This window comes from Gilliamella sp. ESL1225, from assembly GCF_058502635.1.
Window position 1 is genome coordinate 576,714 of the sequence record NZ_CP196358.1, and the last position, 230,686, is coordinate 807,399.

At 33.4% G+C, this 230,686-nt stretch carries 200 protein-coding genes, 7 tRNA genes and 2 other RNA genes (2 of these 209 only partly in view); 124 read left to right on the top strand and 85 right to left on the bottom strand.

Going from position 1 to position 230,686, the window contains the following annotated elements; translation table 11 throughout:
* The 14 genes from ACSYSW_RS02540 to ACSYSW_RS02605 all read left to right on the top strand — a co-directional run.
* Positions 1-49, top strand: partial view of a CpaB family protein gene (locus ACSYSW_RS02540; RefSeq protein ID WP_491704847.1) — the end only. The gene continues 845 nt to the left of window position 1, outside the view; 49 of the gene's 894 nt are visible here — the last part of the coding sequence; its start codon lies beyond the left edge, outside the window; it ends in the stop codon at positions 47-49.
* Position 50: 1 nt separating this feature from the next.
* Complete coding sequence (locus ACSYSW_RS02545) at positions 51-1,508, top strand: type II and III secretion system protein family protein (RefSeq protein ID WP_491704846.1); 1,458 nt, start codon at positions 51-53, stop codon at positions 1,506-1,508.
* 18 nt (positions 1,509-1,526) lie between these two features.
* Positions 1,527-2,711 (top strand): CpaE/TadZ family protein, encoded by a 1,185-nt coding sequence (locus tag ACSYSW_RS02550; protein WP_491704845.1) that lies wholly within the window; start codon positions 1,527-1,529, stop codon positions 2,709-2,711.
* Between the two features lie 49 nt (positions 2,712-2,760).
* Entirely contained in the window at positions 2,761-3,000 is a 240-nt protein-coding gene (locus ACSYSW_RS02555; RefSeq protein WP_491704844.1) for a Flp family type IVb pilin, read from the top strand.
* An 84-nt stretch (positions 3,001-3,084) separates the two neighbouring features.
* Positions 3,085-3,342: a TadE/TadG family type IV pilus assembly protein gene (locus tag ACSYSW_RS02560; protein WP_491706283.1), complete on the top strand. Its 258-nt coding sequence runs from the start codon at positions 3,085-3,087 to the stop codon at positions 3,340-3,342.
* Positions 3,336-3,563 (top strand): hypothetical protein, encoded by a 228-nt coding sequence (locus tag ACSYSW_RS02565; protein WP_491706284.1) that lies wholly within the window; start codon positions 3,336-3,338, stop codon positions 3,561-3,563. The genes ACSYSW_RS02560 and ACSYSW_RS02565 overlap by 7 nt, the downstream gene beginning before the upstream one ends.
* A gap of 49 nt (positions 3,564-3,612) precedes the next feature.
* Positions 3,613-3,852 carry a Flp family type IVb pilin gene (locus ACSYSW_RS02570; RefSeq protein ID WP_491704844.1) on the top strand — a complete coding sequence of 80 codons (240 nt, stop codon included), beginning with the start codon at positions 3,613-3,615 and terminating at the stop codon, positions 3,850-3,852.
* 84 nt (positions 3,853-3,936) lie between these two features.
* A complete protein-coding gene (locus ACSYSW_RS02575; protein ID WP_491704843.1) occupies positions 3,937-4,413 on the top strand; it encodes a TadE/TadG family type IV pilus assembly protein in 477 nt (158 codons plus the stop codon).
* 31 nt (positions 4,414-4,444) lie between these two features.
* On the top strand, positions 4,445-5,080 hold the full coding sequence (tadF, locus tag ACSYSW_RS02580; protein WP_491704842.1) for a tight adherence pilus pseudopilin TadF: 636 nt from the start codon (positions 4,445-4,447) through the stop codon (positions 5,078-5,080).
* A 13-nt stretch (positions 5,081-5,093) separates the two neighbouring features.
* A complete protein-coding gene (locus ACSYSW_RS02585; protein WP_491704841.1) occupies positions 5,094-6,995 on the top strand; it encodes a TadE/TadG family type IV pilus assembly protein in 1,902 nt (633 codons plus the stop codon).
* An 11-nt stretch (positions 6,996-7,006) separates the two neighbouring features.
* The gene (locus ACSYSW_RS02590; RefSeq protein WP_491704840.1) at positions 7,007-8,317 is read left to right on the top strand and encodes a TadA family conjugal transfer-associated ATPase; all 1,311 of its coding nucleotides are present in this window, start codon (positions 7,007-7,009) and stop codon (positions 8,315-8,317) included.
* Entirely contained in the window at positions 8,314-9,252 is a 939-nt protein-coding gene (locus tag ACSYSW_RS02595; RefSeq protein WP_491706285.1) for a type II secretion system F family protein, read from the top strand. Before ACSYSW_RS02590 ends, ACSYSW_RS02595 begins: the two co-directional genes overlap by 4 nt.
* Positions 9,253-9,262: 10 nt before the next feature.
* Positions 9,263-10,138: a type II secretion system F family protein gene (locus tag ACSYSW_RS02600; protein WP_491704837.1), complete on the top strand. Its 876-nt coding sequence runs from the start codon at positions 9,263-9,265 to the stop codon at positions 10,136-10,138.
* Positions 10,139-10,159: 21 nt separating this feature from the next.
* Entirely contained in the window at positions 10,160-11,599 is a 1,440-nt protein-coding gene (locus tag ACSYSW_RS02605) for a tetratricopeptide repeat protein (RefSeq protein ID WP_491704836.1), read from the top strand.
* 269 nt (positions 11,600-11,868) lie between these two features.
* Here the strand turns inward: ACSYSW_RS02605 and uspA are convergent, their stop codons facing one another.
* From uspA to rpsU, 6 genes are all read right to left on the bottom strand, one after another.
* Positions 11,869-12,324 (bottom strand): universal stress protein UspA, encoded by a 456-nt coding sequence (gene uspA / locus ACSYSW_RS02610; RefSeq protein ID WP_491704835.1) that lies wholly within the window; start codon positions 12,322-12,324, stop codon positions 11,869-11,871.
* A 61-nt stretch (positions 12,325-12,385) separates the two neighbouring features.
* Positions 12,386-13,900, bottom strand: coding sequence for an inorganic phosphate transporter PitA (gene pitA, locus ACSYSW_RS02615; protein WP_491704834.1), 1,515 nt, complete (start codon positions 13,898-13,900; stop codon positions 12,386-12,388).
* Between the two features lie 89 nt (positions 13,901-13,989).
* Positions 13,990-14,958, bottom strand: a complete 969-nt coding sequence (locus ACSYSW_RS02620; RefSeq protein WP_491704833.1) for a bile acid:sodium symporter family protein — start codon at positions 14,956-14,958, stop codon at positions 13,990-13,992.
* A gap of 130 nt (positions 14,959-15,088) precedes the next feature.
* A complete protein-coding gene (gene rpoD / locus ACSYSW_RS02625) occupies positions 15,089-16,924 on the bottom strand; it encodes an RNA polymerase sigma factor RpoD (RefSeq protein ID WP_491704832.1) in 1,836 nt (611 codons plus the stop codon).
* 81 nt (positions 16,925-17,005) lie between these two features.
* A complete protein-coding gene (gene dnaG / locus ACSYSW_RS02630) occupies positions 17,006-18,787 on the bottom strand; it encodes a DNA primase (RefSeq protein ID WP_491704831.1) in 1,782 nt (593 codons plus the stop codon).
* Between the two features lie 261 nt (positions 18,788-19,048).
* A complete protein-coding gene (gene rpsU, locus ACSYSW_RS02635) occupies positions 19,049-19,264 on the bottom strand; it encodes a 30S ribosomal protein S21 (protein WP_024495180.1) in 216 nt (71 codons plus the stop codon).
* A 183-nt stretch (positions 19,265-19,447) separates the two neighbouring features.
* Here rpsU and hemB point away from each other — a divergent pair, with 183 nt between their 5' ends.
* Together hemB and ACSYSW_RS02645 are read left to right on the top strand one after the other, a co-directional pair.
* Positions 19,448-20,458, top strand: coding sequence for a porphobilinogen synthase (hemB, locus tag ACSYSW_RS02640; RefSeq protein ID WP_491704830.1), 1,011 nt, complete (start codon positions 19,448-19,450; stop codon positions 20,456-20,458).
* Positions 20,459-20,637: 179 nt separating this feature from the next.
* Positions 20,638-21,342, top strand: a complete 705-nt coding sequence (locus ACSYSW_RS02645; RefSeq protein WP_491704829.1) for a lipopolysaccharide core heptose(II) kinase RfaY — start codon at positions 20,638-20,640, stop codon at positions 21,340-21,342.
* A 135-nt stretch (positions 21,343-21,477) separates the two neighbouring features.
* Here ACSYSW_RS02645 and yfbR read toward each other — a convergent pair whose 3' ends face one another.
* The 17 genes from yfbR to ssrA all read right to left on the bottom strand — a co-directional run bounded on the left by yfbR (position 21,478) and on the right by ssrA (position 41,002).
* On the bottom strand, positions 21,478-22,065 hold the full coding sequence (yfbR, locus tag ACSYSW_RS02650; RefSeq protein WP_491704828.1) for a 5'-deoxynucleotidase: 588 nt from the start codon (positions 22,063-22,065) through the stop codon (positions 21,478-21,480).
* A 106-nt stretch (positions 22,066-22,171) separates the two neighbouring features.
* Entirely contained in the window at positions 22,172-23,086 is a 915-nt protein-coding gene (gene lpxC / locus ACSYSW_RS02655) for a UDP-3-O-acyl-N-acetylglucosamine deacetylase (protein WP_491704827.1), read from the bottom strand.
* Positions 23,087-23,377: 291 nt separating this feature from the next.
* Positions 23,378-24,517 (bottom strand): cell division protein FtsZ, encoded by a 1,140-nt coding sequence (ftsZ, locus tag ACSYSW_RS02660; RefSeq protein ID WP_491704826.1) that lies wholly within the window; start codon positions 24,515-24,517, stop codon positions 23,378-23,380.
* Between the two features lie 80 nt (positions 24,518-24,597).
* Complete coding sequence (gene ftsA, locus ACSYSW_RS02665; protein WP_491704825.1) at positions 24,598-25,851, bottom strand: cell division protein FtsA; 1,254 nt, start codon at positions 25,849-25,851, stop codon at positions 24,598-24,600.
* A 14-nt stretch (positions 25,852-25,865) separates the two neighbouring features.
* Positions 25,866-26,705 (bottom strand): cell division protein FtsQ/DivIB, encoded by an 840-nt coding sequence (locus ACSYSW_RS02670; RefSeq protein WP_491704824.1) that lies wholly within the window; start codon positions 26,703-26,705, stop codon positions 25,866-25,868.
* A gap of 13 nt (positions 26,706-26,718) precedes the next feature.
* Positions 26,719-27,627, bottom strand: a complete 909-nt coding sequence (locus tag ACSYSW_RS02675) for a D-alanine--D-alanine ligase (protein ID WP_491704823.1) — start codon at positions 27,625-27,627, stop codon at positions 26,719-26,721.
* On the bottom strand, positions 27,627-29,075 hold the full coding sequence (gene murC, locus ACSYSW_RS02680; protein ID WP_491704822.1) for a UDP-N-acetylmuramate--L-alanine ligase: 1,449 nt from the start codon (positions 29,073-29,075) through the stop codon (positions 27,627-27,629). Before murC ends, ACSYSW_RS02675 begins: the two co-directional genes overlap by 1 nt.
* 127 nt (positions 29,076-29,202) lie before the next feature.
* On the bottom strand, positions 29,203-30,258 hold the full coding sequence (murG, locus tag ACSYSW_RS02685) for an undecaprenyldiphospho-muramoylpentapeptide beta-N-acetylglucosaminyltransferase (RefSeq protein ID WP_491704821.1): 1,056 nt from the start codon (positions 30,256-30,258) through the stop codon (positions 29,203-29,205).
* Positions 30,255-31,406, bottom strand: coding sequence for a cell division protein FtsW (ftsW, locus tag ACSYSW_RS02690; RefSeq protein WP_491704820.1), 1,152 nt, complete (start codon positions 31,404-31,406; stop codon positions 30,255-30,257). Before ftsW ends, murG begins: the two co-directional genes overlap by 4 nt.
* A gap of 1 nt (position 31,407) precedes the next feature.
* A complete protein-coding gene (murD, locus tag ACSYSW_RS02695) occupies positions 31,408-32,736 on the bottom strand; it encodes a UDP-N-acetylmuramoyl-L-alanine--D-glutamate ligase (RefSeq protein ID WP_491704819.1) in 1,329 nt (442 codons plus the stop codon).
* A gap of 122 nt (positions 32,737-32,858) precedes the next feature.
* The gene (gene mraY / locus ACSYSW_RS02700) at positions 32,859-33,941 is read right to left on the bottom strand and encodes a phospho-N-acetylmuramoyl-pentapeptide-transferase (protein ID WP_491704818.1); all 1,083 of its coding nucleotides are present in this window, start codon (positions 33,939-33,941) and stop codon (positions 32,859-32,861) included.
* Between the two features lie 10 nt (positions 33,942-33,951).
* Complete coding sequence (gene murF, locus ACSYSW_RS02705; RefSeq protein ID WP_491704817.1) at positions 33,952-35,319, bottom strand: UDP-N-acetylmuramoyl-tripeptide--D-alanyl-D-alanine ligase; 1,368 nt, start codon at positions 35,317-35,319, stop codon at positions 33,952-33,954.
* The gene (gene murE / locus ACSYSW_RS02710) at positions 35,316-36,830 is read right to left on the bottom strand and encodes a UDP-N-acetylmuramoyl-L-alanyl-D-glutamate--2,6-diaminopimelate ligase (RefSeq protein ID WP_491706112.1); all 1,515 of its coding nucleotides are present in this window, start codon (positions 36,828-36,830) and stop codon (positions 35,316-35,318) included. The genes murF and murE overlap by 4 nt, the downstream gene beginning before the upstream one ends.
* A 64-nt stretch (positions 36,831-36,894) precedes the next feature.
* Positions 36,895-38,640, bottom strand: coding sequence for a peptidoglycan glycosyltransferase FtsI (gene ftsI, locus ACSYSW_RS02715; protein ID WP_491706111.1), 1,746 nt, complete (start codon positions 38,638-38,640; stop codon positions 36,895-36,897).
* Positions 38,641-38,674: 34 nt separating this feature from the next.
* Positions 38,675-39,067 (bottom strand): cell division protein FtsL, encoded by a 393-nt coding sequence (ftsL, locus tag ACSYSW_RS02720; RefSeq protein WP_491704816.1) that lies wholly within the window; start codon positions 39,065-39,067, stop codon positions 38,675-38,677.
* A complete protein-coding gene (gene rsmH / locus ACSYSW_RS02725) occupies positions 39,064-39,996 on the bottom strand; it encodes a 16S rRNA (cytosine(1402)-N(4))-methyltransferase RsmH (RefSeq protein WP_491704815.1) in 933 nt (310 codons plus the stop codon). Before rsmH ends, ftsL begins: the two co-directional genes overlap by 4 nt.
* Positions 39,997-40,638: 642 nt before the next feature.
* Positions 40,639-41,002: a transfer-messenger RNA gene (gene ssrA / locus ACSYSW_RS02730) on the bottom strand.
* Positions 41,003-41,535: 533 nt separating this feature from the next.
* Between ssrA and ACSYSW_RS02735 the strand changes: the two genes are divergently transcribed.
* On the top strand, positions 41,536-42,381 hold the full coding sequence (locus tag ACSYSW_RS02735; RefSeq protein ID WP_491704814.1) for an aldo/keto reductase: 846 nt from the start codon (positions 41,536-41,538) through the stop codon (positions 42,379-42,381).
* 17 nt (positions 42,382-42,398) lie between these two features.
* Here ACSYSW_RS02735 and ACSYSW_RS02740 read toward each other — a convergent pair whose 3' ends face one another.
* The 7 genes from ACSYSW_RS02740 to ACSYSW_RS02770 all read right to left on the bottom strand — a co-directional run bounded on the left by ACSYSW_RS02740 (position 42,399) and on the right by ACSYSW_RS02770 (position 53,565).
* Positions 42,399-43,319, bottom strand: a complete 921-nt coding sequence (locus tag ACSYSW_RS02740) for an AEC family transporter (RefSeq protein WP_491706110.1) — start codon at positions 43,317-43,319, stop codon at positions 42,399-42,401.
* Positions 43,320-43,348: 29 nt separating this feature from the next.
* The gene (gene glnD / locus ACSYSW_RS02745; protein ID WP_491704813.1) at positions 43,349-46,018 is read right to left on the bottom strand and encodes a bifunctional uridylyltransferase/uridylyl-removing protein GlnD; all 2,670 of its coding nucleotides are present in this window, start codon (positions 46,016-46,018) and stop codon (positions 43,349-43,351) included.
* A 264-nt stretch (positions 46,019-46,282) separates the two neighbouring features.
* Positions 46,283-47,413: a class Ia ribonucleoside-diphosphate reductase subunit beta gene (gene nrdB / locus ACSYSW_RS02750; protein ID WP_491706109.1), complete on the bottom strand. Its 1,131-nt coding sequence runs from the start codon at positions 47,411-47,413 to the stop codon at positions 46,283-46,285.
* 57 nt (positions 47,414-47,470) lie between these two features.
* Positions 47,471-49,756, bottom strand: a complete 2,286-nt coding sequence (gene nrdA / locus ACSYSW_RS02755; protein ID WP_491704812.1) for a class 1a ribonucleoside-diphosphate reductase subunit alpha — start codon at positions 49,754-49,756, stop codon at positions 47,471-47,473.
* Between the two features lie 327 nt (positions 49,757-50,083).
* Positions 50,084-51,466 carry a hypothetical protein gene (locus tag ACSYSW_RS02760; protein ID WP_491704811.1) on the bottom strand — a complete coding sequence of 461 codons (1,383 nt, stop codon included), beginning with the start codon at positions 51,464-51,466 and terminating at the stop codon, positions 50,084-50,086.
* A 221-nt stretch (positions 51,467-51,687) separates the two neighbouring features.
* Positions 51,688-51,897, bottom strand: coding sequence for a hypothetical protein (locus ACSYSW_RS02765; protein WP_491704810.1), 210 nt, complete (start codon positions 51,895-51,897; stop codon positions 51,688-51,690).
* Between the two features lie 324 nt (positions 51,898-52,221).
* On the bottom strand, positions 52,222-53,565 hold the full coding sequence (locus tag ACSYSW_RS02770) for a replication-associated recombination protein A (protein WP_491704809.1): 1,344 nt from the start codon (positions 53,563-53,565) through the stop codon (positions 52,222-52,224).
* Positions 53,566-53,776: 211 nt separating this feature from the next.
* Between ACSYSW_RS02770 and lolA the strand changes: the two genes are divergently transcribed.
* The 4 genes from lolA to ACSYSW_RS02790 all read left to right on the top strand — a co-directional run bounded on the left by lolA (position 53,777) and on the right by ACSYSW_RS02790 (position 58,193).
* Entirely contained in the window at positions 53,777-54,367 is a 591-nt protein-coding gene (gene lolA, locus ACSYSW_RS02775; protein WP_491704808.1) for an outer membrane lipoprotein periplasmic chaperone LolA, read from the top strand.
* A gap of 280 nt (positions 54,368-54,647) precedes the next feature.
* Positions 54,648-55,931, top strand: a complete 1,284-nt coding sequence (locus ACSYSW_RS02780) for an oligosaccharide MFS transporter (RefSeq protein WP_491706286.1) — start codon at positions 54,648-54,650, stop codon at positions 55,929-55,931.
* Between the two features lie 95 nt (positions 55,932-56,026).
* The gene (locus ACSYSW_RS02785) at positions 56,027-57,145 is read left to right on the top strand and encodes a glycoside hydrolase family 172 protein (RefSeq protein ID WP_491704806.1); all 1,119 of its coding nucleotides are present in this window, start codon (positions 56,027-56,029) and stop codon (positions 57,143-57,145) included.
* Between the two features lie 25 nt (positions 57,146-57,170).
* Positions 57,171-58,193: a substrate-binding domain-containing protein gene (locus ACSYSW_RS02790; protein WP_491704805.1), complete on the top strand. Its 1,023-nt coding sequence runs from the start codon at positions 57,171-57,173 to the stop codon at positions 58,191-58,193.
* 62 nt (positions 58,194-58,255) lie between these two features.
* Here ACSYSW_RS02790 and smpB read toward each other — a convergent pair whose 3' ends face one another.
* On the bottom strand, positions 58,256-58,738 hold the full coding sequence (smpB, locus tag ACSYSW_RS02795) for an SsrA-binding protein SmpB (RefSeq protein ID WP_491704804.1): 483 nt from the start codon (positions 58,736-58,738) through the stop codon (positions 58,256-58,258).
* Positions 58,739-58,804: 66 nt separating this feature from the next.
* On the opposite strand from smpB, the gene ACSYSW_RS02800 reads away from it, so the two are divergent.
* The 5 genes from ACSYSW_RS02800 (at position 58,805) to ACSYSW_RS02820 (ending at position 60,878) form a co-directional block, all read left to right on the top strand.
* The gene (locus ACSYSW_RS02800) at positions 58,805-59,236 is read left to right on the top strand and encodes a type II toxin-antitoxin system RatA family toxin (protein ID WP_491704803.1); all 432 of its coding nucleotides are present in this window, start codon (positions 58,805-58,807) and stop codon (positions 59,234-59,236) included.
* Positions 59,237-59,405: 169 nt separating this feature from the next.
* Positions 59,406-59,702, top strand: coding sequence for an RnfH family protein (locus ACSYSW_RS02805; protein WP_491704802.1), 297 nt, complete (start codon positions 59,406-59,408; stop codon positions 59,700-59,702).
* Positions 59,702-60,136, top strand: a complete 435-nt coding sequence (zur, locus tag ACSYSW_RS02810; RefSeq protein WP_491704801.1) for a zinc uptake transcriptional repressor Zur — start codon at positions 59,702-59,704, stop codon at positions 60,134-60,136. Before ACSYSW_RS02805 ends, zur begins: the two co-directional genes overlap by 1 nt.
* A complete protein-coding gene (locus tag ACSYSW_RS02815; protein ID WP_491704800.1) occupies positions 60,124-60,489 on the top strand; it encodes a DMT family transporter in 366 nt (121 codons plus the stop codon). Before zur ends, ACSYSW_RS02815 begins: the two co-directional genes overlap by 13 nt.
* A complete protein-coding gene (locus ACSYSW_RS02820; protein ID WP_491704799.1) occupies positions 60,486-60,878 on the top strand; it encodes a DMT family transporter in 393 nt (130 codons plus the stop codon). Before ACSYSW_RS02815 ends, ACSYSW_RS02820 begins: the two co-directional genes overlap by 4 nt.
* 103 nt (positions 60,879-60,981) lie before the next feature.
* On the opposite strand, the gene mutT is transcribed toward ACSYSW_RS02820, so the two are convergent.
* From mutT to nfsB, 4 genes are all read right to left on the bottom strand, one after another.
* Positions 60,982-61,386, bottom strand: a complete 405-nt coding sequence (mutT, locus tag ACSYSW_RS02825) for an 8-oxo-dGTP diphosphatase MutT (protein ID WP_491704798.1) — start codon at positions 61,384-61,386, stop codon at positions 60,982-60,984.
* Positions 61,387-61,580: 194 nt separating this feature from the next.
* The gene (secA, locus tag ACSYSW_RS02830) at positions 61,581-64,304 is read right to left on the bottom strand and encodes a preprotein translocase subunit SecA (protein WP_491704797.1); all 2,724 of its coding nucleotides are present in this window, start codon (positions 64,302-64,304) and stop codon (positions 61,581-61,583) included.
* Between the two features lie 93 nt (positions 64,305-64,397).
* Positions 64,398-64,754: a hypothetical protein gene (locus ACSYSW_RS02835; RefSeq protein ID WP_491704796.1), complete on the bottom strand. Its 357-nt coding sequence runs from the start codon at positions 64,752-64,754 to the stop codon at positions 64,398-64,400.
* 119 nt (positions 64,755-64,873) lie between these two features.
* Positions 64,874-65,518 carry an oxygen-insensitive NAD(P)H nitroreductase gene (gene nfsB / locus ACSYSW_RS02840; protein WP_491704795.1) on the bottom strand — a complete coding sequence of 215 codons (645 nt, stop codon included), beginning with the start codon at positions 65,516-65,518 and terminating at the stop codon, positions 64,874-64,876.
* Between the two features lie 554 nt (positions 65,519-66,072).
* On the opposite strand from nfsB, the gene leuA reads away from it, so the two are divergent.
* From leuA to hslU, 15 genes are all read left to right on the top strand, one after another.
* The gene (gene leuA, locus ACSYSW_RS02845) at positions 66,073-67,623 is read left to right on the top strand and encodes a 2-isopropylmalate synthase (protein ID WP_491704794.1); all 1,551 of its coding nucleotides are present in this window, start codon (positions 66,073-66,075) and stop codon (positions 67,621-67,623) included.
* Positions 67,624-67,795: 172 nt separating this feature from the next.
* Positions 67,796-68,881: a 3-isopropylmalate dehydrogenase gene (leuB, locus tag ACSYSW_RS02850; RefSeq protein ID WP_491704793.1), complete on the top strand. Its 1,086-nt coding sequence runs from the start codon at positions 67,796-67,798 to the stop codon at positions 68,879-68,881.
* Positions 68,882-68,946: 65 nt separating this feature from the next.
* Entirely contained in the window at positions 68,947-70,347 is a 1,401-nt protein-coding gene (gene leuC, locus ACSYSW_RS02855; protein WP_491704792.1) for a 3-isopropylmalate dehydratase large subunit, read from the top strand.
* A 12-nt stretch (positions 70,348-70,359) separates the two neighbouring features.
* Positions 70,360-70,962 carry a 3-isopropylmalate dehydratase small subunit gene (gene leuD, locus ACSYSW_RS02860; RefSeq protein WP_491704791.1) on the top strand — a complete coding sequence of 201 codons (603 nt, stop codon included), beginning with the start codon at positions 70,360-70,362 and terminating at the stop codon, positions 70,960-70,962.
* A gap of 255 nt (positions 70,963-71,217) precedes the next feature.
* Positions 71,218-72,396, top strand: a complete 1,179-nt coding sequence (sucC, locus tag ACSYSW_RS02865; protein ID WP_491704790.1) for an ADP-forming succinate--CoA ligase subunit beta — start codon at positions 71,218-71,220, stop codon at positions 72,394-72,396.
* 15 nt (positions 72,397-72,411) lie between these two features.
* Positions 72,412-73,281, top strand: a complete 870-nt coding sequence (sucD, locus tag ACSYSW_RS02870; protein WP_491704789.1) for a succinate--CoA ligase subunit alpha — start codon at positions 72,412-72,414, stop codon at positions 73,279-73,281.
* 125 nt (positions 73,282-73,406) lie between these two features.
* Positions 73,407-74,981 carry a cytochrome ubiquinol oxidase subunit I gene (locus ACSYSW_RS02875; RefSeq protein ID WP_491704788.1) on the top strand — a complete coding sequence of 525 codons (1,575 nt, stop codon included), beginning with the start codon at positions 73,407-73,409 and terminating at the stop codon, positions 74,979-74,981.
* 17 nt (positions 74,982-74,998) lie between these two features.
* Entirely contained in the window at positions 74,999-76,135 is a 1,137-nt protein-coding gene (gene cydB / locus ACSYSW_RS02880) for a cytochrome d ubiquinol oxidase subunit II (RefSeq protein ID WP_491704787.1), read from the top strand.
* 9 nt (positions 76,136-76,144) lie between these two features.
* Positions 76,145-76,255: a cytochrome bd oxidase small subunit, CydX/CbdX family gene (locus ACSYSW_RS02885; protein WP_491704786.1), complete on the top strand. Its 111-nt coding sequence runs from the start codon at positions 76,145-76,147 to the stop codon at positions 76,253-76,255.
* 301 nt (positions 76,256-76,556) lie between these two features.
* Entirely contained in the window at positions 76,557-76,952 is a 396-nt protein-coding gene (ybgC, locus tag ACSYSW_RS02890) for a tol-pal system-associated acyl-CoA thioesterase (protein WP_491704785.1), read from the top strand.
* A complete protein-coding gene (gene tolQ, locus ACSYSW_RS02895; RefSeq protein ID WP_491704784.1) occupies positions 76,953-77,633 on the top strand; it encodes a protein TolQ in 681 nt (226 codons plus the stop codon). It begins immediately after the preceding gene.
* 2 nt (positions 77,634-77,635) lie between these two features.
* Positions 77,636-78,055: a colicin uptake protein TolR gene (gene tolR / locus ACSYSW_RS02900; protein ID WP_491704783.1), complete on the top strand. Its 420-nt coding sequence runs from the start codon at positions 77,636-77,638 to the stop codon at positions 78,053-78,055.
* 32 nt (positions 78,056-78,087) lie between these two features.
* A complete protein-coding gene (gene tolA / locus ACSYSW_RS02905; RefSeq protein WP_491704782.1) occupies positions 78,088-79,113 on the top strand; it encodes a cell envelope integrity protein TolA in 1,026 nt (341 codons plus the stop codon).
* A gap of 234 nt (positions 79,114-79,347) precedes the next feature.
* Positions 79,348-79,875 (top strand): ATP-dependent protease subunit HslV, encoded by a 528-nt coding sequence (hslV, locus tag ACSYSW_RS02910; RefSeq protein WP_491704781.1) that lies wholly within the window; start codon positions 79,348-79,350, stop codon positions 79,873-79,875.
* 25 nt (positions 79,876-79,900) lie between these two features.
* Positions 79,901-81,229, top strand: a complete 1,329-nt coding sequence (gene hslU, locus ACSYSW_RS02915) for an ATP-dependent protease ATPase subunit HslU (protein ID WP_491704780.1) — start codon at positions 79,901-79,903, stop codon at positions 81,227-81,229.
* A gap of 71 nt (positions 81,230-81,300) precedes the next feature.
* Here the strand turns inward: hslU and ACSYSW_RS02920 are convergent, their stop codons facing one another.
* Genes ACSYSW_RS02920 through ACSYSW_RS02935 form a run of 4 tightly spaced genes read right to left on the bottom strand, consistent with a single transcriptional unit; the run spans position 81,301 to position 87,068 of the window.
* On the bottom strand, positions 81,301-82,977 hold the full coding sequence (locus tag ACSYSW_RS02920) for an ABC transporter ATP-binding protein (protein WP_491704779.1): 1,677 nt from the start codon (positions 82,975-82,977) through the stop codon (positions 81,301-81,303).
* Positions 82,974-84,005 (bottom strand): ABC transporter permease, encoded by a 1,032-nt coding sequence (locus ACSYSW_RS02925; protein ID WP_491704778.1) that lies wholly within the window; start codon positions 84,003-84,005, stop codon positions 82,974-82,976. The genes ACSYSW_RS02920 and ACSYSW_RS02925 overlap by 4 nt, the downstream gene beginning before the upstream one ends.
* A complete protein-coding gene (locus ACSYSW_RS02930) occupies positions 84,002-85,093 on the bottom strand; it encodes a microcin C ABC transporter permease YejB (RefSeq protein WP_491704777.1) in 1,092 nt (363 codons plus the stop codon). Before ACSYSW_RS02930 ends, ACSYSW_RS02925 begins: the two co-directional genes overlap by 4 nt.
* A 1-nt stretch (position 85,094) precedes the next feature.
* A complete protein-coding gene (locus ACSYSW_RS02935; protein ID WP_491704776.1) occupies positions 85,095-87,068 on the bottom strand; it encodes an extracellular solute-binding protein in 1,974 nt (657 codons plus the stop codon).
* 389 nt (positions 87,069-87,457) lie between these two features.
* Between ACSYSW_RS02935 and tmk the strand changes: the two genes are divergently transcribed.
* The 7 genes from tmk (at position 87,458) to yciH (ending at position 94,282) form a co-directional block, all read left to right on the top strand.
* Positions 87,458-88,090 (top strand): dTMP kinase, encoded by a 633-nt coding sequence (gene tmk, locus ACSYSW_RS02940; RefSeq protein WP_491704775.1) that lies wholly within the window; start codon positions 87,458-87,460, stop codon positions 88,088-88,090.
* 4 nt (positions 88,091-88,094) lie between these two features.
* Entirely contained in the window at positions 88,095-89,075 is a 981-nt protein-coding gene (locus tag ACSYSW_RS02945; protein ID WP_491704774.1) for a DNA polymerase III delta subunit-related protein, read from the top strand.
* A 116-nt stretch (positions 89,076-89,191) separates the two neighbouring features.
* A complete protein-coding gene (locus ACSYSW_RS02950; protein ID WP_491704773.1) occupies positions 89,192-90,592 on the top strand; it encodes an MBOAT family O-acyltransferase in 1,401 nt (466 codons plus the stop codon).
* Between the two features lie 20 nt (positions 90,593-90,612).
* Entirely contained in the window at positions 90,613-91,926 is a 1,314-nt protein-coding gene (locus ACSYSW_RS02955; protein ID WP_491704772.1) for an SGNH/GDSL hydrolase family protein, read from the top strand.
* Positions 91,919-93,109: a GDSL-type esterase/lipase family protein gene (locus ACSYSW_RS02960; protein ID WP_491704771.1), complete on the top strand. Its 1,191-nt coding sequence runs from the start codon at positions 91,919-91,921 to the stop codon at positions 93,107-93,109. The genes ACSYSW_RS02955 and ACSYSW_RS02960 overlap by 8 nt, the downstream gene beginning before the upstream one ends.
* 32 nt (positions 93,110-93,141) lie before the next feature.
* Positions 93,142-93,846 (top strand): orotidine-5'-phosphate decarboxylase, encoded by a 705-nt coding sequence (gene pyrF, locus ACSYSW_RS02965; protein ID WP_491704770.1) that lies wholly within the window; start codon positions 93,142-93,144, stop codon positions 93,844-93,846.
* Positions 93,847-93,961: 115 nt separating this feature from the next.
* Entirely contained in the window at positions 93,962-94,282 is a 321-nt protein-coding gene (yciH, locus tag ACSYSW_RS02970; RefSeq protein WP_491704769.1) for a stress response translation initiation inhibitor YciH, read from the top strand.
* Between the two features lie 201 nt (positions 94,283-94,483).
* Here yciH and tmaR read toward each other — a convergent pair whose 3' ends face one another.
* Positions 94,484-94,801: a PTS system regulator TmaR gene (gene tmaR, locus ACSYSW_RS02975; protein WP_491704768.1), complete on the bottom strand. Its 318-nt coding sequence runs from the start codon at positions 94,799-94,801 to the stop codon at positions 94,484-94,486.
* A gap of 203 nt (positions 94,802-95,004) precedes the next feature.
* Here tmaR and accD point away from each other — a divergent pair, with 203 nt between their 5' ends.
* The 21 genes from accD (at position 95,005) to ACSYSW_RS03080 (ending at position 120,898) form a co-directional block, all read left to right on the top strand.
* Complete coding sequence (gene accD, locus ACSYSW_RS02980; protein WP_491704767.1) at positions 95,005-95,937, top strand: acetyl-CoA carboxylase, carboxyltransferase subunit beta; 933 nt, start codon at positions 95,005-95,007, stop codon at positions 95,935-95,937.
* On the top strand, positions 95,937-97,214 hold the full coding sequence (gene folC, locus ACSYSW_RS02985) for a bifunctional tetrahydrofolate synthase/dihydrofolate synthase (protein ID WP_491706108.1): 1,278 nt from the start codon (positions 95,937-95,939) through the stop codon (positions 97,212-97,214). The genes accD and folC overlap by 1 nt, the downstream gene beginning before the upstream one ends.
* An 8-nt stretch (positions 97,215-97,222) precedes the next feature.
* Complete coding sequence (locus tag ACSYSW_RS02990; RefSeq protein ID WP_491704766.1) at positions 97,223-97,753, top strand: SPOR domain-containing protein; 531 nt, start codon at positions 97,223-97,225, stop codon at positions 97,751-97,753.
* 107 nt (positions 97,754-97,860) lie between these two features.
* Positions 97,861-98,337: a CvpA family protein gene (locus ACSYSW_RS02995; protein ID WP_491706107.1), complete on the top strand. Its 477-nt coding sequence runs from the start codon at positions 97,861-97,863 to the stop codon at positions 98,335-98,337.
* A 25-nt stretch (positions 98,338-98,362) separates the two neighbouring features.
* Positions 98,363-99,817, top strand: a complete 1,455-nt coding sequence (purF, locus tag ACSYSW_RS03000; protein WP_491704765.1) for an amidophosphoribosyltransferase — start codon at positions 98,363-98,365, stop codon at positions 99,815-99,817.
* 504 nt (positions 99,818-100,321) lie between these two features.
* Positions 100,322-103,015 (top strand): inverse autotransporter beta domain-containing protein, encoded by a 2,694-nt coding sequence (locus ACSYSW_RS03005; protein WP_491704764.1) that lies wholly within the window; start codon positions 100,322-100,324, stop codon positions 103,013-103,015.
* A 191-nt stretch (positions 103,016-103,206) separates the two neighbouring features.
* A complete protein-coding gene (locus ACSYSW_RS03010) occupies positions 103,207-104,217 on the top strand; it encodes a hypothetical protein (protein WP_491704763.1) in 1,011 nt (336 codons plus the stop codon).
* Between the two features lie 174 nt (positions 104,218-104,391).
* The gene (locus ACSYSW_RS03015) at positions 104,392-104,595 is read left to right on the top strand and encodes a YheU family protein (protein WP_491704762.1); all 204 of its coding nucleotides are present in this window, start codon (positions 104,392-104,394) and stop codon (positions 104,593-104,595) included.
* 168 nt (positions 104,596-104,763) lie between these two features.
* A complete protein-coding gene (gene crp, locus ACSYSW_RS03020; RefSeq protein WP_491704761.1) occupies positions 104,764-105,396 on the top strand; it encodes a cAMP-activated global transcriptional regulator CRP in 633 nt (210 codons plus the stop codon).
* Positions 105,397-105,455: 59 nt separating this feature from the next.
* Entirely contained in the window at positions 105,456-106,187 is a 732-nt protein-coding gene (gene uppS, locus ACSYSW_RS03025) for an undecaprenyl pyrophosphate synthase (protein WP_491704760.1), read from the top strand.
* On the top strand, positions 106,181-107,023 hold the full coding sequence (locus tag ACSYSW_RS03030; RefSeq protein ID WP_491704759.1) for a phosphatidate cytidylyltransferase: 843 nt from the start codon (positions 106,181-106,183) through the stop codon (positions 107,021-107,023). The genes uppS and ACSYSW_RS03030 overlap by 7 nt, the downstream gene beginning before the upstream one ends.
* 14 nt (positions 107,024-107,037) lie before the next feature.
* The gene (gene rseP, locus ACSYSW_RS03035) at positions 107,038-108,357 is read left to right on the top strand and encodes an RIP metalloprotease RseP (RefSeq protein WP_491704758.1); all 1,320 of its coding nucleotides are present in this window, start codon (positions 107,038-107,040) and stop codon (positions 108,355-108,357) included.
* A gap of 24 nt (positions 108,358-108,381) precedes the next feature.
* Positions 108,382-110,796: an outer membrane protein assembly factor BamA gene (bamA, locus tag ACSYSW_RS03040; RefSeq protein WP_491704757.1), complete on the top strand. Its 2,415-nt coding sequence runs from the start codon at positions 108,382-108,384 to the stop codon at positions 110,794-110,796.
* 36 nt (positions 110,797-110,832) lie between these two features.
* Complete coding sequence (locus tag ACSYSW_RS03045; protein WP_491704756.1) at positions 110,833-111,321, top strand: OmpH/Skp family outer membrane protein; 489 nt, start codon at positions 110,833-110,835, stop codon at positions 111,319-111,321.
* A complete protein-coding gene (gene lpxD, locus ACSYSW_RS03050; protein WP_491704755.1) occupies positions 111,321-112,349 on the top strand; it encodes a UDP-3-O-(3-hydroxymyristoyl)glucosamine N-acyltransferase in 1,029 nt (342 codons plus the stop codon). Before ACSYSW_RS03045 ends, lpxD begins: the two co-directional genes overlap by 1 nt.
* 108 nt (positions 112,350-112,457) lie before the next feature.
* Positions 112,458-113,759 (top strand): trigger factor, encoded by a 1,302-nt coding sequence (gene tig / locus ACSYSW_RS03055; RefSeq protein ID WP_491704754.1) that lies wholly within the window; start codon positions 112,458-112,460, stop codon positions 113,757-113,759.
* A gap of 114 nt (positions 113,760-113,873) precedes the next feature.
* Positions 113,874-114,476, top strand: a complete 603-nt coding sequence (gene clpP / locus ACSYSW_RS03060) for an ATP-dependent Clp endopeptidase proteolytic subunit ClpP (RefSeq protein WP_491704753.1) — start codon at positions 113,874-113,876, stop codon at positions 114,474-114,476.
* A gap of 18 nt (positions 114,477-114,494) precedes the next feature.
* Positions 114,495-115,742 (top strand): ATP-dependent protease ATP-binding subunit ClpX, encoded by a 1,248-nt coding sequence (gene clpX / locus ACSYSW_RS03065; RefSeq protein WP_491704752.1) that lies wholly within the window; start codon positions 114,495-114,497, stop codon positions 115,740-115,742.
* A 240-nt stretch (positions 115,743-115,982) separates the two neighbouring features.
* Positions 115,983-118,421 carry an endopeptidase La gene (gene lon, locus ACSYSW_RS03070; protein ID WP_491704751.1) on the top strand — a complete coding sequence of 813 codons (2,439 nt, stop codon included), beginning with the start codon at positions 115,983-115,985 and terminating at the stop codon, positions 118,419-118,421.
* A gap of 131 nt (positions 118,422-118,552) precedes the next feature.
* Complete coding sequence (locus ACSYSW_RS03075) at positions 118,553-120,409, top strand: SurA N-terminal domain-containing protein (protein WP_491706287.1); 1,857 nt, start codon at positions 118,553-118,555, stop codon at positions 120,407-120,409.
* A gap of 174 nt (positions 120,410-120,583) precedes the next feature.
* Positions 120,584-120,898: a ComEA family DNA-binding protein gene (locus ACSYSW_RS03080; RefSeq protein ID WP_491704749.1), complete on the top strand. Its 315-nt coding sequence runs from the start codon at positions 120,584-120,586 to the stop codon at positions 120,896-120,898.
* A 94-nt stretch (positions 120,899-120,992) separates the two neighbouring features.
* Here ACSYSW_RS03080 and priA read toward each other — a convergent pair whose 3' ends face one another.
* Complete coding sequence (priA, locus tag ACSYSW_RS03085) at positions 120,993-123,161, bottom strand: primosomal protein N' (RefSeq protein ID WP_491704748.1); 2,169 nt, start codon at positions 123,159-123,161, stop codon at positions 120,993-120,995.
* A 217-nt stretch (positions 123,162-123,378) separates the two neighbouring features.
* Between priA and ACSYSW_RS03090 the strand changes: the two genes are divergently transcribed.
* The 5 genes from ACSYSW_RS03090 (at position 123,379) to ACSYSW_RS03110 (ending at position 125,566) form a co-directional block, all read left to right on the top strand.
* Positions 123,379-123,993 carry a TIGR04211 family SH3 domain-containing protein gene (locus ACSYSW_RS03090; protein ID WP_491704747.1) on the top strand — a complete coding sequence of 205 codons (615 nt, stop codon included), beginning with the start codon at positions 123,379-123,381 and terminating at the stop codon, positions 123,991-123,993.
* A gap of 3 nt (positions 123,994-123,996) precedes the next feature.
* Complete coding sequence (locus ACSYSW_RS03095) at positions 123,997-125,094, top strand: tRNA nucleotidyltransferase/poly(A) polymerase-related protein (protein ID WP_491704746.1); 1,098 nt, start codon at positions 123,997-123,999, stop codon at positions 125,092-125,094.
* 116 nt (positions 125,095-125,210) lie between these two features.
* Positions 125,211-125,287 (top strand) — tRNA-Met (locus ACSYSW_RS03100).
* Between the two features lie 94 nt (positions 125,288-125,381).
* A tRNA-Leu gene (locus tag ACSYSW_RS03105) sits at positions 125,382-125,466 on the top strand.
* 25 nt (positions 125,467-125,491) lie between these two features.
* Positions 125,492-125,566, top strand: a tRNA-Gln gene (locus tag ACSYSW_RS03110).
* A gap of 11 nt (positions 125,567-125,577) precedes the next feature.
* Here the strand turns inward: ACSYSW_RS03110 and ACSYSW_RS03115 are convergent.
* Positions 125,578-126,222, bottom strand: coding sequence for an NUDIX hydrolase (locus tag ACSYSW_RS03115; protein ID WP_491704745.1), 645 nt, complete (start codon positions 126,220-126,222; stop codon positions 125,578-125,580).
* A gap of 72 nt (positions 126,223-126,294) precedes the next feature.
* Here ACSYSW_RS03115 and ACSYSW_RS03120 point away from each other — a divergent pair, with 72 nt between their 5' ends.
* The 8 genes from ACSYSW_RS03120 (at position 126,295) to era (ending at position 135,858) form a co-directional block, all read left to right on the top strand.
* The gene (locus ACSYSW_RS03120) at positions 126,295-128,763 is read left to right on the top strand and encodes a class I adenylate cyclase domain-containing protein (RefSeq protein WP_491706106.1); all 2,469 of its coding nucleotides are present in this window, start codon (positions 126,295-126,297) and stop codon (positions 128,761-128,763) included.
* Positions 128,764-129,019: 256 nt separating this feature from the next.
* Positions 129,020-129,592 (top strand): RNA polymerase sigma factor RpoE, encoded by a 573-nt coding sequence (gene rpoE, locus ACSYSW_RS03125; protein ID WP_491704744.1) that lies wholly within the window; start codon positions 129,020-129,022, stop codon positions 129,590-129,592.
* Positions 129,593-129,699: 107 nt separating this feature from the next.
* Positions 129,700-130,254, top strand: coding sequence for an RseA family anti-sigma factor (locus ACSYSW_RS03130; RefSeq protein ID WP_491704743.1), 555 nt, complete (start codon positions 129,700-129,702; stop codon positions 130,252-130,254).
* 30 nt (positions 130,255-130,284) lie between these two features.
* Positions 130,285-131,295 (top strand): MucB/RseB C-terminal domain-containing protein, encoded by a 1,011-nt coding sequence (locus ACSYSW_RS03135; RefSeq protein WP_491704742.1) that lies wholly within the window; start codon positions 130,285-130,287, stop codon positions 131,293-131,295.
* A gap of 151 nt (positions 131,296-131,446) precedes the next feature.
* Entirely contained in the window at positions 131,447-133,243 is a 1,797-nt protein-coding gene (gene lepA / locus ACSYSW_RS03140; RefSeq protein WP_491704741.1) for a translation elongation factor 4, read from the top strand.
* Between the two features lie 23 nt (positions 133,244-133,266).
* Positions 133,267-134,268, top strand: coding sequence for a signal peptidase I (gene lepB / locus ACSYSW_RS03145; RefSeq protein WP_491704740.1), 1,002 nt, complete (start codon positions 133,267-133,269; stop codon positions 134,266-134,268).
* A 13-nt stretch (positions 134,269-134,281) separates the two neighbouring features.
* Entirely contained in the window at positions 134,282-134,956 is a 675-nt protein-coding gene (rnc, locus tag ACSYSW_RS03150) for a ribonuclease III (protein WP_491704739.1), read from the top strand.
* Positions 134,953-135,858: a GTPase Era gene (gene era, locus ACSYSW_RS03155; RefSeq protein ID WP_491704738.1), complete on the top strand. Its 906-nt coding sequence runs from the start codon at positions 134,953-134,955 to the stop codon at positions 135,856-135,858. Before rnc ends, era begins: the two co-directional genes overlap by 4 nt.
* Positions 135,859-135,981: 123 nt before the next feature.
* Here era and ACSYSW_RS03160 read toward each other — a convergent pair whose 3' ends face one another.
* The 3 genes from ACSYSW_RS03160 to ACSYSW_RS03170 form a co-directional block, all read right to left on the bottom strand.
* The gene (locus ACSYSW_RS03160; protein ID WP_491704737.1) at positions 135,982-138,264 is read right to left on the bottom strand and encodes a heavy metal translocating P-type ATPase; all 2,283 of its coding nucleotides are present in this window, start codon (positions 138,262-138,264) and stop codon (positions 135,982-135,984) included.
* A gap of 120 nt (positions 138,265-138,384) precedes the next feature.
* Positions 138,385-139,965 (bottom strand): multicopper oxidase family protein, encoded by a 1,581-nt coding sequence (locus ACSYSW_RS03165; RefSeq protein ID WP_491704736.1) that lies wholly within the window; start codon positions 139,963-139,965, stop codon positions 138,385-138,387.
* A 220-nt stretch (positions 139,966-140,185) separates the two neighbouring features.
* Complete coding sequence (locus tag ACSYSW_RS03170; protein WP_491704735.1) at positions 140,186-140,539, bottom strand: hypothetical protein; 354 nt, start codon at positions 140,537-140,539, stop codon at positions 140,186-140,188.
* A gap of 398 nt (positions 140,540-140,937) precedes the next feature.
* Here ACSYSW_RS03170 and ACSYSW_RS03175 point away from each other — a divergent pair, with 398 nt between their 5' ends.
* The gene (locus ACSYSW_RS03175; protein ID WP_491704734.1) at positions 140,938-142,014 is read left to right on the top strand and encodes an MJ1255/VC2487 family glycosyltransferase; all 1,077 of its coding nucleotides are present in this window, start codon (positions 140,938-140,940) and stop codon (positions 142,012-142,014) included.
* A gap of 28 nt (positions 142,015-142,042) precedes the next feature.
* Positions 142,043-142,537, top strand: coding sequence for a type 3 dihydrofolate reductase (gene folA / locus ACSYSW_RS03180; protein ID WP_491704733.1), 495 nt, complete (start codon positions 142,043-142,045; stop codon positions 142,535-142,537).
* Between the two features lie 12 nt (positions 142,538-142,549).
* Here the strand turns inward: folA and relA are convergent, their stop codons facing one another.
* The 4 genes from relA to trmB all read right to left on the bottom strand — a co-directional run bounded on the left by relA (position 142,550) and on the right by trmB (position 147,769).
* Positions 142,550-144,790, bottom strand: a complete 2,241-nt coding sequence (relA, locus tag ACSYSW_RS03185; protein WP_491704732.1) for a GTP diphosphokinase — start codon at positions 144,788-144,790, stop codon at positions 142,550-142,552.
* 4 nt (positions 144,791-144,794) lie between these two features.
* Positions 144,795-146,120, bottom strand: a complete 1,326-nt coding sequence (rlmD, locus tag ACSYSW_RS03190; protein WP_491704731.1) for a 23S rRNA (uracil(1939)-C(5))-methyltransferase RlmD — start codon at positions 146,118-146,120, stop codon at positions 144,795-144,797.
* Positions 146,121-146,162: 42 nt separating this feature from the next.
* Positions 146,163-146,651 (bottom strand): pantetheine-phosphate adenylyltransferase, encoded by a 489-nt coding sequence (gene coaD / locus ACSYSW_RS03195; RefSeq protein WP_491704730.1) that lies wholly within the window; start codon positions 146,649-146,651, stop codon positions 146,163-146,165.
* 407 nt (positions 146,652-147,058) lie between these two features.
* The gene (gene trmB / locus ACSYSW_RS03200) at positions 147,059-147,769 is read right to left on the bottom strand and encodes a tRNA (guanosine(46)-N7)-methyltransferase TrmB (RefSeq protein WP_491704729.1); all 711 of its coding nucleotides are present in this window, start codon (positions 147,767-147,769) and stop codon (positions 147,059-147,061) included.
* Between the two features lie 328 nt (positions 147,770-148,097).
* Here trmB and ACSYSW_RS03205 point away from each other — a divergent pair, with 328 nt between their 5' ends.
* The 7 genes from ACSYSW_RS03205 (at position 148,098) to rpmE (ending at position 153,863) form a co-directional block, all read left to right on the top strand.
* Positions 148,098-149,045: a ribose-phosphate pyrophosphokinase gene (locus ACSYSW_RS03205; RefSeq protein WP_491704728.1), complete on the top strand. Its 948-nt coding sequence runs from the start codon at positions 148,098-148,100 to the stop codon at positions 149,043-149,045.
* An 81-nt stretch (positions 149,046-149,126) separates the two neighbouring features.
* On the top strand, positions 149,127-149,711 hold the full coding sequence (gene pth, locus ACSYSW_RS03210; protein ID WP_491704727.1) for an aminoacyl-tRNA hydrolase: 585 nt from the start codon (positions 149,127-149,129) through the stop codon (positions 149,709-149,711).
* Positions 149,712-149,841: 130 nt separating this feature from the next.
* Positions 149,842-150,303: a DUF721 domain-containing protein gene (locus tag ACSYSW_RS03215; RefSeq protein ID WP_491704726.1), complete on the top strand. Its 462-nt coding sequence runs from the start codon at positions 149,842-149,844 to the stop codon at positions 150,301-150,303.
* A 144-nt stretch (positions 150,304-150,447) separates the two neighbouring features.
* A complete protein-coding gene (locus tag ACSYSW_RS03220; RefSeq protein WP_491704725.1) occupies positions 150,448-150,852 on the top strand; it encodes a Z-ring associated ZapG family protein in 405 nt (134 codons plus the stop codon).
* Positions 150,853-150,925: 73 nt separating this feature from the next.
* On the top strand, positions 150,926-152,281 hold the full coding sequence (locus ACSYSW_RS03225) for a Do family serine endopeptidase (protein ID WP_491706105.1): 1,356 nt from the start codon (positions 150,926-150,928) through the stop codon (positions 152,279-152,281).
* A gap of 128 nt (positions 152,282-152,409) precedes the next feature.
* Positions 152,410-153,462, top strand: a complete 1,053-nt coding sequence (gene degS / locus ACSYSW_RS03230) for an outer membrane-stress sensor serine endopeptidase DegS (protein ID WP_491704724.1) — start codon at positions 152,410-152,412, stop codon at positions 153,460-153,462.
* A 185-nt stretch (positions 153,463-153,647) separates the two neighbouring features.
* Positions 153,648-153,863 (top strand): 50S ribosomal protein L31, encoded by a 216-nt coding sequence (gene rpmE / locus ACSYSW_RS03235; protein WP_491704723.1) that lies wholly within the window; start codon positions 153,648-153,650, stop codon positions 153,861-153,863.
* A gap of 138 nt (positions 153,864-154,001) precedes the next feature.
* Here the strand turns inward: rpmE and metJ are convergent, their stop codons facing one another.
* Positions 154,002-154,322 carry a met regulon transcriptional regulator MetJ gene (gene metJ, locus ACSYSW_RS03240; RefSeq protein WP_491706104.1) on the bottom strand — a complete coding sequence of 107 codons (321 nt, stop codon included), beginning with the start codon at positions 154,320-154,322 and terminating at the stop codon, positions 154,002-154,004.
* Between the two features lie 187 nt (positions 154,323-154,509).
* Here metJ and metB point away from each other — a divergent pair, with 187 nt between their 5' ends.
* Positions 154,510-155,688, top strand: a complete 1,179-nt coding sequence (metB, locus tag ACSYSW_RS03245; protein WP_491704722.1) for a cystathionine gamma-synthase — start codon at positions 154,510-154,512, stop codon at positions 155,686-155,688.
* 231 nt (positions 155,689-155,919) lie between these two features.
* Here the strand turns inward: metB and hemW are convergent, their stop codons facing one another.
* The 8 genes from hemW to glmU all read right to left on the bottom strand — a co-directional run bounded on the left by hemW (position 155,920) and on the right by glmU (position 166,870).
* The gene (gene hemW, locus ACSYSW_RS03250; protein ID WP_491704721.1) at positions 155,920-157,056 is read right to left on the bottom strand and encodes a radical SAM family heme chaperone HemW; all 1,137 of its coding nucleotides are present in this window, start codon (positions 157,054-157,056) and stop codon (positions 155,920-155,922) included.
* A 104-nt stretch (positions 157,057-157,160) separates the two neighbouring features.
* Entirely contained in the window at positions 157,161-157,859 is a 699-nt protein-coding gene (gene pgl, locus ACSYSW_RS03255; protein ID WP_491706288.1) for a 6-phosphogluconolactonase, read from the bottom strand.
* A gap of 11 nt (positions 157,860-157,870) precedes the next feature.
* Positions 157,871-159,331, bottom strand: coding sequence for a glucose-6-phosphate dehydrogenase (gene zwf, locus ACSYSW_RS03260; RefSeq protein ID WP_491706289.1), 1,461 nt, complete (start codon positions 159,329-159,331; stop codon positions 157,871-157,873).
* Positions 159,332-159,687: 356 nt separating this feature from the next.
* On the bottom strand, positions 159,688-159,972 hold the full coding sequence (gene rplY / locus ACSYSW_RS03265) for a 50S ribosomal protein L25 (protein WP_491704718.1): 285 nt from the start codon (positions 159,970-159,972) through the stop codon (positions 159,688-159,690).
* Positions 159,973-160,353: 381 nt separating this feature from the next.
* A complete protein-coding gene (locus tag ACSYSW_RS03270; protein ID WP_491706290.1) occupies positions 160,354-161,517 on the bottom strand; it encodes a mannitol-1-phosphate 5-dehydrogenase in 1,164 nt (387 codons plus the stop codon).
* Positions 161,518-161,532: 15 nt separating this feature from the next.
* A complete protein-coding gene (locus ACSYSW_RS03275; RefSeq protein ID WP_491706291.1) occupies positions 161,533-163,425 on the bottom strand; it encodes a PTS mannitol transporter subunit IICBA in 1,893 nt (630 codons plus the stop codon).
* Positions 163,426-163,653: 228 nt separating this feature from the next.
* A complete protein-coding gene (glmS, locus tag ACSYSW_RS03280) occupies positions 163,654-165,486 on the bottom strand; it encodes a glutamine--fructose-6-phosphate transaminase (isomerizing) (RefSeq protein ID WP_491706292.1) in 1,833 nt (610 codons plus the stop codon).
* Positions 165,487-165,496: 10 nt separating this feature from the next.
* Positions 165,497-166,870, bottom strand: coding sequence for a bifunctional UDP-N-acetylglucosamine diphosphorylase/glucosamine-1-phosphate N-acetyltransferase GlmU (gene glmU, locus ACSYSW_RS03285; protein ID WP_491706321.1), 1,374 nt, complete (start codon positions 166,868-166,870; stop codon positions 165,497-165,499).
* Positions 166,871-167,025: 155 nt separating this feature from the next.
* On the opposite strand from glmU, the gene hemG reads away from it, so the two are divergent.
* Positions 167,026-167,574, top strand: coding sequence for a menaquinone-dependent protoporphyrinogen IX dehydrogenase (gene hemG / locus ACSYSW_RS03290; protein ID WP_491706293.1), 549 nt, complete (start codon positions 167,026-167,028; stop codon positions 167,572-167,574).
* A 244-nt stretch (positions 167,575-167,818) separates the two neighbouring features.
* Positions 167,819-169,645, top strand: a complete 1,827-nt coding sequence (gene typA / locus ACSYSW_RS03295; RefSeq protein ID WP_491704712.1) for a translational GTPase TypA — start codon at positions 167,819-167,821, stop codon at positions 169,643-169,645.
* Positions 169,646-169,773: 128 nt separating this feature from the next.
* Here typA and cls read toward each other — a convergent pair whose 3' ends face one another.
* The 6 genes from cls to metG all read right to left on the bottom strand — a co-directional run bounded on the left by cls (position 169,774) and on the right by metG (position 175,553).
* Entirely contained in the window at positions 169,774-171,243 is a 1,470-nt protein-coding gene (gene cls / locus ACSYSW_RS03300) for a cardiolipin synthase (RefSeq protein WP_491704711.1), read from the bottom strand.
* Positions 171,240-171,701, bottom strand: a complete 462-nt coding sequence (gene yciA, locus ACSYSW_RS03305) for an acyl-CoA thioester hydrolase YciA (RefSeq protein WP_491704710.1) — start codon at positions 171,699-171,701, stop codon at positions 171,240-171,242. Before yciA ends, cls begins: the two co-directional genes overlap by 4 nt.
* An 8-nt stretch (positions 171,702-171,709) precedes the next feature.
* Positions 171,710-172,264 (bottom strand): inner membrane-spanning protein YciB, encoded by a 555-nt coding sequence (locus ACSYSW_RS03310; RefSeq protein ID WP_491704709.1) that lies wholly within the window; start codon positions 172,262-172,264, stop codon positions 171,710-171,712.
* Positions 172,265-172,326: 62 nt separating this feature from the next.
* Positions 172,327-172,785: a ferric iron uptake transcriptional regulator gene (fur, locus tag ACSYSW_RS03315; protein ID WP_491704708.1), complete on the bottom strand. Its 459-nt coding sequence runs from the start codon at positions 172,783-172,785 to the stop codon at positions 172,327-172,329.
* Positions 172,786-172,883: 98 nt separating this feature from the next.
* Complete coding sequence (gene fldA, locus ACSYSW_RS03320) at positions 172,884-173,396, bottom strand: flavodoxin FldA (protein WP_491704707.1); 513 nt, start codon at positions 173,394-173,396, stop codon at positions 172,884-172,886.
* A gap of 123 nt (positions 173,397-173,519) precedes the next feature.
* Complete coding sequence (gene metG, locus ACSYSW_RS03325; RefSeq protein ID WP_491704706.1) at positions 173,520-175,553, bottom strand: methionine--tRNA ligase; 2,034 nt, start codon at positions 175,551-175,553, stop codon at positions 173,520-173,522.
* Positions 175,554-175,688: 135 nt separating this feature from the next.
* On the opposite strand from metG, the gene apbC reads away from it, so the two are divergent.
* The gene (apbC, locus tag ACSYSW_RS03330; RefSeq protein WP_491704705.1) at positions 175,689-176,756 is read left to right on the top strand and encodes an iron-sulfur cluster carrier protein ApbC; all 1,068 of its coding nucleotides are present in this window, start codon (positions 175,689-175,691) and stop codon (positions 176,754-176,756) included.
* 103 nt (positions 176,757-176,859) lie between these two features.
* Here the strand turns inward: apbC and ACSYSW_RS03335 are convergent, their stop codons facing one another.
* Positions 176,860-177,216 carry a DMT family protein gene (locus ACSYSW_RS03335; protein ID WP_491704704.1) on the bottom strand — a complete coding sequence of 119 codons (357 nt, stop codon included), beginning with the start codon at positions 177,214-177,216 and terminating at the stop codon, positions 176,860-176,862.
* Positions 177,217-177,396: 180 nt separating this feature from the next.
* Between ACSYSW_RS03335 and ACSYSW_RS03340 the strand changes: the two genes are divergently transcribed.
* The 6 genes from ACSYSW_RS03340 to ACSYSW_RS03365 all read left to right on the top strand — a co-directional run bounded on the left by ACSYSW_RS03340 (position 177,397) and on the right by ACSYSW_RS03365 (position 186,079).
* Complete coding sequence (locus ACSYSW_RS03340) at positions 177,397-178,608, top strand: sugar transporter (RefSeq protein WP_491704703.1); 1,212 nt, start codon at positions 177,397-177,399, stop codon at positions 178,606-178,608.
* A gap of 380 nt (positions 178,609-178,988) precedes the next feature.
* Positions 178,989-180,245: a serine hydroxymethyltransferase gene (gene glyA, locus ACSYSW_RS03345; protein ID WP_491704702.1), complete on the top strand. Its 1,257-nt coding sequence runs from the start codon at positions 178,989-178,991 to the stop codon at positions 180,243-180,245.
* A 158-nt stretch (positions 180,246-180,403) separates the two neighbouring features.
* Positions 180,404-182,335 carry an ABC transporter ATP-binding protein gene (locus ACSYSW_RS03350; protein WP_491704701.1) on the top strand — a complete coding sequence of 644 codons (1,932 nt, stop codon included), beginning with the start codon at positions 180,404-180,406 and terminating at the stop codon, positions 182,333-182,335.
* A gap of 252 nt (positions 182,336-182,587) precedes the next feature.
* Positions 182,588-183,838: a PqiA/YebS family transporter subunit gene (locus tag ACSYSW_RS03355; RefSeq protein WP_491704700.1), complete on the top strand. Its 1,251-nt coding sequence runs from the start codon at positions 182,588-182,590 to the stop codon at positions 183,836-183,838.
* Positions 183,839-183,848: 10 nt separating this feature from the next.
* Positions 183,849-185,486 (top strand): intermembrane transport protein PqiB, encoded by a 1,638-nt coding sequence (pqiB, locus tag ACSYSW_RS03360; protein ID WP_491704699.1) that lies wholly within the window; start codon positions 183,849-183,851, stop codon positions 185,484-185,486.
* Positions 185,486-186,079 carry a PqiC family protein gene (locus ACSYSW_RS03365; protein WP_491704698.1) on the top strand — a complete coding sequence of 198 codons (594 nt, stop codon included), beginning with the start codon at positions 185,486-185,488 and terminating at the stop codon, positions 186,077-186,079. The genes pqiB and ACSYSW_RS03365 overlap by 1 nt, the downstream gene beginning before the upstream one ends.
* A gap of 180 nt (positions 186,080-186,259) precedes the next feature.
* On the opposite strand, the gene ACSYSW_RS03370 is transcribed toward ACSYSW_RS03365, so the two are convergent.
* From ACSYSW_RS03370 to recA, 8 genes are all read right to left on the bottom strand, one after another.
* A tRNA-Arg gene (locus tag ACSYSW_RS03370) sits at positions 186,260-186,336 on the bottom strand.
* A 19-nt stretch (positions 186,337-186,355) separates the two neighbouring features.
* A tRNA-Arg gene (locus ACSYSW_RS03375) sits at positions 186,356-186,432 on the bottom strand.
* 19 nt (positions 186,433-186,451) lie between these two features.
* A tRNA-Arg gene (locus tag ACSYSW_RS03380) sits at positions 186,452-186,528 on the bottom strand.
* Between the two features lie 16 nt (positions 186,529-186,544).
* Positions 186,545-186,637, bottom strand: a tRNA-Ser gene (locus ACSYSW_RS03385).
* Positions 186,638-186,761: 124 nt separating this feature from the next.
* The gene (csrA, locus tag ACSYSW_RS03390; RefSeq protein WP_491704697.1) at positions 186,762-186,965 is read right to left on the bottom strand and encodes a carbon storage regulator CsrA; all 204 of its coding nucleotides are present in this window, start codon (positions 186,963-186,965) and stop codon (positions 186,762-186,764) included.
* A 139-nt stretch (positions 186,966-187,104) separates the two neighbouring features.
* The gene (gene alaS, locus ACSYSW_RS03395; protein ID WP_491704696.1) at positions 187,105-189,738 is read right to left on the bottom strand and encodes an alanine--tRNA ligase; all 2,634 of its coding nucleotides are present in this window, start codon (positions 189,736-189,738) and stop codon (positions 187,105-187,107) included.
* Between the two features lie 647 nt (positions 189,739-190,385).
* Complete coding sequence (locus tag ACSYSW_RS03400) at positions 190,386-190,898, bottom strand: regulatory protein RecX (RefSeq protein ID WP_491704695.1); 513 nt, start codon at positions 190,896-190,898, stop codon at positions 190,386-190,388.
* 36 nt (positions 190,899-190,934) lie between these two features.
* Positions 190,935-191,981, bottom strand: coding sequence for a recombinase RecA (gene recA, locus ACSYSW_RS03405; RefSeq protein ID WP_491704694.1), 1,047 nt, complete (start codon positions 191,979-191,981; stop codon positions 190,935-190,937).
* 212 nt (positions 191,982-192,193) lie between these two features.
* Between recA and ACSYSW_RS03410 the strand changes: the two genes are divergently transcribed.
* Complete coding sequence (locus tag ACSYSW_RS03410; protein WP_491704693.1) at positions 192,194-193,312, top strand: glycosyltransferase family 4 protein; 1,119 nt, start codon at positions 192,194-192,196, stop codon at positions 193,310-193,312.
* The gene (rfaP, locus tag ACSYSW_RS03415; protein WP_491704692.1) at positions 193,309-194,112 is read left to right on the top strand and encodes a lipopolysaccharide core heptose(I) kinase RfaP; all 804 of its coding nucleotides are present in this window, start codon (positions 193,309-193,311) and stop codon (positions 194,110-194,112) included. Before ACSYSW_RS03410 ends, rfaP begins: the two co-directional genes overlap by 4 nt.
* Positions 194,113-194,232: 120 nt before the next feature.
* On the opposite strand, the gene ettA is transcribed toward rfaP, so the two are convergent.
* The gene (gene ettA / locus ACSYSW_RS03420) at positions 194,233-195,900 is read right to left on the bottom strand and encodes an energy-dependent translational throttle protein EttA (protein ID WP_491704691.1); all 1,668 of its coding nucleotides are present in this window, start codon (positions 195,898-195,900) and stop codon (positions 194,233-194,235) included.
* A gap of 261 nt (positions 195,901-196,161) precedes the next feature.
* Entirely contained in the window at positions 196,162-197,505 is a 1,344-nt protein-coding gene (tolC, locus tag ACSYSW_RS03425; RefSeq protein ID WP_491704690.1) for an outer membrane channel protein TolC, read from the bottom strand.
* 137 nt (positions 197,506-197,642) lie between these two features.
* On the opposite strand from tolC, the gene nudF reads away from it, so the two are divergent.
* Positions 197,643-198,272 (top strand): ADP-ribose diphosphatase, encoded by a 630-nt coding sequence (gene nudF, locus ACSYSW_RS03430; protein WP_491704689.1) that lies wholly within the window; start codon positions 197,643-197,645, stop codon positions 198,270-198,272.
* Between the two features lie 178 nt (positions 198,273-198,450).
* On the opposite strand, the gene cycA is transcribed toward nudF, so the two are convergent.
* On the bottom strand, positions 198,451-199,836 hold the full coding sequence (gene cycA / locus ACSYSW_RS03435) for a D-serine/D-alanine/glycine transporter (protein WP_491704688.1): 1,386 nt from the start codon (positions 199,834-199,836) through the stop codon (positions 198,451-198,453).
* Between the two features lie 547 nt (positions 199,837-200,383).
* On the opposite strand from cycA, the gene ACSYSW_RS03440 reads away from it, so the two are divergent.
* The 4 genes from ACSYSW_RS03440 to asmA all read left to right on the top strand — a co-directional run bounded on the left by ACSYSW_RS03440 (position 200,384) and on the right by asmA (position 204,475).
* Complete coding sequence (locus ACSYSW_RS03440; RefSeq protein ID WP_491706294.1) at positions 200,384-200,683, top strand: hypothetical protein; 300 nt, start codon at positions 200,384-200,386, stop codon at positions 200,681-200,683.
* 107 nt (positions 200,684-200,790) lie between these two features.
* Complete coding sequence (gene mltA, locus ACSYSW_RS03445) at positions 200,791-201,873, top strand: murein transglycosylase A (RefSeq protein ID WP_491704686.1); 1,083 nt, start codon at positions 200,791-200,793, stop codon at positions 201,871-201,873.
* An 83-nt stretch (positions 201,874-201,956) separates the two neighbouring features.
* Entirely contained in the window at positions 201,957-202,538 is a 582-nt protein-coding gene (gene dcd / locus ACSYSW_RS03450) for a dCTP deaminase (protein WP_491704685.1), read from the top strand.
* Positions 202,539-202,570: 32 nt separating this feature from the next.
* Complete coding sequence (gene asmA / locus ACSYSW_RS03455; RefSeq protein ID WP_491704684.1) at positions 202,571-204,475, top strand: outer membrane assembly protein AsmA; 1,905 nt, start codon at positions 202,571-202,573, stop codon at positions 204,473-204,475.
* 62 nt (positions 204,476-204,537) lie between these two features.
* On the opposite strand, the gene yihA is transcribed toward asmA, so the two are convergent.
* Entirely contained in the window at positions 204,538-205,152 is a 615-nt protein-coding gene (gene yihA / locus ACSYSW_RS03460) for a ribosome biogenesis GTP-binding protein YihA/YsxC (protein WP_491704683.1), read from the bottom strand.
* Between the two features lie 65 nt (positions 205,153-205,217).
* Positions 205,218-206,429 (bottom strand): aspartate aminotransferase family protein, encoded by a 1,212-nt coding sequence (locus ACSYSW_RS03465; protein WP_491704682.1) that lies wholly within the window; start codon positions 206,427-206,429, stop codon positions 205,218-205,220.
* 285 nt (positions 206,430-206,714) lie between these two features.
* Here ACSYSW_RS03465 and ACSYSW_RS03470 point away from each other — a divergent pair, with 285 nt between their 5' ends.
* The 5 genes from ACSYSW_RS03470 (at position 206,715) to pflA (ending at position 212,454) form a co-directional block, all read left to right on the top strand.
* Positions 206,715-206,984, top strand: a complete 270-nt coding sequence (locus ACSYSW_RS03470; protein WP_491704681.1) for an oxidative damage protection protein — start codon at positions 206,715-206,717, stop codon at positions 206,982-206,984.
* Positions 206,985-206,992: 8 nt separating this feature from the next.
* Positions 206,993-208,063, top strand: coding sequence for a membrane-bound lytic murein transglycosylase MltC (gene mltC, locus ACSYSW_RS03475; RefSeq protein WP_491704680.1), 1,071 nt, complete (start codon positions 206,993-206,995; stop codon positions 208,061-208,063).
* Positions 208,064-208,324: 261 nt separating this feature from the next.
* Positions 208,325-209,134 (top strand): formate transporter FocA, encoded by an 810-nt coding sequence (gene focA / locus ACSYSW_RS03480; protein WP_491706322.1) that lies wholly within the window; start codon positions 208,325-208,327, stop codon positions 209,132-209,134.
* Between the two features lie 71 nt (positions 209,135-209,205).
* A complete protein-coding gene (gene pflB, locus ACSYSW_RS03485) occupies positions 209,206-211,488 on the top strand; it encodes a formate C-acetyltransferase (RefSeq protein ID WP_491704678.1) in 2,283 nt (760 codons plus the stop codon).
* A 192-nt stretch (positions 211,489-211,680) separates the two neighbouring features.
* Complete coding sequence (gene pflA, locus ACSYSW_RS03490) at positions 211,681-212,454, top strand: pyruvate formate lyase 1-activating protein (RefSeq protein WP_491704677.1); 774 nt, start codon at positions 211,681-211,683, stop codon at positions 212,452-212,454.
* A 58-nt stretch (positions 212,455-212,512) separates the two neighbouring features.
* On the opposite strand, the gene rarD is transcribed toward pflA, so the two are convergent.
* Positions 212,513-213,412 carry an EamA family transporter RarD gene (gene rarD / locus ACSYSW_RS03495; protein WP_491704676.1) on the bottom strand — a complete coding sequence of 300 codons (900 nt, stop codon included), beginning with the start codon at positions 213,410-213,412 and terminating at the stop codon, positions 212,513-212,515.
* A gap of 167 nt (positions 213,413-213,579) precedes the next feature.
* Positions 213,580-214,872 (bottom strand): serine--tRNA ligase, encoded by a 1,293-nt coding sequence (gene serS, locus ACSYSW_RS03500; protein WP_491704675.1) that lies wholly within the window; start codon positions 214,870-214,872, stop codon positions 213,580-213,582.
* Between the two features lie 565 nt (positions 214,873-215,437).
* On the opposite strand from serS, the gene ACSYSW_RS03505 reads away from it, so the two are divergent.
* From ACSYSW_RS03505 to ACSYSW_RS03535, 7 genes are all read left to right on the top strand, one after another.
* The gene (locus ACSYSW_RS03505; protein ID WP_491704674.1) at positions 215,438-216,874 is read left to right on the top strand and encodes a hypothetical protein; all 1,437 of its coding nucleotides are present in this window, start codon (positions 215,438-215,440) and stop codon (positions 216,872-216,874) included.
* Positions 216,875-217,100: 226 nt separating this feature from the next.
* Positions 217,101-218,144 (top strand): rod shape-determining protein, encoded by a 1,044-nt coding sequence (locus tag ACSYSW_RS03510; protein WP_491704673.1) that lies wholly within the window; start codon positions 217,101-217,103, stop codon positions 218,142-218,144.
* 140 nt (positions 218,145-218,284) lie between these two features.
* Positions 218,285-219,136 carry a rod shape-determining protein MreC gene (mreC, locus tag ACSYSW_RS03515; RefSeq protein WP_491704672.1) on the top strand — a complete coding sequence of 284 codons (852 nt, stop codon included), beginning with the start codon at positions 218,285-218,287 and terminating at the stop codon, positions 219,134-219,136.
* Entirely contained in the window at positions 219,126-219,608 is a 483-nt protein-coding gene (gene mreD / locus ACSYSW_RS03520) for a rod shape-determining protein MreD (protein ID WP_491706295.1), read from the top strand. The genes mreC and mreD overlap by 11 nt, the downstream gene beginning before the upstream one ends.
* An 11-nt stretch (positions 219,609-219,619) precedes the next feature.
* A complete protein-coding gene (gene rng, locus ACSYSW_RS03525) occupies positions 219,620-221,095 on the top strand; it encodes a ribonuclease G (RefSeq protein ID WP_491704670.1) in 1,476 nt (491 codons plus the stop codon).
* Between the two features lie 267 nt (positions 221,096-221,362).
* Positions 221,363-222,814: a metalloprotease TldD gene (gene tldD / locus ACSYSW_RS03530; RefSeq protein ID WP_491704669.1), complete on the top strand. Its 1,452-nt coding sequence runs from the start codon at positions 221,363-221,365 to the stop codon at positions 222,812-222,814.
* Positions 222,815-223,132: 318 nt separating this feature from the next.
* On the top strand, positions 223,133-223,807 hold the full coding sequence (locus tag ACSYSW_RS03535; RefSeq protein ID WP_491704668.1) for a DedA family protein: 675 nt from the start codon (positions 223,133-223,135) through the stop codon (positions 223,805-223,807).
* A gap of 91 nt (positions 223,808-223,898) precedes the next feature.
* Here ACSYSW_RS03535 and ACSYSW_RS03540 read toward each other — a convergent pair whose 3' ends face one another.
* Positions 223,899-224,477 carry a TetR/AcrR family transcriptional regulator gene (locus ACSYSW_RS03540; protein ID WP_491704667.1) on the bottom strand — a complete coding sequence of 193 codons (579 nt, stop codon included), beginning with the start codon at positions 224,475-224,477 and terminating at the stop codon, positions 223,899-223,901.
* Between the two features lie 57 nt (positions 224,478-224,534).
* On the bottom strand, positions 224,535-225,536 hold the full coding sequence (gap, locus tag ACSYSW_RS03545) for a type I glyceraldehyde-3-phosphate dehydrogenase (RefSeq protein ID WP_491706103.1): 1,002 nt from the start codon (positions 225,534-225,536) through the stop codon (positions 224,535-224,537).
* A gap of 458 nt (positions 225,537-225,994) precedes the next feature.
* Between gap and ACSYSW_RS03550 the strand changes: the two genes are divergently transcribed.
* Positions 225,995-227,200: an MFS transporter gene (locus tag ACSYSW_RS03550; protein WP_491704666.1), complete on the top strand. Its 1,206-nt coding sequence runs from the start codon at positions 225,995-225,997 to the stop codon at positions 227,198-227,200.
* Positions 227,201-227,387: 187 nt separating this feature from the next.
* On the opposite strand, the gene rnpB is transcribed toward ACSYSW_RS03550, so the two are convergent.
* From rnpB to ACSYSW_RS03565, 3 genes are all read right to left on the bottom strand, one after another.
* Positions 227,388-227,784, bottom strand: an RNA gene (rnpB, locus tag ACSYSW_RS03555) — RNase P RNA component class A.
* Positions 227,785-227,926: 142 nt separating this feature from the next.
* The gene (bamE, locus tag ACSYSW_RS03560) at positions 227,927-228,319 is read right to left on the bottom strand and encodes an outer membrane protein assembly factor BamE domain-containing protein (protein ID WP_491704665.1); all 393 of its coding nucleotides are present in this window, start codon (positions 228,317-228,319) and stop codon (positions 227,927-227,929) included.
* A gap of 247 nt (positions 228,320-228,566) precedes the next feature.
* Positions 228,567-228,857, bottom strand: a complete 291-nt coding sequence (locus ACSYSW_RS03565; RefSeq protein WP_491704664.1) for a helix-turn-helix domain-containing protein — start codon at positions 228,855-228,857, stop codon at positions 228,567-228,569.
* 169 nt (positions 228,858-229,026) lie between these two features.
* On the opposite strand from ACSYSW_RS03565, the gene ACSYSW_RS03570 reads away from it, so the two are divergent.
* From ACSYSW_RS03570 to proQ, 3 genes are all read left to right on the top strand, one after another.
* The gene (locus tag ACSYSW_RS03570; RefSeq protein ID WP_491704663.1) at positions 229,027-229,374 is read left to right on the top strand and encodes a DNA-binding protein; all 348 of its coding nucleotides are present in this window, start codon (positions 229,027-229,029) and stop codon (positions 229,372-229,374) included.
* A gap of 492 nt (positions 229,375-229,866) precedes the next feature.
* Entirely contained in the window at positions 229,867-230,223 is a 357-nt protein-coding gene (locus ACSYSW_RS03575; RefSeq protein ID WP_491704662.1) for a DNA-binding protein, read from the top strand.
* Between the two features lie 62 nt (positions 230,224-230,285).
* Positions 230,286-230,686: the 5' portion of an RNA chaperone ProQ gene (proQ, locus tag ACSYSW_RS03580; protein ID WP_491704661.1), read on the top strand. The gene runs 145 nt beyond the window's last position; the window shows 401 of its 546 coding nt (coding positions 1-401); the start codon lies at positions 230,286-230,288; the stop codon falls past the right edge of the window.

Consider the following 230,686-nt stretch of genomic DNA (forward strand, 5'->3'; position numbering starts at 1 on the left):
ACCGGCAAAAGTTTTGCAAAATGAGATTAAAGAGTTGAGAGGAAATTGAAGTGAATATTAATATAATAAAATCACTGTTGACTAGATTTAATTGTTTTATTTTTCTTTTTAATACTGTATTTCTTTTTAGTACACCTGTTTCGGCGGCAGTTTTTTATTTAAAACCAGGTGAATCAAAAACAGTTAAATCTAATGAAGTATTAGGTACAGTATTTATTTCAAATCCCGAAGTTGCTGACTATAAAGTAATCGGTGAGAATACGGTTGTAATGTATGCTAAAGCGCGTGGTTATTCTGAATTTATTATCTATAGTCAAGATGAAAAAATCTTAACAACCCATTCTATTGAAGTTGATCCTATTGTTCCGGACCTTCATTATCGAATAAAAAAAGAATTTCCTGATAGTAATATTAGAATTACAAGTTTTGTAGGGAGTGGTGTTTCGGGTAATGGTAGCCAAGATAGAGTTAGTTATTTACTCTCTGGCACAGCTCCCGACGATTTAACTCGCGATCGTATTTATGCTTTAGTTGGGCAAAGTGTGGGTGATAATACTACCATTAAAGAAGAGAAATATAATTTCAAAGGTGGTAATGATACATCGGAAATTTTTTTCATGAATAATCTTAAATTTCCTAATATTATCAACAATATTAAAATTACCCAAAATAATCAAGTCAATGTTAAATTGACATTAGTTGAAGTCAGTAAACAGTTTACTGATAGCCTTGGTGTCGCATGGCATAACCTTACATTAGATAGTATTATTTCCGGTGGATCTGAAATTACAAGTGTTGGTACATTTAATCTTCTTGGTCTTAAGCATGGTTTTGATATTAATAATATTGCGACTGTAATTCGTGCTGTTCAAAATGATCAATTAGCCAAAGTATTAGCTGAACCTAATTTAACCGTGCTTTCTGGTGAAACAGCTGAATTTCTTGTCGGTGGTGAAATTCCAATTGTGACTCCTGGATCGAATAATAGTAGTTCTACTGTCACTTATAAAGAATATGGTATTAAACTTGCTATCGGCGCTAAAATATCAAATGACATTATTCGTTTATTTATTGCTAATGAGTTTAGTTCACTTTCCGGTAGTTATGCATTCAATGATTACCAGATCCCGACTTTAACGACACGCCGTACTCGTTCAACCATCGAGCTAAAAGATGGGGATAGCTTTATTATAAGCGGTTTAATTAGTGAACAAGATGTCGAAAGTCTAACGAAAGTCCCTTTCATTGGCGATATTCCTATTCTTGGTGCTATAGCTCGAAGTGCATCTACATCACGTAACAAAACGGAACTTATTGTTTTTGCAACGGTTCAACTTGTGAACCCTACAAGCTCCTTTAAAGATGCAAAGATCCCTATTTTTGAACGGACAGATAGCAGAAACCTCTTTTTCAATTATAAAAGCAATCATGATAAGCAGACTCGCCATGAGTTTCCTTTATCTAATGAAAGCGAGAAGTTTCTTGGTCGAGTTGGTTTCTTGGAATAAAAAATAGGTTTAAATACGATGAAATTATTTAGTGATGCAGGTTCAAATAAAGACGATAAACAAAATGAACCGTGGAAAGAAAAAATAGAAAATAAAATATCTAATTTTAAAGTGGCAATAGTCTCCCAAAACATAGAGCTTATTGAACGCATACGCTTAGTTTTAGTTTTATACAATATTGTTCGAATTCAAGTATTTGAGATAGATTTTTCTACCTTGAAAGATAAGGTCAATCTAGATGACTATGATGTTATTTTGATTGATATTGATAGCAATAGTGATGTGGAATTTATTGGTGCTTATTTGACCCAATATATTCCAGTTAACTGTATCGCTTATGTTATTGGTAAAAATGATTCAATTTTATTTGCCCATGAACTTGAAAAAAAAGGCATTAAATATTTACAAAGTAATATTCATATCGATAACTTGCCGATATTACTTTGGGAAGGAAAAAATAAAGAGAATAAAAGACAAGGCAATATTATTACCTTTCTTGGTTGTAAAGGGGGAGTAGGAACATCGCAACTTGTTTTTAATACCGTCAAATCTATCTCAAGTATATCTAAAATTCCAATACTTTTAGTTCAAGGCATTAGTGGTAGCGCAGATATTGATTTTATTATTGAAAAACCAGTCGAAAAAGATGGTTCGATTGTTGAACTACACGATAATTTAAGTGTTCGTATTGAACCTGCAAACATGGCTTGGAACTTTAAAGATGATAGTGTTTCAAAATTTAATCTGATCGTTTTTGATCACAATATAAACAGTAATTTATCATTATCCCAGCTAAATAATGTTTTTACTTCATCTAATACCGTGATTATCGTGATTAGTCGTGAGCCCTACTCGATTAAAGTTGCCAAATCTATTATAGAAGAGCGCAATAGAATTATTACTAGAGATGAACTCATTGCAGATAGACGTTTTTTTATTTGTCTTAATGATAATAAACCTTTTAATAAAAAAGAAATGTTAACAGATCAAGATATTACCGAATTTTTGCAATGGACAATCGACATTAAACAAAAGTACTGGCCTTCAGAAAAAAAATTAAAAATGGCAGACAAATCAAAAGAATTAAAAAGCATTGCGAAACTTTTAATCGGTATAGGTGAGGCCTCAAAAAGTGTATTAAATAGACCCACCAAAGATAAAAAAAATCTTCTATCTTTCCTAAGTAATAACACGAAAGAATAGATGATTGTGATCGGTTTGAGATACATCAATCTCAAAAAAAGTAGTTTTTATGAATGATATGAAAGTAATTAAAACATTAATCGGAGAATTATCTATGAAAAAATTAATAAATAAATGTAAACATTTTTTAGTAAGCCAAAATGGTGTTACTGCAATTGAATACGCTATCGTGGTTGCCGGTATTGCAGCTGTTGTACTTGTTGTGTTTGCTTCAGATGGTCCTGTTGCAGAAGTATTAAATGATACATTTAGTAAACTCAAAACTAAAGTTGGCGGAATGTTTAACTAACAAGTATTTTTTTCTTAAAACTAAGGTGGAAACGAATAATTTGTTTCTGCCTTATGTTCGATAAACTCTAAATAAGGCAATAGAATGTTTAAACAATTCTTTAAAAATCAGAGAGGCGGTATCTTATCGATTGAATTTGCTTTAATTCTGCCTATGTTTTTATTACTGATTTTTATGTTTATTGAACTTTGCCGTTTATTATTTGTTTCCTCTGTTTTAGATATTGTCAGTGTAGAAGGTAGCTATTATGTGGCGAAAACCTCAGCAGATGAAACTAATTATAGTCAGCTATTTTATGACAAAGTGTCAAACGAAATACCACTAATAAAAAAGAAATGTTAACAGATCAAGATATTACCGAATTTTTGCAATGGACAATCGACATTAAACAAAAGTACTGGCCTTCAGAAAAAAAATTAAAAATGGCAGACAAATCAAAAGAATTAAAAAGCATTGCGAAACTTTTAATCGGTATAGGTGAGGCCTCAAAAAGTGTATTAAATAGACCCACCAAAGATAAAAAAAATCTTCTATCTTTCCTAAGTAATAACACGAAAGAATAGATGATTGTGATCGGTTTGAGATACATCAATCTCAAAAAAAGTAGTTTTTATGAATGATATGAAAGTAATTAAAACATTAATCGGAGAATTATCTATGAAAAAATTAATAAATAAATGTAAACATTTTTTAGTAAGCCAAAATGGTGTTACTGCAATTGAATACGCTATCGTGGTTGCCGGTATTGCAGCTGTTGTACTTGTTGTGTTTGCTTCAGATGGTCCTGTTGCAGAAGTATTAAATGATACATTTAGTAAACTCAAAACTAAAGTTGGCGGAATGTTTAACTAACAAGTATTTTTTTCTTAAAACTAAGGTGGAAACGAATAATTTGTTTCTGCCTTATGTTCGATAAACTCTAAATAAGGCAATAGAATGTTTAAACAATTCTTTAAAAATCAGAGAGGCGGTATCTTATCGATTGAATTTGCTTTAATTCTGCCTATGTTTTTATTACTGATTTTTATGTTTATTGAACTTTGCCGTTTATTATTTGTTTCCTCTGTTTTAGATATTGTCAGTGTAGAAGGTAGCTATTATGTGGCGAAAACCTCAGCAGATGAAACTAATTATAGTCAGCTATTTTATGACAAAGTGTCAAACGAAATACCACTTTGGCCATTAATTACATCAAGTGAGGGACTTGAGGTAAATATAGTTTATTGTGCATTAATAGATGATGCCACAAGCTATATAAAATCGAAATCAGGTAATTGTTATACGTCACCATTTAGTAATGCTTTAGCCATTTTTTCTGTTAAATATAATTATGCTCCGATGTTTTTAGATCCATTATTTTCGGCATTAAAGACAGTGTTAAAGCGTGATATTGTTGTTTTTAAAGAATATTAAATACAAACTTATAAATATTGTTGAGTAGAAAATGATAAATTTAAGAAAGTTTTCCTTTATAAAAAATGAGAAAGGCGCATTAACTATTGAATTCGCAATGGTATTTATGGGATGTTTGTTAGTCATTTTTTTGGTTTATGATATTTATGTTACGCTTGCCTTACAAGGTAAACTTGACCGCTCGACCTATTCTGCTGCAACCGTTTTTCGTGAACGAAGTATTTTTTATCAAAGTGATTCTCTTTATCCGGAAAACATTAATGAGCAGCAAGTTTTAGAATTAAAATCATTACTTAGTAGCATGATGGATGATGATAATATTTTAGTTAAAGTTGAGGCATTATATATAAAAGGCAGTGAGGAAAATCCAAGTAATATAGAAACAGCAATAAAGAAAACGGTTTCTCTGTGTGCTCCAACAAGCTGTAATGCAAATTATTTTTCAAAATTGCCTGATTTTAGTAACTATACCAATTTAACTGCATATTCAATGTTAAACCGTTGGATCCCTTTATTTCGCGTTTCTTCCTGTATTAAAAACAGTCCGAGTCTTTTTAAAAAAGCATTAAATATCACGGGCATCGCTGACGATCCTGATATTTGTTCATCAAGTATTGTTGTCTCTCGATGCTTAGGTGATTGTAAAACACCTTTTCCTCTTAATTAATGGGTGATAACTCATGAGAAAAATATTATTAAAAACGGTTTCTCAGTTCGCTTTAGTCCTAAGGTCTGAAGCAGGGGCTTTTCTTATTATGTTTGCAGCTTTAGTCCCTCTTTTATTAGGGTTTGGGGCGTTGGCATTTGATAGCGCACAAGTAATTAATGCAAAAGTCCGCCTGTCAGAAGCGGCTGATGAGGCTGCTTTAACCATCGCCGCGATTAATAATAAAAATTTGACAGAAAAAAATAAAGCGCTTAATGAATCGATCGCTAAGAGCTATATTGCTTTTTATGCTCGTCATCAAGGTAAGTTAACAAAGGTAAATATTGATTATGATGCCAATAAAAGCACTTATTATGTAACAAATAATTATGATGTACAGTCATTATTATCAATGCCTTCATTGACAGGTATCGATAAAAAAATGGAAGTTGGTAATGACAGGATTGGATCGGGTTTTGTCATAAAAAATAATGAAATATTATCAGCAGATATCACTTTTGTATTAGATTTTTCCTCCTCAACGACCTGTGATTCTAGTGTCACTCAATGTAATAAATGGTCTAATACGGGAGCAAATAATTCTCGTGTTGAGGTATTAAAAACAGTTGTTAATAGTATATTAAATAAATATAAGAATTATGCACAAATTCAATTTTCAATTGTCCCTTTTGAAACTGGCGTACCATTTAGACCCGCTCAAGCAATTAATCTTAAGAATGTAGATCCTAAAAATGAAGCAGGCGGTGAACAGATTGGCTGTTCAGTACCTTATACATTATTATCCCCTTATAAAAATGTTGATTATGTTTTTTGGGCAAATAAATATTTAAATTTTGAGTTTGAAGATTCAAAAAATTATACCGACAAATATTACAATCGTACTTTTTATAATATGGATGGATATCGTTATCTTTATTATTCAAAAGTTGTCGGTCCGGCAAAAGGGTTAAAAACTGATACGCAATTAGTTAATGCTGGTCTATGTGTTGATAATGGTTATACCAATAACATTTTATATGGCAAATATCGCTATTCCTGTGATAGACCAAGTCAAAGTATTTTTACAACCGAAAATCAGAAAAAAGTCACGAGCCAATATAATACTGTTCTTAATTTAATGAAGTTAATGTATTGGACTAAAAATTCAACACGCAAAGGCGAATTTTCGATTGCGAATGGCGGAACAATTGATTTTGATGCCACACTAACTAATATTTTTAAGCCACAAAATATTATTGAATTTTATCAACCCACAGCACCTAACGTATTATCACAGCGCCCTTTTACGGGAATGTGTCAATCGGCTCAAGCCGGTCCAAATTCTTTATTAAGAGATACTGATGAATTTGAAGTCAGTAGTGAACCTTTATATAAGAGAGCGGCAAATCTTATTAGCTCTTCAAAAAGTCAAACTTATCTCGTTCCATTAACTAAAAGTGTTGCGGATAAAAATGCGTTAGTCTCTGCTATAAATGGAATGAAACCAGGTGGGGGGACAGATGAAATGAGCGGATTATTGCGTGCTGCACCTATTGCGGCAACAGGTAATGGTCAGCAAAAAATTATTATTGTTATTTCAGATGGTGATAATAATTTAGCTAAGAATTTACCTGTTTCCTTATCTAATAATAATAGTGTGACAGAAATCTTTCTTAAAAAAGGGGTTTGTCAGGTAATACGTAATCAATTAGATGAAATTACAACGCGCCAATATAGAACGCTCTATAAACCAAGTGAAATTCACTATATATCACTCAATAAGGATAGAAAGGACGATTACAATATGTGGTTAAACTATTGTGCTAATAATGATCAAGGTTTTGTTCATGATGCGAATAATATTGGTAGCTTAGTCAATCTAATTGATACCATTATAGTAACCGCTGAAACTGGATTTTTTAAAAATAAAGAATAAAAGGAAATAGTATGTTTGATGATGATGATTCGGTTAGTCAAATTCCTCAAGAATGGTCGCAAGCTCGAGATATCGTTTTTGAAGAGTTGGATTTAGATAAAATTGATGAACTAAAAAGTAATCGTAATGAACTTTATCGTGAAGTTTTTAATATATTTCGTGGCACCATTAATGCACGAGGTATTTATCTTACCTCCGATGAGGCAGCAAAGCTTTGTAATATTTTATGTGATGAAATTACAGGTTATGGTCCATTAAGAGATTTAATGGAAGATCCGTCAGTCAGTGATATTTTAGTCAATGGACCGCAAAGTATTTTTGTTGAACGTTCTGGTAAATTAGTAAAAACAAATAAATTTTTTATTAATAATCAGCAATTAACCGAAGTCGCAAGGCGTTTAGTTAATCGCGTAGGCAAAAATATAGATGATGCACATCCTCTTGTTGATGCACGTATGCCTGATGGAAGCCGTCTTAATGTAGTTATCCCTCCTGTTGCTATTGATGGTACATCAATGTCTATTCGTAAATTCGGTAAAGGGAAGATTAGTTTAGGTGAACTGGTTAAGTTTAATAGTATGAGTGAAGCAATGGCTAATTTTTTAGTTATTGCTTCTAAATGCCGAATGAATATTATTGTTTCAGGCGGTACTGGATCGGGTAAAACAACCTTATTAAATGCCTTATCACAATTTGTCGATTCGACTGAACGTATTGTCACAATCGAGGATGCGGCTGAACTAAGGTTACAACAGCCACATGTGGTTCGTTTAGAAACTCGAGGTGGGGGTGAAGATGGGCGTGGTCGTGTAATTATTCGGGATTTACTAGTTAACTCTTTACGGATGCGACCAGATCGTATTATTGTTGGTGAGTGTCGTGGGGAAGAAGCTTTTGAGATGCTACAAGCAATGAATACGGGGCACGATGGCTCTATGTCAACGCTGCATGCCAATACACCAAAAGATGCATTAGCACGTTTAGAAAGTATGGTAATGATGGCTCAATCAGCAATTCCACTATCAGCTATTAGACGCTATATTACTTCGGCGGTAAATATCATTGTTCAGGCAGCAAGACTTCCTGACGGTTCTCGAAAAGTAATGAACATTACAGAGATTATGGGGATGGAAGGTGATCAAATTATTGTTCAGGATATTTTTAGATTTGATGTTGATGAAGAGCGTGATTTTGAGGGTAAATTAAAAGGTAAGTTTATTTGTAATGGACTGCTTAAGCGTTCAAAAATTTATGAAAATGCAAGCTATTATAAAATGACCGATTCATTAACTCAATTATTCAGTGAGCAAATGCAATCATGATACTTCTGCTACTTTATCCTATTATGCTGATAGGAATCGGTTTATTTAATTTAATTCTTTTGCGTAGTAAGCAAAATAGATTAAGTGTTTTCGAAAAAACCGAACGTAAAATAACGACATCATTTGTTAGTCAGATAAGTAATAAAAAAAAGAAAAATGATAATTCAATAAATTTATTTGAGCAAATAGTTGCAAAGCTTATTGAAATTTATGTGCTTTTATTTGCTAGTGTAACGGGCTCAAAACGATTAAAAAATATCGGTATTTGTGTTGTTGGAATGTTTACCGGAATTTATGTAAATAATCGTTATCTTCATTTCCCAATATTGTTAGCAATATTGGCATCTTTTGTTCTTTCAATAACCATTTTATTTGTATTTACGAAAATCGCACTCAAAAAAGATTTCGAGGTCAATTTTCCTGAAGCATTAAATTTAGTCGTTGGTATTATTTCGTCGGGTAACTCTTTATCGCAAGCTATTCAGGAAGCTGGTGTCAAAATTAACGGTAATGTTGGTCGGGTATTTCATGAGATATCTCGTCGTTTAGATATCGGTGAAGATTCTGAGCGTGTTTTAATGGATTCTTACTTACGTCTTCCTTTTAAAGAGTATTACTTTTTTATCCTTGTACTTATTGTTAACTTACAAGGTGGTGGTGAAATAAAAGAAATAATGTACAGGTTATCTAAAATGATAGCAAATAATAAACGTCTTGAAAGAACGCGTGACAGTAAAACGGCGGAACTACGGATGACTGTAAAGATCCTTGCTTGCCTTCCTTTTGCATTTATCGGTTTATTAAAATTCATTGCGCCTGAAAATTTTGCATTTTTATTTGATGATACACTTGGGAACTATGTTTTATATTATGTCGTCGGAAGTGTGCTTTTCGGTATACTTATTATACGCAAAATGTTAAGTAAGATTGTATAGTGAGGATGGTATGCTAGAAATTATTTCTTATTTAATCAGCATCATGTTAATTCTATTTGCTACATTAAGTTTTCTTAAGATGAACCAAACGTTTAGAAAAAAACAAAAAGTAACGATGATTTTAACACCCGATAATAACTTATTAAAGAAATCAAAAAATAAACCCAAAAAAGTAGAAAGTAATTTTGAAAAATTAATATCTAAAGGCAGTTGGTCTACTTATTTTTTTAAACAGTTAGAAAATAATCATTTATGGAAAATATATGCAATAGTTACCCTATTTGTTATTTTTATGATTGTTAATAAACTATTCCATTTTTTAGTTTTAGATACAAATATCATTATTATTATACTTTTAGTGACAGTAATTTTTGTGATTATTGTACCAAGTAGAATCCGTGCGTCTATCATGGCTAAGAAAGTACGTAAACTTTCAAATGAGGTTCCTTTATTAGTGGATATGCTTGCGGTAATGATACAGTCCGGTATGACTGCTGAAAATGCTTTGGTATTTATAAAAGATAAATTTGTCACTATTAATCGTGATATGTCCTCAATACTTGAACGTGGATGTTTAAAAATGGAGATTAACGGTATAAATAGCGCGTTATCTCTTATTTATGAAGAAGTGCCAAGTCGAGAAATGAAAAGCCTTTGTTCAACGCTGCAACAAAGTGTGAATTATGGTAATTCTATTTATTCAACACTGCTTAATTTATCTTCTGAAATCAGAGAGTTGCAAATTCTCGAAACAGAAGAAAAAATTTCAGCCGCTTCGGCTAAAATGACATTACCCATGATGCTATTTATTTTGTTTCCTATTTTAGTCGTAGTGTTAGCGCCAGTTATAATTAGATTAGTGCGGATGTTTTCCGAAAATAATTAATATACTAAGAAGATAAATAATATGAAAAAATTAACTCTTATGGTTTTATGTTCGACGGTAATTTTGTCTGGTTGTCAGAATTCTGCTTTAAAGACACAAAAAGATGAAGCGCAGAAAATATATATTTTAGAAACTACTCGTAATTATGGTGGATTAATTGATATCTATCGTTCAAAGCTACAGCAGCAAGATAATGAGGCAATACGTTTAAAATTAGCCAATCTTTATTATTTGTCTAATAATTATAGTTCATCAATGTTTTACTTGTCTCCATTGCTAACAAAAAGTAATTCCGCTCAAGTTTTCTTACTCTATGCGAAAAATATTATGAATACAGCGCATTATACTGATGGTGCTGAACAGTTTAAGGGTGATAATACCTTCCCGAAAAAACCATTATCTGAAAATAAAAAATTACAAAAAGCCCTGTATTATGTTGAAAAATCATTATCAATTGATAGAAATAATGGTGAAGCTTATAACGTATTAGGTATTCTTCAAGTTCGACTTTCTCAACTTGATAAAGCTGAACTATCTTTTAATCAAGCAAGAGCGCTATTTTATGATGAAATTAAAGTCACTAATAACTTAGCAATGATTGCTATTTTACAAAAGAATTATCGTAAAGCGTATGATTACCTTATACAGATATATAGTAAGGGTAATAGAGAATCAGTACTAATTCACAATTTGTTATTTACGATTGTTAAATTAGGTGATTATAGTTTAGCTAGAAAATTCTGTATTGAGCAAAAACTATCTGATTTTCCTGATATTTTAATTAATGAATTGCAACAAACAGAACCAAATGAAATGGTTAATTATACATTATCACCACCAGATGTGGAAACTGTGAAAGCGCAGTATAAGGATGATCTCATTGAAGGATCGAAAATTCAAAGTAGTTTATCTGCTAGACCATCATCAAGAATTCAGAATTCTGCGCTTAATCAGAAAAAAGCATCATTAAATAATGAAAAATTGTCTAAGAAAGTTAGTTCAAATTTAGCTTCATCAACAAATAATAATACGCGTTCCAATGTTCAATTACCTATAACTGCAACCGGAGCAAAATCAAATATTGCACCATCTAAATCATCTTCGATAGGAGCCACTGGTAAAAATATGGTGATTGATATGCGTGTTGGTAAACATAAAAATTATAGTCGGATGGTTATTGAAACGGAAAGTAAAGGCTCTTATATGGTGAATAAAATAAGTGATCTAAACTATAGAATTTTTGTTAAAAATATTAGTTTAAATGATAAGGTCATTAACCGTTTAATTAATCGTATAAAAAGTGATGATAATAATATTGCTTCAGTTAATATAAGCCAGCCGAGCGGGGATATTGCAGTTATTGATCTAGAACTAAAAAAAGCCGCTAATATGGATACTTTGCTTTTACCACCACAAGATGGTTATAAGCACTGTTTTGTTATGGATTTCAAAACAAATTAATCTGCCAACGCTGATAAGTTAAAAGCCTATTGTTAAAACTATGTCACAAGAATTAGGAAAAAATAGAGCTAATCTCAAAAGGCTTATTTGGTGATAAATAAAGCATCCCAAATAAGCCTAATTAGTAAATTTTACTTTTATTTTTAGTCCAATATATTTTTATTTTATTTATCAGCGTTGCCGTAATTATCTTTCTTGTATATATAAAGGAAAAAACTTATTTTATAAATATCTAACAAAAAGACCGATATGTTAAGACGGATATAATGTTATTTATCGTTGCTTTCGTCGCTTGGTTCTTCATCTTTCAAAGGTACAATCAAGGTGTCTATATGCGTATTATTAATTAATTGACGGGCAGATGACATTAATTTACTCCAAAAATCTTGGTGATGGCCACAAACGACAAGATCTGCATTATATTTTTCAATGGCTTCATTAAGGACTTGACCAAATTCACCATTGCCTGAAAGAATATGAGCAATCGGATAGTCAGCATCATTAGCAAGTTTACTTAAGGCTGTTTGAACATCTTCTGTGATACGATCTTTCATATCGCTAAGATTTATATCAACCAAACCTGTATAAAGATCAGAATAATTAATGCCAACATGGATTAATGAAATATCTGCGTGATAAGGCTTAGCAAGCGAAACTGCTTTCTCAACAAGGATTGCGCTCTCATGAGATAAATCAACTGCAACTAATATGTGTTTATAAGCCATACTATTCTCCTTTCGTTCAATATTTGAAGAAAATTTAAGTTTATATTTCTAACTTTTACACCTAAATAAACATTTGAGCAAGCCAAAAAAGTATTGCTGATAATAAAATTGAAAGTGGTAGTGTTAATACCCATGTTAATATAATATTTTTAATCGTTTTACTTTGAACACCGCCCCCATCGACAATCATGGTTCCGGCAACAGAAGACGATAAAACTTGAGTAGTAGAAACTGGTAAACCAGTATAACTTGCAACGCCAATAGATAAAGCTGTCGTAATTTGCGCTGTGACACCTTGCGCATAGGTCATGCCTTTTTTACCAATTTTTTCACCAATCGTTATGGCGACTCGTCGCCAACCTATCATTGTGCCGATGGCTAGTGAAGATGCGACGGCAATAATTATCCAAATTGGGGCATATTCAACCGTTACAAGCAAATCATTTTTGAGCGAATGTAAATACTCTTTGTCTTCTGATGAGATATTAGGTTGTTTAGCAACATGATTAACTGTATCAGCTAAGCATAATAATATGCGTCTAGATTGTGCGCGTTCATCTAATGTTAACTCATCATAATGGTGAATTTTGCTAAATAAAGCGTCGGCGATATGTAATGTTTTAAAAGAGCGAGCATAATCACAATGATATTGATTTAAATCACCGCTACTTATTTTTTTATCAATACTATGTTGTTTACCAATGATAGTATTTAAATCATCATTATGAGTAATGAAATATTCTTCAATATTATGGATGGCATTACGGGTGTTTGTAATATCATAAGTCGATGCATTCATGTTAACAATAAAACCCGCAGGGGCAATACCGATTAAAACAAGCATTAATAAACCTATGCCTTTTTGCCCATCGTTAGCGCCGTGTGAGAAGCTTACACCTGCGGCAGAAATAATTAACATAGTCCGTATCCAAAAAGGCGGTTTCTTTTTGCCGTATAATTTTTCGCGTTGTTCAGGAGTCATAAAAATACGTTCACGCTTTTTAGATTGTTTTTTACCTTGCCCACGTCTTGTCCAATATTTCCGAAGGCAATAGATCATAACACCAGCAATAATGAGCCCAACAATCGGAGAAATAATTAATGATAATAATATATTTATCATTTTGGGGATATTAAGCGCTTCAATAATTGAAGTATGAGTAATAAATGCATTTGCCAAAGCCACACCAATAATAGCGCCTATCAATGTATGAGAACTTGAAGCAGGGATACCAAAATACCAGGTACCTAAGTTCCAAATAATTGCAGCAAGTAAAATTGAAAAAACCATGGCAAGTCCATGTGTCGAGCTAACATTTAACAATAAATCGGTTGGTAGCAAATGGACAATGGCATAGGCGACACTTAATCCACCTAATAAAACTCCGAGGAAATTAAATATTCCAGCCATCATAACAGCAATTTGTTCTTTTAAGGCTTTTGTATAAATTACTGTAGCAACAGCATTAGCCGTATCATGAAAACCATTGATAGCTTCGTAAAATAATACAAAAAGAAGTGCAAGAACTAATAATATAATCGTTGAAAATTCTAAATTCGCAAATAAATGGAACATATTAAAAATCTTTTGTTGTGAATAACGCTGTCATTATCCTTGAGAACCTAAAAGGATAAAAGTAATTTTTTTGATAATTTTCATTTTGGCTACTTTCGTTTTGCATAATTTGCTGCTAGAAAAGCACATATCATTAATTGAACTTGATGAAATATCATTAGTGGAAGAATCATAATACCCATAATTGACATAGGGAACATGACACTTGCCATGGGTACACCACTTGCAAGGCTTTTTTTCGACCCACAAAATACGATGGTAATTTCATCTTCTTTATTAAATCCGAGCAATTTGGAACCATAAGTTGTAATAAATAAAATGACGGTTAATAAAAGAATTGAAAATAAAATGATAATACCTAATGATAATAAACTGATTTTTGACCATATACCATTAATTACAGCATCGCTAAAGGCGACATAAACGACTAATAAAATCGAACAGCGATCGGTTTTATTAATCACATTTTTATATTTTTCGAGCCATTTTATAATAAGTGGGCGTGATAAATGACCAATAATAAAAGGTAGCATGATTTTTAACATAATTGATTCAATTGTATCAAGTATATTAATAGCATTATTGTTATCTGTATGCATGAAAAAACCAACTAATAAGGGAGTAATAAATACTCCTAATAATGTAGATGCAGATGCACTACAAATGGCTGCCGCTACATTTCCTCTGGCAATAGAGGTAAAAGCAATTGATGATTGAACTGTTGCTGGTAGTAAACAGAGATATAAAAATCCTAAATATAAATCATTGCTTAATAGATAAGGAACAAAGATTTTTAATATCAAACCCAAAATAGGAAAGATAACAAATGTTGTCGTAAAAATAGCAAGATGTAATCGCCAATTTTTGATGCCAATTAATATGGCTGCAAAGGAGAGTTTAGCTCCATGCATAAAAAATAATAATCCAATGGCAAAAGAGGTTAATATTTCAAACATATCTTTAGCTTGGCCTTTGCATGGAAAGAGATTAGCAATGATAACAACGCCAATTAAGGTAATTAAAAATTTATCAAATTTGAGGTATGAAAGTAATTTCATCTTTTTTATTTTCGTAAATTGAAAAGCATAAAACTAAAATTTTAAAACTGAAGTTGTAAAATTAAAGTCATAAAAAAATTATTTCGCATAAAAGAATCGCCACATAAAGTGGCGATTAAGTGGATAGATACTATTCTAAGAAGCTACGTAAAACATCCGATCGACTTGGATGACGTAATTTACGTAATGCTTTAGCTTCAATTTGACGGATACGCTCACGAGTAACATCAAATTGTTTACCTACTTCTTCAAGCGTATGGTCTGTATTCATATCAATACCAAATCTCATACGCAGTACTTTAGCTTCGCGTGGCGTTAAACCCGATAATATATCACGTGTTGCACTACGTAAACTTTCAGAAGTCGCCGCTTCAAGCGGTTGTTCAAGTGCTGTATCTTCAATAAAATCGCCTAAATGTGAATCTTCGTCATCACCAACAGGTGTTTCCATTGAAATTGGCTCTTTAGCAATTTTTAATACTTTACGAATTTTATCTTCTGGCATTTGCATCCGTTCAGATAATTCTTCGGGAGTAGGCTCACGTCCAATTTCTTGTAACATTTGACGAGAAATACGATTAAGCTTATTAATCGTTTCAATCATATGTACAGGAATGCGAATGGTTCTAGCTTGATCGGCAATTGAACGTGTAATGGCTTGTCTAATCCACCAAGTTGCATAAGTAGAAAATTTATAACCGCGACGATATTCAAATTTATCAACCGCTTTCATAAGACCAATGTTACCTTCTTGAATTAGATCTAAGAATTGTAAACCACGGTTAGTATATTTTTTAGCGATTGAAATCACTAATCGAAGATTAGCTTCGACCATTTCTTTTTTAGCTCGACGGGCTTTAGCTTCACCAATTGACATACGTCTATTAATATCTTTGATTTGTTCAATTGATAGATTAGTTTCAGACTCAATAGCTTGTAACTCGTGAATTTCTTCTTCAATCGGTGTCGCGTATTCTGGAAGATTAGCGGCAAATGCGCCTTTAGCCGTTAATGCTTTTTTATACCAATCAAGATTGTTTTCGTTACCGGTAAAATAAGTCATAAACTGCTTTTTGGTCATTTTACACTGTTCAACACAAATCTTCATTACTACGCGTTCATGTGCTCTTACGCGATCCATCATGCTACGCATGTTGTTAACAAGAATATCAAATTGTTTACCAACTAGACGAAATTGTTTAAAAATCTCAGAAAGATTTTCGATTTCTTGTTGCGATTTTTTATGTGCTCTGCCATATTTTTTAATGGTTACAGAAGCTTTATCATGTTGCTCTTTTAGTTCAGAAAATTTAATTCTGGCTACTTCAGGATCGATGGAAACATCATCATCAGCTGACGATTCAGCATCTTCATCGTCAGTATCAGGGATATCAATATCCGCTTCACTTTCTTCATCAATAATATCAACGGGTAATTCTTCGGTTGATTCTTCTGCGTTAGGATCGATAAATCCTGTAATTAAGTCAGACAATCGAACTTCGCCGCTTTCAATGAGATTATATTGTTCTAAAAGATAAGTAATTGCTTCAGGATATTCCGAGACAGAAGTCTGAACTTGATTGATACCTTCTTCGATACGTTTAGCGATATCAATTTCGCCTTCACGAGTTAACAACTCAACCGCCCCCATTTCACGCATATACATGCGAACAGGATCGGTTGTACGTCCTATTTCTGATTCAACATTTGAAAGAACGAGTGCTGTTGCAGCTTCCACTGCCTCTTCATCTGGCATATTTTCAGATAGCAGCATTTCATCAGAATCTGGAGCTTCTTCAAGTACTTGAATCCCCATATCGTTGATCATTTGGATAATATCTTCAATTTGGTCTGAATCAATAATTTCTTCAGGCAAATGGTCATTAACATCAGCATAGGTTAAATACCCTAGCTCCTTACCACGGGTAATAAGGAGTTTTAGCTGTGATTGAGAGTTTTGCTCCATAAAAAAGTATCCACTTTAGTTATTTGGTTATATATCTATATTACAAGATATAAGAATAATTTTGCTTATAAACTGTAATATTTAGGCTTTTTTCGATAAAACAAGTATTAGTGTTGCCAATTCTTTTTTTTCTACGGTGCTTAATCCAGAGATTCTTTCTTTTGCGATCAGTTCATCTTGTCTTTGGGCGAGTATATTATCATATAACTCCTTTAGAGAACGCGAAAAATTTACTGAAATTTCATTATCAGAATAATGATGCTGCCATGTAGCTAAACGATTCAATTGTTTATAAAATGGTTTTTCCCTATTTTCAGCTAATATTTGTGCTGTAGTGATATTGGGATAAGTTTGGCATAATTCAAGAAGTTCAATAAATATTTCTATACCAGCAAGTTTAGCTTGTTTCAAAATATTAATATCTGTAACTTGTTTTACAAGGTTAGGGTATTGTACTAAAAGACCGATCAAAATACGCATTGTTGTTAATTTTAATTGTGAAGGCGGTATGTTAACCAGATCTTTTTCATCCTTAGATTTAACTTGATTATTCATCAGTATTTCTAATTGTGAAATATCTAATAATCCAAGATAATTACTCAGCTTTTGCAATAAACCTAATTTGAATGATTTAGCATTAATGTTGCCAATTAATGAAATGGCGTTAGTACTTAAATTAGCTTTACCTTCTACTGTTTTCAGATCCGCTGTTTTTAAAAGCTCATCAAATAAAAACTGTGATAATGTTTGTGCTGTATCTAAATATTCTTCAAAATTTTGTTTGCCTATTTTACGTACTAAACTGTCGGGATCTTCGTCTTGTGGTAAAAAAGCAAAGGTGATTTTCTTACCATCAATGATATTTGGAAGTAACGTATTTAATGCTCGCCATGCGGCTTTGCGCCCCGCATCATCGCCATCATAACAAAAAATGACTGAATCGGTTGCTCGAAATAATAATTTAATATGTTCATCTGTTGTTGCTGTGCCTAAGGCGGCAACCGCGTAATCTATGCCATATTGGGCTAATGAGACAACATCCATATAGCCTTCTACAACCACTAATTTTTCAGGATTGCGATTTACTTCTAACGCTTCATAAAGACCATATAATTGATAACCTTTATGGAAAATAGGTGTATCTGGTGAATTAAGATATTTGGCTGAATCGTTAAAAATTGTCCGTCCACCAAAAGCAATAACATTACCTTGCCGATCTCGAATTGGAAACATAATTCGTCCACGAAAACGATCAAAATTATTGCCTTTATTCGAAGTTACTTCCATTCCGGCACTAATATATAGCTCTTTTTCAGCTTTATTTTTTATTAAATGTTGAGCAGTTAAATTCCACTCATTCGGAGCATAACCAATTTTGTAACGGGTAATAATCTCTTGATTAAGCCCGCGATTTTTCAGATATTCTTTTGCTACATCGGCGATTGATAAGGTTAATTGATGTTGATAGAACTGGGTTATTTTAGCCATGAAGGCGTAAAGATCTCGTCTTAAATTACGTGATTCAATTTGTTTTACGGAATCAATAGAATTTTTTTCAGACTCGATATAAGGAACACGGATCCCTTGTAAATCGGCAAGTTCTTCGATTACTTCAATAAAGGATAAGCGATCATTATTGATTAAAAAATCAATAACATTTCCAGTTTGACCACAGCCAAAACAATAGTAAATTTGTTTTTTTTCGCTGACTGAAAAAGATCCTGTTTTTTCGTTATGAAAAGGGCAACAACCAAAAAAGTAAAGACCTTTCTTTTTTAGTTTAACGCGTTTACCAATGATATCAACGATATTTGTACGTGCAACAATATCTAATATGAAATCGCGAGGAATTCGTCCTTTCATGATAATTTTCAACCATTACTATTGTCAGAAAGCCAACAAGCCGTAATATTTTACGGCTTGCTAGAATATATATACTAACTCTATTTCTTTTATTAGCTAATATCAAATTATTCGATATTTGGTTGAGCATAGTCTGAACACTCAGTTATACCGAATAATCGCTTTTATTAATCAATAATATTGATGCTAAAATTTTAATAAAGCTAATACGAATATCGCTTTCCTTAGTAATTAGTATTTAATAATAAGGAAAGAATTAAATTAGTATAGACGAGTGCGACGTGCGTTTTCTCTTTCTAATTTTTTAGCGTGGCGTTTTACAGCTGCTGCTTTAGCGCGTTTACGAATAGTCGTTGGTTTTTCGTAAAATTCACGATTACGAACTTCAGCTAAAATTCCTGCTTTTTCACAAGAACGTTTAAAACGACGTAATGCTACATCGAAAGGTTCATTTTCACGTACTTTAATTACTGGCATGTGCCTCTCACCTCAAATTTGTTTAATATCACAAGGGAATAAAATTAGTCCAGAATTCTACATCTATTAGACATAGATTGTAAAGTAAAAATTGGTATTCTTATGAAAGAATAAATTAATTTGCTAATCAGTAATACGAGTTAGATAATATCAATGATTCTGTTACAAAAGAAGGAGTTTTCTATGTCGTTTAATTTTACCGGTGAATATCCAAATCGAAGATTACGTCGTAATCGAGCGCATGATTTTAGTCGTCGATTAGTTGCTGAGCATAATCTCACCGTTAATGACTTAATTTACCCTGTTTTTATTGTTGAGGGGAAAAATATTATTGAACCGGTTTCCTCCATGCCAAATGTAAATCGCATGAGCCTTGATGTTTTAATTAAAGAAGCAAAACAAATTGCAAAACTGGGTATTCCTGTTCTTTCTTTATTTCCTGCCATTGATAACAGCAAAAAATCACTCTTGGCGGAAGAAGCATATAATGAAAATGGCTTAGTTCCTAGAGCAGTCCTAGCCCTTAAAGAGGCAGTCCCCGAATTAGGTATTTTAACGGATGTGGCATTAGATCCTTATACAACACATGGTCAAGATGGGATTATTGATGACAATGGTTATGTGTTAAATGATACATCTGTTGACACACTTGTTCGTCAAGCACTTGTACAAGCACAAGCGGGTGTAGATATTATTGCCCCTAGCGATATGATGGATGGGCGCATTGGTGCCATAAGAGCTGCGCTTGAATATAATGGATTTGTCAATACACAAATTATGGCGTATTCCGCTAAATATGCTTCTAGTTTTTATGGACCATTTCGTGATGCTGTAGGATCAGCTAACAATATCAAAAAAGGTAATAAAAAAACCTATCAATTAGATCCTTCTAATAGTCATGAAGCTATGCAAGAAATCTATCAAGATCTAAATGAAGGGGCTGATATGGTTATGGTAAAACCGGGCATGCCGTATTTAGATATTGTAAGGAGAGTTAAAGATACTTTTGCAGTGCCGACTTTTGCTTATCAGGTTTCGGGAGAGTACGCGATGTTAATGGCAGCTATACAAAATGGTTGGTTAGATGAAAAAGCTGCAATTATGGAATCTTTACTCTGTTTTAAACGTGCTGGCGCGGATGGCATTTTAACGTATTTTGCAAAACAAGTAGCTACATGGTTAAATGAAAACTAAAATTATTCTTTTAAGCATCTCAATGACGCTAAAATTGAGTTATTGTTTAAATATCTTTTAAAGAAAAAGAACATAAAGATTTTGTTCTTTTTCTTTTATGTCAATTATTAGTGTTTCGTTTACATTCCTAATTATAATGTTTAATATGTATAAATTTTTCTTGTATCAAGGTATAAATTTTGAATAATTTTGCATCTATTATTGAAACTCAGCAAGGTGATATCAAATTCGCTTATGTTCAAAATGATGAAATTAATTATCTAGAGCTTTTCAATCGTTTCCTAACTAATGAAGAAAATCACCATTTATTAGATCCTAGTGATAAGCCTGAACGATTTACTTATTTAATCAATCATGATCAAAATAAATTTATTTTTAAAATAGATGGTGGCGTAGAAAACCGTCTAGAACGACAGATAATCGCCAAATTAACGGGTGATTTTTATTTTAATTTGATTCATAAGTTAGCTAAGATTTCACTTGATAAATGCGATATTACCTATGAGCTTTATTTGGTTGCTTACGATACTAAAACTAAACGTCATTATATGATTTTTAATTTTATTGAAGGGCGATCTTTAACGGTTGAAGATATGCAAACATATAAGGAACAAATTAAGTATTGTATTGAAACACTTCATAACTATAACTTAGTTTCTAATGATATTCATGGTGGTAATTTTATTTTAACGCCAGATCAAAAAATTAAAGCGATTGATTTAACTAATTCGGGTTTTATTTGGTTAACAAAAGCGAATGATGCAATTGAATTACGTGATAAATTCAATATTAAGATTAAAGTGCCGGTTATGGCAATGATGATAAAAGAATTGACTCATGGTTTTAAACGTTTATCAAGAAAGCTACGTGGTAAAAGGAATTAATCTATTGCGTTATTAAAAGTAAATAACTGTTTTTGTATTTTGAAATATAGAAAATCGATTACTTTTAAAGATTGTTCAATATGAATAAGTTATTTTTTAAGGCTATTTTATAGTCTTAATTTATAATAATCCGCTCTAAGAAGAAATTTCATCTAACGATAAACTGAAACTTGGAGCAAATACTTCTAAAAAATATTCCATTTCAGGGCTTTCACGTTCAGATAAAGTCTTTTTTAAACGTTGTTTTGCTAATTTAAATTCATTATTACCTGCACTTAATTCTTCTATAGTTTTAAGATATGCACATAAAGCATCAGCTTGTTTTACAATGTTTTTTTCGTCTTCACTATAATAATCATCATCGATTAAACCTCGAAAATCTTCTTGAAGATCACAAGGTAACATATCGATTAATTTATTTTGAGCAATTTTTTCGATTTTTTTGTATTCGCTAGTAATTTGAGGATTATAGTATTTGGTTGGGGTAGGTAAATCGCCAGTTAATACTTCAGAAGCATCATGATACATGGCTAATAAGGCAATGTGCTCTGCATTTACATGACCATTAAATCGTTTATTTTTAATAATTGCTAATGCGTGTGCAATAAATGCAACTTGTAAACTATGCTCAGAGACGTTTTCAACCTTCACATTGCGCATAAGCGGCCAGCGATTAATAAGCTTAAGTCTTGATAAATGTGCAAAAAAATGACTGTTTTTCATGATTTTTCAGAAGGTTATATCAGATTTTGTTAGAAAATGACGTAAAGTAATAAAAAACGCTTTCATCATAAAATGAAAGCGTCTTAATCATGTTAAACGTCGATATTTATGCTAAAACAAGCGCTTTAGAAGCTAAAGTAACAGGAACTGTTTGTTCATCAGTGAACGTTACATATTCCCAAGCAGATTCTTTAGCAAGTAAAGCTTGTAATAATTGGTTATTTAATGCGTGACCTGATTTATAGCAAACAACTTCAGCTAGCATATTATGACCGCACATATATAAATCACCAATCGTATCTAACATTTTGTGACGCACAAATTCGTCTTCAAAACGTAAACCATCTTCGTTAAGAACTTTATAGTCATCAACTACGATAGCGCAATCTAAGCTACCACCAAGACATAAGCCTTTTGATTGTAACGCTTCAATATCACGCATAAAGCCAAACGTTCTAGCACGACTGATTTGACGAATAAAAGCATCAGATGAAAAATTCAACTGATAACGTTGTGAACTACTATCAATTGCTGGATGACGGAAATCAATAGTAAAATCAAGTCTTAAGCCATTATAAGGGCGAATTTCAGCCCATTTATCGCCATTATCGACACGAACAGTTTCTTTTACACGCAAAAATTTCTTAAGTGCGTTTTGTTCAATAATCCCAGCATCTAATAATAAATAAATAAATGGACTTGCACTACCATCCATAATCGGAATTTCAGGTGCATTAACTTCAATGATAATGTTATCAATACCTAATCCTGCTAAAGCAGCATTAATATGTTCAACAGTTGATATACGAACGTCATTTTCATTTACTAAACAAGTACATAACATCGTATCACGTACAGATTTAGCATCAACAGGGAAATCAACAGGTGGATTTAAGTCGGTTCGGCGATATATAATACCGGTATTTTCAGGTGCAGGCCGTAAAGTTAAAGTAACTTTTTTGCCAGTATGTAAACCTACACCCGTTGCTTGAATAGCCGTTTTTAATGTTCTTTGTTTCACTTTGCACCTACTGGATTTAATGGTGTGTTTAATCTATTTTTATAACCCACCAACACAATATTCATTTAAGTAATGGTTCTTTTTAGACGCTTATTTATATAAAACGATTGATAAACCATTTAATTTAAAAACTTAGTCTAAAAACTTACTTTAAAGAATCAGTTTAAAAACTTAGTTTGAAACGAACTAATCTATATTTGTTTTTTTTACTTTTATTTTAAATTATATAATTAATTTCATTAGATAACTATATCGTTTTTTTAATTAATTCATATTTAATTTTTTAGTTTATTAATTAGCTTGCTTTCGAATAAAAGCAGGTATATCTAATATTTTAGTTTCATCAAGCGTTGACATAGCCTGATCATTGACTACTTTTGCTATTTTTTCTTCTTGTTGCCCAATATTATTAGGCTGACTAAATAATGTATTTTGTTGAATTGAAGGATTAATTTTAATGTCTGGACGTTTATCCATGCCAATACCTGTTGCAACAACTGTAACACGAATTTCATCAGACATTTCAGGATCGAAAGTGGTACCAACAACAACTGTTGCATTATCTGATGCAAAAGCTCTTACTGTACTACCCACTGTCTCAAATTCTTCAAGACCAAGATCTAAACCTGCTGTTACATTGACTAACACACCACGAGCGCCGGATAAATCAATATCTTCTAATAAGGGGCTTGAAATCGCCATTTCTGCTGCTTCTTCAGCTCGATTATCTCCGCTAGCACGTCCTGAACCCATCATGGCATAACCCATTTCTGACATAACAGTACGTACGTCAGCAAAGTCGACGTTAATATGCCCTGGTTTAGTTATCAATTCAGCAATACCTTGAACAGCACCTTTTAAGACCCCATTTGCAGCAGCAAAAGCATCAAGGAGTTTAACGCCACGACCTAGTACTTTTAACAATTTATCATTTGGGATCGTGATAAGAGAATCGACATGTTTTGCAAGCTCAGCAATGCCTTGCTCTGCAAATACCATACGTTTTTTACCTTCAAAACCAAAAGGTTTTGTAACTACTGCGACAGTCAAAATCCCTAATTCTTTAGCAATTTCAGCAACAACCGGCGCAGCGCCTGTTCCTGTGCCACCGCCCATACCAGCTGCGATAAAGACCATATCAGCACCTTCAATTGCATTGCGAATCACGTCGCGATCTTCCTCGGCGGAGTTTCGACCGACTTCGGGATTTGCGCCAGCTCCTAATCCTTTAGTAACATTTGTACCAATTTGAATAGTTTGTCCTACTTTAATTCTTTTTAAAGCTTGTGCATCCGTGTTTGCTGCAAAAAATTCGACGCCTTCAATATGCTCAGCAATCATGTGTTCAACGGCATTACCGCCGCCGCCACCTACGCCAATTACTTTAATGACCGCTGCTGGTTCATCATCTGCAACCATAGGCTCAAACATAACTTATCTCCAAATTTACATTCTTGTCTCATTGTAACGAGAACAGTTAATAATGTCCATGACGTTATTAAATATATTAATTAAAACTCTTTTTTAAACCATCCTGTTAGATGTTTAACTAATCCTTTTAATGAAGATTTATCTCTATTTTTAGCATCATCATTTAATAAATCTTCTTTACCATGGTGTAATAACCCTACTGCGGTTGAGCAATAGGGTTTTTGTACATAATCAGTCAGACCCGAAATATTTAGCGGTTGACCAATACGGACTTGATTTTGAAAAACTTTTTCAGCGCATTCAACCATGCCCTTAATTTGTGCCCCCCCGCCGGTTAATACGATACCTGCGGCAAGTTGATATTTAATATTTTGTTTTTTTAGTTCTTCTTGCAATGTAAATAATTCTTTTTGAACTAAGGTTAATAGTTCAGAATATCTCGGTTCGATAACATCGGCAAGGGTTTGTCGTTGTAAAGAACGGGAAGGGCGACCACCAACACTTGGTACATCAATAACTTCATCTTTGCCAATTAATGTACCTACAGCGCAACCGTAACGAATTTTGATATTTTCTGCATCGGTTGGTGGTGCACCAAAAGCGTAAGCAATATCGCTTGTAACAACATTACCAGCATAAGGAATAACAACGGAATGACGTAAAGCTCCGCCCGTATAAACAGAGATATCCATTGTACCGCCGCCCATATCAATAACACAAACTCCCAACTCTTTTTCGTCATCAGTTAAAACAGCGCTGCTGGAAGCAAGACCAGAAAATATTAATTTGTCGACTTTCAAACCACATTTTTCAACGGCTTTTACAATATTTTTCGCCATATCATTATGGCAAGTAATCAGGTGTACCTTAGCTTTCATGCGGACACCTGATAAACCAATTGGATTTTTGATTCCTTCTTGTAAATCTATCGAATATTCTTGAGCAATGACATGTAAAATACGGTGTTCATCTAAAATGCGTACAGATTTGGCTGTATGAACGACATTGTCAACATCTTCAGCAGTGACTTCTTCGTCGGAAATAGGGACCATACCAATTTCATTTTGGCAACGAATATGCTTACCTGATAAGCTTAAATAAACAGAGGAAATCTGGCAATCAGCCATTAATTCAGCTTGATCGATGGCACGTTGGATTGATTTTATGACAGACTCCAGATCATTGACGCCACCTTTATCTACTCCTTTTGATGGGCAGTGACCAACACCGATAATATTGATAATTCCATCAGGCAGAACTTCACCAACAAGCGCAAGTACTTTGGATGTGCCAACTTCAAGTCCAACGACTAATTTTTTTTCTGTTGCTTTCATAGTTCTGCCTTAATTTATCTTTCCTGCACTGTTTTTTCTCGTTTTACTGAAATACCATTTTCATATCGTAAATCAGCAACAACCATGATTTCATTTTCGGGCATTCTTGATTGAATTTCAGGAAACAATTTTATAAATTGTTGATATCTTGTTTCTAAATTTTTATTACCCAATATTAATTTAAGATTTTGATTGTTATTACATATTGTTAATATGCATTGTGTTACGACTAACTGCCATGCGTTTCTATCATCAGTCATGGCTTCTTTTATTTCAATGCTTAATTGCTGATTAGACAATTTTTTTGAAATAGCTTCTAATTTATAGAAATTCTTTAATACTTTTTTAGCTTTGCCTTCCGGTCCGTATAATTTTATTAACGTTAAATTATTAATGCGCTCTAAGGGAATACTGAATTGATTCCCTTCTTGATCAAGCAAAAATAAATCGTTCCAATAATATTTTGGTTGATATTCAACAATATTAATAATTAATTTATCTGGCCATTGCTTACGTACACTGACATCTTTGATCCAAGGTAAACGTAGTATTTCTTGTTGAATATCATCAACATTTTGTCCTATATAGGTATTTGGTAATCCTAATCCTAAAATAGCTTTACGAACATCTTCTTCATAGGTAAAACGGTGGTCACCCGTTATAATTAATTGTGATAATACAACTTGTTCTGGGTTATCCATCCAATTTTTTACACTTTTTATAATCCAAAGGCTTGTGCCTATAATGATAAGAAAGAATAAGAATCCTATCATTTGCTCAGTATTATAAAAAATAAATAATCGTCTTGATTTTTTTACGACACGCCTCTGAGCAGCTTGACGAACTTTTTTCATCGAAGATTATCGCTTAAATGCTAGCCAGATTTAAAATACGGCTAACTAGTTTTTCAAAAGGGATCCCTTTTTGTTTTGCAGCCATAGGAACTAAGCTATGATCTGTCATTCCCGGAGCCGTGTTTACTTCTAATAAATAAGGGTTTTCTTGCGCATCAAACATAATATCAACCCGTCCCCACCCCCGGCAGCCGACAGCTTTATAAGCGTTTAATGCTAATGTACGAATTGAATTTTCTTTTTCGTCAGATAACCCACTTGGGCAAAAATACTGAGTCTTATCTGATAAATATTTAGCGTCGTAATCGTAAAATTCGGTAGCAGGTTTTATATAAATAGGCGGTAAAACTTCATCACCTAAGATTGCAACAGTAAATTCTTTACCAGCCAAAAACGATTCTACCATAACAATATTATCGTATTGAAATCCTAATTCTAATGCTGCTGTTAATTGTTCAGCCTTATCTACCCTGCTCATGCCGACACTAGAGCCTTCATGACTTGGTTTAACAAATAAGGGTAATCCTAATTTTTGAATAATTTCATCAACATTATAGGCCTCTTTTTTATCGACAATAACATAGTCAGCAACGGGTAAACCTAATGATTTCCAAACTAATTTAGTTTTTAATTTATCCATTGTTAATGCAGAAGCTAAAACGTCGCTACCTGTATAAGGAATATTTTGATAAGTTAAAATAGCTTGCGCAATGCCGTCTTCACCACCACGACCATGTAAAATGATAAATGCTTTAGTGAACCCGTGTTCTTTTAATTGCATAATGGATTCATATTTAGTATCAATCAAATGGGCATCAATACCTTCTTTGATTAATCCTTGATAGACTGCTTTTCCTGATTTTAAAGATACTTCGCGCTCAGCAGAAGTCCCGCCGTATAATACAGCAACTTTATCCTTCATTATTTATCCTCTTTTAAAAAAAGTTGCGTCGTTGCTAACTGATGAGCAATGCGACTGACACTACCAGCGCCTTGTGTTAATAATAAATCGTTACCTTGTAAGATTTTTGCCATAATTTCAGGTAACATTTCAATATCTGAAATATAAATGGGATCAACTTTGCCACGATTTCTGATGGATCGGCAGAGGGAGCGACTATCGGCGCCAATAATAGGTTGCTCACCTGCTGGGTAGACGTCTAACATAATCAAAACATCAACCTGAGATAGGACTTGGGCAAAGTCATCAAATAAATCACGTGTTCTTGTATAGCGATGTGGTTGGAATAACATCACTAATCGCCTATCAGCCCATCCATTTCGTGCTGCTTGGATGGTTGCATATACTTCACTTGGGTGATGACCATAATCATCAACCATCATTACGTCACCACTTTTTGGATGAGGAAAATAACCTAGTAAATCAAATCGGCGACCCGTACCTTCAAATTTTGCTAGAGCATTAATAATTGAATCATCATCAATACCATCTTCAGTAGCGGCAATAATAGCGGCTGCAGAATTTAGTGCATTATGTTTACCTGGTGCATTTAATGTGATAGCCAAATCTTTATGATTTGGACGGCAAATCGTAAAATAACTGGTTCCTTTTTCTTGACGATAATTTTTAATCACAACGTCAGCATCTTCACTAAAGCCATAAGTCATTATTTTACGACCGATGATAGATAATAATTCTCTGTTAATGGGATCGTCATAACACATAATGGCAAGACCATAAAAAGGTAGATTATTTAAAAAACTAATAAAAGTCTGTTTTAGATTTTCAATATTACCTTGATAAGTATCCATATGATCAGCTTCAATATTAGTAATGATAGCAACCATTGGTTGTAGATGTAAAAACGAAGCGTCACTTTCATCGGCTTCGGCAATAAAATAACGGCTTAAACCTAATCTGGCATGGGTGCCGGCTTGTTTAACTAATCCACCGTTGACAAAAGTTGGATCTAGTTTGGCTTCGGCATAGATTGCCGTTACCATTGCAGTTGTTGTGGTTTTGCCGTGTGTTCCAGCGATAGCTATTCCATAACGAAAACGCATAAGTTCAGCAAGCATTTCGGCACGTTTAATCACAGGTATACGTAAATCGCGAGCAGTTTGAACTTCAATATTATCTTGAGAGATGGCAGACGAAATAACGACAACACTCGCATTAGCGACATTTTGGGCAGCATGACCAATAATGATTTTTACCCCCATAGCGAGCAATTGTTCTGTAACGGCATTTGCGGCAATATCAGATCCACTAATATCATAGCCTTCATTAGCGAGAACTTCGGCAATGCCTCCCATTCCAGCACCACCAATTCCAACAAAATGAATATGTTTAACGCGTTTCATTTCGGGGATCATGGCTCTTAATTCTGCTAACTGCTTGGTGTTCACTCACTACTCCTACTAAATTTATTTTAGGTAAATCGTGTTTTAAATAAGCCTTTTTTAATCAATTAATCGGTTATATGACGATAAGTAAATTAATAAAATTATGGCATATTGGTAATAAAAAAAACAATTATTTTATCAATACAGATAATGCATCGGCGACTTTTTCAGTCGCATTACTAATAGCTAAGCTTTTGGCTTTGATTGCCATTTCTAAAATTTGCTCTCTATCTAATTGCGTTAATATTGTATATAAAGAATCAACATTAAAATCAGGTTGTTCGATGATCTTCGCTGCACCAATATCATTAAGGGCTTTTGCATTCCAATATTGTTGCTTGTCTTTATGCATAAATGGAATAAAAATAGCTGCAATACCCACTGATTCTATTTCGCTGACTGTTAATGCGCCGCTTCGGCATATTACAATATCTGCCCAATTATAAGCTTCTTTGACATCAGTAATAAATTCTGTGACTTTATCTTGAGACATATCAAGATCTGCATATGCTTGTATAACATCATCTAACATGCCTTTGCCAGTTTGATGCCAAACAATATAATTGTTACCAAGTTTTTTTATTACTTGTGGGGTAACAGTATTAATCACTTTTGCTCCTTGACTACCACCCATCACTAAAATTCGAATTGCACCATTACGTTCTTTTAACCTTTCTTGCGGAGGTGTTAGCGTTAATAAATCGGCGCGTAATGGATTCCCGACAACTTCTGCTTTTGCAAAAGCAGTTGGAAAAGCTTGTAATACTTTATTTGCAATTTTAGCTAATGCTTTATTCGTTAACCCAGCAATGCCATTTTGTTCATGCAAAACGATAGGGATCCCCAATGTTTTGGCTGCAATGCCACCAGGTCCTGAAACATAACCCCCCATACCAAGAACGACATCAGGTTGATATTTTTTTAAAATTTTGCGTGCTTGCATAACGGCTTTTAGAATTTTAAAAGGCGCTTTACATAATGCAATAATACCTTTACCACGTAGTCCAGAAATTTCAATAAAATTGATGGCAATACCATTTTCGGGCACAAGATGTGCTTCCATACGATCGGCTGTACCAAGCCATTCTACCCGCCAACCTTGCTGCATTAAATACTGTGCAACAGCAAGAGCAGGAAATACATGCCCACCTGTGCCACCTGCCATTACTAATAATTTTTTTGTCATTTTATTACTCTAATCCTTGCTTGTGCCTGTTGTCGACGATATTCAAAATCTATTCTGAGCAAAATAGCCGCAGCAATACTCATTACAATTAGGCTAGATCCCCCATAACTAATAAAAGGTAATGTTAATCCTTTTGTGGGTAACATGGCAGATGTTACACCAATATTGACGAAGGTTTGAAATCCAAACCAAATACCAATTTCACATGCTAAATATCCCGAAAATTGATTACCAATGCTTAAGGCTCTATAACCTATTGCTAATGCTTTAAAAGTAAGAAAAAAGAGGAGGATTAATAGGCAAATAACGCCAATATAACCAAGCTCTTCTGAAATGACTGAAAAAATAAAATCTGTATGCGCTTCGGGTAAATATCCCAGTTTTCGTACCGAATTACCCAATCCTTGTCCCCAAAAACCACCATTACCGATAGCCATTAAAGACGTGGTTAACTGGTAACCCGAACCAGTTGGGTCTTTCCAGGGATCGAGAAAGGTTAATAACCTTGTTAGCCGATAAGATTCAAATAAGATTAAACTAACTACAGCGGTAACACCAGCTAATAATATAGCGATAAATTGCCATAATTTTGCCCCGGCAATAAACAAAATGCCTAAAGTCACAATAAATAAAACAATGACAGTGCCTAAATCTGGTTGTAATAAAAGTAGCAAAGATAAAACGGCCATAATAAACATGGGTTTACAAAATCCCCAAAATCGATTTTGTACCTCGTCAGATTTACGAACTAAATAGCTTGCTAAAAAACAAAATAAAGCAAGTTTTGCAAGTTCGGATGGTTGAAAATTAAATACTCCTAATGGGATCCAGCGGGACGCGCCATTAATTGATGAACCTATAGCTAATACCGTTACAAGCATAATGAGTGTAACAATTAATAATAACGTGGAACATTTCTGCCATAAATTTACAGGTACGTAAAAAGTAATTATCATCAAAAAGAGGGCTAACCCGAGTTGAATAACTTCGCGTTCTGTATAAAAAAAAGGCTGTTTTTCGTTTAATGGCATAGATGCCGATGTCACCATAATGATACCAATTATCATAAGACCAAGAATTGTCCATAACAACTCGTTATCAAAAGTTTGATTTGGATTAATGTGTTTATTGATCCAAAAAATTCTCATCTTAGCTGCCTTGTGTATATTTTTTGGCTAATGCGGTAAAAACTTCACCACGTTCATTGTAGTTTTTAAATTGATCGAGACTTGCACATGCCGGCGAAAGTAATACAACATCATGTGGGGATACTTTCGATGCAATGATTTGTAGTGCTTGTTCTAATGTATCAGTAATGGTTGCTAATTCGGGTGCGATATTTGCAACCATTTGCTTATCGCGGCCATAACAAAAAAGGGCAATTGAGCGATGCTTTAGATAAGGAATTAAAGGTGAAAAATCGGCTGCTTTTCCATCCCCACCAAGGAGTAAAAATAAAGTGCCTTGGCAAGATACACTTTTTAAGGCAGCTTCAGTGCTACCTACATTGGTTGCTTTAGAATCGTTTATCCAATGTACTTGATTATGATTTAACACTAATTCAAAACGGTGTGGTAAACCTTTAAATTGACTTATTATCATTAAACTTTGGTGGCGAGGAATATTTAGTTTGTCACTGATAGCTAAAGCGGCTAATGCATTAAGATAATTATGCAAACCAATAAGTTGTATTTTTGCTGTTGCTAAAATAGGTTGGTCATTAGCAATTAAATATTGGCGATCTGCACTTAAATGATAATCGCCTTTATCTAGTCCAAATGAAATAAGTGTATTTTGATTATTTTTAGGGAAAGTCAGCGGATCATCGATATTCATAACAGCACATTGAGCATTCTCATAAATGCGGTGTTTAGCTTGCACATATTGCATTAATCCTTGTGGATATCGGCTCATATGATCTTCTGTAATATTTAAGATAGTTGCAACGGTTGCTTGTAAGCTATAGGTTGTTTCTAATTGAAAGCTGGAAAGTTCAAGCACATAAATATCACACTCTTCATTAAGTAAGGTTAAGGCAGGCTTGCCAATATTACCACCAACACCGACCTTTATTCCTGCTGATTTGATGATTTCACCAACGAGAGTTGTAACCGTTGTTTTGCCATTGGCGCCTGTTATAGCAACTATTTTTTTATTAGCCTGTTGATTAACTTCAAGACAAAATAATTCAATATCGCCTATAATTTTAATGCCTTTTTTGGCAGCTTGTTGTAATTCAGGTGTGGCTAATGCAATGCCGGGGCTTGCAATAATTAAATCAGCCGTGAATATCCAATCTAAATTTAAATCGCCTAAATGACAAGGTACACGCTTATCAAGCTTATCTAATCCTTGTGGTGTCATACGGGTATCAATGACTTTTGGGATCACATTTTGCGCTAAAAAATAATCGACACAAGATAGACCTGTTATACCAAGACCAATAATAACAATGTTTTTGTGTTGATAACTTATCATGCTTTTATTCCTTAAAAATAATCAGTTTTTATGTCGTTATTTTTTGGTATCTATTAAGTTAATTACGCTAACGACTTGCGTTAACTACTTTCGCTAACTATTTACTTATGAATATTTAGCTACTAACGTAATTTTAGTGTTAATAAACCAATTAATACTAACATTAGCGAAATAATCCAAAATCGGACAATCACACGTGGCTCAGGCCAGCCTTTTAATTCATAATGATGATGAATAGGGGCCATTTTAAAGATTCGTTTACCGCGTATTTTGTACGATCCGACTTGCAATATCACGGATAATGTTTCGATCACAAAAATACCGCCCATGATCAAAAGTAAGAACTCTTGTCTTAAAAGCACGGCAATAATGCCAAGCACGCCACCTAATGCTAACGATCCAACATCGCCCATAAATACCATAGCTGGGTAAGTATTAAACCATAAAAAGCCAAGTCCAGCGCCAATGATAGCAGTACATACGATCATTAACTCACCACTAAATTTAATATAGGGAATATGCAAATAGGCTGCAAAATTCACATTACCTGTTGCCCACGAGACAAGCGCAAAACCGGCTGCGACAAAAATAGTTGGCATGATAGCTAAACCATCTAAGCCGTCGGTAAGATTAACGGCATTACCTGCACCGACAACAACGACGTAGGTTAATAATATAAACAATAAACCCAGTTGTGGCATAACATCTTTAAAGAAGGGAACAACAAGTTCTGTGACTAGTGTACCGTTACCATAGATATAAAGTCCAAATGCGACAATTAAAGCAATGACTGATTGCCAAAAATATTTCCATCTAGCAATTAAACCATCCGTATTTTTACGGATAACTTTTAGATAATCATCGGCAAAACCGATAATGCCATAGCCAATTAAGACAAATAACGTAACCCAAACATAGGGATTATTTAAATCTGACCATAAAAATATAGACAAACTAATTGAGGCGAGAATTAATACACCGCCCATCGTTGGTGTGCCTTTTTTAGCATAGTGGGATTCGGGTCCATCATTACGAACGACTTGCCCAATTTGTAATTTTTGCAAAAAGTCGATAACCTTTTGCCCAAAAACTAACGAAATAGTCAGTGACGTTAGTAATGCACAAATAGCTCTCACCGTTAAATAAGAAAATACATTAAAAAAAGTAAAATATTTAACTAAATATTCGGCTAACCATAACAACATAATTTTATTCCTAATTTGTTTCAGCTTGTTTATTTTGCAGTTCGCTAATAATGTCTTCCATTTTACTACTTCGCGATCCTTTTATTAATACAGTTGTGTATTTGTGTTGATTTAATAATGAACAAATATACTTAACGGCATCTTGCTTACTATTAAAATGGTGCCCTACACCACTATATGAGCTAATTAAATGACTCAAATTGCCCACACTGACGACATGATCAATGTTTAAAGTTTTGGCTAATTTGCCAATACGCTCATGATATTGCGCTGCTTGCTCACCTAATTCCGCCATATCCCCAACAACAAATATTTTATAACTTGTTTGATTTGCTAATGTATGAAGTGCAGCACTCATTGAGCCAACATTAGCGTTATATGTATCATCCCATATTAATTGATTTTGATTAAGCTTGATTGGAAATAATCGACCTTTTACGGGGGTTAATTTTGCAATTGCCATTTGAATATTTTGCAAGTTGGCACCAACAGACAGGGCCAAGGCTGCAGCCGCTAATACATTACTAATATTATGTTCTCCAAGCAAAGGCAGTTTAATTTGACAATTACCTAAAGGAGTATGCAGTAAAAATTCGCTATATGTGCCTTGTTTAATTTCGCTAGCAAAAAAATCCGCCTGTTTATTATGTAATGAAAACGTAATTATTTTTTTATTCGTCAATTGATTAAACCAATTTTCTCGATAACTATCTAAATTAATAATAGCCGTACCATTTTGGGGTAATCCTTGGAAGATTTCGCTTTTTGCTTTTGCAACATTTTCTAACGAACCAAATCCTTCAATATGCGCTTCAGCAATATTATTAATTAATACACTTTGCGGCTTAACAAGCTCAGTTGTATAAGCAATTTCACCTGTATGATTTGCACCAAGTTCAATAACGGCAAATTTATCTTCTTTTGTTAGACGTAATAAGGTTAAAGGAACACCAATGTCGTTATTAAAATTACCTTGTGTATACAATGTTTGACCGCATTCTTGTAAGATAGCAGCACTCATTTCTTTAACGGATGTTTTACCCGATGAACCTGTTAATGCGATGATTGTCGTTTCTACTTGTTGCCTAACATAAGCGGCAAGTTGCCCTAATGCTAAGCGAGTATTTTTAACGACAATTTGTGGAATGTTAGCATCAGTTTGATGTTCAACCATCAAAGCACTTGCACCGTCTTTAATCGCTTGCTTTGTAAATTGATGACCGTCAAAGTGAGTACCGACTAAGGCAATAAATAACGATTTTTCAATAATATGACGTGAATCAATACCAATTTGTTCAATGATAAGATTTTTATCAGTGAGATGATAAGATTGTCCCTGCACAATAGTGCAAATTTGTTGAATATTTAGTGGGATCATAATGAATTTTCTATACCTAATATTTTTTTAACGGTTTCTTGATCAGAATAATGATGCTTTGTTGTACCGATAATTTGATAGTCTTCGTGACCTTTTCCTGCAATAAGAATAACATCATTTTTAGTGGTGTTAGCTAAAGTCTGTTTAATTGCTTGCTCACGGTTTGGGATAATTTCCCGGCTCGTTTGAGCGGATAATCCTTGTTCGATATCTTGGATAATATCGAGATCATTCTCAGTACGTGGATTATCATTGGTGAGTATTATATTATCGGCGTATTGCAGAGCAACTTTAGCCATTAAAGGGCGTTTACCTTTATCTCTATCCCCACCGCAACCAAAAATAACTGATAACTTACCATGACAATGAATTCGGCAAGCTTGCAACGCTTTTTCAAGTGCATCGGGGGTATGGGCATAATCAATAATAACACTTGCACTATTTGCATTATGATAGATTTCCATCCTGCCACAAATGGGTTTTAACTGTGCGGCTATTTGAATTAAATGCGAAAAATCAACATTTAGTGATAACATGGTTGCTAAGGCTAATAATAGGTTACTGACATTAAATTCACCTAATAATTGACTGTTGATGATGCCATTACCCCATGAAGAGTCAACATATACTGTTGCACCTTTGTCATGAAAATCGACTTTAGATGCCCCAACATACTTTTTATTAAGCCCCTTTAATGCCAATAATGCTTGAGGTTGGCTTGAAACAGCAATGGCATCGTTTAATTTGCCGAGCCATAATTTACCATGTTCATCATCATAATTTAGAATAGCTGTTCCAGAATCAACCACTTTTTTAGCAGCCAAGTCAGGATTAAATAATGACCATTTAGCTTGCGCATAGTTTTCCATCGTTTTATGATAATCAAGATGATCTCGACTAAGATTTGAAAAAACGGTTGATTTAAATGAAACGCCTTTAACACGATCCATATCAAGTCCATGCGACGAAATTTCCATTGCCACCGCATTAACATCATTAATAATAAATTCGCTTAAAAGTTTAGGAATATCAACAGCTGAAGGCGTTGTATTAATCGAGGCTTTTAAATCAGGGTAAATTCCGTTACCTATTGTCCCCATTACGGCACTTTTTTGACCCATTAAATTAATCCATTGGGCGATAAGTTGACTAATTGTTGTTTTACCATTCGTACCCGTTACACCAACGAGAGCTAATTTTTTAGATGGGGATTGATAAAAATCATTAGCAATCTTTGAAAGGCGAGACGACAATTGATAAATATGAATAAGTGGGATATGTTGCGATTGATGGTAAATAACATCAATATTTAGATGTTGTGTTTTGTCATTTGTCTCTGCCAAAATGACTTTAGCACCTTTATCAATGGCTTGGGTAATGAAATGATGACCATCGGTATTATGCCCTTTTATTGCAATAAAAATATCGCCTTCATTAACCCATTGGCTATTTAGTTTAAGCTCATTTAGCTGTATAGATAGATCAAATCTAGCGTCTAGTTTTACTTGCATCTGGTTTATTTCAAGGATGGCAAGTAATGATTTAAAAGTATGGCTTATCATCTAATATCACTTATTAATAAATAATCATTTGACCATCAACATGACGATCGGGTTGTACGTTCATTGTTCTTAAAACACCGCCCATAATACGACTAAACACAGGTGCTGATACCGAACCACCATAGTATTGTCCTGCTTTAGGATTATCAATAATAACAACGAGTGAAAATTTAGGATTACTGGCTGGTGCAATCCCAGCAGTATAAGCTAAATATTCATTAATATAAGTCCCTTTATTACCTAATTTTTTCGCGGTGCCGGTTTTTACAGCAACACTATAACCGGGCACTGAAGCTTTAGTTCCGCCTCCCGAAATAGCGACAGCTTCCATCATATTGACGACTGTTTTTGCAATTTTCTCATCCACAACGCGATCACCTGTTACTGTTTTAGTTGTTTTGATGATCGAAACTGGTCGGTAAATACCATAACTACCTATTGTGGCATAAGCTCTTGCTAATTGCAGCGGTGTGACACTTAATCCATAACCAAACGCAAATGTTGCACGTTCTATATCTGCCCAGCGGCGTGTTCTTTCGGCGGCAATTGAGCCGGCACGTTCGCCGCCTAAACCTAATCCTGTGGTTTCTCCTAGTCCAAAACGACTATAAAATTCAACTAATTCAGCAGATTGCATTTGTAACGCCAATTTACTAACGCCAACATTACTGGATTTTTCTAAAATGCCGGCAAGATTTAAACTCTTTTGATAGGAAACATCTTTAATTTCATACCGATTAACATAAAAAGGGCGGGTATCAATAATGGTATTTAGATTAGCGATATTTTTTTCAAGCGCTGCCATAACAATTAAAGGTTTAACGGTAGAGCCGGGCTCAAACGCATCAGTTATAGCGCGATTACGTAATAAATTATAATCTAAATTAGAGCGATTATTAGGATTATATGAAGGACTTGATGCCATCGCCAAAATTTCCCCCGTATGGACATCAAGCACAACGGCTGTACCACTATCGGCTTTATTAAATTTTACAGCAGAAGTCAGCTCCTTATACACTAAAGATTGTAACCGCTCGTCAATACTGAGCGTTAAATCATCGGCAGTTTCGCTTTCTGTACGTTCTAATTCTTCTATTACTCGCCCTGATCTATCACGCCTTACAATGCGTTGACCCGATTCACCAGTTAACCAATTATTAAATCGTTTTTCAATCCCCTCAGCACCTTTTTCGACCCCATTAGGATCGATTTCGGTTATACCAATTAGTTGGGCGACATTCTCACCTGCAGGATAAAACCGTTTTGAAGTACGATTTAATGAAATGCCAGGTAATTGTAATTTAGTAAGATATTCTGAAAAAGTTGGTGACATTTGTTTTGCAAGGTAAACAAAACGCATTGAGGGATTACTTAATTTTTGTTCTAAGGTCTCTATTGGCAAATTAATTGTTTTTGCTAACAACTGCCATCGAACATCATCGGGATCGATTCCCCCTTTTTGTAAGACAATTTTAGGATCTGCCCAAACATCATACATGGGTACACTGACCGCTAAGGCACGATTATGACGATCCGTTATCATTGCCCGGGGTACATCCATATCTTGATAACGAATTGAACGTTTATTCCCTTCAGCAATCAGTTTATCGGGCTCAATGATTTGTAAAATAGCCATTTTGCCAAGTAAACACAAAATAGCGATTAAAATAAAAGCATAAATAATGTAAAAACGATTTGGATTAAAAAAAATTTTTTTATTATTTGATTTATTTCTTTTGGATTGTATCGTCGTTTTCATCATGTTGTGCTTTTTTTTAAAAATTGTGAGTGCATTACTGACTTTTTATCACAATAACGGTTTCATTTTGAGGGTTAACAAATGTCATCCCCAATTGATTTTTTGCTTTTTGTTCGATGCGTTTAGGGTCGGCAAGCACGTTTTCTTCAATAATTAAATTACGCCATTCACTTGCTAATACATCTTGCTCAAGGAGTAATTGTTCACGTTCATATAACTGCTTACGGATTTGTTGAGTCGTTAACAATATGCTAATCGCCGTTAAAATAATTAATGACAATAATAATAATGCTATTTTTTGGGATCCAAATAGATCTGCAATAATAAAATCTAATAAATTTTTATTCGATTTTTTTTGATAATCATCTCCTCGAGAATACTGCGCTTGTTTAAAGGGATCATTAAATTTGTTTTCTGGTTTAGTCATTTTATTCGTTCTGCTACACGTAAAATAGCACTTCGTGAACGCGGGTTGGCATTGATTTCATCATCACTGGGCTTTATTTTTCCTAATGACTTTAGCTCTGCTGCGCCATATTGTTTGATTTGTGCTTCTGTTAACGGTAATCCTGCTGGTAAGTCAGGTCCTTTTGTGTGTTTTTGAATAAATTGTTTCACAATTCTATCTTCTAACGAATGAAAACTAATTACTGCTAATTTACCCTGGTCGGTTAAAGTTGTTAAAGACGCGTTTAACGCTTGACTAACTTCATCAAGTTCACTATTTATATAAATGCGTATTGCTTGAAAACTGCGCGTGGCGGGATGTTTATGTTTATCCTTTTTCGGTGTCGCTTTTTCAATCAGATTGGCTAGTTCTAATGTGCGGGTAATTGGAGTTATTTTATTTTGTTCAACAATTGCTTTTGCAATTCGTTTAGCAAATTTCTCTTCGCCAAAGGTTTTTAATACCCATGCAATATCATCTTGATCTGCCTGTTGTAACCATTCACTTGCCGTTATACCTTTATGTGTATTCATGCGCATATCTAAAGGTCCATCACGCATAAACGAAAACCCACGTTCAGGATCATCTAATTGTGGCGATGATACGCCTAAATCAAGCAAAATACCGTCAATTTTTCCTAATAAATCATGCGTTTTCATATAATCTTCTAGATGAGAAAATTCACCATGAATAAACGTAAAACGAGGATCATCAATCAATTGAGCCGTTTGCATGGCTCTTTCATCGCGATCAATCGCAATCAATCGACCGGTTTCATCTAATTGACTAAGAATAAGGCGCGAATGCCCACCTCGTCCAAAGGTGCCATCAACATAAATTCCCCCTTTTTGTATATTTAGCGCCGTTACGGCTTCGTTTAATAATACGGTTTTATGTTGAAAGTCCATCGCCTTTTTACTCTGTATATTGTCAATTAATGATAAATTGTTAAATAATTAAATAGTGAAACGGTATTATTGAGTTAGGCAATAAATAAAAACAAAAAAGCAAAAACTCAAACCATAATGAGTAACTTATACAGCAAACTAAGTCATTATTACCTGACTTTGGAAGCAATAAAAATAATTACTCTTTTCCGTAATCTAGATTAATCAAGATTGTATCATTAAAGCTTATGATACCAAAGGATAGAGGACATTATTTTTTATTGAAATTTAATCACTTATATCATGCATTTTTCACAAGTTAACGCCAAGTTGTACCATAAATACCATAAAAAGAATAGGGATTTAGAAAATTAATTTTTGATAAATAAGATTTATTATTTAACTAACTTATTGATCATTGATTTTTTTAGGTTAGTGTTATTGGCGAGGCTAATGAAGCATAGCGTGATTGACAAGATAAAGTAGATAAAATTTATCCTATAAAAAAATTGAATTAATGTAAAAATTTACTATTTAACAAGAATTACTCAGCAATTTTATTGGATGAGGTTTTTTCATCAATACGTTTAGAGTACACTTTGAGTTCATCAAGAAGATATTTGCAGAGTAATGGATAAGGAAAAAAATTTTTTAACGGTAAAGTGGTGGAGCTGGCGGGAGTTGAACCCGCGTCCGAAATCTCTACATCCTTGGTACTACATGCGTAGTTTGTCTTTAAAATTCATTTATCCGCTGCGAACAAACACGCTACTGATAAACTAGCTTGATTTTTTTTAATGCTTCCGCCTCAAGCAAGGCTTCCACACGATCTCGTTTGGGTTTGACTCCTCTTGATCCCCGTCCTACGAGCGGAGGCTAGGGAGAGAAGGCTTTGAGCAGGTTATTAAGCTGCTAGAGCGTAGTTTTCGTCGTTTGCGACTATTGTTTGCGGTTTGTTTACGAGGCCTACCGCACCTCGGCATGCACCTTGGGTTTCGCAGATCCCGTCGAATCCAGAATCAGCCCCATAAGGTCTATAAGACTTGGCATTATAATTGATTTAGTGGTTTATTACAATTATACCTTATATAAGGCTAAAAAATATCTATCTATGAATATAAAAAAGAGCAAAAAGCCGAATAATTTAATAATTAATTAAGATTAAATCCAATTATTTTGGAATTATTATGAACTTTTTTATAAAGATATTGTCTATTATGTTGACTACGTTTTTTCATTTTTTGCTTCCACTTAAATTTTATTTGAGTGGATTTTTTTTGAATGATTCATTTATTAGAGATAAATAAAATTTAATTATTTTTTAATTGAACTTTATTTAAATAAAATAGTCTTAATTGCTAATGACGTTTTTTATTTTTTTGTAACCATTTAACTTTTCAGTTAAATGGTTTTTTTGTTTTTAAATTCATCATCATTAAAAACAATTATTTTTAAAAAAATTAATAATCATAATTACAAATTATCGTTATTGTTAAGTTTTCACCATCTTAATGTTTAATCAGTATATAATTGATTTTTTAAATATAGGAGATACTTAACATGGCACTTTCTATAAATTCGAAAATAATGCTTAGTAATCAGGTTTCTATTGAGCAACTCGGTTTTGGTACTTATCAATTAACGGATCTTGAGCAATTATCGATTGCTGTTAATGCAGCATTAAAAGATGGGTATCGATCATTTGATACAGCTGAGCTTTATAAAAATGAAAAACAATTAGGGCAAGTATTAAAAAATGCTGATGTTAAGCGTCAAGATTTATTTATCACAACGAAAATTGATAATAATAATCAAGGATATGAAAAAACATTATCGGCTTTCGAGCAATCATTAAATGATCTTCAATTGGATTATGTCGATCTTTTTTTAGTTCATTGGCCGTTAAGTAATACCTTTTTTGATACTTGGAAGGCTTTTGAAAAAATTTATGAAGATAAACGTGCCCGCGCTATTGGGGTGTGTAATTTTCAAATTTCGCATTTGGAATTATTAGCAACGCGAGCGAATATTAAACCGATGATTAATCAAATTGAATTGCATCCTTATTTAACGCAGGAAGTATTAATCAAGTATTTGCATCAAGAAAATATTGTAGTTGAAGCATGGTCACCACTAGCGCGCAATAAAGTGTTAAACGATCCTTTATTAATTGCAATCGGTGAAAAATATAATAAATCTTCAGCACAAGTGACGCTCAGATGGCATTTACAAAATGCACATATCGTTATACCAAAATCGAGTTCACCAGAGCGTATTGAACAAAATGCCAATATTTATGATTTTAATTTAACTGATGATGAAATTAAACAAATCAATGGCTTAAATAAAAATTTACGTATTGGACCAAATCCTGATGCTGTTTATAAAAATAATGGCTTTTTATAAAAAATATCCTGGCCGGCTTAGGGGATAGGTACATTTAATAAAACCATTACAATAGGTAATGTGATTAAACTCAAAATCGTACTGACAAAAGTTGCACTTGAGACTAATTGTGGATAAGTATCAAATTGCACCGATAATAGTGTTGTGTTAGCTGCACTTGGCATTGCGGCTAATACAATTAAGATTTTCTTATAATCAGGAGCGATAGGCATAAAGTAAACTAATCCAAAGGCAACGATAGGTGATAAAACCATTCTAGTTATGAGTGCAAACGATAATTTTGGATAATCTAATTGCTTAATTTGTAATTTTGCTAGTTGCATTCCTAAAATTATCATAATGACAGCAATAGACGAGTCACCGACCATGGTGATTGATTGTAATATCGATTCAGTAAGAGGGATATGTAATAATTGGAATAAATTACCCAAAAAAGCACCATAAGCAACAGGCATTTTAAGAACCTTTTTGAATACTAATTTATTATCCTTACTGTTATGATAGCTACTGCCTTTAACGGCATAATATACGCCAACTGTGCTCATTACAAATTGTTGTAATACCATCATAATGACACCAAGATTAAATCCAACCGTTCCAAAAAATACTATTAATACAGGTGTACCATAGTTACCATTATTCATAAAGCATGAACTTAGGATTAATGCACAGCGTTCTTTTGTGGAGTATTTATTAATATATGACCAAATAGAAGCAATGATGATTAATAAAAAACATAAGCCAAAAAGATAAATAATATAATAAATATAATCTATCGTTAATTGATGGCTATAAAATGTTTTAAACGATAAAAAAGGCGATAAAACATAGAGTGACATTTTTGATAGATTAGCGACATCAAATTGTAGACATCGTTGGGCAATAAAGCCGACCACAAAAACACAAAAAATGGGAAATAAAATTAGAAAGAAATGTATCATTCGTCTCTTCTTATATAAATAAAAAATTAGTTTATTGAATCTATCACGGTAATTAATGAATTCCGTAATAAAAGGCATTGATTATCATCTAAAGCTTGATTATTTTTATTGGTTAAAATAAAAAAGTCTTCGACATGTTCGCCAATCGTTACAATTTTGGCACTATGTAGCGATAAATCTAAGTTGGCAAAAACTTCGCCAATCGAGGCAAGTAACCCAGGTCTATCTAAGGCAATCAGTTCCATATAAGTTTGTTTATCGCTTAAATTAGACAAAAATTTAACTTCTGTCGGTACCGAAAATGAACGTAACCTTTGTTTAAGGGGTTTAGGTGGTAAGGGCTGATAAGTCAATTGTGAAAGTGCCTTTTCAATTCCCATTTGAATCCCTGTATAACGATCAGGTTGCACAATATGACCATTTGGCTCTAAAACAATAAAAGTATCAAGTGCAAAATTAGATTTATTAGTAATAATCTGTGCATCATGTATTGTTAAATTACGTTTACTTAATTCAAGGCAAACGGCTGCAAATAAATAACGTTTATCAGGGGCATAAATAAAGATTTCAGTGCCACCATGAAAAGGATTGGGATTTATGAGCACGAGTGTTTTATTTAGATCATGATTCAATAAATGGTGAACATGCCAAATAATTTGCGTTGGAGTATAGCGTAAAAAATAATCTAATCTACACTCTTTCCACAATACTTTAATTTTATTTTCAGGGATACCTTCTGCTAATAAGCAAGTTAAAGCTTCATGCTTGTGTTGTTTTGCAATATTACGCATTTCAGGTAATTGTTTTGTTTCTAAATCTAAAACGTGCTCAGCTGTAAAAAACAATTGGCGCATAAGGCTTTGTTTCCAGCTGTTCCAGAGTGTTTCGTTGGTTGCACAAACATCTGCAATTGTTAAACATAATAAATATTGTAAATAACGTTTTTTTTTGACTTGTTCGACAAATTCATTAATGACATTAGGATCTTGTAAATCGCGACTTTGTGCAGTTACTGATAGGAGTAAATGATAACGAACTAGCCACATAATTAATTTCGTATCTCTTTCGTCGATATTATGTAATTCGCAAAATTGTTTTACTCGCTCAGCGCCTAAAACTGAGTGATCGCCTCCTCGTCCTTTAGCAATATCATGAAATAAACCAGCAATAATTAATAATTCGGGTTTACTTAATTTGGCATAAACTGTTGAGCTATTGGGATGTTTTTGTTTACCTTCTTCCGTTTTTAAATTGTCGAGTTCTAATAATAATCGAATCGTGTGCTCATCCACCGTATAGGCATGAAATAAATCAAATTGCATCATACCTACAATGTTTTTCCATCCCGGTATATAAATAGTTAATATGCCATATTGATGCATGGGTAAAATGGCTTTTTTAATCGCATCGGGATGTTTAATGATTTGCATAAAAATTTCGCGTGCTTTTGGATCATCGCTTAATAATGAGCTTAATTTACTCCTCGCTAAGCGTAATTGACGTAAAGTATTTGAATGAAGACCGGCTATTTCTTTATGCGTTAAAATCGTATAAAAAAGCTTTAAGATTGTAATAGGATGTTTAATAAAAATATCATTATTTTTAACATTAATTAAATTACCGATTATTTGAAAATTATCATCAATGTCATAAGGTTTATGATGAGGGGATAAGGATAAAATCGATTCATGAAACAACTGTAATATCATTTGATTTAATTCAGTAATATTATGAGCAACTCGATAATAGTCTCGCATCATCTTTTCAACGGGTTCATTTCCTTCTCCCTGATATCCTAATAACTGTGCAATACTTAGCTGTCTGTCAAAAAGTAAACGATTATCATAACGATTAATTATGCTATGTAAAGCGAAACGGATACGCCATAAAAACTGTCGATATTGTTTTAATTTATTGATTTCTTCAATAGTTAAATAATTTAATTGTAATACTTCATGTTTGACGTCTTGTCCAAAATGCCTGAGCGCTATCCATTGAATAAGTTGCAAATCACGAAGACCGCCTGGGCTATTTTTTAAATCCGGTTCAAGATTGTAACTTGTGCTATGATATTGTTTATGTCTTTCGTTTTGTTCGTTCACTTTTGCTTGATAAAAATTCGCAGAGCTCCATACTTTATCGCTAAAAATTTTTTTGCGTAGTTTATCATGTAATGGAATATTGCCTGTTACTAAACGAGATTCGATTAGATTTGTCATGATGGTAATATCATTTTTTGCTTCTTGAAGACAACTATTTAATGATCTAACACTATGACCAATATCTAAATGAAGATCCCAAAGTAAATGAAAAAAGGAGCTGACTTTTTGTTGTAAATAAACGGGTAAAGGTTTATCGCTCAATACTAAAATATCAATATCAGATAAAGGATGAAGTTCGTAACGCCCATAACCACCTACAGCTACTAATGCAATACGATTATGTGACTGTAAAGACGTTACGTGATCTGGAATATCAAAAAAAATCCATAACCTTGTCAGTAATTCATCAATAAAACGACTGCGTAAATGAATTAAAGTATCGATGTCAGTATTTTGTTTGAACTGAGTCAGTGACCAATCTTGAAAATCTGTTAATGATTGTTTTAATTCATTAACATTAAGTTGTTTATCCGTTAATGATAAAGGTGAAAGGGGATAAAACAATTGATATTCATGCATAAGATTTATTTTCATTTAATCGAACATAATAGCTTTATCGTTACGTGATTTTAATTGACTGTCAAGAGAGAGATGATGATATTAATTTGGCGATCTAATCACCTAATCTCAAAAAATTGGTTTTAAAAATATAGGACATAAGTAAATAGAAGAGAATTAACAAATTAACAGTTGCACTGTTAGTCTTTATCGTAAAATTTGAATTATTAAGCAATATACGCGATCTCTTTTAATACGAGGATATTGCTTAATTAATCTAATTAAATAACCATTTGATTTTTATAATTCAAACGAGCTTAAATCATCTTCATTAATTTCAGAATCAATTTGCCCAACAAGATAAGAGCTCATTTCAGCTTCTTGTGGTGCGACTTGCACATTATCTGATACAAGCCAATTATTAATCCATGGAATAGGATTTGATTTAACTTGAAAAGGTAACGCTAAGCCTACAGCTTGCATGCGAATGTTAGTAATATACTCAATATATTGGCATAAAATATCTTTATTTAGACCAATCATTGATCCTCCTTCAAATAAATATTCTGCCCATTCTTTTTCTTGGTTTGCCGCTTGTAAAAAAAGGTCATAACATTCTTGTTCGCACTCGCTAGCGATTTCTGCCATTTCGGCATCATCTTCGCCACTACGCAATACATTAATCATAAATTGCGTACCAGTTAAATGAAGGGCTTCGTCACGCGCAATTAATTTTATAATTTTGGCGTTGCCTTCCATTAATTCACGTTCAGCAAAAGCAAAGGAGCAGGCAAAACTGACATAAAAACGAATGGCTTCAAGGGCATTTACACTCATTAAACAAAGGTATAGTTTCTTTTTTAACTCGCGTAAATTAATAGTTATCGTTTTCCCATCAATTGTATGTTCACCTTCACCAAGTAAATTATAATAACTCGCATAGCTGATGAGATCATCATAAAAACCAGCAATATCGCCTGCACGTTTTTGGATCTCTTTATTGGTGACGATATCATCAAAGACAATAGAGGGGTCATTAACAATATTACGAATAATATGTGTGTATGAACGTGAGTGTATAGTTTCTGAGAATGACCAAGTTTCAACCCAGGTTTCTAATTCAGGGATTGAAATTAACGGTAATAATGCAACGTTTGGGCTCCGTCCTTGAATTGAATCTAATAAAGTCTGATATTTTAAGTTACTGATAAAAATATGTTTTTCATGTTCTGGTAATCCTGCATAGTCGATTCTATCTTGTGAGATATCAACTTCTTCGGGGCGCCAAAAGAATGATAATTGTTTCTCGATTAATTTTTCAAACATTTCATATTTTTGCTGATCATAACGAGCAACATTGACTGATTGTCCCAAAAACATGGGTTCTTTTAGCTGATCATTATGCACTTGCGAAAAGGTACTATAATTCATCGTCATAAGAGGGTCCTAATTCTTTTTATCAATTAATAATTACTAATAATCAAAAGCTTAAATCTTACAAGCTCCACCTTCACAGCCGTCATCACTTGAAGTTAATGTAATATCACCTTGAATATCCTCAGCACCATCACGCGTATTATGATAATACAGGGTTTTAATGCCATATTTATAAGCCGTTAATAAATCAGCTAATAACTGTTTCATAGGTACTTTATCATTCGGAAATTTAGTTGGATCATAATTTGTATTAGCCGAAATAGACTGATCAATAAACTTTTGCATAATGCCAACTAATTGTAAATAACCGGTATTATTTGGAATTTGCCATAACAGTTCATAATTATTTTTTAACTCATCGTAATCCGGTACAACTTGCCGCAAAATGCCATCTTTAGAGGCTTTAACACTTACATAACCACGAGGCGGCTCAATACCATTAGTGGCATTTGAAATCTGTGATGATGTCTCTGAAGGCATCAAGGCCGATAAAGTTGAGTTACGTAAGCCATATTTTTTAATTGATTCACGGAGTGCTTGCCAATCATAATGTAACGGTTCAGCGGTTAAAGTATCTAATTCTTTTTTATACGTATCGATGGGTAAAATACCTTGGGAATAGGTTGTTTCATTAAATAAAGGGCAAGCACCTTTTTCTTTAGCTAAATTATTCGATGCTTTAAGTAAATAATATTGGATCGCTTCGAATGTATGATGTGTTAGATCGTTTGCGCTACCATCTGAATATTTTACGCCGTGTTTTGCTAAATAATAGGCAAAGTTAATGGCGCCAATACCTAAAGTGCGGCGATTTTTGGACGAAGTTTTGGCAGCAGGGACAGGATAATCTTGATAGTCCAATAAAGAGTCTAATGCTCTAACAGCTAAGTCAGCTAACTCATCTAAATCATCTAATGAATCGATTTCACCAAGATTAAATGCCGATAAAGTACAAAGTGCAATTTCGCCATTTTCATCGTTAATATTATTTAATGGTTTAGTCGGTAAGGCGATTTCCATACATAAATTTGATTGACGAATAGGAGCAAGATGCGCATTAAAAGGACTGTGCGTGTTACAGTGATCGACATTTTGTATATAGATTCTTCCTGTTGATGCTCTTTCTTGCATTAATAGCGAAAATAATTCGACTGCTTTGACTTCACGTTTACGAATTTTTGGATTTTGTTCATATTGCTGATAAAGCGATTCGAATTTAGCTTGATCTTCAAAAAAGGCATCATAAAGGCCTGGAACATCAGAAGGGCTAAATAAAGTAATGTTTTCATTTTTAATTAAGCGTTGATACATTAATTTATTAATTTGTACGCCATAATCTAAATGGCGAACACGGTTTTCTTCAACGCCACGATTATTACGAAGTACCAATAAACTTTCAACTTCAAGATGCCAAATTGGATAAAAGACTGTTGCAGCGCCACCACGCACGCCACCTTGCGAGCAAGATTTAACGGCAGTTTGAAAATATTTATAAAAAGGAATACAGCCGGTATGAAAAGCTTCTCCTCCACGTATTGAACTGCCTAAAGCACGGATCCGTCCTGCATTAACGCCAATACCAGCACGTTGTGAAACATATTTTACAATTGCACTGGCCGTTGCATTAATCGAATCTAAACTATCATCGGATTCAATTAGAACACATGAACTAAATTGGCGAGTTGGCGTGCGCACCCCTGCCATGATTGGCGTTGGTAGTGAAATTTTAAATGTTGAAATCGCATCATAAAATCGTTTAACGTAATCTAATCTAATCTCTTTAGGATAGTTAGCAAACAAACATGCGGCGACTAAAATATATAAAAATTGAGCGCTTTCATAAATATGCCCTGTTACCCTGTCTTGGACTAAATATTTACCTTCTAATTGTTTAACGGCTGCATACGAAAAAGACATATCTCGCCAATGGTCAATGAATGAATCCATTTGTTCAAATTCTTGTTGGCTATAATCTTCTAATAAATGCTTATCATAACGATTTTCGGCAACTAATTTTTTTACATGTTCATAAAGAGGTGGGGGCGTGAACTTACTATAGGCTTTTTTTCGTAAATGAAAAATTGCTAAACGAGCGGCTAAATATTGATAATCAGGCGCATCTTGAGAAATAAGATCGGCTGCGGCTCGAATAATGGTTTCATGGATATCCGAAGTTCGAATTCCTTCATAAAATTGAATGTGAGAACGTAACTCCACTTGTGAAACAGAAACGTTTTTTAATCCTTCAGCAGCCCAGGTTATGACGCGATGGATCTTATCAAGATCAATTGTTTCTTTGTGACCATCTCGTTTCGTTACTAGCATTGATTTATTCATTTTTTGCTCTTTACACAGTTCAATAATACTTAGACGAACATCATAATGGAAATTTAGCTAAACATACAATATATAGTGCCTATCAATCATTTTAATACAACATATAGTGTATTTATTAAACCAATTATTAATAAAATTTAATAAAAATCAATTATTTTATAGGTCATTTTCTCTATAAGATAAGGCATTTTATAAAAAATCAAACATCAATAATAAATAGAAAAACCGAACAAATTATTATTAAATAAATAGGGCAAAATGAGGGATCGTAAATAAAGAAATTAAAGGGGAATAAAAGTTAAGATCTTATCATTGATAAGATCTTAATCATTCTTGGGGATCGTTAATAGCGATACAAACGCCATTCTTTTTATCAGTTTCAGACACGCAGTGGTATTGCGCATCATAGGTATGTAAATCGCAGTATTTATTATATACAGGATCCCATACCCAGATACGTTTAAATGCATTGCCTTGATTTGATGCGGCTGCCCATGAATTTGGATAGCTTGTTTGATTTGCATCGCCCCATTCACCCAGTAAAGTACCAATTTCACGTGTAAAGGTAGCCTTACCGGAACCTAATTGTTGACCATAAGGGGCATTACTTAATTCAGGTGCGGTAATCATACGATATTTACCGGGTAATGCTTGACATTGCGCTTCAATATCGGCTGCTTTTGCACTACTAGCTTTACCGGCAAGTTGTTTTTGATCAAAGCCAGAATACCACTTTGTCAAAGTAAATTTATAATAAATGTTATGGTTATTTTCTTTATTGATGCCTAAAACTGTAACGGGATAACCTGTTGGGGAACCAATGACTGCATTCCAAGCGATTTGGGTATCTTTTGCACTTGCCGTATCAAAGGCAATGGTAAGAGCAGTATTTTTAACTGTTAATGATGCTAAATTCCCATTTTGTTGTAGGCTCCAATCATATTGCGTGAGCATATCAGTATGACCAGGAATTAGATCAAATTTGGCACCATAAAATCCCGTTGTAGGAAAGTTTAATTTTGTCGAATGTAATAGCGTTAAAAATCCATTATTTTTATCCCATTGTTTAGCGGCTGACGATACCGCTGCTGTGGGTTTCAATTCTGGTTTTGCATAGCAAAGCCCCGCACTTTCAAGTACCTGGTATAATTTAGTGGGTACAGTAGGTAAATCTTTATTCGGATAAACGGTTGTACGCGGAAAACCGCTAATAGATGACAAAATTAAATTACCTGCCAGTTTTGCTTTATAGGGTCCCCATTTTTTTTGTTTCGCTAATGAACAAAAGGTATCTGTTGCTTTTGGTACGAATTCAACCAGTTGCTTGGTAGCATTGGTATAATACCAAGTTAATTTTAAATCACTTTGTAGTGATAATGATTCTTGTTCATCACCTTCTTGGTCGACATATTCATTACCAACAGGTTGCTTTATGGCAGGAATGCTAAAGCGATCTGAAAATGGGAAAGCAATCATTTCAAGTGGCATATTTTCAACTTCTTCATCACCATAATAAGCCTTATCATCTAATTTCAAGCCAAAAAACGGGATATCATCCATTTTAGATTCTATTAAAGCAGATAATTTAGGACCTGAACCCTGGATAACTCCTTGCGTTTTAGCCTCTAGATAGGCAAGGGAAGTTTTAGGAATAAAAAAAATAATAAAGGTAAGAAAACACCTTTTTTTAAGAGATAATATATTGAACATTTTTAATTCCTTTAGGTCCTTTATTTTTCTATTAACATCTCTGTAGTTAAAATAGAGTAAATCTTATAAAAGTTATTATAATTATTAATTTGGCTCAATTTAAGGATTTTATGAAACTTACTAAAATCGTTTATAACTATTAAATTAATCGTTTTTACCGATCAGATTTTGTGGAATATTTTAAGTGTTAATGATATAGATTAATTATAACAATGTAAATCTTAATCACCATAATAAGCCTTATCATCTAATTTCAAGCCAAAAAACGGGATATCATCCATTTTAGATTCTATTAAAGCAGATAATTTAGGACCTGAACCCTGGATAACTCCTTGCGTTTTAGCCTCTAGATAGGCAAGGGAAGTTTTAGGAATAAAAAAAATAATAAAGGTAAGAAAACACCTTTTTTTAAGAGATAATATATTGAACATTTTTAATTCCTTTAGGTCCTTTATTTTTCTATTAACATCTCTGTAGTTAAAATAGAGTAAATCTTATAAAAGTTATTATAATTATTAATTTGGCTCAATTTAAGGATTTTATGAAACTTACTAAAATCGTTTATAACTATTAAATTAATCGTTTTTACCGATCAGATTTTGTGGAATATTTTAAGTGTTAATGATATAGATTAATTATAACAATGTAAATCTTAGTAAGATATTAAGTATTTAAATTTATTGATTAACGATGGGATTATTAGAAAGCAAATGCAAAAAATGCAAATCAAAATAATAATATTTTGAAAAATAGCATTATTTTTTGATAGAAGGGTAACGTTGTTTATTACTTATTTTATTTTGATCATCTAACCAAGCCAGTTTCTCACGATAAATCTTTTCAGCGCCGCGTGAAGTTGGCTGATAGTACTGAGAATGAGCTAATTCTTGTGGAAAATAATTTTCTCCGGCGGCAAAAGCGTTGGGTTCATCATGTGCATAGCGATATTCAGCACCATAACCTAACTCCGCCATTAATTTAGTCGGAGCATTACGTAAATGTTCTGGTACGTCATAGTCAGGCTTATCATGCGCATCTCGCATGGCTTGTTTAAAGGCTAAGTAAACGGCATTGCTTTTGGGGGCACAAGCTAAATAAACAATCGCTTGTGCGATCGCTCTTTCACCTTCAGCCGGTCCAACTCGCGTAAAACAATCCCATGCGGCAAGGGCAACTTGCATAGCCCGAGGATCGGCATTACCCACATCTTCGGACGCAATAGCAAGTAAACGACGAGCAACATAGAGGGGATCGCCACCAGCCGAAATAATGCGAGCATACCAATAAAGTGCCGCATCTGGTGCTGAGCCTCGAATGGATTTATGCACAGCTGAAATTAAATCATAAAATCTATCGCCTTGATTATCAAACCTCGCACTACGTTCGCCAATGACTTCTTTTAATAATTCGGGAGTTAAAATTCTTGAATCGGAACTCATATCGACTAATAATTCGAGCGTATTTAATGCACGTCTTGCATCACCATTAACAAATTCGGCAATTTGTTTTTTTGTTTCATCAAGCAAAGTAATAGATTTATGACCGTAGCCACGTTCATTATCATGCATTGCTTGTTCTAAAATAGCTTCAATGTCTTGTTGATTAAGCGATTTTAAAAGATAGACACGTGCGCGAGATAATAGCGCTGAGTTTAGCTCAAAAGAGGGATTTTCGGTTGTTGCGCCGATAAATGTCACTGTACCGTCTTCAACAAAGGGTAAAAAAGCATCTTGTTGGCTTTTATTAAAACGATGCACTTCATCGACGAATAAAATAGTCCTTTTCCCCGCTTGCTGGTTGATTTTGGCACGCGTAATCGCATCACGAATATCTTTAATGCCAGAAGTTACTGCTGATAAGCGTTCAACGCTTGCGTTAGCATAATAGGCAATAATTTCAGCTAACGTCGTTTTACCGGTGCCTGGTGGCCCCCATAAGATCATTGAATGCAAATGACCCGCTTCAATGGCTTTTGCTAATGGCTTATCTTCACCTAATAATTGTGTTTGTCCAATATATTCTTTAAGCGTCCTTGGTCTCATGCGTGCAGCCAACGGTTTAAACTCTTGACTAGAAAATTCAAAAGACATATTAGACATAAAGACACCTTATTGCAAAGAGAGTGAATATTATAACGATTTCAAAGAGCCTTATAAATAGCCTTATATAGTAACGATTTATGATTTTTACTTATCAGGTTGCAAAATGGAAAGTAAATTTAGCTTTTGTTGCTTGTCATGAGGCTCAGTTTTGCTTTTATATTGATATTAAGTATACAATGGCCTTTATCAATTATCATTAGGATTAATCATGAAAAAAGGCATTTTAATTGTATTATTAATGAGTTTTTCAGTACTGGCGAGCGATAAAGATATTTTAAAACAACGATTAGATAAAATCGATGGGTTCACCGCAAATTTCACGCAAAAAGTGACAACTGTTGATAATCAACTTGTTCAACAAGGTAATGGAGAATTATCAGTCTCGCGTCCTTATTATTTTAACTGGACTTTACTTGAGCCAGATGAAACGTCGATTATTTCGAACGGTCAAAATATTTGGGTTTATACGCCGGCTGTCGAACAAGTGACAGTTATGGACCTCAAACAAGCCGTTGATAATCGTTTATTATTATTAATGACAGATAGTCATAATATAGTTTGGAATTATTATGATGTATCTCGTAACCAAAATGCATTTAATTTACAACCTAACGATGGCAGTAATCAGTCTTTTATTATTTCAGTATTACCCACAGGCATGATTGCAGATTTCACGATTATTGAAGAAGATGGACAAAAAAGTTCTTATGAACTTTCTCACCAAAAATTAGGTAAAATTGATGCCTCTAAATTTACCTTTATTCCACCCAAGGGTGTTACGATAGACGATCAACGTTAATCATATTTATTCTTAATATTTATTGCTAGCACTCTTATTTTTACCACTCATCTTTTAAAGAGCCGAATCAAATCGGCTTTTTATTCTGTATTTTTTTATTCCCATCGATTTAGATGAACTAAACCACAATTAACATTCTGAATCTCACGATTATTTAAAATATTTTTGATACCCTAAATATTATTTTGAGATAGATCACAATTATATAATAAAGCTTTTAAAGCTAATTTTTTAGCTATGCATACTCTGTTAGGTCATTAACTCTTATAAAGGATAAATTATGACTGAGCAGTTTTTTAAAAAATCTACTTATTGGTTTGCCTCAGGATACAGTTTTTTGTATTACGCAGCAGGAAGCTTTGTTTTTTCATTTTATGCCATTTGGTTAAGCGACGAAATGAAGTTAACCGCCAAACAAACAGGTATTATCTACTCTTCTAATTATTTTATTGCTTTAGCAATTATGATCGTTTATGGAATATATCAAGATAAATTGGTCTTGAAGAAAAATCTTGTTTGGTTTCAAAGCATTATTATTACTTTGGGAGCACCGTTTTTAATTTATGTTTATGAACCTTTACTAAAAGAAAATTTTTATTTTGGCGTGGTATTAGGAAGTTTATTTTTAGGATTAGGATGGGTTGCCGGTATGGGGCTGATTGATTCTTATTGTGAAAAGATCAGCCGTGCATTTAATTTTGAATTTGGACAATGTCGAACTTGGGGATGTATCGCTTACGCTATAGGCACATTTATTGCTGGCATATTGATGAGTATTAACCCTCATCTGAACTTTTGGGCTGCCTCTATTGTAGGTGTTTGTTTTATGTTACTCAATCTCACCTTTAAACCCGATGTTAATCAATCTCATCAACTTGTATTTAAACAAAAAGACAAACTTAATTTTCGTGAAATTGCCTCTGTCTTTACCATGTATAAATTTTGGATATTCGTTATTTATGTTCTTGGGACATACAGTCTTTATAATATTTATGATCAGCAGTTATTTCCTGTCTTTTTTACGCAGCAATTTGAGAATATAAAAGAAGGTTACCGTATCTATGGTATTTTAAATTCCGTTCAAGTTTTTTTAGAAGCTGGCGTTATGTTCTTTGTACCTTTTGTTGTTAACCGTATTGGTGCAAAAAATGCTTTGATTTTTGCTGCTTTTATCTCAGCGACACGTATTTTACTTACCGCCCATGTCGATAACATTGTGATTATTTCAATTATTAAACTCATGCACTGTTTCGAAATTGCCACTATTTTAGTATCGGTATTTAAATATATTGACATTAATTTTAATGCAAGATTGTCGGCAACGGTTTTCTTAATTGGTTATCAAGTTGCAGGTTCGGTCGGCGTTATTATGTTTTCGGCCTATGTAGGTGATGTTTATGACAAATCAGGTGCCACAACGACATTTAATAATTTAGGTTTGGTTGTGTTTGCCTTTATGATTTTTGCAATTTTCTTTTTAAGTAATAACAAAAAATCACAATTAAATTCATCATTAAAAGATGAAAATTTTACCATTGCACAAGAAGAGATGAATAAAAAATAAATTGTTAGCTTTGTAATTTTATTTTCTTTTATTTTGAAACATTAACGCAAATATTGTCGATATGACATATTTGATAAACATATTAAGGATTAACTATGACTATGTTAAGCGCAATAACTGAATTTCATGGCGAACAAACTCGCACGATTTCACCAGAAAACTTAACCGGCGAGAAAGGGCAATCTTGTATGAAAGCAAGTGCACTCGGTCCTTGTCGTAAAGGTCAGGGCTTTATTCGTATTCCTGCAGGTGAATCTGTTACTATTGCCGAAATTAACGGTCCTGCCGAAATAAGACATATGTGGTTCACTTTACCTGATTGTACTCATAAGGGAAGCTTTGTATTACGCGATGTTGTTATTCGTATTTATTGGGATGATGAGAAAACACCATCAGTTGAAAGTCCAATAGGTGATTTCTTTTGTAATGGTTTTGGTGCAAGATGTGATATTAATTCATTGCCAATTATTGTTAATCCAACCGGCGGTTTTAACAGTTATTTTAGAATGCCATTTAATAAAAAAGCGCGCATCGAGATCACAAATGAGCATGAGGCAGATTTAGAACATTTCTTTTTTACCATTAACTATGCATTAATGCCAAAACCTTTTGAAGGTCCACTTTATTTTCATGCGCAATGGCGTCGTCAACGTTTAACAGAATATGCAAACGATTATGTTCTTATCGATAATGTAAGCGGATACGGTTATTATGTTGGTACCTATTTAGCATTAACAGCCCTTGAGCGTTACTGGTGGGGAGAAGGTGAGTTTAAATTTTATCTTGATGATGATAGTGATTACCCAACTCAGCACTCAACAGGATCAGAAGATTATTTTGGTGGGGCATGGGCATTTCATAATCGTGATAGCCAAGGACGACCATCAGCTAAATGTTTTCAAACATTATTTATGGGGTATCCGTATCAAACAAATCGTGACCATACTCGTGATTTTTTCCAAACCGGTGATGCAAATCCAGTACATGGTTTTGGTGATGATGCTTTACCAATGCATGGTCTTTATCGTTGGCATTTGCCAGATCCAGTGGCTTTCCACAAAAATATTAAAGTTGCATTCCAACAAATTGGTAATGATGATATAAGATTATATGAACGATGTGATGATATTGCGAGTGTTGCTTATTGGTATCAAAATCCATCAATAAATAACAATCCTATATTTCCAAATAAACAACAACGTACACCGCGTTAAATAATTATTTAGTTAGAGGTAAAAAATGGCGAGTAATAAAATAAAATTAAATGATATTGCTCGCCTTGCTGGTGTATCAGCAACAACTGTAAGTCATATATTTCATAAGCGCGATAGAAAGTTTCGAATCTCTCGCGAGACAAGGCAAAAAGTGCTCACTATTGCCGAACAATTTAAAGAACAAACGCACATTCGACAATATTTATCTAGGGCCAATAATACAAATACTATTGGCGTAATTGTGCCAGATATGTCCAATCATTTTTTTTCAATGTTTTTGCATCATTTAGAGCCCTCTTTTCGAAAAAAGAATATTCAATTATTAATTACCTGTAGCCACTATAATCAAGATATTGAAATTAATGTTGCTCAAAATTTGGTTGAACGAAAAGTTGATGCGATGATTGTTGTCACGTCTTTAAATAACGATCAGTTTTATTTAGATATTAATCAATCTATTCCTGTTTTGCTTTTCGATCGTTATTTAAAAGACTCCTCTTTACCGTTTATTACTAGTGAATCTCTAAATTCCGTTGCCACACTTATTGCATCTAAACCTAGTGATATAAATGAATTTTATTTTATTGGTTGCGATGCGCATTTAACCTCTATTGCAGAAAGGTTAAAAGGTTTTAAGCAAGGATTAGTCAAAACTGGCTTAACGTTTCAATCAGATTGGTGTGTAACAGATAAATATGCGAGTAACAAAGGCTATTTCTTAATAAAACAACTGCATAAATCGTTAAAAAGGATCCCTAAAGCTATTTTTATGCCTTCAGGCAATATATTACAAGAAGTCTTAGCGTATTTAGTTGAAATCGGCGTAAGCCCGCAAGAGATATATCTTGTTTCTTATGATTATAATAAATATCTCGATTATTGTCCTTATGTAATCGATACCCTTGTACAAGATTACGCGAGTATGTCACAAGCCTGTGTAAAAACTATCAATCATCTATTGAATTTTGATCGACTAGACAATTATGGTTGTTTTATTGAGCCTTTTATTAAACTGCATAAAAATACAGCTAATAAATTAGCTGTATAATGTGATAAATCGACAATAAAATTATGTTGGGGGTGATGAAAAGTTTGCACCGTTATCTAAAATTAACGGTTTGCATTTTTCATAATGCGAGCTTTATCAACCTGCCATTCGCGAGCTTTAATGTCAGATCGCTTATCAAAATCTTTTTTACCTTTTGCCACGCCAATTTTAATTTTAGCAAAAGCATTTTTCCAATATAAAGAAAGTGCAACAACCGTATAACCTTCACGATTAATTTTGCCAAATAGTGTATTAAGTTCGCGTTTATTTAAAAGCAGTTTTCGGTTACGCATTGGCTCACAAACGACATGAGTTGAGGCGACGCTTAATGGGGTAATGGTTGCACCAAATAGCCATGCTTCACCATTTTTAAGTAAAACATAACTATCGCTAATGTTAGCTTTACCCGCTCTAAGTGATTTTACTTCCCAACCTTGTAAAGACAATCCCGCTTCTAATTCTTCTTCAATGAAATATTCATGACGGGCACGTTTATTTAAAGCAATTGTCGCCGAACCGGGCTTGAGTGATTTTTTCTTAGTCATAATGTGCGTTATTATAGAGTTACGTGATACTATATGCCACTAGTTTTAATCATTATATGACATCTTATGACACATGTTTTTCATGAAGCTATTGAACCTTATTCTGCGGAACAAATGTTTTCGTTAGTTAATGATATCAACAGCTATCCCCAATTTGTACCTGATTGTATCGCATCTGGAATCATTAGCAAACAAGAGAATATTATTAAAGCGTTCATTACGGTCGAAAAATTAGGATTTAAAAAATCATTTACAACAATTAATCATTTACATGAACCCAATTCTATTGATATGCACTTACATGATGGACCTTTTAAACACTTACAAGGTCGGTGGCAGTTTATACAATTATCAGAGACAAGTTGTAAAATTCATTTTAGTTTGGATTTTGCATTTAAAAATAAATTATTTGATGTGGCTTTTACGCCTATTTTTACCGAAATAATGACAAATATGGTTAACGCTTTTTCAAAACGAGCTAAATCTATTTATAAATAATGGATCAATTTATTAACCGTAAATAATTACGAGTTGAATGATATGATTTCAAATTACTATAATGACAACGAATATAAACGATTAATTAATCTTATTAGATAGGATTAATTACGTAAAAAATATATGATTCCTTGTTTAGTTTGATAAGAATAACAATGAGATTAAAATAATGATTACCGTTCAAGTGGTTTATGCTTTACCTCATAACGCAACGATTATAGAGTGCTTGATTGATGAACAAAGTAGTGTCCTTCAAGCGATTACAGCATCTAATATTTTAGAAGAGTGCCAAATTAACTTAAATGATCATCTCATTGGAATTTATGGTAAGCCTTGTGATGGTAACGAAGTTTTAAAAAATGGTGATCGAATCGAAATTTATCGCTCATTGATTAATGATCCTAAAGAAATTCGACGTAAAAAAGCAGCACGAAAAAAATCATCAAGTTTGGTCAAGGAATCTTAATGCACGATCTATCAATTAATAATCTCGAAGTTTTATGCAAAAGACGTAATGTAAAGCTGACTAATCAGCGTCGAAAAGTTATTGAAATTATGTTGCAAGAAAACAAAGCAATGAGTGCCTATGATCTTTTAGATTTATTAAAACTTACTGAGCCTCAAGCAAAACCACCAACAATTTATCGTGCGCTTGAGTTTTTATTAGAACAAGGGTTTATTCATAAAGTAGAATCATCAAATAGTTATATTGTTTGTCCACATTTTCATGATCCAAAACATATTTCGATTTTATTTATTTGTCATAACTGTAAACGGATTGTTGAAAAACCTTCTCATGAAATTGAAACTAATCTTAAATATCTTGCTGATGAGATCCAATTTGCTGCTAAATATAGTGTGCTAGAAATTCAAGGGCTTTGTAAACAATGTCAATCATGATTATTTTACTTTGGATTTTAAATATTTTGTGTGATACGGTTGGTCAAATAGCGTTTAAATTTGCTGCAATGAGTTCAAAAAAACACACAGGCATTGATTACTGGCGAACATTATTCTTAAATCATTGGTTATGGCTAGGTTTAGTTGTTTATGCTGCTGGATTTATTTTATGGATAGCATTTTTAAGTTATTTGCCATTTGCACAATGCATTTTGTTAGGTTCATTTAATATGATATCAGTGATGATTGCCGGTCGCATTTTATTTAACGAATACATTACGCCATTTCGATTTTTTGGTATCGTTTTTATTATGATAGGTGTTGTTATTGTTGGATTTGGTGTTGGGAAATGAGACTTTTTTACTTAATCGGATTTATTTTATTACTTATTTTTGATACTGCAGGACAACTCGGATTTAAGCTGACCGCACTTGCTGCAGCGCCTTATACGATGAGTTTTGCATGGATTTATCGTATCTTTGAGCATCCTTGGTTTTTATTAGTTTTTGTCAGTTATACGGGCTCATTTTTTACTTGGATGTTTTTACTACAAAAGGCGCCAATTGGTCCAGCTTTTGCAGCGTCTCACTTACAAGTTGTTACGGTCATGATAGCGTCTTATTTTATCTTTCACGATAAAATTTCAAGCTTACATATTATTGGTGCGACATTTATTGTTATTGGGATTATTTTTTTAGCGCTTGCTGAAGGTAAAATACATAACAAAAATAAAACGCCATGATAATCTTAGTTGATAATAACCTGGCGTTAGCGTGCTAAATTTACGATTAGATCTTATTTTTTGGGAATTAAAAGATTGAAAAACAAGATAAAGATTTTTACTTTTAAATTTCTTTATCTAAGTTTTTTAGCATTTCGATAATAGGACGATTAGCATCTGGGAAATCATCTGCATTAAGATCAGCTTGAGCTATCCAACGGCTAGGTTGTCCTTCTTTTGCAAAAGGAACACCATCCCATCCTTCAACTAAGTAAGCATGAATCGTAATATCTCTATCACCATAGCTATAATGAACCGTTTTTAAAAAACGTGATTCATGAATATGGATATCGATTTCTTCGGCGATTTCGCGTAGCAAAGTTTGATAAGGTGTTTCGCCTTTTTCAATTTTACCGCCAGGAAATTCCCAAAAACCCGCTAGATGCGAATCTTCTCCACGTTGAGTAATAAAAATCTGTCCATTTTGTGAACGAATAATGCCAACAGCAATTTCATTGTGTTTTTTCATGATTTTGATAATTCTCAATTTGATTAAGTTGATTTTTAAAATGACTAACTAATACCAAATAAAATTAACAGATTTTAATGATAAGTTTGGTTCAAACCCTCATTAAAATCTTGTTAAAGATTACCATCAATAAAAAATTATTATTAATAAAAAAAGATTATTATTAACCCGTTATTATTAATGCATATTCATTATCAATGAATTGCGCCATGACATTGTTTATATTTTTTGCCTGAGCCGCAAGGACATGGATCGTTACGACCAACTTTTGCATGGGCTCTTACTATCGGTTGAGAAGAGGGTGCTGATTGTGCATTACCCTCTTGCTCTGCTGATAAAGACTCATGGAATGTTTGCTGTTTAGCTGCCAATTTTTCTATTTCTAATTGGCGTTTGCGTTCGGCTTCTTCTACTTCTTCTTGTGAGCGGATTTTTACACGACTTAATATGCTAATCACCTCATGTTTTAATGCTTCTAGCATATTAGCAAACATATTAAACGATTCACGTTTGTATTCTTGTTTCGGATCTTTTTGTGCATAACTGCGTAAATGGATCCCTTGGCGTAAATAATCCATTGAAGATAGATGCTCTTTCCATAATGAATCTAATGTTTGTAACATAACATTTTTTTCAAAATTGCGGAATGCATCAGCACCGACTTCGTTTTCTTTCTCTTGGTAGCTTTGTTCAGCAATATTTAAGATGCGTTCACGTAACGATTCTTCTTCTAATGTTTTTTCATCATCTAACCATTGTGATATCGGTAAATCTAAACCAAATTCATTTTTAAGAACTTCTTCTAAACCTAAAACATCCCACATTTCTTCGATAGATTGTGGAGGAATATATTTACTAATCACGTCAGTAAACACATCTTGACGAATAGAATCAATGGTTTCTTTAATATCGGCTTCATCTAATAAAGCATTACGTTGACTATAAATGGCTTTACGTTGTTGATTAGCGACATCATCGAATTCAAGTAATTGTTTACGAATATCAAAATTACGACTTTCAACTTTCTTTTGAGCAAAGGCAATCGTTTTACTGACCATGACATTTTCAATCGCTTCATTAGGTTTCATATTACGGCGCATTAAATTATGTAAGCGATTGCCACCAAAAAGGCGCATTAATGGATCTTCTAGCGATAAGTAAAAACGAGATACACCTGCATCCCCTTGACGCCCAGCACGACCTCGTAACTGATTATCAATACGTCTTGATTCATGGCGTTCTGTACCTAAAATATAAAGTCCGCCTAGCTCAATAACTTCATCGTGTTCTTTTTGCCATGCTTGTTTGATTTTTTCGATTTCTTCTGGTGTTGGATTTTCAAGTTGAGCCACTTTACTTTGCCAGCTACCGCCAAGCATAATATCAGTACCCCGACCTGCCATATTAGTTGCAATAGTCACAGCGCCTTTACTACCTGCATTGGCAATAATTTCGGCTTCTTGAGCATGAAATTTTGCATTTAGTACATTGTGTTTAATACCTGCTTTTTTAAAAGCATTTGAAATAACTTCTGATTTTTCAATAGAGCCAGTCCCAACTAAAACAGGTTGCCCACGTTTAGTGCATTCGATAACATCAGCAACAATTGCCGTAATTTTATCTTTCTCGTTAGCATAAACAACATCAGGGAAATCTTTTCGAATCATGGCGCGATTGGTTGGTATAACAATCGTATCTAAATGATAAATTTGATTAAATTCAAACGCTTCGGTATCGGCTGTTCCCGTCATCCCCGCTAATTTTTCGTAAAGTCGAAAATAATTTTGGAAAGTGATAGAGGCTAAAGTTTGGTTTTCGTTTTGAATCTTAACATGTTCTTTAGCCTCGACGGATTGATGTAGACCATCAGACCAGCGACGACCATCCATTGTACGCCCCGTATGTTCATCAACAATAATGACTTCATTATTTTTGACAATATAATCCACATCGCGATGATAGAGGTGATGAGCTCTTAAGGCTGAGGTAACATGATGCATTAACAAAATATTACTTGGTGCATAAAGTGATTCATCATTTTTCATAATGCCTTGCTTAATGAGTAACTCTTCAACTTTAACCAAGCCGCGTTCTGTTAGATTCACTTGACGTGATTTTTCATCGATTGAAAAATCACCTTCACCTTGGAATTGATCAGAATCTTCTTTTTCTTGAATAAGTAAACTTGGAATAATTTTATCAATTTTTATGTAAAGTTCAGAGCTGTCTTCTGCTTGACCTGAAATGATTAATGGCGTTCTTGCTTCGTCGATTAAAATGGAGTCTACCTCATCGACTAAAGCATAATATAATTCTCTTTGTACGCGAGACGATTTGTTATAGACCATATTGTCACGTAAATAATCGAATCCATATTCGTTATTTGTTCCGTAAGTGATATCTGCTGCATAGGCTTCGCGTTTAGCTTCCGGTGACATACCGGCTAAATTAATACCAATACTTAGACCTAAAAATTCAAATAATGGGCGGTTATTTTCTGCATCGCGTTGCGCTAAATAATCATTAACGGTAACTACATGGACGCCACGTCCTGTTAGGGCATTTAAATAAGCCGGCAAAGTTGCGGTCAATGTTTTACCTTCACCTGTGCGCATTTCAGCAATATTACGTTCATTAAGCACCATGCCGCCGATTAATTGGACATCAAAATGGCGCATACCAAATACACGTTTACTGGCTTCACGCACAACTGCAAAGGCTTCCTCTAAAATATCGTCTAATTTTTTACCATTTGCTATTTGTGCTTTAAATTCTGCAGTTTTAGCTTTTAACTGTTCATCAGTTAATGCTTCCATTGCCGGTTCGAGAGCATTAATTCTCGCAACGCGTTTATTCATTAGTTTTAAAATACGTTCGTTTCGGCTTCCAAAGACTTTTGTTAATAAATTCAATAACATATTTATTCTCTTATTTTTAAGTAGGTCGATTTATTCAATGCATAATTAGCATTGCTAATAAAATAATAGATGTATAAAAATCACACGAAAAAATTATATAAAAGCCAAGGGACCTGCGCGGATTTCATTGCCATTATTAACAGGTAAACCTTTAAAGGATATAACAGCTGTATAATCAGGAATAATATATAAATGGCGTGTTTGTTTATATTGCCATTCTGATTGGATATGATAAGAAAGATGAAAAGTGGATGAGGTCTTTTGAACCACAATTGTTGATGCAACAATGTTTTCAGAAAATATCGTTAAATCACGGGATAAATTATTAGGTAAACTATTTTGCTGTGAAAAACTAAATGCGGCAGTAATTACACCTAACAAGAGATGTGATAATGCTTTTTTGAGTAATCGTTGCTTGCTAAGCAATTGCCAATAATAAATCCTTTTCATAATCGCTGTATGTTAGCATTTTTTATTAAAAAGTTAAGTAAATATTTATTAGAGATAAGGTTACTTATAATAAAGTAACCTTAGTTGGCGTAGTAAAGAATAAATGATAATGAAAGAGATTATAAAAATGTGAATAACTTATCTTTGTCTAAACGAGATTTTGGTCTTTTCGCATTAGAATCATTAGCATCCCTATAACCAAGGGTTGCAACGACAACACTTTTTAATCCTTTTTCTTTTAGACCTAAAATTTCATCCATTTTAGCATCATCAAAACCTTCAATTGCTGTTGAATCAATCCCCATACCTGCCGCCGCAAAAAGTAAATTGCCTAACGCGATATATAATTGTTTACATTCCCATTCAAATTGGGCTTCAGGCGTTTTACTTTTAACACCAACAAAATAACGTAGTGCTTGATCTTGTGCTGTTTTATCTTTTTCAGTTGCAAAACGACCATCTTTATCTTCTTTATCAATTAATTCTTGTAAGTATTTTTCTGTAAGGGGTGTTTTAGCGCAAAAAATAATGGTATGAGATGAATCGGCAACTCGTGCATGATTAAAATCTAAAATAGCAGGCATTATTTTTTCACGCCCTTGATCACTCCCAACTACAACAAAATACCAAGGTTGTGTATTCACTGATGACGGGCTGTTTTGCAAAATTGTACAAAGTTGTTCAATTTGATCGGCAGGGATTTTTTTAGTTTTATCATAATGTTTTGTCGTATAACGCTTGGCTGAAATGTCGACCATGTTCATTTTTCTCTCCTTAATCAATCATTAAAAAAACACGTATTTTTTAATTATAAAATGAATCATGAACAAAACAACTCATTTTTAAGAATACTTATGTATTTATAATTGTAATCATTTTGTTATTAATTTTAAAAAAATCATCCTGTTGATAAATATAACTAATTGAATATTAATGTGAAAATAATTATTTTTTGGGTCGAAGATTCACTTTAATAAAGTGAAAGCAATCGTATTACGATTAATTGCAAGACAGTTTATTTTAGGTGGGTATATAAAATAATCATTGACAGTTTAAATTGTATTTGATAAAAATAACACCAATCTACGTTGATATAAATTTTACAATTTTATTGAGAATACTATGTTTAAATCTTCATTTTCACTCCTCGGTAAGCTCCTCCTCGCATTGTTTTGCGCGGATGTCTTGTATGTGGAGTAAAGTGATTTAGTATTAACTCAGCCCAACGAATTAACAAGAACCCGCGCTAATGTGCGGGTTTTTTGTTTTATAACAAAAAAAATCGCGATGGCGCCAACAATAATTGAAAGGATAAGTAATGAATAATCAAATTATTATTTTTGATACGACTTTACGTGATGGTGAGCAAGCATTACAAGCAAGTTTGAGTGTTAAAGAAAAGTTACAAATTGCCCTTGCCCTAGAACGTTTACGTGTAGATATTATGGAAGTCGGTTTTCCTGTATCATCACCGGGCGATTTTGAATCGGTGCAAACGATAGCAAGAACGATTAAAAATAGTCGAGTATGTGCATTATCGCGCTGTGTTGACAAAGACATTGATGCAGCATATGAAGCCCTTAAAGTTGCCGATCAATTTCGTATCCATACTTTTATGGCGACATCAACATTACATATCAGTGAAAAATTCCACTTAACCTTTGATGATGTTTTAGCGCGAGCTGTCCATTCCGTCAAACGTGCACGTAATTATACTGACGATGTTGAGTTTTCATGTGAGGATGCAGGTCGAACACCAATTGATAATTTATGTCGAATTGTTGAAGCGGCGATTGATGCTGGTGCAAAAACAATTAATATTCCTGACACAGTAGGGTACACCTTACCTTATGAATTTGGGGGGATTATTAAAAATTTATTTGAACGTGTGCCGAATATTGATAAAGCTGTGATTTCAGTGCATTGTCATGATGATTTAGGCATGGGGGTTGCTAATTCTATCTCAGCGATTCAACAAGGTGCACGTCAAATTGAGGGTGCAATGAATGGATTGGGTGAGCGAGCAGGTAATACTTCGCTTGAAGAAGTCATTATGGCGATTAAAGTTCGTCATAATTTATTAAATTTTCATACTAATATTAACCATCAAGAAATCTACCGTACCAGCCAAATTGTAAGTCAAATAACCAATATGCCGATTTATGCTAATAAAGCGATTGTTGGTAGTAATGCGTTTTCCCATTCTTCTGGTATTCATCAAGATGGTATTTTAAAGAACCGCGAAACTTATGAAATCATGACGCCTGAATCTATTGGTTTGAATCAAGTCCAATTAAATTTAACGTCTCGTTCGGGACGGGCAGCAGTTAAACATCGTTTAGAAGAATTAGGATATCAAGAAAAAGATTATAATTTAGAACAAATTTATCAGGCATTTTTAGCATTAGCCGATAAAAAAGGACAGGTTTTTGATTATGATTTAGAAGCACTGATTTTTATTAATCAAATTCATGATGAACATGATCATTACGCATTATCGGATTTTAATATTCAGTCTGGAGCTGCAATTACGTCTACCGCTTCAGTCACCTTACAAATTGGTGATAAATCTTATTCGGATGCGGCGACCGGTAATGGTCCTGTTGATGCCATCTATCAAGCTATCCATCGTATTACAGGCGAACCTATTTCGATTGTTAAATATCAATTAGCATCAAAAGGGCAAGGCGAGAATGCCTTAGGGCAAGTTGATATTGTTGCTGAATATAAAAACCGTAATTTTCATGGTGTTGGGCTTGCAACGGATATTGTGCACGCTTCTGCATTAGCATTAATTAATGTTTTAAATAATGTTTATCGAGCTAATCAAGTTGCAAATGAAAAACAGAAATTACATATGGGAGCATAATTGCTCCTGCTGTTGATCGCATAAATCGATTTGAGAAAAGAGTAAATAAATCAAAAGTCATAATGAATAAAAGTCATATAGGGCGAGGTTGAACAACTTGCTTAACGGTGATTGATTAAATTTTATACTCATTATGTTAATCTAAATTATAATTGAATATTAAGGAACTATTATGTCACAAACTTACCATATTGCAGTTCTTCCTGGTGATGGAATTGGTCCAGAAGTTATGAAACAAGCATATAAAGTTCTTGATGTTATTCGTCAAAAATATCAAATGACCATAACAACGAGCGAATATGAAGTCGGTGGTGCTGCTATTGATGTGCATGGTTGCCCTTTACCGAGTGAAACATTAGCTGGCTGTGAAAAAGCGGATGCTATTTTATTTGGATCGGTTGGTGGTCCTAAATGGACTCATTTACCTCCTGATCAGCAACCTGAACGAGGTGCATTATTACCATTGCGTAAACATTTTAAATTGTTTGCTAATTTACGACCTGCTCATTTATATCAAGGTTTAGAAGAACTTTGTCCGTTAAGATCTGATATTGCAGCTCGTGGATTTGATATTTTATGTATGCGTGAACTAACTGGTGGCATCTATTTTGGACAACCAAAAGGTCGAGAAGGTCAAGGTGTCGATGAGCGTGCTTTTGATACTGAAGTTTATTACCGTTTTGAAATTGAACGGATTGCAAAAATGGCATTTGAAGCTGCCCGCTTGCGCCGTAAAAAAGTGACATCTATTGATAAAGCGAATGTATTACAAACTTCTATTTTATGGCGTGAAGTAGTCAATGAAGTTGCACAAGATTACCCTGATATCAGTTTAGAACATATGTATATAGACAATGCGACGATGCAACTCATTAAGGATCCTGCGCAATTTGACGTCATTTTATGTTCGAATTTGTTTGGCGATATCTTATCAGATGAATGTGCCATGATAACCGGATCGATGGGCATGTTACCCTCTGCAAGTCTTAATGAACAAGGGTTTGGTTTATATGAACCTGCAGGCGGAAGTGCACCTGATATCGCCGGTAAAAATATTGCTAATCCAGCTGCGCAAATTTTATCATTAGCTTTACTAATGCGTTATAGTTTTAACCGTGATGACATCGCCAATGCGATCGAAAAAGCGGTAAATCAAGCTTTAGAGTTGGGTTATCGAACTAGTGATCTGTCCCATAAAGACAGTGCGATTTCGACCGATGAGATGGGCGATGTGATTAGTAAATTATTAAATGAATAAAATCCTTACTAATTGATTTTTTTATTTATCTTATTTTTAGCATAACGAAAGAAAAGGGATAGGCAATGTCAAAAACGTTATATCAAAAATTATATGATGCACATATTGTGCATGAAGCAGAAAATGAAACCCCTATTTTGTATATTGATCGCCATCTAGTGCATGAGGTTACCTCTCCTCAAGCGTTTGACGGCTTGCGAGCAATGGGACGAACTGTTCGTCAACCAACTAAAACATTTGCCACAATGGATCATAATACCTCAACCAAAAGTAACGAATTAAGTGCTTGTAGTGAAATGGCACGCATTCAACTTACTGAATTACAAAAGAATGCGAAAGAATTCGGCATTAGATTGTACGATATTGATAGCCCTTTACGGGGTATAGTTCATGTGATTGGACCTGAGCAAGGTATGACTCTTCCCGGACAAACTATTGTATGCGGTGATTCTCATACTGCTACACATGGTGCTTTTGGTTCTTTGGCATTTGGGATTGGGACCTCTGAAGTTGAGCATGTATTAGCCACGCAAACATTAAAACAAGCTCGCGCTAAAACCATGAAAATTGAAGTTATTGGTAAAGTAGCGTCAAATATCACCGCCAAAGATATTATCTTAGCTATTATTGGTAAAACAACCAGCAGCGGCGGTACTGGTTATATTATAGAATTTTGTGGTCAGGCGATTACTGATTTGTCGATGGAAGGGCGCATGACAGTGTGTAATATGGCAATTGAACTGGGTGCTAAAGCAGGTATTATTGCCCCAGATGAGACAACCTTTGCTTATTTAAAAGGACGCCAGTTTGCGCCACAAGGCGATGATTTTGACAAGGCTGTTGAATACTGGAAAACTTTAAAAACAGATCCTGATGCGGTGTTTGATAAAATCATTACTATTGAAGGAAAAGATATTGCCCCACAAGTCACATGGGGAACCAATCCTGGTCAAGTTGCTGCGATTGATGGCGTTGTACCAAATCCTGATGATGTTATCGATCCGATTGAAAAAAACTCAATGACTCGCGCATTAACTTATATGGGATTACAAGCGGGAACTAAAATTAGTGACATAAATATCAATAAAGTCTTTATTGGCTCTTGCACAAATTCACGTATCGAAGATTTAAGAGCAGCAGCTGCAATTGCAAAAGGACGTAAAGTGGCTAAAGGAGTACAGGCTTTAGTTGTACCAGGATCGGGAGTCGTTAAAGCTCAAGCAGAAGCTGAGGGGTTAGATAAAATCTTTATTGAGGCTGGTTTTGAATGGCGTTTGCCTGGTTGTTCAATGTGCCTTGCTATGAATGATGATAAGTTATTGCCTGGAGATAGATGTGCATCTACCAGTAATCGAAATTTCGAGGGAAGGCAAGGACGTGATGCAAGAACACATTTAGTGAGTCCTGCAATGGCAGCTGCCGCCGCTATCACAGGTTATTTTACAGATATTCGTCAACCATTTTAAGGAGCTTAGATTATGGCTAAATTTATTCAACACACAGGTCTTGTCGTTCCTTTAGATGCGGCGAATGTCGACACTGATGCAATCATTCCTAAACAATTTTTACAAAAAGTGACGCGCGTCGGTTTTGGACAACATGTATTTCATGAATGGCGTTTTTTAGATGATGAAGGATTAAAACCGAACCCTAATTTTATTTTAAATCATCCAAGATACAAAGGTGCAAGCATTTTAGTTACGCGCGAAAATTTTGGTTGTGGCTCATCGCGTGAACATGCTCCTTGGGCGCTTGCAGATTATGGTTTTAAGGCAATTATCGGTTCAAGCTTTGCCGATATTTTTTATAATAATTCTTTTAACAATCAACTTTTACTCGTGTCTTTACCAGAACGTGATATTGATGAACTGTTCACGTTGATAACAGCCAATGATGGTATTGAGTTTACTATAGATTTGCAAAATGAAATTGTTAAAGCGGGTGATAAAACCTATCCGTTTAAAATTGATTCTTTTAAACGCCATTGTTTATTAAATGGATTAGATAATATTGGATTAACACTGCAACATGAAGATGCTATTAATCATTATGAGCAAAAGTTAGCCCATTACTTAGCTTAATTTAAAGCTTTTTTAGAACTAACGAAGATCATTGCCAATCAATGATAAATAAAAAATGCAGTTATTGATTTTTAATCGAGTAATCAGGAATAAATATTAAAATAAGATCATTTAAAAACGAGTTAATAAAAATAAATGATTTAAAAAGAGTAAGTGAAAATACCATTATTTGCTACCCAATTTATTTTTCTTAGATTAGAATTAATAACTGCTTTACTAATAACTTACGTTAAACTAACGTTGTGGAATGTCTTTATGAACCTGCATGAATACCAATCTAAGTCTCTTTTTAAGCAATATCAAATACCTGTTCCTGAAGGTTATGTATGTAATTCTATTGATGAAATTCAAGAAACACTATCCTTTTTAACGCAACAAGATCCTAACGGTAAATGGGTGGCAAAATGTCAAGTGCATGCTGGTGGGCGAGGCAAAGCAGGTGGTGTTATTGTTAGCAACGATCCTAAACAAATTAAACAATTTGCAGAAAAATGGTTAGGACAAACTATTGTCACTTATCAAACTAATTCAAAAGGACAGCCCGTTAATTGTATTTTAATTGAAAAAGCATTTCCGATTGAAAAAGAATTATATTTAGGTGCGGTTGTCGATCGTCAGGCAAAACGCGTTGTAATAATGGTATCAACTGAAGGTGGTGTTGATATCGAAAAGGTCGCCGAACAAACACCGGAATTAATTCATAAAGTTTTTATTGATCCACTCACGGGTGCTAGTGCATACCAAGGCCGTAGCCTTGCCTTTAAATTAGGTTTATCAGGTAAACAAATCAATCAATTTAGTCAATTATTTATCCAATTTACACGTTTATTTTTGGAGAATGATTTTTCACTTGCCGAAATCAATCCCCTTGTCATTACACAAGATAAAGATCTAGTTTGTTTAGATGCCAAAATTGTTATTGATGATAATGCCCTTTTTAGGCATCCAAAGTTATCTGCTTTACGAGATAGTAGTCAAGAAGATGAACGTGAATCTATTGCCGCCAAACAAGGTATTAGCTATGTTTCATTAGACGGTAATATTGGTTGTATGGTTAATGGTGCCGGGCTTGCGATGGCAACGATGGATATCATTAAACTTTACGGTGGTCAGCCGGCAAACTTTTTAGATGTTGGCGGTGGAACAACAAAAGAACGAGTCACTGAAGCCTTCAAATTAATATTATCAGATCCCAATGTGAAAGCTATATTGGTCAATATCTTTGGCGGCATTGTACGTTGTGATTTGATTGCCGAAGGTATTATTGCTGCAATTAAAGAAATCAGTCTTACAGTACCAGTTGTCGTTCGTTTAGAAGGTAATAATGCTGATCTGGCTAGACACATTTTAGCAGAGAGCGAATTAAATATTATAAGCGCTAACAGTTTAACTGATGCTGCCGAAAAAATTGCTTCTGTCATTGATAACCGATAAATAGAGAAAGTTACTATGTCAATTTTAATTAATAAAGACACCAAAGTTATTTGCCAAGGATTCACAGGTAGCCAAGGTACATTTCATTCAGAGCAAGCACTTGCGTATGGTACTCAATTAGTTGGGGGTGTGACACCAGGTAAAGGCGGCACAATCCATTTAGGCCTTCCTGTCTTTAATACGGTAAAAGAAGCGGTTGATATAACAGGCGCAACAGCATCTGTGATTTATGTTCCAGCGGCATTTGGTAAAGATTCTATTTTAGAAGCTATTGATGCGGGTATAAAACTTATCGTCTGTATTACAGAAGGTATACCTACATTAGATATGTTAATAGTTAACGAAAAATTAAAAAATAGTGATACTATTTTGATAGGTCCAAATTGCCCGGGAGTCATTGTTCCTGATGAATGTAAAATTGGTATTATGCCAGGTCATATCCATTTAGCGGGTAAAATCGGTATTGTTTCACGTTCAGGAACTTTAACTTACGAAGCGGTTAAACAAACGACGGATGCAGGACTAGGTCAATCAGTTTGTGTCGGTATCGGTGGTGATCCTATACCAGGATCTGATTTTATTCGTATTTTAGCAATGCTAGAACAAGATCCGAAAACAGAAGCCATTGTAATGATAGGTGAAATTGGAGGAACAGCAGAAGAAGAAGCTGCTGATTTTATTAAAAAACATGTAACAAAACCAGTGATAGGTTATATAGCAGGTGTTACTGCACCTTCAGGGAAAAGAATGGGTCATGCAGGGGCAATTATTTCAGGCAAAAAAGGAACTGTTGCTGAAAAAACAAAAGCCTTGCAAGATGCAGGTGTTACGGTTGTGAGTAACCTTGCTGATATAGGCGATACCTTAAAAAAACTATTTTATTAATAGAATATAAATAAGAGGAATTTTATACTTTTTTAAGTAAGTTATTTTTTATTATTTTATTAAAGTGTACAATATAATATTTAATGATTTTATAAACTTGTGAGCTTATGTTTTAGGGAGCAAATATGTTAGATATAGTAGAGCTATCGAGACTCCAGTTTGCACTTACAGCCATGTACCATTTCATTTTTGTACCATTAACGCTTGGACTTGCGTTTTTATTAGCAATTATGGAAACCGTATATGTTGTTAGCGGAAAACAAATTTGGAAAGATATGACAAAATTCTGGGGCAAATTGTTTGCAATAAACTTTGCAGTCGGTGTTGCAACTGGATTAACCATGGAATTCCAATTTGGTACTAACTGGTCATATTACTCGCATTATGTGGGCGATATTTTCGGGGCACCTTTGGCTATTGAAGGTTTAATGGCGTTTTTCTTAGAATCAACCATGATTGGGCTTTTCTTCTTTGGTTGGGATAGATTAAGTAAAGGTAAACACCTTATTGTTACATGGTGTGTGGCTTTTGGTTCAAATCTTTCTGCGCTTTGGATTTTAGTCGCAAATGGTTGGATGCAGTTCCCTATCGGTTCCGAATTTAACCCTATCAATTCCCGCATGGAAATGGCAAGCTTTTATGATTTAATTACCAATTCTGTTGCACAATATAAATTTTTCCATACTGTTTCGGCGGGTTATTTAACCGGTGCTATTTTTGTGCTTAGTATCAGTTCTTATTACCTTCTACGTAAACGTGATGTTGGTTTTGCTAAACGATCATTTGGTGTCGCTGCAACATTTGGCTTTTTAGTTACTATTAGTCTTATTTTAATGGGTGATGAAGCTGGCCATGAAATGACAACTGTGCAACCAACGAAACTTGCCGCGATTGAGGCTGAATGGGATACGATGCCAGCACCAGCGGCGTTTAACTTAATTGCTTTTCCATCGCAAAAAGATAAAGAAAATTATTTTGCGATCGAAATTCCTTATGCAATGGGCCTTATTACTACACGCTCATTTGATACACAAGTTATAGGTCTTAAAGATATCTTAAAAGATAATGAAACAAAAATTCGTAAAGGTATTATTGCTTACGATAATCTTGAGAAAATGAAAAAGGGCGATACCAGCCCAGCAACAGTACAGGCATTTGAAGATAACCAAAAAGATCTTGGTTATGGCTATCTTGTTAAACGTTTCACCGATCGTGATAACTTAACCATCCAACAAGCTACTGAATCACATATTAAACAAGCGACTGAAGATTCGATCCCAGCAGTTGCGCCTTTATTCTGGGCATTTAGAATCATGGTTGGACTTGGCTTCATTATGTTTATAGCGACTGCTATAGCTTTATGGACAACGATTAAAAACAAAATTGTAGGTCGTCGTTGGTTGCAAATTGTGCTATTGCTATGCCTACCATTCCCATGGATTGCATGCGAATGTGGTTGGTTTGTTGCAGAATACGGTCGTCAACCTTGGGCAATTCAAGATATTTTACCGACAAGTGTTGCAAACTCCTCTTTAACTCCAGGTCAAGTATTGTTTACCATGATCTTGATGTGTGGACTTTATACCTTGTTCTTAATCGCTGAAATGTTCTTAATGTTTAAATTTACACGTATTGGTCCAAGTTCTTTAGGTACTGGTAAATATCATTATGAAAAATCACAAACGTTACCAGCCAAATAAGAGAAGGAGTATACATAATGATTGATTATGAAATTTTGCGTGTTATCTGGTGGGTGCTGATTAGTGTTATATTAATTGGTTTTGTGGTCACTGATGGTTTTGATATGGGTGTGGGTATTTTATTACCATTTATTGGTAAAACGGATATTGAACGCCGTATTATGATTAACTCTATTGCCCCACATTGGGATGGTAACCAAGTATGGTTAATTACTGCCGGTGCGGGTCTTTTTGCTGCATGGCCAATTGCATACGCTACGGCTTTTTCAGGCTTTTATATTGCGATGATTCTTGTTCTTTGTGCTTTATTTTTTAGGCCAATAGGATTTGATTATCGTAGTAAACTTGAAAATTCTAAATGGCGTGGTTTATGGGATGCCGGTATTTTTGCCGGAAGTTTTGTTCCTGCACTCGTATTTGGTGTTGCGTTTGGTAACCTATTAGAAGGTGTTCCATTCCATTTTGATATTTCTTTACGTGTTTTTTATACCGGAAGTTTCTTTGGTTTATTAAATCCATTCGCCTTATTAGCTGGTGTTGTTAGCTTGATGTTAATTGTTGCCCATGGTGGTACTTGGTTACAGATGAAAACAACAGGTGATCTTTACTTACGCGCTCGTAAAGCGACACAAATAGCTAGCTTGATTCTTGCAATCGCTTTTGTTCTTGCTGGAATTTGGGTTGCGTTTGGTATTCCTGGATATCAAGTAACGAGTACTATTGATTATAGTGCTGCATCTAATCCGCTCGCTAAAACAGTATCGAATTCTGCATCTTGGTTTACTAATTATAATAATTATCCAATTTTATGGTTAGTCCCAGCATTAGGAGTTATTTTACCGTTATTAAATATCTTCCTTTGTGCTGCTAACAAAAATGCATTAAGTTTTGTTGTTTCATCATTAACTGTTGCTTGTGTATTATTTACATTTGCTATTGCTACTTTCCCGTTCATTATGCCATCAAGCATTATGCCTGATATGAGTTTGACCATTTGGGATGCATCATCAAGCCATTTAACATTAAATATAATGTTCTGGATTGTTGTTATCTTCTTACCATGCGTTCTTTTATATACTATTTGGGGTTATATAAAAATGTTTGGACGTCTTGATAAGAATCATATCGAAAACAACGAACATTCACTTTATTAAGGAAGGATTATGTATTATATATTTTGGTTAGTCGGTATATTTGCAGCGTGTATGCTTTCTGTTGTTATGGGGCTTTGGATTGAAAAGAAAAGCACCAATGACGAAAACGACATAAAATAAAGAGTAATTATGATAGTTTAACATCATGACTATTGAATAATATAAATAAAAAAAGGTGATATTTATCACCTTTTTTTATTTATAAAGAAAATCATCATCCTTTTTTATAAATCTTCATAAGAACCTGCTTATAAATTAACCTAAATTTGAGTCCAATACGCATTTATATTTTATGAGAAATCAACAAGGGTTAATAAAAAAATGAAATGATAATTGTTTTCATTTGTACAATTCTATATGATGATGAAGCGAATTTTATATTGCGATATAATATTGATAATTTTTTTGATTGAGATTAAAAATGCAAGATTTTAAATGGAATGCAAGAGTATATTATGAAGATACTGATGCAGGTGGAGTCGTTTATCATGCAAGGTATTTGGCATTTTATGAACGAGCAAGAACAGAGATGCTTCGAAGTATTAACATTGGACAACAAGGGTTATTACAAGAAGGTATTGCTTTTGTAGTTAAAAAGATGGATATTAATTACCATTCTCCAGCCCGTTTGGATGATTTATTAACGATTAATACTCAAATAAAACAAATTCGTAAAACATCATTTAATTTCTATCAAACAATTCATAATCAAAATGATCAGTTAATTAATAGTGCTGATGTAATGGTTGTTTGTGTAAATATTACAAAAATGAAGCCGTGTGCGCTTCCAAAGTTATTAGTTGCGGAGTTTATATAAGTGGAAAATCTGAATATTATTGATTTATTTCTGAGCGCTGGAATTTTAGTTAAATGTGTCATGCTAATATTATTAGCTTTTTCAGTCATTTCTTGGGCTATTATTTTTCAACGTAGCCGCATTTTAAAACAAGCCAAAAAGCAAATAGAAAAATTTGATAATAGCTTTTGGTCAGCCGATGATCTAAATGCATTGTTTGATAAAGCTAAACAAAATAAAGAAGAAATTTCTGGAACGGAACATATTTTCTATGCTGGCTTTAAAGAGTTTTCACGGTTATATCAAATTAATCCCAATATGCCGAAAGCTGCCTTAGATGGCTCTTCGCGAGCAATGCGCCTTGCGATGAATCGAGAATTAGATAACCTTGAACAAAATATTCCTTTTTTAGGTACTGTAGGCTCTATTAGCCCATATATTGGTTTATTTGGTACTGTATGGGGAATTATGGATGCGTTTATTTCATTAGGAAATGCAAAACAGGCTACTTTACAAATGGTTGCGCCTGGTATTGCTGAAGCATTAATTGCAACGGCGATTGGTCTTTTTGCCGCTATTCCTGCTGTTTTGGCCTATAATCGTTTGAGTCTTAAAGTAAGCCAAATTGAACAAAGTTATATTAATTTTATTGATGAATTTTCGGCGATTTTACAACGTCAAGCTGTCGCAGTTAGGAAATAATTATGAGTCGTCGTTCGCGTTATTCTGCTAAATCCGAAATTAATATCGTTCCATTATTAGATGTGTTATTGGTTTTGGTTCTGATATTTATGGCGACTGCCCCTATTATTAGTCAAAGTGTCGAGGTAGATTTACCCGAAGCTTCCGAAGCTAAATCTGTGTCGACCTCAGACAATAAACCAATAATTGTCGAAGTTTCTGACGTTGGCGTTTATACTTTGATTATTGATCATGATCGTCAAACCGGTTTACCGCAAGAACAAATTGTCGCTCAAGTTAGACATCAATTGTCCTTGAATGATAAAGCTATTTTTTTAGTCGGTGGAGCAAAAAATGTGCCTTATGAAGAAATCATTAAAGCACTGAATATACTTCAATCCGCAGGCGTTAAATCTGTAGGTTTAATGACCCAACCGATTTAAGTGTTAATAATAATTTAAATAAAATATGAGCAATGTCTAAAAAATTAAATGTTCGATTAAGTTTCCCAATTATTTTATCAATTGCATTTCATGCCATATTGATTGTGTTCCTATCCTATAAAGCTTGGCAATATCATCAAGATAACTCGGGCAATATTAAAGGTGAATCTATTGAGGCAGTTATGGTCGATTCTGTTGTTATCAATGAACAATATCAAAGGGAACTACAAAGTAAAATTAATAAACAAAAGGTACAAGAGCAACGCCAAAAACAAATTGAAAAACAAGCGCAAGAACTTCAAGAAAGGCAACTTGCCGAACAACAAAAATTAAAAGAATTAGAGAAGGAGCGTTTGAAATTTATTCAACAACAGCAGCAAGAAATTGCTGCAGCTGAAATGGCTAAAAAGCAAGCAGAACAAGACGCTATTAAAGCAAAAGCGGAACTTGCTGAACAGCAAAAACAGGCATTACTAGCTAAACAAAAAGCTGATCAAGAAGCTAAAGAAGCTCAAGCAAAAGCACAACAAGAAAAATTAATGCAAGAGCAAATTGAAAAGGAGCGTGAACAAGCGGAGTTAGAAAAACAAAAAGCGGTATTTGAAGCTGAGGAAGCTAAAAAAGAAGCTGAGAAACAAAAACAAGCCGCTAAAGAAGCAGCTGAAAAAGCTAAACAAAAAGTTGAAGCAGAGAAGAATGATAAAACAGTTAATGATATTTTAGGCGGGTTAACTTCTTCTAAACCGGTCAAGCAAAATAATAAACAATCTACACCTAAAGGTGTTGATACTGGTGAATTGGGTCGTTATCAAAGCCTTGTAACAAATGCAATAAGTAATAAATTTATTAATCCTCCTAAACTCTACGCCGGGCGCACTTGTGATTTACAAATTCAAATTGCCCCCGATGGTTTAGTGCTCGATGTCATGTCAACAAATGGTGATCCCTCTTTATGTCGCGAGGCAATAGCTGCAACTAAACTTGCTACAATTCCAAAACCCTCAGCCAGCTTATATGCTGAAGTTAAAACAATGCAAATTACCTTTAAACCTAATTAATACGATTATATAAAATCATATTCTAGTTAATAATATCTTGGGTAATTGCGCTAATTAACAGTCGAGTTAAAAAAATCTTTTTTTTGATAACTCACTTTATTTCATAGTTTTTATTTTTTTTAGTTTTGATATTGATCGTGATAGCCTATTTTGATATTGAAAAAAAATTTTTTATCCCAATATATATTCAAATAGTTATCCAAAAGTTACTGTAAAAGAATTAAGGAGCAAAATATGACAACTATTGTCAGTGTCCGCCGAAATGGACAAGTTGTGATTGGTGGTGATGGTCAAGTCACTTTAGGTGAACGTATAATTATGAAAGGCAATGCTCGCAAAGTTCGTCGTTTATATAATAATAAAGTGATTGCAGGTTTTGCTGGCGGTACCGCAGATGCGTTTACCTTGTTTGAACTCTTTGAACGTAAATTGGATCTTCATCAAGGGCATTTAACCAAAGCCGCAGTAGAAATGGCAAAAGACTGGCGAACGGATAGAATGCTGCGGAAATTAGAAGCACTACTTGCGGTAGCGGATGAAACTGCATCATTAATTATTACAGGAACGGGGGATGTCATTCAACCAGAAGATGATTTAATTGCGATAGGCTCTGGTGGACCTTATGCACAAGCTGCGGCTCGAGCTTTATTGGATAGCACTGAGTTATCCGCACATGATATTGTACAAAAATCATTATCTATTGCTGGAGATATTTGTGTTTATACCAATAACTTCCAAACTATTGAAGAACTCAATTATTAATTAAACAAATTAAGAGAATGAAAACATGTCTGAAATGACTCCTCGCGAAATTGTAAGTGAATTAAATCAACATATTATTGGACAAGATAAAGCAAAACGTTCAGTGGCGATTGCATTACGTAATCGTTGGCGCCGTATGCAACTTGATGAGCCTTTGCGCCATGAAGTGACACCAAAAAACATTTTAATGATTGGACCAACAGGTGTTGGTAAAACTGAAATTGCTCGCCGCCTTGCTAAATTAGCCCACGCCCCTTTTATAAAAGTTGAAGCGACTAAATTTACTGAAGTGGGTTACGTCGGTAAAGAAGTCGATTCAATTATTCGTGATTTGACTGATTCAGCTGTTAAAATGATTCGCCAAGATGCGATAGAAAAAAACCGTGCTCGAGCCCAAGAACTTGCTGAAGAACGTATTTTAGATGTATTAGTGCCACCCGCTAAAGATGGTTGGGGACAAGTCGAAAATAATAATGATTCAACAGCTCGTCAGGCTTTTCGTAAAAAATTACGAGAAGGGGATTTAGATGAAAAAGAAATTGAAATTGAAACTGCTGGTGTGAATATTGGTGTTGAGATTATGGCACCTCCAGGCATGGAAGAAATGACTAATCAATTACAGTCTATGTTTCAAAATCTGGGTGGTCAAAAATCAAAACCACGTAAGATGAAAATAAAAGATGCCTTTAAGCTGTTAATTGAAGAAGAAGCGGCTAAATTAGTCAATCCAGATGATCTAAAGCAGGCAGCGATTGAAGCAGTTGAACAAAATGGGATCGTTTTTATTGATGAAATCGATAAAGTATGTAAACGTGGCAATTCATCGGGTCCCGATGTTTCTCGTGAAGGTGTACAACGTGATTTGTTACCATTAGTTGAAGGTTGTACAGTATCAACAAAACATGGCTCAGTGAAAACCGATCATATTTTATTTATTGCCTCTGGTGCTTTCCAAACAGCGAGTCCATCAGATTTAATTCCTGAATTACAAGGGCGTTTACCAATTCGTGTTGAATTAAGTGCATTAACAAGTGAAGATTTTGAACGTATCTTAACAGAGCCTAATGCTTCTTTAACTGTTCAATATAAAGCGTTAATGGCGACTGAGGGCGTTAATATTGAATTTACTAAAGACGGTATCCGTAAAATTGCTGAATCTGCATGGCAGGTCAATGAGCAAAATGAAAATATAGGTGCAAGAAGATTACATACAGTTCTTGAACGTTTAATGGAAGATGTTTCTTTTGATGCCAGCGAAATCAGTGGTAAGAGTGTTATTATTGATGCCGAATATGTTAGTAATCATCTCGATAAACTTGTAGCTGACGAAGATTTAAGTAAATTTATTTTATAATCTATTTGGTTGAATTAGCCAGCAGTAAATTTAGTTACTGCTGGCTTTTTATTAATTTTCTTAACAAATAATTAAATGCTTTTTCTTCTACCCATTAATAATGCTTCCCCCCAATCTTGTTGATTATGAGAATCTCTTGAAATATTTCTTTTTATCCGATTAGGTTTATTAATATGTGATATTAATGATTGCGTATAAGGATGTTTAGGGTTGTTGAATATATTATCGCGGCTACCTTGTTCGACAATTTTACCGTTATTCATGACTAATATTTGATGACAAAGTGAATGAATCACCGAGAGATCATGACTAATAAATAGGTAACTTAATTGATATTTCTTCTGAATGGATTTTAGTAAATTAATAATTTGCAATTGAATAGTGCGATCAAGTGATGAAGTGGGTTCATCAAGAATTAATAATTCTGGTTTTAAAATTAATGCGCGCGCTATTGCTATTCGTTGTCGCTGGCCGCCAGAAAACTCATTTGGATAACGAAAACGCATATCAGGATCGAGTCCAACTTCTTTTAAAATACTAATAACGGCTTGCTGGCGTTCTTGTTTACTTATTTTTTTATGGATAATTAATCCTTCGCTTAATAATTGTTCTATCGTAAAACGAGGATTAAGCGATGAAAAGGGATCTTGAAAAATGATTTGTATCCGTCCCCGAAAAGGAAGCATTTTTTTATGGCTTAGCTGCTGTAATGGATGGCTATCAAATAAGATGTCTCCTTTTGCTTTTATTAAGCGCAAAATAGCAAGTGCGGTTGTACTTTTACCTGATCCTGATTCGCCTACAATGCCAACTGTTTCACCTTGATGAATAGTAAAACTGATATTATCAATAATTTGCTTTTGCTTATTTTTAAAAAAACGTTTTTGGCTAATTACATTAACATCTAAGTGATTGACTGTAAGTAAAATACCGGCATTATTTGGTAAGGTAACGGGATCTCCATGTGGCTCTGCATTTAATAAACTTTTCGTATAGGGATGTTCAGGTCTTAAAAAAATGCGTTGTTTGGAATTATTTTCGACTAAACGTCCATGCTGCATGACAGCAACTTGATCTGCCATTTTTTTGACGATGGTAAGATCATGCGTTATAAAAAGCATGCTCATCTTTAACTCTTGTTTTAATTCTTGTAATAATTGTAATAATTGTGCTTGTACTGAAACATCAAGCGCTGTTGTCGGTTCATCCGCAATAAGGAGTTTAGGTTGCGTTAAAATAGCCATCGCAATCATAACTCTTTGCCGTTCACCACCAGATAATTGATGTGGGTAGACAGAAAGTTTATTTTTTGGTTCTTTAATACCAACGCGATCTAAATATTGTAAGATTTCACTTTTGGCAACATCATGATGCATATGATGATGCAAGGTTAAGACTTCGCGTAATTGTTTTTCAACAGTATGGAGTGGATTAAGTGAGACCATAGGCTCTTGAAATATCATACTGATCTGATTACCACGAATATGTTGTAAATCTTTTTCTGTCGCATTTAATAAGGACTGATTTTTAAATAAAATATCACCACTAGGATAACTAATATTTTCACTAGAGAGCAGGCGTAAAATTGACAAGGCAGTAATTGTTTTACCTGAGCCAGACTCACCAACTAGCGCAACAGTTTGTTGTTTATCGATAGAAAAATTAATTCTATCAACAAGCGTTGTTGATTTTTGATGTTGATTTAAAACGATCGACAGATCATTTACCATTAGTAAAGGAGAATTCATCGACGTGCTCCTTTAGTCGGATCGAAGGCATCCCGTACCCCTTCACCAATAAAAATTAATAATGAAAGTAATGTCGCAATAATGATAAATGAACTAATACCTAACCATGGTGCTTGTAAATTGTTTCGTCCTTGTAATAGTAATCTGCCAAGTGATGGCGAATCAAGAGGCAATCCGAATCCTAAAAAATCTAAAGAAGTTAATGTTGTAATGGAGCCACATAAAATAAAAGGTAAAAAGGTTAACGTTGCAACCATAGCATTAGGTAAGATGTGACGAAACATTATCTTACGATCACTTACGCCCATTGCTTTAGCTGCGCGAATATAGTCAAAATTACGTGTTCTTAAAAATTCGGCACGCACAACACCGACAAGAGTCATCCACCCAAATAACACGGTAATTACAAGTAACCACCAGAAATTGAGTGGTAATATACTTGCTAATAAGATAATGACAAATAATACCGGTAAACCACTCCAGATTTCGATAAAACGTTGTCCAATAAGATCAACTTTGCCACCATAATAACCAAGAAAAGCACCGATAATGATGCCAATTATTGAAGTAAATAACGTTAATAAAATGCCAAATAACATGGAAATTCGAAATCCATAAAGAATATTTGCCATGACATCAAATCCGGCATCTGTTGTACCTAACCAATGACTTGCCGATGGTGGTGTAGGAAAGGTATTTTTAGTGTCATAAATCAAGGTATTATAACTAAATTTGAAGGGAGCCCATAAAATCCAACCCTGTTCCTTAATTTTGTTTTGAATAATTGGATCTAAATAATTTGTTTCAGTGGTAAATTGACCATTAAACTCTGTTTCAGGATAAAAATTAAAGATAGGCACATAATAATTATCTTGATAATTAATTAAGATTGGTTTGTCGTTTGCTATAAAATCAGATAGTAAACTTATCACAAAAAAAATCATGAAAAACCATAACGAATAATAACCACGGTGATTTTGTTTAAATCGTTGCCATTTAGTATTTTTTGTTAATGACTGTTTTATCATAAGTTACGTGCCTCAAAATCAATACGAGGATCAATTAGCATATAAGTTAAATCCGATAATAATTTAACGACAAGACCGAGTAAGGTAAAAATATATACGGTACCAAATATTACTGGATAATCACGTTGAATGATGGCATCAAAACCAAGTAATCCTAATCCATTTAAGGAAAATATGATCTCGATTAGTAAAGCACCAGTAAATAAAATGCCAATAAATGCTGCTGGAAAGCTTGAGACAATTAACAAGGTTGCATTACGAAAGACATGCTTCAATAAAATCTGTGTTTCTGTAAGCCCTTTGGCTCTTGCAGTTGTGACATATTGTTTTCGAATTTCATCTAAAAACGAATTTTTGGTTAGCATGGTTAAAGAAGCAAAACCACTGATAACCATTGCCAAAACAGGTAAACAGATATGCCAAGTATAATCTTTTATTTTGTCCCATAAATTAAGTTGATCGAAATCATAAGAGGTTAATCCGCGTAAAGGAAAAATATGCCAATAACTACCGCCAGCAAATAAGACGATTAATAAAATAGCAAGTAAAAATGCAGGTATTGCATAACCAATAATAATAAAGGTACTTGACCAGAAATCAAAACGCGATCCGTCTTTCACTGCTTTATAAATACCGAGAGGAATTGAGATTAAATAAATAATTAGGGTACTCCAAAGCCCAAGCGAGATGGAAACCGGTAAACTTTTAGCAATTAAGCCGATTACGGATTCACTTTTAAACAGGCTATTGCCAAAATCAAATAGTGCATATTTTTTTAATGTATCGAAATAACGTTCAATAATTGGTTTATCAAAGCCATATTGTTTTTCAATCTTAGCGATGAGTTCAGGATCTAATCCTCTTGCTCCTCGATAACTAGTTTCATTACTTGGTTTGCTAATTTGCGTGGTAAAATTACCTGATCCAGATAAGAAATTTTGCGATGCGCCTTGTTCATTTTCGATATTAGCAAGAGCTTGATCAACAGGCCCCCCAGGTGCAATTTGCACAATAAAAAAATTTAACGTTAATATGATAAATAACGTCGGAACGATCAATAATAAGCGTCGTATTAAATAATTAAGCATCTTAATGTTCCTGATTTTTTGGTAAGGTTGCGGCTTTATTATTATCAAACCACCAGCTATTTAATTCGATACCATAAGTTGGCATGACGTTTGGCATGCCGAATTTATGCCAATTAGCAAAGTAAATTTGGCTAGGATACCACATAGGAATCATAGGGTATTCTTGTGTTAGAACGCGATCAAGTGCACGACCTAATGGAATTAATTTATCGTCGTTATCAAGATTTTGGCTGATCTCATTTATAAGCGTATCTATCACTTCATTGTGCAATCCTGATGCATTCCAACTTGAATTTAAATGTTCGCTACCCCATAAAATGGACAAGTTAGATGTTGGATAATTAAAAGCACTATAACTTCGCTGAGTCATATCATAATCTCGTTCACGCATACGACGAATTAACTGGGTTTGATCGAGCGTAATAATATTCATAGTGATCCCAAGGCGAGCTAAATTTTGTTGAAAAGGAATGGCATATTTAACATCAGATCCCAAATAAACTAATAACTCAAATTCAAAAGGTTGATTTGTTTTATTATTGATAAGTCGTCCTTTTTTTATTGTCCACCCGGCTTGATGCAAAAGTTGCGATGCTGCTAATAAATTATCTCTATTAAAACCACTGCTATCACTTTTTGGTAAATGATAAGCTTCTTTAAAAACATCGTTAGGGAGAATATTTTTATATGGTATAAGCAAAGATAATTCTTGTTCAGTTGGTTTACCTGCTGCAGCATATAAAGTATTTTCGAAGAAACTATGTGGTCTACTGTAACTATTATAATAAAAGGCTTTATTTAACCATTCAAAATCAAAGGCAAGCGTAATGGCTTTTCGAACTCGAAGATCTTGAAATATTTCTTTTTGCAAATTAAATGCCAGCCATTGTGTTTCAATTGCAGTTTGTTGGGGTTTACTATGTTTTTCGATATAACCTTCTTTAAAATATTGACCTTGATATTGAGTAAACCAATTTTTAGGTTGAGATTCAGCGCGAAAATCATACTCACCTGCTTTAAATGCTTCCAGCGCAACACTTGAATCCATATAATAATCAATGCGTTTATGATCAAAATTATTTAATCCTTTATTGATGGGTAAATCTTGTGCCCAATAGTTAGGATTACGGGTATAAATTACATATTGTCCAAGTTTGTAATCACTTACATAGTAAGCAGCACTTGCTAAGGGTGGGGTCGGTAATGGCTCTGAAAAATTACGGTCTTGCCAAAAATGTTTAGGAATGACTAGCATGTTGCCGACAAAAGAAAGCAGTTTTTCACGATTTCCTTCGGGTATTTCAAATCTTACTAGATAAGGCGTAACGGCCGTGACATTGCATTCTTTATAATAAGCACGATATTGCATTACGCCTTCTGTCATAAATTTAAGAAAAGTAAAAGCAACATCGTCAGCTGTGATCGGTATATCATCTTGAAAACGCGCATTTGGGTTTAGTGTTACTTCTGCCCATTTGTAACTATCAGAATACGTAATTGATGTGCCAATAAGTGGATAAAAGCTGGTGATGTCATCGGCTATATTAGTAAAAAGGCTATCATATAATTCACTTGAATTACGTTCAGCCAATCCTCGACTTGCATAACGATTAAAGTTATCGAAAGTACCAATTTCAGCAAGCTTTATTGTCCCGCCTTTAGGGGCATTAGGATTAACATAATCAAGATGCTGAAAATTTTCAGAATATTTAGGATGACCTTTCAATGAAAAGATATTTTTATGGTAAATCGTTTCAAATGGAAAATCTGTGTTGATATAGTGATCAGGAAGATTTGGTCCAGCGTTGGTATTTGGATTATTTGCTTCAGCTTCAATAATATCCGCTTCAACAGTATCGAAATCTGTATTTTTATTAGTGAGGGCTAAGGCTGGAAAACAAAAAATAACACTAATCATAATCGAGATAATGCTAAAATAGCGTTTTCGTATATGATTAATTATATTAATAGTCACAGTCATTTTCCTTTTAATATTGATGTCTACATTAAATGTACCAATTGTGGTTTTATATTACATATAACATAGCTTATAACATCGTATTTATCCTTAATTTAATTTTTTAAATACAAAAGTGGGAACGCTATTTTGCCAAAGTTCGCCGTAATGAGCAAAAACTAATTATTAGAAAATAGTATTTCGGTAAATTATCGTGGTTTTAATTAATAACAAATCGGCAGTCAATGAAAATATTTTATTTTTCATATATACTTACCACCATTAAAATCCATGTTAATTAATCAGGATTAATATTCATTCTAATATCCTTGTTTGATTAATCTATTTAGAATGTTAAATAATATTGTATTTTTAAACAATCATATCGCACTTAATAGGATAAGAATATGACAGCGAGATTTATTGTCATTGAAGGACTTGAAGGGGCTGGTAAAACAACTGCCATTAAAACCGTTGCGCGTTTACTTAATCAACAACAGATTTTTGATATTGTTTTTACACGTGAACCTGGAGGTACGCCTATTGCTGAAACGTTACGCGATTTAATTAAAAATGGTTTGGAAGGTGAACCTTTAACTGATAAAGCGGAATTATTGATGTTTTATGCTGCCCGCATACAATTAATTGATAATGTAATAAAACCGGCACTTAAGAAAAATCGTTGGGTTATAGGTGATCGACATGATTTGTCAACACAAGCTTATCAAGGTGGTGGACGGCAACTTGATAAACATTTTATGCAAATGTTAAAAGAACAAGTTTTAGAGGATTTTAAGCCAGATTTAACATTATATTTAGATATTGATCCGCAAATTGGATTAATGCGAGCAAGAGCCAGAGGTAAATTAGATCGTATTGAACAAGAATCGTTAACTTTTTTTAATCGTATTCGTGAACGCTATTTAGCATTATCTAACAATGATGAAACCATTATTACCATTGATGCGAGTCAATCTCTTTCTGATGTGACTGCTCAAATTGAAAACATTTTAATACCATGGCTACAAAAACAGGTTTAGCATTATGTTTGAAAAGGATTATTGGTTAAAAGATGCTTATGAACAATTAGCAATGCCTATCTTACGGCGAAAGTCCCATCATGCTTTATTAATTAATTATGTTACAGGCAGTGGGGAAAAAAAGCTGATTAATTCTCTCGCTAATCGTTTTTTATGTACAACATCGACAGATCTTAATCCTTGTGGTTTTTGCCATAGTTGCCAATTATTTAAATCTAACAATCATCCTGATTATTATTTAATCACTAATGAGGCGAATAAAAACACGGTTGGTGTTGATCAAATTCGTCAAATTTTGTCAATTATTTATGAAAAATCCCAGCAAGGTGGTAATAAAGTTATTTATCTTGATAATGCCGCTTTAATGACGGAAGCCGCTGCAAATGCCTTACTGAAAACGTTAGAAGAGCCGCCAGAAAATACGTTTTTTATTTTAGGTAATGATCATAATAATCAATTATTACCGACGATTTATAGTCGTTGTTTTCACTTTTCGATCGCAGTGCCGTCTTTAGATGAATCAATCATATGGTTAAAAAAATATTTTCCAAATTATCATGATAATGATCTTGCATGCGCTGTTTTATTAAGTGAGAATGCGCCATTGGCCGCACAAGCCTTGTTAGAAACTGAAAATTGGCAAAAGCGTAAAATATTTTGTGAAAACTTGATGGCAATTTTACAGCATAATGATTTTTGGTCGCTAGCGGCAATTTTTGATCATGATAAGCTTATTACACAAATTCATTGGTTTTGTACGTTATTAACTGATGCCTTAAAAGCGAAACAAAAAGCTGGACGATTTATCATCAATCGTGATCAAGTACCTTTAGTTAGATTACTTGCAAGTAACAGTTATGAATGCATTTATTCTCTTTATGAATTATGGTGTAAGACAAGACTGCAATTGACATCTATTGCTGGTTTAAATAAAGAATTAATGCTTTGTAATCTGCTAGCACAATCAGAATTGCTAAAACAATAATGAAGATAAAAATGAGCAACCATGATAAATTAATGATGGATAAGAGGCTTAATATTTTTATATTAAGGTTAAGATATTAAAAATTTATTATTTGATATAATTAAGGCGGGAATATAGTGAGCTATTTAACGATTGAGTTTGGATTGCTTTTTCTTGCTTTTTTTGTTGTATATTGGGGATGTTATTTATATCCTCATATCCAAAATAAATTAATACTAATCGCTAGTTATTTTTTAGTTTATTGTTTTAGCTGGCAATTTGCTGTTATTTTATTTAGTTATACATTGATTATTTACCTATTAGGATTAGGTATCGCTAAATCTAGTAAATATGCAAAACAATGGCTAATTCTTGCCTTATTTTATGCGGTTTGTAATCTCGCTGTGTTTAAATATTTTGATTTTTTCCGTTCTCAATTGCAGAATTTACTTGATGCGCTTGGTTTATCAGTATTAATTCCGACTATTATTGTATTTATACCAATTGGTATTTCGTTTTATACTTTTCATTCGGTAAGTTATTTAGTTTCATTAAAAAAACGTGAGTTACCTGTAGCTAAATTTCTCGATTTTGCGTTGTATTTAGCTTTTTTCCCGAGCATTATTTCTGGTCCAATCAATCGCGCGAAGGATCTATTGAATCAAATTGAGCTTAATACACCCCGAAACATTTTAAATCCTTATCAAGCTTTTACCTTGATCATTCTCTCTATCATAAAAGTATATTGTTTTGGTGGACTTATCGAACAATATTGGGTAAAGCCTATTTTTGCAAATCCAATGGAATTTAATAGTTTAGATTTGGTTTTTGGATTGTATGCTTATGCCATGTATATCTATGTTAATTTTTCTGGCTATACTGATCTTGTGACGGGAATGGCGCTATTATTAGGTTTTCGATTACCTGTTAATTTTAATGCTCCTTATCTGGCATTAAATTTACGGGATTTTTGGAATCGATGGCATATTAGTTTATCAACATGGATCCGTGATTATATCTATATTCCACTTGGTGGTAGCCATCGCGGATTTACACGAACACAAATAAATGTGTTTTTTGCAATGTTACTTTCAGGATTATGGCATGGCGCAGGAATTAATTTTATTATCTGGGGGGGATTACATGGTCTTGGAATGATAGGATTAAACAGTTATGATCGTTATTTTAAAAAAGGGAATATTGCTATTCATTCTCCTTTTCTAGCACGGTTAATAACATGGCACTTTATCTGTTTTACCTGGTTATTTTTTTATTGCGATACATTCAATGATGCTATCGATTATTTATCTGCCTTGATCCATAATATTCATGTTGATAGTCAATATTGGATCCCATTTTTATTAGTTTGCCTTATTTATTTATTATATCCAAAAATAAAAGCAATTCCTGACATATTTACTAAACAATTAACGCATTTACCGACGTTTTTATTACCCTTTATTTTTATTGTATTGTTGTGGCTTATTATTTATTTTGCACCATCGGGTGTGCCTAATTTTATTTATGCTCATTTTTAATTATGATGAAGGTAAAATTATTGGCTCGTAATGTTAAAAAATCAAAATTGACCTCTAAATGTATGAAAAATCATAAAGGTAAAAATAAATCTTATAAGTTATCCCGTAAGCCACAAAAGAAAAACAATAAAGGGAAGCGTATAACAGAGAAAAAATTATCGATAGCTTCGATCTTTTTTATATTGTTTATTACGGCTTGCGGTTTAATCATTCTTTATTTTCCATCAATTCGAATTTATTGCCAGCAAACCTATCATCAAGATATTTTGAATTTATTTTCTGAGCTTTCAAACGAAAACACCGATGATATGTTTGAAGTAAAAAATGACGAAATTGATCATAACACAGAAAAAAGCGATCCTGTAAATACCGATAGTGAATTTCAAAAAACAAAACTTCATCCTTTACAGCAACCGATAGCAATACTTGAAGATAAAAAAAATGAGACTAAGAAAAACCAAACAGCGCAAGATGCCCTAAATCAAAAATCAGAGCATAATGTTAAATTGATAACTAAAACTGAAAATAAAAAAAATAAACAAGGAAATTCAACGACTAAAGCAATTAAAGATAATAATTCAATTGAAAGAAACAAATCATCTAATGATCAACCTTTAGTAGTGGATGAACTCTCTAAAAATAGACTAAATATAAAAGATGAATACAATCCAGCGCCAATTATTTTATCGCCTAAAGATAAAGTCTTTTTTGCGGGCGATTCTTTAATGCAAGGCGTTGCTCCTTTTGTACAAAAAATTTTGTTTAAAAACTATAAGATTGAAAGCGTTAATCTAAGTAAACAAAGTACAGGGCTTTCTTACCCTAGTGCCTTTAATTGGCCGAAAGAAATTGATGATACATTAACGCAAGATGATCAAATTAAATTGTTAATTGTTTTTTTGGGGCCGAACGACCCATGGGATTTTCCTGTTAAAGGTTATTCTAAGTATGCAAAATTTAAATCGCCGCTTTGGGAAGAACAATATAAATCGCGTATAAATTCTATATTAACGAGTGCAAAGCAACATAATGTACAAGTTCTTTGGTTACAAGCACCTTGTATGAGTAAATCAAAATTAAATGATGGTATGCTTTATCTAGATAAATTATATCAATCAACAGTGGTAGATGCTGGGCAACATTATTTAACGACGAATGATTTGCTAGGGTGCAGTTTTGATTCTTATAATAGTTTTATTGATTCAAATAACAAAAAGATAAAGGTAAGAGTTGACGATGGCATTCATTTTACAAGTGCAGGTCAAAAGATTTTAGCTAACTCAATTATAAAGCAAATTAGTTTTAAAGAATTAGAGGACATGCAGCATGATTAAATTTACCCGATTTTTTATATTTATGGGGATATTTATTGTTATTGCCAGTTGTAATTTAGCTGAAAGCACAGGACCGTCGCCAGGAATTATTAATTTTGGTGATCCTAATGTTACGCAACTTTTAAATCGTTTATCATTATTAGCAAAAAGTAATGACAATAATAATGTAAATGCAGATTTAACAAAGCAAGTTGTGAATATTATCCAATTTGGCGATTCTCATACGGCAGCCGATTTTTTTACGGGTGAATTTCGTAAATTAATGCAGCAAAAATATGGTGATGCAGGTATTGGCTGGATCCCGCCTTTAGCAATTAAAGGACAATATCATTCTGCAGTGAAATGGGTCGATAAAAACTGGCAAGAATTTAATAGTCGCACTTTAAATAATTTAGATTTTCCAATGGGAGGATTTATTGCAAAGCCAATGAAAAATCCTGCCATAATACAAATCGTGCCTAATGAAAAATCGAATATAGAATGGCAAGTGAAAATCACGTTTAAAGCCTTAGCAAATTCATCTAAAATTTTAGAGCTTTATGATAAGTATGGGCATGAAATTAATTTTAGTTATTCGCCTAAAGTAAATTCATGGCAGACAGCATCAACCATTACTGAAATGCCATTAAAAATTCAAAGCCAAGGCAATGTTGAATTAGGTGGTTTATGGTTAATCAAAAATAACCAATCAGGTGTAACTGTATCTGCTATTGCCACAAATGGCGCTAAACAGTCTATTTGGCAAAAATGGAGCCCAACTTGGTACCGAGAATTGGCTACCTCGCAAGGTGATCTGATTATATTACAATATGGTACAAACGAAAGTTTTGATGATAATATTAATCTTAAACAATATCGTGATAACTTGGTGAATAATATTCGTCAAATTCGTAAAGTATTACCGAAAGCCGTGATTTTGCTTATTTCTCCTCCCGACACTCTGCGTAATGCTACGATAGCACCTAAATCCTTAGATAAAATAATGGCTATTCAAAAGCAAGTTGCAAAATCTGAACACACATTATATTGGGATTGGCAGCAAGCAATGGGTGGAAAATTTTCGGTAAAAGATTGGTTATTACATGGACTTGCCAGACCTGATTTTATCCATCAATCGGTACAAGGATATAAATTAAGTGCTAAATTGTTTTATGATGATTTGATAAAATTCATCAATACTTAATCATTTATTATAAAAATAAGGATTTTTATAACATGCCATCACCTATTATTGTCGCTCTTGATTTTTCAGAAATAAAATCAGCTTGGCAGTTTATTGATCAGATTGAGCCTACAGATTGTCGTTTAAAAGTAGGCAAAGAACTTTTTACACATGCGGGACCTGATTTTGTACGCCAAATTATTAGTAAAGGCTTTGATGTTTTTTTAGATCTTAAATTTCATGATATTCCAAATACCGTCGCAAAAGCAGTATCAGCAGCGGCTGATTTAGGGGTTTGGATGACCAATGTTCATGCATGTGGTGGAGCACGTATGATGGAAGCCGCGAAGCAGGCTTTAAATTCTTTTGGTCAAGATGCGCCGTTATTAATTGCTGTCACCGTTTTAACGAGTATGGAAACAAATGATCTTAATGAGATTGGTATTACTATATCTCCCCTTGAACAAGCTAGCCGTTTAGCTTCTTTAACGCAACAATGTGGTTTAGATGGTGTTGTTTGTTCAGCGCAAGAAGTCCAAACTTTTAAAGCATGTTTTGGTCAACAATTTAAGTTAGTTACTCCAGGTATTCGCCCTATTGATGCAAAGTTAGATGATCAAAGACGAATTATGACGCCGGAACAGGCGCAAGCAGCAGGTGCTGATTATTTAGTAATAGGGCGACCAATTACACAATCATCTAACCCAGCTAAAACACTAAAAACCATTTTAATGAACTTGCAACCGATTGCACATTAAATAATTAGATTTAAACGGTCGAGTTCAAAATTAAAATTTACGCGGCTATTAATACGATAATTTTATTAATAACTATTAGCGATCCCTATAATGATTTAAAAAAGAGCATGTAATTATGTCTGAATCTATTCTTGTCTATTCGACCGATAAAGGTCGCTTAAAACCTGAAAATACACCTAAACCACGTTTAATAACGGATGGTATTATTCGTATTCAAAAACAAACTGCTGGAAGAAAAGGAAAAGGCGTTTGCGTTATTTCGGGATTTGATTTGGATGAAAAGGACTTATTAAAACTTACAACTGATTTAAAAAAACGTTGTGGTTGTGGTGGATCGTTTAAAGATGGCATGATCGAAATCCAAGGTGATAAACGCGATGTATTAAAATCTTTATTAGAAGAAAAAGGATTTAAGGTTAAATTTGTAGGGGGATAGTTTAAGTAAAATAGTTTTAATATAAGAACAGTAAAAGTCGCTTTGTTAAATAACTTTACTAGATAACAAGCTTAACATTTATTTTTTTGTTTATTAGAAGACATTTGAGTTAAATAAAAATGCTTATATGCATTTTTATTTAACAAGGCATTTTCATTCACTATATTTGATTAAAATTTAGAGAATAAGTTAATTTGTTAATTAGCCACGGAAACCATGCATTTTTTTACTAATTTCGCGACGTTCTTTGGAGATTTCAGCATTTTTGATAATATAATCATCAACTCTATCATCATAATCGCTTTTCATATTGGCAATGATGGCTTGTAATTCATCATAAGTCATATTAGGTTTGATATAATCGCTTAAATTTTCAAGTAATAAGACCCGTTTTTGATTGTCTCGAATTTTCTTTTCATTATCAGAAATTTCGCGTTTTAGCTTATTTAAGCGGCGTGATAATCGAATGTATTCTAAAACGTCTTGAAAAGATGGTGCTGTCGTTTTTTCCTTGTCCATCTAAATCCCCTTATTTCAAAAATGGAAAATCATGATTGACTTATTATATACTCAGCTTTATAAAAAAAGCAAAAAGCTATCTTAGCTGCTATTTATTAGTAAAATAAAACTAACAACAAAAAACAAAACAACTATTAAGAATTTGGAGAAAATAATATACAATGACACAAAATTTTTTATGTGTACCAGAATGAGAGATTGTAATGAGCTGGATTGAGAAAATTCTTAGTAAAAATAATATATCAGCAGATCATAAAAGAGCTGATATTCCTGGTGGTGTTTGGACTAAATGTTCTAAATGTGATCAGATTATCTATCAGGCAGAACTTGAGCGGAATCTTGAAGTTTGCCCCAAATGCGATCACCATATGCACATTTCTGCAAGAATAAGGCTGAATAAATTTTTAGATGAAGATTCGCAAGTAGAGCTAGGTGACGATTTGTTGCCTAAAGATATTCTAAAATTTAAAGACACAAAAAAATACAAAGATCGTTTAACAACAGCCCAAAAAGAAACACACGAAAAAGATGCTTTAATTGCCATGAAAGGGACGCTATTGGGTATACCAGTTGTTGCTGCGTCGTTTGAATTTGCTTTTATTGGTGGATCTATGTCATCGGTTGTTGGAGCCATGTTTGTTCGCGCAGCTGAGCAGGCTATTGCAGATAAATGCCCGCTTATTTGCTTTTCTACAAGTGGTGGTGCACGTATGCAAGAAGCATTATTTTCATTAATGCAAATGGCAAAAACGAGTGCTATTTTGGCAAAAATGCAGGATGAAGGTTTACCCTACATTTCAGTGTTAACTGATCCGACAATGGGTGGTGTATCAGCAAGTTTAGCTATGTTAGGGGATATTAATATTGCTGAACCTAAAGCACTTATAGGATTTGCTGGTCCTCGAGTTATTGAACAAACCGTTCGAGAAACTTTACCGCAAGGATTCCAACGTAGCGAATTTTTACTTGAAAAAGGTGCTATTGATATGATTGTTCATCGTAAAGATATGCGAGTGACTATTGCTAGTTTGCTTGCTAAATTAATGCGTTTACCGGATCCTTTGGATAATAAAACTGATCTTGATGACAGCGTTGAAAATGCTGAAAATAATGAACTCGAAACAAATAATATGTGATCATGATGAACACTAAACCTTCTATTCAGTCAGATTTAACTACTTGGCTTAGTTACTTGGAACAATTGCATCCAAAAACCATTGATTTAGGATTAGCAAGAGTTAAAACGGTAGCTGAAAAATTAGAGGTTTTACAAGTTGCTCCTTTTGTGATTACTGTCGCTGGTACAAATGGAAAAGGAACAACTTGCCGTGCTCTCGAAATGATTTTACTGGCAGCAGGTTATAAAGTAGGGGTTTATAGTTCTCCACATTTATTACGTTTTACTGAACGAGTCCGTATTAATAATTTGGAATCAACGGAACAAGATACTATTAACGCATTTGCGAATATTGAACAAATACGTGGCAATATTTCATTATCTTATTTCGAATATGCAACCTTAGCAGCTTTATATCAATTTAAGCAAGCAGCACTAGATGTTGTCATCTTAGAGGTTGGATTGGGCGGTCGTCTTGATGCAACAAATATTATAGATGCAGATATTGCAATCATTACGAGTATAGGAATTGATCACATAGAATACCTTGGCGATAATCGTGAAAGTATCGGGCGTGAAAAAGCAGGAATATTTAAGGAAAAAAGTATTGCAATTGTTGGTGAGCCTGATATCCCCTCAACGATTATCGACACTGCAAAATCAATAGGTTGCCCTTATTATATGGTTAATCGTGATTGGTCTTATCAGCAAATTGATGATAATTATTGGAATTATGATTCATCTCATCATCATTATTATAATCTCCCTATACCCTCTATTCCATTAATTAATGCTGTTACAGCAATTGCAGCATTAAGTTATTCGCCTTTGGATATTCCAGAATCAGCAATTATTGCTGGTTTAAGTCATGTTTCATTGACCGGTCGATTGCAAAAAATTCACACGTTACCTTTAGTTATTCTTGATGTAGCACATAATCCTCATGCCGCTAATTATTTACAAAAACAGTTAGATAAATTAAAACAAGAACAATCGCAATTTTGTAAAGTTAGAATTGTCATTGGTATGTTAAAAGATAAAGATATTAAAAATACCTTGTCTTTGTTAAAAGCAGATAATTGGTATTGTGCTAGCTTATATGGAGAAAGAGGAACCAATAGCTTACAATTAAAAAACATATTAACCGATATGGGGGAAAATAATATTTTCACATTTGATTCTGTCAATGAAGCTTACTTACAAGCAAGGCAAGATGCAAATAAAGAAGATATTATTATTGTTTGTGGTTCATTTCATACGGTATCGGAAGTGTTAGCAGAATTTACCGAAAAATAAGAATGGCTATGACAAAAAACTCAATCAATTATGATAAACAAAAACGAATTAGAAACCGGTTAGTTGGTTTGGCTACTTTATTGATTGTGTTAGCTATTATTGCTCCATTGATATTAATAGATAAAACTGACAAAATCTCAAGTTTAAACTCGGTTACTTATACCTCTGCAACGAATATCAATCATTCAACACATAAATATATTGCCGAGATTGGTGAGAATATGGATATATCTACTCCTCCATCAATACCTGCTGAGCCTGAGATTTATAATACCAATGATAATATACCAAATACATCATTATTGAATACAACAACTTACATGATTCAATTGGTAGCTTTAAAAAATAAACAAAAAATTGAAGAGTTAGTTGCATTACTTAGATTAAACAATTATAACGTGATAATTAGTCCCAAAGACCCACAACCAGACCAGCTGATTAAATTACAAATTGGTCCTTATGAGAGTAAAGAACAAGCTGAGCAAGTTATTATGGATTTAAAGAATCTAACAAAGCTGCAAGGAATTATTGTTAATTAAAAAATAACCACTATTGTAAAAAAACTGTAAGTAAGTGAAGTGAAAATAAGATAAACTAAATAAATTATTTAGTTTTTAATAATTAACATTCGAACGAGTTTTTTGTGATGAATTGGATTGATTTTGCGATTATTGGTGTTATTGTTTTTTCAGCTTTAATCAGTATTGTTAGGGGCTTTCTTAAAGAAGCCTTATCTTTAGTTAGTTGGATATTAGCATTTATTGTTGCAAGTCGCTTTTATTTTTATATTACCCCTTATCTAACTTATTTTGAGAACGATTTAATACGTAATGCGATTGCCATTACAATTTTGTTTAATGCTACTTTATTTGTTTGTAGCATTATTTCATTTTTTATTAGCGAACTAGTTCATAAAACAGGATTAGCAGGAACAGATAGAGTACTAGGTATTTGTTTTGGTATTTTACGTGGTATCTTATTCGTTGCGGCGATTCTCTTTTTTATTGATACTTTCACTTCGCTTTCACAAACTGAAGCGTGGCAAGAATCGCAATTAATTCCCCATTTTTATATTATTATACGTTGGTTTTTTGATTATATTCAGAGTTTATCTTTCTTTTAATTCAATAAAATAAGGTTAGGCATCTATGTGTGGTATAGTTGGAATCGTTGGTTTTAATTCAGTCAATCAATCTATTTATGATGCATTAACCGTTTTACAGCATCGAGGGCAAGATGCAGCAGGTATTGTCACTATTGATGATCAAAATAGTTTTCGATTACGTAAAGCAAATGGTCTTGTAAAAGAAGTTTTTTTAGAACATCACATGGAACGATTACAAGGGAATATTGGCATAGGGCATGTTCGATACCCAACATCTGGCACTTCAAGTCCTCAAGAAGCACAACCTTTTTTTGTTAACTCGCCTTATGGAATAGCCCTCGTGCATAATGGTAATCTTACCAATGCGGCTAATCTACGAAATAAAATATTTGAAGTGAGTCGTCGGCATATCAATACTTTTTCAGATTCAGAAGTTTTATTAAATGTTTTGGCAAGTGAATTGGATAAATTTCCTCATTATCCTTTAACTACTGATAATATTTTTACTGCTATTACACGATTACATCAATTAATAAAAGGGGCTTACGCTTGTATAGCTACTATTATTGGTCATGGCATGATTGCGTTTCGAGATCCATATGGCATAAGACCATTAGTTATTGGTAAGAGAATGATTTGCGAAAGCCAAATCGAATATATGATTGCATCTGAAAGTGTTGCACTTGATATTCTAAATTTTGAATTTGTAAGAGATGTAAAGCCAGGTGAGGCGATATATATTAATCAACAAGGGCATTTATTTTCTCAGCAGTGTACTAATGAATCATATTTTTATCCTTGTCTTTTCGAGTATGTCTATTTTGCAAGACCCGATTCAGTTATGAATGGTGTTTCTGTATACCAATCTCGTATTTTAATGGGACAAAAGCTTGGGCAAAAAATAGCTAAAGAATGGCAAGATATTGATATTGATGTTGTTATACCAATTCCGGAAACTTCATGTGACGCTGCACTTGAAATTGCACGAATCTTGGATAAACCTTATCGACAAGGTTTTGTTAAAAATAGGTATATTGGACGTACTTTTATTATGCCTGGTCAAGAAAACCGTCAAGATTCAGTTAGACGAAAATTGAATGCAAATCGTTTTGAATTTGAAAATAAAAACGTTTTATTAATTGATGATTCTCTTGTTAGAGGAACAACATCAAAACAAATTGTTGAAATGGTGCGTTCAGTAGGTGCCAAAAAAGTGTATTTAGCATTAGCGGCGCCAGAAGTTCGTTATCCTAACGTTTATGGTATAGATATGCCAAATGCAGAAGATCTGATTGCATCAAATCGAAGTCTTGAAGAAATTAAGCAATACATAGGCGCTGATCAGTTAATTTTTCAAGATCTAAATGATTTAAAAGAAGCCATACAATCATTAAATCCTGATATATATGATTTTGAATGCTCAGTTTTTGATGGTCATTATATTACACATGATATTAATGAGAATTATTTTACTTCAAAACAACAGAATCGCGATTAATACATCGCGGTCTTATCAAAAGGTATAAATTAAAAATTCATCTCACTTCTCCTTAAAATAATATTTACATTATAATTATAAAAAATTAATTCCTTATTATTATTCTATAATTTTTATCTTTTTATTAATTAAAAGGTTCATCTTTGGTGATTAACATAAATATTTGTAATTATTACATAATATTTACAAAAAAATTTACTCGAAAATGAAAAAATAAATTGATAAATGACATTTTTGTAATAAAATACATAACACAATGCTTAAATATAGTGTTTTAATAAGTTTATTTAAGAAAATTTATAATTAATCTTTCATTTTTGTCATAATCGTTAATAAATTTTAAAGCGAAGTATTGCAATTTGTAAAAATAAGTGTAAGCTTTTGTAAAGATAAGTTAAGGAAGACGGAAAGTCTTAACGATGACTGGACAAAATAATCAAGCAAGTGCGCTTTGAAAGACTGTTAGCTGAAAGATAAAAAATATAAATATAAGGAATACGTAACATGATAATTAAGAAGAGTCTACAGTTGTCGACTATTTCTACATTGGTGATTGGTATTTTATTTTGCCAATACTCTCATGCTGTGGATGCTAAGGTAGCACAACAAAGTATGACGATTGATAGCAATAAAGTTATTGAACTTAAGGATGGTTCAAAAGTACGTGAAATGATCAATAATCAGCAACGTAGTTTGTATCAAATAGCCTTGATAAGTGGTATTTCTATTGTTGAATTACGTGCCATGAATGACAACCGTTTTGATAATAAAGACGTTGTTGAAGTTGGTGAGCATTTAATCTTACCTGAAAACTCTCCTTTATTACCTGTTGTTTCTAAAAGTATAACGGTCAAACACGATAAGTATGTTAGCTTACCTAAATTAAGTTCTGATGATGATTTTGATATAAATGCTGACAAAGACTCTGTTGATTCAGCCGTTGCATCGGTATTGCAAACTTTAGGCTCTCAAGACTGGAAACAAATTACGTCAAAAGATAATGGTGGTATTTCTGGTCACATAAAAAATCAAGGTAAAGATTATGCAGAATATTACGTTCGTAGCGGTATGCAAAATCAAATTGTTGACCCTTTAAGAAGTGCAGCTCAAAATTTTCTAGGTCGTTTTGGTACGGCACAATTACAATTTGATGTAAGCGATAAAGGTGAATTTGATAATCTAAGTCTTAAGTTATTTAGCCCGTTGTATGATTCTGATAATACATTGATTTTTTCACAAATTTCTTATCAAGAATATGAACATAAGCGAGGAATAGGTAATATTGGTTTAGGTCAACGCTGGGATGTTGCTGATAATAAATGGTTATTAGGTTATAACGTGTTTTTTGATCATGATTTTCAACGTAATCATAACCGTTTAGGTGTCGGTTTGGAAGCATGGTCTGATTATATGAAATTTGCTGTTAACTATTATCATCCATTGTCTGACTGGAAAAAATCTCGTGATTTTGATGATTATCTAGAACGTGCAGCTCGTGGTTTTGATATTCGATTCCAAGGTTATTTACCACAATATCCTCATTTAGGCGCTTCATTGATGTATGAACAATATTTTGGTGATGAAGTTGGATTATTTGGTAAAGATAATCTTCAAAAAGATCCGCGTGCAATAACAATTGGTTTCGATTATACACCTGTACCACTATTTACCTTAAAAGCAGAACATAAACGAGGACAGGATAATAATAAAACTACTAAAGCCGAAATAACAATGAATTATCGCATAGGTGTACCATTAAAAGATCAAGTGGATCCTAATATGGTACAAGTGGCACGTTCGGTTAAAGGTAGTCGTTATGATCTTGTAGATCGTAATAACAATATTGTTTTGGAATATAAACAACAAAAACTTTCTGTCGATTTAGGGCTCGAAACGCTCAAATTAATTGAAGGTCATACTTATCCATTCTCAATTAGTATATCTAGTTCAAAAGGAGTATCAGGTATTGAATGGTCAGGTGATATGTACCAAATTGAAAAAAATGGTGGTTTTTTGTGTGCGACGCTTGATGTATGTACTACATCGAATTGGGGAGATCCTAAAAATAACGTTAATAACTGGAAAATTAAAGCACCAGAATACGCAGATAGTAATGGTATACACCAGCCTGTAAGTAATGGTGGTTTTTATTCCTTAAGTGTAACTGCGAAAGATGGTAAAGGCAAAACGGCTAAATCAAACCCTGTAAGATTTGAAGTTATTCCAGATCCAGATTTACGTAAATTAATTGCCTTAACCGTTAATGTTCGTGGCGAAATAACAAATACTATTCATAAAATGCCTGCTGACGGTAATACAGCTGTGACGATTGTAGGTGGAATTGTCAAACCAACAGCAGATGTTGTAACGAGTTTATCTGATTTAGAAGGTTTACATGATGAAAAAGTCTTTACGGAGCATAAAGAGGATTTCAATACAATTGAGAAAAACTGGACAGCTGTTTCGAATGGTCAAAAAATTAAATTAATCGATGGAACAGGTATTACAAGAAAAGGCGTAACATGCCCGACAAATGATCCTTGCATTGTTGTTAAATCAATTGAGAACGTTAGAAAAGGTGATGTTGTTTCAGACAAATCTGCGACTGCAAGTGGTATGACAGCCCAAGCTGATATCTTCACAATAGACGTAGCTTCAAATTTTAATGGTAATGTCGAATTTACAACGAAATTAGAACCTTATGGGCCATCTGTTAATAAAGTTAATGTTAATTTTACAAATGGTTATGCAGGAAGTATCAAAGTAAAACGGTTAGATGGAGTTATTGTTGCACAATCAGAGGGTAATGTCTTGGTATTTGATCCAAATGGGCCTAATGAATGGCGTGTTGAAGATGAATACTATGTAGAGGCTTATGGTATCGATAATCAAAAAATTGATTCGCCATTTGTTATTTGGTCACTCGTTGATAACAATGGCGTGGCTTGTCCAACGGCAGTTTCACCAACGTTGCCAAGTGCTACACAAGCAGCAAATGGTCCTTGGTTTAACGTTGCTATGGGAATAAATGAACATTATAAAATTCGTCGTAATGATACAAGCTATGCAACGAAAGGAACTAGTCTATCTGCTGCAGGAATGGTTGGTATTCCGAAAGGTCTATTAACTGATCAAATAACGATTCCATCGGCATGTGCAGGTGATCAAGGATTTAAGTTACAAGTCTCTGTAGAATAAACATTTATAGGACTTAGTAGTAAGGCTGAATATTGAACATAACAATTTATTGATTTTTATGAAAGTAAATATTCTTTAAAAATGTTCGTTAGCTGAATAGTTTTGAGATTGTGGTTTGAAAGGAACAATCTTATAGGAACACCATAATTGGTGTATTTTAAAAATACAACATGTAATTAGGAAATTGAAACATGAAAAATTTAAACGTCAAAAAAATCGCATTAGGATTATTTCTTGCAGGTTATGCAGCAAGTAATGCTTTTGCAATAGAAGTTTCTACAGTAGGGAAGATCAGTGGTACAGCACCAATTATTTCAAAAGATAGTAATGGTAAAGATTGGAGTATCAATGTAACAACAAATAGTAAAGATAATAATGTTGTTGCTGTTAATGATACAATTACTATTACTTATGCTATTGTTGACAAAGATGGTGACTTCGAAAGTGATAAAGGAAAAGAAACCGCTTATACTGCTAAATTCTTATTTAAACGAGCTGGTGATACTACATGGCGTGAGGTTCCTGATTCAGCAAGCACAGTTGGAAAAACAAAAGGTACAATTACTTATACTATTCCAAATAGTTTAGCAAATGCTGTTGCACTAGGTTTTACAATGCGAGCAACTACTCAATTCGGTTACCCAAAGGAAGGTAATTGGCTTGTTGTTAAAGACTTAGGTAGTGCGGCTGCAAGTGCTAACCAAGTAACTGATCCAGGAACAGATATTGATAATGGTGGTGGTACTGGTGGTGGTGATACTCTTCCAGGTTCTCCATCAATAACTAACCCAATTCAACCGGGTGGTGATATTGTCATGGGTATCTTTAAATTCGGTGATTTAACTAAAAACTATAAAATTGCTTCAGATAATTTGAACTTAGGTGAAAAATTTGAAACTCGTATTTGGGTAGATAGCAATCATAATAACCTACCTGAAACCGGCGAAGACGATTTAACTCCTAACTATACTACTTTCCAATGGTATGTAACTGGCGGTAACAGCGCTGCTAACGGTAATGCAATATCTAATGATATTAAATTAGAAGGGGCTACATCAAGTTCAATTGAATTGCCAACTACCAATGCAGACGCGATTAGTAAGTGGTCTACACTTCCTTCAGCAACAACAGGTGCCGGTTTACAAGGATTCCAACTTAAAGTCATCCCTACAAGTTCATCATCTACTAAGTTTGCACTTTAATGTAGAGATTATAACTGATCAATCTATTATTAATTTAGTTGATAAAAAAACCACTCATTTGAGTGGTTTTTTATTAATAATAAGATCAGTAAATAGGTAATAATTTATATAATTAATTATGTGTATTCTTTTTAAAATTTCAGTATATTTGCACTGCGTTTTATGAGGTAAATAATGAATATTCCTTGGCAAGAATTAGATGATTTTACTTTAACTAATATTATTGAAACGTTTGTGTTGCGTGAAGGCACTGATTATGGTGAGTTTGAAAAAACACTAACTGATAAAGTAAATCAAGTTAAAAATCAATTGATAAGAGGTGAGATCATTATTGTTTGGTCTGAGCTTCATGAAACGATAGATATTATTAAAAAATAATTCATATTGATTAACAAAATGGTATTAGATATATATCTGACGATCCTAGTATTTAAGCTAGGAAAGCTTAAATATTCATAGATGACAAGTCTATAATTTATCTTTTAACTTTGTTATAGTGTGCGAACGCTATGATATGCAAAACTAAATGTTAAAAGCGAGGATCGAATGATAGTGGATAATCAGCAATCAGATTCCATATTAGAATGGTTTTTATCTCATTGCCATATACATAAATATTCAGCTAAAAATACATTGATTCATCAAGGAGAAAAAGCAGAAACACTTTATTATATTATTAAAGGTACTGTTGCTGTATTAATAAAAGATGATGAAGGTAAAGAAATGATTTTGTCTTATCTTAATCAAGATGAGTTTTTTGGTGAAATAGGTCTATTCGTTGAAAATACTGAGCGTAGTGCTTGGGTAAAAGCAAAAACCTCGTGTGAGATTGCCGAAATATCTTATAAAAAGTTTAAACAATTGGTTCAAGTCAATCCAGATATTTTAATGCGTTTGTCGGCCCAAATGGCAAGTCGCTTGCAAGTGACCTCAGAAAAAGTAGGTAATCTTGCCTTTTTAGATGTTGCTGGACGCATAGCACAAACATTATTAAATTTAACAAAATTACCTGAAGCGATGACACATCCTGAGGGGATGCAAATAAAAATTACGCGTCAGGAAATTGGTCAAATTGTTGGTTGTTCACGTGAAACGGTTGGTCGAATATTAAAAATGCTAGAAGATCAGCGTCTTATTTATGCACATGGTAAAACTATTGTTGTTTATGGTAGTCGTTAAATTATGAAAAAACGTCGCCTAATCAATCATAACGAAATTATTATGTTATAGGATAGACAATGACAGAAAAGAGATCTATTCCTAATCATGTCGCTATTATTATGGATGGCAATGGTCGCTGGGCAAAAAGACGTAATCAATTACGAGCAGTAGGCCATAAAGCAGGACTGAAAACAGTTCGTGAAATTGTTCGTTACGCTGCCAGTAATGATATTAAAGTATTAACTTTATATGCTTTTAGTAGTGAAAATTGGAAACGCCCATCACATGAAGTTTCCTCGCTTATTTCATTATTTATGTATGCCTTGAATCGCGAAATAAAAAATCTTCATAGAAATAACATTTGTTTAAAAATTATTGGTGATATTTCGCGGTTCAATAAAAAGTTACAACAAAAAATTATTAATGCGCAAGAATTAACGAAAAATAACCAAGGCCTTATTTTAAACATTGCAGCCAATTATGGCGGGCGATGGGATATTATTAATGCTGTCAAAGCCTTGACTTATCAAGTTATTAAAGGTGATTTAAATATTGATAACATTAATGAACAGAATTTTACATCATACGTTTGCTTAAGTAACCAACCTGAGGTAGACCTTGTTATACGTACGGGTGGTGAATGTCGTATCAGTAATTTTTTATTATGGCAAATTGCCTATTCAGAATTTTATTTTACTGACGTTTTATGGCCTGATTTTACAATAGAAAAATTTAAAGAAGCACTTAACACCTTTACTAATCGTGAGCGTCGTTTTGGTGGTGTTAATTTAGAGGAAAATATATGCTAATTCATCGCTTAATAACAGCTCTTATTTTAATTCCGCTTGTTATCATTGCTCTATTTTGGTTACCTTTTAACTTATTTGCATTTGTCATTATTGGTATTTGTGGTTTAGCTGCATGGGAATGGACCCAATTTTTCAAATATCAACATAAATTTTCTAGAGTAGTCTATACAGTGATCATGATTATTGGACTGATTGGGATATTCTATTTGCAGGCTTTTTGTCTAAAATCTCATAGTTTATCTAAAATGATTCTTATTTTGTCGGTAGTCTGGTGGATTGTTGCTGCATTTTTAGTGATAACCTATCCTAAAAACAGCCAATTGTGGTCTAATCATTTATTTATAAAATATCTATTTTCAATTTTTACCCTTGTCCCTTTTTTTGTTGGAATGATGGAATTACGAGATTTTAATTATACTAATAACACTTTTGATGGTGCATTTTTAGTGTTATATGTCTTCGTTCTTGTATGGGTAACAGATTCGGGCGCATATTTTGTCGGGCGAAGTTTTGGTAAACACAAATTAGCCCCAAATGTATCGCCAGGTAAAACAATTGAAGGATTATTAGGCGGCACTCTTTTTGCTATTATTATAGCTTTAGTTGTTTATTTAGCTGATTATCTACACATTAATTTTATGACGTTTATTATTAGCTCTTTCTTTGCAATTTTTGTTTCTGTTTTAGGTGATTTAACTGAAAGCATGTTTAAACGTGAGGCTGGTATTAAAGATAGTGGGCATTTAATTCCAGGACATGGTGGCATTTTAGATCGCATTGATAGTTTAACTGCAGCAATTCCAATTTTTGCAGCATTATCTTTGCATTTATTATAAAAAGGTTATAGATTGTGCTTTGGTCATTATTATTATTTATCATTACTATTAGTTTACTGGTCACGGTACATGAGTTTGGTCATTTTATTGTTGCCAGATTATGTGGTGTCAAAGTTGAACGATTTTCGATTGGTTTTGGTAAAAAAATAATAAGTCATAAATTTGCCAGTGGACTAGAACTTGTTATTGCCATGATTCCCTTAGGTGGCTATGTTAAAATGCTTGATAGCAAAATACATAAAATATCTCCTGAAGAAGTGAAATATGCTTTTAATCATAAGAAAATTTGGCAACGTGTAGCAATTATTGTTGCAGGACCTTTTGCTAATTTTTTATTAGCACTTATTCTGTTTTGGATTATTTTTATGATGGGCGTTATCATTTATCCAGTACAAATAAAGGCAATAGTACCAAATAGTCCAGCGAGTATGGCAATGATTCCAGACGATATTGAATTAAAAAAAATAAATAATACTAATATTACAAATTGGAATGATGTGAATACGGCTTTAATCAGTGTTATGGGAAGCGAGAATGTGAGTATTACTTATCTAATTCCCCAAATGTACGATAAACAAGCAGAAATAACAACACAAGTAAATATTAGTCATTGGAAATTTGATATAGAAAAAGAGTCGCCAATAACAACTTTTGGATTTATACCTAAAACATTGGACGTTTATCCAATAATCAGTAAAATTATATCTGGTTCGGCAGCTGAAAAAGTTGGATTGAAAATTGGCGATGAAATTATTGCTTATAATGGTAAAGAATTTGATAATTGGGCTAACTTTGCGTTAAAAATTAAAGCGGGGAATCCAATTTTAATCGAATATAAACGAGAAAATATGAACTTTCATGCAACTTTGATACCAAATATTCAAGCAAATGGTGAATATGTTGCAGGTATATTTCCTACATCAAATATTGTTACAAAACGTTATGGATGGTTAGATGGATTTTACAAAGGAGTTGAACAGACTGTTGTCATGACAAAATTAACGATAAATTCTTTTTATCAGTTAATAACAGGTGTTATTGGTCTTAATCACTTATCAGGACCAATAACTATAGCGAAAAGTGCCGGGAATACAGCAAGTTATGGATTAACGCCCTATTTATATTTTTTAGCATTTATTAGTATAAATTTAGGTATAATTAATCTTGTTCCCTTACCTATGTTAGATGGCGGTCATCTTATCTTTTTATTAATTGAAAAGATAAAAGGTGTTCCTGTTAAGGAAAATATTCAAGAACGCTTTTATCTAATTGGTTTTATTTTATTGGTGGTCATAATGGCTATTGCACTCTTTAATGATATTTTACGTTTGTGATGGGATGAGGTTATAAACATTTACATGAAAATAAATAAATTACTTTTGGCATCTTTGCTGTTAGGAACCAGTTCATTTTATAGTTCGAGCGCTTTTAGTCTTGAAGATTTTGTTGTTAAAGACATTAAATTTGAAGGATTACAACGGGTAACAGTCGGAGCTGCATTACTTGAAATGCCAATTCAAGTTGGTGATTATGTTAATGAAAGCGAATTAGGTCGCATCATCAAAGCACTTTATGCCAGCGGCAATTTTGAAAATATTAGCGTTGCACGTGATGGTGATAAACTCATTATCAAAGTACTTGAACGTCCAACAATTGCTAATATTACTTTTTCGGGTAATAAGTCGGTAAAAGATGATATGCTCAAGAAAAATCTTGATAGTTCTGGTGTTCGAGAAGGCGAAGCGTTAGATAGAACAACACTTTCTTCTATTGAAAAAGGACTCGAAGATTTTTATTATAGTATTGGTAAATATAACGCTCAAGTTAAAGCTGTTGTTACCCCTCTTTCTCGTAATCGAGTTGATTTAAAATTAGTCATTGGCGAAGGTAAATCGGCATTAATTGATCAAATCAATATTGTTGGTGCAAAAGCTTTTTCCTCTGAAGAACTTATTTCACGTTTTTCCTTGCGTGATGAGGTACCTTGGTGGAATCTTTTAGGTGATCGTAAATATCAAAAACAAAAATTAGCTGCTGATTTAGATGAACTACAAAGTTATTATCTTAATCGTGGTTATGCTCGTTTTAATATCGAGTCAACGCAAGTCAGCTTGACACCTGATAAAAAAGGGATTTATGTCACAATTAATATTCATGAAGGTGAGCAATATAAGTTATCTGATATAGAGTTTTCAGGTAATTTTGCTGGTCATAAAGATGAAATCATGAAAATTGCCAAGGAACGTATTAAAAATGGCGAATTATATAATGGGCAAAAAATAACACAAATTGAAGATAATATAAAACGGTTATTAGCAAATTACGGTTATGCATTTCCTCGTGTTATAGTTCATCCTGATATGAACGACACAAATCATACTGTTAAATTAATGGTATTTGTTGATGTTGGTCAAAGATATTATGTCAGGGATATTAAAATAGTCGGTAATAGCGTAACAAGTGAAAAGGTTATTCGCCGAGAATTACGCCAAATGGAAGGGACGTGGTTAAGTAATGGTCTTGTCGAATTAGGTAAAGAGCGTATTAATCGATTAGGATTTTTTGATACAGTTGATGTAACAACAGAGCGTATTCCTGGTGTTGATGATCAAGTTGAAGTGATTTATAAAGTTACTGAACGCAATACAGGTAGTATTAAATTTGGTATAGGTGTGGGGTCGGACAGTGGACTAAGTTTTAATGCTGGTATTTCACAAGAAAACTGGTTAGGAACAGGTAACAGTGTCTCGTTTGATGTCAATACAACTGATACCGATAAAACTGCATCAATTTCAATTACTGATCCTTATTTTACAGTAGATGGTGTTAGTTTAGGTGGTAGTATTTATTACAATACTTACAAAGCTGATGATGATGACCAATCAGAATATTCAAGTAAAACATGGGGTGCTTCAACCAGTTTAGGTTTCCCAATTAGTGAAAATAATTTTATTCGATTTGGTACTGAATTTGCGAATCATAAATTATCTGATATGCAACCTCAATATGGAATGTGGCGTTATTTTGATTCTATGGGTGCAAACTTAAAAGGGAAAAAATCTATTTCATATAATACCAATGATGTTTTATTAAGTGCATATTGGATTTATAACTCATTGGATAGAGGTTATTTCCCGACGGAAGGTTTAAGATTATCTGCTAATGCTAAAATAACGGCGCCATTGTTTGATAATCGTTATTACAAATTAATTTCAGATGCATCTTATTATTACCCAATAGATTATGACCATAATTGGGTATTTTTAACACGTGCACGTCTTGGTTATGGTAATGGTTTAGGGGGTAAAGAATTACCGTTTTATGAAAACTTTTATGCCGGTGGTTCAACAGTATTACGTGGATTTAAATCGAATACGGTAGGCCCTAAAGCAGTCTATTTTGAGAATTCAAGATGTAATTTAGAAAATTCTTCAGGCTGTGAAGCAAGTAAAGATGCGGTTGGTGGTAATGCTTTAGCTTTTGCAAGTGCAGAACTTATTGTACCAACACCATTTGCTAGTGAAAAATATAGTAATTCAATTCGTACATCTTTATTCTTTGATGCAGGTACGGTTTGGGATACTGAATGGGATTTAAAAAATAGCAATCTTCCTGATTATAGTTCACCATCAGATATTCGCATGTCTGGTGGTATTGCTGTACAATGGATGTCGCCATTAGGGGCGTTAGTGTTCTCTTATGCGCAACCAATTAAGAAATATAGGGGAGATTCCTCTCAACAATTCCAATTTAATATTGGATCCACATGGTAAACATGTAATAAATCAAAATTAAGAGGTAATAATAAAGTGAAGAAAATTATTTCAATTATGAGTTTAGCTGCGGCATTATTAATGACAGGTTTTGCCCATGCAGAAATGAAAATTGGTGTCATTGATGTGATGTCAGTTTTACAAAAAATGCCTCAACGTGAAGAAGTCGGCAAATCTTTAGATAAAGAATTTGATGCGAGAGCGAAAGCACTTCAAGAAGAAGAGAAAAAAGCATCGGCGGCATCGGCTAAATTAAAAAAAGACAGTTTGACTTTAACAACTTCTGAAAAAGCGCAACTTAATAAAACGGTTGCTGATTTTGAAGCTAAAGCGAAAACATTTACTGTCGATTATCGTAAACGCGAATCTGAAGAAGCGGGAAAACTATTAGTTAAAGTTGAAAATGCAATGAACGAAGTCGTTAAAGAAGAAAAATACGATCTTATTTTAAAAGCAGAAGCGGCTGTATATGCCTCTGACGCAGTGAATATTTCAGAAAAAGTTCTTCAGAAGGTTAAAAAATAATGTTTGCTTTTACTTTAGAGCAACTAGCAAAGAAACTTAACGCTAAAGTACATGGTGATGGTTCGCTAATCATCACCGGTATTGCTTCTATGAAAAATGCATGCGCAGGACAAATTACTTTTTTAGCTGATAAAAAATTTCATAACCAGCTAGAAAATTGTAAAGCAACAGCTATTGTTTTAACAGAAGATAGTCTTGAATATTGGCATGGAGCTGCTCTTATTGTCAAAAATCCTTATCTTACTTATGCTTTACTTGCACAACTCTTGGATACAACGCCAAAAGCAGCTTCAGGAATTGCACCATCAGCAATTATCGATCCTACAGCTAAAATTGGTCGAAATGTTTCGATTGGCGCTAATGCTGTTATAGAAAGTGGAGTTATACTAGGTAATGATTGTGTAATTGGAGCGGGTTGTTTTGTAGGCAAAAATACCCAGATTGGTGAATCGACACAATTATGGGCAAACGTATCTATTTATCATAATTGTGTAGTTGGTACTCATTGTCTAATTCAGTCAGGAACAGTCATTGGCGCTGATGGATTTGGTTATGCTAATGATAAAGGTAATTGGATAAAAATACCCCAACTAGGAAAAGTCATTATTGGTAATCATGTTGAGATTGGTGCTTCAACGACAATCGATCGTGGTGCGCTTGATGATACCGTAATCGGGAATGGGGTAATTATTGATAATCAATGTCAAATTGCTCATAACGACATTATTGGTGATCATACTGCTGTAGCGGGTGGCGTTATTATGGCCGGAAGCCTTAAAATTGGACGACATTGCTTAATTGGCGGCGCCAGTGTTATCAATGGACATATGGAAATTTGTGATCAAGTAACAGTGACAGGTATGGGGATGGTTATGCGCCCAATTACAGAGCCGGGTGTTTATTCTTCAGGTATTCCATTACAAGAAAATAAAGTATGGCGAAAAACCGCTTCTCTAGTTTTACATATTGATGAAATGAGTAAACGCTTGAAGTCTCTTGAAAAGAGACTATTAAAAACCTCGACGTAACTAGTCACGGTCGCTATAATGCTCATCTAATTTATAAATTTTTAAGCGCAATGATAGTTATTAAATCATTGGAAGCTAATAATATTCAAATAATTCTGAGGTATAAAGATGCAAGTTTCGGTTGAAACAACACAAGGTTTAGGACGACGTTTATCAATAACAATTAAAGCTGATGATATTAAAAAAGCAATGGATTTTGAGCTTGCTAAAACAGCAAAAAAAGTTCGTATTGATGGATTTCGTAAAGGAAAAGTACCATTAAAGATAGTTGAACAACGTTATGGAGCTTCTATTTTACAAGACGCTTTGAGTGAATTAATGCAACGTAATTTTATTGAAGCAATTATTCAAGAAAAATTAAATCCAGCAGGTGCGCCTACATATATCCCTTCACAATATAAAGAGGGTGAAGATTATACTTTTACTGTTGAATTTGAAGTTTATCCGCAAATTGAAATTAAAGATCTTGATAAAATTGAAATTGAAAAACCCGTTACTGAAATCGTTGATGCAGATATTGATACTATGATTGAAACATTACGTAAACAACAAGGTACCTGGGAAGAAATTTCTGATAATGCTAAAGATCAAGATCGCGTTACAATGGATTTTGTTGGTAAAGTAGATGGTGAAGAATTTGAAGGTGGTAAAGCAACTGATTTTGCTTTAGTTCTTGGTCAAGGTCGTATGATTCCCGGTTTTGAAGATGCATTACTAGGTCACAAAGCAGGTGAACAATTTGATATTAATGTCACATTCCCAGAAGAATATCACGCTGAAAATTTAAAAGGTAAACCCGCTACTTTTACAATTAATCTTAAAAAGGTAGAAAAATTAGTATTGCCTGAATTAACAGAAGATGTCATTAAACGTTTTGGTATTGTTGATGGTACAGTTGAAAGTTTACGCAATGAAGTGCAAAAAAATATGCAACGTGAACTTAAATCAACCATTCGTAATAAAATTAAAGCTCAAGTTATTGAAGGTTTGATTAAAAATAATGATATTGACGCGCCTACTCCACTTGTTGATCGCGAGATTGATGTATTACGTCAACAAGCTGTTGCTCGTTTTGGTGGAAATACTAAACAATCATTCGAATTACCAAAAGAATTATTTGCAGATGAAGCTAAACGTCGTGTCGTAACGGGGTTATTATTCAGTGAAATCATTGAAAAAGATAAATTAGAAGCGGACGAAGCTAAGGTTCAAGAACTTATTGATGAAATAGCTAGTGCTTATGAAGATCCTAATGAAGTTCGTGAGTACTATACTAAAGATAAAAAAGCAAAAGATAATTTAAAATCTGTTGCGCTTGAAGATCAAGTAGTTGAACAATTATTAGCTAAGGCGAAAGTAACGGAAAAAAATTATTCCTTTTCTGAATTAATGAATCCTCAAAGTGCTTAGTTTTTCATAAACTACATGAAATAACGATAATTTATTAGCACTTATTATTGAAATTATATCAAAGCCCAAATAAGAGTTTTCTTTTTGGGCTATTTTATTAATTAGGAGATTAAAATGTCTATCGAACCTTACATGGGCGTTATTCCAATGGTGGTTGAGCAAAACTCTCGTGGAGAGAGAGCCTATGATATTTATTCACGGTTATTGAAAGAAAGAATTATTTTTCTAACTGGCCAGGTTGAAGATAACATGGCGAATCTAATTGTTGCTCAGATGCTTTTTTTAGAAGCAGAAAACCCTGAAAAAGACATTTATTTATATATTAATTCACCGGGTGGTGTTGTCACTGCGGGTATGTCAATTTATGATACCATGCAATTTATTAAACCTGATGTTAGCACAATTTGTTTAGGGCAAGCTTGTTCAATGGGCTCCTTATTGTTAACAGCGGGTGCTAAAGGCAAACGTTATTGTTTACCTAATGCACGTGTTATGATTCACCAACCATTAGGTGGATTTCAAGGCCAAGCATCGGATATTCAAATTCATGCACAAGAAATTTTAAATATTAAGAGTCGATTAAATTCTATTCTCTCTTATCATACGGGACAAGATATTAGCGTTATTGAAAAAGATACGGATCGAGATAATTTTATGTCTGCTGAGCGAGCAGTAGAATATGGATTAGTTGATGCCATTTTTAGCAAACGTTCTTAATTGATAAAAGGTGACACAGTGAATAAAAAAGATTCAGATAAATTACACTATTGTACGTTTTGCGGTAAAAACCAACACGAAGTTGCTAAACTCATTGCTGGTCCTGCGGATAATTTTATTTGTAATGAATGTATCGATTTATGTAACGACATTTTGAAGGATAAAAATAAGACATTTTCAACGACTGAGGAGTTTGTAAAACGTATTTTACCAACCCCTCACGAAATTCGTGCTCATCTTGACGAATATGTTATTGGGCAAGATAGGGCGAAAAAAGTATTAGCGGTTGCAGTTTATAATCATTATAAAAGATTGCGTCACCCTCTTAATAAAGATAATGTTGAATTAGGGAAAAGTAATATCCTTTTAATAGGTCCAACCGGCAGCGGTAAAACATTATTAGCTGAGACATTGGCACGCTTTTTAGATGTTCCCTTTGCTATGGCAGATGCAACCACGCTAACTGAGGCGGGTTATGTTGGTGAAGATGTCGAAAATATCATTCAAAAATTATTACAAAATTGCGATTATGATGTTGAAAAAGCGCAAAATGGTATTATTTATGTCGATGAAATTGATAAAATTTCTCGTAAATCTGATAATCCTTCAATTACGCGCGATGTATCTGGCGAAGGTGTACAACAAGCATTATTAAAAATTATTGAAGGTACTATTGCTTCAGTTCCCCCTAAAGGTGGGCGTAAACATCCACAACAAGAATTTTTACAAGTCGATACATCTAAAATATTATTTATTTGTGGTGGTGCGTTTAGCGGCCTTGATAAAGTTATCGAAAATCGCATTTCTATTAATACCGGTATCGGTTTTGGTGCTGAAGTGAAAGGAAAACAGCAAAAACAATCCGAATCTGAATTATTAGCTCAAATTGAACCCGAAGATCTTATTAAATTTGGTTTAATTCCTGAATTTATTGGTCGTTTACCAGTAGTTGCAACTCTGACAGAATTAGATAAAGCAGCCTTAATTAATATTTTAACGCAGCCTAAAAATGCGTTAACTAAGCAATATCAGGCATTATTTAATTTAGAAAATGTTAATTTACAATTTTCTCCTAAGGCATTAGATGCCATTGCTGTTAAAGCAATGAAACGTAAAACAGGTGCGCGAGGATTACGATCCATCGTTGAAAATGTTTTACTAGATACAATGTATGATTTACCATCAAATAAAAATGTCTCCGAAGTCATTATTGATGAAGATACCATTGAGAAATCGCAACCACCTAAATTAATTTATAAAGATTAACGTGAGACGATAAAATAAAAGATTAATCTTTATCTCGTTTTTCTAATTGATTATTTACAAAATTAAGTTTTTATATGTTATCTATATTATATATTGATAATGTATAAAAGCTTATTTTTTTATATATATGTTAAAATTTTACAAAAAAATAAGGATTTATGGCTAAATAACCAAGAAGACTTGAATAATAAAAAATAATCCCAACATAATAACAAGGTTAGTATTATTAGAGAGAAATAGATGAAAACAAAACAAACGAAACAGATGATTATGCCTATTTTACCGTTGCGAGATGTAGTGGTTTTTCCTCATATGGTAATCCCTCTCTTTGTTGGTCGCAATAAATCTATCCATTGTCTTGAAAGTGCTATGGAAATGGATAGAAAAGTCTTTTTAGTTACGCAAAAGAATCCATCCCAAGATGATCCAGGTATTGATGATGTTTATAAAATTGGTACTATTGCCAATATTTTACAACTTTTACAATTACCGGATGGTACGATAAAAGTTCTCGTTGAAGGGATAAAAAGAGGCAAAATTGACGAAATTATCGAGCAAGATGAAAATGAATTTTTAGTTGCTAATATTGAAGACTTACAACATGAAGATGATGAACAAATCGATATTAATGAGGCACTAATTCGTGCTGTGCAATCTAATTTTGAAGAATATGCTCACCTCAACAAAAAAATTACTCAAGAGATGATTGACTCAATTAGTCTTATTAAAGACGCTTCAAAATTGGCAGATTCTATTGCAGCAACATTACTTTTAAAAGTTGAACAAAAACAAGAGATTTTAGATACTGCAGATTTAGAAAAGCGTTTAGAGCTATTGTTAGCGATGATGGAAGCGGAAATTGATTTATTGCAAGTTGAGAAAAACATCCGTCAACGTGTTAAGCAACAAATGGAAAAAGCGCAAAAAGAGTATTATCTAAATGAACAAATTAAAGCGATTCATAAAGAATTAGGCGATGTTGATAATAAGCAAGATGAAACAGAAGAGCTTAAAAATAAAATATTTGAAGCAAAAATGCCTCAAGATGTTATTGATAAAGCCCTTGCTGAACTTAATAAATTAAAAATGATGCCGCCTATGTCTGCAGAAGCGACAGTTGTACGTGGTTATATTGATTGGCTTATCCAAATTCCATGGCATAAACGATCTAAAATTAAAAAGAATATTGTAAATGCGCAACAGATTTTAGATAAAGATCATTATGGACTCGATAGAGTCAAAGAACGCATTTTGGAATATTTAGCTGTTCAAGGTCGTATTAATAAAGTTAAAGGTCCTATTTTATGTTTAGTTGGACCTCCAGGGGTGGGTAAAACTTCGTTAGGTCTGTCTATAGCTAAAGCGACAGGGCGAAAATATATACGTATGGCATTAGGTGGGGTGCGCGATGAAGCTGAAATTCGTGGACATCGTCGAACTTATATCGGCTCAATGCCAGGTAAACTTATTCAGCGTATGGTGAAAGTGGGTGTTAAAAATCCATTATTTTTATTAGATGAAATTGATAAAATGGCATCTGATATGAGAGGCGATCCTGCGTCGGCTTTATTAGAAGTGCTAGATCCTGAACAAAATAATAGTTTTAGTGATCATTATCTTGAGATTGATTATGATTTGTCTGACGTAATGTTCGTTGCAACAGCAAATTCAATGAATATACCGGCACCTTTATTAGATCGTATGGAAGTTATTCGCCTATCAGGCTATACCGAAGACGAAAAATTAAATATCGCTAAAGAGCATTTAATTGCCAAACAAATTAAAGACAATGGACTAAAAGACTCTGAGATCACTATTGAGGATTCCGCGATCATTGGTATTATTCGTTACTATACACGTGAAGCAGGTGTGCGCAGTTTAGAAAGAGAAATTGCTAAAATTTGCCGAAAAGTGGTGAAACAATTAGCTTTAGACAAAAAATTAAAGCATATAACGGTTTCTGACGAAAATCTTAAATCTTTTTTAGGGGTTTATCGTTTTGATTATGGCAAAACAGATAATGAAAATCGAATTGGTCAAGTGATTGGTCTAGCGTGGACTGAAGTTGGTGGCGATTTATTAACGATCGAATCTATGAGCGTACCGGGTAAAGGAAAACTGACTTATACAGGTTCGTTAGGTGATGTTATGCAAGAGTCTATCCAAACTGCATTAACTGTAGTTCGTGCAAGAGCAAGTAAATTAGGTATTAATCCTGACTTCTATGAAAAAAGAGATATTCATGTACATGTACCAGATGGAGCAACTCCGAAAGATGGACCCAGTGCGGGTATTGCCATGTGCACTTCTTTAATTTCGACTTTAACAGGGAATCCAGTTCGAGCGGATGTTGCAATGACAGGCGAAATTACCTTACGCGGTGAAGTTTTACCGATAGGTGGGCTTAAAGAAAAATTATTGGCAGCTCATCGAGGAGGCATTAAAACAGTGATTATTCCGATGGAAAATGTAAAAGATCTTGAAGAGATCCCCGATAATGTTAAATCTGAGATAGATATTCATCCTGTTAAATGGATTGATGATGTCATTACTATTGCGTTACAAAATAACCCATTTGGGATAGAGGTTATCACTGATAAGAAAAAAGTAAATTCTATTACCAAAAGAACTTTAAAAAAGGTGAAAACTAATCATGATGTTCCTGTTAGTTTAAATTAATTAAATGTTAACAGTAATAGACCAACGTTAAGTTGGTCTATTTTTTTATCCTTTTTTTACAGATAATAGTTAATTTTATTAAATATGCTATACTTGAAAACATTAAAATAATCTATGGAGAAACACGATATATGATGGATTCTATCCGCGGAGCTGCGAATAATATTATCGTTAAAATTATTTTTGGAATTATTATTTTAGCGTTTATTTTTAGTGGTATTGGTTTTATTGGCTTTTCATCTTTATTTGATTCGGGTAATGATGAGCGAGATAAGCAATTATATGTTGCGAAAGTTGATGGCGAACCTATTGGTAGAAGTGATTATGAGCATGCCGTTGCTAATTATCAGGAAACGGTTTTTGATTTAAACAGTAAAGCCAACGAACAGGCTATACGCCGAAAAGTATTAACAAATTTTATAGCTAATAATTTAACCTATAAGTTATCTAAAAAACTTAAAGCCAATTATAGTCAAAGTCAGGTTATGAATGTGATTCATCATAATCCCACCTTTTTTGTTAATGGAAAATTCAGTAATGAAGAATATAGCAAATTACTTACCCAAAATCGTATTGAACCTGTCTTATATGAAAATCTTTTAAGTTCAGAATTGCAAAATGGGCAGATGCTTGATGCTTTATTTAATACCTCTTTTGCTTTACCTGTTGATTCTGAATTATCTCTGTTACAAAATGAAACTCGCTTAGTCTATATTACGCAAATTTCTCCTAGAAGTATTGGTGATCAAGATATTAACGTAACAGCTGATGAAGAAAAGAATTTTTATAATGATAATAAAGAGAAATTTAAACGCGAGGATAGGATTAAATATAATTATATTATAAATGATAGAAATGATTATAAATACGAAATTAAGGTAGACGAAAAGGAAATTCGTGATGAATATACTAAGAATAGTAAGAATTATTGGGCCAAAGGTCAAAAATCCTATAGTACAATTTTTGCTTCTGATAAAGAAAATGCTGATAATATTGCTGAGCAATTAAAAAAAGGTAAAGATTTTAATCAATTAGCAGATATGTTTGCTAAACAGCAAAGCAATCCATTATTCAAAAATGGCTCTATTGGATGGATTATTGATGGTATGGAGTCATTGCCTGAAATTAAAGAAGCGAATTTAACGAAAGTAGGTCAAGTTTCAAAACCAATTAAAACGGAAGAGGGTTATTTATTTGTTAAATTAGATGCTGTTCGAAAAGCAGAATTAAAAAATTATGACTATGCTAAATTAGAAATTAGAAAAAATTTAGCCGATAAAAAATTAGATAAATTATTTTTCTCAAAAGAAGCTGAATTACAAAAAGCCTTAAAAGATCCAAAAGCAACATTAGAAGATATTTCTTCTATTACCGGTCTTAAGGTCAATCAAGCGGGATGGACTCAATATCGCAGTCGATCAAATATTTTAGCCTATCAAAATGTAAAAAATATTGCTTTTGAAGATCTAGTCCAAGATGATCATGCGACTGGAAAAATTTCAAATATGATTACTGAAGGTAATAATGAAACAAGCGTAAATATTGTTTTACAAGTTGTAGATTTTCGACCTGAAGGTATTGCTGCATTTGATGAAGTTCAAGACTATATCAAACAAAAATTAACGAATGATATTGCCGAGTCTCGTTTTAGTGAAAATATCGATAAAATTGTGAATGAACTTAATGCACAAGGGCATTCTTCTCAAGTCGCTTTTCAACAACAAATGCGCTTAACACGTAACTCAACTGAGTTGGATGAACGTGTTGTTAACAAAGTATTTGATATTGTGCCAATTTACGATAAGGCTGCAACGTTTGGCGCTCAAATTATTGATAATAATCAAGCCTATATTATTGCCTTAGTGAGCACAACTCCAGCAACAACTATTACGGATATAACAACTAAATTACAAGAACTTATTGCAAGTAATGAATACAATTATTTAATTTCTGATCTTGTTTCTAAAGCAGATATTAAATTTTATTAAAACATAAATTGTGATCAATCTCGACAAAATATGTAACAAAGATAAAAAATGAAAAGTCACTTAGGTGACTTTTCGCATATTTATAACATATGACACTATTTTATTTAAAAGATAGGGATACTTAATAGGCAAATTTATTGCGTAACTATCCATAATTATTTAGGAGTCTTTTAAATGAAATTTATTTCTATATTAACGTTTTTCATTTCGTGTTTATTTTTCTCAACTTTAAGTCTTGCTGCAACTAATGAAAAGTCAGAACAATCTTTTAGTCAGCTGCAAAATCAAATAGAACAAGTCAATATTAATACAGCAACAGCTGAAGAACTGGTTAAAACATTAACGGGTATTGGTATAAATAAAGCCAAAAAAATTATTGATTATCGTAATCAATTTGGACCTTTTATTGCCGTTGAACAATTAAAGGAAGTATCAGGAATTGGACCTTCAATTTTTGATAAAAATAAAGAGAAAATTATTCTACAATAATAAGACAATTTAATTTTGGTTATTATAAAAAAATACAGCTATCTATTTTTTTAGGCTAGCTGTGTTTTAACGATAATTTTTTTGTGATAGCAAATTAGCTCTCTAACGGATCAACATCAATACTCCATCTTACACTTTTGGTTTCTTTCCACTTTTCAAGTTCAATCAATAGATTAAAAATTAATTGATGAAGCTGTTGCCTATTAGTATGTTGTATTAATAACTGCCAACGATAATAGCCGCCTTTTTTTGGTAAAGCCGCTGGCATTGGCGTTAATAACCACAGCTTATGTTGATTATTGTTTTTTAACCACGTATGAATTTTCTGTAAAAAGGCGGAGGCTTGTTGATTATTTTGATCTGCTGCGCGTATTAAAACTTGATAACTAAATGGCGGTAAATTTGTTTGTTTACGTTCTTGTAGTGTTAGGTTAGCAAATTCACGATACCCTTTGTGCAGTAATACATTTAGTAAAGGGTGCTCTGGATGGTATGTTTGTAAAATAACTTCTCCAGCTTTAGATTCACGACCTGCTCGCCCTGATACTTGCGTATAAATTTGCGCAAAACGTTCCGTTGCTCTAAAGTCATTAGAGAATAACGCACCATCAACATCAATAATCCCGACCAATGTCACATCAGGGAAATGATGCCCTTTGGCAAGAATTTGTGTTCCTACAAGTAAATGCGCACCACCTTGCTGTATATTATCTAAATAAGTAGCTAATTTACCTTTACTATTAATGGTATCACGATCAATACGACTAATAGGAACATTAGGAAATAAGATTTGTAATTGTTTTTCTAATTGCTCAGTTCCAAAACCAATAGGTAGTAAATGTGTTGAACCACATTTGGGGCATTGATTGGGAACGTTACGCTGACGTTCACAAAAATGACAATTAAGAGCATGATTTTTTTGATGATACGTAAAAGGAGTATCACATTTAGGACATTCAGCAATCCAACCACAATCTTGGCAGATTAATAATGGCGCATATCCACGGCGATTTAAAAATAAGATCACTTGATTATTATCAGTTAAGTGTTTTTTAATTTGTTCTATTAGAGGTTGCGATAAACCTGCAACTAACACTAACCCTCTTAAATCAAGAATAGATTGACTAGCGAAAGATGAATTACCCGCTCTTTTGTTTAATGTAAGTAAATGATATTTTTGATTAATTGCATTATTTAATGTTTCTAGCGAGGGAGTAGCCGATCCTAATAGAATCGGAATATCGGCAAGTTTTGCGCGAATAATTGCTAAATCACGGGCATGATAACGAAATCCTTCTTGCTGCTTATAAGAATTATCATGTTCTTCATCAATAATAATCATGCCTAAATCAGCAAAAGGTGTAAATAAAGCCGAACGCGTACCAACAACAATAGCATTTTCGCCATTTTTACTACGTAACCAAACTTGTAATCTCTCATTATCAGTTAAACCAGAGTGTAATATATCAATCGGTGCATTAAATCGCTTTTTAAAACGGTTAATGGTTTGTGGTGTTAAGCTAATTTCGGGTACTAAGACTAATGCTTGTTTACCATGCGCTATTATTGAGCTTAAGACATTTAAATATACTTCAGTTTTTCCAGAACCTGTTACACCTTCAAGCAAAAACACATTAAATCCATTATTGTGCCGATTTACAGTTTCAATTGCTGTTATTTGCTCTTCATTAAGTTGAATTTGTATTTTATTTGTCGAGTAATTTTTACGCCAATTAATCGGAACGGTTATTTTTGGCACTTGTTCAATTAATGATTTCTTTTGTAACGCTTGATATATTGCTGAACTAAAATTATCAAGTATGTTTTGATTATTTTGCAATTGGATTAATAATGCTTGCTGTTTAGGTGATTTTGATAGTGTTTTGGCATTGGTTTGTTTGCCTAAATCAGTTAATTGCCAGGTTTTTTCAAAAGGAATGAGTGTTGATTTTCCTTGCCTTAATAAAACGGGCATTGCATGAAAAAAAACTTCGCCAATTGGGTAATGATAATAATTTGTAGCCCACGTTAATAATTGCCAAATTGCGGGAGAAAAAAGTGGTTCATTGTCAATAATTTCACTAATCGGTTTTAATTTAGCTATATCAAATTGGCTTTTTTCATCAATAGCCATAATTAATCCAATCACTTCACGGTTGCCAAATGGAATTTTTACTCTACAACCAATCTTTGCTGGCAGGGTTAATTGATAGTCAAATAAATGATATAAAGGCTTCGGTAAGGCAATATGAGCGATTAGCATTAATAACATCACAACAATAAAAAATAATATTTTACGCAGTTTTCGAAAACTTCGCAAAAATGAAACATATTTTTTATTTCTTGCGGTGTGAATTCATTGATAATGATATGAATAACGTAATAATAATAAATATGAAAAAGAGTAAATCACAACAATATGCGATTATAGGGATTTTTATGTTACTATGAATCTAATTTTATTCATGGGAAACGATACAATGATAAAAAAATATATTATGCTTCTTTTCATTTTTTTTACTGGATTTTCTTTTAATGTTTTAGCCGCCGAAAAATATGTTACTGATGATATTAATATTTATTTACGTCGCGGACCAGGAATACAATATGGATTAATTGGCTCCCTTAAACCTGGTGATAAAGTTGAAGTTTTGGAACTAAGTCAAGATGGTAAATTTAGCCGTATTGAAGATGCAAACGGGCGAATTGCATGGATAGATAGTGCCGAATTGACAAGTAAACCAAGTGATAAAAGTCGTTTACCAGAATTAGAGTTGGAATTAGCTAATTATAAAAATCAAATCAATAATCAAGAAAACGATCAGCAATCTAAAATTAAAGATTATGTTACAGAATTATCGATTGCTAATGAGCAGATTGTTAGTTTGAAGCAACAAAATGATGAACTCAACAATCGAATCAAACAACAAAATGTTAAGCTAGATTCAGCCTTAACTCAAGCCGACGAAAAAAAACAAGATCTTATTATTCGATGGTTTACTTATGGCGGAATTGTTGCAGGTAGTGGTCTTTTAGTCGGCTTGCTTTTACCTTTTTTATTACCAAAACGCCGTAAAAATAATTGGATGCGCTAACGAATGTATAACGTTTATCTTGTTGGTGGTAGTGTTCGAGATAGATTACTTAATTTGCCGGTTAAAGATCGTGATTGGGTCGTAGTAGGTGCAACGCCAAGCCAAATGCTGTCATTAGGTTATCAGCAAATAGGTAAAGATTTTCCTGTATTTTTACATCCGCAAACTAAAGAAGAGTATGCCTTAGCGAGAACAGAACGCAAATCTGGGCATGGTTATACAGGATTTATTTGCGATTTTGATCCTAATATTACCCTTGAACAAGATCTAGCACGCCGTGATTTGACGATTAATGCATTAGCGATGGATAAGAACGATAAAATTATTGATCCTTACCATGGTTTTTACGATTTAGAACATCGGATTTTACGGCATATTTCTCCTGCTTTTCGTGAGGATCCTTTACGCGTTTTGCGTGTTGCACGTTTTGCTGCTCGTTTTAATCAGTTAGGTTTTAAAATTGCTGATGAAACATGGCTATTAATGAAGCAGATGGTTGCTTCGTGTGAATTGGAATTTTTAACGCCAGAAAGAATTTGGCTTGAGACAGAAAAGGCACTGTCAACCGATGATCCGCAAATTTATTTTCAGGTTTTAATGCAATGTGGTGCGTTACCACGATTATTTCCTAATTTATGCTTATCTGATGATAGTTTTAAAACATTAAAACAAGCTTCATTGCTTTCGCAAGATCTTACAGTGCGATTTGCTGTATTGTGTTTAAATATGATCAATAACGCGAGTTTAGAGACATTAACCACAAAGATTAAAGCACCGAATTCTTATTATAAATTGGCTTTATTAGCTTATAAGTATCATAAAGATTTAATGGATATTGAGCAATTTAATGCAAATGGGACATTAGATTTGTTAAATGGCATTGATGTTTGGCGAAATCCTGAGAGATTAACAAAATTATTATTAATAGGTCGTGCAATGACAAATGATAATTTTGAACAACAAACTAATATATTGATTAATGCCTTTAAAAAAACAAAACAGGTCAATGTACAAGAAATCATTGCACAAGGTTTTACAGGTAAACATATTTCGGAAGAGTTACATAAACGTCGAATTGCGGTGATATCAAACAAGATTTGACTGTGAGTTAATCGATTGTATTTTTTTTTAAGAATATCTAAAAAAAAGGGTTGACGATTTGCTTTTACGCAAGCATAATGCGCCTCGCAGTGTTGGTTATGACGTTGCGAATAAATGGCTACGTAGCTCAGCTGGTTAGAGCACATCACTCATAATGATGGGGTCACAGGTTCGAATCCCGTCGTAGCCACCATTAAGATTTAGATTTATTAATACATTGTTTATTGATAAACTTATGTGATTAATAATCAGTTATATTTAACCGAGATATAATTGATAGTTAAAATGCGGGTGTGGCGAAATTGGTAGACGCACCAGATTTAGGTTCTGGCGCCGCAAGGTGTGTGAGTTCAAGTCTCTCCACCCGCACCATTTAAATCTTAATAAATTCCTCTAATGGGGTATAGCCAAGCGGTAAGGCAGCGGGTTTTGATCCCGCCACTCCCAGGTTCGAATCCTGGTACCCCAGCCATTTTATTCATATCAATGTGTGATATTATCAATAAAAGTTTTTGTTATTTGTGCAGTTAATCCCCAAATTACATACTTGCCAAAAGTATAAAAATAAACTGAATGCTCCGATTTTTTCTGCCATTTTTTTCCATACCGAGGAACTAAATGAAATGGAAAATTATCACTCGGTTTATGGGCAACTTGTATTATTGCTGTTTCGGGGTTTTGCTTAATAAACCATTCAATGGGAACTGTAAAAATTTTTTCAACTTCGTTTTGATTAAGATGCAACGTATTTAAAGACGTTAACTCACCAAAGAAAGGAAAAATATGCAATCCAAGAGGGGCAATAAAATCTGGTAATGTACCTAAAATTTTTATATCTTGTTTTATAATACCTAACTCTTCGTTTGTTTCTCTGATAGCAGCATGCTCAGGCGATTTATCCTCTTTTTCAATACGACCTCCTGGAAAACAAATATCACCCGGTTGCCATTTTAAGAATTGAGATCTTACTTGAAATAATAAGTGTAATTTGTGATTTATATTAACTATGGGGATAAGAATTGCCGCTTGAGGTATTGTTGGCGTTATTTCTGAATGATGGTGAATGTTCGTCATTATTTGTTCAATCGTTATCATAATAGTTTCATTGTTAAAATTTAAATTAGACATAAGCTTTACGTAACTATAATAACATGTTAAATTGCGACAAGCGTTAGTTAAGTTTTTATTGAAATCAATGTGATGCACTCTTATATTAATAACATAAAACATGAACTACGAAATCTTGCACATTTAAAGAGAAAACGAGCATTATCTAATGTTTCAGTTGAATTTAAGCGTGTTTTTTTATTATTACCTTCTTTATTTCATTTCAATCATCCAACACTTATCGGTTATGTTGATGAAGATACGCCATGCGGTATTTTTGGTTATCAGCCCAATCAAGAAATTATTGATTATCTTAATGATAAATTTAATTTTACTGCTGATTTATCGGAACAAACGATAACAATATCTGCACTTTACACAATGGGCAGTACCTGTTCGCTTGGTCAATCGGAAGATTCTGATTTGGATATTTGGATCTGTATTGAAAATAATCTCTCAAAAGATCAAAGAAAAGCATTACAACAAAAATGCCTCTTGATTGAAGAATGGGCTAAAAATCAAAACGTAAAACTAACGTTATTTATTGTCGATGCTAACCGATTTATTAATAAAAATCTAGAATGCCTGATTGATGAAAATTGCGGCTCTGCACAACATATACTTTTGTTGGAAGAATTTTATCGAACTGCAACATTATTGGCGGGGAAATTATTATTATGGTACATGATACCCATTGATTTAATGGTTAGTGGTATTAAATATAATTCTTATCATGAATGTGAACAAGCCTTAATTAAACTTGATTTAATTAATCGAGAAGAATGGATTGATTTTGGGCCTGTAACGGGGTTATCTGCTAAGGAATATTTTGGTGCAAGTTTATGGCAATTATATAAAAGTATTGATTCACCGTTTAAAGCTGTTCTTAAAACCCTATTACTTGAAGCCTATTCGTGGATTTATCCTGAAAACCATACGATAGCGCTCGAGATGAAAAGAAGTATTGCTCAAGGAAATATAGAATCCCTAACGCTTGATCCTTATTGCATGCTGTTAAAAAGGATTAGTGATTATTTAAATGAGATAAAGGATTTTCAACGGTTAAATTTAGTGCGAGCTTGTTTTTATTTAAAGATTAATCATAAATTATCAAAACCAAATAACGGCTCTTGTTGGCGAAGGCAAGTAATTAGTGATTTAGTTAAAGAGTGGAATTGGAGTGAGGATTATATTGCGAGATTAGATGCATGCGATAACTGGAAGATAGAACAAGTCAGAGAGGTCCATGAAATTCTTTTACACACAATGATGACAGGGTATCGCAATTTATTAAATTTTGGACGACGAAATAATTTAGATTCCCTAGTGAGCCCACAAGATCTCACTGTTTTAACACGTAAACTTTATGCTGCCTTTGAAATACTACCGAGTAAAGTAACGCAATTAAAATTAAATCTTTCATCTAATCTGCAAGAACAAGCATTAACGTTTATACGCGTTAAACATGATCGCATTAACCGAGCAGGATGGTATGTTTTTAATCAAGCGCCAACACTTACATCTATTATCAGTCATCAATATTTAGAATACAGTAAATATTTAGTGAAACTCGTTGCTTGGTGTTATTTTAATCGATTAATTGATAATAATACTGAACTTTATTATTTTGATGGACCCGATCACAATAATCGAAAGATTGCTGATCTCATTAAAGACTTAAAATCTTATTTTCCAATTGACCCAGCATCAATAAAAGAACAACAACTTTTAGGACCCTGTGAAATCAGACATCTTGCTATTATCCTAAATCTTGAAGAAGACCCAACTGAAAAAATAGATATTGAATATGAATTTAGTACTAATGTCTTGAATTATGGTCAATACGAATTAAATTTAGTAGGATCGATTGATTTATTATATCGAAATTCGTGGAATGAAATTCGCGTTTTACATTTTAATGGAAATTTTACCATACTTGAGGCAATAAAAAGTTTATTAAATCGAATGCATAAAGATGCTGATATTCCTGATTCAATTAAAATTTTCAGTTATAGTAAATATTTAGGTAGAGAAATCGAAAAACAAATAAAAAGTTTAATGGATGAGTGTGTGACATTACGATTATCCACAACTGAAACGAATTCCACACAAGTAAAACCTTTAAGAATAAACAGCAGCTCATGGTATCTTTTTTTTGAACGATTAGGTGTTTCGTATCATCAATTTGAAAGTGCGATTGATTTTTATGGAGCGGTTTCAAATTATAAAATTCAAGGTAGAGCGCTAAATCTTCAAGATCAAACAAATGAATTACCTAAAGAAATCGATAATATGGCATACGAAGGGATCATACAATTCTTTTTTGAGGATACTAAATCAGGATTTGACCTTTATATCTTAAACGAACATAACCAAGTAGAAATTTACCGTAACTGCAATGGTGATAAAGAATCGATGATAAAAGATGTCAATGATTTTTATGCGGTATCAGATGATCGATTTAGTTTTACAACAAGTAGTTCGGTTAATTTTAATTTACCGCAATTTTATAAAATTGCTTACAAACCTGAGGGTAATCGAGAAATAACTCTCTTAAATTAATGATTAAATCTTCTTAAATCATTAATATAATTAACTCTATTTTTAAATTTAAACCAAAAGAAATAAAATTCATAATAGTGAACACTAAAAAGTCCCTAAGTGCGAATAAATTCATTAATAAATCTGTTTTAATAATGAATAAACTATAAAATCCATTAAAATAAAGGGAACTTTTTTTAAATAATTAAATCTAATGACTAGTGTTCGCAATTTTAGTCCGAACAAAAGTGATTATTATAATGAGGATTGGTCTTAAATGGGCGAACAAGTAACTGACCAAATATTAATTGATCGTGTTTTAGTGGGAGATAAAAATGCGTTTAATTTGATAGTGTCTCGTTACCAATATAAATTAGGTTATATCGTATCTCGTTATGTTTCAGCTGCCGAAGTGCAAGATATTGTGCAAGAAACATTTATAAAAGCTTATCGATCACTGAATTTGTTTAAAGGGGAAAGTGCTTTTTATACCTGGCTTTATCGCATTGCAGTTAATACAGCTAAAAACCATTTAACATTACTAGGTAGACGACCACCATCATTTGATATTGATGCGAGTGATGCGGAAAATTATGATGGTGCAGATTTTTTAAGAGATATTGATAATCCGGAAAGTTTATTATTATCAAAAGAAGTTGAAAATATTGTTTTTAAGACAATAGACCTGTTACCCGATGATTTGAAAACAGCTATCATGCTACGCGAAATTGAAGGATTGAGTTATGAAGAAATTGCACAAATCATGGATACTCCTGTTGGGACGGTAAGATCACGAATTTTTAGAGCACGTGAAGCAATTGATGAAAAATTAAGACCACTATTAAATTAAATATTATTTAGATAACGAAATAATAAATTAATCAGTGAAATTATATTGAATAAAAAAATTAACAAAATAAGTTCATAGTGAGCAATCATAAAATTAAGGTATTTACTATGTTAGAACAAAATAAAGAGCATCTTTCTGCTTTAATGGATGGCGAAGAAGCGAATATTAATATTATTAATATTATGGAATCAGATAAAGAATTCCAATTAAGTTGGCAACGTTACCATCTTATACGCCAAGTGATGGCTAAGAAATTGCATTCAAGTAGCTTACAAAACAGCATGGTAGATTCTGTTGCGGGGGCTATTGCAAGCGATGATACTTATTCTAAGTTTACCCCTCAATCCCAACCTTCTGCTATAAAAGCACCAAAAACAAATTCATTATTAACAGTGCGTGTTAAAAAACTTATGTTCAAACTGGGTCAGGCGAGTTTAGCGGCTTGCGTTACTTTAGCCATTATAACGGGCGTTCAATATTATCAAAATCAAACAAATGGTAATAATTTACCTATTTTTAATACAATGCCAATTGGTGTTAATATTGAACCGGCAGGTGGAATAAATCATAAAGAACAATTAGAGTTAGAACAAATCCATAATGATAAAATTAAATTATTGTTGCAAGATTATGAATTACAAAAAAGATTAAATAATTATTAGATTGTTAAATAAACAGGTTTATAACACAAAATGTTTAAGATACAAAAACTTGCTCATTTAAAAATTTATTTAATGAAAAAGTTATCTTCTTTTTCATTATTTTTAGTGTTTTTATCAACACTCAATGCTTTCTCTTCTTATGCTGATTCTCCTCATGTTAATAATGCGCTAGATTTATTAACGAAAATGAGCCAAGCCGTTAAAACACAAAGTTATCATATTAATTATGTCACCCAAGAAAAAGAGAATTTTATTGAAAGTTATGAATATAACTATTTAGGGCATGAACAAACTGATCAAATAATTGCCCATTTAATTGCTTTAGAAGCTTCAGCCAAAGAGATCCTATTTAGCAACAAAACCGTTAGTTATTACCAGCCTGATAGCCATCCTTTTTCGATATCAAGTTCTCACGTTGTTGATGTTTACCCTGATATTATTTATAGCGATTTTGAAAAACTCAATGTCCTTTATGATTTTATTTTAGTGAGTAAAGCACGGACAGCAAATCGAAGTACGCAATTAGTTCGTGTCGTGGCTAAAAATAATGATAGATATAATTATGTATTATGGATTGATGAAAAAAGCTATTTACCACTTCGAATTGATTTGTTAGATCAAAATCTTAATTTATTATGGCAAATGAAAGTTGTAGAGCTCGATTTTAATGTTGATAGAGAAAAGATACTAAGCAGCATGACTAATCGTCCTAAACCTATTTTACTTGCCCTTGAACAACAAAATGATTCTTTTAATGATTGGCAAATTACTTGGTTACCCGATGGATTTATTGAAAAAAATGCCTATAGCATAAATTTTTATCATTCTGATATCGCGAGCAAATTATATACAGATGGTGTGTTTTCGATCACTGTTAATATTTCTGACGAAACATTATCTAAAGGTAATCAAAGTTTACAAAAAGGCAGCACAACCATATATTCGACGAATAAAAATAAGAAAAATATTATAATAATTGGTAATTTACCCTTAACGACCATTGAAAAAATCGCACAAAATATAGTGGCTAAATCGTCGTAATAAATCTAAAAAACTATGCTTAAGTCCCATTAATGTGTAGAATAAACGATACTCTTCACGTGATTATTTAAAAGGTTAATCAATAAATGGTAATCTTTTAAATACTGAACAAAATCAAGTTAAACTTTATTAAATTAAATAATTTATTGAAATGAATAAAAATATCCGAAATTTTTCAATTATTGCTCATATTGACCATGGTAAATCAACCTTATCTGATCGGATTATTCAAATTTGCGGTGGACTTTCGGATAGAGAAATGGAAGCGCAAGTTTTGGATTCGATGGATCTAGAACGGGAGCGAGGGATTACGATCAAAGCACAAAGCGTGACTTTAGATTACCATGCTAAAGATGGTCAAACTTATCAACTTAATTTTATCGATACGCCAGGGCATGTCGATTTTTCTTATGAAGTGTCTCGATCACTAGCCGCTTGTGAAGGTGCTTTATTAGTCGTAGATGCAGGTCAAGGTGTTGAAGCGCAAACACTAGCAAATTGTTATACTGCGCTTGATATGAATCTTGAAGTCGTACCCGTGTTAAATAAAATCGATTTACCCGCCGCCGAGCCTGAACGCGTTGCTGATGAAATAGAGGATATCGTTGGTATTGATGCAACGGATGCTGTTCGATGTTCAGCAAAAACAGGTGTTGGTGTCGAAGATGTTCTTGAAAGACTCGTTAAAGAAATCCCAGCACCAGAAGGTGATGAAAATGCACCATTACAGGCTCTTATAATTGATTCATGGTTTGATAACTATCTTGGTGTTGTCTCATTAATTCGCATTAAAAATGGTGAATTAAATAAAGGCGATAAGATTAAAGTCATGAGTACGGGAATTACCTATAATGTTGATAGATTAGGGATATTTACGCCAAAACAAGTTGATAAAGATAGCTTACATTGTGGTGAAGTCGGCTGGGTTGTTTGTGCAATTAAAGATATTTTAGGTGCTCCAGTTGGTGATACACTTACGCTTGCAAAAGCGCCAGCAGATAAACCCTTACCTGGTTTTAAAAAAGTAAAACCACAAGTCTATGCGGGTCTTTTTCCAACGAGTTCTGATGATTATGAAGCATTTCGTGATGCGTTAGGTAAATTAAGTTTAAACGATGCTTCATTATTTTATGAGCCTGAAAATTCAGGTGCATTAGGTTTTGGTTTCCGCTGTGGATTCCTTGGTTTATTGCATATGGAAATTATTCAAGAACGCTTAGAACGAGAATATGATCTTGATTTAATTACTACAGCGCCGACAGTAGTTTATGAAGTATTGACCACATCAAATGATATCGTGTATGTAGATAGTCCTGCTAAATTACCGGCTATTAACAATATCCAAGAATTACGGGAACCGATTGCCGAATGTAATATTTTAGTTCCTCAAACGTATTTAGGTAATGTGATTACTTTATGTGCCGAAAAAAGAGGCGTACAAACCAACATGGTTTATCACGGTAATCAAGTAGCTTTAACGTATGAAATCCCAATGACAGAGGTTGTACTAGACTTTTTTGATAAACTTAAATCCACTTCACGCGGTTACGCTTCTTTAGATTATAGTTTTAAACGATTTCAAGCTTCTGACATGGTTAGGCTTGATGTATTAATCAATAGTGAAAGAGTTGATGCTTTGGCTTTAATTACTCATAAAGATAATGCGCCCTATCGAGGGCGAGAATTGGTCGAAAAAATGAAGGAATTAATTCCACGGCAACAATTCGACATTGCCATTCAAGCAGCAATCGGCAATCATATTATTGCTCGCTCAACGGTTAAACAACTTCGTAAAAATGTATTGGCAAAATGTTATGGTGGTGATGTAAGCCGTAAGAAAAAATTATTACAAAAGCAAAAAGAAGGTAAAAAACGCATGAAACAAGTGGGTAATGTCGAATTGCCACAAGAAGCTTTTTTAGCTATTTTGCATGTGGGTAAAGATTAATCATAAAAGATAAGAGGTAAAAAATGGCTGGATTATTTGCCATCATACTAACTGTAGCTACATTAATTACAGGAATTTTCTGGTGTCTTGAAAAATTTAAATGGAAACCTGCAAGACAACGTCAAGTTGAAGCCGTTAGAAAAGAAACCAATGGTGATGTAGACGGTAAAATCCTTGCTGATATAGCTAAACCAAACGGATGGATTGAGAATATCGCTTCATTTTTTCCTATCCTTTTTATTGTTTTTGTAATTCGATCATTTTTAATTGAGCCTTTTCAAATACCATCAGGCTCAATGATGCAAACCTTATTAATTGGTGATTTTATTGGAGTACAAAAATTTTCTTATGGATTACGAGATCCCATTACTAATACGGTGATTATTCCAACTGGCAAACCAGAGCGCGGTGATATTGCAGTATTTAAGCATCCTTTAGCCCCTCAAATGGATCTTATCAAACGTGTTGTTGGTTTACCAGGCGATAAAATTGTTTATTCGAATGAAGATAAAACTTTAACTATTTATCCTGCTTGTAAAGAAACGGATAAAGATTGTGTTGGTCAAAGCCGTACGCCATTAGATTTACAGTATAGTGAAACGCAAACTGCTAATTGGAAAGAAATTCAAGAATTAGGTGTTAATAATCCGATTTTCTATACGTTAGAGCAAGATCAACAAATAGGTATTCCTGATTCAAATATTCGTCGAAGAATAGGTATGAAAGAACGCGAAGAAACATTAGGAAAACATAAACATACTATTTTATTATCTAATGATAATTTGATGCAGGGTTCATCTTATTTTCAACAAAAAAATCAACCATATTCGACTTGGGTTGTCCCTAAAGGTCAATATTTCATGATGGGTGATAATCGTGATCACAGTGGTGATAGCCGTTATTTTGGATTTGTACCGGAAAGGAATTTTGTTGGAAAAGCAACTTTCATTTGGGCGAGTTTTGAAAAGCAACCTGACGAATGGCCGACAGGATTTAGATTTAACCGCATTGGTGGAATAGAATAAAACGATAGTTTGTATGAAAAAATTTTATGAATTACAAAAAGCGATAGGTTATCAATTTAACAATCGTCAATTATTAGAACAAGCATTAACGCATCGTAGTGCCAATAAAACCCATAATGAGCGCTTAGAATTTTTAGGTGATTCTATTTTGAGTTTTGTCATCGCTGATGAACTTTATCATCGTTTTCCTGATCAAGATGAAGGAGATCTCAGTCAAATGCGCTCAAGCTTAGTTTGTGGACAAACCCTTGCTGTAATGGGTAAAGATTTTAAATTAGGGGATAACCTTATCTTAGGGCAAGGCGAACTAAAAAGTGGCGGTTTTAGGCGTGATTCTATTATCTCAGATGCCGTTGAAGCTATCATTGGGGCCATTTACTTAGATTCAAATTTTGAAACGATCCGCAAACTTATTTTATATTGGTATGAAACGCGATTAACTATCATTAAACCGGGTAATAAGCAAAAAGATGCAAAAACGCGTTTACAAGAATATTTACAAGGTATTCATCAAGAAAGACCCATTTATTTAATCCTTGAAGTAATAGGAGATAATCACGAACAAGAATTTCTGATTCAATGTAAATTACAAAATGATGATCGTGAATATTTAGGGAAAGGACTAAGTCGCCGCAAGGCTGAACAAGCAGCAGCCGAACAAGCATTAAATCAATTGGGGATATTATGACAGACGCAAAACAACGTTGTGGATTTGTTGCAATCGTAGGTAGACCAAATGTAGGTAAATCCACGCTACTGAACCAACTTTTGGGGCAAAAGGTCTCAATCACTTCGCGAAAAGCACAGACTACTCGCCATCGTATTATTGGTATCGACACGCAAGGAAATGATCAGATTATTTATATTGATACTCCAGGTCTTCATATCGAGGAAAAAAGGGCAATTAACCGTTTAATGAATCGTGCCGCCAGTAGCTCAATTGGTGATGTCGAATTAGTTATTTTCGTGATTGAAGGAACGCATTGGAACTCGGATGATGAAATGGTTGCCAATAAATTGAAAGGCAACAAAGCGCCCGTTTTATTAGTCATTAACAAAATTGATAATGTTAACGACAAAACTTTATTATTACCCCATATTCAAGAAATCAGCCAAAAAATGGATTTAATTGGTGTTGTTCCAATTAGTGCTAAAACAGGTGAAGGGATTGAAACCATCAAACAAATTGTCAAAGAACGATTACCAAAAGGTGAACACCATTTTCCAGAAGACTATATTACCGATCGCTCCCAACGTTTTATGGCATCCGAAATTATACGTGAAAAATTAATGCGTTTTTTGGGGGATGAATTACCTTATTCTGTAACGGTCGAAATTGAACAGTTCAAAGTGGATGAAATAACAGGGCGTTATCTTATCAATGGATTAATTTTAGTTGAACGTGACGGACAGAAAAAGATGGTCATAGGTCATAAAGGCGAAAAAATCAAAAAAATTGGTATTGAAGCCCGCAAAGATATGGAATCTTTTTTTGATAATAAAGTCCACTTAGAATTATGGGTAAAAGTAAAAGCAGGATGGGCAGATGACGAACGGGCATTAAGAAGCCTTGGTTATACTGATGATTAACTAAAAAAATAAAATGGATAAGCTAAAAAGTATTGATGAGAATAGTGTTAAATTATGCTAGTCTTATCAAATCCATTTAATGATAGCTAGTTAATCATCGAAATAAAAATGAGTTAAAATAGGCTAAATCATCGAGCCATGCTTTGGTTTAAAAAAACGCAATCTTAACGCATTGGTGACGACACTTACCGAGCTTAAACTCATGGCAGCGGCTGCAATCATCGGATTAAGCGTTAAGCCGAAAGAACTATAAAATACTCCTGCAGCGATGGGAATACCTATCAAATTATATAAGAAAGCCCAAAATAGATTTTGTTTGATGTTACGCATAACAGCTCGACTTAATTGAATAGCTGTTGAAACATCAAGCAGATCATTTTTCATTAAAACAACATCGGCTGATTCAATGGCAACATCTGTTCCTGCACCTATTGCTATACCGACATTAGCCCTTGCGAGTGCTGGCGCATCGTTAACCCCATCACCGACCATCAAAACTTGTTTACCAATCTGTTGCAAAAGTCGAATTTCGTGCTCTTTACCTTGTGGTAACACATCGGCGATAACATGGGTAATATTGGCTTGTTTTGCTATCGCTTGCGCAGTTTTAGCATCATCTCCGGTTAACATAATTACCTCTAAGCCTAGATGGGTAAATTCATTTACTGCTTGTCTACTTGTGGCTTTTAAGGTATCAGCAATCGCGATTAATCCCATAATATAATCTTGTTTCCCAATATATAATATCGTTTTACCCTGTTGGCTAAAGGTAGTTGCTTGATCAATAAATGGATTTGCTATATTGCGTTTATCTAGCATATTACCATTACCAATAAAATATAACGTATTATCAATAAAACCTTCGATCCCTTGCCCAGCAATTTGTTTAAATTCCTTCACTTTAAACGCTTTAATTTGATTTTGCTCGGCAAATAATAGGATGGCTTTAGCTAAAGGGTGCTCTGATAATTGTTCGAGCGATATTGCAGTTGCTAATAAATCATTTTTACTAATAGTTGATGATGTAAGAATGTCGGTGATGGTTGGTTTACCTTGTGTTAAGGTGCCAGTTTTGTCAAGTACAATGGTATGACTATTACCTGCCACCTCAAGTATCGAAGCAGATTTAAATAAAATGCCATTGGCAGCACCGCGTCCAACTCCTATCATAATAGCTGTTGGTGTGGCTAGACCAAGCGCACAAGGGCAAGAAATAACAAGTACCGCTATACCAATTGATAAAGAAAATTCAAATGAATAACCAAAACATAACCAAATTAACGTTGCTAAAAGGGCAATTATAATAACGATAGGAACAAATATAAGGCTTATTTTATCTGCAATCCGCGCAATAGGGGCCTTTGATGAAGTAGCTTCATCCACCAATTTGATAATTTGCGCAAGCGTTGTATCGCCACCGACACGTGTTGCTTTCATTAAAAAATGACCTGATGTATTTAACGTCGCCCCGGTTACGTTATCATCTTGTTCTTTTTTTACCGGTAAACTTTCACCAGTGATAGCCGATTCATTAATATACCCGTTGCCGTCAATAATTACACCATCTGTTGGGATCATCGCACCTGTTTTTACAACTAATATATCGCCGACATTAACTTCGCTAATAGGTAAGGTTATTTCATGATGATCTTGCCATTTTATTGCTGTTTTAGGTGCAAGATTAACGAGTGTAGTAATTGCTTTCGATGTTTTACCTTTCGCTTTGGTTTCAAGATATTTACCTAGCGTAATTAAGCATAAAATCATCGTTGTTGAATCAAAATAAAGATGATGTTCAAAATAAACGACTTGAGTTAAATTTTGCGCTTCGGCGGCATAAATCATTTTGCCAAGGCTGTAAAGACTAAATATAGCCGCTGAACCTGCACCTATGGCAATTAATGAGTCCATATTGGGCGATCGGGCAAGTAAGGTTTTTATCCCAACGATAAAATAATTTCGATTAACCCATAGAACCGGTAAAGTGAGTATTAACTGCGTAAATGCAAACATTAAAGCATTTTTTTCGCCAACAAAAAAATCAGGTAAGGGGGCACGGATCATGGGTGCCATGGCAAGGTAAAATAAGGGGATAGTAAAGAGTAAAGAGATCCATAATCTTGTTTTCAGTTTAGCAAGCTCAGTTTTCAAAATATCATTAGGATTTTTAGACGATAATTCTTTATTTGTATTAGTTAGTGGCGCTGCTTGGTAACCTATTTTGCTTATGGTATCAATAATATGTAGATCACTTAATAAGTTTTCATTTTGATCTAACGTTAACGTATTTTTTAACAAATTGACATTAACGTTCTTAGCGCCATGTAAGGCTGAAACCGCTTTGGTAATACGCGCTGCGCAGGAAGCGCAGGTCATGCCGGTAATAATAAAAACTGCTTTTTTCATAAGATTACCAATATAAAGATTGTTATATGAGTTTATAAATAACAGTATGAAACACTTCAATTAAGCCATTTCATTAAAATATAAAATCCCCTTAAATTATTGCATTTAAGGGGATGATTTTTATTTAACCATCAATTGCCCCATCATACCAAGGGATTCATGTTCCATGATATGACAATGATACATACGTAGCCCAGGAAGGTTCTGCTGGATCCTGATTTTAATGGTTTCTTGTGGACGGATATTAACGGTATCTTTTAACGCTACAAACTCCGCATTTTGGGTTTGCCCTTTATATTCACGAGATTGCAAAACAAATTGTGTACCATGAATATGGAAATTATGATCCATATCGGTATTGTTATAAATCGTCCATTCTTCAACTTCATGTAATCGGCTTTCTAAATCAATTCGTGACATATCATGAATTTTGCCATTAATTAAAAATAACATACCACAATGCGGTTCGTTCATATCCATTTTCTCGGTATATTCTAGTGATTTTTTGGCAGTGGCATCACCGATTTTTGGCAAATCACGTAATTTTGTTGGGAGTGTCACAGGTTTAGCTTTTGTTAAAACTAATTCTGCTAAGATCATATCATGATCAGGGGCCGCACCACCCATTTTGCCACGATCATAGGCTAACGATTCCAAATACGTTTTGGTTGTGTGATTTGGAATAATCACTAATTCAGCACGTTCAGCAGGGGATACTAATAGTGGTTTTGTCAATTTTTGTGGCGCCTCTAACAAACCGCCATCCGTTCCAACCAAATACACATCACAATCTGGAATTGAAAAGTTTAGATATCTGCCTGAACAGGCATTCCAAATTCTAACTCGTGTTGCCTTATCGAGAGTAATTTTAGGGCGATAGGCGCCATTAACTAATACAAATTGCCCTTCACGTCCATTCATCCAATCAAGTTTAGTGTCATCAGCAATTTGACCTTCATCAGTTAATTTTAGATCGGAAAAAAACCAACTTTGCTCAGCTAAATAAGCTAAAGGATCATTTTTACTACGCACAATTAATGGTCCAGCAAGTCCTCGAAAAACTTGTTCTGCAGCGGTTGTATGTCCATGTGGATGGTACCAATAAGTTCCTGCAGTACCTTCAGGGATCGTATAGTGATAAATGTGGCTATCGCCCGTTGCAAAAGCATCTTGCGGGTTACCATCTTGATCGGATGGAATAATTAATCCATGCCAATGAACAGTTGTTGGTTGGGGTAAATCATTTTTTACATTAATCTTAATCGTATCGCCTTCATAGACATCAATCACAGGTCCTGGTATTAAATCGTTATAAGCCCAAAATTGGCAATTAATTTCGGGAGTTAATTTTATTTTGACAGGTTTAGCGTGAATAGTTGCCTCAAAATGCCCCGCTTGTTTGCTCGTATTTTTTAGTAGGGTAAAATTAGGTAAATTTTGTCCTTTAGGAAGCGATGATGTGGGAAGTAATCGTTGTGCCTTTTCGTGAGACATTGAAGACATGGACGACATTGATTTATCCCCATGTCCATGCATAGAGTGATGCATTTTGCTATGCATACCGCCTGCTTCACAATCTTCACTATTGGCATCGCAGGTCATGGCATCAAAAGGCTGATTATTCATTTTTGCCATGGCACTTGTCGCGACAAATCCCCCCATGACAGCGGTAATATGTGTTAAAAAATTTCGGCGTTCCATAATGTTAATCCTAAAGTTATTTAGATAAATAAAAGACATTGGCTATCTTTATTTAAGGAAGAACATTTATTTATAAAAATAAATGTCTACAACAAAAATAAAGCATGGTTTGTAAAACTAAACAGACATCACAGCAATTAACAACAATAAATCTAACGGTAAAAAATTTTATTTATTATTATTTTTAGTCATATATTGTGAGTTGTTAAGTTATTATTTTTTAAATAAATATTACCTTTTTGGGTGGTTTTAACTCAGGAATAAATTCTTTTGTTTGTAATTCTGAATAAGTCAACGATGTACTTTTAATTGGGCTTTTAAGGCTAAAATCCCAATTAAAGGAAGCGATTAATATGCCACAAAGATTACAGTGATAAGGGGAATAACAAGATAAAGAATATGTTTCTTGATGAGATGACTTATCTTTTATTACGTGGCAAGGTGAAAATGATTTTTCATGGTGTGATAAATTTTTTACCTGCCAGACTGCCTTAGGATCTGAAAAATTGGTAGTAAATGTCTTTTGTGACAAATTTACAGGTGAATTTAATGCGATATAGACAAATGAAATCATAAACAAAAGCATAATAAGCTTAATCTTTTTAAGTTTTAAGCAAAAGTGTTTGTTTTGGATTTCAAAGGGCATTTTACTTTCCACTATTTAATTGGCATGATGAATTTTATCTTACCGTTAAATTTTTAAAAAAGATAGGAATTAACGAGATTAATATGATGATAAAGCCTGAAATAAGACGAATTAATTAAATTAAATTTCACAATGCGTTTTTTATTAAACAGTAAAATTATTTAAAAACAATAAACAAAATAATATGTTAGTTAGATAACATATTATTTGATATGAAAGATATGTAAAATATTAGCTATCAAAATAAGTTAAACAACTAAAATATAGAATGAAAATCTATAACTTTCTGCTATGATACGTTTATTTTAAATTTAATTTTAATAAATATGAAAATTCTTTTTGGGGTGCAAGGTACAGGTAACGGTCATATTAGTCGTTGTCGAACTTTAGCTAAGGCATTTAAGCAGCAAGGTGCAAGTGTCGATTATATCCTTAGTGGGCGTGACAGCAATGATTATTTTGATATGCAAGATTTTGGTGATTATAAGGCACTACAAGGCATTACCTTTGCTACATTCAATGGAAAAATTAATCTTCGTAAAACAATTCAACGAATTCATGCATTCCGTTTAATTAAAGATGTTCGAGAACTTGATTTATCTTCATACGATACGATTATCAGTGATTTTGAACCATTAAGTGCATGGGCTGCGCATAATCAGAATCGTGAATGTTTAGGTATTAGTAATCAAGCCATTTGTCATTATTTAAAACCAAAAGAATATAGATTTATTGCTAATGTAATTATGAAATATTATGCACCAGCCAGTAAATTGGTCGGATTAAATTGGTTTCATTTTGGACAACCTTTATTGCCAACGATTATAGATCCACTAAAACCGACCCTTAAAGCGGATGATAATATTGTTGTGTACTTACCTTTCGAGGAAATAAATGAGATCACTAAATTATTAACAGCTTTTAAGCAGCAACAGTTTATTTGTTATCATCCAAAAGTTCAGCAATTTTATCAAAAAGATAATATTTATTTTTATCCCTTAGGAAGGCATAATTTTACAGAATCTTTAAGCCGCTGTTCAGGTATTATTTCTAATACGGGTTTTGCTTTGATATCGGAAGCATTAGCGTTAGGTAAAAAAATTCTCACTAAACCCGTCGATGGGCAATTTGAGCAAATATATAATGCTAATTGTTTAGAGAAACTTAATATGGCAACAATTATGTCGACTTTAGATGCGGATAAATTAAAAACATGGCTTAAATTATCTTCTCCCGATCCCATAATTTACCCCGATGTGGCAACTGAACTTGTCACATGGATTTTAGATAACCAAAAAGAGCCGTTAGTTTCTTTAAGTCGTCGTTTATGGCAACAAACTTATTTCCCTAAACCTATTAATGAACGTATTAAATCATTAGGTTATATCGTTAATGAGTTTTGATGATAAGTATTTTTTTAAAGGATAATGTATGACAATAAGTATTATTGTTGCAATGGCAAAAAATCGAGTTATTGGTTTAGAGAATAAAATGCCTTGGCATTTGCCAGCAGATTTAGCTTGGTTTAAAAAAAACACCTTAAATAAAACGGTCATTATGGGGCGAAAAACCTTCGAGTCGATTGGTAGAGCTTTGCCAAATCGACATAATATTATTATTAGTCGAGAGCCACAGCAATCCGAAAATCCTTTAATGAGTTGGGCAACTTCACTTGATGCGGCGCTTAAGCTAGCTAATCAACATCAAGATACAGAAACCTTTATTATTGGTGGTGGTAATATTTATGCGCAAGCTTTATCGTTTGTTGATAGGCTTTATTTAACGCATATTGATGCAGATTTAAAAGGTGATACTTTTTTTCCAGATTATAAAAGTATGCAATGGAACCAAATTTTTCAAGAAGATCATATAGCGGATTTAAAAAACAGCTATAATTATCGATTTGAAATTTTAGATAAGGCGTAATGTTTTTATCCTTTAACTCATTAAACGCTTAACTTCAATCACATCAGGTAGTTGTTTAATTTTAGTCATAACGCGATTTAAAACATCATGATCAAAGATTTCGATATCAATATCCATCGTTGCTAATTGCTCTTTTGTATCAGCGCGACTGGACATGCCTAGGATATTGGATTTTTCGTTAGCAAGTATGGTTGAAATATCACGTAATAATCCACTTCGATCATTGGCTACAATTCGTAAAATAATCGTATAACTTGTTTTACTGGCTTGATTCCATTCGGCTTCAACAATTCGCTCTGGCGCATGATTTTTTAATTCTTGCAGCTGTTCGCAATTAGCCCGATGAATAGAAATTCCTCGACCTTGTGTAATATAGCCAATAATATTATCGCCGGGTATCGGCCTACAACAATTGGCAATATGATGCATAAGATTACCAATACCGAGCACAATAATTTCACTATTATTTTTATAACTATTTTTTGTTTGCTGATTCGATTTGATCTGCTTTAAAGCAGCTTCATCTTCTTGTTCGGCTGTCGGTTTATTAAATTGAGCATTTAAAAAGTTAACCAATTGGTTAATTCTAATATCACCGTTACCTATTCCGGCTAATACCTCATCAATGGAATGGGCATTATAACGATTAATTAATAGTTTTTCGGCATCTTTAAAATTGATATTTAAGGTTTCTAATTCATTTTCTAAAAACTGTTTGCCTAAGCCAATGTTTTTATCACGATCTTGTTTTTTAAACCAGGCTTGAATTTTTGCTCTTGCACGTACACTATTAATAAATCCGATATTTTGATTAAGCCAATCACGACTCGGATTAGGTTCTTTTTGAGTGATTATTTCTATTTCATCGCCCATTTTTAATTGATAAGTGAAAGGAACAATTCGTCCGTTTACTTTAGCACCTATACATCTATGACCAATATCACTGTGGATATGATAAGCAAAATCGAGCGGAGTCGCGCCTATCGGTAAATCCATAACATCACCTTTTGGTGTAAAAACATAAACGCGATCGTCAAAAATTTGACTGCGGACAGCTTCTTGTATTTCACCACTTTCAGATATTTCTTTTTGCCAAGTTAGTAATCGACGTAGCCAGGCAATTCGTTGATCATATGCGGTCATTTTATTGGTATTGCCTTCTTTATATTTCCAATGAGCAGCAATACCCAATTCAGCATCATTATGCATTTGTTCTGTACGGATTTGGATCTCAATATTCTTATTTTCAGGTCCATAAATGATGGTATGAATCGATTGATAACCATTTGATTTAGGGTTTGCGATATAATCATCAAATTCTTTGGCAAGGTGCTTAAAATGAGTATGAACAATACTTAAAGCGCCGTAACAATCTTCGACTTGATCGCAAATAATTCTTACGGCAAAAATATCGTAAAGTTCTTCAAATTGAAGATGCTTATTTTGCATTTTGCGCCAAATGCTATAAATGTGTTTCGGTCTACCATAAACGCGAGCTGAGGTTTGATTTTGATTGATAAGATTTTGTAAAACAATAACAAAATCATTAACGTACTTTTCGCGGAAAATACGTTTTTCATGAAGTTTTTTGGCAATAAAACGGTATTCATTGGGCTCTAAATAGCGAAAACATAAATCTTCAAGTTCCCATTTTAATTGCCCAATACCAAGTCTATTGGCTAATGGCGCATAAATATTAAAGCATTCTTTAGCGGCTAGAACTTGCTCTTCACTAGGAGCGGTTAATAAATTGCGTAAATAGGTGATACGTTCGGCAAGTTTAATAATAACACTACGAAAATCATTCGCCATTGCAAGTAGCATACGACGAATACTATCTATTTGTTCATTAGTAGCTATGCCTGAACGAATAGCTTTTAATTGCCTTATACCTTTAATGCGCATAATGCTAGTTAACAGATAAACTATTTCACGATCAAATTCATCTTGTATATCTTCTTGTAGTATAATTTTATTATCTAAAAAAGGTAACAAAAAGGCAGCGCAAAGGCTATTAATATCCATTTTTAATGCGGACAGGATCTCAACAATTTCAATGGCATTACGGAAACAATAATCTTGTTCTTCAGCTCCTGCACTTTTTTCAAAACAAAAATCCCAGGCATGCTTAAATTTTTGATAAGCAAGATGGGAATCAGTTAACATTAATTCTTGTTTAGCCCACTCTTCAACATCAAATTGAATGAGGGAATAATGTTCATGTTGTTGATGAGCACTTCTTATTGATACCATAATTTTAAGATCCTGATTTCATAAACAATAACATGGATTCAATATGTTTTGTTTGTGGAAACATATCCAAAATAGCTAGGCGGTGAATATGATAGCCTGCTTCAATGAGGATTTTACTGTCCCTTGCTAAAGTCGCCGGATTACATGATACATAAACAATTCTTTCCGGTTTTTGTTTGATAATTTCCGCAATTGCATTAAATGCACCTGTTCTTGCTGGATCAAGTAATACTTTATTAAAAGCTAAGTCAGATACGTGTTGTAAAGCGTGTTTATCATCTAAATTACAGGTTAAAAACTGTGTTTGCGCCTGTATATGTTGTTCATTAATTTGAGCATTTTTCTTGGCTTTTTCAACTAAAGCATCAACCCCTTCAATACCTATTATACTTTGACATTGACTTGCCATTGGCAAAGAAAAGTTACCCATTCCACAGAATAAATCTAATATTTCGTCATGGCTTTGTAGTTCAAGCCAATCGATTGCCAAACTGACCATTTGTTTATTAATGTTATGATTGATTTGTATAAAATCAAGTGGGCTAAACGTCAGTTTTAATTGATCAAGGTAATAATAATGGTCATGCGAGCCGTAACTATGTTTGAGCTCATCACCATGTAAATAAAGAGATACATGATGTTCTTTTGCAAACTGATTCAAACGTTTTTTATCTTCCTCACTTAAAGGAGAAGTATGTCTTAAAATAAATATTATGCCACTATCAACCGAAATTAATTCAACATGCCCTAAGGCTTTTTTATTTATAATTTGTCTTAATAGATTTTGTAGTGGTACTAATAATATATTTAATTCTGGTGCTAATATTGCGCAATTAGTAATAGATATAATGGATTTTGATTCTGCTTGACGAAATCCTATTTGTAATTGTTGATTGCTATAATAAATAGCTAATCTAGCCCGACGTCGATATTGATAAGATTTATCGGTGATGATTAAGGGAGCAGTCATTAATTGTTCTGGCAATATTAATTTCAGCTCTTTTTGGAGTAAGTTCACAAAAGACTGATATTTAGCACTGTGCTGTAATTTGGGGGTTATATGTTGTAATGCACAGCCACCACATTGACCGTAATATTGACATATGGGTTTTACGCGTTCAGGACTATAATTATGAAAGCGAGTGACGATTGCTTTTGCATAATTTTTTTTATCTTCAACGATTTTAATATCAACCATTTCATTAGGTAAAGCAGATTTTATAAAGACTTTTTTACCATGATAAGTTGCAATGCCTTGACCAAAGGTATCTAAATCTGTCACTGTCACGGTGAAAGGTTTTGCTGAAGCGGTTCCCTTATTTCGTGACATTGGTTTTGATACCGCTTGAGAATAAAAAATAACCATATAAAATTATGTTAACCGTTTTATTAATTCAGTTTGTACGAATTTTGGAACAAGTCCCGATATATCACCGCCATGAATAACGACTTCTTTTATAATACTTGAAGAAATAAATCCCATATTCATCGAAGGCATTAAAAAAATTGTTTCTAAATCAGGTTTTAACGTACAATTCATTTCGGCAAGTTGTTTTTCATATTCAAAATCCTGAGTTGTTCTAATTCCTCGGATTAAAACGGTTGCATTATGGTTTTTAGCAAAATCTGCCATCAAATTGTCAAATCCAATAACCTCAATATTATTTAGTGATAATAAAGCGTTGGAAACCATATTAAGGCGTTCATTTAAATTGAATAAGGTTTTTTTATTTGGACTAAAAGCAATAGCAACAATGAGTTTTGGAAATAATTTCGCAGCACGATTAATTAAATTAATATGGCCATTTGTAATAGGATCGAAAGTCCCTGGAAAGATGGCTGTTATCATAGTATTTGACATTATTATTTACTCATCATTAATTACTTAATTTTTTATGATAGTGAATTTCGTTACACCAGATTAATTTTTTATCCTTTCACCTTATTGTAGATTTTTTTCTTACCTATATTTAAGTCTTTAATTACAAATTTTATTTTTTATTAATTAATTTAAATTTAAAAAAATTAATTCATTTATTGCCCCGAGGTTATTCAAGTAAAACATTAACATTTAATATAGTATTTTGACAACAATATTACCTTAATTATTTATGCTTTATTCTAAACGTTGTTATGTATGTTATTTTAATAAAATAATAGCAATAACTGCCAATTAACGCTTTATTTGCTGGCTATATATTTATTATCTTTTCAGTTTAATTAAATAATGTATTAAATCATTGGGCTATTGTTACTTATTTTTAATTTTTAAGCGATTTTCGTAAATTGTAAATCCCAAACTCCATGCCCTAAATTTTGTCCTCTTTTTTCAAATTTTGTAATTGGTCTATCATCGGGTCTTGGAATGTAATCGCCAGTAGTTGATAAATTATGCCAGCCGCTAGCTTTTATCATGACATCTAGCATATGCTCCGCATAATTTTGCCAATCAGTTGCTAAATGTAAAATTCCATTTAATTTAAGTTTTTGATGAATAAGCTCAACAAATTGTGGATTTATTAGGCGACGTTTGTTATGTCTCGCTTTATGCCAAGGATCAGGAAAAAAGATTTGTACTTTAGTTAACGAATTATCGACAATCATATGTGTTAAAACTTCAACGGCATCATGGCAGATAACATTTAAATTACTAATATTATTTTCGGCAATACCCATTAAACAAGCACCGACACCAGGTTTATGCACTTCAATACCAATAAAATGTTTGTCGGGTGCATTTTTTGCCATTTCGACTAAAGAAGCACCCATACCAAAACCAATTTCCAAGGTAGTTTGTTGATTTTCGTTGATAGGGATGATTTGATTTTCTTGATAGACGATTCCGTATTGTGGAAATAAATGCGTTAATGCGTGTTCTTGTCCTTTTGTTAAACGACCTTGACGCAGTACAAAACTTTTAATTGTGCGTTGATTTGGAACAAGATGATTATCTTGAGTTAGTTGTTTATTGTCAGTCATACTAATATTTGCCAGTTTTCTAGTTGATTGGTAATCAAATTGATTTTTGAATTTATCCTTTTACTCGATAATTAAAGTTACTTATCATATTAATTAATAAATTCAAATATGATTAAATAATTATAGGATTTAACCTCTATTTAATCCTATCCAATAGTAATTTATTGCCATTTTACCTTATCTTACTTAAGTTTTAAAAATATCTCTTAAAATAATGCAAAAATAATGACATTGTAGTTGAGCAGCTTCCGCAAATAATTATATAATTAACATTCCGATTTTAACCGATCACATCTGGTGATCTTAATAACACGCTTGAGGTTTTCTCGTGCCTGATATGAAGCTTTTTGCTGGTAATGCAACTCCTGAACTGGCAAAACGTATAGCTAATCGTCTTTATACTTCGTTGGGTGATATTGTCGTCGGTCGTTTTAGTGATGGCGAAGTTAACGTTCAAATTAATGAAAATGTACGTGGTGAAGATGTTTTCATTATCCAATCCACCTGTGCACCTACCAATGATAATCTAATGGAATTACTTGTTATGATTGATGCAATGCGTCGAGCATCTGCAGGTCGTATTACAGCGGTTATTCCTTATTTTGGATATGCACGTCAAGATCGTCGCGTACGTTCTGCCCGTGTTCCTATTACAGCAAAAGTTGTCGCTGATTTTTTATCTACTGTTGGTGTTGATAGAGTATTAACGGTAGATTTACATGCTGAACAAATTCAAGGCTTTTTTGATGTTCCTGTTGATAATGTCTTTGGTAGTCCAGTAATTTTAGAAGACATGTTGCAGCGTGATTTTATTAGACCAATTGTTGTATCACCTGATATCGGCGGTGTAGTGCGTGCCCGTGCCATTGCTAAATTATTAAATGATACTGATATGGCAATTATCGATAAACGCCGTCAACGAGCTAATGAAGCTGAAGTCATGAATATTATTGGTGATGTCGCTGACCGTGATTGTATCCTAGTTGACGATATGATTGATACTGCTGGTACTTTATGTAAAGCCGCTGATGCACTAAAAGCTCGTGGTGCAAAACGTGTTTTTTCTTATGCAACTCACCCGATATTTTCAGGGAAAGCGGTACAAAATATTAAAAATTCTAGCATTGATGAAATCGTGGTTTGTGATACTATCCCATTATCAGATGAAGTTAAGGCATTAAAAAATGTTCGTCAATTAACATTATCGGGAATGCTAGCAGAAGCGATTCGTCGTATTAGTAACGAAGAATCTATTTCAGCGATGTTTCATTATTAATTAATGTTTTAAGTTCTTTAATTCGTATTCGCCCCTTATTTGGGGCGTTTTTATTTTAAATTCAGCAAGTATAAAATTATCATGACTACGATTAAACTTATTGTTGGGCTTGCCAATCCAGGCACCGAATATTTTGCAACCAGGCATAATGCTGGCGAATGGTTTGTAGAAAAGCTTTGTTCTCGTTATCATCAGTCTCTTAAAAATGAAGCTAAATTTTTTGGGAAAACAGCGAAACTATCAATTAATGGGCATGAAGTTAAAGTGCTTGTTCCAACTACTTATATGAATTTAAGTGGCAAAGCTGTGCAGGCATTGGCATCTTTTTATCAAATTAAGCCTGAAGAAATTTTAGTCGTCCATGATGAATTAGATCTTAATCCCGGTTTAGCAAAGTTTAAATTTGCAGGTAGCCATGGTGGGCATAATGGATTAAAAGACATTGTCAATAAATTAGGTAATAATTTGAATTTTTACCGTTTACGGATAGGGATCGGGCATCCTGGAGATAAAAACAAAGTCGTGGGTTATGTATTAAATAAACCTAGTCAAAAAGAACAAGAAATGATTGATAACGTAATTAATGAAGCTATTTTATGTACCGACATTTTATTATCGCAAGGAATTGATGTTGCAATGAACCGTTTACATGCGTTCAAAGATTGATAGAACTACACGATACATTTAATAAGATAAATGCGTTTTATTAGGTTTTATTAATAAATTTTGTTAGTAAATAATGACTTAATATAATTTTTATTTATTAAATCAAAATGTTAGCCAAGGAAATTTTATAATGCGTAATGAAGAGCCTGTTTTATTAACGACTGTTTTAACAAATGCACAGACATTATCACAAATTCAAACGGTATCTTCTTCGTTAAATCAATTATCTGTTATCCTTAAAAAAATATTAGCTGCTCCTTTAAATCAACATTGTCATGTTGCTAATTTTCGTGAAGGAGTACTAGTGCTTGAAGTAAGCTCAGCAAATTGGTTAAATTATTTAAAATATGAACAAAGTTATTTGCTTTCTGAGCTGCGTCGTTTGTATATTCCGTCATTATCATCTATTCAATATCGTATTAATCCTGATTTATTGCCTTTGAATGCTTATATTAATGATTCTTTAAAGGAAAATAATAAAAACGCTTCTCGATTATCATTAGAAAGTGGTAAGTTGCTTACAAAATTAGCTGAAAATTCGCCTGATAAACTAAAAAAGCAATTGCTAAAACTGGCTAACCATGCAAAATAGGCAAAGTTAAATCATTAAATCTTGTCATGCAATAATTTTAATTGCGGAAAATTAAGTGTAATGTTATCTAAATAAATGAATGTGTTGTATAGTTAATATTTTACAATTTGTAAATATGAATTTTAATAAAGTAAGGAGATGAAAATGGATAAAGACCTCATAATATATCTTATTATTGGTGTAATTATAGGGTTTATTGTCGGAATAGTGTTTATGACTGTGCTTGGTCCTAAAACGCGTAAATATGCAAGAATTAAACAACAATTAGCCCAAACACAAGAAGAACTCTCAAAACAAAAGCAAATGATTGTTAAACACTTTTCGCATAGTGCCGAAATTTTAGATAATATGGCTCAGGATTTTCGTCGTTTATATCAACATATGGCAGAAAATACGGGTAATTTTCTAAATAGTGATGACCTAAAAAAAATAGATCACTTATCAAGCAATACATTAAATGAATCAGATAAATTTTCATTTGAAAAACAACCAAAAGATTATTCTGACAATCCTTCTGGTTTGTTAAAAACTGATGATCATAAATCTTAATTATTTTACAGTTTTGATTTTTTGATAATAAAACAGTTAATAGAAAAATTAGAGGAATAAGAATAATATGATAATTAAATTTTCGAAAAAGTTAATTGTAATTTGTACATTATGTTTAACATTACAATTATCTTTTTTACCAACCAGCTATGCAGTATTACCTTTTACAAAATCAGATTCCGATGGAGCAACTCTTGCGCCGATGATTGATAAGGTTTTACCTTCGGTTGTTAGTATTACGGTTGAAGGCACGACCCAGTTCCAAAATAATATTCCTGAAGAGTTTCGACCTTTCTTCGGTTTTCCTGATCAACAGTCAAGATCTTTTACGGGTTTAGGTTCAGGTGTGATTATTAATGCTGAAAAAGGCTACGTAGTTACTAACAATCATGTTATTGATAATGCATCAAAAATTACCGTTGCCTTAAATGATGGACATGAATATACCGCTAAATTAATTGGTCGTGATTCACAAAGTGATATCGCACTTTTGAAAATAGATAATGCTAAAAATTTAACAGCTATTGCACTAGCCGATTCAGATAAACTTCGTGTCGGTGATTTTGTTATTGCGATTGGTAATCCATTTGGCATTGGTCAAACAGTTACATCTGGGATTATATCTGCTTTAGCAAGAAATGGACTAAATTCGAATGGTTTTGAAAATTACATTCAAACTGATGCAGCAATTAACCGCGGTAATTCAGGTGGAGCTTTAATTAATCTAAAAGGCGAGTTAGTTGGTATTAATACGGCTATTATTGCACCTAATGGGGGTAATGTTGGTATTGGTTTTGCCATTCCAAGTAATATGGTCGACAGCTTGACGTCACAATTAATTGAATTTGGTGAAGTTAAACGAGGTGTTTTAGGTATTAAAGGTAATGAGTTAACCTCAGATATTGCTAAAGCTTTTGATTTAGACATTCAGAAAGGGGCTTTTGTTAGTGAAGTGTTCGAAGGTTCCTCTGCATTAAAAGCAGGTATCAAAGCCGGCGATATAATTATTTCAATGGATGATAAACCTATTAATAGTTTTGCAGAGTTACGTACTAAAATTGCAACAACTGGCGCGAATAGAACGGTTAAATTAGGTATTATTCGTGATGGTAAACCTTTATCTATTCAAGTCAAATTAACGAATGCTAATGAGACAAGTACCGATGCTAAATCATTGTATCCAGCATTAGATGGAGCATCTTTCACAAATAGTGAAGTGAAAGGCAAAAAAGGTGTCTTAATTAATTCAATTGAAAAAAATTCACCGGCTTCTTATATGGCTTTAAAGAAAGGTGATCTTATCATAGGTGTTAATAAAACCCGCGTCGAAAATATTGCTGACTTACGTAAAATTATCGAAAGCCATCCTTCAGTGATTGCATTAAATATTTTACGGGGTGATACACAAATTTTCATAATTATTCGCTAATTTTTTATTTCTCATTTCCGTTATTTTCATGTTTTGAAAATAACGGAAGATAAGATATTTTCTTAACTTGCCCATTATTTAACTTATGTTAAACTTTTTGATAACTTGATTTTACTCGTTGATATTAAATGATTAAAAAATTATTATTCCCGATATTCATTGGTGTATTGCTTGCTATTGTATTATTAATTGTTTTTCCTTCTTTACGAAATAATAATCAGTTAAATTTTTTATCTTCTATTTTTAATGATAAACCGTTAAGTTATGCGAATGCAGTAAAACTTGCTGCACCGGCCGTTGTAAATATTTATAGTCGTTCATCGCAATCTAATATTAAAAATCACGAAAATAATTCAATTACGCCGCTCGGCTCAGGCGTTATTATGAGTAAACAGGGATATATCTTAACCAATTACCACGTTGTTGATGGCGCCGACAGCATTATTGTTGCTTTACAAGATGGACGAATTTACGAAGCTTTATCGGTGGGTTTAGATAAGATAGTTGATTTAGCTGTATTAAAAATTGATGCGGTTAATATTCCGATTATTCCTATTAATTCAAATCGTGAGCCACAAATTGGTGATGTCGTTTTAGCGATAGGTAATCCTTACAATATTGGTCAAACAATAACGCAAGGTATTATTAGTGCAACTGGACGTGATGGTTTAAGCCCTTATCGGCGGCAAAATTTTATTCAAACGGATGCATCAATTAATCATGGTAATTCTGGCGGTGCTTTGGTGAATACTAATGGTGAATTGATTGGGATTAATACATTAACTTTTTCTAAAAATGTTGGCAATGATATTCCTGAAGGGATTGGATTTGCAATCCCCACTTCGCTTGCTGTAAAAATTATGGGTAAATTGATAGAAAATGGGAAAATCATTCGCGGATATATAGGAATAGATGGATTTGAGTTTACCCCTTCGCAAAGTCGAAGTGATTTACCATCGGTAGTAGGAGTTCTAGTCACGAATACTGAAGGTCCTGCTTTAAAAGCGGGTATTTTAACAAATGATATTTTAATCGAAGTTAATCATGAACGCGTAAAATCTATTGTTGAAACCATGGATCAAATTGCTGAAATAACGCCAGGTACGGTAATTCCTATTACTGTACTACGTAATGGTGAAAAAATTAATCTGAATGTGACGATTGAACAGCTACCTATCTAGCCAATAATCGATAAAATTTTCAATTACGATTTGCTAAATGAAAGGCTATGATAATATCTTGATTATAAATAGTCGTGAGCGTATAATCTCACACCTTAAATCCTGTTTTTTAACACTCGTATGGTGTATAAGTTTTGTTATTAGACCACTTATATAGCGATACGAACAATCAATTGAGGCTTATTATGAAAGAAGGTATTCATCCAGAATATGTTGCTATTACTGCTACTTGCTCATGTGGTAATGTTATCAAAACTCACTCAACAGTAGGTCATGATATTCATCTTGACGTATGTGGTGAATGTCACCCATTTTATACTGGTAAACAACGTGATGTTGCAACAGGTGGGCGTGTTGATAAATTCAAACAACGTTTCGCTATGGTTGGCGGTAAAAAGTAATTTTTATCATGACTCAAACAAAAGGCGCTTTTTAAGCGCCTTTTGTTTATCAGTTAATTAAACGTATAGATTTATTTAGTATAATCTTTATATGTTTTTTTATGATATGGCTCTTAGCCAATTCATTGGCAATAAATATTATTCATCATCAATTAAATTCGGATCGATCCCTAAGCTTTCCATAATTGCTTTAACTTGCTTTGGAATACCATCTTCTTGTTCTTTAGAAAGATCATCATCAACCGGTAATGGTTGACCTGTATAGGCATGTAAAAAAGCTTCACAGAGTAATTCGCTATTTGTCGCATGTCTTAGATTATTGACTTGGCGACGAGTTCTTTCATCCGTTAAAATTTTTAACACTTTTAAAGGAATTGAAACTGTAATTTTCTTAACTTGTTCACTTTTCTTGCCATGTTCAGCATAGGGACTTATATAATTACCATTCCATTCCATAATTTCGCTACCGATATATCATTACACCAAATAAGGATAATTTTAGCTTTTTTTTTATTTTGCTGCAATCTATACACCAAGATCTTTAGACTTCCGGACATATTGACGGCTACTTTAATTATGCTATGCTTGATTGATAATTAAAGCAATTAATTAAATCGTTAAACCGATCGGTATAGGAAAGTATACAATGACAAATTCAATTAATAATCAACCTCAATCTATAAGCCAAAGCACTATTGCGGTACGCGGTGGTATTAATAGTGACGAACAATATGGCAGTGTCGTACCCGCTATAACGCCTTCAACGTGTTTTCGCTATCAAGAATTTGCTAAACCAAGGCAATATGATTATGGTCGCAAAGCCAATCCAAGTCGTCATCTGGTTGAAGAAACCATTAGTCAACTAGAAGGTGGCGCGCAATCTATTTTAACGAATTGCGGTATGTCAGCTATACATTTAATTTGTGTTGCCTTATTAACAAGTAATGATCTTATTGTTGCACCTCATGATTGTTATGGAGGTAGTTATCGTCTTTTTAAAAGTTTAAGTGAACGAGGGCATTTTAAAGTCGAATTTGTTGATGAGTCAGATCCTATTGCCTTGCAAAAAGCGTTAGCTTTAAAACCGAAATTAGTTCTAATTGAGACGCCAAATAACCCATTATTACGTGTAATTGATATAAAATCTATCGCAAACCAGGCACATGAAGTTGGTGCGCAAGTATTAGTTGATAATACCTTTATGACGCCTATTTTACAAAAACCGTTAGAATTAGGGGCTGATATCGTTACTCATTCATGCACTAAATTTTTAAATGGACATTCTGATTTATTAGCCGGCATTTTGGTATTTAAAGATGCAAAACTTGCGCAAGATGTCTTATGGTGGGCAAATAATATCGGTACGTTAACGTCTTCATTTGATAGCTATTTATTATTACGTGGCTTACGAACTTTATCGGCTCGAGTGCTATTACAGCAACAAAATGCTTTAAAAGTAGTCGACTTTTTAACTAATCATCCAAAAGTTAATAAAGTGTTTCATCCCTCATTAACCAGTAATGCTGGGCATGATATTGCCGTTAAGCAACAAAAAGGATTTGGCTCTTTACTTAGTTTTGAATTAAAAGGTGGGGACACCTCTTTAGTTAAATTTTTACAAGCTTTATCCATTTTCACGCTAGCGCAATCATTAGGGGGGGTTGAAAGTTTAATTTGCCACCCAGCGACAATGACACATTCAGGTATTAGTGCAGAGGCTCGTAAAACAGCGGGAATTTCCGATCTATTATTACGTATTTCAGTTGGACTTGAAGATATTAATGATCTGATTGCTGATTTAGAATATGCGCTTGGGCAAATTTAACTAATATTGATATCATTAATTCTTATAAATGGGATAAATTAAAGACAAAAAAAGACCCAATAACCAGGTTATTGGGCAAAAATAAGGAATAGAAAAACAATGAAACAAATACATTGTGCGAGTATTATGCACTTTTTCAGACAGAAAGTATGTAAGAGAACAATAATTATTTTCCAAATTGTCCGTATTTATTTCGTTAAATATACGTAATGGAGTTTATTGTTTTAATTGTTAATTGAGAAAAATTTCTAGCAAAGAGTTCAAAAATAATTTGCCACGCTGTGTTATTTGCCATGTATTTTTAGTTTCTGTCACGTAACCTTTATTAATTGCTATTTGCATCTGTTTTTCTATATGGCTTAAAGGCAAAAAAGTTCTTGTCATAAATTCTGTTTTTTGAACTGATTCAAATAATCTAAATCTATTCATAAAATATTCAAACGGTAAATCTTCTTTATTTACTTGATACGTTTTTTCTAAATAACGTCCGGCTAAATATCCTTTTGGATGCTTTGTTTTAATCGTTCTAATAATACGCCCGTCAGCTTGTGTTAATTTTCCATGAGCACCACAGCCAATACCAAGATAATCACCAAAACGCCAATAATTAAGATTATGTTGACACTGATATCCCTCAAGACTATAAGCAGATGTTTCATATTGTATATAGCCATTATCTTGCAGTAATTTATCGCCTTGCTCATAGATATCCCATAAATGATCTTCATCAGGCAACTGGGGTGGTTTTGAACCAAATAAGGTATTAGGTTCAATCGTTAATTGATACCAAGATAAATGTGGGGGTTTAAGAGTCATTGCAGTATTGAGATCGTATAGCGCATCATTTACGTTTTGGTTGGGTAAACCATGCATTAAATCTATATTAAAACTTTTCAAATTTGTTTGATGTGCAATTTTTATGGCATCGATGGCTTCTTGCTCATTATGTATTCGACCTAATTTGAGAAGTTTTTCAGTTTGAAAACTTTGTACTCCAATTGATATACGGTTAATACCAGCTTGCTTATAACCATTAAAATGACCCACGTCGACCGAATTTGGATTTGCCTCTAGCGTTATTTCTGCGTTTTTAGCGACAGGAATTAACAGTCTAATTTGTTCAAATAAATGATTAATTAATTCGGCTGAAAAAAGGCTGGGTGTTCCGCCTCCTACAAAAATAGTTTGAATTTCACGATTTTGGCTAAAAGGTAAATCTGCTTTAAGATCATGAATTAAATGTTCAATATAGGCACTATAATTGGGCTGTTCTTTTATTGTATGAGAATTAAAATCACAATATGGACATTTTTGTATACACCACGGCATATGGATATATAAACTAAGTGGTATAGTCGAAGATAACATGGCATTTCCAAATGCAAGAATAAACAATAATAGAGAGTTATATCATTATAATTAATGTTAAGAATAATAAAGGGAATGAAAATCATTCCCTAACAAATTCTTAATTAAGCTGCTGCCCAAAAGCCAACAACGTTAACTTTATCTTGTTGTAAAATAGCACGAATAGGCATTTCATTTTTATCTGTACCTTGTTTAGCTTTGGCTAATACTGTTTTTTTCCCTTCGCCAACTAAATGAAGATAAATATGTTGGCTATTTAAAATCACGGGTAAAGTTAAAGTAATGCGATCTAATGGTGCGGTGAGCGGCGTCATGCCTATGACTGTTTTACCAGAATGCATATCTAAACCTAAAGCTAAATTTTCGGCTCCAGGAAATAACGATGCTGTATGCCCATCTTCACCCATTCCTAAGATAAGAACATCAAAAGGCATTGGTATTTGTGTTAATTTTTCTTGTGTCTTTACTGCGCCATCGAAAGGATTATCACAGCTATTTTTAAGACCAATAAATTGAGCTTTTTTTGCGTTATTTTGTAATAAATAGGTGAGAACAAGTTTTTCATTACTGGCATCATTATCAACATCAACCCACCTATCATCCACTAATGTAATAAACACGTGTTCCCATGGTAAATCTTGTTGACTTAATAATTTAAATAAAGGAATTGGCGTTTTGCCTCCTGATACGGCAAGAGATGCAGTCCCTTTTGTTTTAATTGCCGCCTCTAAATCTTTAGCAATAGTTTGCGCGAGATTTTCATTTAAGGCTTCGCTATTATCATATTCATTTAGGGTAAACATATTAATATCCTCTATTCAAATTCATTCCACGAACGGCCATCTTTTGTTATTAAAGCCACTGATGCAACAGGTCCCCATGTTCCAGCTTGGTAAGGTTTTGCTGATTCTTTATCGTTTTCCCATGCATTTATAATCGAATCTACCCAATTCCAAGCGGCTTCGACTTCATCACGATGAACAAATAATGCTTGTCTACCACGCATAACTTCAAGTAATAAGCGTTCATAAGCATCGGCGATATGCTGATGAAAGGTTTCACTGAAACTTAAATCAAGTTGTGTGGTTTGTAAATTATGATTACTTTCAAGCCCAGGGACTTTATTTAAAATATCAATACTGATCCCTTCGTCAGGTTGAAGACGAATTGTTAATTTATTTTGTGGTAGTTCTGGGTATGATTCTTTAAATAAATTTAATGGTGGTGTTTTAAAATAAACAACAACTTCCGAGCATTTACTTGGTAAACGTTTACCGGTGCGTAAGTAAAATGGTACGCCAGCCCATCGCCAATTATCAATATCAACACGTAAAGCAACAAAAGTTTCGGTATTACTTTCTTTATTAGCGCCATCTTCTTCGAGATAACCAGGCACATTCACCCCATTGACAAAGCCAGATGTATATTGACCGCGTACTGTTTTTTCCCGAACATTAGTATTCGTAATAGGTCTTAAGGCATTAAGTACAGCGATTTTTTCGTTGCGGATGCTGTCATCATCTAGACTTGAAGGCGGGGACATCGCAATCATAGTTAAGATTTGTAATAAGTGATTTTGTACCATATCACGCATTTGACCTGCTTTATCAAAATATCCCCAGCGTCCTTCAATACCAACTTGCTCAGCAATAGTAATTTGAACGTGATCGATTGAATTTCTATCCCATACCGATGTAAAAAAAGTATTAGCAAAACGAAGCGCTAATAAGTTAAGTACCGTTTCTTTACCTAGATAATGGTCAATACGATAAACTTGAGATTCGCTAAAATATTCGGCAACTGAATCATTAATTTCTTGTGAGGATTTTAAATCGGTTCCAAGTGGTTTTTCCATCACAATACGATTTTGAGGTTTATTTAATCCAGCACTGGCAAGACCTTTACAGATCATACCAAAAGTTCCTGGGTGCATCGCGAAATAAAAAATAGCCGGTTGATTTGGATTTAAACGATTTTTGAGCCCTTCAAAACCCGCGGTATCATTAACATCAAGTTTTTGGAAACCAAGACGATTTTTAAACCGTTGCCAGATATTTTCATCAATAGGATCAGACATAAATGTTGTTAGTGCTTCTTTTGCAACTTGCTGATATTCAGTGTTGTCCCAATCAGCGCGTCCAACACCTAAAATTTTTGTGCCGTCAGGCAATTTGCCATATTTTTCTAATTGATAAAGTGACGGTAATAATTTTCGTCTTGTTAGATCTCCTTTGGCACCAAAAATCACCAAATCACAGGCAGGAACATCAAACATGGTATTCTCCTACATATTATAAATAATTGACTTTATTATGCACTATTATGATAGTTTTGATTTAAAAAATAACGTGTCTCAATATAAAAATCCAATTAGTTATATATATTTTATTAATCGCTATTTATAACGTTTTATCCTAATTGGTTTTATCTTAATTAATTGTAATGAGATTATAATAAAATGCCAATTAGATAAATGATCTTTTATTTATTATTTTTGATGAGAATATATAATCACAGTTTATTAAAATTGGTTTCAATTAACTCATTATTCAAACTATTATAAAAAATAAAAGGTCACCAAATGGCGACCTTTTATTATAAAATATTGTGTTTCACACAACTTTTGCAAAATTAGGCGCGGATGAAATCCATATGAACTAATTTTGGTTTAAATGCATGGCGTTGCACTGCTTGAATTTTAGCTTTTACAGGTTTACCGTCAACCTCAATAGTTAAAACTTCAGAGTAGAACTCTGGTTTGTCTTGCATATTAAATACTTGGTTGTGATCAAGAACAACTGCAACAGCAGGTGCATCACCACCATAGATAATTGCTGGGAATTTGCCAGCTGAACGAAGGCGGCGGCTCGCACCCTTACCATGTTCTTTACGTGTTTCTGCTTTAATTGTAAACATATTTCAATTCTCTTAGTAATAAGTAAAAACCAAATACAGGCGACCCAGTAATTGGCTATAAATAGGTGCTTTAAAAGCGTTGGAATTATAGAACTTTCAGCTTATAAAGGCAAATGAATATTTATTAAATGACTTGTTTGTGCAAGATTTATTAGTACAGTCGAAGTTGATATAAAGTAACTGAAAATTAGGATTAAGCGATTTATGAACGATGCATAATAAAAATCGATAAATGGCTAAAATCAATATTGAACGAATAAGTTGATGGATCGTTATATCCATCAACTTATTCGATAAGATTGCCAACAAACCATATATCGGTTTGTTGGCTTAAAAGTTCGAAAATTGCACTTTCTTTTAAAATAAATGCAGGCATTAATTTTAAATAAATTGATGAGTTTGCATTTGATTATAATATTGTTCAATTTGTTGAATAACAGGCAAGGTTTCTTCAAGACCCGAGATGTTACAAAATGCAGATTTAATGCCTTTTTCATGAATTAAATTCGCTAATTGGATCGCTTGATCATCGTTATCATTTCGATAATTTAATGCAGCGGCTATCCCTTTGATAAGGTTCTCATGATCCAAATGATATTCAAAAGTACCCAATAAAGGTTTCACTAAACGATCATTGACACCTAATTTACGAATAGGTTGACGCCCCACTCGAGCAGTATCATCATGTAAATGCGGATTTTCAAACCGTGTTAGAATTTTCTCGATATAAGCTTTGTGTTTTTGCTCATCAAAACCATAACGCTTAATTAATACTTGTCCACTTTCTTCCATTGCACCACGAACAATATATCGAATACGTTCATCTAAAATGGCATTTCGAATAGTTTCGATACCGTAATAAAAGCCTAAATAGGCGGTAATGGCATGACCCGTATTTAGGGTAAATAGTTTACGTTCGACAAATGCCATAAGATTATCAACTGGCTCCATACCGGCAATTTGCAAAATAGGACCAACAAATTGTGTTTTATCAACAATCCATTCACTGAAAGTTTCAACGGTAACTTCAAGAATATCACCATTTTTTGAAATGGCAGGTGGTACAATACGGTCAACTGCCGAATCAACAAATCCAATATGTTTATTTATCCATGAATGTAAAGATTCGGGGATATCTTTCATGATTTCTTGTTTAAAGAAACTTGTTCCACGTACCATATTTTCACAGGCGATAATATTAAGTGGTTGTTGATTACCTTGCTGATGACGTTCAATGAGTCCTTTAGCAACTGTTGGCGCTATTCGTGTAAGAATTTGAGGACCAACTGCGGTTGTCAGTAAATCGACTTTCGCGATAAGCTTAATAACCTCATCTGAGGTACTATTAACTGCGTCAACATTATTAACAATCTCGGTAGTGGATATTTCACCAACGACATTAACGGGAAATTGATGACGTTTTTTAATTTCATCAATTACTTGTTGATTAACATCGGCAAAAGTGACATGGATTTTTGCATCAGATAATAATTTACCAATAAACCCCCGCCCTATATTGCCGGCGCCAAAATGTAATGCTTGCATATTAAACCTTTTTCCTTAACCAAGTATATTGAGAACAGTGTCAATTTGATTGGTTGTTGTCAATTTTTGAATAATTCCTTCTTGATCTAAAGCTGTCGTTAATTTAGCAATAACATCAAGATGTTCATCATTACGAGCGGCAATACCGATAACTATTTTTGCTTTATCATCGATCTCATCACCCCATTTTACACCAGCAGGGTATTGACAAAATACAATACCAGTTTTGATAACATTTTCTTTGGCATCTAGTGTACCATGAGGTGCCGCTATGTTTTCACCTAAATAAGTTGATGTTAATGTTTCGCGATCAAGCATCGCTTCAATATAAGCTGTTTTGACATAGCCATTATCAACTAATTTTTGTCCGACAAAACGGATAGCTTCTTCTTTATTTTTCGCATTTAATCCTAAGAAAATATTATCTTCTGTTAATTTAAAGAGTGATTTGGTATCAGAAGATGTTTTAAATTGAGTAAGCTCCCTATTTGACGCTGTCTTTTTTGCGGCAACTAAATTACTGACTAATTCATTATATACTTGGTTATCTAAAAAATTACTTAATGATATATGATATGCAGTAGGAGCAAATTGGTTGGCTCGCTCAGTGAGATCTTTATGAGTAATAACAATATCGGCATCTGGTGGGATATTATTAATAGCAGTATTGGTCACCAAAATATCTAATTTAGCTTCTAGCACTTTTTTGCGTAAAACACCTGCACCCATCGCACTTGAGCCCATACCTGCATCACAAGCGACAATAATTTTTCTTACTTTTGCATAATCAACCGTATTATTTATCCCTTTGGCTTGATTTTTCATTGCAGTTACATTGGCTTTAGCATCATCGAAACTGACAGTACTGTCTTTAGTTGTTTTTAATAATATTGCTGATAATAAAAATGAGACAATTGTTGCCGCAATAACTGATACTGTAATGCCTAAATAAGAGCCTTTCGCCATACTCATAATTGCAAAAATTGACCCTGGTGAAGCGGGAGCTGTTAAACCGGCATCAAATAAAGTTAACGTAAAAATACCTGTCATACCACTTAAAATAAGCGCAATTATTAACCGTGGATTCATTAATACATAAGGAAAATAAATTTCATGGATCCCACCAAAGAAATGAATAATAGCGGCACCACCTGCTGAGCCCTTAGCTGCACCTTTACCGAAGAACATGTAAGCTAATAATAAACCCAAACCAGGACCAGGATTTGCTTCAAGCATAAATACGATGGATTTACCGAATTTAGCCGCATCATCAGCACCAATTGGAGTGAAGACACCATGATTAATGGCGTTATTTAAAAATAAAACCTTAGCGGGTTCAATAATAATTGACGTTAAAGGTAATAAACTGTGATTTATTAGGAATGCAACACCAGCGGCTAATGCTTCAGACCCAAATATTACACAAGGACCAATAATTAAATAAGAAAGAAGCGCTAACAGCATGCCAATAATGCCAGCAGAAAAATTATTTACTAACATTTCAAAGCCGCTTTTTATTTTACCTTCTACCGATTTATCGAATAATTTAATACATAAACCGCCTAGAGGGCCTGCGATCATTGCACCAAGAAACATTGGAATTGAGGCACCAACTATCATTCCCATCGTATTAATTGCCCCAACAACGCCACCACGATCACCATATACTAATTTACCGCCTGTAAAACCAATTAATAAAGGGAGTAAATAAGTGATCATCGGATTGATAAAGGCTGTTGCAATATCTTTGTTTGGAAACCAGCCACCAGCACTTGGATCATTTTCATTATATAAGAAAATAGCGGTAATAAAGCCCCAAGCAATAAATGCACCAATATTCGGCATTACCATATTGCTTAAAAAACGTCCAAAGTTTTGTACTTTTAATTTTATATTCAAATCGCTCATCATTACTCCTTTATTGATTGATCTAATTATAATTCCTATATTGTATAGGGATTTATTATTCATAATCATTAAAGATAATTCATAAATGTGATTGAAATCACAGTATATTGATTATTCTTAACGTTAATTTTGTGCGATAAATCACATTTTAGTGAGAAGGGTGATGAGATGAGATAAAAAAATCGCTACTTAAATTAAGTAGCGATTAAATTAAGAAGAACGAATAAATTATTCTACTGTTACTGATTTAGCCAAATTACGCGGTTGATCTACATCTGTTCCTTTGATTAAGGCGACGTGATACGCTAATAATTGCGTTGGCACTGTGTAATAGATAGGCGCTGTAATTTCTTCGATATGTGGCAGATTAATCACATGCATAGTATCGTCACTAGTAAAACCGGCATCTTCAGGTGCAAAAACGTATAACTGACCGCCTCTTGCACGAACTTCTTCAATATTAGATTTTAATTTTTCTAACATTTCATTATTCGGTGCCATGACAATAACAGGCATATCTGAATCTATAAGTGCTAAAGGTCCGTGTTTTAATTCACCTGCTGCATAAGCTTCGGCATGAATATACGAAATTTCTTTTAATTTTAATGCAGCTTCCATTGCAATTGGATATTCATCACCACGACCTAAAAATAATGCATGATGCTTATTAACAAATTCTCTCGCTAATTTTTTAATTTGCGGCTCAGTCATTAAGACTTGTTCAATACGATTTGGTAACGTTTGTAATGCGTGCATAATCGATTGTTCAGTCAATTCAGACATATCAGTATATTGACCTAATTTTGCGACTAATAACAGTAATGCTGTTAATTGGGTTGTAAAAGCTTTTGTTGAGGCAACGCCAATTTCAACACCTGCTTTAGTTAGTAAAACGTGATCTGCTTCGCGAACTAACGTTGAGGCTGCGACATTACAAATAGCTAAAGTCGTTAAATAATTATTTTCTTTTGCCAATCTAAGCGCGGCAAGTGTATCGGCAGTTTCGCCTGATTGTGATAAGGTAATAAATAAGCTGTTTTTACGTCGCGCTGGTTTACGATAACGAAATTCAGAGGCAATTTCGACATCACAAGGAATTCCGGCTAAAGCTTCAAACCAATAACGTGCAACCATTCCTGCATTATAGGCTGTTCCACAGGCAACAATTTGAATATGTTCAACTTGTTTTAATACTTCTTCAGCATTATCACCAAGTTCCGATAAATCTACTTTGCCATGTGTCATACGACCTTCTAAAGTATTTTTAATGGCTATAGGCTGTTCGTAGATTTCTTTTTGCATATAATGACTATAACCTGCTTTACTTCCAGCATCATATTTTGCATCGGATTCAATACAAGGTCTGCTGACTTCATTAAAATCTTTGTCGATAATAGAAACAGTGCGATGAGTAATTAATGCAATATCACCTTCTTCTAAAAAGATAAATTGACGCGTGATAGGTAATAAAGCTAATTGATCTGACGCAATAAAGTTTTCACCTACACCGCAACCAATTACTAAAGGACTACCTGAACGAGCAGCAACTAAAATTCCTGGATTACGGGTATCCATAATTACCGTACCATAAGCGCCACGTAATTGTGGAATTGCCTTTTTAACGGCTTCAAATAATGAGCAATTATCTGTTGCAATAATGTCATGTACAAGGTGTGCGATAACTTCGGTATCAGTTTCTGAACGGAATTGATATCCTTTAGCAATTAATTGTTGTCGTAAAGGTTCGAAGTTTTCAATAATACCATTATGAACAACGGCAATAAAACCAGAAACATGTGGGTGAGCATTTTGTTCTGATGGCTCACCATGAGTTGCCCAGCGAGTATGAGCAATACCTGTTGTCCCTTTTAATGGGTTTTCTTCAACAGCATCTTTAAGCGCTTGTACTTTACCTACTCGACGAGTGCGATTGAGTTCACCTTCAGGTGATATGATAGCAAGACCTGCTGAATCGTAACCTCGATATTCAAGTCGTTTTAGACCTTCTAATAAAATTTCTGCGACATCGCGTTTGGCAATGGCACCAACAATTCCACACATAATTCATACCTCATTTTTTAAATTTCGTAGGTCGTTGCCAACCTGTAATCTGTTTTTGTTTGACGCGGCTTATAGCTAACTCGTCTTTATTGACATTTTTTGTGACTGTCGTGCCAGCAGCAATGGTGGCACCACTATCGATTGTTATGGGAGCAATTAATTGGCTATCAGATCCAATAAAAACATTATCACCAATAATTGTTTTAAATTTATTTGCACCATCATAATTGCAGGTAATTGTTCCTGCACCAATATTAACTTGGTTACCAACGTCACTATCACCTAAATAAGTTAAATGGCCGGCTTTAGAATTTTTGCCAAGAAATGTTTTTTTCAGTTCAACAAAATTACCCACATGGGCATTTTCATCGAGTTCTGAGCCAGGTCTTAATCTTGCAAAGGGTCCTACCGTGCATTGCTTGGCAACAGTAGATTGTTCAATAATTGAATAAGGACTTATTTCGCTGTTATCAGCAATGTGGCAATCTTTTAAAATACATCCAGAGCCAATAGTGACGTTATTCCCTAAACGTACCTCACCTTCAATAATAACATTGGTATCAATAGTGACATCTTTTCCACATGTTAATGTCCCCCTTAAATCAAAGCGATCAGGATCACGAAGAGTGACACCAGTTAATAATAATTTTTGGGCTTGCTGTTTTTGATAATGTCTTTCAACGGTAGCAAGTTGTAAACGGTTGTTAACACCCTCAACTTCAATATTATCAACAGGTTGTGTCGTTAAAATTTCATAGCCATCTTGATGGGCAAATCCAATAATATCCGTTAAATAAAATTCGTGTTGAGCATTGTTATTATTTAATCGTGATAACCAATTTTTTAATAGTTTTGCATTCACAATCATAATGCCTGTATTGACTTCATTAATTTTCAGCTCATCAAGTGAGGCATCTTTTTGTTCGACAATCGCAACGACTTTACCTTGTTCACGAATAATACGTCCATAACCGGTTGGGTCGTCTAATTTTACAGTAAGTAACGCAATGCCATGTGTCGGTTTATTAGTTAATAATTGGCGTAAGGTTGTTGCTGAAATTAACGGTGTATCACCATATAAAATAAGTACATTTTCATCATCATTAATTGTTGGCATCGCTTGCAAAACGGCATGCCCTGTACCAAGTTGTTCTTCTTGGTAAACTAAATTGAGATTTTGATTTTTTAAGGCTTCTTCTAACTGCGCTTTGCCATGACCATAGACAATATCAATATGTTTGATATTGAGTTGTTGGACTGTACTTATGACATGTTGTAACATGGACTTATTGCCAATGGTATGCAATACTTTAGGTAAACTTGAGTACATCCTTGTGCCTTTCCCTGCGGCTAAAATAACTGCACAGAGATTTTGGGATGAAATTGCCATATAGAAATCCAAATTTATTAAACAAACTGATAATTAAATTAGTACTACTATAATAAAAGTTTAAGATTAAATCACGTAACATGTGTTAATTTTTATGATAAAAAAAATAAAATTAATCGATAAAAGGTTTACGCTAAGGAAGCAATATTATGAAAGTGTTATTACTTTATACAACTCACGAGAAACAGACTTATAAAATTATGCATCGCATCAGTGAGGTAATAAATGCAGATTGCCATTGTATCGAATTATTAACCGATACGCAAGTTAATCTTACAGATTATGATGCTATTTTAATAGGTACATCAATACGTTATGGTTTTTATAGTAAATTAATGAAAAAATTTATTGATGATAATTATCAGACTTTAAATGCGATGCCTTCTGGATTTTTTGGTATCAATCTTGTTGCTCGCAAAGAAAATAAAAATACGCCTGAAACTAATGCTTATACGCGCAAATTTCTCGCTAAAATCAAATGGCAACCTAAACTAAAAGCTGTATTTGCTGGTGCTCTTTATTATCCACAATATAATTTTTTTGATAGAAATATGATTCGTTTCATTATGTGGCTTAGTAAAGGAGAGACGGATACTAGCAAAGCCATAATTGAATATACTGATTGGCAGAAAGTGGAGCAATTTGCTCATACATTTTATCAATTTGCCATAGATTCATCATTAAGAAATCAACCTTGATTTTAAAATGGTGCTAAATAGGATAAATCTACAATCTAAGTACTCATTTTTTAGTTAAGTCTAAATAGGATGAAAATTTTCTCCTATTATTAATTAAAAAATAACGTTTTTTGTCTTATCTAAGCACAGCAAAGATATTTTGAAGACAGACTTGAATTAATTCAGTGATAGAGATCAACTTTTTTTGAAAAAAGGTGTACAATATTGCGCCTATATGATCCTCCTTTAATTTGGAAATTTAATTGTGATTGAAAATTTAAGAAATATTGCCATCATTGCGCACGTTGACCATGGCAAAACTACCCTTGTTGATAAGTTATTAAAGCAGTCAGGTACATTGGATAATGTTCGTGGTGATGATAATGAGCGTGTAATGGATTCTAATGCTCTTGAAAAAGAACGTGGTATTACTATTTTAGCTAAAAATACCGCTATCAATTGGAATGATTATCGCATTAATATCGTTGATACCCCCGGGCATGCTGACTTTGGTGGTGAAGTAGAGCGTGTTATGTCAATGGTTGATTCCGTTTTACTGCTCGTTGATGCGATGGATGGTCCTATGCCACAAACGCGTTTTGTAACTCAAAAAGCGTTTGCTCATGGTTTAAAACCCATTGTTGTTATTAATAAAGTCGACCGCCCTGGTGCTCGTCCTGATTGGGTTGTCGACCAAGTATTCGATTTATTTGTTAATCTTGGTGCAACAGATGAACAACTTGATTTTCCAATTATTTATGCTTCTGCTTTAGTGGGTATTGCTGGACTTGATCATCAAGAGATGGCAAGTGATATGACGCCATTATTTGAAGCGATTGTTAAGCATGTCGAGGCACCTAAAGTTGATCTTGATGGACCATTCCAAATGCAAATCTCTCAACTAGATTATAACAATTACGTTGGTGTAATTGGTATTGGTCGTATTAAACGAGGTCGCGTTAAACCAAATCAACAAGTTACGATTATTGATAGTCAAGGAAATAAACGTAATGGCAAAGTAGGGCAAGTATTAGGTCATCTTGGTTTACAACGTTATGAGGCAGATGTTGCAGAAGCAGGTGATATTATTGCTGTGACAGGTTTAGGGGAGTTAGGTATCTCTGATACTATTTGTGATACTAATGCTGTTGAAGCTTTACCACCTCTAACTGTTGATGAACCTACAGTTACTATGTTCTTTAATGTTAATAGCTCACCATTTGCTGGTAAAGAAGGTAAATATGTGACTTCTCGCCAAATTTTAGAAAGATTAAAGAAAGAATTAGTTCATAATGTGGCTTTACGGGTAGAAGAAACACCAGATCCCGATGCATTTAAAGTTTCCGGTCGAGGTGAACTTCATTTATCAGTATTAATCGAAAACATGCGTCGTGAAGGTTACGAGTTAGGTGTTTCGCGTCCGAAAGTTATCTATAAAGATATCGATGGTAAAAAGCAAGAGCCTTTTGAACAAGTGACCTTGGATATTGAAGAACAACATCAAGGTTCAGTGATGGAAGCATTAGGTTTGCGTAAAGGTGATTTAACTAATATGTTACCTGATAGTAAAGGTCGTGTACGTTTAGATTATGTTATTCCTAGCCGTGGTTTAATTGGTTTTAGAACAGAATTTATGACCATGACTTCTGGCACAGGTCTTCTTTACTCGACTTTTAGTCATTACGATGATGTTCGCCCAGGGGAAATTGGTCAACGTAATAACGGTGTAATGATTTCAAACGGAACCGGTAAAGCATTGGCTTATGCACTTTATAGCTTACAAGATCGCGGTAAATTATTCCTAGGTCATGGTGCAGAAGTTTATGAAGGGCAAATTATTGGTATTCATACCCGCTCAAATGACTTAACCGTTAACTGTTTAACAGGTAAAAAACTAACAAATATGCGTGCTTCAGGTACTGATGAAGCAACAACCTTATCACCACCAATTAAAATGACACTTGAACAAGCGTTAGAATTTATTGATGATGATGAATTAGTTGAAGTAACACCTGAATCAATCCGTTTACGTAAACGCCATTTAACTGAGAATGATCGTAAACGCGCATTTAGAAGTGGTAATAAAGATTAATCGCGTTAAAAGAATAGCGACAAAAACTAATTTTTAAACATTAAAAACTGCTGATTTATGTCGGCAGTTTTTTTAGTTATAAAAAAATTTGATTTAAATCATGTTCAAATAAATTTGTATGTTTGTAATTAGAGCAATGGGGCAAAGAAATAAAATAAACGCTCAATAATATGTTGCCAAAAAGGTCTTTTTTGCCAGGTTGCAATATCGATTTCTTTAGAATTGGCTTTATAATCTAATAGTAATTCATTCAGTGATCGTGCAAACTCGCTATCATCAATCACCGCTGTTATTTCAAAATTTAACCACAAGCTACGCATATCAAGGTTTACAGTGCCAACTAAACTTAGCTGATTATCAATAAGTACACTTTTGGTATGTAATAAGTTATGTTCGAATTGATAGAGTTTAACACCCCCCTCAAGTAACTCTGAAAAGAATGCCCGACTTGCCCATTTAACCATCAACGAATCATTTTTTTGCGGCATAATAATGATGACTTCAACTCCACGCTGTGCTGCTGTACATACAGCATGTAAAATATCATCGCTTGGTACTAAATAAGGCGTTGTAAAAATAATTTGATGTTGTGCCGCATAGATTGCTGACAACAGGCTTTGATGAAATAAATTTTCCATATAGCCTGGACCAGAAGGAATAAGTTGCATAATATGTTCAGCAGATTTATCTGATTCAACAAAATTTGTAATTTGCGGTAATTCGAGATGTTTGTCTGTTTCAAGTTCCCAATCACATGCATATATAACGCTCATTAAGGTGGTAATAGGACCTTCCATTCTAATGAAAATATCGACCCATTCGCCAACATGTTTATTTTGTTTAAAAAAACGGGGATCGACAATATTCATACTTCCCGTGTATGAAATGTGATTATCAATGATGGCAATCTTTCTATGTTGTCTTAAATCCAATCGACGAAACATAAATCGGAATAGGTTAACTTTTAATGCTTCGACAACAATAATACCGGCGTTTTCTAAGCGTTTAAAGGCATGACTTTTAAAAAAATGTCGACTTCCAGCAGAATCTAGCATCAATCGGCAAATCACGCCTCGTTTAGCGGCATTAATTAATGCTATTTCAACATCATCTGCTCGACCGCCTTCAGACCAGATATAAAATACCATTTCGATATTTGATTTTGCTTGATTGATATCTTCAATCAACCGATCAAAAATTTTATCGGTATTACTTATCAATTCTACTTTATTACCTTTGATACCTTCTAAACCGGTTTCATGCTTACACAGTTGGAAAACTGATTTACTAATATCGCTTGTGCGATTACTAAAAATAGCAGGAAATTTATTTAGATTTTTGATAAATTGCGCTATTAAAGGTCGCATTTGTTTAACACGTTTTATCCGTTTTTGACCAAGATGGATTTCTCCAATAGTAAAATAGAGAATAACGCCAACAATAGGTAAAATATAGATAATTAGCATCCATGCAACGACATATGTGGTTGCTTTGCGTTTAAATATTATTCGCAATGAAGTTGAAACAATTAACAGCCAGTAAGCTAAAAGAATTAATGAACTTATTAGGGTATGAAAGGAATGTAACCAGTTTGTCATTTTATCTCACTAAGTTGTAATTTACTGATATCATCTTTTTCACAATCAAATTGTTGATAAGCTTCTGGAATTGCTTTAGGGATGTTATGCCTATCAACGGAAACATAAGTAAATATGGCATCAGTAATACGTGAACGTTGATATTCAGAAGTATTTTCATTTAATTTTTTAATCCAAACTTCAATCGCAATTGTGATAGATGTTGTGCCAGTTTTTAAACAGCGTGCATAGCAACAAACAACGTCACCAACCATTGCAGGTGAGTGAAAGGTAATGCTACTTGCATTCACAGTGACAATACGTCGACGTGCGATTTCTTTAGCTAAAATGCCACCTGCCAAGTCCATTTGTGACATAATCCAACCACCAAAAATATGACCGTGAGGATTGGTATCACTTGGCATTGCAAGGGTTCGAAGGACTAAATCACCAATTGGTTTAGATGTGTTTTGCTGCATGATATATATTACTCAGTTTTAGTTTGATTATTATCTGTTGGATTTATATTTTTATAAATATATCCTACAGAGACAAGAATTAATAATACCGACATAGCCGGTAAGATAAAGGCTTTAAAAACGCCAAAAAAATCATCTGACGCAAAATAGGTTACGCAAAGATTAGCAATTGCACAGAGTAAAAAGAAAATAACCCAAATAATATTTAATTTATTCCATATTACAGTGGGCAGATCGATTTCTTTACCTAATATCTTTTTGATAAGATTCTTTTTAAAATAAATTTGACTGATAAGTAAAACCATCGCAAATAAAAGATTGATGATGGTGACTTTCCATTTAATAAAATCTGCATCACGATAATAAAGCGTTAAACCACCAAATAGCATTATCATTAAATAAGAAAATAATTCTATTTTATCAATTTTACGATACCAAATAAGAATAAAAACAAAAACTAAGGTTGCACTTATCATTAACGCTTGAACACCAGCGAAAATATCAAAAAGAACTAAAAAGATGAAAAAAAACAGCAATGGAATAAAGTTTAAAACTTGTTTCATTTATTAATAACCCAATGTTAATTTGACAACCGTCAAATATACAAAAAGCCTATAAATAGGCTTCATTTTTTATGATATAAATCAGGATCTTTTTTACAATTACCCGACATGCAGTGTCCATATAAGTACAAACTATGATAGGTTAATTCAATGCCATGCTTCTCAGCAATTTCACGTTGACGAGTATTAATAATGTCATCGTTAAATTCAAAGACTTCACCACAATCTAAACATATTAAATGATCATGATGTTGCTGAGTGGCAAGTTCAAAAACTGCCTTACCCCCTTCAAAATTATGACGCGTCACAATACCTGCATCATCAAATTGATTCAATACACGATAGACAGTTGCAAGCCCAATTTCTTCACCTGATTCTATAAGACGCCTGTAAAGATCTTCGGCAGTAATATGTTGGCATTCGGGATCACGTAATAATTCAAGTATTTTAAGTCGAGGTAAGGTAACTTTTAAACCGGCGCTTTTTAAGGCTGCGTTATTATCATGATCATGTTGGGTCATTATTGCATCTCAACTATTAATTAACTTAGTAAGTTTGTATTATAGAAATTATCACTTAAAATTAAAAGGAATCATTTTCAAGCTTGATAAATCAAGTCTTAAATTCCCATTTCTTCAACAACTTTTTGTAACCAATCTGTAATTCTATTTTCGGTTAGTTCAGGTTGGCGATCTTCATCAATAGCTAAACCAATAAAGTGTTTATCGTCAACTAAACCTTTTGATGCTTCAAAATGATAGCCATCAGTTGGCCAATTACCAACAATTTTTGCACCTTTAGGTTCGATAATATCGCGTAATGTGCCCATCGCATCACAAAAATATTCGGCGTAATCTTCTTGATCTCCACAGCCAAATAGGGCTACTGTTTTGCCTGTAAAATCGATGTTTTCAAGATTAGGAAAGAAATCATCCCAATCACATTGAGATTCACCATAATACCAAGTAGGAATACCAAAAAAGAGATATTCGTATTGTTCAATATCTTCTTTTGTGCTTTTTGCAATGTCATAAATATCTGCTTTGTCATTACCTAATTTGAGTTGGATTTGTTGAGCTACATTTTCTGTATTGCCCGTGTCACTACCAAAAAAAATACCAACTTGTGCCATAGCGTTACCTTTTACTTTTAAGTTTTAAATTATTGCCAATTACCCCTCAATCAATTGTGAGTTGATTGAGGGTATTTATTTCGTATAATTCAAGAATTATACATTATTGTTGAATTTAGTGAATTAAGAAATTCGCATACCTGGTTTAGCACCAGTGTCAGGCGATAATAAATAAATTCCATCTTTATCATCTGCATTGCTTGCACAAAGTACCATCCCTTCAGAAATACCAAAACGCATTTTTCGTGGTGCTAAATTTGCAATCATAACCGTTAAGCGTCCAATTAATTTTTCTGGTTCTGGATAATGGTGTTTAATTCCTGAAAAAACATTGCGTGTTTCGTTACCGATATCTAAGGTCAGTTGTAATAATTTATCCGATCCTTCAACCGCGCTTGCTTGTTTGATTAATGCTATACGCATATCAAGCTTACTAAAATCATCAAAACTAATTGTTTCAGCGATTGGCTCAATATTTACATCTTCCGACTTGCTATTTGAATTAGTTGAGGCTGTTTGTTTAGACTCTTCTATCATAGCAGTAATTTTATCCATATCAATACGATTGAATAAGGGTTTAAAACGATTGACGCTATGATCAGTTAATGGGTCTTTTATGGCATTCCAAGTTAACTCACTGTTTAAAAATTCTTCACTGCGTGCCGCTAATGAAGGTACAATAGGTTTTAAATAAGTCATTATAATGCGGAATAATTGAATACCCATCGAACAAATATCTTGTAATAATTGATCTTGCCCGTCTTGTTTAGCGATAACCCATGGCGCTTTATCATCAATATAGCGATTTGCTTCATCGGCAAGCGCCATGATTTCACGAATTGCTTTATTCGATTCACGTTGCTCGAAGTAATTGGCAATCGTTTCTGATTTTGATACAAATAAAGCATAAAGTTCAGGATCTTCAATGTTAGATGATAATTGACCATTAAATCGTTTATGAATAAATCCTGCAGTGCGTGCAGCAATATTAACGACTTTATTAACTAAATCACTATTAACGCGTTGTATAAAGTCTTCTAGATTTAAATCAATATCATCAATGTGTGATGATAATTTAGCCGCATAATAGTAACGTAAGCAATCCGGATCTAAATGTTTCAAGTAAGTGCTTGCTTGAATAAATGTACCACGAGATTTTGACATTTTAGCACCGTCTACAGTGACATAGCCATGTACAAAAATATTTGATGGTTTTCGATAATCACTACCTTCTAACATGGCGGGCCAAAATAAGCTATGGAAATATACAATATCTTTACCGATAAAATGATAAAGTTCAGTCTTGGAATTTTTATTCCAATATTCCTCAAATAGCGGTTTGCTTTCTTTTTCGCAATAATTTAAAAAAGATCCCATATAACCAATGGGCGCATCTAACCAAACATAAAAATATTTGCCGGGAGCATCGGGAATTTCAAAACCAAAATAAGGCGCATCACGACTAATATCCCAAGGCTGCAAGCCAGCAGCAAACCATTCTTGCATTTTATTGGCAACTTGTTCTTGTAATGATCCTGAACGAATCCATTCTTGCAACATATTAGAAAACGCCGGTAAGTCAAAAAAGAAATGTTCTGATTCTTTCATGATAGGTGTTGCACCGGAAATGGCTGATTTAGGATTAATAAGATCGGTTGGATTATAAGTCGCGCTGCATACTTCACAGTTATCACCATATTGATCAGGCGCTTTACAACTTGGGCAAGTTCCTTTAACAAAGCGATCGGGTAAAAACATGTGTTTTTCAGGATCAAATAATTGAGAAATAACTTTGCTTTTAATAAAGCCATTATTTTTTAAGCGATAGTAAATTTGTTCAGAAATTTGACGATTTTCATTACCATGGGTTGAGTAATAGTTATCATAACTAATGTTAAAACCGGCAAAATCATGTTGATGTTCTTTATTGACTGCATCTATTAGTGTTTCGGGAGTAATGCCTAATTGCTGCGCTTTTAACATAATGGGAGTGCCATGCGCATCATCAGCACAAATAAAATAGATCTCATTTTGACGCATACGTTGATAACGTACCCAGACGTCTGCTTGGATATGTTCTAGCATATGACCTAAATGTATAGAGCCATTTGCATAAGGAAGTGCGCAAGTTACTAATATTTTGCGTTGGGTTGTCATAATCGTTTTATTACCTCTTATTTCTGAATGGCGAAAATAGTACATCAAACATATGATTATCGCCATATTTATGCCATAATTTAGCTAAATTTCTTATATTGAAATAATTAGAAATGATAAGCAGGAATTACGATAATGGAAGCAAAAACTATATTAGAGCGATTTACACACCCCACATTACAAAAAAATTTGTTGGAGCTTGGGGCAATAAAAAAATGTATCATTGATAATCATATTCTTACAATTGAACTGGTTATGCCTTTTGTATGGCAGACTCCCTTTGAGCTTTTAAAACAAACGGTAACACCTGAACTATTAAAATTAGACGATGTTAACGAGGTTAATTGGGCAATTTATTATAATATTGCCACGCTTAAGCGAGCGAATAATATCCCACCTATCCATCATATTAAAAATATTATTGCCGTAAGTTCAGGTAAAGGGGGCGTTGGTAAGTCTTCAACTGCCGTAAATCTTGCCTTAGCATTGCAAAAAGAAGGAGCTAGAGTTGGGCTTTTAGATGCTGATATTTATGGTCCATCTATTCCTACCATGTTAAAGACACAACATGAGCGCCCTTTAACGCAAGATAATAAACATATGACGCCTATTTATGCTTATGATATGCAAACCAATTCAATCGGGTATTTGGTTGAAGAAGAAGGTGCAATGGTGTGGCGTGGACCAATGGCAAGTAAAGCGTTATTACAAATATTACAAGATACATTATGGAATGATTTAGATTATTTAGTGATTGATATGCCACCTGGTACAGGTGATATTCAATTAACCCTTGCACAAAATATTCCCGTCACAGCGGCTTTAATTGTAACAACTCCGCAAGATATTGCTTTAATTGATGCTAAAAAAGGCTTAACCATGTTTAATAAAGTAAATATTTTGACGATTGGGATTATTGAAAATATGAGTTATCACATCTGCGAGAATTGCGGGCATCATGAAGCGATTTTTGGTGAGGGTGGCGCTACGAAAATGGCAGAAAAATACCAAACTAAATTATTAGGGCAAATTCCATTACATCGTTTATTGAGAAAAGATCTTGATAATGGTACACCGACGGTTATTAATCATCCAGATAGTGAATTTACGCAACTTTACAGGCAAATAGCGGATAATATTGCAGCCGAACTTTATTGGCAAGGTACAACTATTTTACCAGATATCGCATTTAAAGCGATTTAATCAATTTAATTATAATCCTCTATTATTTGATTTTTAGTGATGAATTAAATAATAGAGGAAAACAGCAATATAATAAATTGCACTTTAATGAGTGTATAAAAAATTAAGATGCAAAAAGTTTATCACGAAACATGAAAAAAACCGCACCTAATAAACATAAAGCCGCCCAAATATAATCAGTTTTGAAAGGTTCTTTTAAGATGTAGATTGAAAAAGGAATAAACACCATTAAACTGATGACTTCTTGAATAATTTTAAGTTGTCCTGCACTTGCCACTTCAAAACCCATTCTATTTGCCGGTACAAGTAACAGATATTCAAAAAAGGCAATTCCCCAACTAATAAAAACAACTAATAACCAAGGTTGATTATTTAAAAATCGTAAATGCCCATACCAAGCAAATGTCATTAACATATTACTTAAGGTCAACATGCCTATGGTTATTAATAAATGGTTCATTCGATTATCTCCCTAAATAAGTATAAATTATTATAGCTTGCAAGACTAAAACTACGACAATAATAATTAAGGAAATTTTGAAATTTATGGTTAGTTATAAGAATGATTAATTTTATATCATGGTTAAAAATAATCAGTTATAATCAACCTTAATATAACCGTCAAATAGTGGTTTTCAACATGAATAATGTTACAAATCCCGCGCAATTAACGCGTTCTCGAATTTGGACTGCCATATTAGGTCTTGCTTTTGCTGCCTTTATTTTTAATACAACTGAATTTGTGCCAGTTGGTTTATTACCTAATATTGCCAAAAGTTTTCATATGGACGATGCACAAGCTGGGTTATTAATGACCATATATGCGTGGGCAGTGACTATCCTTTCTTTACCACTGACTATTCTTACTGCCAGTATGGAAAGACGAAAATTATTAATTGGTTTATTTTGTTTATTTATTGCAAGTCATATTTTAGCGGGATTTGCTTGGAATTTTTATAGTTTAGTGGTTGCAAGGCTTGGCATCGCTTGTGCTCATGCTATTTTTTGGGCAATAACTACTCCACTGGCTGTTAGACTTGCTCCGAGCGGTAAAAAAGCTAAAGCTATGGGTTTTATTGTCGTTGGTGTATCAATGGCAACGGTGCTAGGTATCCCAATTGGTACCATGATAGGGCAGTTAGTCGGCTGGCGTATAACATTTTTCTGTATTGGTTTTATTGCCTTTTGCATCATGTTGTTATTAATGTATTTACTTCCTAAATTACCCAGCTCAAACTCTATTAAACTTCGTGATATTCCAAAAGTCTTAAAAAGACCGACGCTTATTAATATTTATATTTTAACTGCAATTTTGATAACTGGACATTTTACAGCCTATACTTATATTGCTACTTTTATGCAGCAAGTTGGTGGTTTTAGTGAATATTTTGTTACCGTTTTATTATTATTTGTTGGATTTTCGGGTATTATTGGCAGTCTTCTTTTTGCTAAATATAGCAGTGATCACCCTTTTGCTATTTTAACGATTCCTACCATGATTTTATTTTTCTGTTTATTTTTCCTTTATTTTAGTGCTCATAATCATTATTTTTCTATCATCGAATGTTTATTCTGGGGACTTGCTATAACAATTATTGGTATGGTAATGCAAAGTAAAGTGATTGAAGCTGCCCCTGATGCTTCAGATATTGCGACTTCGGTTTATTCAGGTATTTTTAACATTGGTATTGGCAGTGGGGCATTTATCGGTAGTCATGTAATTATTCGTATCTCACTTAATGATATTGGTTATGTTGGTTCATTATTTATTTTTATCGGTCTTATGATTTTTTATTGCATATCTCGTAAATATTGGTTATCAGCTAATAATGATATTAATAAAGTCAATTAATGTTATTTTACATTATTTCGATTTTTTGCGTAAATTAAGGAAAAATAGATAATTAGTTCATCATTATTTGCAATATTAAAATGACAATATAAAGTTAATAAATATTTTCTGATTGTAATGGCGTTGTTAATCAGCGCCTAATTTTCTACTATCCTTGTCATGCAGTAAACAATCTTCTTATACACTAAAAAAATTACCTCTTTAAGACAGTTATAATCTTTTTTATAAATTTTAGGTTTCAAATAAATTTTATTTTATAGTGATTAAAAAAAGATTGAAATCAGCTGTTATTTCATTAAGATTTGTATTTCATGTTTCCTATCACACTCACCTGTTGTGAATTATAGAAATCTTACTTATCCCACATTAAAGGAGCAAATATGTTTACAAAAAAAATGACCATTGCTGAATATGATAAAGAATTATGGGATGCGATTAAAAACGAAGAACAACGACAAGAAGATCATATTGAACTGATTGCTTCTGAAAATTACACAAGCCCACGAGTTCTTGAGGCACAAGGATCACAATTAACGAATAAATATGCAGAAGGTTATCCAGGCAAACGTTATTATGGTGGTTGCGAATATGTTGATGTTGTTGAACAATTAGCCATAGATCGCGCTAAGGCTTTGTTTGGTGCGGATTATGCCAATGTACAACCGCATTCTGGCTCACAAGCCAATTTTGCTGTTTATACGACATTATTAAATCCAGGTGATACAGTTTTAGGTATGGATTTATCTCAAGGTGGGCATTTAACACATGGCTCGCCCGTTAATTTTTCAGGAAAACTTTATAATATTGTTGCCTATGGCGTTAATGATGACGGTTTGATTGATTACGATGAAATTGCAAGAATTGCTAAAGAATCGAAGCCAAAAATGATTATTGGCGGTTTTTCAGCTTACTCGGGAATTGTTGATTGGAAAAAAATGCGCGAAATAGCCGATAGTGTCGGTGCTTATTTATTTGTTGATATGGCACACATTGCAGGATTAGTTGCTGCTGGTGTTTATCCAAGTCCATTACCTTATGCTCATATAGTCACAACAACCACTCATAAAACATTAGGAGGACCTCGAGGAGGGATGATCTTAGCGCAAGGAGGCAGTGAAGAGCTATATAAAAAAATTAACTCAGCAATATTTCCTGGCTCGCAAGGTGGTCCATTAATGCATGTTATTGCCGCTAAAGCTGTTGCCTTAAAAGAAGCGATGGAACCCGAATATAAAGCTTATCAACAACAAGTCGTCAAAAGTGCTAAAGCGATGGTTGATGAGATCCGTAAAAGAGGTTATAAAGTGGTATCGGGTCAAACAGAAAATCATCTCTTTTTAATTGATTTAGTTGATAAAAATATAACAGGTAAAGAGGCAGAAGCTGTTTTAGGAAAAGCAAATATTACCGTCAATAAAAACAGTGTACCAAATGATCCACAAAGTCCGTTTGTCACGTCAGGTATTCGTATTGGTACACCAGCCATTACAAAACGTGGTTTTAAAGAAGCAGAAGCGAGAGAATTAGCCCATTGGATCTGTGATGTATTAGATAATATTAATGATGAAGCTAATATTAATGCCGTTAAAGAAAAAGTGATTGCAATTTGCCGTCGTCTGCCCGTCTACGAACACTAATTCTTGTTATATGATAATGTCGCCTTAAAAGGCGGCATTGTATTAAAAGACATTTCATCAAAACCTTTTTATATAAAGAGAGCAAACTAACAGTCAATTTATATCGTAAATTTATGCTAAAATAGCGATTAACTTTTATTAATTTATGTTAAGAAGCTATGTCTTTAATCAATCTAACCAATGCTTATCTTTCATTTAGTGATGCCCCTTTATTGGATCATATCGATCTTGCAATTGAAACGAACGAGCGAGTTTGCCTTGTTGGTCGTAACGGCGCTGGTAAATCAACATTATTAAAAATTTTAAATAAAGAAATACCACTTGATGATGGACAGATCGTTTATGAAAATAATGTTGTTGTTTCTCGCTTGCAACAAGATCCTCCTCGAAATATCCAAGGAACGGTATTTGATTTCGTGGCAGAAGGATTAAATGAACAAGCTCAATTACTGAAACAATATTATGATTTATCGCATAAAATTGAATCCGATCCTAGTGATGCAAATTTAAATCAATTGGCGCATATTCAAGAACAACTTGATAATCAAAATGCGTGGCAATTAGATAATCGTATTCGTAATATTTTATCGTCATTATCACTTAATGGCGATGTTGAATTATCTTCATTATCAGGTGGTTGGTTACGTAAGGCAGCTTTAGCTAAAGCATTAGTTTGTCAACCTAATGTATTATTACTGGATGAACCTACTAACCATTTGGATATTCAAACTATTAAGTGGTTAGAAGAATTTTTAAAAGGTTTTAATGGTAGTATTGTTTTTATTTCGCATGATAGGTCCTTTATTCGCAAAATGGCGACGCGTATTATTGATTTAGATCGCGGTAAAGTGGCTTCGTGGGCTGGAAATTATGATGATTATTTACTTGGCAAAGAAGAAGCCTTACGAGTTGAAGAACTACAAAATGCCGAATTTGATAAAAAACTAGCGCAAGAAGAAGTATGGATAAGGCAAGGTATTAAAGCTCGCCGAACTCGAAACGAAGGGCGTGTTCGCGCTTTAAAAGCAATGCGACAAACCTATTTTGAACGCCGTAATGTGATGGGTAATGCGAAAATGCAAATTGAAGAAGCATTACGTTCCGGTAAAATCGTTTTTGAATTGGAAGATGTGACTTATCAAATCGATCACAAATGTTTAGTAAACGATTTTACAACCCAAGTTTTACGTGGAGATAAAATTGCCTTAATTGGTCCAAATGGGATTGGTAAAACAACGTTATTAAAATTAATGCTAGGGCAAATACTTCCAACTTCAGGTACTATTCATTGCGGTACTAAATTAGAAGTTGCCTATTTTGATCAACATCGCTTAGAGCTAGATCCTGATAAAACTGTTATGGATAACCTTGCTGAAGGTAAACAAGAAATTACCATTAATGGACGATCTCGCCATGTGTTAGGTTATTTACAGGATTTTTTATTTCCGCCTAAGCGAGCTAGAACGCCTGTTCGAGCGTTATCGGGTGGTGAACGCAATCGTTTATTATTAGCTAAATTATTTCTTAAACCAAGCAATCTCTTAATCTTAGATGAACCAACAAATGATCTCGATATTGAAACCTTAGAATTGCTAGAAGAATTAGTCAATGATTATCAAGGAACCGTGCTACTTGTTAGCCATGATAGACAATTTGTCGATAATGTTGTTACGCAATGCTGGTTTTTTGAAGAAAAAGGACATATTAGTCATTATGTTGGTGGTTATACTGATGCTTTTAATCAAAAGCAACAAGCACAAATTGTAGCCAAACCAGCTAATTCTACATCATCTTCTAATGTGCATTTGCAAGAAAACAAAAATAATACTCAAGCGACCAATAATAAACTCAATATTAAAAAAGTTAAATTAAGCTACAACGAGCAAAAAGAATTAACTGATTTGCCTAATAAAATAGAACAACTCGAAAATGAAATTGCGTTATTACAAACAACTATCGCCCAAAATGATTTTTTTAATCAACCGCATGAAGTAACAAATGAAATATTACTTACACTTGCTAATAAAGAATCAGAACTTGAATTAATATTTGAAAGGTGGGAAAAATTAGAAGCCATAGCGAAATCATAAATACTAAGTATAAAATATTCGACATTAATCTATTGCTTTATCTTGAAAACTCGACACAATAATAATCAAGCTAAAGTAATAGAATTTATAAAATATAATGGCTTTATGGCTTTAATAAATAGAAATATTCTTTAATGCCTTATTAATAAAAATAACAATCACATTACAACAACATATAAAAATTAAATCATTTGAATAAAGATCATATCTATTGATTTTATTAAATATTCAGATATTGATAGACTGTAAAAAATGGAAAACATAAAAAAACACCCACATTATGCTTTGTGTCCGCATTGCGATTTGCTCGTTGAGTTAACGCATGTTGAAGATTCACATAAAGCAATTTGTCCGCGCTGTAATACAACACTTGCAAAAAATTATTATCAAATGAAATTAATGGCATGTATATATGCTGTCTGTTCATTAATTATGTTAGCACTTTCAAGTTTCTTTATATTAATTGATATTCGTTTACTTGGTAATCTTAATGGTGTTGGGTTAATGGAAATTCCACAAATTTTATATCAAGATAAATACGCCTTTATCGCTATGTTATTCATATTATTTGTTATATTGTTTCCAATATGTAGTTTATTGATTATTCTTTTATTATGTAAGAAAAGAAGAATAATTAAATTCCCCCATCGTAAACCTCTTATTTTGTACGAATATTTACAACGATGGTGTATGCCAGAGATATTTTTAGTTGGCATATTAGTCAGTTTTGTTAAATTAATGAGTTACGGTGAAATTGGTGTTACTCGCGCCTTTTTACCTTTTTGTTTATTTATATTTTTCAATTTAAAAGCGGCATTAACGTTTTCACCTAAAGTGATTTGGGATGAGATAGCAACAAACAATTATGCAAATAAACCGCTAAAAATAGGACAAACAGGGATAAATCAAGATTTACGTTTATGCCGGTGTTGCCATGCAATACTACCGGTTAAAACTGAATATTGCCCACGCTGTAAACAATTAGGACAAGTGCGCGATAGAAATAAAATCCAATGGACAATCGCCTTGATAATCAGTGCTTTATTAATTTATATACCTGCTAATGGGTATGGCATTATGACGACAAATATTTTTGGTTCGCCTTCGAGTGCAACAATTATGGATGGAATAATGTTTATGTGGCAATCAGGGGATATTCCAGTTGCCATTGTGATTTTTTGTGCCAGTATCGCAATTCCTATTTTAAAAATTATATCACTCAGTCTGTTATGTTATTTTTCCATATCATCGAAAAAACGTAATATTAATCAATGCCTAAAAATGAATAAGCTTTATAATGTTGTTGAGTTTATCGGTAAATGGTCAATGATTGATATTTTTGTAGTATCTGTTGTTTGTGCATTAGTTAAAAATCGGCAGATAATTAATATTACTCCTGATTTAGGTATAATTTTTTTTGCTATTGTTGTGATTGTCACTATGATAGCGTCGCAGAGTTTTGACCCTAGATTAATTTGGGATCGAATAAATTTTAGAAAATAATGGTAAAACTATGGCTCATTCTTATAAATTGGCAGAAATTGTGAAAATAAAAGGTATTTCAGCAATTTGGATCATTCCAATTATCACAGTTCTAATTGGAATTTGGATTATCTATTCACATTTTGCGGATCGCGGTACTGAATTTACTTTAATTACCAAAGATGCTAGCGGAATTATCGCTGGTAAGACTGTAATTAAAAATCGCAGTGTTGATGTCGGCATTGTTGAGCAGGTCACGTTAGATAAAAATTATCAACAAGTCATTATAAAAGGACGAATCTATAAAGATATGGAGCCCCTCCTCAAAAATGATTCCATTTTTTGGGTTGTTAAGCCTCAAGTTGGGCGAGATGGTATTACAGGCTTAAGTACTATTTTATCAGGCAATTATATTGAAATAGTCGCCGGTGAGGATAAACAACGTTTTAAAAATAAACCATTTTATTTATCGGATACCCAACCTTTAACCGATCCTAGTATACAAGGCCTAAGATTAAATCTTGAAAGTAGCGAAAGTGGCGTTATTCCACGAGGTGCGTCAATATTATTCCGCGGTTATCAAGTAGGAAATGTTGAAAATTCAAATTTTGATGTAGAAACTAAAACCATGAAATACCAAATTTTTATTTCTAAACCTTACGATACATTAGTCTCAAATAATGTTCGTTTTTGGAAAGAGGGGGGGATTAATTTTTCGTTTTCTCCACAAGGCGCTTCGCTAGATATCCCCTCACTAGATGTTTTACTTACTGGTGGTATAAGTTTTGATATTCCGGATGGTAGCAAATTTGGACATCTTGCCAAACAAGGCTCAACGTTTAAATTATATAAAAACAAACGCGAAATAAATGAATCACAATATACAGAATACAAAAACTTTTTATTAATGTTCCCAGATTCTATTTCTGGGCTTGTGGCAGGTGCAGCGGTTGAATATCGTGGGATTCGTTTAGGGACGGTGAGTGAAGTGCCTTTCTATACGCAAGAGATGTTAAAGCAAATGCCTGTTTTAAGTCCTAATATTCCTGTTTTAATCCGTATTGAACCTGAACGATTATCCGAAATTGTTAATGAAAAAATCGATATTTATAGCGCGATTATCAATGAACAAAAAAATGGTTTAAGAGCCTCGCTAAAAAATTCAAATCTCATTACTGGGCAATTATATATTGATCTCGATTTTTATCCTGATCTAGCCAATAAGAGTGACGATTTGAACTCTAAACTTTATGGTTTTGACATGATTGAAACAGCTTCTACAGGCTTTTCGCATATGCAAACTAAAGTTATGCAATTATTAGATAATCTTAATAGTTTACCGCTTAATGAAACGCTTAATGAATTTAATAAATCGCTTTCAACCAGTGATAAATTGATGAATTCAGCGAATAAATTTATGTCATCAAAAGAGATGCAAAGTATTCCAAAACAATTGCAACAATCTTTAATGTCGCTTAATCAAACACTAAAAAGCGTTGAGCCAGGTTCAGAACTCAATACCCAAATAAAAGATAATTTATTAAAAATTCAAGTCATGTTGGATGAATTAACGCCATTATTAAAAACATTAAATGAAAAAAGTAATGCGCTTATCTTTGCTGCACCGGCAACTAAAGATCTTGAACCAAAAGCAAAAGGAAAACAATAATGTGTAAAAAAAGCAAATTGATAATGCAATTATTTGCGCTATTTTCGGTATTTTCTCTGGTTGCTTGTTCTTCGGACATTGTGAAGAAAAGTTATTACCAAATAGCAAATAATTTATCACCTCAACCGTTAAATATTGTTCAATCACCGACAGCATTTATATTACTTGATTCAATAGAAATTGCGCCGTTTTTAAATAAACTGGGCATAGTAATGCAGACACAAAATATTCAATATATCACGGCTAATAATAATTTATGGGCTTCACCTATTGTCGATCAATTAAGTAATCGCATTATGCAAGATATTCCATTAGCTTTACCCAATGTGTTTGTCTCAAATCAACAAGTCTTACCTCCAGTTGTTACGATAAAATTAATCATTGATGGTTTTCATGGTAATTCTGAAGGAGAGGCTATCGTCAAAGGTCGTTGGATAATTAAAAATAATAAAAATGAAATTTTTATTATTAATTTCGATCGTCATGAATCGCTCTCACAAAATGGTTATAGCTCATTAGTTGAGGCATTATCTAAAGCATGGCAAAAAGAAGAAATGAATCTTAGTGAGCAAATCAAGCGCCTTATAAAATAGAAAATATATTTCTTGATGACATAGATAAATATTAAATTATACAAGCGCTATGACGATGCTTAAATTTATAAAGGTAAGGGTGCTCAAAAGCTAATTGAGCACCTGATCGTTTAATTCTGTGTTGGATGCAAATGCTTAATTCATCTTTACTATAAATGGATTTAATTTTATAAAAAGAAATGGTGCACCCAAAGGGATTCGAACCCCTGACCGCTCGGTTCGAAGCCGAGTGCTCTATCCAGCTGAGCTATGGATGCGTAAAAGGTGTGGTAAAAATGGTGCATCCGAAGGGATTCGAACCCCTGACCGCTCGGTTCGTAGCCGAGTACTCTATCCAGCTGAGCTACGGATGCATAAAAGGTGTGATAAAAATGGTGCATCCGAAGGGATTCGAACCCCTGACCGCTCGGTTCGTAGCCGAGTGCTCTATCCAGCTGAGCTACGGATGCATTATTTAAATCAAAATGGCGGTGAGAGAGGGATTCGAACCCTCGATGCAGCTTTTGACCGCATACTCCCTTAGCAGGGGAGCGCCTTCAGCCTCTCGGCCATCTCACCTAATCATTATAGATTTGCTGTTTAACAACAAAAACATAATGTTGTGGCGCACATAATACGTTTTACAAAAAATAAGTCAAACGTTTTTTTATTAATATCTTCCAGCTGCCTATTTCGTACTCAATTACTGCTTATCGGTTAACTTATCATCCACTTCAAATAGCTGTGCTTGATGAATCCTGTTATATATTTCTTCCCTGTGAATAGAAACTTCTTTTGGTGCATTGATACCTATTCTGACTTGGTTACCTTTAACTCCTAAAACAGTAATAACCACATCATCACCAATAAGAAGAGTTTCGCCGATTCTTCTCGTTAAAATTAACATTAGACCTCCTATTCTCCAGTAATACTTATTAACTTATAAATTGCTTTTTAAAATCAAAAAAACATAAAAAACGAAAAGTTAATGAAATAAATACAATAACTTTTCGAGTTTATTATTTAAAAGTCATAAGAATATCAAGCTAAATTGCTTGTAATGTATTTCTAATTTTATTTGTTATAGTGGACAACGCATTTGGTAATGCTAAAAGATCTGATCCTCCTGCTTGAGCAAAATCAGGTCGTCCACCACCTTTACCACCTACTTGTACAGCTAATTGAGATATAATTTCTCCTGCTTTAATCAAATTGACTAAATCTTTTGTAACGCCAACCGCTAAATTAATTTTATCATCATGAGTCGTTGCTAATACGATAACACCTGTTTTTAACTTATTTTTTAGTTCATCAATAATGACTCTTAATAGTTTAGGTTCAGTAGTGTCTATTTTAGCAACTATAAGATTTTTATCATTAATTTTTACACATTCATTTAACAAATGTGCTATTTGCTGATTGGCTTGTTCAACTTTTAAATGTTCAATCGTTTTTTCTAACTGTTTGTTTTGTTCTAAAAGTTGTTCTATACGATTATTAACATTATTTTTGTCGCTTTTTATAAGCGATTCAATATTTTTTAGTAACTCTTCATCATGATGGATGTAATCCATAGCGTTTTGACCAGTTGTCGCTTCAATACGACGAACACCAGAAGCGATACTTGCTTCAGAGGTAATTTTAAATAAACCAATATCACCTGTGCGTTCGACGTGCGTACCACCGCATAATTCGATTGAAAAATTACCCATTGTTAATACGCGAACGATATCCTCATATTTTTCACCAAATAACGCCATAGCGCCTTTATTTTTAGCTTCTTCGATAGGCATAATATCAATCGAAACAAGTAAATTACGACGAATTTGTTGGTTAACGAGATTTTCAATTTCGATAATTTCTTGGCTAGATATTGGTTTATGATGAGAGAAATCAAAGCGTAAATAGTTAGCATTTACGAGTGAGCCTTTTTGATGAACATGTTCACCTAAAATGCGTTGTAAAGCTGCTTGTAATAGATGAGTTGCAGAGTGATTACGTCGAATACGATCACGTAATTCAATATTAATAGCTGCTGTAATATTATCTCCCACTTTAAGTGAGCCGTAAATAAGTTGGCCGTGATGTCCAATATTTTGCCCATATTTTTGACTATCAACAACAGAGAATTCAATATTTGAGGCGGTTAGAAGCCCCTTATCTCCAACTTGACCACCTGATTCACCATAAAATGGTGTTTTATTTAAAATAATAACGGCATCATCACCCTCATTTATGTGATCGACTTGTTCGCCATTATGGAAAATAGCAATAATTTTGCTGTTTGTTTCGTTCGTTTCATAACCTAAAAACTCGGTTTTACCGTCAAGTTTAATATTATTATTATAATCAACGTTAAATGAACTTGATTCACGAGCACGCTTACGTTGTTCTTCCATGCACTTATCAAAAGCGGTTTCATCTATAGTTATATTTTTCTCACGACATACGTCTGCGGTAAGATCGAGAGGGAAACCATAAGTATCATAAAGTTTGAAAGCAATTTCACCGGGTAATAAATTATCTTTTATTTTAGTTAATTCTTGATCTAATAAGTTTAAACCGCGATCCAACGTTTTTAAGAATTGTTCTTCTTCTTGTTTAAGGCTTTCTTCAACGATTGTTTTATTATTTTTTAATTCACTAGCTGCATCATCCATGACATCAATTAATGGCTGTACAAGCTTATAAAAAAAGATATCTTTAGTGCCAAGCATATGACCATGTCTAATGGCACGACGAATAATCCTACGTAAAACGTAACCGCGACCTTCATTAGAAGGTAATACACCATCAGAAATTAAAAAGGCGCAAGAACGGATATGATCTGCGATCACGCGTAAAGATTTATTTTCTAAATCTTGTACTCCAATAATATTGGCAGCGCTTTTGATCAAGCTTTTAAATAAATCGATATCATAATTAGTATTAACATGTTGTAAGACTGCAGCTATTCGTTCAAGCCCCATACCTGTATCGACAGAAGGTTTTGGTAATGGTTCCATCGTGCCGTCAGCTTTGCGATTAAATTGCATAAAGACGATATTCCAAATTTCGATAAAACGGTCACCATCTTCTTCTGCGCTACCAGGAGGTCCTCCCCAAATATGATCGCCATGATCATAAAAGATCTCAGTGCAAGGACCACAAGGACCCGTATCACCCATTTGCCAGAAATTATCTGATGCATAAGGTGCACCTTTATTATCACCAATGCGTATAATACGTTCTTTCGGAATACCGATTTCATTTAGCCAAATATTATAAGCTTCATCATCATTTGCATACACAGTAACAGTTAATTTTTCTTTAGGTAAATTAAACCATTCTTTACTAGTTAATAATTGCCATGCATTATGAATGGCTTCCTGCTTAAAATAATCACCAAAACTAAAATTACCTAACATCTCAAAAAAAGTATGGTGACGAGCTGTGTAACCGACATTATCAAGATCATTATGTTTACCACCAGCACGAACACATCTTTGGGATGTTGTTGCTCGGGTATAAGGGCGTTTATCGATGCCAAGAAAAACATCTTTAAATTGATTCATTCCTGCATTGGTAAAGAGTAATGTAGGATCGTTATGTGGAACAAGTGAACTACTCGCTACAATTTCATGACCTTTTTGTTTAAAAAAATCAAGAAAACTTTGGCGAATCTCTGCGGTACTTTTCATTTAAACTTCCGATTGAATAGTCATTATTTTTAATAGGCTTAATATACATTTAACAACATAAGTTGTAAAAATAAATCTTAAGCTAACTAGGTGAAATATTATTAATTTTTGACATTCTCTCACCTTAATTCTTAAAAAGGTAAAATTATTACTGTAATAAATTAAATTTTGTCTAGGCTGAGTTTGTCTTATTCTGATTATATTTGATGCCAAATTATTTTAGCATGAATCGCAATTACTCAATTTTTCCAAATGTTGAGATTTTACGGAATTATTCATAAATTTCACGTTTTATTTATAAATAATCAGAATTTAATTATTTTAGATCATTTTATTAGGGCGCTTAATTTATCATTAATTTATGATTAAAAAAAGGAAGGTTTGCATTAAGGGTACAGAATTAATTATATGAATTTATATCTATTTTATACTTATATCGATAAAGTCAGTTTTATGCATACCATTCTTTGCGTGTTTTAAATTATTTATCGTAAATAATATTGAAAATTTTATATTAATAAATTTAAAATATTTATTAGCTTTAAATAAAACAATAAATTTTATCGTTTTTCTTATTTATATAATTTTTATTGATGAATATTATCATTTTTAGACGTAATGATTAAAATATAATTCATTAATATTAATTATCCATTAATATTAATCGCGCAATAAGCACTTTTTATTTCTTGCTGATTAAAGCCTCGAGTAAGTAAAAATTGCATAATTTTTTGTCTCTGTTTTATATCTTGCTTATCTATATGTTTAAATTTTTTTAATATTTGTTCAGAAGCGATTTGAATCCAGTCTATTTCAGTTTTTGTCATTATAGAATGTATTATATCGTCGGGAAGACCGCGATCTTTCAATTCCATCTTAATTTTATATAATCCCGATCCTTTTCTTGCCCGCATGGCAATATATTTTTCAATATATTGCTCATCATTTAGCCATTTATGCGCAATACAATATTCAATGACGTTTGCAATTTCGGTTTTTAAATCATCTAATTGAACTGTATCATTATAAGGATCAATAGTTTTTTTATTAATAAAGAAAACAGTAAGCTTTTTTGAAAGTTCGTAGATAGAGTGATCGCGCTGTGCAAGTAATTGCACAGCTTTGGATAAGATAAGTGGATTCTGTTTTTTAGTATTCATTTATCCCTCTACATAATTATTTTTTATATTGGTGATTTATTCAAAACTATCTTCATCGGTAGATAATTCAGCATTATCATCAGCAAAAATAGCAGGGCTATTTAGTAATAATTCCCGTAATTTACTTTCTAATTCTTGTGCAATTTCAAAACGTTCTTGTAAGAATTTAATTGAATTAGCTTTACCTTGACCAATTTTTTCACCATTGTAGCTATACCAAGCGCCCGCTTTATCAACTAATTTATGTTTTACACCTAAATCTATTAATTCACCTTCTTTTGAAATACCACAACCATATAAAATTTGGAATTCAGCCTGTCTAAAAGGTGCAGCAACTTTATTTTTTACCACTTTGACGCGTGTATCACTACCAATAACATCTTCACCTTCTTTCACTGCACCGATACGTCTGATATCTAAGCGGACAGAAGCATAAAATTTAAGGGCATTACCCCCCGTTGTTGTTTCAGGATTACCAAACATAACACCAATTTTCATACGAATTTGGTTAATAAAGACAACTAAGCAGTTTGCATTTTTAATGTTAGCTGTTAATTTGCGTAAGGCTTGTGACATTAAGCGTGCTTGTAAGCCCATATGCGAATCGCCCATTTCACCTTCAATTTCCGCTTTAGGCGTTAAGGCTGCAACCGAGTCGACAATGATGACATCAACAGCCCCAGAACGGACCAAAGCATCACAAATTTCAAGTGCTTGTTCACCAGTATCAGGTTGGGAAACTAATAAATCATCAACTTGTACACCTAATTTGGCTGCATAAATAGGGTCTAAAGCATGCTCTGCATCAATAAAAGCACAAGTTTTACCTTCTTTTTGTGCTTGTGCAATGACTGAAAGCGTTAACGTGGTTTTTCCTGATGATTCAGGTCCAAAGATTTCAACGATTCGCCCCATTGGTAAACCACCGATACCCAATGCAATGTCAAGCCCTAAAGAGCCGGTAGATACTGAGTCAACATCTAACGTTTGCGTATCACCCAAACGCATAATAGAACCTTTACCAAATTGTTTTTCGATTTGACTTAAAGCCGCAGAAAGTGCGCGTTGTTTGTTTTCATTCATATAATTAAATTCCGATAAGTTGGGATATTTGTTATTTATTATACTGTATACTAATACAGTATCAAGTTTTTTTTTATTGTCAATATTTGTTCATTTAAAAATGCGATCTCTATGCCATTTATTCATAAATCTTATCTTTAAATATGTATTTATTTTTCTGCACTTAATGGGTTTTATCGTTATAATAGTCCTTTGAATTTTGAGGTATTAGCATGCGTTTGGCTTTTTGTCTTTATAAATATTTTCCGTATGGTGGATTACAACGTGATTTTATGCAGGTCATGAATGCATGTAAATTACGAGGGCATTATATTCGAGCCTATGTGCTTTCGTGGCAAGGTGATAAACCTGAAGGTGTTGAAATTATTATTGTACCGACAAAAGGATTTACAAATCATAAACGCCATCACTCTTATTGTAAATGGGTTACCGAACATATTAATAATTATCCTATCGATAAAACTATTGGTTTTAATAAAATGCCCAATTTAGACGTTTATTTTGCCGGCGATACCTGTTTTGCTAAAAAAGTCGCACTTAAATCCTTTTTATATCGATTAACAAAACGATGTCGACATTATCTTGCTTTTGAAGATGCCGTTTTTTCAACGGCTAGCCAAACAAAAATTATGGCCTTAACGCAACAGCAAATTAAAGATTTTCAACATTATTACCAAACACCTATTGATAGGTTTGTTCTATTGCCTCCTGGTATTGCTATTAATCGAAAATACCATTCAACATCAAAATCTATTCGTCAGGCATTTCGACAGAAGAATCAAATCGATCCTTTGCGGTATGTTATCTTACAAATTGGTTCGGATTTTAAGCGTAAAGGTGTTGATCGCGCACTTATTGCGATTGCGTCGTTACCCAAAGAACTAAGGAAAAATATTATTTATTTAGTTGTTGGGCAAGATAAAGCTTCTCCTTATCAAAAATTAGCAAATCAATTAAATATATCTGAGCAAGTTAGATTTTATAATGGTCGTAATGATATTGATGAGTTTTTATTTGCTTCAGATTTATTGTTACATCCAGCCAGACAAGAAGCCGCAGGTATGGTATTAATCGAGGCAATAGCCGCGGGTGTTCCGGTTATTGTTTCAGGGATATCAGGTTATGCATATCATGTGAGAGATGCGAATGCAGGTGCCGTACTTGTAGAACCTTATGAGCAGCAAAAACTTAATGAGGTTTTATATCATGCAATGGCAAATCCGAAGCAATTAAATGATTGGCATAAAAATGCAATTAACTATGGTAATAGTCACGATCTTTATTATTTAGCTGAACGAGCCGCCGATATCATATTAAAGGATCCTATATGAATGAAATCATTTTAAAATCGCCGTTTGAGCAACTTTGGCAAAATAAAGATCCGTTTACTGAAATTGAAAAGATAAATGGCAAAATATTTCGCTTAGTTAAGCAGCGTAAGACACTTAATTTTACCTTAAATGGGCAATCATATTTTATTAAAATTCATCGTGGTATAACGATGAAAGAGATTATTAAAAATCTACTCTCATTACGTCTGCCCGTGGTTGATGCTAAGCAAGAATGGCAAGCAATTGCGCGTTTGACACAAGCTAATGTTAATACTATGAATGGTCTTTCATTTGGTCGGCGAGGATTTAATCCGTTAACGAGGCATTCGTTTATTATAACTAAAGATCTTAATCCAACCATTAGTTTAGAAGATTTTACGCGATCATGGGCAGCAAATCCGCCAAATTATCTTCTTAAACGATCGCTGATTATTTATTTAGCTAATATGACTGCCAAAATGCATCAAGCAGGTGTGAATCATCGCGATTGTTATTTATGTCATTTTTTACTGGATTTACCGTTATTTGAACAGCAAAATAAAATTAAATTATCAATTATTGATTTACATCGAGCACAAACGAGGAGAAAAGTTCCGACAAGGTGGAGAGATAAAGATTTAATCGGACTCTACTTTTCTTCGAGCCATATTGGTTTAACGGAGCATGATATTTATTTATTTTTAACCACTTATTTTAATCAATCAATAAGAACAATTTTAATGAAAGAGAAAAAATTGCTTACGCAAGCAAAACGAAAAACAGAACGGATCCGCCGACGGACTGAAAAATATGGTCTGTAAAAGATTGTTATTGATATCTTTTTTTACTTTTAATGAGTAAAAATACTTAAGTAGTAATATAAAAAAAACTTAAAAAAATAAGATAACTCAAGTGTTATCTTATTTTTAAAACGTAAAATATTATTTCGTTATACGTTTATATTTAATTCGTTTAGGTTCGAGTGCTTCAGCACCTAATGTACGTTTTTTCCATTCTTCATATTCAGTAAAATTACCCTCAAAAAATTCAACATGACCTTCATCTTGATAATCTAATATATGAGTTGCAATACGATCTAAAAACCATCTATCATGTGAAATTACAAGTGCACTACCTGGGAATTCTAATAAGGCATTTTCGAGTGCACGTAATGTTTCGATATCTAAATCATTAGTTGGTTCATCAAGTAACAATACATTACCACCAACTTGTAGTAATTTTGCTAAATGCACACGACCTCGTTCGCCACCAGATAATTCACCAATGCGTTTTTGTTGATCACTACCTTTAAAATTAAAGCGCCCAACATAAGCACGACTTGGTATTTCAAAATTGCCTATTTGCATAATATCTTGACCATTGGCAATTTCATCCCAAACGGTCTTTTTGTCGTCCATGCTATCTCTAAATTGATCAACAGAGGCCAATTGGACAGTATCACCTAATGTGATAGTACCTGAATCAGGTTGTTCTTTGCCTGATAGCATTTTAAATAATGTAGATTTACCTGCACCATTTGCCCCAATAATGCCGACAATAGCACCTTTTGGAATCGAAAAAGATAAATTATCAATTAAAACGCGATCACCATACGATTTAGTTAAATTATTGACTTCAATAACCTTATCACCTAAACGTTGACCTGTTGGAATAAAAAGTTCGTTTGTCTCATTACGTTTTTGATAGTCGTTGTTATTCAGCTCTTCAAAACGAGCTAAACGAGCCTTACTTTTAGCTTGACGGCCTTTTGGATTTTGACGAACCCATTCTAATTCTTTCTCAATTGATTTACGTCTTGCCGATTCAGCAGATGCTTCTTGTGCTAAACGCTGATCTTTTTGTTCCAACCATGAAGAATAATTACCTTCCCATGGAATACCTTCGCCGCGATCTAGCTCTAAAATCCAGCCGGCAACATTATCTAAAAAGTAACGGTCATGCGTTACTGCAACTACAGTACCTTCATAATCATGTAAAAAGCGTTCTAACCATGCTACTGATTCAGCATCAAGATGATTGGTTGGTTCATCAATTAGCAGCATGTCAGGTTTTTCTAACAATAATTGGCAAATAGCGACGCGACGTCGTTCACCACCTGATAAATTGGCTATTTTGGCGTTCCAATCTGGTAGCCTTAGTGCATCAGCTGCTCTATCGAGTTGATTGGATAAATTATGGGCATCATGGGATTGAATAATCGCTTCAAGTTCAGCTTGTTCTTTAGCTAATTTATCAAAATCAGCATCGGGATCGGCATAAGCGGCATAAACTTCGTCGAGTCGAGTTAGTGCATTTTTTACATGACTAACCGATTGTTCGACAGCTTCACGAACTGTTTGCTCTGGATCTAATTTTGGTTCTTGTGGTAAATAACCAATTTTAATATCGGTTTGTGGTCTTGCTTCACCTTCAATGTCGGTATCAACTCCAGCCATAATTCTCAATAAAGTTGATTTACCTGCGCCATTCAAGCCAAGTACGCCAATTTTCGCACCTGGGAAAAAACTTAAAGAAATATCCTTTAAAATATAACGTTTTGGTGGGACAATTTTCCCAACACGATTCATGGTATAAACATATTGCGCCATAAAATATAATCCAGTTAAAAATTTTAAAAACGGCTAATTATACACTATCTATCCGGTTAAGAGGATTAAGAATATCATGCGGAAATATTAAAAATATCGATGTTATTGATTGTAGAGAAAAATATAACTCAAAATGCCATTTTCCTATTGATTAAATCCTATTATTAAACGAATTGTTAAAATAATTGATTCAATAATTAATAAATAAAATGGCATTTAAAGATGTTGTTTAAAGACAACATTTAAAGAAAAACTAAGTCATTAATTAATTGAAGCTAATGTACTTACATCACTACCTAACATATTATTCAATGCCACTAAATCATCTGCTGTTAAGGTACCAACGGCATATTTGAGTTGTAATAAACTTGTTAAATAATTATATTTCGCGTCAGACAAATTCTTTTTTGCATTATAAAGTTGAGTCGTTGCATTTAATACATCAACAATAGTACGTGTACCTACTTCATAACCTGAAGAAGTGGCATCTAATGAACTTTGTGCTGAGACCACCGCTTGTTGATAAGCATTGATTGAACTAATTGCTGACGAAATATTATTGTAAGATGAGCGTACTTGATTAATAACATTACGGTTGGTACTTTCAAGTTGTTCGCTGTAACTAACAAAATTATATTGAGCTTGTTGAATTTGTGATATGGTTGCCCCACCTGAAATAAGCGGTAAATTAACACTTAAACCAATATAATTTTTACCTGTAAATTGGCTATCTCTACCATTCCCTGATACATCGTTACCGTAATTTTGATTTTTGTTTAGATTTGTTGATGCATCAAGATTAATAGTCGGTAAGAAACCTGAATCCGCTTGTTTAATTTGTTCTCTGGCTATATCTTGATTTAGTTTCATTGTTAATAAATTAAGATTTGAAGTTTCAGATTGCTTTAATAAACTTTGGATATTCGATGGCTGTTCAGTATGGAAATTATTAATATCAATAGTGGCTAGCTGTGAATAAAAACGTCCACTAATTTGCCGTAAGTTTTCAATAGAATTATTTAAATCATTTAAAGCACTCACTTGCTGTGCAATAGTTAAATCATAATTTGCTTGTGCATTTTGTACATCTGTAATAGCGACTAAACCAACGCGATGTTGTTGTCTAGTTTGTTCTAATTGACGATAAATCGCTTTTTTTTGTGCTTCTAAATAATTTAAAGTCTCTAATGCTTTTAATACATTAAAATATGCGACTGAGGTATTTAAAATCAGGCTTTGACCTTGGTATTGATAAGCAATATCAGAAATGCTAGCTTGTTTTTTACTGATATCGAAGGCTTTCCAATTCGAATAATTAAAAAGGCTTTGTGTTAGGGTAACTTGGTATAAATTACCGCTTTTATTTTTCGTTCCACTTGAATCACGTCGACCATGACTAATACCATAAGAGGCGCTTAAACCGACTTGGGGTAATAAACTAGCACGAGATCCAGAAACCGCCGCGTAGGCTTTATCTTTTTCTGCTAATGCACTGCGTAATTCGGGATTAGTTGATTTGGCTTGTTCATAGACTTGGACAAGGTTTTCAGCAAAAGCTGATTGGCTTAAAACTAAACCAATTAAAAATGTTAACGTCTTTTTCATCAAATTTCTCTTTCAAATGGATAAAATAAAATGGTATTCTCAATTTTTAATTCTATCAGATAATGAATATATAAAAAGAATCCATTATGGGGTATTCGCACTTTTTATTAAAAATCTTGTAAAAAAAGGTCATTTTTATGGAAATTAATAAAAATCCAATAAAATTTAGCAAGCAAGATGTTTTTAATCTTACTAAGCGTGTTTTATATAAAGGTTTTTTTTCGTTATTAGAATATAAGTTTCAATACCGTAAATTCGATGGTTCGATTAGTGAAGTTGTTACGCGTGAAATTCTTGAACGTGGTAATGCAGTTGTTTTACTTGCTTATGATGCCAAAAAAGACAATATTGTTATGATTGAGCAAATTCGAATTGCCGCAATTGAAACTCAATCAACTCCTTGGCTTTTAGAATTAATTGCTGGCATGATAGATCATGAAAATGAGTCAATTGAAGATGTGGCAAGGCGTGAAGCAATGGAAGAAGCCGGTATTAAAATTGGACGATGTAAGCCAGTATTAAGTTATCTAGCAAGCCCTGGTGGTTTAACAGAACAATTACATATTTTAGTCGGTGAAGTTGATTCAACGACGGCAAAAGGGGTGCATGGTCTTGATGAAGAAAATGAAGATATTAAGGTTCACGTTGTTAGCAGGACCAAAGCTTATGATTGGGTCGAAGAGGGTTTAATTAACAATGCAGCCTCAATTATGGCAATCCAATGGCTCCAATTAAATTATCAAAAGTTACAAAAAGAATGGAACTAACTTGTTTATTAACCTGATTTGATATAGTTACTATGAAAATAACTATTATTAATATAGCACTTCTAAATAAATTTTAATAATTGAAATAAAAAAGAGATAATTCAAAATTATCACTTTTTTATTATAAAAATTATACGGAATAAAAATTAAATCAAGAATATCTATATAGATATATGAATCAATGTTTCAACTCTCTTGTTTTATTAAATGAATTAATAAAATAACTAATACCTAATATAATAAACCAAATTGGCGTTACCATTAGCGCTAAACGTGTGTGCTTATCTAACGTTAATAACACAATAACGAAGATAAAAAAGGATAAACTAATTACACACATAAAAATACCGCCGGGCATTTTAAATTTCGATTGTTTATGTAATTCAGGACGTTTATAACGAAAAGCAATATAAGATAATAAAATAATGGTCCAGATAAACATGAATAAAATTGCAGCAATTGACGTTACAATGGTGAATGCATCAATAACATTTGGAACAATTTGGATTAAAACAACGCCACTTAATAAACAGGTACAAGAAAATATCAATCCATTGGCAGGGACAGCACGACGTGATAATTCACCAAATTGTTCAGGTGCATCGTTCTTTTTTGCTAATCCGAAAAGCATTCTACTTGTTGAATAAATACCACTATTTGCTGATGAAGCTGCTGATGTTAACACTACAAAATTCACAATACTTGCAGCAGCAGGTAATCCAATAAGAGAAAATAATTCAACAAAAGGACTATTTTCTGTGATATTAATCCAAGGAATGACACTCATAATAATAATTAATGAAAATACATAAAAAAAGATGATCCTTATAGGTACTGAATTGATAGCACGGGGTAAATTTTTATGGGGATCACGTGTTTCTGCCGCTGTTGTGCCGATTAATTCAATGCCGACAAAAGCAAAAATTGCTATTTGAAAGCCAGCAAAAAATCCAAAAATGCCATGCGGGAAAAAACCGCCATACATCCATAAATTACTAAATGAGGCTGTACTTTGTGTCTTATCGGAATAATAAGATGTTGCAATTAAGATAAGTCCCACAACAATTAATGCAATTATGGCAATGATTTTAATAATTGAAAACCAAAATTCAGCTTCTGCAAACATTTTAACGGTCAAAAGATTTAGCATAAGAAATACTAAAATTGTAATAATCATTGGGATCCAAGAATATAATTCTGGAAACCAGAGTTTTGTGTATCCTGCTATAGCAACGATATCCGCTATTCCTGTTATTACCCAACAAAACCAATAGGTCCAACCTGTAAAAAATCCAGCACAAGGTCCAAGTAAATCAGCAGCAAAATCACTAAAGGATTTATAATTTAAATTGGATAATAAAATTTCACCCATAGCGCGCATGACAAAAAATAAAATAAATCCAATAATCATATAAACAAAAAGAATGGATGGTCCGGCTGAGCTTATTGTTTTGCCTGATCCTAAAAATAATCCTGTCCCAATAGCTCCACTTATAGCTAGAAGTTGAATATGGCGATTTGATAGTGTTCGTTTCAGGTTATGATTTGTTGTTGACGTAGTCATTAATTTGTTACCTTTTATGGTATGATTATTTTTTAGGGCAAGCATAGAAATATAAAGATAATGGCTATAAATCGCAAGTAATAATATTATTAAAAATTTTTACTGATATACCTGATTTTATAGAACTTTCTTATAATATGCTTGGAAAGCATAATGAGCTATCTTTTTTATTATTTTGATTTTTTTGCCTTAATTCTTTAGCTTTACATCAACCATACCAATATTTATCTTAGTATGGTTGATTCCTCAATACAAAAAACATAATCCGTTTAAGTATAGCTCATGAGAATTGGCGTAAGCGAAAACAATGCCAGAAAGAAGGCATTGAGCTAGTTAAAAAAATAAGGTCTACAAAGGTAGACCTTCTAATAAGCATTACATGAAAATATCATTAAGCTGCGTTTAAGCGGTTCAAGTATCAGAAAAACAGCTGAAACAATCGGTTGTGGTGTTACTACTGTGGTTCGTGTTTCACGCGAATACAAGAAACAAATTGGCCAGCTTGATACAAAGCAACCAGACATTTTTACAACAAAAGGATAAAAAAGTGATTGCAAATTTTTTAAATGGCAAAGAATCATCTGATTGTTTAAATACAGATGACAAAATTATTTTGTGCGAAATCGCTCGCGAAGCAATCAATAAGCGATTTCGTGAATGGCTCGCTGTACAAAATCGTGCAACAGCAGCAGGAAATCATGAACAAGCAGCTTATGCTAATCAGCGAAGAAGAGAATTATTGGATTTGCGCAATGAATTGCGCGTAGAAAAATTTAATGAAAACAAGCAAATAATAAAAGGTAATTTTGAACCTAAAAGCCCGGATTACAGTGATGGCGGAAAATGAAAAATATTTACTATCACCAGAAATAGTTGAACTGATCTCAATTTATACGAGATCAAGTTTTAATAAGATTTTTTTGAACACACTATTAATAGTGATGGTTAGCGAGAATGATGAAAATGATCTGTAATAAAAATGGATTGTGGGTAGTTTTGTTACTCAATCTTGTTGTGATATTAACAGGATGCCAAAATAAACTGGTTAAAGAGGGAGGACAATATCAAGACGGTAAATTTAACGAGTCTTTGACTTTAACTTATCCGCAATTAAATAATCCTGTTAATATTTCTGATTATGTTGTCCAAATTGAAAAAATTAAACAACACTCGCCTTCTTTATATGAAAAAAATAAAAGTATCTATCAGGCAGTTGATAAATGGATTAATCAAGCATTGGGCTCTCATGAATTTAATAAAATAGGTTTAAACAGTTATGAAATGTCAGGTGGTGATGGCTATGGTAATGTTTTATTGACAGGTTATTATACGCCAGTGATTAAAGCTCGTCATAAACCCGATGCAAAATTTAAATATCCTATTTATAAAATGCCTACAGAAAATAAAGGTAAATTACCAACGCGCGAAAAAATTTATGATGGCGCTTTAAAAGGTAAAAAATTAGAAATAGCTTATACTGATTCATTAATTGATAATTTTATGATGGAAGTACAAGGTAGTGCTTATATCGATTTTGAAGATGGTAAACCGCTGGTATTTTTTGCTTTTGGTGGTAAAAATGGTTACGGATATACAAGTATTGGACGGTTATTGGTTGAACAAGGACAAATCGCAAAAGCCGATATTTCTATTGAATCCATTCGTAACTGGGCGACAAAGCAAAGTGAAAAACGCTTAAAAGAATTATTAATTTTAAATCGTTCGTTTGTTTTCTTCAAACCACAATATAGTAGTGATGTTAAAGGTGCGGCTTCCGTTCCTTTAATTGCAAAAGCAGCGGTTGCTTCTGATAAAGCACTTATTCCAATAGGATCTGTCATATTAGTTGATGTTCCTTTATTAGATGAATTTGGTCGTTATCAAGGTAAGCGAGAAATGCGTCTAATGGTCGCTTTAGATGTAGGCGCAGCAATTAAAGAACATCATTTTGATCTTTATTTAGGTGTCGGTTTAGAAGCAGGTAAACTGGCTGGTTATTATAATCATTATGGACGAGCTTGGTTAATTAAACCTTAACGTTATGCCGTCGACGTTATTCGTTGAACCTGTTAAACTACGCACAAATCCATCATTAAGGATAACGTTTTTAAGGATATGATATGAGATTATGTGACAGAGATATTGAAAACTATATTGAACAAGGAAAATTAAAAATAGTTCCCAAACCGTCAATTAGCTCAATTAATGGTGCAACGGTTGATGTAAGATTGGGCAATAAATTTAGAACGTTTCGAGAACATACAACACCTTATATTGATTTAAGCGGTCCGAAGGAAGAAGTATCCAAAACTCTAGAGCGTGTGATGAGTGAGGAAATTGTTCTTGCAGATGATGAAGCATTTTTTCTTCATCCAGGTGAACTTGCGCTCGCCGTTACTCTTGAATCGGTTACTATCCCCGATAACTTAGTTGGATGGTTAGATGGTCGTTCTTCTTTGGCAAGATTAGGATTGATGGTTCATGTAACAGCTCACCGTATCGATCCCGGTTGGCAAGGACAAATTGTTCTAGAATTTTACAATTCTGGAAAAATCCCGTTAGCATTAAGACCCGGTATGACGATTGGCGCATTAAGTTTTGAAACATTAACGGGTAATGCAGAAAGACCTTATAATCGTCGGCAGGATGCAAAATATCGAGATCAACAAGGTGCGGTTGCTAGTCGCATTCATCGCGATTAATATTTAGATTAACATTTTTTAAGGAAACTATGATGATCAAAAAAATCTTAATTATACTTTTGGTCTTTATCTTCGTATGTGTGGTGGGTATCGTTTCATTAATACTCTTTGTTGATCCGAATAATTTTCGTGGTTTTATTGCAGAAACGGTAAAAGATAAGACAGGTTATAATCTCAATATTGAAGGCGATTTACGTTGGCATGTTTGGCCACAAATTAGCATTTTAACTGACACTATTAGTTTATCTGATCAAGATGCAGAAAAACCGATTCTAACGGCAGATAATATGCGCCTAGATGTTGAGTTATTTCCTTTATTTACCAAACAATTATCGATTAAAAATGTATTAGTTAAATCGGCTGTCATTACAATTACACCTGAAAGTGAAGGTTTAATTGCTAATGATAAAAAACGTAATCTTGCCAACAATCAAGAAAGTAATAAAGATAAGACTGCTAATTCTAAACAAAAATCATCAGGTTGGAGTTTTGCATTAAATAAATTTGAAGTGAATGATAGTACGGTTGTATGGCAGCAAGGTAAAGATGTCATTAATTTTCGTAACCTTGATATGGTGATTAAACAAAATTCTGATAAAAATTTAAAACTTAGCCTAAGTGGTCAAATCAATCGCAATCAAATAGATGTGATTTATAACCTTAACGCTAATGTCGATTTAACGGATTATCCTAAACAAGCTGTTATTAATTTACAAAAATTTGATTATGATTTTAGTCAGTTAGGTATACCATCGGATAATATAAAAGGAAATATGAATGCGACTATTTTTTATCAGCAATCTCCTTTTACGATAAAAACTAACGATCTTAATGTGACTTTTAATGATAATACGATTACGGGATCTTTAGTTTTTAATGGACTAGATAAACCTTATCTAGAAGCAAACCTTCGTTCAGATAAAATTGATATTGCCCCTTTTTTAAATCGTACTAACGCGAATCAAGATAATGTAACAATACAACAAAAAGAAACCTCAGCTAACAATAAAAATTCTAATGGCAATAGTTTAGATTTTTTAAATGCCTTCAATGGTAAATTTTATTTAACCATTAATGAAATAACAGATAATAATCTAATTTTATCGAATATTGTAACGGATATGGCTAATAATGATGGCATTTTAAATATTAACCAATTAAATGCTGATTTTGCCGGAGGTAAATTGGCTTTAAATGGGCATGCTTATGCGAAAGATTCCCAAGTTAAATTATTAGCACAAGTCGATAAGTTGAATTTGAATGAATTATTCCATCAACTCCAAGTGACTAATAATCTTGAAGGTACGTTAAATGTAAATGGTACACTTTCAGGCTCAAATATAAACACAGCGGCGATTTTATCGACATTACAAGGTGATTTATCGATAATGATAAGCGATGCACGTTTAACGAATATTAATATTATTAATATTATTAAAAATGCGATATCACACTATGCGAAAGATGCTGTCACTGCTGAAGAAGAGCAAAAATATACCCAATTTCACGAATTATCAGCGAAAGGGACTCTTAATAAAGGAATATACACTTTTTCAAATCTGAAAGCAGATTCTGAAACGCTTAGCGCGACAGGTGCTGGCGAAATTAATTTATTGGCGAGTAATTTAGATTTAAATTTAGCGATCAATATGCTAAGTGGTTGGAATGGTAAAAGTAAAACCATTGCTAAATTACAACAAATGGTTATTCCACTTCGAATTTATGGGGATTTTTCGAATTTACATTATCAATTGCAAGCAGATCAAATTATTAAAAATTTTCTTAATGATAAATTACAACAAAATCTTGATAAGCTTCGTGATAAATTTCAACAAGGTGAGTCAAAAGATGATTCTAAAAATGAGAGTAAATCGAAATCAAAACAAAAAGGATTAGATTTATTAAATGGCGTGATAAATAAAATTAACCTTGAATAAATAATTAGCCTATCTTAGATAGGCTAATTTATTTTTAAATAAAGATATTTTTAAGCTTTTTATTAAGCTAATTGTGTGAACCACTCATTTAATTTTTGTTTTAACGGCTCTAACCCTATGCGTTTGGGTGATGAAAAAAGCGCAACTGTAATATCACCTTGAAACGGCAAAATGGCTTCTTTCACAATATTAAGTTGTTTTTTTTGTGCACCTGAAGCTAATTTATCGGCTTTGGTGAGTAATAACATAACCGGGATATTAACAGATACTGCCCATGCTATCATCTGTTGATCAAGATCTTTTAATGGATGCCTAATATCCATTAACACGATTAATCCTTTTAGACTTTCTCGTTTTTGTAGATATTCACCTAAAGATTTTTGCCATTTACGTTTAATTTCTTCCGGTACTTGAGCATAACCATAACCCGGCAAATCAACAAGGCGACAATTATCTTCTACTTGAAATAAATTTATTAATTGTGTCCGTCCTGGGGTTTTACTGGTTCTTGCTAGATTTTTTTGATTAGTTAACGTATTTAAGGCGCTTGATTTACCCGCATTAGATCGCCCTGCAAAAGCCACTTCGACACCATTATCAATAGGTAAATGAGTAATATCTGGTGCACTTAATATAAAATGGGTTTTGGCATAATTAAGTGGACGAATGTCAGTCATAATAAGAATTCCTTATGCTGAAACAGCAAGTATTAATTAATATTGCCGCTACTCTATAGAAAAACTTAGCTATTGACAACCGTTTTGGCTGCCTCACTTAATCGCTCCATACCTTCATTTATCTCTTGTTCGGTGATAATCAAAGAGGGAGTAAAACGTAAAACATTCGTACCCGCACTTAAAATCATAACTTTATGGTCGTTAGCAGCCTTTAAAAAATCGTGCGCTTTATCTTGATAACGTGGCTGTAATTTAGCGCCTAATAAAAGACCTTTACCAAGATATTCGTTAAAAACATGATACTTTTGATTAATGGCATCGAGCTTTTTGATAAAAATGGCGCGTTTTTGCTTAACATCGTTGAGAAGTTCAACGGTATTAATAATATCAAACGCGGCGTTGGCAACGGCGCATGCAAGCGGATTACCGCCATAAGTTGTGCCATGTACACCAGTTTCCATTACACATGCTATTTGCTCTGTTGTGAGCATTGCACTGATAGGAAAACCTCCTCCTAGGGCTTTGGCGGATGTTAATATGTCAGGAATCACTTCATATTCTTGATAAGTAAATAAACTACCCGTACGTCCCATACCACATTGCACTTCGTCAAAAATAAGTAAGGCATTATGTTCATCACATAAATGACGTAGCTCTTGTAAAAATTCGACCGTTGCTGAGGTAAGTCCACCTTCTCCTTGAATCGGCTCTAATATTACGGCGCAAGTATGATCATCAATAACAGCTTTAACTGCATCAAGATTATTAAATGGAACATGAATAATATCGGCAGGTTTAGTACCAAAGCCATCAGAATATTTAGCTTGTCCACCAACAGAAACTGTAAAAAAAGTACGTCCATGAAAAGCTTGATAAAACGAGATGATTTTGGTCTTATAGGGACTGAATTTTTTATTAGCATAATAGCGCGCAAGTTTAAGTGCAGCTTCGTTAGCTTCGGCACCAGAATTAGCAAAAAAGACGCGATCTGCAAAAGTATTATTAATCAGTTTTTGCGCTAATATTAAAGCAGGTTCATTGGTATAGACGTTGCTAACATGCCATAATTTTGCACTTTGTAAATGGAGTGCTTCGATAAGTTTTGGATGGCAATGACCTAATGCATTGACTGCAATGCCACCAGCAAAATCAATGTATTCATTATTGTCTTGATCCCAAACACGACTTCCTTTCCCTTCAATCGGAATAAATTGTGCAGGTGCATAAACTGGTAAAATGACTTTTTCATACAAATCACGCGTTATTTTCGGTTTCATATTGATATCCTTAACGAGGATTTAGGTAATGTATTACGATCATTTTATCTTATAAAATATGGCTGTAAATATTTATTCAATTAAAATGAATTTTAATTCATTTTTGAAATGTATAGAATAGCTTAAATTACTTATTATAATTGTTAAATTATTCGATATTATGGAATAAATTTTTTTTTGTAATGAGATATTTTAGTTATCACTAAAAAGCAATTTCCTTTTTTTTAAAGTGAGATTTCGAGTATAATTATTACTTCAACATAAAGGTTGTAATAAGGAAAAACTATGACCCGTTTAATTTACTGTCATCATCTTAAAAAAGAAGCTGAAGGGCAAGATTTTCAACTATATCCGGGAGAAATAGGTAAGCGCATTTTTAATGAAATTTCGAAAGAAGCATGGCAGGAATGGCTGAAAAAGCAAACCATGCTTATTAATGAAAATAAATTTAATATGATAAATCCAGAGCATCGTAAAAAAATTGAAAGTGAAATGGTAAAATTTCTTTTTGAAGGTGAAGAGATCATTATTGATGGTTATCAACCCATGAAATGAGTTACACCATGAAAATTTACCAAAAATATATATTAATTGCGATAATAGTATCGTTATTAGCAGGATGTAGTAGTAATAAATCTTCAAATGAGCAAGAGGAATTTTATTATAAAGATACCAATGCATTTAATATTCTTATTAATCAATATGCAAATAATATTGAGCAAATATGGGGCTCAAATGAAATACTTATTGCTGGCCCAAAAGATTATGTACAATATGAAAATAATTTAGAAACTCGAGTTCATATTAATTTTGTTTCAGGGACAATAACAGTCGAAACGCTATCAGATAATCCCACCGAAAACCTAAAAGAAGCGATTGTATCGACATTACTTATGAACGAACCAGATGATATTATTCGTCATAACAATATTAGATTTAGACAAAATATCGAGCCTTTTTTATATAATCAAGTTTTAGATCAAAATAAAAAACCTATCCGTTTAGAACAACAAGCAGCTGATTTTGCTGATTATTTGCTTATTGCAGGATTAAAAACGCGAGTTTCCACTGATCATGAAATTAATTATATCGTGATTAAACTTGTACCTAACCATATTGACCAACGGGCTCATAAATTTATGCCACATGTTGTTGCTGCATCTAACCGTTATAAGATTGAAGAACGGTTAATTTTAGCTATTATGGAAGTTGAATCAGCTTATAATCCTTATGCAGTAAGCCGTAGCGATGCACTTGGATTAATGCAAGTGCAACAACACACCGCCGGACGAGATATTTTTAAAACGCGAGGAAAAGACAGCGAGCCAAGTCGTAAGTATCTATTAGATCCAAAAAATAATATTGATATGGGAACGGCTTATTTGTCGTTAATAAAAAATAAATATTTGGCAGGAATTAAAAATTCAACGTCATTACGTTATGCAATGATAACTTCTTATAATGGTGGCGCAGGGAGTGTACTTCGTACTTTTTCAGAAGATCGCGTAAAAGCTGTTGATATTATTAATCGCATGTCACCAGATCAAGTTTATCGAAAATTAGTGACTTCGCACGTCTCACAAGAATCAAGAAATTATTTGATTAAAGTAAACCGTATTCTTGAAAAAAAATAATAATTATTTTTTAAGATTTCCATTTTTTTGGAAAGAATGGAAATCTTTTTTAGTCTGAAATATCACCTAAATATCTTAAAAATCACTATCGGAAAAGCATTTTTTAACTTTCATTACAGAATTTTACTGTTTTTTTAAAGAAAAAAATGATGCGCAGATCAAAATTTTTAGTATACTGTTCACAGAATAAACCCTATTTTTTATAAGGATGTTAGTTTGAGTACTGATAATAATACAGTTGAATCTTTTTCGCCTGCACAAATGACAAAAATTGCTGAAAATATCAGTATTTACAAAGTGAGTAAACATCCCTTATCGACCATCCTCTCAGCTATTCTTGCCGGTATATTTATTTCAATCGCATTTGTTTTCTATATTACTGCAACAACGGGCACAGGAGCTGTGGCTTATGGTCTTGCTAAATTTGTTGGCGGCATTTGTTTTTCATTAGGGTTAATGTTAGTTGTTTGTTGTGGAGCGGATCTATTTACATCCACTATTTTGACAATTTTGCCTAAAGTGACCTATAAAATTACGTGGACAAAAATGTTAAGAAATTGGTTATTAGTTTATTTTGGTAATTTTGTCGGGGCAATTATATTTGTCACTATAATCTGGTTTTCAGGCCAATATATGGTGGCTAATGGTCAATGGGGATTAAATATATTACAAACCGCAGATCACAAAATTCACCATTCTTTTATTGAAGCCGTATTTTTAGGATTACTCGCAAATCTTATGGTTTGTCTAGCTGTATGGATGAGTTATTCAGGACGCAGTTTACTTGATAAGATGCTGATTATGATCTTACCCGTTGCAATGTTTGTGGCAAGCGGTTTTGAACATAGTATAGCTAATATGTTTATGATTCCTATGGGTATTGTGATTAATCATTTTGCACCGTCTGAATTTTGGCTTGCAATCAACATACCAGCAGAAACCTTTAAAGGATTAACGGTTGAACACTTTTTTGTTAAAAATTTAATTCCAGTAACAATTGGAAATATATTAGGCGGTTTGATGGTCGCACTGCCATATTGGGCTTTATATTTACGTAAACCCCATCACTAAGATTAATTAATTTGTATATTAAAAAATGAATGATGTAATGCTTTAATAATGATAAGTCTGAGGTGACTACTATGAGTAATTTACAAGAACAAAATTCAAAAGCCTGGGAAGGTTTTACACAAGGCGATTGGCAAAATAACGTTAATGTACGTGATTTTATCCAAAAAAATTACACGCCTTATGAGGGTGATGAATCTTTTTTAGCCGGAGCAACTGACGCAACTACCCAATTATGGGATAAAGTTATGGAAGGTGTTAAAATCGAAAATGCAACTCATGCACCTTTAGATTTTGATACAAGTGTTATTTCTAATATCACAGCTCATGATGCAGGTTATATCAATAAAGATCTTGAAAAAATCGTTGGTTTACAAACCGAAAAACCATTAAAACGTGCGATTATGCCGTTTGGTGGTATCAAAATGATCGAAAATTCATGTAAAGCATACAATCGTGAACTTGATCCGTTAGTTAAAAAAATCTTTACTGAATATCGTAAAACTCATAACCAAGGTGTTTTTGATATTTATACACCTGATATTCTACGTTGTCGTAAATCAGGAATTATTACCGGTTTACCTGATGCTTATGGACGTGGTCGTATTATTGGTGACTACCGTCGTGTTGCCCTTTACGGTATCGATTTCCTAATGCAAGATAAATTTGCACAATTTACTTCATTACAAGAAGATTTTGAAAATGGTGTAGATTTAGTCATGACAATGCAACGTCGTGAAGAAATTGCAGAACAACATCGTGCACTTGGTCAAATTAAAGAAATGGCAGCGAAATATGGTTATGATATTTCAAAACCTGCGACCACAGCTCAAGAAGCAGTACAATGGACTTATTTTGGTTATTTAGCAGCGGTTAAGTCACAAAATGGCGCAGCTATGTCATTAGGCCGTACTTCAACTTTCTTTGATATTTATTTTGAACGAGATCTAAAAGCAGGTTTAATTACTGAACAAGAAGCGCAAGAAATCGTTGACCATTTTGTTATGAAATTACGTATGGTTCGTTTTTTACGTACTCCTGAATATGATGAATTATTCTCAGGCGATCCAATTTGGGCAACTGAATCAATCGCTGGTATGGGTATCGATGGACGTACTTTAGTTTCTAAAACCAGTTTCCGTTTTTTAAATACTCTTTACACAATGGGACCTTCGCCTGAACCAAATATGACAATTCTTTGGTCAGAACAATTACCACAAGGTTTTAAAAACTTTGCATCAAAAGTGTCAATTGATACTTCATCTTTACAATATGAAAATGATGACTTAATGCGTCCAGATTTTCATAATGACGATTATGCGATTGCGTGTTGTGTAAGCCCGATGATTGTTGGTAAACAAATGCAATTCTTTGGAGCTCGTGCTAACCTTGCTAAAACATTACTTTATGCAATCAATGGTGGTATTGACGAAAAATCTAAAGCACAAGTTGGTCCAAAAATGGCTCCAATTACAGATGAATATTTAGATTTTGATACTGTTTTTGAACGTTTAGATAAATTTATGGACTGGCTTGCAAAACAATATGTTACTGCATTAAATGCTATTCACTATATGCACGATAAATATAGCTATGAAGCTTCTTTAATGGCACTTCATGATCGCGATATTATTCGTACTATGGCGTGCGGTATTGCTGGTTTATCAGTTGCAGCTGACTCATTATCAGCAATCAAATTCGCGAAAGTAAAACCAATTCGTGATGAAAATGGTATTGCGACAGATTTCGAAATTGAAGGCGAATATCCACAATTTGGTAACAATGATCCACGCGTCGATGATATTGCAGTTGATCTTGTTGAACGTTTTATGAAGAAAATTCAAAAACTACCAATGTATCGTAATGCAAAACCAACCCAATCAGTGTTAACTATTACCTCTAATGTTGTATATGGTAAGAAAACAGGTAATACTCCTGATGGACGCCGTTCTGGAGCGCCATTTGGACCTGGTGCTAACCCAATGCATGGTCGTGATCAAAAAGGTGCTGTGGCATCATTAACTTCTGTTGCTAAATTACCGTTTGCTTATGCGAAAGATGGTATTTCTTATACCTTCTCTATCGTTCCTAATGCACTAGGTAAAGATGATGATGCACGCAAACGTAATCTTGCTGGTTTAATGGATGGTTATTTCCACCATGAAGCAACCGTTGAAGGCGGTCAACATTTAAATGTTAACGTCTTAAACCGTGAAACTTTACTTGATGCGATGGATCACCCTGAAAAATATCCACAATTAACTATTCGTGTTTCTGGTTATGCGGTACGTTTTAACTCATTAACGCAAGAACAACAAAAAGACGTAATTAATCGTACATTTACCCAAAAAATTTAACGATTAATTGATCTTCTTTTAAAGGCTCCAACAGGAGCCTTTATTTTCTTTGGTAAAAACCAAAATTCAGAAATCAAAAATTTTTAATAATTAGATATTTTTACTATACAAAATTATTTTTATGCTAAATTCTCACGTTATTATTACTATATGATTTATTAAAATAAGCAATGTGTCAGCAAAAGGGTTTCTATGGATAACTGCATTATTTCTACTCATCAGCCTATAAAAGGGCATATTCACTCTTTCGAATCATTCGGTACTGTCGATGGACCAGGGATCCGTTTTATTGTTTTTTTTCAAGGTTGTTTAATGCGCTGTTTATATTGCCATAATCGTGATACCTGGGATCTAAAAGCTGGACGAGATGTTACAGTCAATGAGCTAATGAATGAAATTATTTCTTACAAAAATTTTATTATGCCAAATGGTGGTGGTGTAACAGCCTCGGGTGGTGAAGCGATTTTACAAGCGCCTTTTATAACAGAATGGTTTAAAGCTTGTCATAAAGAAGGTATACATACTTGTTTAGATACGAATGGTTATGCCAGAAATATTGATAAATCAATCGAAGATTTATTAGATGTTACCGATTTAGTTATGTTAGATCTTAAACAACTTAATGATGATATTCATCAAAAATTAGTGGGTGTTTCTAATAAACGTGTGCTTGAGTTTGCTAAATATTTGCACAAAATAAATAAACGAACTTGGATCCGTTATGTTATTGTACCGGGTTGGTCAGACGATGACGATTCAGCCCATCGTTTAGGGCAATTTATTCAAGGGATGAATAATATTGAGAAAGTCGAATTATTACCGTATCACAAATTAGGTGCTTATAAGTGGGAAACATTAGGTGATAAATATCAATTAGATGGGGTAGAGCCACCTCCACAAGAAACGCTTGATAAAATACAAACAATCCTAGAAAGTTATGGACATCAAGTAACATTTAGTAAATAAAATTTAAAACAATGAATCGATTAAATGAAGCACTCGTTTAGCTCGTGCTTCATTGCTTTTATTTAAGATGTTTTTTACGTTTAATGGATTTAAATACAAAAATACTGCCTTCAATAATTAACATTAAAACTGAAATCCAAATAAATAAGTAAGAAATGAGATTATTTCCTTGAATTGGTTCATGTAAAATGAAAACTGATATGAAGGTTAATAATACTGGCTCGACATAGCTTAATAATCCAAATAAGCCAAAGGGTAATAATTGTCTTGCTATAAAGTAAATCGCAAATGCAATGGCGGTAATAATGCCCAGCATTGGTATATATATATGGAAACGTGTAAATTCATCCATAATGTGCGATAAGTCATAAGTGATTAAGAAATATGTTGCACAACCTATCGAAATAAAAAAGAAATCTGAAAAGGTTCCGGCAATTCCTTCAATTTTTAATTTTCTCCTTAAAATAAAGTACATAGGGTAGCCTAAAGCAATAATGATAGTTTCAATGGAAAACTCTCCATTTAGATAAAATTCTAAAAATACCCCAATTGCAGCAAATAACACGGCAATTTTTTGTAATAACTTTAATTTTTCTTTATAAAATAATTTTCCGCAAAGTACCATAACAAGAGGTAATAAAAAATAACCTAATGATGCAGCAAGGCTGTTGCCGGTGACAGGAGCCCAAACAAAAATAAACATTTGGATAGCTAATAATAAGGAAGAGCAGATTAATCCGAGTAAAAAAAAGGGTTTTTCTTTGATACGCTTAAATAGATCAAGGATAGGTGATAATTGTTTACTAATCAGAATTAAGATAAAAATAGCTACAAAAGAAACTAAAATACGCCAGCAAAATATATCTATTGGAGATAAAGCTTTTAATAAAACAGGATAGTAATAAACTAAACCAAAAAGACATGATGCTGTGATTGATAATACAACACCTTTAATCATTCTTTCCTACCTTAATAAATTTAAAGACATTGGATAAATTTAAATAATTATGAAACGGCTAGCATTTAAATTATGGCTCATGTAAGTCACTAATTTATAAACACTTAACTGGAAATCTTTTCTTAGATTTCCAGTTTTATTATTTATATAGATTAGATATAAAAAGGTTAACCGATATATTCTAATCCATTCATATAAGGAACTAAAACAGTTGGTACTTGAATACGTCCATCAGCGAGTTGGTAATTTTCAAGAATCGCAACTAATGTTCGACCTACAGCCAAACCGGATCCGTTTAATGTATGAACTAAATAGGTTTTATTATCTTCTTTATTTCGATAACGCGATTGCATACGGCGTGCCTGAAAATCCCACATGTTCGAACAAGATGATATTTCTCGATAGGTATTTTGTGCAGGCACCCAAACTTCTAAATCATAGGTTTTACATGAGCCAAATCCCATATCACCTGTACATAAAATAATTTTGCGATAAGGAAGTTCTAAAAGTTGTAATACTTTTTCAGCATGGCCGGTTAATTCTTCTAATGCTTGCATAGAATCTTCTGGTTTAACAATTTGAACGAGTTCAACTTTATCAAATTGATGCATGCGGATTAAACCACGTGTATCTTTACCATAAGATCCAGCTTCAGAACGAAAACAAGGTGTATGAGCCGTCATTTTTAATGGTAGTTGATTTTCATCAATAATTACATCTCTAACAAGGTTAGTTACTGGTACTTCCGCTGTCGGAATAAGTGCATAATTACTTGAATCAGCTTCTTCATCTAAAGGTCTTGTATGAAATAGGTCACCTGCGAATTTAGGTAATTGGCCTGTTCCATATAAAGTGGCATGGTTAACTAAGTAAGGAACATATATTTCCTCATAACCATGTTGTTCAGTATGTAAATCTAACATAAATTGTGTCAGTGCTCGATGCAAACGGGCAATTTGAGTTTTCATGACAACAAATCGAGCACCTGTTAATTTAACACCAGCGGCAAAATCTAAGCCACCAAGTTTTTCACCTAATGCAACATGATCAACAACAGGAAAATCAAATTGTTTCGGTGTACCCCAGCGCAGGATTTCGACATTATCGTTTTCATCTTTACCATCGGGCACCCCATCGTCTGGCATATTTGGAATAGTAAGGGTGATATTTTTAATTTGTGTTAATATTTCATCTAATTCTGTTTTGGCTTTGTTTAATTTATCACTCAGTTTATTGACTTCTTCTCGGACAGCCGTTATGTCTTCGCCCCTAGCTTTAGCTTGCCCAATTGCTTTAGAACGAGCATTACGTTCCGCTTGTAAAGTTTCGGTTTCAATTTGCAATATTTTACGTTTTTCTTCGAGTCTTTTAATGGTATCAACATCTAATTGGAAACCACGGCGAGCAAGTTTTTTAGTGACAAAATCAAGTTCATTGCGAAGTAAATTTGGGTCTAACATAAAAAATCCATCTGTAATAAAAACACATTAAACTATTTTATATTATTTTTTTTATATATGGTAATTATAAACACTTGTTGAGATTAAAAAGTTGATAAAAATAAAAAAATAATTGTAAAAAAATAATAGAAAGATTATAAAATAAAAGTAAAATTATATTAGATGTTAAAATAAAGTTATTTAAGATAAACGCTAATCTTAAAACATATGTATTATACAATTAAGAGTGTAAGAAAATAGAAAATAGATACAGAAGGAGGTTAAAATGATTGATATTAATCAGATAATCTATTATAATTTTTTACAGGGCTACAGGGCTACAGGGCTACAGGGCTACAGGGCTACAGGGCTACAGGGCTACAGGGCTACAGGGCTACAAAATAATAAGAAATTAGTTCAAATCTTAATTAAGATAATCGAATTAATTCAGCTAATAAAAAATTATATTATAAATAACGCATTTAAGTTTATTAATAAGATAAAAAGAAAAGTAATAATAAAGCAATTAATTAACTTTACTTTGATCACTAATAGTCTTTTATTTTGTATTAATGTCTGTGCGCAAATGCAACCTCTTAGTGCAACAAGTCAAGGAGAAATCCAAGGACAAATCCCTTATCTAGTTTCAAAAGATGGCATAACAAAAATTAATGATTTTACCTCATTTATGGGGTTAACACTTCCTGATGGTCGAATTATTGATTCTAATTATGCAGATTCGATAAAAGCCATTAATGGGATGAAGTTTTCGGATGTTAAAGCGATAGTATTAACTAACGCATCTAATTATAATTTTGCAGATGCAAGTGGCACAGTAGTTGCTGATGCAGATGGTGATGCAGAAATAACGTCTAATACCCGTATTTTAGGGACAATTAAAGCGACATGGTATAATGGTGATAATATTATTAGTGGGGATGGTCTTAATCAAGAATTAAATGAATGTAATGGACCTTATAAACTTGTATTAGAATTTAATGATATACAAGCGAAAACTCAGTATGGTTTTCCAAATCAACAAAATTATCCCAATACGACTCAAAGTTATATTTTTGTTCCTTATTATCAACATCTTTGTTATATCCGTCCGCTTGATATGACGATTTATGATCAAAAACCTGCAGGCAGTTTAAAATATGCTATAGGTTATAATGCCGATACGTGGGTTGCCGGCAAAATTAATTATCAACAAGCTGATTATGGAGTAATATATGGTACCCAAACTGGTGGGGGCTTTAAACCTAATGTTGGCTTTCCAACGACTGGATTTCCAGGAGCTGTTTTTAGTTTGATTGGTGCTGGAAATGATCAGCGTTTTTATAAATGTAGTACATCAAGTCAAGATGTCGATCTTTCGGGGAATGGAACTAAAGATATCGGCAAAAATTGTATGATTACCTTTAAGTCATCGTTAACGAAAAAACCAACTAATCAGATTATTATCAATTTTGAATATAGTTATAATGGTAAGGACAATTATAAGCAAATCGATTCTTATATTATTAAAGCAAATCAAATAAAAAAATGGGCTTTGCCTCAATCAAAAAGAATGCGTTATGGAAATAATATTAAAATATCTGATTCAGATAGTTTTCCTGTATTAGATTTATGTCGAACTGTTATTGATGGACAAGCGGTGCCACCAACTACTCAACAGCAAGCTTTAGATCTTACAGACAATGATCCTAAAAGAGGTAAATTATGGCGGCAGAAATATTTATATCGTCGTAATGAAATAACAAATAGCCCTTATAATCAAGAACCCGAGCATGCATCTCAACCACAGATATATAGTTTTTTTTCGCGTGATCTTGATGGAACTTTTGCAGGAGAATGGGGATCAGTTTATTTTTACCCTAAATCAGGTTGGCATACATATGGTGTTTATTGGACTGCAGAAACCTGGTCAGATAAAAATCAGTTTGTCGTCGGTTCTGATGGTGCGATAGGTTATACGTATGATTATGATAGCCCCGTAACCCCTGTTTGTCGTGGAGAATAATGAGGGGTATTTGCACTATTTTCTAGGTATTATTTTATATTTAAGCTACAATAATAGACTTAACTTATAATTGATGCAGAGAGTGCCAATTATTTTTTAGCACAAATTTTTGCTAACCGTTTTATGAGTTATTTTGTTATAGAAAGTTTAATAATTAAAAGAGTCAAAATAGTTAAACGATAGCAATCGCATTTTAATCAAATTAATTCTGGGAAAAGTTTTTATTATGTTAAAAAAAGTTCGCGGCTTATTTTCAAATGATCTTTCTATTGATCTAGGAACTGCTAATACGCTTATTTATGTTAAAGGACAAGGAATTGTTCTTAATGAACCATCTGTTGTTGCTATCCGCCAAGATCGTTCTGGTACGCCTAGAAGTGTAGCAGCCGTTGGGCATGCGGCTAAACAAATGCTAGGTAGGACGCCTGGTAATATTGCTGCAATTCGCCCTATGAAAGATGGCGTTATTGCTGATTTTTCGGTTACTGAAAAAATGTTGCAATATTTTATTCGTCAAGTACATAGTAATAGCTTTTTAAGACCAAGTCCCCGGGTGCTTGTTTGTGTGCCTGTTGGTGCAACGCAAGTTGAACGTCGTGCTATTCGTGAGTCTGCTTTAAGTGCTGGTGCTCGTGAAGTTTATTTAATCGAAGAGCCAATGGCTGCGGCAATTGGCGCTGATTTACCGGTATCAGAACCAAATGGCTCAATGGTGGTTGATATTGGCGGTGGAACAACAGAAGTTGCTGTGATTTCTCTTAATGGAGTTGTTTATTCTGCATCGGCGCGAATTGGTGGCGACCGGTTTGATGAAGCGATAATCAACTATGTCAGACGTAATTATGGCGCATTGATTGGTGAGGCGACAGCTGAACGTATCAAACATGCTATCGGCAGTGCTTATCCTGGCGATGAAGTACTTGAAATAGAAGTGCGTGGTCGTAACCTTGCCGAAGGGGTACCTCGTAGTTTTACGCTTAATTCAAATGAAATTCTTGAAGCTTTACAAGAACCTCTTAGTGGTATTGTTAGCGCGGTCAAAGTTGCTTTAGAACAATGCCCACCAGAACTTGCATCAGATATTTCTGAGCATGGTATGGTATTAACCGGTGGTGGTGCCTTATTACGTAATATTGATAAGTTACTTTCTGCCGAAACCGGTATTCACGTAGTTATTGCTGAAGATCCATTAACATGTGTTGCTCGAGGTGGTGGAAAAGCCTTAGACATGGTTGACATGCATGGCGGTGATCTTTTTAGTGAAGAATAAAGGATTAGCCTGTCAAATTCTTCGAAATTAAAGTAATCAAATTAATTTGAAAAATTTTCCCGTTATTATTGTTTTTATTAAAAATCATTAACGGGATAATTCTATAGATTACAAGAATAAACAGGCGAGCTATATAAGCAATGAAATTACTTTTTTCTAATCGTTCCTCGTTAAATATTAAATTACTTTTATCGTTAATATTGGCGATAATCTTAATTTTACTCGATATTAATTATCGACCATTCAAACAAGTTCGTTATTATTTAGATACAGTTATATCGCCGTTATATCACTTTGCTAATTTACCAAAACGTTCTTTCGAAGAATTGCTCGAAATGTCTAAATCTCATCAAGAATTGATTAAAGAGAATAAGGAATTACGTAATAGTTTACTTAATAAAACAAACGATATATTAAAACTTGAATATCTACAGCATGATAATGAACATTTACGTGTTCTATTGGATTCACCATTAAGACACGATGAACACAAAATGGCCGCTCAAGTTATTTTATCTGATAGCGATCCTTATGTTTATCAGATTGTTATTGATAAAGGGACTAGAAACGACGTTTATGTGGGGCAGCCTATTGTAGATGATAAAGGAGTCGTTGGACAGATTTATGAAACTGCCTATGCCACGAGCCGAGCGATTTTAGTTTGCGATTATCAACACGCTCTGCCTGTTAGAGTAATTCGTAATGATATAGCAATGGTTGCAGTAGGTAATGGTTGTAGTAATGATCTTATATTGGATTTTTTGCCGAATAATGTTGATATTAAAGTTGGTGATGTTTTAGTGACATCTGGACTTGATGGGCGTTTTCCTGAAGGCTATCCAGTTGCAATAGTTAGTTCAGTTAAGTTAGATACCAATGATTCAAGACCTATTATTTCGGCAACACCGACTGCCGATTTAAAACGATTACGCTATTTATTATTATTATGGAACAAAAATGTCGAAAATGGAGAAAAACATAATGATTCGTAATCACGTATTTGTTATTTGGATCACTCTGTTTATGGGTTTATGTATCCAAATTATTCCTTGGGCAGCTGAATATAATTTTCTTAAACCACATTGGTTACTTTTAATATTAGCTTATTGGTTAATTGCTTTACCACATCGTGTTAATATTGGGACAGCTTTTATTATTGGCGCAATTATTGATTTATGTACAGGTACAGTACTTGGTGTACATGCATTTATTTATGCTGTTATTGCTTACATATTAGTCTTTAATTTTCAATTGATCAGAAATTTAGCATTATGGCAACAGTCTATCATTATTTTGCTCATATCGATTTTTTATAATTTTCTATTATTTATATTTGAAATGAGTATTTATCATGTTATTGATATATCCCCTATGATTTTTTTATCCAATTGTGTTGACGGCATTTTATGGTCGATCATGTATTTATTTTTACGACAAATCAGAAGACACTTTGCAGTTAGATAATAAGGAATATTATGTCTGTTGAATTATTGATGAATGTCACTCCGTCAGAAACACGCGTCGCTTACATTGAAGATGGTGTTTTGCAAGAAATTCATGTTGATCGTGAATCACGGCGGGGTATTGTAGGTAATATCTATAAAGGCAAAGTCATTCGTATTTTACCTGGAATGCAAGCTGCATTTGTAGATATAGGTCTTGATAAAGCAGCATTTTTACATGCTTCTGATATTATGCCTCATACTGAATGTGTTTCAGATAGTGAGCAAATTAAATTCCAAGTTAAAGATATTTCAGAGCTGGTTAGGCAAGGTCAAGATTTGATGGTACAAGTTGTGAAAGATCCCATGGGTACAAAAGGGGCAAGATTAACTACCGATATTACTTTACCATCGCGTTATCTTGTTTTTATGCCTGGTCCTAACTCTGCTCATGTTGCAACTTCTCAACGTATTGAAAGTGAAGAAGAACGAGAACGTTTAAAATCTATTGTTGAAAAATATGTTTCTCAAGATGGTGGATTTATTGTTCGAACAGCTGCTGAAGGAGCAATTGCGCATGAATTAGAACAAGATGCCAATTTTTTAAAACGCTTATGGACGAAAATCCAAGAGCGTATGTCAAGACCATTGACTAAGCATCTTGTCTACGGTGAACTTGCTTTATCTCAGCGTGTATTACGTGATTTTGTTGGTGATCCAATTGAGCGTATCTTAGTCGACTCTAAATTGACTTATAATTTATTGCTTGAATTCACGCAAGAATTTATGCCAGAAGTCACAAATAAATTATTTCATTATCAAGGTAATTTACCGATTTTTGATCTCTATGATACTGAAAATGAAATCCAACGTTCATTAGAGCGAAAAGTTAAATTAAAATCCGGTGGTTATTTAATTATCGATCAGACAGAAGCCATGACAACGATTGATATTAATACGGGCGCTTTTGTTGGTCATCGTAATTTAGAAGAAACGATATTTAATACTAATATTGAAGCCACTAATGCTATAGCTAGGCAATTAAGATTACGTAATCTTGGCGGCATTATTATTATTGATTTTATTGATATGCAAGAAGAACTCCACCAAGAAAGAGTATTACAATCATTACAAGATGTCCTAACTAAAGATCGTGCAAGAACAACAGTTAATACTTTTTCGCAATTAGGTTTAGTTGAAATGACACGTAAACGAACACGAGAAAGTATTGGTCATATTTTATGCGAAGAATGTCCAACGTGTCATGGTCGTGGTATGGTTAAATCGGTCGAGACAGTCTGTAATGAAATACTGCGTGAAATTGTTCGAATTAATAAAGCGCATAGACCAGAATACTTTTTGGTGTATGCCTCTTCCGCTGTTGCAAATGCACTAAGTAATGATGAATCGCATGCACTTGCCGAAGTAGAAGTTTTTATTGGTAAACGTGTTGAAGTGAAAACTGAACCACTTTATATTCAAGAACAATATGACGTTGTGTTAATGTAATATTACTAGGGTTATGCATCAATTTAAGTTGATTTTATTATAATAAATTATCTTTAATAAGGTAAAAACGTTAAAACTTAATAAAATTCATAAATGTAAGATATTTACAAAGGACGTTGATCTTAACTTAATAGAAGCATACGATTAAACAATGCTTTATATAAAAATATTGTTTTACAAAAACAGCATCTAATTTTCGATATTATAACTATTTATAAAAATTGTATTATGATGCAAATAATAGCTCAATAGGAAATTAAGGATTCTATGATATTAACTGATGTATACGACCGTTTACTTCATGCAAATAATTTAAGTAAACAAGATATTAATCATCTATTAGATATCTTAAGCACAAGAAAGATAGATTTTGGTGATATCTATTTTTTATCTGGATATTATGAAAGCTGGGCACTTGAAGACAAGATTATTAAAAATGCTTCTTTTCATCGTGATCAAGGAGTGGGCATTCGTGCTATAGCGGGCGAAAAAACTGGATTTGCTTATACCGATCAATTAACTATACAGCGTTTAACTCAAAGCGCATTAGCGGCAAATTCTATTACTAACGCTAAAGAAGCTTTGGTAATAACACCGTTAAAACAACAACAATCTATTTCGATTTATCAATCAATTAATCCTATTAACCAATTCAGCCAAGAGCAAAAAATTATTTTGCTAAAGCAAGTTGATAAGTTAGCACGTTCATTAAATCCTTCTGTAACTGAAGTTTCGGCAAGTTTAACGGGTAGTTATGAAGATATCTTAATTGCCGCTACCGATGGCACTTATGCAGCAGATATTAGACCATTAGTTCGCCTTTCTATTTCAGTGCTTATCGAAAAAGAGGGAAAACGTGAGAGAGGAAGTAGTGGGGGTGGTGGCCGATTTGGATACGATTATTTTTTATCTATTAATCCGCAAACAGGCTTAACTTATGCCGATAGCTATGTACATGAAGCGGTAAGATCTGCTCTGATTGCAATTAGTGCGAAAGCTGCACCAGCAGGAACGATGCCTGTAGTATTAGGGGCTGGTTGGCCTGGTGTATTGTTACATGAAGCGGTTGGACATGGTTTAGAAGGTGATTTCAATCGTAAAAATACCTCTGTTTTTGCGGGTAAAATGGGTGAACAAGTCACCTCTGAGCTTTGCACGATTATTGATGAAGGATGTATATCAAAGCGCCGAGGATCGTTATCTATTGATGATGAAGGTACACCGACACAAAAAACAGTCCTTATTGAAAATGGTATCTTAAAAGGATATTTATTTGATAAACATAATGCTTCATTAATGAATCAACGTTCAACAGGTAATGGGCGTCGTGAAGGTTATGCTTCGTTACCTATGCCACGAATGACAAATACTTATATGTTAGCCGGTCAATCATCTTTTGATGATATTATTAACAGTGTAGATTATGGATTGTATGCCCCTAATTTTGCCGGTGGGCAAGTTGATATTACCTCTGGTAAATTTGTTTTTTCGACATCCGAAGCATATCTTATTGAAAAAGGTAAAATCAAGGCGCCTGTAAAAGGGGCAACTTTAATTGGATCGGGAATTGAAACAATGCAACAGATTTCAATGGTTGGTAATGATCTCGCACTAGATTCAGGTATTGGGGTATGCGGTAAAGCAGGGCAAAGTGTGCCTGTCGGTGTCGGGCAGCCTACCGTTAAAGTTGATCAATTAACAGTGGGTGGGACTGTTTAAATTAATGGTCATTGTATTGATATAAATTATTATTAGTAATATCTACAATGATAATTGAATGCAGTAATAAATTATTATAACTATAGTTAAACATACTATATAATCTTTATAATTTAATTTATTAAAAACTTAAATGATGAAGTTTATTTTTGTATAAATGTTATTAGAAGATAACAGTTTATTTAAATGAAATTTTTAGCAGAAGATAAAAATTACTTAATATAATTAATAATTATCTAACATGATTTTTTAATCATCAGAAAGATAAAATTTATTGTTTATTAATGATTTATCTTCAATTAATTAGAGAATGAAATAATGGATACCATTGTTAATTTATATCATGCCTTAATAAATATGAATCTTGATGCATTATCAGATCCAAAAATTCTATGGATATTATATGGCATGTTATTCACCATTTTACTCCTTGAATGTGGCTTTTTACCGGCTGCATTTTTACCTGGTGATAGCTTATTATTTTTAACTGGAATACTTATTAGTACAGGCGTGTTTCATTTTGGTCTTATTAATATCATATTAATTGCTGGCGCGGCATTTGGTACATGGCTTGGATATATTCAAGGTCGTTGGCTTGGTAATACTAAAATTGTCCAAAATTGGATGTCGCATCTTCCCGAAAAATATCATACTCGCGCAGAGACTTTATTTCATAAATATGGATTATTTGCTTTATTTATTGGTCGTTTTATTGCTTTTGTTCGTACTGCGATGCCGATCATGGCAGGGCTCTCAGGCTTAAAAAGTAAATATTTTCATATTTATAATTGGCTAAGTGCCACTTTATGGATCTTTTTGATTGTAACTTTAGGTTATTTATTTGGCCAATCTTCATTATTTTCAGCCTATAAAGAACAATTCATGATGATATTTACACTAATTCCAATCGTTTTAATCGGCATGGGTATCATTATATCGGTTTGGGTTGTTGTGCATCGTAAGTTACAAAACAAAAAACAAACCTCTAAATAGAATAAAAATAGGTACCTAAATTATTGTTTGTAGTGATTTAATCATTATTTTTCGTTGAAAAATGGCGTCTTAAGGCGCTAATTTTTAAAGATTAATGCTCTTGATTTGGTTTAAAAAGTTTTAATAATGTATTGATAGTGAGATAAAAATAGGAATCATCTTGCAATCCTTTGGCAGAAATATAAGCACCTTGCAAGCTGGAAATTATAAGTGTTACTCCCTCTAAGGGAGCCATCATATTTGAAATACTGCCTTCAGAAATGCCGATTTTGATAAGATTTTCTAATATATGCTTCATTGCTTCAAATCCGCGGGTCACCTCAAAGGCTAATTCTGCGTTTTCCATAATTGCTCTATCTCGAGCCATTTGACCAACGAGACACCCTCTATTTATATTACGAGTTTTTAATAAGAGTTCTGAAAGTTTTTCAAACGCATTTTTATCGGTATTTAATATTAAATCATTACTATTGATTAACTGCTCCACATTATATTTTATTGCTGACAAAGCGAGATCTTCTTTACCAGTAAAATAATGATAAAGGCTTCCTTGACCGACATCGGCTCGAGTTAATATATCTTTAGGGCTTGTGCTGGCTAATCCTTTTTCTAAAAGAAGTTCTGCCATCGCTTTGATTAGTTTTTCTTTGGAGTCTTGATTTTTTTTCATATTCGCCATAAAACAGCATAAAACCAATAGGAAGTATGCTGTTGTTGAATTAATGCGTTATTTAATCTGTAAAATGGTATCCACTAAACGGTTTGAAAAACCCCATTCATTGTCATACCAACTAACAACTTTAAGTAATTTACCATCAATAACTTTTGTGAGTTTTGAATCAAAAATAGAGGATGCTGGATTTTGTATAATATCAGAAGAAACAATCTCATCTTCTGTATAAGTAAGAATACCATCTAGATTTTTCGAATTAATGGCTGATTTAATAGTATCATTTACTAACTCTGCTGTCACTTCTTTCTCTAGATTTAGTGTCAAGTCTATCAATGATCCGGTTATAACGGGTACACGTATTGAACCACCATCAAGTTTTCCTTTCAGTTCTGGGATCACAATACCGATTGATTGAGCCGCACCCGTTGTCGTTGGTACAACATTTTGAGCTGCACTACGTGCCCGTCTCATATCACGGTGTGGTGCATCTTGTAGATTTTGATCCTGTGTATAGGCATGAATAGTGGTCATAAAACCAGATTTGATGCCAAAATTGTCATTTAATACTTTAACTAAAGGAGCTAGACAGTTAGTTGTACAAGATGCATTTGAAATAATATGATGTTGATCCTTATTATACCAATCGTTATTTACGCCTTGAACCATCGTTAAATCAACATTTGTTGCTGGTGCAGTAATAAGAACTTTTTTAGCACCTGCTTTAAGATGTGCTTGTGCTTTTTTTCCATCATTAAATACGCCAGTTGATTCAAGGACGACATCGATTTGGTGTTTAGCCCAAGGAAGATTTTCAGGATTGCGTTCTTGATATACTACAATCTCTTGACCATCAATGATTAAGCGATCTTTTTCTACTTTGACACTTTTGGTAAAACGTCCAAAAGCCGTATCATATTTTAAAAGATGTGCTAATTGTTCAATTGAACCTAAATCATTGATTGCAACAACTTTGATATCATGTGAAGTCTCATGTAAAGCTCTCATAAAACTACGTCCAATACGGCCAAAACCATTAATAGCTACATTTGTCATTATTATCTCCGTTTATAATTACATTGTTGAAAAAACCTACTAGTAGGTATAGTACTATAAAAATTTTACCTTTGCATTAAATAATAATGAATAGGTAAATAATTTTATAGCCGTGCAAATATAGATTTTTATTAAAAAATAAAAATTATTTTGTTTATATAAAAAATACAACTTCACTATTGACTGCATACTAGTTGGTATGTATTAATAAAAAGGTTTCAAACACGATTAACAATGGGAAGTGTAGAAATGAAAAATTATCAATCCTAAACAAGATTTAGAGAATGAAATTAATTCAGGCTGAGTCAGTGTATGAATCATGGACAATGATGCTAAATGTTTAAGTTTAATTATTTGGTTATAATTCATAAAAAATTGATTAAACATATATTTTAAGGTTTGTTCAACCTAAATATAACCATTTAATTTAATGTTGTTTATATTATTTAATTGAGGAAAAAATGAGTAAAAATAATAATTATCGTTGGTTTGTGCTTGGAATAGGTGTACTCGCTCAGGCAACATTCGCAATGGGTTTTGCCGGTATTCCAATAACAGGAATTTTAATGCGAAATGCTTATCAATTTTCATTATATGAGCTTGGCGTTGTTTTGGGAGCGATGGGACTGGGTGTTGCAGCTTCAGAGATAATTTGGGGAATTCTTACCGATAAATTGGGTGATAAGACGGTTTTAATTTTGGGATTATGGCTATCGGCTATTGTGTTTGCCATAATCGCTTTTTCACTTACGCCAGAGGTTTCGTCTAATGGTATTAATTATTTACATTTGGCTCTGGCTTTGGCAATAACTGGCGCTTTTGGCGGTAGTATTAACTCGTCATCAGGCCGAACCGTGATGTCATGGTTTGATGATAATGAACGCGGCTTTGCCATGAGTATTCGCCAAACTGCTATTCCTATCGGAGGCGCAATTGGTACTGGTTTACTTCCTTGGCTTGCTTATGCTTATGGGTTTGAAGTAACGTTCATTTTTCTAGCCGTTGTAGGGTTTCTTGTCGGTCTTGTTGTTTTCACTATTAATTCTAAACATGGTGAATTAAAATCTACAGGAAAAGCAGTTCTTAACGTACCCTCACCACTAAAAAGTATAGATGTTTGGAGAATTGTTATTTCTGCAGGGTTTTTAACAGTCCCACAAATGGCAGTCCTTACTTTTGGTGGAATTTATATGCATGATGTTCTCGATATAGATTTAACAATAATTTCTATTATACTTATTGGTATTCAAATAGGTGGTGGGATTATCAGAATCTGGTCTGGGTACTATACTGATAAGAAAAAGAATCGTATGCCGTTGTTAAAGTTTTACGCAATCCTTGGCGGAATTGCTTCTTTAATACTTTGTGTAGTCGTTACTAACACTTATTTAGGCGTTATATTTCTTGTATTAACGGGGCTATTTGGACATGCTTGGCACGGCATTGCTTATACAGAAGCAGCAGTAAAAGCCGGAGTTGAACGAGCAGGTACAGCATTAGGTATGGTTGGTACAACTGTATTTATTGCATCGTTTCTAACACCGATTTTGATTTCCTATCTTGCTCATAATTATGGATGGGTATCTGTATGGGGAGCTGTAGCTATTTTAACATTTGCTGCGCTACTGTGTTTCATTTCGTTCTCAAAAAAGAAGTCGATACAATAAATTATATTACGGAAATTAATGATTTTTAAACGATTATTTACAAATTTATTAATTTCATATGGCTTTATCAAGGCTTTTAATTATCTTATATAGAACGTTTTCAAGTTAAAAAATTTTTAAATCATTAAACAGTGATAATCAAATAAAACTAGAAAACAAAAAGGCGCCATAGGCGCCTTTTTTAAAAGGTTGAAATTAACCGATAAGCCGGGTTCTGTCGTGGACAATCATTCCTCTAGGCTAATACTCACGCATTAGCTCAAGCAGTCTACCCGGATCCAACGCGGGCCACGCCAATGGATCCCTATTTGACCTTGCTCCGAGTGGAGTTTACCCTGCCACAATGGTTGCCCATTGCGCGGTGCGCTCTTACCGCACCCTTTCGCCCTTACCTGTGCTGCTTGCAGCCATCGGCGGTTTACTTTCTGTTGCACTTGTCGTCATTAATAGTGTTAACTAATAATTCCCAGGCGTTACCTGGCACTCTGCCCTATGGAGCCCGGACTTTCCTCCCCCTTATTTCGTTGAATTTAACTATTTAAGTTAATTTAACAAAGTAAAGCAGCGATTGTCTGGTTAATCTCGCCCTGAAGTATAAACCAAAGTTTAATTTTGTCCAATGATTAAGTAATTTTGTTGAGTTTTCTTTAATAATTGAAAGATAAAAAGGGAAATGAGTTGTTAAGAAATATTAAAGTTAAAAAGATTATCACTGTAAATATAAAATTACCATTGTTTTTGTTGATGGTTTTCATTGAAGTTATACCAAATTACCACACTATTAGATAAAATGATTTCAAGTCTATTTTCGATAATATTAAATTCCGTTTCACCAATAAACGGGTGGCTTTTAGATTGTTTATTAACATAAAGATAGATCCATTTTATTTCATTATCACTCATTGCTATTTGGCTTGTTGGTTCACCAAATAATGATAATAATTGTTGTTCAGTAGTTATCCCTTCAACAATTTGACTGACTTTTTGTTTTGATAAAGGCGAGCCTTGTTCGAACATATTTGTTTGTGAACAAGCCGTAATAAAAAAACAATTAAAGAATAAAAAGATATAAAGGACATTACTGCCTAAATACTGCCAATATTTATTAAAAAATCGCATATTTTCCCTTATTAAACATTTGCAAGAAGATAAATAGATCATAACATAAGCCTTTTATGCTTTAAATAAAAGTCTTTGATGGCTGTTTCTTCTTAATATTTTTAAAATATAAGCGAATATGCAATCATATTGTGAAATATAAATAAATTAGTAATAAGAAATATTAACACTTATTTAGATGTATAAGCGTTTTAATGCTTTCTTAATTAGACTTGTAATTTCTATTATTTTATTTTAATAGTGATCTTTAATCAGTATTTAAAGATTCTATATCTAATATCTTTTCATTACGTATAATTCGTTTAATTGGTTTATTCGTTGTTGGGTGAATATAACGACTTGGCCAAATTTGACTCGGTTTTAAATTAAGTGCTGCGGCGATAATGTTTTCTCCCTTAGTCCAAGGTCTAACTAGAGTATTACTTAAGGTAGAGGAACTAAACCCCGATTTTCTTGATAATTCTGCAAGTGTTGTACCTTGTTTTTTTAATGCTGCAATTATATCGGCCTTATGCCAATCGTTTGTTTTTATTTCCATCTTATTATCCTCATCTATTTATAAGTTATTTTAAGTGTGTTATGCTTTTCCCTTACTAAAACTAGTAAGTTGAAAATTTAATGATTTCTATTATTTTCTTAATGTTCTTATTTCATTATATCAAAATTTTAATAATTGTTTATAATTTTCTTGTACAGGTGAATATAAAGTGAAAGAATGGTTTTCTTCAAAAGAATTATCGTGTATTGATGGTATGCCATCAACAATACAAGGTATCAATCGTCGAGCAAGAGCTGAAAATTGGCGATCACGAAAACGCAGTGGTATTCGAGGTAAAGCGCTTGAATATCATATCCAAAGCCTGCCAATTGAAGTTAGACAAATATTAATGGCAAAAGAAGAAGGTCCCGCTTATGTTGTTACGACAATTGAACCGTTTCAACTTTGGATAACAGTATTTGATCAGTTTAATCAAGATGAAAAAACAGAAATTGCATCTTGGATAATGCGCAATGGTATTAATGATTTTATTCATTTCGTTAGACAACATAAATAAGAAATGAAGAAACTTAATTTATTAAAAAATTAAGTTTTTTTATCTTATGTCTCATATTGGTGATCGTTGAGATAAAGCCTTAATCAATATTTAAATTTATATATCAATTATTTTTCTTTGGTTTAAGTTGTTAGCTATAAAGCAAATATAGCAATTTGGAAACATTCAATTAGATTTGAAATTCATCTATCTATGAAATAACTTCGAAATAAAGTATTAATTAAGTTTATAGGGATAGAATAGATAGCTTGCTTGATATGTCTACAAGTATCATTTTCTTTTATGTTTTAATTATATTGCCTTTATTCCAATTATTTGTTTTATTTCTGTTTTTCATTCTTCTCATATTTATAAGTTATTTTAACTATGTTATGCTTTTTTATTATTAAAACAAGTAAGTTGAAAATTTAATAATTACGCTTAATTTCTTAATATTTTTATTTATTATAGTTAATAATTGTTTGTAATTTTTTAAATATGGGTGAATATAAAGTGAGAGAATGGTTTTCATCAAAAGAATTATCGTGTATTGACGGTATGCCATCAACAATACAAGGTATCAATCGTCGAGCAAGAGCTGAAAATTGGCGATCACGAAAACGTAGTGGAATTCGCGGTAAAGCACTTGAATATCATATTCAAAGTCTGCCAGTTGAAGTTAAAAGAATATTAATGGCAAAAGAAGAAGGACCTGCTTATGTCATTACAACAATTGAACCTTTTCAACTTTGGGTAACGGTATTTGACCAGTTTAATCAAGATGAAAAAACCGAAGTGGCATCCTGGCTTATGCGAAATGGCATTAATGATTTTATAAATTTTATTAAACAACATAAAAAAGATGAATAGTTTTATTTTTTAAGCTGCGATATAATTTATCGTTAGTAAAATATATTGTTTTGGAATCATAAATGGAAAGCCAGGTACAACTATCAACCGTAAAAGAAATTATTAAATTTTTAAACCAACAATTTCCTAATTGTTTTACGCTTGAAGGCGAAGCAAAACCTCTTAAGATTGGGATTTTTCAAGATATTCTTAGCCGCTTAGGGGAAGATAATCCTTTAAGTAATACCAAACTTCGTTACGCCTTGCGTGTTTATACAAATAATTGGCGTTATTTGTATAGCATAAAAGAAGGATCTTATCGCGTTAATTTAGATGGTGAGCAAGATGAAATCATCACTAAAGAACATGTGGATTATGCGCAAACTACGTTGAAACAAAGTAAAGCTAAGAATAATCAAAAAATTAAACAGCAAACAAAAAATAAGCGTAAAAACAACCCTGCACCGCAAAAGAAAGTAAAACC

Excerpts from the sequence above, each read along its gene's own strand:
- ACSYSW_RS02550 (WP_491704845.1), top strand. The coding sequence starts at position 1,527 with ATGAAATTATTTAGTGATGCAGGTTCAAATAAAGACGATAAACAAAAT.
- ACSYSW_RS02555 (WP_491704844.1), top strand. The coding sequence starts at position 2,761 with ATGAATGATATGAAAGTAATTAAAACATTAATCGGAGAATTATCTATG.
- ACSYSW_RS02560 (WP_491706283.1), top strand. The coding sequence starts at position 3,085 with ATGTTTAAACAATTCTTTAAAAATCAGAGAGGCGGTATCTTATCGATT.
- ACSYSW_RS02565 (WP_491706284.1), top strand. The coding sequence starts at position 3,336 with ATGTTAACAGATCAAGATATTACCGAATTTTTGCAATGGACAATCGAC.
- ACSYSW_RS02570 (WP_491704844.1), top strand. The coding sequence starts at position 3,613 with ATGAATGATATGAAAGTAATTAAAACATTAATCGGAGAATTATCTATG.
- ACSYSW_RS02575 (WP_491704843.1), top strand. The coding sequence starts at position 3,937 with ATGTTTAAACAATTCTTTAAAAATCAGAGAGGCGGTATCTTATCGATT.
- tadF (WP_491704842.1), top strand. The coding sequence starts at position 4,445 with ATGATAAATTTAAGAAAGTTTTCCTTTATAAAAAATGAGAAAGGCGCA.
- ACSYSW_RS02585 (WP_491704841.1), top strand. The coding sequence starts at position 5,094 with ATGAGAAAAATATTATTAAAAACGGTTTCTCAGTTCGCTTTAGTCCTA.
- ACSYSW_RS02590 (WP_491704840.1), top strand. The coding sequence starts at position 7,007 with ATGTTTGATGATGATGATTCGGTTAGTCAAATTCCTCAAGAATGGTCG.
- ACSYSW_RS02595 (WP_491706285.1), top strand. The coding sequence starts at position 8,314 with ATGATACTTCTGCTACTTTATCCTATTATGCTGATAGGAATCGGTTTA.
- ACSYSW_RS02600 (WP_491704837.1), top strand. The coding sequence starts at position 9,263 with ATGCTAGAAATTATTTCTTATTTAATCAGCATCATGTTAATTCTATTT.
- ACSYSW_RS02605 (WP_491704836.1), top strand. The coding sequence starts at position 10,160 with ATGAAAAAATTAACTCTTATGGTTTTATGTTCGACGGTAATTTTGTCT.
- uspA (WP_491704835.1), bottom strand. The coding sequence starts at position 12,324 with ATGGCTTATAAACACATATTAGTTGCAGTTGATTTATCTCATGAGAGC.
- pitA (WP_491704834.1), bottom strand. The coding sequence starts at position 13,900 with ATGTTCCATTTATTTGCGAATTTAGAATTTTCAACGATTATATTATTA.
- ACSYSW_RS02620 (WP_491704833.1), bottom strand. The coding sequence starts at position 14,958 with ATGAAATTACTTTCATACCTCAAATTTGATAAATTTTTAATTACCTTA.
- rpoD (WP_491704832.1), bottom strand. The coding sequence starts at position 16,924 with ATGGAGCAAAACTCTCAATCACAGCTAAAACTCCTTATTACCCGTGGT.
- dnaG (WP_491704831.1), bottom strand. The coding sequence starts at position 18,787 with ATGAAAGGACGAATTCCTCGCGATTTCATATTAGATATTGTTGCACGT.
- rpsU (WP_024495180.1), bottom strand. The coding sequence starts at position 19,264 with ATGCCAGTAATTAAAGTACGTGAAAATGAACCTTTCGATGTAGCATTA.
- hemB (WP_491704830.1), top strand. The coding sequence starts at position 19,448 with ATGTCGTTTAATTTTACCGGTGAATATCCAAATCGAAGATTACGTCGT.
- yfbR (WP_491704828.1), bottom strand. The coding sequence starts at position 22,065 with ATGAAAAACAGTCATTTTTTTGCACATTTATCAAGACTTAAGCTTATT.
- ftsZ (WP_491704826.1), bottom strand. The coding sequence starts at position 24,517 with ATGTTTGAGCCTATGGTTGCAGATGATGAACCAGCAGCGGTCATTAAA.
- ftsA (WP_491704825.1), bottom strand. The coding sequence starts at position 25,851 with ATGAAAGCAACAGAAAAAAAATTAGTCGTTGGACTTGAAGTTGGCACA.
- ACSYSW_RS02670 (WP_491704824.1), bottom strand. The coding sequence starts at position 26,705 with ATGAAAAAAGTTCGTCAAGCTGCTCAGAGGCGTGTCGTAAAAAAATCA.
- ACSYSW_RS02675 (WP_491704823.1), bottom strand. The coding sequence starts at position 27,627 with ATGAAGGATAAAGTTGCTGTATTATACGGCGGGACTTCTGCTGAGCGC.
- murG (WP_491704821.1), bottom strand. The coding sequence starts at position 30,258 with ATGACAAAAAAATTATTAGTAATGGCAGGTGGCACAGGTGGGCATGTA.
- ftsW (WP_491704820.1), bottom strand. The coding sequence starts at position 31,406 with ATGAGAATTTTTTGGATCAATAAACACATTAATCCAAATCAAACTTTT.
- murD (WP_491704819.1), bottom strand. The coding sequence starts at position 32,736 with ATGATAAGTTATCAACACAAAAACATTGTTATTATTGGTCTTGGTATA.
- mraY (WP_491704818.1), bottom strand. The coding sequence starts at position 33,941 with ATGTTGTTATGGTTAGCCGAATATTTAGTTAAATATTTTACTTTTTTT.
- murF (WP_491704817.1), bottom strand. The coding sequence starts at position 35,319 with ATGATCCCACTAAATATTCAACAAATTTGCACTATTGTGCAGGGACAA.
- murE (WP_491706112.1), bottom strand. The coding sequence starts at position 36,830 with ATGCAAGTAAAACTAGACGCTAGATTTGATCTATCTATACAGCTAAAT.
- ftsI (WP_491706111.1), bottom strand. The coding sequence starts at position 38,640 with ATGAAAACGACGATACAATCCAAAAGAAATAAATCAAATAATAAAAAA.
- ftsL (WP_491704816.1), bottom strand. The coding sequence starts at position 39,067 with ATGACTAAACCAGAAAACAAATTTAATGATCCCTTTAAACAAGCGCAG.
- rsmH (WP_491704815.1), bottom strand. The coding sequence starts at position 39,996 with ATGGACTTTCAACATAAAACCGTATTATTAAACGAAGCCGTAACGGCG.
- ACSYSW_RS02735 (WP_491704814.1), top strand. The coding sequence starts at position 41,536 with ATGGCACTTTCTATAAATTCGAAAATAATGCTTAGTAATCAGGTTTCT.
- glnD (WP_491704813.1), bottom strand. The coding sequence starts at position 46,018 with ATGAAAATAAATCTTATGCATGAATATCAATTGTTTTATCCCCTTTCA.
- nrdB (WP_491706109.1), bottom strand. The coding sequence starts at position 47,413 with ATGAATTATAGTACCTTTTCGCAAGTGCATAATGATCAGCTAAAAGAA.
- nrdA (WP_491704812.1), bottom strand. The coding sequence starts at position 49,756 with ATGAATAAATCAATGCTAGTAACGAAACGAGATGGTCACAAAGAAACA.
- ACSYSW_RS02760 (WP_491704811.1), bottom strand. The coding sequence starts at position 51,466 with ATGTTCAATATATTATCTCTTAAAAAAAGGTGTTTTCTTACCTTTATT.
- ACSYSW_RS02765 (WP_491704810.1), bottom strand. The coding sequence starts at position 51,897 with ATGTTCAATATATTATCTCTTAAAAAAAGGTGTTTTCTTACCTTTATT.
- ACSYSW_RS02770 (WP_491704809.1), bottom strand. The coding sequence starts at position 53,565 with ATGTCTAATATGTCTTTTGAATTTTCTAGTCAAGAGTTTAAACCGTTG.
- lolA (WP_491704808.1), top strand. The coding sequence starts at position 53,777 with ATGAAAAAAGGCATTTTAATTGTATTATTAATGAGTTTTTCAGTACTG.
- ACSYSW_RS02780 (WP_491706286.1), top strand. The coding sequence starts at position 54,648 with ATGACTGAGCAGTTTTTTAAAAAATCTACTTATTGGTTTGCCTCAGGA.
- ACSYSW_RS02785 (WP_491704806.1), top strand. The coding sequence starts at position 56,027 with ATGACTATGTTAAGCGCAATAACTGAATTTCATGGCGAACAAACTCGC.
- ACSYSW_RS02790 (WP_491704805.1), top strand. The coding sequence starts at position 57,171 with ATGGCGAGTAATAAAATAAAATTAAATGATATTGCTCGCCTTGCTGGT.
- smpB (WP_491704804.1), bottom strand. The coding sequence starts at position 58,738 with ATGACTAAGAAAAAATCACTCAAGCCCGGTTCGGCGACAATTGCTTTA.
- ACSYSW_RS02800 (WP_491704803.1), top strand. The coding sequence starts at position 58,805 with ATGACACATGTTTTTCATGAAGCTATTGAACCTTATTCTGCGGAACAA.
- ACSYSW_RS02805 (WP_491704802.1), top strand. The coding sequence starts at position 59,406 with ATGATTACCGTTCAAGTGGTTTATGCTTTACCTCATAACGCAACGATT.
- zur (WP_491704801.1), top strand. The coding sequence starts at position 59,702 with ATGCACGATCTATCAATTAATAATCTCGAAGTTTTATGCAAAAGACGT.
- ACSYSW_RS02815 (WP_491704800.1), top strand. The coding sequence starts at position 60,124 with ATGTCAATCATGATTATTTTACTTTGGATTTTAAATATTTTGTGTGAT.
- ACSYSW_RS02820 (WP_491704799.1), top strand. The coding sequence starts at position 60,486 with ATGAGACTTTTTTACTTAATCGGATTTATTTTATTACTTATTTTTGAT.
- mutT (WP_491704798.1), bottom strand. The coding sequence starts at position 61,386 with ATGAAAAAACACAATGAAATTGCTGTTGGCATTATTCGTTCACAAAAT.
- secA (WP_491704797.1), bottom strand. The coding sequence starts at position 64,304 with ATGTTATTGAATTTATTAACAAAAGTCTTTGGAAGCCGAAACGAACGT.
- ACSYSW_RS02835 (WP_491704796.1), bottom strand. The coding sequence starts at position 64,754 with ATGAAAAGGATTTATTATTGGCAATTGCTTAGCAAGCAACGATTACTC.
- nfsB (WP_491704795.1), bottom strand. The coding sequence starts at position 65,518 with ATGAACATGGTCGACATTTCAGCCAAGCGTTATACGACAAAACATTAT.
- leuA (WP_491704794.1), top strand. The coding sequence starts at position 66,073 with ATGAATAATCAAATTATTATTTTTGATACGACTTTACGTGATGGTGAG.
- leuB (WP_491704793.1), top strand. The coding sequence starts at position 67,796 with ATGTCACAAACTTACCATATTGCAGTTCTTCCTGGTGATGGAATTGGT.
- leuC (WP_491704792.1), top strand. The coding sequence starts at position 68,947 with ATGTCAAAAACGTTATATCAAAAATTATATGATGCACATATTGTGCAT.
- leuD (WP_491704791.1), top strand. The coding sequence starts at position 70,360 with ATGGCTAAATTTATTCAACACACAGGTCTTGTCGTTCCTTTAGATGCG.
- sucC (WP_491704790.1), top strand. The coding sequence starts at position 71,218 with ATGAACCTGCATGAATACCAATCTAAGTCTCTTTTTAAGCAATATCAA.
- sucD (WP_491704789.1), top strand. The coding sequence starts at position 72,412 with ATGTCAATTTTAATTAATAAAGACACCAAAGTTATTTGCCAAGGATTC.
- ACSYSW_RS02875 (WP_491704788.1), top strand. The coding sequence starts at position 73,407 with ATGTTAGATATAGTAGAGCTATCGAGACTCCAGTTTGCACTTACAGCC.
- cydB (WP_491704787.1), top strand. The coding sequence starts at position 74,999 with ATGATTGATTATGAAATTTTGCGTGTTATCTGGTGGGTGCTGATTAGT.
- ACSYSW_RS02885 (WP_491704786.1), top strand. The coding sequence starts at position 76,145 with ATGTATTATATATTTTGGTTAGTCGGTATATTTGCAGCGTGTATGCTT.
- ybgC (WP_491704785.1), top strand. The coding sequence starts at position 76,557 with ATGCAAGATTTTAAATGGAATGCAAGAGTATATTATGAAGATACTGAT.
- tolR (WP_491704783.1), top strand. The coding sequence starts at position 77,636 with ATGAGTCGTCGTTCGCGTTATTCTGCTAAATCCGAAATTAATATCGTT.
- tolA (WP_491704782.1), top strand. The coding sequence starts at position 78,088 with ATGTCTAAAAAATTAAATGTTCGATTAAGTTTCCCAATTATTTTATCA.
- hslV (WP_491704781.1), top strand. The coding sequence starts at position 79,348 with ATGACAACTATTGTCAGTGTCCGCCGAAATGGACAAGTTGTGATTGGT.
- hslU (WP_491704780.1), top strand. The coding sequence starts at position 79,901 with ATGTCTGAAATGACTCCTCGCGAAATTGTAAGTGAATTAAATCAACAT.
- ACSYSW_RS02920 (WP_491704779.1), bottom strand. The coding sequence starts at position 82,977 with ATGAATTCTCCTTTACTAATGGTAAATGATCTGTCGATCGTTTTAAAT.
- ACSYSW_RS02925 (WP_491704778.1), bottom strand. The coding sequence starts at position 84,005 with ATGATAAAACAGTCATTAACAAAAAATACTAAATGGCAACGATTTAAA.
- ACSYSW_RS02930 (WP_491704777.1), bottom strand. The coding sequence starts at position 85,093 with ATGCTTAATTATTTAATACGACGCTTATTATTGATCGTTCCGACGTTA.
- tmk (WP_491704775.1), top strand. The coding sequence starts at position 87,458 with ATGACAGCGAGATTTATTGTCATTGAAGGACTTGAAGGGGCTGGTAAA.
- ACSYSW_RS02945 (WP_491704774.1), top strand. The coding sequence starts at position 88,095 with ATGTTTGAAAAGGATTATTGGTTAAAAGATGCTTATGAACAATTAGCA.
- ACSYSW_RS02960 (WP_491704771.1), top strand. The coding sequence starts at position 91,919 with ATGATTAAATTTACCCGATTTTTTATATTTATGGGGATATTTATTGTT.
- pyrF (WP_491704770.1), top strand. The coding sequence starts at position 93,142 with ATGCCATCACCTATTATTGTCGCTCTTGATTTTTCAGAAATAAAATCA.
- yciH (WP_491704769.1), top strand. The coding sequence starts at position 93,962 with ATGTCTGAATCTATTCTTGTCTATTCGACCGATAAAGGTCGCTTAAAA.
- tmaR (WP_491704768.1), bottom strand. The coding sequence starts at position 94,801 with ATGGACAAGGAAAAAACGACAGCACCATCTTTTCAAGACGTTTTAGAA.
- accD (WP_491704767.1), top strand. The coding sequence starts at position 95,005 with ATGAGCTGGATTGAGAAAATTCTTAGTAAAAATAATATATCAGCAGAT.
- ACSYSW_RS02990 (WP_491704766.1), top strand. The coding sequence starts at position 97,223 with ATGACAAAAAACTCAATCAATTATGATAAACAAAAACGAATTAGAAAC.
- ACSYSW_RS02995 (WP_491706107.1), top strand. The coding sequence starts at position 97,861 with ATGAATTGGATTGATTTTGCGATTATTGGTGTTATTGTTTTTTCAGCT.
- purF (WP_491704765.1), top strand. The coding sequence starts at position 98,363 with ATGTGTGGTATAGTTGGAATCGTTGGTTTTAATTCAGTCAATCAATCT.
- ACSYSW_RS03005 (WP_491704764.1), top strand. The coding sequence starts at position 100,322 with ATGATAATTAAGAAGAGTCTACAGTTGTCGACTATTTCTACATTGGTG.
- ACSYSW_RS03010 (WP_491704763.1), top strand. The coding sequence starts at position 103,207 with ATGAAAAATTTAAACGTCAAAAAAATCGCATTAGGATTATTTCTTGCA.
- ACSYSW_RS03015 (WP_491704762.1), top strand. The coding sequence starts at position 104,392 with ATGAATATTCCTTGGCAAGAATTAGATGATTTTACTTTAACTAATATT.
- crp (WP_491704761.1), top strand. The coding sequence starts at position 104,764 with ATGATAGTGGATAATCAGCAATCAGATTCCATATTAGAATGGTTTTTA.
- uppS (WP_491704760.1), top strand. The coding sequence starts at position 105,456 with ATGACAGAAAAGAGATCTATTCCTAATCATGTCGCTATTATTATGGAT.
- ACSYSW_RS03030 (WP_491704759.1), top strand. The coding sequence starts at position 106,181 with ATGCTAATTCATCGCTTAATAACAGCTCTTATTTTAATTCCGCTTGTT.
- bamA (WP_491704757.1), top strand. The coding sequence starts at position 108,382 with ATGAAAATAAATAAATTACTTTTGGCATCTTTGCTGTTAGGAACCAGT.
- lpxD (WP_491704755.1), top strand. The coding sequence starts at position 111,321 with ATGTTTGCTTTTACTTTAGAGCAACTAGCAAAGAAACTTAACGCTAAA.
- tig (WP_491704754.1), top strand. The coding sequence starts at position 112,458 with ATGCAAGTTTCGGTTGAAACAACACAAGGTTTAGGACGACGTTTATCA.
- clpP (WP_491704753.1), top strand. The coding sequence starts at position 113,874 with ATGTCTATCGAACCTTACATGGGCGTTATTCCAATGGTGGTTGAGCAA.
- lon (WP_491704751.1), top strand. The coding sequence starts at position 115,983 with ATGAAAACAAAACAAACGAAACAGATGATTATGCCTATTTTACCGTTG.
- ACSYSW_RS03075 (WP_491706287.1), top strand. The coding sequence starts at position 118,553 with ATGATGGATTCTATCCGCGGAGCTGCGAATAATATTATCGTTAAAATT.
- ACSYSW_RS03080 (WP_491704749.1), top strand. The coding sequence starts at position 120,584 with ATGAAATTTATTTCTATATTAACGTTTTTCATTTCGTGTTTATTTTTC.
- priA (WP_491704748.1), bottom strand. The coding sequence starts at position 123,161 with ATGCTAATCGCTCATATTGCCTTACCGAAGCCTTTATATCATTTATTT.
- ACSYSW_RS03090 (WP_491704747.1), top strand. The coding sequence starts at position 123,379 with ATGATAAAAAAATATATTATGCTTCTTTTCATTTTTTTTACTGGATTT.
- ACSYSW_RS03095 (WP_491704746.1), top strand. The coding sequence starts at position 123,997 with ATGTATAACGTTTATCTTGTTGGTGGTAGTGTTCGAGATAGATTACTT.
- ACSYSW_RS03115 (WP_491704745.1), bottom strand. The coding sequence starts at position 126,222 with ATGTCTAATTTAAATTTTAACAATGAAACTATTATGATAACGATTGAA.
- ACSYSW_RS03120 (WP_491706106.1), top strand. The coding sequence starts at position 126,295 with ATGCACTCTTATATTAATAACATAAAACATGAACTACGAAATCTTGCA.
- rpoE (WP_491704744.1), top strand. The coding sequence starts at position 129,020 with ATGGGCGAACAAGTAACTGACCAAATATTAATTGATCGTGTTTTAGTG.
- ACSYSW_RS03130 (WP_491704743.1), top strand. The coding sequence starts at position 129,700 with ATGTTAGAACAAAATAAAGAGCATCTTTCTGCTTTAATGGATGGCGAA.
- ACSYSW_RS03135 (WP_491704742.1), top strand. The coding sequence starts at position 130,285 with ATGTTTAAGATACAAAAACTTGCTCATTTAAAAATTTATTTAATGAAA.
- lepA (WP_491704741.1), top strand. The coding sequence starts at position 131,447 with ATGAATAAAAATATCCGAAATTTTTCAATTATTGCTCATATTGACCAT.
- lepB (WP_491704740.1), top strand. The coding sequence starts at position 133,267 with ATGGCTGGATTATTTGCCATCATACTAACTGTAGCTACATTAATTACA.
- rnc (WP_491704739.1), top strand. The coding sequence starts at position 134,282 with ATGAAAAAATTTTATGAATTACAAAAAGCGATAGGTTATCAATTTAAC.
- era (WP_491704738.1), top strand. The coding sequence starts at position 134,953 with ATGACAGACGCAAAACAACGTTGTGGATTTGTTGCAATCGTAGGTAGA.
- ACSYSW_RS03160 (WP_491704737.1), bottom strand. The coding sequence starts at position 138,264 with ATGAAAAAAGCAGTTTTTATTATTACCGGCATGACCTGCGCTTCCTGC.
- ACSYSW_RS03165 (WP_491704736.1), bottom strand. The coding sequence starts at position 139,965 with ATGGAACGCCGAAATTTTTTAACACATATTACCGCTGTCATGGGGGGA.
- ACSYSW_RS03170 (WP_491704735.1), bottom strand. The coding sequence starts at position 140,539 with ATGATTTCATTTGTCTATATCGCATTAAATTCACCTGTAAATTTGTCA.
- ACSYSW_RS03175 (WP_491704734.1), top strand. The coding sequence starts at position 140,938 with ATGAAAATTCTTTTTGGGGTGCAAGGTACAGGTAACGGTCATATTAGT.
- folA (WP_491704733.1), top strand. The coding sequence starts at position 142,043 with ATGACAATAAGTATTATTGTTGCAATGGCAAAAAATCGAGTTATTGGT.
- relA (WP_491704732.1), bottom strand. The coding sequence starts at position 144,790 with ATGGTATCAATAAGAAGTGCTCATCAACAACATGAACATTATTCCCTC.
- rlmD (WP_491704731.1), bottom strand. The coding sequence starts at position 146,120 with ATGTCACGAAATAAGGGAACCGCTTCAGCAAAACCTTTCACCGTGACA.
- coaD (WP_491704730.1), bottom strand. The coding sequence starts at position 146,651 with ATGTCAAATACTATGATAACAGCCATCTTTCCAGGGACTTTCGATCCT.
- trmB (WP_491704729.1), bottom strand. The coding sequence starts at position 147,769 with ATGACTGACAATAAACAACTAACTCAAGATAATCATCTTGTTCCAAAT.
- pth (WP_491704727.1), top strand. The coding sequence starts at position 149,127 with ATGACTACGATTAAACTTATTGTTGGGCTTGCCAATCCAGGCACCGAA.
- ACSYSW_RS03215 (WP_491704726.1), top strand. The coding sequence starts at position 149,842 with ATGCGTAATGAAGAGCCTGTTTTATTAACGACTGTTTTAACAAATGCA.
- ACSYSW_RS03220 (WP_491704725.1), top strand. The coding sequence starts at position 150,448 with ATGGATAAAGACCTCATAATATATCTTATTATTGGTGTAATTATAGGG.
- degS (WP_491704724.1), top strand. The coding sequence starts at position 152,410 with ATGATTAAAAAATTATTATTCCCGATATTCATTGGTGTATTGCTTGCT.
- rpmE (WP_491704723.1), top strand. The coding sequence starts at position 153,648 with ATGAAAGAAGGTATTCATCCAGAATATGTTGCTATTACTGCTACTTGC.
- metB (WP_491704722.1), top strand. The coding sequence starts at position 154,510 with ATGACAAATTCAATTAATAATCAACCTCAATCTATAAGCCAAAGCACT.
- hemW (WP_491704721.1), bottom strand. The coding sequence starts at position 157,056 with ATGTTATCTTCGACTATACCACTTAGTTTATATATCCATATGCCGTGG.
- pgl (WP_491706288.1), bottom strand. The coding sequence starts at position 157,859 with ATGTTTACCCTAAATGAATATGATAATAGCGAAGCCTTAAATGAAAAT.
- zwf (WP_491706289.1), bottom strand. The coding sequence starts at position 159,331 with ATGTTTGATGTTCCTGCCTGTGATTTGGTGATTTTTGGTGCCAAAGGA.
- rplY (WP_491704718.1), bottom strand. The coding sequence starts at position 159,972 with ATGTTTACAATTAAAGCAGAAACACGTAAAGAACATGGTAAGGGTGCG.
- ACSYSW_RS03270 (WP_491706290.1), bottom strand. The coding sequence starts at position 161,517 with ATGCAAGCATTACATTTTGGCGCCGGCAATATAGGGCGGGGGTTTATT.
- ACSYSW_RS03275 (WP_491706291.1), bottom strand. The coding sequence starts at position 163,425 with ATGAGCGATTTGAATATAAAATTAAAAGTACAAAACTTTGGACGTTTT.
- glmS (WP_491706292.1), bottom strand. The coding sequence starts at position 165,486 with ATGTGTGGAATTGTTGGTGCCATTGCCAAACGCGATGTCGCAGAAATT.
- hemG (WP_491706293.1), top strand. The coding sequence starts at position 167,026 with ATGAAAGTGTTATTACTTTATACAACTCACGAGAAACAGACTTATAAA.
- cls (WP_491704711.1), bottom strand. The coding sequence starts at position 171,243 with ATGACAAACTGGTTACATTCCTTTCATACCCTAATAAGTTCATTAATT.
- yciA (WP_491704710.1), bottom strand. The coding sequence starts at position 171,701 with ATGCAGCAAAACACATCTAAACCAATTGGTGATTTAGTCCTTCGAACC.
- ACSYSW_RS03310 (WP_491704709.1), bottom strand. The coding sequence starts at position 172,264 with ATGAAACAAGTTTTAAACTTTATTCCATTGCTGTTTTTTTTCATCTTT.
- fur (WP_491704708.1), bottom strand. The coding sequence starts at position 172,785 with ATGACCCAACATGATCATGATAATAACGCAGCCTTAAAAAGCGCCGGT.
- fldA (WP_491704707.1), bottom strand. The coding sequence starts at position 173,396 with ATGGCACAAGTTGGTATTTTTTTTGGTAGTGACACGGGCAATACAGAA.
- metG (WP_491704706.1), bottom strand. The coding sequence starts at position 175,553 with ATGACAACCCAACGCAAAATATTAGTAACTTGCGCACTTCCTTATGCA.
- apbC (WP_491704705.1), top strand. The coding sequence starts at position 175,689 with ATGGAAGCAAAAACTATATTAGAGCGATTTACACACCCCACATTACAA.
- ACSYSW_RS03335 (WP_491704704.1), bottom strand. The coding sequence starts at position 177,216 with ATGAACCATTTATTAATAACCATAGGCATGTTGACCTTAAGTAATATG.
- ACSYSW_RS03340 (WP_491704703.1), top strand. The coding sequence starts at position 177,397 with ATGAATAATGTTACAAATCCCGCGCAATTAACGCGTTCTCGAATTTGG.
- glyA (WP_491704702.1), top strand. The coding sequence starts at position 178,989 with ATGTTTACAAAAAAAATGACCATTGCTGAATATGATAAAGAATTATGG.
- ACSYSW_RS03350 (WP_491704701.1), top strand. The coding sequence starts at position 180,404 with ATGTCTTTAATCAATCTAACCAATGCTTATCTTTCATTTAGTGATGCC.
- ACSYSW_RS03355 (WP_491704700.1), top strand. The coding sequence starts at position 182,588 with ATGGAAAACATAAAAAAACACCCACATTATGCTTTGTGTCCGCATTGC.
- pqiB (WP_491704699.1), top strand. The coding sequence starts at position 183,849 with ATGGCTCATTCTTATAAATTGGCAGAAATTGTGAAAATAAAAGGTATT.
- ACSYSW_RS03365 (WP_491704698.1), top strand. The coding sequence starts at position 185,486 with ATGTGTAAAAAAAGCAAATTGATAATGCAATTATTTGCGCTATTTTCG.
- csrA (WP_491704697.1), bottom strand. The coding sequence starts at position 186,965 with ATGTTAATTTTAACGAGAAGAATCGGCGAAACTCTTCTTATTGGTGAT.
- alaS (WP_491704696.1), bottom strand. The coding sequence starts at position 189,738 with ATGAAAAGTACCGCAGAGATTCGCCAAAGTTTTCTTGATTTTTTTAAA.
- ACSYSW_RS03400 (WP_491704695.1), bottom strand. The coding sequence starts at position 190,898 with ATGAATACTAAAAAACAGAATCCACTTATCTTATCCAAAGCTGTGCAA.
- recA (WP_491704694.1), bottom strand. The coding sequence starts at position 191,981 with ATGAATGAAAACAAACAACGCGCACTTTCTGCGGCTTTAAGTCAAATC.
- ACSYSW_RS03410 (WP_491704693.1), top strand. The coding sequence starts at position 192,194 with ATGCGTTTGGCTTTTTGTCTTTATAAATATTTTCCGTATGGTGGATTA.
- rfaP (WP_491704692.1), top strand. The coding sequence starts at position 193,309 with ATGAATGAAATCATTTTAAAATCGCCGTTTGAGCAACTTTGGCAAAAT.
- ettA (WP_491704691.1), bottom strand. The coding sequence starts at position 195,900 with ATGGCGCAATATGTTTATACCATGAATCGTGTTGGGAAAATTGTCCCA.
- tolC (WP_491704690.1), bottom strand. The coding sequence starts at position 197,505 with ATGAAAAAGACGTTAACATTTTTAATTGGTTTAGTTTTAAGCCAATCA.
- nudF (WP_491704689.1), top strand. The coding sequence starts at position 197,643 with ATGGAAATTAATAAAAATCCAATAAAATTTAGCAAGCAAGATGTTTTT.
- cycA (WP_491704688.1), bottom strand. The coding sequence starts at position 199,836 with ATGACTACGTCAACAACAAATCATAACCTGAAACGAACACTATCAAAT.
- mltA (WP_491704686.1), top strand. The coding sequence starts at position 200,791 with ATGATGAAAATGATCTGTAATAAAAATGGATTGTGGGTAGTTTTGTTA.
- dcd (WP_491704685.1), top strand. The coding sequence starts at position 201,957 with ATGAGATTATGTGACAGAGATATTGAAAACTATATTGAACAAGGAAAA.
- asmA (WP_491704684.1), top strand. The coding sequence starts at position 202,571 with ATGATCAAAAAAATCTTAATTATACTTTTGGTCTTTATCTTCGTATGT.
- yihA (WP_491704683.1), bottom strand. The coding sequence starts at position 205,152 with ATGACTGACATTCGTCCACTTAATTATGCCAAAACCCATTTTATATTA.
- ACSYSW_RS03465 (WP_491704682.1), bottom strand. The coding sequence starts at position 206,429 with ATGAAACCGAAAATAACGCGTGATTTGTATGAAAAAGTCATTTTACCA.
- ACSYSW_RS03470 (WP_491704681.1), top strand. The coding sequence starts at position 206,715 with ATGACCCGTTTAATTTACTGTCATCATCTTAAAAAAGAAGCTGAAGGG.
- mltC (WP_491704680.1), top strand. The coding sequence starts at position 206,993 with ATGAAAATTTACCAAAAATATATATTAATTGCGATAATAGTATCGTTA.
- focA (WP_491706322.1), top strand. The coding sequence starts at position 208,325 with ATGACAAAAATTGCTGAAAATATCAGTATTTACAAAGTGAGTAAACAT.
- pflB (WP_491704678.1), top strand. The coding sequence starts at position 209,206 with ATGAGTAATTTACAAGAACAAAATTCAAAAGCCTGGGAAGGTTTTACA.
- pflA (WP_491704677.1), top strand. The coding sequence starts at position 211,681 with ATGGATAACTGCATTATTTCTACTCATCAGCCTATAAAAGGGCATATT.
- rarD (WP_491704676.1), bottom strand. The coding sequence starts at position 213,412 with ATGATTAAAGGTGTTGTATTATCAATCACAGCATCATGTCTTTTTGGT.
- serS (WP_491704675.1), bottom strand. The coding sequence starts at position 214,872 with ATGTTAGACCCAAATTTACTTCGCAATGAACTTGATTTTGTCACTAAA.
- ACSYSW_RS03505 (WP_491704674.1), top strand. The coding sequence starts at position 215,438 with ATGCAACCTCTTAGTGCAACAAGTCAAGGAGAAATCCAAGGACAAATC.
- ACSYSW_RS03510 (WP_491704673.1), top strand. The coding sequence starts at position 217,101 with ATGTTAAAAAAAGTTCGCGGCTTATTTTCAAATGATCTTTCTATTGAT.
- mreC (WP_491704672.1), top strand. The coding sequence starts at position 218,285 with ATGAAATTACTTTTTTCTAATCGTTCCTCGTTAAATATTAAATTACTT.
- mreD (WP_491706295.1), top strand. The coding sequence starts at position 219,126 with ATGATTCGTAATCACGTATTTGTTATTTGGATCACTCTGTTTATGGGT.
- rng (WP_491704670.1), top strand. The coding sequence starts at position 219,620 with ATGTCTGTTGAATTATTGATGAATGTCACTCCGTCAGAAACACGCGTC.
- tldD (WP_491704669.1), top strand. The coding sequence starts at position 221,363 with ATGATATTAACTGATGTATACGACCGTTTACTTCATGCAAATAATTTA.
- ACSYSW_RS03535 (WP_491704668.1), top strand. The coding sequence starts at position 223,133 with ATGGATACCATTGTTAATTTATATCATGCCTTAATAAATATGAATCTT.
- ACSYSW_RS03540 (WP_491704667.1), bottom strand. The coding sequence starts at position 224,477 with ATGAAAAAAAATCAAGACTCCAAAGAAAAACTAATCAAAGCGATGGCA.
- ACSYSW_RS03550 (WP_491704666.1), top strand. The coding sequence starts at position 225,995 with ATGAGTAAAAATAATAATTATCGTTGGTTTGTGCTTGGAATAGGTGTA.
- bamE (WP_491704665.1), bottom strand. The coding sequence starts at position 228,319 with ATGCGATTTTTTAATAAATATTGGCAGTATTTAGGCAGTAATGTCCTT.
- ACSYSW_RS03565 (WP_491704664.1), bottom strand. The coding sequence starts at position 228,857 with ATGGAAATAAAAACAAACGATTGGCATAAGGCCGATATAATTGCAGCA.